Origin of the sequence: Desulfopila sp. IMCC35008, from assembly GCF_010646885.2 — a bacterium.
Classification (GTDB): domain Bacteria; phylum Desulfobacterota; class Desulfobulbia; order Desulfobulbales; family Desulfocapsaceae; genus Desulfopila.
The window spans coordinates 1762501-1993186 of sequence record NZ_CP050700.1 but is presented as its reverse complement, the minus strand read 5'-3'; the positions used below and the strand labels follow the sequence as shown (position 1 = coordinate 1993186).

General features: G+C 43.9%; 209 protein-coding genes, 7 tRNA genes, 1 rRNA gene, 5 pseudogenes and 1 riboswitch (2 of these 223 running past the window's edge). Of the genes and pseudogenes, 135 read left to right on the top strand and 87 right to left on the bottom strand.

Translation table 11 applies throughout. From position 1 onward, the window contains the following. From GA520_RS08845 to GA520_RS08750, 20 genes are all read right to left on the bottom strand, one after another. Positions 1-245 carry the 5' end (the start) of an FkbM family methyltransferase gene (locus tag GA520_RS08845; RefSeq protein ID WP_163339198.1) on the bottom strand. 547 nt of this gene lie to the left of the window's left edge, so only the first 245 of its 792 coding nucleotides appear in the window; its start codon is at positions 243-245; its stop codon lies beyond the left edge, outside the window. Between the two features lie 272 nt (positions 246-517). Then, a complete protein-coding gene (locus GA520_RS08840) occupies positions 518-1507 on the bottom strand; it encodes a hypothetical protein (RefSeq protein WP_163339199.1) in 990 nt (329 codons plus the stop codon). 61 nt (positions 1508-1568) lie between these two features. Next, complete coding sequence (gene pseI / locus GA520_RS08835; protein WP_163339200.1) at positions 1569-2624, bottom strand: pseudaminic acid synthase; 1056 nt, start codon at positions 2622-2624, stop codon at positions 1569-1571. Continuing rightward, on the bottom strand, positions 2617-4146 hold the full coding sequence (gene pseG, locus GA520_RS08830; RefSeq protein ID WP_163339201.1) for a UDP-2,4-diacetamido-2,4,6-trideoxy-beta-L-altropyranose hydrolase: 1530 nt from the start codon (positions 4144-4146) through the stop codon (positions 2617-2619). Before pseG ends, pseI begins: the two co-directional genes overlap by 8 nt. Beyond that, positions 4143-4829: a pseudaminic acid cytidylyltransferase gene (pseF, locus tag GA520_RS08825; RefSeq protein WP_163339202.1), complete on the bottom strand. Its 687-nt coding sequence runs from the start codon at positions 4827-4829 to the stop codon at positions 4143-4145. Before pseF ends, pseG begins: the two co-directional genes overlap by 4 nt. Continuing rightward, entirely contained in the window at positions 4826-5986 is a 1161-nt protein-coding gene (pseC, locus tag GA520_RS08820; RefSeq protein WP_163339203.1) for a UDP-4-amino-4,6-dideoxy-N-acetyl-beta-L-altrosamine transaminase, read from the bottom strand. Before pseC ends, pseF begins: the two co-directional genes overlap by 4 nt. Before the next feature lie 60 nt (positions 5987-6046). After that, positions 6047-7072, bottom strand: coding sequence for a UDP-N-acetylglucosamine 4,6-dehydratase (inverting) (gene pseB, locus GA520_RS08815; RefSeq protein WP_163339204.1), 1026 nt, complete (start codon positions 7070-7072; stop codon positions 6047-6049). Positions 7073-7089: 17 nt separating this feature from the next. Beyond that, on the bottom strand, positions 7090-8373 hold the full coding sequence (locus GA520_RS08810; protein ID WP_163339205.1) for an ABC transporter ATP-binding protein: 1284 nt from the start codon (positions 8371-8373) through the stop codon (positions 7090-7092). Between the two features lie 71 nt (positions 8374-8444). Beyond that, the gene (locus GA520_RS08805; RefSeq protein WP_163339206.1) at positions 8445-9311 is read right to left on the bottom strand and encodes an ABC transporter permease; all 867 of its coding nucleotides are present in this window, start codon (positions 9309-9311) and stop codon (positions 8445-8447) included. Between the two features lies 1 nt (position 9312). Continuing rightward, positions 9313-9825: a GbsR/MarR family transcriptional regulator gene (locus GA520_RS08800; RefSeq protein ID WP_163339207.1), complete on the bottom strand. Its 513-nt coding sequence runs from the start codon at positions 9823-9825 to the stop codon at positions 9313-9315. Positions 9826-9938: 113 nt separating this feature from the next. Continuing rightward, positions 9939-11459 (bottom strand): glycosyltransferase family 39 protein, encoded by a 1521-nt coding sequence (locus GA520_RS08795; protein ID WP_163339208.1) that lies wholly within the window; start codon positions 11457-11459, stop codon positions 9939-9941. A 488-nt stretch (positions 11460-11947) separates the two neighbouring features. Continuing rightward, positions 11948-12904, bottom strand: a complete 957-nt coding sequence (locus GA520_RS08790) for a GDP-mannose 4,6-dehydratase (RefSeq protein WP_163339209.1) — start codon at positions 12902-12904, stop codon at positions 11948-11950. Positions 12905-12931: 27 nt separating this feature from the next. Further along, positions 12932-14077 (bottom strand): glycosyltransferase family 1 protein, encoded by a 1146-nt coding sequence (locus GA520_RS08785; RefSeq protein ID WP_163339210.1) that lies wholly within the window; start codon positions 14075-14077, stop codon positions 12932-12934. Continuing rightward, entirely contained in the window at positions 14074-14874 is an 801-nt protein-coding gene (locus GA520_RS08780) for a glycosyltransferase family 2 protein (RefSeq protein WP_163339211.1), read from the bottom strand. Before GA520_RS08780 ends, GA520_RS08785 begins: the two co-directional genes overlap by 4 nt. A gap of 2 nt (positions 14875-14876) precedes the next feature. Next, complete coding sequence (locus GA520_RS08775) at positions 14877-16742, bottom strand: hypothetical protein (protein WP_163339212.1); 1866 nt, start codon at positions 16740-16742, stop codon at positions 14877-14879. Between the two features lie 542 nt (positions 16743-17284). After that, entirely contained in the window at positions 17285-18301 is a 1017-nt protein-coding gene (gene galE, locus GA520_RS08770; protein ID WP_163339213.1) for a UDP-glucose 4-epimerase GalE, read from the bottom strand. A 31-nt stretch (positions 18302-18332) separates the two neighbouring features. Beyond that, on the bottom strand, positions 18333-20444 hold the full coding sequence (locus tag GA520_RS08765) for an HAD-IA family hydrolase (protein WP_163339214.1): 2112 nt from the start codon (positions 20442-20444) through the stop codon (positions 18333-18335). A gap of 51 nt (positions 20445-20495) precedes the next feature. After that, complete coding sequence (locus GA520_RS08760; RefSeq protein WP_163339215.1) at positions 20496-21800, bottom strand: ABC transporter ATP-binding protein; 1305 nt, start codon at positions 21798-21800, stop codon at positions 20496-20498. A gap of 11 nt (positions 21801-21811) precedes the next feature. Continuing rightward, positions 21812-22564 (bottom strand): ABC transporter permease, encoded by a 753-nt coding sequence (locus GA520_RS08755; protein WP_240910203.1) that lies wholly within the window; start codon positions 22562-22564, stop codon positions 21812-21814. 161 nt (positions 22565-22725) lie between these two features. Then, a complete protein-coding gene (locus GA520_RS08750) occupies positions 22726-23670 on the bottom strand; it encodes a UDP-glucuronic acid decarboxylase family protein (protein WP_304511312.1) in 945 nt (314 codons plus the stop codon). Positions 23671-23843: 173 nt separating this feature from the next. Here GA520_RS08750 and GA520_RS08745 point away from each other — a divergent pair, with 173 nt between their 5' ends. From GA520_RS08745 to GA520_RS08735, 3 genes are all read left to right on the top strand, one after another. After that, complete coding sequence (locus GA520_RS08745; protein ID WP_163339217.1) at positions 23844-24764, top strand: lysophospholipid acyltransferase family protein; 921 nt, start codon at positions 23844-23846, stop codon at positions 24762-24764. A 184-nt stretch (positions 24765-24948) separates the two neighbouring features. Next, a complete protein-coding gene (gene msbA / locus GA520_RS08740; protein WP_163339218.1) occupies positions 24949-26676 on the top strand; it encodes a lipid A export permease/ATP-binding protein MsbA in 1728 nt (575 codons plus the stop codon). An 18-nt stretch (positions 26677-26694) separates the two neighbouring features. Then, on the top strand, positions 26695-27909 hold the full coding sequence (locus tag GA520_RS08735; protein WP_163339219.1) for an O-antigen ligase: 1215 nt from the start codon (positions 26695-26697) through the stop codon (positions 27907-27909). A gap of 88 nt (positions 27910-27997) precedes the next feature. On the opposite strand, the gene GA520_RS08730 is transcribed toward GA520_RS08735, so the two are convergent. The 6 genes from GA520_RS08730 to hisI all read right to left on the bottom strand — a co-directional run bounded on the left by GA520_RS08730 (position 27998) and on the right by hisI (position 34554). Continuing rightward, positions 27998-28993: a glycosyltransferase gene (locus GA520_RS08730; RefSeq protein WP_163339220.1), complete on the bottom strand. Its 996-nt coding sequence runs from the start codon at positions 28991-28993 to the stop codon at positions 27998-28000. 12 nt (positions 28994-29005) lie between these two features. Then, on the bottom strand, positions 29006-30802 hold the full coding sequence (locus GA520_RS08725) for a PAS domain-containing sensor histidine kinase (RefSeq protein WP_163339221.1): 1797 nt from the start codon (positions 30800-30802) through the stop codon (positions 29006-29008). Beyond that, positions 30783-32498 (bottom strand): hypothetical protein, encoded by a 1716-nt coding sequence (locus GA520_RS08720; RefSeq protein ID WP_163339222.1) that lies wholly within the window; start codon positions 32496-32498, stop codon positions 30783-30785. The genes GA520_RS08725 and GA520_RS08720 overlap by 20 nt, the downstream gene beginning before the upstream one ends. A 41-nt stretch (positions 32499-32539) precedes the next feature. After that, positions 32540-33124 (bottom strand): ribosome biogenesis GTP-binding protein YihA/YsxC, encoded by a 585-nt coding sequence (gene yihA / locus GA520_RS08715; protein WP_163339223.1) that lies wholly within the window; start codon positions 33122-33124, stop codon positions 32540-32542. A gap of 133 nt (positions 33125-33257) precedes the next feature. Then, positions 33258-34130, bottom strand: coding sequence for an ATP phosphoribosyltransferase (hisG, locus tag GA520_RS08710; protein WP_163339224.1), 873 nt, complete (start codon positions 34128-34130; stop codon positions 33258-33260). Positions 34131-34176: 46 nt separating this feature from the next. After that, positions 34177-34554, bottom strand: a complete 378-nt coding sequence (hisI, locus tag GA520_RS08705) for a phosphoribosyl-AMP cyclohydrolase (protein ID WP_163339382.1) — start codon at positions 34552-34554, stop codon at positions 34177-34179. A gap of 298 nt (positions 34555-34852) precedes the next feature. Between hisI and GA520_RS08700 the strand changes: the two genes are divergently transcribed. The 6 genes from GA520_RS08700 (at position 34853) to GA520_RS08675 (ending at position 41499) form a co-directional block, all read left to right on the top strand. Beyond that, positions 34853-35302 carry a peptidylprolyl isomerase gene (locus GA520_RS08700; RefSeq protein WP_163339225.1) on the top strand — a complete coding sequence of 150 codons (450 nt, stop codon included), beginning with the start codon at positions 34853-34855 and terminating at the stop codon, positions 35300-35302. A 191-nt stretch (positions 35303-35493) separates the two neighbouring features. After that, a complete protein-coding gene (locus tag GA520_RS08695) occupies positions 35494-38424 on the top strand; it encodes a chemotaxis protein CheW (protein ID WP_163339226.1) in 2931 nt (976 codons plus the stop codon). Between the two features lie 32 nt (positions 38425-38456). Then, positions 38457-38915: a chemotaxis protein CheW gene (locus GA520_RS08690; protein ID WP_163339227.1), complete on the top strand. Its 459-nt coding sequence runs from the start codon at positions 38457-38459 to the stop codon at positions 38913-38915. Between the two features lie 8 nt (positions 38916-38923). Further along, the gene (locus GA520_RS08685) at positions 38924-40039 is read left to right on the top strand and encodes a chemotaxis response regulator protein-glutamate methylesterase (RefSeq protein ID WP_163339228.1); all 1116 of its coding nucleotides are present in this window, start codon (positions 38924-38926) and stop codon (positions 40037-40039) included. A 38-nt stretch (positions 40040-40077) separates the two neighbouring features. Continuing rightward, a complete protein-coding gene (locus tag GA520_RS08680) occupies positions 40078-40914 on the top strand; it encodes a protein-glutamate O-methyltransferase CheR (protein ID WP_163339229.1) in 837 nt (278 codons plus the stop codon). A gap of 15 nt (positions 40915-40929) precedes the next feature. Further along, entirely contained in the window at positions 40930-41499 is a 570-nt protein-coding gene (locus GA520_RS08675) for a response regulator (RefSeq protein ID WP_163339230.1), read from the top strand. A 73-nt stretch (positions 41500-41572) separates the two neighbouring features. On the opposite strand, the gene GA520_RS08670 is transcribed toward GA520_RS08675, so the two are convergent. Both GA520_RS08670 and GA520_RS08665 read right to left on the bottom strand, forming a co-directional pair. Beyond that, positions 41573-42727 carry a pentapeptide repeat-containing protein gene (locus GA520_RS08670; protein ID WP_163339231.1) on the bottom strand — a complete coding sequence of 385 codons (1155 nt, stop codon included), beginning with the start codon at positions 42725-42727 and terminating at the stop codon, positions 41573-41575. 106 nt (positions 42728-42833) lie between these two features. Next, on the bottom strand, positions 42834-43199 hold the full coding sequence (locus GA520_RS08665; RefSeq protein ID WP_163339232.1) for a thermonuclease family protein: 366 nt from the start codon (positions 43197-43199) through the stop codon (positions 42834-42836). Positions 43200-43590: 391 nt separating this feature from the next. On the opposite strand from GA520_RS08665, the gene GA520_RS08660 reads away from it, so the two are divergent. Beyond that, positions 43591-44076, top strand: a complete 486-nt coding sequence (locus GA520_RS08660; RefSeq protein WP_163339233.1) for a cyclic nucleotide-binding domain-containing protein — start codon at positions 43591-43593, stop codon at positions 44074-44076. A gap of 145 nt (positions 44077-44221) precedes the next feature. Further along, complete coding sequence (locus tag GA520_RS08655) at positions 44222-45697, top strand: sigma-54-dependent Fis family transcriptional regulator (RefSeq protein ID WP_163339234.1); 1476 nt, start codon at positions 44222-44224, stop codon at positions 45695-45697. 16 nt (positions 45698-45713) lie between these two features. On the opposite strand, the gene GA520_RS08650 is transcribed toward GA520_RS08655, so the two are convergent. The 3 genes from GA520_RS08650 to GA520_RS08640 all read right to left on the bottom strand — a co-directional run bounded on the left by GA520_RS08650 (position 45714) and on the right by GA520_RS08640 (position 49381). Next, positions 45714-48275 carry a hypothetical protein gene (locus GA520_RS08650; protein ID WP_163339235.1) on the bottom strand — a complete coding sequence of 854 codons (2562 nt, stop codon included), beginning with the start codon at positions 48273-48275 and terminating at the stop codon, positions 45714-45716. Positions 48276-48524: 249 nt separating this feature from the next. Next, on the bottom strand, positions 48525-48980 hold the full coding sequence (locus tag GA520_RS08645) for a chemotaxis protein CheX (protein WP_163339236.1): 456 nt from the start codon (positions 48978-48980) through the stop codon (positions 48525-48527). Positions 48981-49009: 29 nt separating this feature from the next. Continuing rightward, positions 49010-49381 (bottom strand): response regulator, encoded by a 372-nt coding sequence (locus tag GA520_RS08640; RefSeq protein WP_163339237.1) that lies wholly within the window; start codon positions 49379-49381, stop codon positions 49010-49012. Positions 49382-49735: 354 nt separating this feature from the next. Here GA520_RS08640 and GA520_RS08635 point away from each other — a divergent pair, with 354 nt between their 5' ends. The 43 genes and pseudogenes from GA520_RS08635 to GA520_RS08425 form a co-directional block, all read left to right on the top strand. Further along, positions 49736-52165, top strand: a complete 2430-nt coding sequence (locus tag GA520_RS08635; protein ID WP_163339238.1) for a lipopolysaccharide assembly protein LapB — start codon at positions 49736-49738, stop codon at positions 52163-52165. A 58-nt stretch (positions 52166-52223) separates the two neighbouring features. Continuing rightward, positions 52224-52640, top strand: a complete 417-nt coding sequence (gene flgB / locus GA520_RS08630) for a flagellar basal body rod protein FlgB (protein WP_163339239.1) — start codon at positions 52224-52226, stop codon at positions 52638-52640. 23 nt (positions 52641-52663) lie between these two features. Next, on the top strand, positions 52664-53095 hold the full coding sequence (flgC, locus tag GA520_RS08625) for a flagellar basal body rod protein FlgC (protein ID WP_163339240.1): 432 nt from the start codon (positions 52664-52666) through the stop codon (positions 53093-53095). A 6-nt stretch (positions 53096-53101) separates the two neighbouring features. Further along, positions 53102-53401 carry a flagellar hook-basal body complex protein FliE gene (gene fliE, locus GA520_RS08620; RefSeq protein ID WP_163339241.1) on the top strand — a complete coding sequence of 100 codons (300 nt, stop codon included), beginning with the start codon at positions 53102-53104 and terminating at the stop codon, positions 53399-53401. A 56-nt stretch (positions 53402-53457) separates the two neighbouring features. Next, entirely contained in the window at positions 53458-55086 is a 1629-nt protein-coding gene (fliF, locus tag GA520_RS08615; protein WP_163339242.1) for a flagellar basal-body MS-ring/collar protein FliF, read from the top strand. A 3-nt stretch (positions 55087-55089) separates the two neighbouring features. Continuing rightward, positions 55090-56094, top strand: a complete 1005-nt coding sequence (fliG, locus tag GA520_RS08610; protein WP_163339243.1) for a flagellar motor switch protein FliG — start codon at positions 55090-55092, stop codon at positions 56092-56094. Next, positions 56081-56857: a FliH/SctL family protein gene (locus GA520_RS08605; RefSeq protein ID WP_163339244.1), complete on the top strand. Its 777-nt coding sequence runs from the start codon at positions 56081-56083 to the stop codon at positions 56855-56857. Before fliG ends, GA520_RS08605 begins: the two co-directional genes overlap by 14 nt. A 5-nt stretch (positions 56858-56862) precedes the next feature. Next, positions 56863-58227: a FliI/YscN family ATPase gene (locus tag GA520_RS08600; protein ID WP_163339383.1), complete on the top strand. Its 1365-nt coding sequence runs from the start codon at positions 56863-56865 to the stop codon at positions 58225-58227. 41 nt (positions 58228-58268) lie between these two features. Then, positions 58269-58712, top strand: coding sequence for a flagellar export protein FliJ (fliJ, locus tag GA520_RS08595; RefSeq protein WP_163339245.1), 444 nt, complete (start codon positions 58269-58271; stop codon positions 58710-58712). A gap of 9 nt (positions 58713-58721) precedes the next feature. Next, complete coding sequence (locus GA520_RS08590) at positions 58722-59255, top strand: hypothetical protein (RefSeq protein WP_163339246.1); 534 nt, start codon at positions 58722-58724, stop codon at positions 59253-59255. Between the two features lie 5 nt (positions 59256-59260). Next, positions 59261-60766, top strand: coding sequence for a flagellar hook-length control protein FliK (locus GA520_RS08585; protein WP_163339247.1), 1506 nt, complete (start codon positions 59261-59263; stop codon positions 60764-60766). Positions 60767-60774: 8 nt separating this feature from the next. Further along, positions 60775-61596: a flagellar hook assembly protein FlgD gene (locus tag GA520_RS08580; RefSeq protein WP_163339248.1), complete on the top strand. Its 822-nt coding sequence runs from the start codon at positions 60775-60777 to the stop codon at positions 61594-61596. 80 nt (positions 61597-61676) lie between these two features. Beyond that, positions 61677-62972 carry a flagellar hook protein FlgE gene (locus GA520_RS08575; RefSeq protein ID WP_163339249.1) on the top strand — a complete coding sequence of 432 codons (1296 nt, stop codon included), beginning with the start codon at positions 61677-61679 and terminating at the stop codon, positions 62970-62972. Between the two features lie 299 nt (positions 62973-63271). After that, positions 63272-64039 carry a motility protein A gene (locus GA520_RS08570; protein ID WP_163339250.1) on the top strand — a complete coding sequence of 256 codons (768 nt, stop codon included), beginning with the start codon at positions 63272-63274 and terminating at the stop codon, positions 64037-64039. Between the two features lie 15 nt (positions 64040-64054). Next, complete coding sequence (locus tag GA520_RS08565; protein WP_163339251.1) at positions 64055-64840, top strand: flagellar motor protein MotB; 786 nt, start codon at positions 64055-64057, stop codon at positions 64838-64840. 39 nt (positions 64841-64879) lie between these two features. Beyond that, positions 64880-65380, top strand: a complete 501-nt coding sequence (fliL, locus tag GA520_RS08560; RefSeq protein WP_163339252.1) for a flagellar basal body-associated protein FliL — start codon at positions 64880-64882, stop codon at positions 65378-65380. 11 nt (positions 65381-65391) lie between these two features. Next, positions 65392-66378, top strand: a complete 987-nt coding sequence (locus GA520_RS08555; RefSeq protein WP_163339253.1) for a flagellar motor switch protein FliM — start codon at positions 65392-65394, stop codon at positions 66376-66378. A gap of 9 nt (positions 66379-66387) precedes the next feature. Continuing rightward, the gene (gene fliN, locus GA520_RS08550) at positions 66388-66783 is read left to right on the top strand and encodes a flagellar motor switch protein FliN (RefSeq protein ID WP_163339254.1); all 396 of its coding nucleotides are present in this window, start codon (positions 66388-66390) and stop codon (positions 66781-66783) included. 7 nt (positions 66784-66790) lie between these two features. Continuing rightward, entirely contained in the window at positions 66791-67201 is a 411-nt protein-coding gene (locus tag GA520_RS08545; protein ID WP_163339255.1) for a flagellar biosynthetic protein FliO, read from the top strand. Then, positions 67198-67974 carry a flagellar type III secretion system pore protein FliP gene (fliP, locus tag GA520_RS08540; RefSeq protein WP_163339256.1) on the top strand — a complete coding sequence of 259 codons (777 nt, stop codon included), beginning with the start codon at positions 67198-67200 and terminating at the stop codon, positions 67972-67974. The genes GA520_RS08545 and fliP overlap by 4 nt, the downstream gene beginning before the upstream one ends. 16 nt (positions 67975-67990) lie before the next feature. Next, a complete protein-coding gene (fliQ, locus tag GA520_RS08535) occupies positions 67991-68254 on the top strand; it encodes a flagellar biosynthesis protein FliQ (protein ID WP_163339257.1) in 264 nt (87 codons plus the stop codon). A gap of 7 nt (positions 68255-68261) precedes the next feature. Continuing rightward, a complete protein-coding gene (fliR, locus tag GA520_RS08530; protein ID WP_163339258.1) occupies positions 68262-69044 on the top strand; it encodes a flagellar biosynthetic protein FliR in 783 nt (260 codons plus the stop codon). Positions 69045-69139: 95 nt separating this feature from the next. Continuing rightward, positions 69140-70210, top strand: a complete 1071-nt coding sequence (gene flhB, locus GA520_RS08525) for a flagellar biosynthesis protein FlhB (RefSeq protein ID WP_163339259.1) — start codon at positions 69140-69142, stop codon at positions 70208-70210. Beyond that, a complete protein-coding gene (gene flhA / locus GA520_RS08520) occupies positions 70210-72309 on the top strand; it encodes a flagellar biosynthesis protein FlhA (RefSeq protein WP_163339260.1) in 2100 nt (699 codons plus the stop codon). The genes flhB and flhA overlap by 1 nt, the downstream gene beginning before the upstream one ends. A 19-nt stretch (positions 72310-72328) precedes the next feature. Then, on the top strand, positions 72329-73729 hold the full coding sequence (locus GA520_RS08515; protein ID WP_304511310.1) for a hypothetical protein: 1401 nt from the start codon (positions 72329-72331) through the stop codon (positions 73727-73729). Continuing rightward, positions 73722-74624, top strand: a complete 903-nt coding sequence (locus GA520_RS08510; protein ID WP_163339262.1) for a MinD/ParA family protein — start codon at positions 73722-73724, stop codon at positions 74622-74624. Before GA520_RS08515 ends, GA520_RS08510 begins: the two co-directional genes overlap by 8 nt. Positions 74625-74632: 8 nt before the next feature. Then, positions 74633-75361, top strand: a complete 729-nt coding sequence (locus GA520_RS08505; protein WP_163339263.1) for a FliA/WhiG family RNA polymerase sigma factor — start codon at positions 74633-74635, stop codon at positions 75359-75361. Positions 75362-75407: 46 nt separating this feature from the next. After that, a complete protein-coding gene (locus tag GA520_RS08500; RefSeq protein ID WP_163339264.1) occupies positions 75408-75869 on the top strand; it encodes a hypothetical protein in 462 nt (153 codons plus the stop codon). 205 nt (positions 75870-76074) lie between these two features. Further along, positions 76075-76824, top strand: coding sequence for a flagellar basal-body rod protein FlgF (gene flgF / locus GA520_RS08495; RefSeq protein WP_163339265.1), 750 nt, complete (start codon positions 76075-76077; stop codon positions 76822-76824). 246 nt (positions 76825-77070) lie between these two features. Next, positions 77071-77862: a flagellar basal-body rod protein FlgG gene (gene flgG, locus GA520_RS08490; RefSeq protein ID WP_163339266.1), complete on the top strand. Its 792-nt coding sequence runs from the start codon at positions 77071-77073 to the stop codon at positions 77860-77862. Positions 77863-77874: 12 nt separating this feature from the next. Then, positions 77875-78822 carry a flagellar basal body P-ring formation chaperone FlgA gene (gene flgA, locus GA520_RS08485; protein ID WP_163339267.1) on the top strand — a complete coding sequence of 316 codons (948 nt, stop codon included), beginning with the start codon at positions 77875-77877 and terminating at the stop codon, positions 78820-78822. A 1-nt stretch (position 78823) separates the two neighbouring features. Further along, entirely contained in the window at positions 78824-79519 is a 696-nt protein-coding gene (locus GA520_RS08480; RefSeq protein ID WP_163339268.1) for a flagellar basal body L-ring protein FlgH, read from the top strand. Positions 79520-79570: 51 nt separating this feature from the next. Beyond that, positions 79571-80692, top strand: coding sequence for a flagellar basal body P-ring protein FlgI (locus GA520_RS08475; protein ID WP_370362792.1), 1122 nt, complete (start codon positions 79571-79573; stop codon positions 80690-80692). A gap of 10 nt (positions 80693-80702) precedes the next feature. Then, a complete protein-coding gene (locus tag GA520_RS08470; RefSeq protein WP_163339270.1) occupies positions 80703-81035 on the top strand; it encodes a rod-binding protein in 333 nt (110 codons plus the stop codon). A 228-nt stretch (positions 81036-81263) separates the two neighbouring features. Next, positions 81264-81842: a hypothetical protein gene (locus tag GA520_RS08465; protein WP_163339271.1), complete on the top strand. Its 579-nt coding sequence runs from the start codon at positions 81264-81266 to the stop codon at positions 81840-81842. 14 nt (positions 81843-81856) lie between these two features. After that, on the top strand, positions 81857-82144 hold the full coding sequence (gene flgM, locus GA520_RS08460; protein ID WP_163339272.1) for a flagellar biosynthesis anti-sigma factor FlgM: 288 nt from the start codon (positions 81857-81859) through the stop codon (positions 82142-82144). Positions 82145-82150: 6 nt separating this feature from the next. Continuing rightward, a complete protein-coding gene (locus tag GA520_RS08455; protein ID WP_163339273.1) occupies positions 82151-82504 on the top strand; it encodes a flagellar protein FlgN in 354 nt (117 codons plus the stop codon). Between the two features lie 4 nt (positions 82505-82508). Next, positions 82509-83924 (top strand): flagellar hook-associated protein FlgK, encoded by a 1416-nt coding sequence (gene flgK, locus GA520_RS08450; protein ID WP_163339274.1) that lies wholly within the window; start codon positions 82509-82511, stop codon positions 83922-83924. A gap of 14 nt (positions 83925-83938) precedes the next feature. Next, entirely contained in the window at positions 83939-84961 is a 1023-nt protein-coding gene (gene flgL, locus GA520_RS08445; protein WP_163339275.1) for a flagellar hook-associated protein FlgL, read from the top strand. A gap of 132 nt (positions 84962-85093) precedes the next feature. After that, positions 85094-85336, top strand: coding sequence for a carbon storage regulator CsrA (gene csrA, locus GA520_RS08440; RefSeq protein ID WP_163339276.1), 243 nt, complete (start codon positions 85094-85096; stop codon positions 85334-85336). Then, complete coding sequence (locus GA520_RS08435) at positions 85333-85776, top strand: flagellar assembly protein FliW (protein ID WP_163339277.1); 444 nt, start codon at positions 85333-85335, stop codon at positions 85774-85776. Before csrA ends, GA520_RS08435 begins: the two co-directional genes overlap by 4 nt. A gap of 226 nt (positions 85777-86002) precedes the next feature. After that, positions 86003-86872, top strand: a pseudogene (locus tag GA520_RS08430) (flagellin); the annotation flags it as partial. Positions 86873-87289: 417 nt separating this feature from the next. Continuing rightward, positions 87290-87523 (top strand): annotated as a pseudogene (locus tag GA520_RS08425) (flagellin); the annotation flags it as partial. A gap of 34 nt (positions 87524-87557) precedes the next feature. On the opposite strand, the gene GA520_RS08420 reads toward GA520_RS08425, so the two are convergent. Next, entirely contained in the window at positions 87558-90896 is a 3339-nt protein-coding gene (locus GA520_RS08420; RefSeq protein ID WP_163339279.1) for an FkbM family methyltransferase, read from the bottom strand. 357 nt (positions 90897-91253) lie between these two features. Here GA520_RS08420 and GA520_RS08415 point away from each other — a divergent pair. From GA520_RS08415 to GA520_RS08280, 28 genes and pseudogenes are all read left to right on the top strand, one after another. Next, a pseudogene (locus tag GA520_RS08415) lies at positions 91254-92156 on the top strand (flagellin); the annotation flags it as partial. A gap of 390 nt (positions 92157-92546) precedes the next feature. Further along, positions 92547-92783, top strand: a pseudogene (locus GA520_RS08410) (flagellin); the annotation flags it as partial. Between the two features lie 81 nt (positions 92784-92864). Beyond that, positions 92865-93221, top strand: a complete 357-nt coding sequence (locus GA520_RS08405) for a flagellar protein FlaG (RefSeq protein WP_163339281.1) — start codon at positions 92865-92867, stop codon at positions 93219-93221. A 39-nt stretch (positions 93222-93260) separates the two neighbouring features. After that, entirely contained in the window at positions 93261-94628 is a 1368-nt protein-coding gene (gene fliD, locus GA520_RS08400) for a flagellar filament capping protein FliD (RefSeq protein WP_163339282.1), read from the top strand. After that, positions 94625-95050 carry a flagellar export chaperone FliS gene (gene fliS, locus GA520_RS08395; RefSeq protein ID WP_163339283.1) on the top strand — a complete coding sequence of 142 codons (426 nt, stop codon included), beginning with the start codon at positions 94625-94627 and terminating at the stop codon, positions 95048-95050. Before fliD ends, fliS begins: the two co-directional genes overlap by 4 nt. A gap of 6 nt (positions 95051-95056) precedes the next feature. Further along, the gene (locus GA520_RS08390) at positions 95057-95476 is read left to right on the top strand and encodes a hypothetical protein (protein ID WP_163339284.1); all 420 of its coding nucleotides are present in this window, start codon (positions 95057-95059) and stop codon (positions 95474-95476) included. Positions 95477-96378: 902 nt separating this feature from the next. Next, on the top strand, positions 96379-97155 hold the full coding sequence (rfbF, locus tag GA520_RS08385; RefSeq protein ID WP_163339285.1) for a glucose-1-phosphate cytidylyltransferase: 777 nt from the start codon (positions 96379-96381) through the stop codon (positions 97153-97155). After that, on the top strand, positions 97149-98225 hold the full coding sequence (gene rfbG / locus GA520_RS08380) for a CDP-glucose 4,6-dehydratase (RefSeq protein ID WP_163339384.1): 1077 nt from the start codon (positions 97149-97151) through the stop codon (positions 98223-98225). The genes rfbF and rfbG overlap by 7 nt, the downstream gene beginning before the upstream one ends. Next, entirely contained in the window at positions 98213-98767 is a 555-nt protein-coding gene (locus GA520_RS08375; protein WP_163339286.1) for a dTDP-4-dehydrorhamnose 3,5-epimerase family protein, read from the top strand. The genes rfbG and GA520_RS08375 overlap by 13 nt, the downstream gene beginning before the upstream one ends. 19 nt (positions 98768-98786) lie before the next feature. Further along, positions 98787-100130, top strand: a complete 1344-nt coding sequence (rfbH, locus tag GA520_RS08370) for a lipopolysaccharide biosynthesis protein RfbH (RefSeq protein ID WP_163339287.1) — start codon at positions 98787-98789, stop codon at positions 100128-100130. A gap of 140 nt (positions 100131-100270) precedes the next feature. Then, a complete protein-coding gene (locus GA520_RS08365) occupies positions 100271-101122 on the top strand; it encodes an NAD(P)-dependent oxidoreductase (protein ID WP_163339288.1) in 852 nt (283 codons plus the stop codon). Further along, complete coding sequence (locus GA520_RS08360; protein WP_163339289.1) at positions 101115-102428, top strand: glycosyltransferase family 4 protein; 1314 nt, start codon at positions 101115-101117, stop codon at positions 102426-102428. Before GA520_RS08365 ends, GA520_RS08360 begins: the two co-directional genes overlap by 8 nt. A gap of 16 nt (positions 102429-102444) precedes the next feature. Beyond that, positions 102445-103473 (top strand): radical SAM/SPASM domain-containing protein, encoded by a 1029-nt coding sequence (locus tag GA520_RS08355; protein ID WP_163339290.1) that lies wholly within the window; start codon positions 102445-102447, stop codon positions 103471-103473. 3 nt (positions 103474-103476) lie between these two features. After that, on the top strand, positions 103477-104481 hold the full coding sequence (locus tag GA520_RS08350; protein ID WP_163339291.1) for a radical SAM/SPASM domain-containing protein: 1005 nt from the start codon (positions 103477-103479) through the stop codon (positions 104479-104481). Next, complete coding sequence (locus tag GA520_RS08345) at positions 104478-105491, top strand: radical SAM/SPASM domain-containing protein (protein WP_163339292.1); 1014 nt, start codon at positions 104478-104480, stop codon at positions 105489-105491. The genes GA520_RS08350 and GA520_RS08345 overlap by 4 nt, the downstream gene beginning before the upstream one ends. Before the next feature lie 12 nt (positions 105492-105503). Beyond that, positions 105504-106931, top strand: coding sequence for a radical SAM protein (locus GA520_RS08340; protein ID WP_163339293.1), 1428 nt, complete (start codon positions 105504-105506; stop codon positions 106929-106931). A gap of 2 nt (positions 106932-106933) precedes the next feature. Next, positions 106934-108460 carry a glycosyltransferase family 2 protein gene (locus GA520_RS08335; protein ID WP_163339294.1) on the top strand — a complete coding sequence of 509 codons (1527 nt, stop codon included), beginning with the start codon at positions 106934-106936 and terminating at the stop codon, positions 108458-108460. Between the two features lie 271 nt (positions 108461-108731). After that, a complete protein-coding gene (locus GA520_RS08330; protein ID WP_163339295.1) occupies positions 108732-109853 on the top strand; it encodes a polysaccharide pyruvyl transferase family protein in 1122 nt (373 codons plus the stop codon). 8 nt (positions 109854-109861) lie between these two features. After that, entirely contained in the window at positions 109862-110968 is a 1107-nt protein-coding gene (locus GA520_RS08325; RefSeq protein ID WP_163339296.1) for a polysaccharide pyruvyl transferase family protein, read from the top strand. Between the two features lie 47 nt (positions 110969-111015). Next, positions 111016-112254: a glycosyltransferase 61 family protein gene (locus tag GA520_RS08320; RefSeq protein WP_163339297.1), complete on the top strand. Its 1239-nt coding sequence runs from the start codon at positions 111016-111018 to the stop codon at positions 112252-112254. 988 nt (positions 112255-113242) lie between these two features. Continuing rightward, positions 113243-114370, top strand: a complete 1128-nt coding sequence (locus GA520_RS08315; protein ID WP_163339298.1) for an FkbM family methyltransferase — start codon at positions 113243-113245, stop codon at positions 114368-114370. 319 nt (positions 114371-114689) lie between these two features. Next, positions 114690-117806: a glycosyltransferase gene (locus GA520_RS08310; protein ID WP_163339299.1), complete on the top strand. Its 3117-nt coding sequence runs from the start codon at positions 114690-114692 to the stop codon at positions 117804-117806. 400 nt (positions 117807-118206) lie between these two features. Beyond that, positions 118207-118905: a PilZ domain-containing protein gene (locus GA520_RS08305; RefSeq protein ID WP_163339300.1), complete on the top strand. Its 699-nt coding sequence runs from the start codon at positions 118207-118209 to the stop codon at positions 118903-118905. A 24-nt stretch (positions 118906-118929) separates the two neighbouring features. Further along, on the top strand, positions 118930-119607 hold the full coding sequence (locus GA520_RS08300; RefSeq protein WP_163339301.1) for a PilZ domain-containing protein: 678 nt from the start codon (positions 118930-118932) through the stop codon (positions 119605-119607). Positions 119608-119730: 123 nt separating this feature from the next. Continuing rightward, a complete protein-coding gene (locus tag GA520_RS08295) occupies positions 119731-121206 on the top strand; it encodes a hypothetical protein (protein WP_163339302.1) in 1476 nt (491 codons plus the stop codon). Positions 121207-121211: 5 nt separating this feature from the next. Continuing rightward, positions 121212-121520 carry an EscU/YscU/HrcU family type III secretion system export apparatus switch protein gene (locus GA520_RS08290; RefSeq protein ID WP_163339303.1) on the top strand — a complete coding sequence of 103 codons (309 nt, stop codon included), beginning with the start codon at positions 121212-121214 and terminating at the stop codon, positions 121518-121520. After that, entirely contained in the window at positions 121517-122017 is a 501-nt protein-coding gene (locus tag GA520_RS08285) for a hypothetical protein (protein ID WP_163339304.1), read from the top strand. The genes GA520_RS08290 and GA520_RS08285 overlap by 4 nt, the downstream gene beginning before the upstream one ends. Before the next feature lie 220 nt (positions 122018-122237). Beyond that, complete coding sequence (locus GA520_RS08280) at positions 122238-122705, top strand: hypothetical protein (RefSeq protein WP_163339305.1); 468 nt, start codon at positions 122238-122240, stop codon at positions 122703-122705. A gap of 118 nt (positions 122706-122823) precedes the next feature. Here GA520_RS08280 and GA520_RS08275 read toward each other — a convergent pair. The 11 genes from GA520_RS08275 to GA520_RS08225 all read right to left on the bottom strand — a co-directional run bounded on the left by GA520_RS08275 (position 122824) and on the right by GA520_RS08225 (position 132840). Further along, positions 122824-122900 (bottom strand) — tRNA-Asp (locus tag GA520_RS08275). Positions 122901-122923: 23 nt separating this feature from the next. Continuing rightward, positions 122924-122999: transfer RNA gene (locus GA520_RS08270), tRNA-Val, on the bottom strand. A gap of 179 nt (positions 123000-123178) precedes the next feature. Next, a tRNA-Asp gene (locus GA520_RS08265) sits at positions 123179-123255 on the bottom strand. Between the two features lie 23 nt (positions 123256-123278). After that, positions 123279-123354: transfer RNA gene (locus tag GA520_RS08260), tRNA-Val, on the bottom strand. A 59-nt stretch (positions 123355-123413) separates the two neighbouring features. Continuing rightward, positions 123414-125786, bottom strand: a complete 2373-nt coding sequence (gene lon / locus GA520_RS08255; RefSeq protein ID WP_163339385.1) for an endopeptidase La — start codon at positions 125784-125786, stop codon at positions 123414-123416. A gap of 70 nt (positions 125787-125856) precedes the next feature. Next, the gene (gene clpX, locus GA520_RS08250) at positions 125857-127125 is read right to left on the bottom strand and encodes an ATP-dependent Clp protease ATP-binding subunit ClpX (protein WP_163339306.1); all 1269 of its coding nucleotides are present in this window, start codon (positions 127123-127125) and stop codon (positions 125857-125859) included. A 2-nt stretch (positions 127126-127127) separates the two neighbouring features. Next, positions 127128-127730, bottom strand: coding sequence for an ATP-dependent Clp endopeptidase proteolytic subunit ClpP (gene clpP / locus GA520_RS08245; RefSeq protein WP_163339307.1), 603 nt, complete (start codon positions 127728-127730; stop codon positions 127128-127130). Positions 127731-127883: 153 nt separating this feature from the next. Beyond that, a complete protein-coding gene (gene tig / locus GA520_RS08240) occupies positions 127884-129224 on the bottom strand; it encodes a trigger factor (RefSeq protein WP_163339308.1) in 1341 nt (446 codons plus the stop codon). Positions 129225-129477: 253 nt separating this feature from the next. Beyond that, positions 129478-129657, bottom strand: a complete 180-nt coding sequence (locus GA520_RS08235) for a hypothetical protein (protein WP_163339309.1) — start codon at positions 129655-129657, stop codon at positions 129478-129480. Between the two features lie 116 nt (positions 129658-129773). After that, positions 129774-130931: an ABC transporter substrate-binding protein gene (locus GA520_RS08230; protein ID WP_163339310.1), complete on the bottom strand. Its 1158-nt coding sequence runs from the start codon at positions 130929-130931 to the stop codon at positions 129774-129776. Positions 130932-130947: 16 nt separating this feature from the next. Continuing rightward, positions 130948-132840, bottom strand: a complete 1893-nt coding sequence (locus GA520_RS08225) for a TIGR00341 family protein (protein ID WP_163339311.1) — start codon at positions 132838-132840, stop codon at positions 130948-130950. Between the two features lie 284 nt (positions 132841-133124). Between GA520_RS08225 and GA520_RS08220 the strand changes: the two genes are divergently transcribed. Further along, complete coding sequence (locus GA520_RS08220; RefSeq protein WP_163339312.1) at positions 133125-133802, top strand: potassium channel family protein; 678 nt, start codon at positions 133125-133127, stop codon at positions 133800-133802. Between the two features lie 79 nt (positions 133803-133881). Here GA520_RS08220 and GA520_RS08215 read toward each other — a convergent pair whose 3' ends face one another. Then, complete coding sequence (locus GA520_RS08215; RefSeq protein ID WP_163339313.1) at positions 133882-134550, bottom strand: hypothetical protein; 669 nt, start codon at positions 134548-134550, stop codon at positions 133882-133884. Between the two features lie 397 nt (positions 134551-134947). Between GA520_RS08215 and GA520_RS08210 the strand changes: the two genes are divergently transcribed. Further along, positions 134948-136195, top strand: coding sequence for a hypothetical protein (locus tag GA520_RS08210; protein WP_163339314.1), 1248 nt, complete (start codon positions 134948-134950; stop codon positions 136193-136195). Positions 136196-136298: 103 nt separating this feature from the next. On the opposite strand, the gene GA520_RS08205 is transcribed toward GA520_RS08210, so the two are convergent. Together GA520_RS08205 and GA520_RS08200 are read right to left on the bottom strand one after the other, a co-directional pair. After that, positions 136299-137069, bottom strand: coding sequence for an alpha/beta fold hydrolase (locus tag GA520_RS08205; RefSeq protein WP_163339315.1), 771 nt, complete (start codon positions 137067-137069; stop codon positions 136299-136301). Between the two features lie 642 nt (positions 137070-137711). Beyond that, positions 137712-137796 (bottom strand) — tRNA-Leu (locus tag GA520_RS08200). 400 nt (positions 137797-138196) lie between these two features. Here GA520_RS08200 and GA520_RS08195 point away from each other — a divergent pair. The 10 genes from GA520_RS08195 to GA520_RS08150 all read left to right on the top strand — a co-directional run bounded on the left by GA520_RS08195 (position 138197) and on the right by GA520_RS08150 (position 145374). Further along, positions 138197-138634: a hypothetical protein gene (locus GA520_RS08195; RefSeq protein WP_163339316.1), complete on the top strand. Its 438-nt coding sequence runs from the start codon at positions 138197-138199 to the stop codon at positions 138632-138634. Positions 138635-138670: 36 nt separating this feature from the next. Next, positions 138671-139063: a thioredoxin domain-containing protein gene (locus GA520_RS08190; RefSeq protein WP_163339317.1), complete on the top strand. Its 393-nt coding sequence runs from the start codon at positions 138671-138673 to the stop codon at positions 139061-139063. After that, positions 139063-140031: a PhoH family protein gene (locus tag GA520_RS08185; protein ID WP_163339318.1), complete on the top strand. Its 969-nt coding sequence runs from the start codon at positions 139063-139065 to the stop codon at positions 140029-140031. The genes GA520_RS08190 and GA520_RS08185 overlap by 1 nt, the downstream gene beginning before the upstream one ends. 59 nt (positions 140032-140090) lie before the next feature. Then, positions 140091-141290 carry a pyridoxine 5'-phosphate synthase gene (locus GA520_RS08180; RefSeq protein WP_163339319.1) on the top strand — a complete coding sequence of 400 codons (1200 nt, stop codon included), beginning with the start codon at positions 140091-140093 and terminating at the stop codon, positions 141288-141290. 167 nt (positions 141291-141457) lie between these two features. Further along, positions 141458-142789: a DUF945 family protein gene (locus tag GA520_RS08175; protein WP_163339320.1), complete on the top strand. Its 1332-nt coding sequence runs from the start codon at positions 141458-141460 to the stop codon at positions 142787-142789. Positions 142790-142888: 99 nt separating this feature from the next. Further along, positions 142889-142976 (top strand) — tRNA-Leu (locus GA520_RS08170). Between the two features lie 112 nt (positions 142977-143088). Then, the gene (locus GA520_RS08165; protein ID WP_163339321.1) at positions 143089-143352 is read left to right on the top strand and encodes a hypothetical protein; all 264 of its coding nucleotides are present in this window, start codon (positions 143089-143091) and stop codon (positions 143350-143352) included. Beyond that, entirely contained in the window at positions 143352-143981 is a 630-nt protein-coding gene (locus GA520_RS08160; protein WP_163339322.1) for a class II aldolase/adducin family protein, read from the top strand. The genes GA520_RS08165 and GA520_RS08160 overlap by 1 nt, the downstream gene beginning before the upstream one ends. A 457-nt stretch (positions 143982-144438) precedes the next feature. Next, on the top strand, positions 144439-144627 hold the full coding sequence (locus tag GA520_RS08155) for a hypothetical protein (RefSeq protein WP_163339323.1): 189 nt from the start codon (positions 144439-144441) through the stop codon (positions 144625-144627). 243 nt (positions 144628-144870) lie between these two features. After that, on the top strand, positions 144871-145374 hold the full coding sequence (locus GA520_RS08150) for an alpha/beta family hydrolase (protein ID WP_163339324.1): 504 nt from the start codon (positions 144871-144873) through the stop codon (positions 145372-145374). 12 nt (positions 145375-145386) lie between these two features. Here GA520_RS08150 and GA520_RS08145 read toward each other — a convergent pair whose 3' ends face one another. Further along, a complete protein-coding gene (locus GA520_RS08145; RefSeq protein WP_163339325.1) occupies positions 145387-146496 on the bottom strand; it encodes a CNNM domain-containing protein in 1110 nt (369 codons plus the stop codon). 157 nt (positions 146497-146653) lie between these two features. Between GA520_RS08145 and GA520_RS08140 the strand changes: the two genes are divergently transcribed. After that, a complete protein-coding gene (locus GA520_RS08140; RefSeq protein ID WP_163339326.1) occupies positions 146654-147847 on the top strand; it encodes a transporter substrate-binding domain-containing protein in 1194 nt (397 codons plus the stop codon). Here the strand turns inward: GA520_RS08140 and GA520_RS08135 are convergent. The 6 genes from GA520_RS08135 to GA520_RS08110 all read right to left on the bottom strand — a co-directional run bounded on the left by GA520_RS08135 (position 147824) and on the right by GA520_RS08110 (position 152633). After that, complete coding sequence (locus GA520_RS08135) at positions 147824-148306, bottom strand: GNAT family N-acetyltransferase (protein ID WP_163339327.1); 483 nt, start codon at positions 148304-148306, stop codon at positions 147824-147826. The genes GA520_RS08140 and GA520_RS08135 overlap by 24 nt on opposite strands. Beyond that, a complete protein-coding gene (locus GA520_RS08130; RefSeq protein WP_163339328.1) occupies positions 148303-148509 on the bottom strand; it encodes a hypothetical protein in 207 nt (68 codons plus the stop codon). The genes GA520_RS08135 and GA520_RS08130 overlap by 4 nt, the downstream gene beginning before the upstream one ends. Positions 148510-148968: 459 nt before the next feature. Beyond that, positions 148969-150657 (bottom strand): SpoIIE family protein phosphatase, encoded by a 1689-nt coding sequence (locus GA520_RS08125; RefSeq protein ID WP_163339329.1) that lies wholly within the window; start codon positions 150655-150657, stop codon positions 148969-148971. A 30-nt stretch (positions 150658-150687) separates the two neighbouring features. Further along, the gene (locus GA520_RS08120; protein WP_163339330.1) at positions 150688-151581 is read right to left on the bottom strand and encodes an HAD family hydrolase; all 894 of its coding nucleotides are present in this window, start codon (positions 151579-151581) and stop codon (positions 150688-150690) included. 304 nt (positions 151582-151885) lie between these two features. Further along, complete coding sequence (locus tag GA520_RS08115) at positions 151886-152242, bottom strand: n-acetylglutamate synthase (protein ID WP_163339331.1); 357 nt, start codon at positions 152240-152242, stop codon at positions 151886-151888. A 7-nt stretch (positions 152243-152249) separates the two neighbouring features. Further along, positions 152250-152633, bottom strand: coding sequence for a hypothetical protein (locus GA520_RS08110; RefSeq protein WP_163339332.1), 384 nt, complete (start codon positions 152631-152633; stop codon positions 152250-152252). A gap of 582 nt (positions 152634-153215) precedes the next feature. Between GA520_RS08110 and GA520_RS08105 the strand changes: the two genes are divergently transcribed. The 5 genes from GA520_RS08105 (at position 153216) to GA520_RS08085 (ending at position 157097) form a co-directional block, all read left to right on the top strand. Beyond that, complete coding sequence (locus GA520_RS08105; protein WP_163339333.1) at positions 153216-154193, top strand: DUF2157 domain-containing protein; 978 nt, start codon at positions 153216-153218, stop codon at positions 154191-154193. Next, positions 154190-155260, top strand: coding sequence for a DUF4401 domain-containing protein (locus GA520_RS08100; protein ID WP_163339334.1), 1071 nt, complete (start codon positions 154190-154192; stop codon positions 155258-155260). Before GA520_RS08105 ends, GA520_RS08100 begins: the two co-directional genes overlap by 4 nt. Next, a complete protein-coding gene (locus tag GA520_RS08095; RefSeq protein ID WP_205749330.1) occupies positions 155253-155780 on the top strand; it encodes a GDYXXLXY domain-containing protein in 528 nt (175 codons plus the stop codon). Before GA520_RS08100 ends, GA520_RS08095 begins: the two co-directional genes overlap by 8 nt. Before the next feature lie 152 nt (positions 155781-155932). Beyond that, positions 155933-156520, top strand: coding sequence for a WG repeat-containing protein (locus tag GA520_RS08090; RefSeq protein ID WP_163339335.1), 588 nt, complete (start codon positions 155933-155935; stop codon positions 156518-156520). A gap of 34 nt (positions 156521-156554) precedes the next feature. Further along, entirely contained in the window at positions 156555-157097 is a 543-nt protein-coding gene (locus GA520_RS08085) for a hypothetical protein (RefSeq protein ID WP_163339336.1), read from the top strand. 57 nt (positions 157098-157154) lie between these two features. On the opposite strand, the gene GA520_RS08080 is transcribed toward GA520_RS08085, so the two are convergent. Next, positions 157155-157805 carry a hypothetical protein gene (locus GA520_RS08080; RefSeq protein ID WP_163339337.1) on the bottom strand — a complete coding sequence of 217 codons (651 nt, stop codon included), beginning with the start codon at positions 157803-157805 and terminating at the stop codon, positions 157155-157157. Positions 157806-158162: 357 nt separating this feature from the next. Continuing rightward, positions 158163-158238 (bottom strand) — tRNA-Thr (locus GA520_RS08075). Positions 158239-158369: 131 nt separating this feature from the next. Here GA520_RS08075 and GA520_RS08070 point away from each other — a divergent pair. Next, positions 158370-159845, top strand: a complete 1476-nt coding sequence (locus GA520_RS08070; protein ID WP_163339338.1) for a hypothetical protein — start codon at positions 158370-158372, stop codon at positions 159843-159845. A gap of 48 nt (positions 159846-159893) precedes the next feature. Next, positions 159894-160661: a septal ring lytic transglycosylase RlpA family protein gene (locus tag GA520_RS08065; protein WP_163339339.1), complete on the top strand. Its 768-nt coding sequence runs from the start codon at positions 159894-159896 to the stop codon at positions 160659-160661. On the opposite strand, the gene GA520_RS08060 is transcribed toward GA520_RS08065, so the two are convergent. The 6 genes from GA520_RS08060 to rpsT form a co-directional block, all read right to left on the bottom strand. Beyond that, a complete protein-coding gene (locus tag GA520_RS08060; protein WP_163339340.1) occupies positions 160620-161306 on the bottom strand; it encodes a phosphoribosylanthranilate isomerase in 687 nt (228 codons plus the stop codon). The genes GA520_RS08065 and GA520_RS08060 overlap by 42 nt on opposite strands. A gap of 36 nt (positions 161307-161342) precedes the next feature. Then, positions 161343-162116: an indole-3-glycerol phosphate synthase TrpC gene (gene trpC / locus GA520_RS08055; RefSeq protein WP_163339341.1), complete on the bottom strand. Its 774-nt coding sequence runs from the start codon at positions 162114-162116 to the stop codon at positions 161343-161345. A gap of 29 nt (positions 162117-162145) precedes the next feature. Then, positions 162146-163180, bottom strand: coding sequence for an anthranilate phosphoribosyltransferase (gene trpD / locus GA520_RS08050; protein ID WP_163339342.1), 1035 nt, complete (start codon positions 163178-163180; stop codon positions 162146-162148). Between the two features lie 68 nt (positions 163181-163248). Next, complete coding sequence (locus GA520_RS08045) at positions 163249-163851, bottom strand: aminodeoxychorismate/anthranilate synthase component II (protein WP_163339343.1); 603 nt, start codon at positions 163849-163851, stop codon at positions 163249-163251. A 1-nt stretch (position 163852) separates the two neighbouring features. Further along, entirely contained in the window at positions 163853-165358 is a 1506-nt protein-coding gene (trpE, locus tag GA520_RS08040) for an anthranilate synthase component I (RefSeq protein ID WP_163339344.1), read from the bottom strand. 186 nt (positions 165359-165544) lie between these two features. After that, entirely contained in the window at positions 165545-165817 is a 273-nt protein-coding gene (gene rpsT / locus GA520_RS08035) for a 30S ribosomal protein S20 (RefSeq protein ID WP_163339345.1), read from the bottom strand. A gap of 565 nt (positions 165818-166382) precedes the next feature. Here rpsT and GA520_RS08030 point away from each other — a divergent pair. Beyond that, positions 166383-167483, top strand: a complete 1101-nt coding sequence (locus tag GA520_RS08030; protein ID WP_163339346.1) for a cyclic nucleotide-binding domain-containing protein — start codon at positions 166383-166385, stop codon at positions 167481-167483. Positions 167484-167485: 2 nt separating this feature from the next. Here the strand turns inward: GA520_RS08030 and GA520_RS08025 are convergent, their stop codons facing one another. The 5 genes and pseudogenes from GA520_RS08025 to GA520_RS08005 form a co-directional block, all read right to left on the bottom strand. After that, positions 167486-169693, bottom strand: a complete 2208-nt coding sequence (locus GA520_RS08025; RefSeq protein ID WP_163339347.1) for a peptidase U32 family protein — start codon at positions 169691-169693, stop codon at positions 167486-167488. Positions 169694-169699: 6 nt separating this feature from the next. Beyond that, positions 169700-170233 (bottom strand): bifunctional pyr operon transcriptional regulator/uracil phosphoribosyltransferase PyrR, encoded by a 534-nt coding sequence (pyrR, locus tag GA520_RS08020; RefSeq protein WP_163339348.1) that lies wholly within the window; start codon positions 170231-170233, stop codon positions 169700-169702. A 2-nt stretch (positions 170234-170235) separates the two neighbouring features. After that, on the bottom strand, positions 170236-170817 hold the full coding sequence (locus GA520_RS08015; RefSeq protein WP_163339349.1) for a phosphoribosylglycinamide formyltransferase: 582 nt from the start codon (positions 170815-170817) through the stop codon (positions 170236-170238). 46 nt (positions 170818-170863) lie between these two features. Continuing rightward, positions 170864-171439 (bottom strand): annotated as a pseudogene (locus GA520_RS08010) (IMP cyclohydrolase); the annotation flags it as partial. A gap of 12 nt (positions 171440-171451) precedes the next feature. Then, positions 171452-171847 carry an RNA-binding S4 domain-containing protein gene (locus GA520_RS08005; RefSeq protein WP_163339351.1) on the bottom strand — a complete coding sequence of 132 codons (396 nt, stop codon included), beginning with the start codon at positions 171845-171847 and terminating at the stop codon, positions 171452-171454. A gap of 267 nt (positions 171848-172114) precedes the next feature. On the opposite strand from GA520_RS08005, the gene folE2 reads away from it, so the two are divergent. Further along, positions 172115-172852: a GTP cyclohydrolase FolE2 gene (folE2, locus tag GA520_RS08000; protein ID WP_163339352.1), complete on the top strand. Its 738-nt coding sequence runs from the start codon at positions 172115-172117 to the stop codon at positions 172850-172852. Between the two features lie 105 nt (positions 172853-172957). On the opposite strand, the gene creD is transcribed toward folE2, so the two are convergent. Next, on the bottom strand, positions 172958-174307 hold the full coding sequence (gene creD / locus GA520_RS07995; protein WP_163339353.1) for a cell envelope integrity protein CreD: 1350 nt from the start codon (positions 174305-174307) through the stop codon (positions 172958-172960). Positions 174308-174576: 269 nt separating this feature from the next. Between creD and GA520_RS07990 the strand changes: the two genes are divergently transcribed. Beyond that, the gene (locus GA520_RS07990) at positions 174577-175272 is read left to right on the top strand and encodes a response regulator transcription factor (protein WP_163339354.1); all 696 of its coding nucleotides are present in this window, start codon (positions 174577-174579) and stop codon (positions 175270-175272) included. Further along, entirely contained in the window at positions 175269-176876 is a 1608-nt protein-coding gene (locus GA520_RS07985) for a sensor histidine kinase KdpD (protein WP_163339355.1), read from the top strand. The genes GA520_RS07990 and GA520_RS07985 overlap by 4 nt, the downstream gene beginning before the upstream one ends. A gap of 46 nt (positions 176877-176922) precedes the next feature. Here the strand turns inward: GA520_RS07985 and GA520_RS07980 are convergent, their stop codons facing one another. From GA520_RS07980 to GA520_RS07970, 3 genes are all read right to left on the bottom strand, one after another. Beyond that, the gene (locus GA520_RS07980; protein ID WP_163339356.1) at positions 176923-177345 is read right to left on the bottom strand and encodes a PilZ domain-containing protein; all 423 of its coding nucleotides are present in this window, start codon (positions 177343-177345) and stop codon (positions 176923-176925) included. Positions 177346-177552: 207 nt separating this feature from the next. Next, positions 177553-177753 (bottom strand): DUF2905 domain-containing protein, encoded by a 201-nt coding sequence (locus GA520_RS07975; RefSeq protein WP_163339357.1) that lies wholly within the window; start codon positions 177751-177753, stop codon positions 177553-177555. A gap of 15 nt (positions 177754-177768) precedes the next feature. Continuing rightward, positions 177769-177984 (bottom strand): hypothetical protein, encoded by a 216-nt coding sequence (locus GA520_RS07970; protein WP_163339358.1) that lies wholly within the window; start codon positions 177982-177984, stop codon positions 177769-177771. A 133-nt stretch (positions 177985-178117) separates the two neighbouring features. Here GA520_RS07970 and GA520_RS07965 point away from each other — a divergent pair, with 133 nt between their 5' ends. After that, on the top strand, positions 178118-178792 hold the full coding sequence (locus GA520_RS07965; RefSeq protein ID WP_163339359.1) for an SIMPL domain-containing protein: 675 nt from the start codon (positions 178118-178120) through the stop codon (positions 178790-178792). An 8-nt stretch (positions 178793-178800) separates the two neighbouring features. Here the strand turns inward: GA520_RS07965 and GA520_RS07960 are convergent, their stop codons facing one another. Both GA520_RS07960 and GA520_RS07955 read right to left on the bottom strand, forming a co-directional pair. Beyond that, positions 178801-179751, bottom strand: a complete 951-nt coding sequence (locus GA520_RS07960; protein ID WP_163339360.1) for a D-2-hydroxyacid dehydrogenase — start codon at positions 179749-179751, stop codon at positions 178801-178803. 5 nt (positions 179752-179756) lie between these two features. Then, positions 179757-180179, bottom strand: coding sequence for a gamma-glutamylcyclotransferase family protein (locus tag GA520_RS07955; protein ID WP_163339361.1), 423 nt, complete (start codon positions 180177-180179; stop codon positions 179757-179759). Positions 180180-180329: 150 nt separating this feature from the next. On the opposite strand from GA520_RS07955, the gene GA520_RS07950 reads away from it, so the two are divergent. Then, a complete protein-coding gene (locus GA520_RS07950; RefSeq protein ID WP_163339362.1) occupies positions 180330-180872 on the top strand; it encodes a C40 family peptidase in 543 nt (180 codons plus the stop codon). Positions 180873-181025: 153 nt separating this feature from the next. Here the strand turns inward: GA520_RS07950 and yjgA are convergent, their stop codons facing one another. Further along, positions 181026-181574, bottom strand: a complete 549-nt coding sequence (gene yjgA / locus GA520_RS07945) for a ribosome biogenesis factor YjgA (protein ID WP_163339363.1) — start codon at positions 181572-181574, stop codon at positions 181026-181028. A gap of 39 nt (positions 181575-181613) precedes the next feature. After that, positions 181614-183239, bottom strand: a complete 1626-nt coding sequence (gpmI, locus tag GA520_RS07940; RefSeq protein ID WP_163339364.1) for a 2,3-bisphosphoglycerate-independent phosphoglycerate mutase — start codon at positions 183237-183239, stop codon at positions 181614-181616. Between the two features lie 399 nt (positions 183240-183638). On the opposite strand from gpmI, the gene GA520_RS07935 reads away from it, so the two are divergent. From GA520_RS07935 to GA520_RS07900, 8 genes are all read left to right on the top strand, one after another. Further along, positions 183639-184232: a hypothetical protein gene (locus GA520_RS07935; RefSeq protein ID WP_163339365.1), complete on the top strand. Its 594-nt coding sequence runs from the start codon at positions 183639-183641 to the stop codon at positions 184230-184232. Position 184233: 1 nt separating this feature from the next. After that, complete coding sequence (gene glp, locus GA520_RS07930) at positions 184234-185505, top strand: gephyrin-like molybdotransferase Glp (protein WP_163339366.1); 1272 nt, start codon at positions 184234-184236, stop codon at positions 185503-185505. Then, on the top strand, positions 185502-187427 hold the full coding sequence (locus GA520_RS07925) for a molybdopterin biosynthesis protein (protein ID WP_163339367.1): 1926 nt from the start codon (positions 185502-185504) through the stop codon (positions 187425-187427). Before glp ends, GA520_RS07925 begins: the two co-directional genes overlap by 4 nt. A 74-nt stretch (positions 187428-187501) precedes the next feature. Further along, on the top strand, positions 187502-189229 hold the full coding sequence (locus tag GA520_RS07920; RefSeq protein ID WP_163339368.1) for an aldehyde ferredoxin oxidoreductase family protein: 1728 nt from the start codon (positions 187502-187504) through the stop codon (positions 189227-189229). Further along, positions 189229-189453 carry a MoaD/ThiS family protein gene (locus tag GA520_RS07915; protein WP_163339369.1) on the top strand — a complete coding sequence of 75 codons (225 nt, stop codon included), beginning with the start codon at positions 189229-189231 and terminating at the stop codon, positions 189451-189453. Before GA520_RS07920 ends, GA520_RS07915 begins: the two co-directional genes overlap by 1 nt. A gap of 239 nt (positions 189454-189692) precedes the next feature. Then, complete coding sequence (locus GA520_RS07910) at positions 189693-190856, top strand: diguanylate cyclase (protein ID WP_163339370.1); 1164 nt, start codon at positions 189693-189695, stop codon at positions 190854-190856. 133 nt (positions 190857-190989) lie between these two features. After that, positions 190990-191262 carry an acylphosphatase gene (locus GA520_RS07905; protein WP_205749331.1) on the top strand — a complete coding sequence of 91 codons (273 nt, stop codon included), beginning with the start codon at positions 190990-190992 and terminating at the stop codon, positions 191260-191262. Positions 191263-191384: 122 nt separating this feature from the next. Next, on the top strand, positions 191385-192992 hold the full coding sequence (locus GA520_RS07900; protein WP_163339372.1) for an ABC transporter ATP-binding protein: 1608 nt from the start codon (positions 191385-191387) through the stop codon (positions 192990-192992). A 129-nt stretch (positions 192993-193121) separates the two neighbouring features. On the opposite strand, the gene thiC is transcribed toward GA520_RS07900, so the two are convergent. Further along, positions 193122-194456 (bottom strand): phosphomethylpyrimidine synthase ThiC, encoded by a 1335-nt coding sequence (gene thiC / locus GA520_RS07895; protein ID WP_163339387.1) that lies wholly within the window; start codon positions 194454-194456, stop codon positions 193122-193124. Positions 194457-194554: 98 nt separating this feature from the next. Then, positions 194555-194779: riboswitch (cobalamin riboswitch) on the bottom strand. A gap of 139 nt (positions 194780-194918) precedes the next feature. Between thiC and uvrC the strand changes: the two genes are divergently transcribed. Beyond that, entirely contained in the window at positions 194919-196721 is a 1803-nt protein-coding gene (gene uvrC, locus GA520_RS07890; RefSeq protein ID WP_163339373.1) for an excinuclease ABC subunit UvrC, read from the top strand. Positions 196722-196810: 89 nt separating this feature from the next. On the opposite strand, the gene GA520_RS07885 is transcribed toward uvrC, so the two are convergent. Then, the gene (locus tag GA520_RS07885) at positions 196811-197416 is read right to left on the bottom strand and encodes a hypothetical protein (protein ID WP_163339374.1); all 606 of its coding nucleotides are present in this window, start codon (positions 197414-197416) and stop codon (positions 196811-196813) included. A 282-nt stretch (positions 197417-197698) separates the two neighbouring features. Next, positions 197699-198439: a 16S rRNA (uracil(1498)-N(3))-methyltransferase gene (locus GA520_RS07880; RefSeq protein ID WP_163339375.1), complete on the bottom strand. Its 741-nt coding sequence runs from the start codon at positions 198437-198439 to the stop codon at positions 197699-197701. 178 nt (positions 198440-198617) lie between these two features. Between GA520_RS07880 and GA520_RS07875 the strand changes: the two genes are divergently transcribed. The 3 genes from GA520_RS07875 to GA520_RS07865 all read left to right on the top strand — a co-directional run bounded on the left by GA520_RS07875 (position 198618) and on the right by GA520_RS07865 (position 202609). Continuing rightward, positions 198618-199892: a 3-deoxy-D-manno-octulosonic acid transferase gene (locus tag GA520_RS07875; RefSeq protein WP_163339376.1), complete on the top strand. Its 1275-nt coding sequence runs from the start codon at positions 198618-198620 to the stop codon at positions 199890-199892. Further along, positions 199889-200698 (top strand): ComEC/Rec2 family competence protein, encoded by an 810-nt coding sequence (locus GA520_RS07870; RefSeq protein ID WP_163339377.1) that lies wholly within the window; start codon positions 199889-199891, stop codon positions 200696-200698. Before GA520_RS07875 ends, GA520_RS07870 begins: the two co-directional genes overlap by 4 nt. A gap of 66 nt (positions 200699-200764) precedes the next feature. Next, positions 200765-202609 (top strand): recombinase family protein, encoded by a 1845-nt coding sequence (locus GA520_RS07865; RefSeq protein ID WP_163339378.1) that lies wholly within the window; start codon positions 200765-200767, stop codon positions 202607-202609. Positions 202610-202722: 113 nt separating this feature from the next. Here the strand turns inward: GA520_RS07865 and GA520_RS07860 are convergent, their stop codons facing one another. Then, on the bottom strand, positions 202723-203334 hold the full coding sequence (locus tag GA520_RS07860; RefSeq protein WP_163339379.1) for a hypothetical protein: 612 nt from the start codon (positions 203332-203334) through the stop codon (positions 202723-202725). 132 nt (positions 203335-203466) lie between these two features. Here GA520_RS07860 and GA520_RS07855 point away from each other — a divergent pair, with 132 nt between their 5' ends. Then, complete coding sequence (locus tag GA520_RS07855; RefSeq protein ID WP_163339380.1) at positions 203467-203919, top strand: hypothetical protein; 453 nt, start codon at positions 203467-203469, stop codon at positions 203917-203919. 45 nt (positions 203920-203964) lie between these two features. Here GA520_RS07855 and istB read toward each other — a convergent pair whose 3' ends face one another. The 4 genes from istB to GA520_RS07835 are packed head-to-tail and all read right to left on the bottom strand — an operon-like array spanning position 203965 to position 207034. After that, positions 203965-204711 (bottom strand): IS21-like element helper ATPase IstB, encoded by a 747-nt coding sequence (istB, locus tag GA520_RS07850; protein ID WP_163341158.1) that lies wholly within the window; start codon positions 204709-204711, stop codon positions 203965-203967. Further along, positions 204704-206167 (bottom strand): IS21 family transposase, encoded by a 1464-nt coding sequence (istA, locus tag GA520_RS07845; RefSeq protein WP_163341155.1) that lies wholly within the window; start codon positions 206165-206167, stop codon positions 204704-204706. The genes istB and istA overlap by 8 nt, the downstream gene beginning before the upstream one ends. Continuing rightward, a complete protein-coding gene (locus tag GA520_RS07840; protein WP_163341153.1) occupies positions 206164-206550 on the bottom strand; it encodes a hypothetical protein in 387 nt (128 codons plus the stop codon). The genes istA and GA520_RS07840 overlap by 4 nt, the downstream gene beginning before the upstream one ends. After that, positions 206462-207034 (bottom strand): hypothetical protein, encoded by a 573-nt coding sequence (locus tag GA520_RS07835; RefSeq protein WP_205749431.1) that lies wholly within the window; start codon positions 207032-207034, stop codon positions 206462-206464. Before GA520_RS07835 ends, GA520_RS07840 begins: the two co-directional genes overlap by 89 nt. Before the next feature lie 308 nt (positions 207035-207342). On the opposite strand from GA520_RS07835, the gene GA520_RS07830 reads away from it, so the two are divergent. From GA520_RS07830 to GA520_RS07815, 4 genes are all read left to right on the top strand, one after another. After that, the gene (locus GA520_RS07830; RefSeq protein WP_163340942.1) at positions 207343-207765 is read left to right on the top strand and encodes a hypothetical protein; all 423 of its coding nucleotides are present in this window, start codon (positions 207343-207345) and stop codon (positions 207763-207765) included. Between the two features lie 128 nt (positions 207766-207893). After that, the gene (locus tag GA520_RS07825) at positions 207894-208550 is read left to right on the top strand and encodes an AAA family ATPase (RefSeq protein WP_163340940.1); all 657 of its coding nucleotides are present in this window, start codon (positions 207894-207896) and stop codon (positions 208548-208550) included. Between the two features lie 471 nt (positions 208551-209021). Then, the gene (locus GA520_RS07820) at positions 209022-210890 is read left to right on the top strand and encodes a GIY-YIG nuclease family protein (RefSeq protein WP_163340938.1); all 1869 of its coding nucleotides are present in this window, start codon (positions 209022-209024) and stop codon (positions 210888-210890) included. Positions 210891-211277: 387 nt separating this feature from the next. Next, a complete protein-coding gene (locus GA520_RS07815; RefSeq protein WP_163340937.1) occupies positions 211278-211955 on the top strand; it encodes a toxin-antitoxin system YwqK family antitoxin in 678 nt (225 codons plus the stop codon). A gap of 10 nt (positions 211956-211965) precedes the next feature. Here the strand turns inward: GA520_RS07815 and GA520_RS07810 are convergent, their stop codons facing one another. Continuing rightward, positions 211966-212175, bottom strand: a complete 210-nt coding sequence (locus GA520_RS07810) for a hypothetical protein (RefSeq protein WP_163340935.1) — start codon at positions 212173-212175, stop codon at positions 211966-211968. Positions 212176-212817: 642 nt separating this feature from the next. Between GA520_RS07810 and GA520_RS07805 the strand changes: the two genes are divergently transcribed. From GA520_RS07805 to GA520_RS07765, 9 genes are all read left to right on the top strand, one after another. Beyond that, entirely contained in the window at positions 212818-213951 is a 1134-nt protein-coding gene (locus GA520_RS07805) for a hypothetical protein (RefSeq protein WP_163340933.1), read from the top strand. A gap of 237 nt (positions 213952-214188) precedes the next feature. Then, a complete protein-coding gene (locus GA520_RS07800; RefSeq protein WP_163340932.1) occupies positions 214189-214746 on the top strand; it encodes a recombinase family protein in 558 nt (185 codons plus the stop codon). Positions 214747-214917: 171 nt separating this feature from the next. Continuing rightward, positions 214918-216279, top strand: a complete 1362-nt coding sequence (locus GA520_RS07795) for a HEPN domain-containing protein (RefSeq protein ID WP_163340931.1) — start codon at positions 214918-214920, stop codon at positions 216277-216279. A gap of 207 nt (positions 216280-216486) precedes the next feature. Then, positions 216487-216723, top strand: a complete 237-nt coding sequence (locus tag GA520_RS07790) for a ribbon-helix-helix protein, CopG family (RefSeq protein WP_163340929.1) — start codon at positions 216487-216489, stop codon at positions 216721-216723. A 97-nt stretch (positions 216724-216820) separates the two neighbouring features. Further along, positions 216821-220087, top strand: a complete 3267-nt coding sequence (locus GA520_RS07785) for a hypothetical protein (protein WP_163340928.1) — start codon at positions 216821-216823, stop codon at positions 220085-220087. Positions 220088-220465: 378 nt separating this feature from the next. Next, positions 220466-221059, top strand: coding sequence for a hypothetical protein (locus tag GA520_RS07780; protein WP_163340926.1), 594 nt, complete (start codon positions 220466-220468; stop codon positions 221057-221059). Between the two features lie 123 nt (positions 221060-221182). Continuing rightward, on the top strand, positions 221183-221785 hold the full coding sequence (locus tag GA520_RS07775; RefSeq protein WP_163340924.1) for a hypothetical protein: 603 nt from the start codon (positions 221183-221185) through the stop codon (positions 221783-221785). Further along, entirely contained in the window at positions 221785-222069 is a 285-nt protein-coding gene (locus GA520_RS07770; protein ID WP_163340922.1) for a hypothetical protein, read from the top strand. The genes GA520_RS07775 and GA520_RS07770 overlap by 1 nt, the downstream gene beginning before the upstream one ends. A gap of 261 nt (positions 222070-222330) precedes the next feature. Further along, complete coding sequence (locus tag GA520_RS07765; RefSeq protein WP_163340921.1) at positions 222331-224052, top strand: DNA internalization-related competence protein ComEC/Rec2; 1722 nt, start codon at positions 222331-222333, stop codon at positions 224050-224052. 12 nt (positions 224053-224064) lie between these two features. On the opposite strand, the gene GA520_RS07760 is transcribed toward GA520_RS07765, so the two are convergent. From GA520_RS07760 to selA, 4 genes are all read right to left on the bottom strand, one after another. Further along, a complete protein-coding gene (locus tag GA520_RS07760; RefSeq protein ID WP_163340919.1) occupies positions 224065-225147 on the bottom strand; it encodes a type IV pilus twitching motility protein PilT in 1083 nt (360 codons plus the stop codon). Positions 225148-225239: 92 nt separating this feature from the next. Then, positions 225240-225923, bottom strand: a complete 684-nt coding sequence (locus GA520_RS07755; RefSeq protein ID WP_163340918.1) for a TIGR00730 family Rossman fold protein — start codon at positions 225921-225923, stop codon at positions 225240-225242. 32 nt (positions 225924-225955) lie between these two features. Continuing rightward, positions 225956-228112: a lipopolysaccharide assembly protein LapB gene (locus tag GA520_RS07750; RefSeq protein ID WP_163340916.1), complete on the bottom strand. Its 2157-nt coding sequence runs from the start codon at positions 228110-228112 to the stop codon at positions 225956-225958. An 18-nt stretch (positions 228113-228130) separates the two neighbouring features. Next, a complete protein-coding gene (gene selA, locus GA520_RS07745; RefSeq protein WP_163340914.1) occupies positions 228131-229528 on the bottom strand; it encodes an L-seryl-tRNA(Sec) selenium transferase in 1398 nt (465 codons plus the stop codon). Between the two features lie 611 nt (positions 229529-230139). Between selA and GA520_RS07740 the strand changes: the two genes are divergently transcribed. After that, positions 230140-230686 (top strand): 16S ribosomal RNA (locus tag GA520_RS07740); it runs 1000 nt beyond the window's last position.

Sequence of the window (230686 nt, the reverse complement as noted above, 5' to 3'; positions counted from 1 at the left end):
CCAATATTTGCGCCACAATCTACAATAACTGGACGACTAGATTCTGACATGAATTGGTATACACCCTTATTAAGTATACCATCAATATCTCCCAACAATGTACAAGAATCATTAGATTTAATAACAACTCCGTACAGTTTAGTCTCTACAGGAGTGTATCTCGGCATAGATTTAAGCTTTCGCCACTCTTTGAAAGATAATGCCTTTTCAGTATTTTTCAAAAGTGAGAAGTATTTTCTAAACATATTTAAAACCATATATTATTGTACTTATTGTTTAATATAAAAATCATTAAGGTTATGAAATGCTTTAGGTTCAGTGTTGACAAAAATTATGTTTACTCACATACATCTCTACCCTTTCCGAAACAATATCCGCCAATGATTAGCACTACAAACATCTACATAGTTAACTATCTAGTTTTAATACAATGTTCTGCACAGCTTGATGTATTCCACTTTTTTAATCAAAATCATATTACCTCAGACTAAAAAAACACTGCCCATATTAGGACATTTTATTCAATATGTACAATCACATTCACAAAGCTTTTTCTCATATTAAAACGAATCTTTCTCCAATATCTTTCCAAGACAGAAGAGTATAAAATCAGGGCCATTTTGATACGACTAACACCATAATCAAGACCTAATTTATCTCTACAAAGCTCTATCTTATCTTTAGATAATTCTAATACATCTTTATTAAACATATCACTATACTTATCATGTTCTGTCAATTCTAAAACACCCTTCTTTATCTGCATGTCATTATGATTTATCAATCGAGGACGCTCTCCAATAATAAAAAATGGAATACCCATTTCAATACTATAATAAGTATATGTACCTATTTGATTAGATGCACTATATTTGAACATCTTCAACAAGCTGTATAATCTTTCAACAAAAATAGGATCATAAGGACTCCCTGCTGTGTACACTGGAATTTTATTATCTAAGTATATTTTATAATCTCCATTTACAATATCATGGTAATGGAGACACACACAAACTGGTTGATGTGAATCAGGCAACTCATTTAAGTCATCAATAAATTTTGAAACATTAGAAACATTGCTAATATTAGGTGTAGTATGAGCTGGAAAAACCAGTGTTCCTGAACTATCAGCATCCTGCTGTATTTTCATTTTTCTCCGATAAAAAACAAAGGGAGAAAATAAGGTGTAGCATCTCTTACCTGTATTTTTTCTATAGTATTTGGTGTTATCATTATCGTAACAAAACATGCAGAAAGCATCATTATTTCTTTCATGCTCAGGTATGCCATTATCTTTGTAATCAAAAGTAACACCATGATTTGAATATACATAAAGTGGAAGAAACTGTGGATAGAATCCATAATCTCTAATCAATCGGCCTATAGAATATACTTCTGATACCCAATACTTATAGCATTTCTCATTATTTTTTGTAGCATTTTCATTACATAACAATAGTAATTCATCTTCCGAATAACCTTTATAATCAAATGTATCCATTTTCATAAGGTATGGCCATGATGATAATTTTTTACAAATAAAATTGATTTATATCAATCTACAAAGTCTACAAAATTAGATCCCAAGATAGAGGAGTTCCAATGCTAACATTTTTAGTTACTTTCCTTCCTATAACAATATCATGGAATTTGGGAGCCAATCCATACCCCGGCCTAATAGCTCTAACATTTTCAGAGGTTAATACCTCACCAACCTTCATATCCTTCGTAACATAGAGGGAGCGTCTAAAATTAAGAGACTTCTTTTCTCTACTTGTTGGTCCATACATTACACTTCCCAGAGATTCCCAAGCCCTCGCTGTTTCCTCAACGAGATTTTGCATCTCAGCCGGTTCTAACGAAAAAGCACTGTCAACACCTCCGGCACTCCTGTCTACTGTAAAGTGCTTTTCAATCACGGTGGCTCCCAACGCAACACTTGCGACAGCAACACCCAAGCCCCGCGTATGATCAGACAACCCTACCTCACAATCAAAAAGCTTCTTCATGTGAGGAATGGTCGAGATATTCGTATCAGCTGGAGAAGCAGGATATGTACTTGTGCATTTTAGTAAAACCAGCTCTTTAGCACCAGCACTTCGAGCAGTGCTGACAGCTTCGTCCAATTCAGCAACAGATGCCATTCCCGTAGAAATAATCAGTGGTTTACCTGTTTGTGCGACACGCTTGATGAGGGGTATGTCAATATTTTCAAAAGAAGCAATTTTATAGCAGGGAGTATCTAGCTCCTCAAGAAAATCGACCGATGATTCATCAAAAGGTGTACTGAATGGAATCATGCCTAATTCTCTGGATTTATCAAAGATCGCCTTATGCCATTCCCATGGCGTATGCGCCTCCTGATATAAATCATACAAGGATCTGCCATCCCAGAGGCTTTCACCATCCCTTATCACAAACCCTTCACCCTTCACATCAAGGGTCATGGTATCAGGTGTATACGTTTGAATTTTTAAAGCATGAGCACCTGCTTTTGCAGCGGCTTCCACAATCTCGAGAGCGCGTTCCAAAGACTGGTTATGATTACCAGACATTTCAGCAATAATAAAAGGAGGTTCTTCTATACCAACAGCCCTGTCAGCAATCTGTATACTTTCACTCATCTGAGTTAACTCTCTTCCTGTAGCTTGTTTGATCAATGCAATACCCTGCATTTGCAAACAGCCTATGTGATGATACATTGTTTTCAAGCACGCAGGCCATAAGGACGGAAATGTCAGGGCGATTCGTAATTAACCAATTCTCAGCAGCCATCAAAAGTCCATGTCCCAGACCGCTGTCACTGATTGGAGTACGATATATTGATACTTCGCCCGATGTATCATATATATCAAAACGCACTACGCCCACAGGGATATCACCAAGAAAACCAAGCAGCAATAATCGTTTCTGTGATTCTAAAACCTTTGCAAACCACTCTTTATGAGCTTCAAACGATAGCGCTTCTGTTTCCCGTGATACGGAACGAACATCTGGATGGTTCCGCCACTCATATATTTTCTCTAAATCGCTGGAGTCAGCCTCCCTGATTTTTATCGACTGTCCATTGAGAAAACTCGTCACCCTCTGACAGCCCTTACCGTCGACCAGCATCATCCCAGTATGTGAGATATGCTCTCGCAGGTGCTCGTTTTGGAACAGAGATCTCAAGTGACATTTCATTGCTTCGGTATAATCATCATAGCCCGAGATCAGATAAACCAGCCCAGCTGCTGCAGCATCTCCGACCTGTTGATTCTGATTTTCAGCGGTACTCACCACCATTGTTGGCAACCCAAGACAGCATCGTTCCATAGTCACTGTACCTCCGGCACCGATTGATAGATCAGCTGAAGCCATCAATTTCTCAATTTCATCTGTTTGAATATGACATGTAAAACCATATTCCTCGCAGACTCGATAAATATCCTTCTTGAAAGGATGTTGCCGACCAATGACGACATCAACATCTACGCCCTTGACATCAAGTGACAACAATGCGTTGATTGCTAAAGTTGTATAATTGTGGAAATCCACACCACCAAAAAACAATAAGAGCCTTTTTACCTGACCAGATCTGACTTCAGTCGTTTTCCTCATTGCAAGAAAAGACTTGCGAAGTAACGCAAAACGAGGCCCCAACAGCTTAGTACAGCAAGATGGCACCAAATCTCGATATCGCTGTTCCATATCCTGATAATAGTTCTGGTCCAGCAATATATCGCAATCATGGGTGCGGTTGGCAAGATCATCAATAACCATAATCCGGTCAACCATAGGCCGCACTGCTGATTCCCATCGATTATCAAGAGCGTAATGATCGACTATCAAGGTTTCAAATTTGTTTTGAGAAAGAAACCTCATTGTCGCCTTAGCGTCAACAACCTGATCAACTCCAAGCCAATCACAATAATAAGAAGACTCTTGGAAGCTTTCCTCTTTGCTGCCACCATCAAGTTTGGAAAAATGATATCCCCTGGTCGTTATCTCCGCCTGAAAGTGTTTAGGCATGTGGCGGCAGATAAAAGTAATATCATTGTAGTAAGCATTCAGGCTGTCTGCCAATGTCAGACATCGCATGAAATGCCCGGTGCCTATAACCTCTGAAGCATCAACACGAATAGCAATTTGACGACTATTCTTCATTTGTGAGTGATTACCTGATAGAGTTTTTCAGCGCGATTCCAATCCGCTTCTTCGTCGATATCAATGACTCTCCATTGAGGTATTTCATAACCGATCCCTTCACTGTGAATACAATCATTATGTAGCCATGCCTCACAGTTTCCCCAGTAAAATTGTCCAGTATCGTGGAAAAGGACTTCTAAATCCTGAGTCCGGGTTTGCACATACTCCTTAAAAAACGGTTCAACTTTTCCATCAACCGTTAACCTCAGCGATCGCTGGACTGCTGATGGAAACCGTGTTACAGGAAAACAGAATTTGCCATCTCTTTTTACCAAAAGATCGAACGCACCTTTCAAATCCTCTTTTCGGATAAAAGGAGTACAGGGGTAGATGCAGCAGACATACTTTATTTTCCAACCAAGGTCGCAACACATTTGAATCCCATGCTCAACAACTTTGACTGTCGTAGTGTGATCATCTGCTAACTGTTCCGGTCTAAAAAATGGCACTTCTGCCCCGCAGTCTTGTGCTATCTCAGCTATCTCATGGTCTTCGGTAGACACCACGACATGTTCAAAAAGGCCTGATTCCCTGGCGCAGTCAATAGCGTAGGAAATCATTGGCTTGCCGTAAAAGGATCGTATGTTTTTTCGAGGAATCCTTTTACTGCCACCTCGTGCAGGGATTATTGCGATATTCAATAGCCCACGGCCTCTTTTAGAGCTTTTACAACAGTGTCCTGCTGATCTTCAGTCATCGTGGAAAAAACAGGCAAACTGATGGCCTCTGAATAATATTTTTCAGCTTCGGGATAATCACCTTGGGCGAAGCCCATCTGTTGATAAAATGGTTGGGTGTGTATTGGTATATAGTGAAGGTTAACACCTACTCCAGCTTCCCTTAATTTATCAAAAACCTGTCTATGAGTCTTTTGAATCCTATCTAACTCCAAACGGATAACATAAAGATGATAACTTGAATATGTATCAGGATGTTGCCAGGGGGTTACAACTGGCAAATCTGCAAGAAGGGAATTATACCTACCAACAATAGCATGCCTTTTTTTAATAAAATTGGTCAGCCTATCGAGTTGGCTAATCCCCAACGCCGCCTGCAGGTCTGTCATTCTGTAATTAAAACCGAGGTCTAGTTGCTGATAATACCAACTACCGTCAGTTACGTGAGTCATCAAGTCTGTGTCGCGAGTAATCCCATGACTACGCAGCAATGCCATTTTTTGTGCCAGATCGGCGGATTGGGTCAGCGCAATCCCTCCTTCAGCGGTTGTGATAATTTTGACTGGATGAAAACTAAATACTGTAATATCGCTATAACTACAGTTACCAATAAACTCATCACAGTATTTTGCACCTACAGCGTGTGAAGCATCCTCTATCAACTTAAAACCGTAGCGACCGGCTAAGGTATGCAACGCCTTCATATCACATGCCTGACCACATAAATGAACGGCTACAACAATTTTTGGCATCCGCCCTTCTTTTGCGGCAAGTAGTAGCTTATTCTCTAATTTTCTAGGGCATAAATTATATGTAATGGGATCAATATCTACGAAATCAACCTTTGCACCACAATATAGACCACAATTTGCAGAGGCAACAAAAGAAACAGGGGTCGTCCAAAGCCAGTCCCCCTTACCAAGCCCTAGAGCAAGACAAGCCAAATGTAAAGCTGACGTAGCGCTATTGACAGCAACACCATGTTTGGCGCCGACATATCTTTCCATCTTTTTCTCAAATGTCGGAACCATAGGCCCCTGAGTTAGATAGTCAGACTGTAAGACACGTACCACCGCATCAATGTCTTCCTGGCATATATCTTGACGTCCATATGGTATCATAGATCTGCATTCCCTATATTCAATTGCATGACCTGAAGCCGTCCAATAGAATTGTTTCCCTTACTTTTGGTCTTCCTGTGTTATATGCTCTGAAATAAGTTCGGAAAGTTGCTTGACCGTCAAAAAATCACTGTTCGTTCCACTATTATATACAAAACCCGGTTGTACAGGAGTTCCCTCACATTCTTCACAGTATGTTTCAACAGAATACTGACCGGCTGATGGCAAGATAGCGAAATAACAACCTAAGTCGACAGTATTAAAGCTATCACTGGCCGTTATCATTTCTTCATGAATCTTCTCACCTGGCCTGATACCTACAATTGGTGTATCGCAATTTGGACATATGGCTGAAGCGACATCTGTAATTCTGTAACTTGGAATCTTAGGGACAAAAATCTCCCCCCCTTTGGTATTTTCCAGAGCCCAGAGGACCATATCAACACCATCTTGCAAGCTAATATTGAACCTCGTCATCTCAGGATCGGTAATCGGCAGGGAGCCTGTATTCTTTTTATCTAAGAAAAAAGGGATAACTGACCCCCGGCTTCCCATGACATTCCCATAACGAACCACACTGAACCGCATGTCCCGTTGCCCTTTAATATTATTGGCAGCAGTAAAAAGCTTATCAGAACAAAGCTTTGTTGCTCCATAGAGATTGATAGGAGCAGCAGCTTTATCTGTCGATAAAGCAACAATCCGACGAACTTGTGAGTCAAGGCTTGCCTCAATTACATTCTGCGCCCCCAAGATGTTCGTCTTTATTGCTTCAAATGGATTGTATTCAGCTGCAGGGACCTGTTTAAGGGCAGCGGCATGAATGACGGTATCAATATCCTCCATCGCTCGACGCAATCGATCAAGATCACGTACATCACCGATAAAATATCTAAGGTTCCGATATTTCGTTTCAGGAAATTCCTGCGCCATTTCGAATTGTTTCAGTTCGTCTCGACTGAATACGACTAAGCGCTTAATATCCGGATATCGTTCCAGCAATGTTCTCACGAACGCCTTGCCGAAAGAACCGGTACCTCCGGTTATAAGAATTTTGCTACCTTTTATTGAGTATGAATGTGTCATATCGATGTGATTAATTTTTATTTTGATATGGATGCCGTAGTCCAGTTAAGTCCTGTCGAAAAATAACCTTTTCTATTGTTTCCACGGCTTGAGGTGTTATCGTACAAAGTAAATTGCCCAACAACTCCAGGTGAGTCCACGTTAAATCCAGAGAAGCTGTTGATACTTGTGAAATTCAGATAGACCTGATATCTGCCAGGACTTAATGATCTAGCTGGTACTCTAATAATTAAACGAGCCTCTCCAGGAGTAAGATTGTCAAGAACATTTGGCTGGCTATCGAAACTATCACTTTCCAACACCAGGGTGCCATCCATTGTGGAGATCGTTGCATAACCATAAAGCCCTGGAACGGTCTCCCTTACTATATAACTGCACTCAACATTGAAATCCTGATCACAATCTACTGCAGTAATTGTTTCACCGATATCATCTACTAACCGGACCTCTGTGAGTTGAAAGGCCTTTGCATCATCAGCGTCGAAAACTTTTACTGCACCCTCAATGGTTTGAATCTCAGTTTTTGTATATTCCTCAACAACAGATATGGTCTCTCCCTCAGTTTCAATTTCACCGTTATTGATCAAAATAGCTCGTGAACATAGATTCTTAACAGCTGCAAGGTTATGACTGACGAACAATACGGTTCGCCCTTCTTTGCTCACTTCACTCATTTTGCCAAGACATTTTTTCTGAAACTCTGCGTCACCCACTGCCAGCACTTCATCAATAATCAGAATTTCTGGTTCGAGATGTGCTGCAACTGCAAAGGCCAATCGTACATACATTCCTGAAGAATATCGCTTTACTGGTGTGTCAATAAAATCCTCAATACCTGAAAAGGATACGATTTCATCAAGTTTTGCACGTATTTCATACCTTGACATCCCAAGGATCGCACCATTGAGAAATATATTCTCTCGTCCTGTCAGCTCAGGATGAAATCCGGTTCCTACCTCCAGGAGACTGGCAATCCTGCCTTTTACTTTGATATCACCACGTGTGGGTGCGGTAACTCTCGATAAAACCTTCAGCAAAGTTGACTTTCCCGCGCCATTTTTGCCAATTATTCCTACGATATCTCCTTGCGATACCTTAAGATTAATTCCCCTGAGAGCCCAGAATCGATCTCCTTCTATCTGCTTGTCTTGTCCAGGAGTTCTCTGCTCAATTTTGGCATTCGGATCTTCTTTCTTGCGTACCTTTGCCCACCACGATTGCAGATCATGCGTGAGAGTTCCATGTCCAATAACCCCCAGTCGGTATTCTTTCCAGAGGTTCTCAATTTGAATTACAGTCATTCGATTTCTCTCAGCACCAAAGTGCTGACGTCAATTGGAATAATATTTATTTTCTAGTGCCGTCTTATTGTCTAGACAGTGTCCATAAATGTTTTTTCGATTCGGCTGAACAGAAGTACGCCCATTACTAACAAAAGCAAGGTTACAGTCCAACTGATGGCAATATGAAGCGGCTGAATAGAACTCACACCAAAAAATGCCATTCTGAAACTTTCAACTATCGCAACCATGGGGTTCAATACATAGTAGGGAAGTAACCACTCAGGTATTTCACTCAAAGGATAAACTATGGGTGTTCCATACATCCATAACTGAGTCAGGAATACCATTGCAAATTTCAGATCCTTGTATTTTGTCGTAAGAGAAGAAAGGAGGATACCCAATCCAAAGCTTAAAATAGCCATCTGTAACAAAAGAATTGGCAATGACAAGATACCGTAGGTTGGCACCACAGGTACGCCCTTCAACATAAAATAGAAATAGAAGGCAAGAAACAGCATCAACTGTATGAAAAATTGTAGAAAGTTAACAACCACAGTTGCCAATGGTACTGTCAGCCTCGGGAAGTAGACCTTCCCAAATATTGCGGCATTTGTATTAAATGTTCCAGCAGTTGTATTCAGTGTCGTTGAAAAGTAACCCCAAACGACGTTACCAGCCATATAGAATAGAAATGGTGGAAGGCTATCTGTAGAAATTTTCGCTACTCTGCCAAAAATAATTGTGAAAACAATTGTGGTAAACAGTGGCTGTATAATATACCACAGTGGCCCCAATATCGTTTGTTTGTAGAGTGTCACGAAATCCCGCTTTACAAACAGACCCACAAGGTCACGGTACCGCCATAGTTCATTCAGGTTAATATCAAACCAACCTGATTTCGGTTTTATTAGCAGATCCCATTCTTGAGATTCAGCAGTGTGTCTTTTCTGATTCATTTTAGTTTTTTATACTTGTCAATAATCTGACTAGTGGATTGCCCAAAATCACTTCGAGTCCTTTCTGCAACTTTCTTGCTCTTTGAATTCTATTCTTCAAAAACTCCAACTCTTTTGAAGAGGTAGATTCATTAGGAATCTCGCTTACTAGACTCAAACTGCCTTCCAACTCATCCCCAAACACCTGAACTTTTTGCCTCACCTGAGAAAGCACTCCCTGCTGAAGTGCACTTGCGATATTATCAGCACTTTTGTAATAATTGCGTTTGTCTCCGACTTTCCAGACTTTCTTGGCCAATCCGAATTTTTCGAGTTGCCGAACTGCTATACTGACAGAAGCCTTGCTCAAGCCAAGTTCCTGGCCAATAGTGTCCAGTGATGATTCCTCTTCGCAAAGATAGAGAAACACAAGCACTTGTCCAACAATGCGGCCTGTGCCAAAATCCTGAGAGACCCTTCCTCCGGTTTCGATGAGTCGGGCTCTTGCTTCCTGAATTTTTTTGCTCTCACTCATAATTCTCATCTTTTACAATTTTCTAAAAGTTACTAAGAATGAGAACATTTTTCAATGCAAATAACTGCATCAGCAATAATATTTTGAACGTATATATGTGTATCATACGTTTGCTATTTCAGACCAATGCCAGTCAATTCAAAAATCATCAACTCCTGATTTTCAAATACATTTGAAAATCTATGATCAGACTTGATATCGTTTACGAATCGAGAAGGATAAACCCCTAGATTGGTAATTTTTTCATCTACCACAGCTATGAGGTGTTTTTTCACCACAACCGTACTGATGTCATATTTATTCAGTAAGTTAATTCTGGCAGTATTATCAGCACGCCAAAAATCTCTTAGCCTATAACCCAGGTACCATTCATGCTGGGCGGGGAAAAAACGATAATTTCCTTCTGGATACATGAAGATATGTCCTGAGGGGGGGTGCTTTTCTAGAAACGCTATGCCTTCTTTCATTCCCGATGTTAAGGCGCGTAGCTTATACGCTTTTTGTAAGACATATCCACCTTGCAAGCATGCAAGAACAGCTAGACCAGAAATGAAAATTTTGGTTTTGGGCAAGCGAACGGCCTTTTCCAGTAGCGGTAAAATCAGAAACGGTACCCCTGGCAGGAAAAACCGAGCATCTGGAGCTGTCCTGATATACCAGGCTGCCATTATGGTATATGTCCCACCTACCAGGTAGAGCCAAAAAGAAGACTTTTTATAATAGTTACTTTGCAGCCCTATAAAGCTGATAAGTTTACTGAGAACTCCGGCTGCAACAGTAATCCACAAAACTAATCCACCATAAACCAGATAGTTAATTTTAATGCGTAAGTCACCTGGGTGATTCGCAATGATCGGTGGTTTACTCTCCTTGATCTGCGTCTTCTGTTGCGGCCTTGCAGAGAGATCTGTATTTACTTCGCTGATTCCACTTTTCTTACTTACCACAGGGGCCTTTGACTCAAAGAATTCCTTTGTCTTTTTGATAACTCTCTCAAGTTGATACTGAGGATAGAAAACTGATTCGCCATAAGTAACAATAGCCCTGCCTATCTTCCAGGTCACACCAAGTACTATGAAGAGGGCACATATTGTTACGGCAATTGATCTCACCCTGCCTCTCTCTTTTAACTGCCAGAAGAAAAGGAGCAAGAAAAATGGTGGATAGAAGAGTGCTGCCGTTACTTTGAAGCCTATCGCCAGTGATAGAAACAATGATGCCCAAAACCACCTACCTTTGCGCAACAGATAAAAGGCCGTAAGAATCTGCGCCGTCATTGGGACATCCTGATAAAACGTGACGGAAAAGATCAGTGTCAGGGGCAATGAGGCCAGCACTAAGACATAGGCAAGGGCAGAGCGGCTCTCAACCCCATATCTATCTCTTGCCAGCAAATATGCTACTGTCAGAAATTGGACAAGGAAAAACGTTTGATATAACTGTATCGCAACAAATGATCCGCCAGTCAGGTAGAAAATCACTGCACCTATATAGTGCCAGAGGAAGGAGTGTGGATACCGTCGGACCTCTACTTCACCCGTTGCAATGGGGATTTCGGCAAAAAAGTTTGGCTTGCTCAGATCTTCGGCTTGTTTGACAAGCATATAGTAGTGCGTTACCTCATCGCCTATCATGACCTGGGGTGTTGCCAAACCTGTTATAAACACACCCATTACGCATATAAATATTACGAGTGGCGCGCCTATCGTTGTTCCTCTTACAGATCGACCGTACGTTTCATCTGTAAAGATGGAGCTTTTATGCGTCTTACCGGTCGAATCTTGCCGTGACCGCCTCACCAACCACCGTAAAAATATGCTTCCCCCTATTGCACCAATAGAGGGAAGCAATAGCCAGTAGGCCGTCGCTTCTCGTATATCAAAAATTGTGGTTACACATTCAATGCTGGTCTTATTAAAAGTCAGGATCAACCCGCAACAGAAAAAGATAAACAACTCACGAAGCTGTCCTCTTTTATCCCAAAATGCACCTACGGCCAGCACACATAGGAGAATACCGGATAACGAAATAAGAACTCCGGACAATCCTCCAATCCACTGTTCTATAAATGATAAAAGATTCTGCATAGTTTCAACTATGTTTCTGTAAAGATATGGAATTACTATTTCGTGGTTTGTTCAGAATCAATCATCATTTTCACGACATCCTGAAGAGTAAACTGGGCTTTCCATTCCAAAACCATACCAGCTTTGGCTGGATTTCCTGAACCTTCCAATATATCTGAAGGCCGAAGGAGCGACGAATCAACCTGAACATGATCATGCCAATCCAGATTAAGAGACGAAAATGCTAATGCTATAAACTCTTCAAGTTTACTTGTGGTGCCGGTAGCGACAACAAAATCGTCTGGTTGCTCCTGCTGTAGCATCTTCCACATTGCTTCGACATATTCAGGTGCCCACCCCCAGTCCCTGGCTATGCCGATATTACCCAAGTGTAATGTCTCACCACTCCCAGCGGCAATTCGGCAGGCAGTTGAAATGATTTTCCTGGTTACAAAACGTTCAGGACGTAAAGGCGACTCGTGATTGAAAAGAATACCTGTACAGGCGAATAAGCCATACGCTTCACGATAGTTGGCAACTATCCAATGAGCTGATGCCTTGGCCACCGCATATGGACTTTGAGGGTGGAATGGAGTTGACTCATCAGCAGGTATGCCATGGGTATCACCGAAAACTTCACTTGAGCCAGCATTGTACAACTTAATATTTCTTTTGGTAAATCGAATTGCCTCAAGAAGGTTTAACACTCCGATACTTATACTTTCAAGGGTCTCCACAGGTTGTTCAAACGATAGCCCAACGGAACTTTGACCGGCAAGGTTATAGATTTCATCCGGTTCGACCTGCTGAATCACCTGAAGTACTGAGCGGAAATCATTTATGGCCAACGACACCTTCTTTACCCGGTCATGGATTCCGAGATATTTAAGATTTGCAAATGAAGACATTTGTGCATCCCGGGATGCTCCGTACACTTCATACCCCTTGGCAAGTAATAACTCGGCAAGATATGCTCCGTCCTGGCCTGATACGCCACACACCAATGCTTTCATTTTGTACCGTCCTTACTATTAAACATGTTACTTACCGAGATGTTGAGAAAATGCATCGAACATATCATGAGCCGACCTTTGCCAGGTGAAGGTTTCAGCCCACCTTTTGGCATTTTCAATCATTTCAGTTTTTTCCTGGTACGAGTAATTCTTGAATTTGAGAATCTGTTTCGCTATATCATCTGCAGATATACCATCAACAAGCAGGCCATTCCCCCCTGCAACTTCTTTAAGGGACGCCTCCCTGGTGGTGATTACAGGAGTTCCAGCCATCATTGCCTCTATAACAGGTAAACCGAAACCTTCGTACGCCGACGGCAACACAAATATATCTGCAGCCTGATAAAGGATTTGCAAATCCTTATAGGGCAGACCATCCTGGAACCTGATAAGGCGGTCACTGTCTGCCAACTTCTGGGCAGATTTCAGGACCAACTCCTCACCACGACGAGCCCGGCCGACCACAACAAGGTTATGGGGAATTGCATCCATAACACGTTGGAATGCCTCGATCAGGACATGAACCTTTTTATGCGGGTATGTATGTGCGACACAAAGAATAAACGGTTGTGAATCTGGCAGGAGTTTTTTGAGAGTCTGTTCCTTTTCGTTTTCCTGATAGTGTTCTCCAAAGGTTTTATCAACACCAAGCAGTACTGTGTGAACTTTACCAGGGTCGGCAAAACCGTAATTGATAATTTCCTGTCGTGAAAACTCGGAAATAGCCAGCACAATATCGCATCGTCTGCAGGCACCGCGAACCAAAAAATCCAGTGTGGCTCGTTCAAGCCAAGTCATATCCTCGGGATATGACTTGTATTGCAAATCACACACAGTCACGGCTTGAGGAGAAAAAGCAAAGAAAGGTGCTGTATACCCTGGTGACCATAATAAATCGAGGTTATATTTCCGGGCAACGAAAGGCAGCTTGATTTGTTCTAGAATGATTCTTGTCGGCCTATTGGCTGCATTGAAATTGAGGCAATGAAAGTCAACGTTTTCATACCCCGAACATAACGATTGCAGCAATTCATCATTCTCATTATTCGTAAAGAATATGAATTCCACATCGGGATACGCTTTTAAAGACGCAAGAAGCGTTTCACGTAAATATGTCTCGGTTCCACCAACATCGCCGGGAACCATGAAGAGTGTATTAACCCCCAGCCTCACTTCGCCACCTTTCGATTGCGCATCACCCGCATTCCATTATACGCACCAACAATACCCCAGCGGACAAAAGCGTGTATTAATGTCTGTGGCGAAAATTTTCCAGCATCAGCTGCAGCCGCATCGAACTCTTCCTTAAACTGTATGCCAAAATTCTGCCCACTGATCGACTGCTCGTGCCACCTGAATGCTGAAATCGGATGATCCAGGATAGAGACCCCGGCCCCTTGCCTCCAGAGCCTTAGGATAAACTCATAATCCCAGGCAGCAACCATATCGGTTCGCAATGGGCCAGCCTGTAAGAGGGCCTTTCGTGAAAAGAACATGGCTGGTTGGGAGATATAGTTGATACACTGATAGGTAAATCTTGAATTGAGTGGGAAAAAGAACTCCTTGAAACGGGTTATCCCATCTCGAATCTCACTCCCTTTTTCATCAATTATTGGACATTTCCCAAATGCAAAGGCAACAGAAGAATCGGCATGAAATATTTCCTTAACCCTATTGAGTGCTTTGGGATAATACACATCATCTGCGTTCAACCAGGCTACGATATCCCCTGTTGCGGTCTGCAAACCTTTGTTGATTGCATCCGCAGGTCCGTTATCGCGTTCAACAATAAGCTGGTCAATACCGCTACCGTATTTATCCAGGATGGAGTGTGAACGATCATTGCTCTCGCCGTCAACAACAATATACTCCAGGTCTATACCATGTTCACGCTGTTGAAGAACACTGACAATGGTTTCCTCAAGAAACATTTCACCATTATAATTGGGCGTAATGATACTAAATCGCATAACTATAAAGCCCCATTCGTTTTCATCCTGACACGATCCGTAATCATAAGGGGAACAAGAAAATTGAGCCCCATAAATGCGAAATAATAGTACCGCCAGTTCAATATTCCAAGAAATACCAGGGCTGCGACCTGGCTCAGTAAAATGAAACTAAATACCGCCGACATAGGAAGCCACCTGATCAGGAAAGGGACAATAATGAGCAGGTACAGCATGTATACAGGGTTCCATGAGAAATAAACAAAGGGAGTTGTATAACTGATTTTATATATTTTTACAGCCAGATTGGCTATTTTTTTCTGGATACCTTCTTTTTTCAGGGATATGTACGGGTAGACATCGTTCCATTTCACCCTTTTCAGAAAACTATTGTTGTACCTCCACCAAAAACAGTTATGCAGATGGTCCCACTGCATATCGTCTTGGTTCACGTCAAAGACCCCCATGTATTGGTCAAACTTTTCCCCCACAAATTCGGGTGAAATGTCATCAAAAGCACTCGTAACATACCTGGAAACCTGCATACCAACAAAAGAAGCGGATGATGACAGCTTGGGCGCCATAGCCACTGAAATACCGAGAAGAACCAGTACAGGAATTATCAACAATACATATTTCCATCGTATATGCACCATTCCGAGCCCAATCATCAGGGCAGGTATAACCAGAAAGTACACAGCCCCGTTATATCTCATTCCGGCAATCAGAATAAGAAGGATTATGACCAGCTGCCAGTCTTTCCGCTGGATCTGCCTGTTCTCATGACGTTTACCAAAATACATTCGCGCCATATGAAACGCTAACAGTACAACAGCAAATGCAAACGGCACATCTTTCCATAACACCGCATTATATGTTCCTACTGGTACTGATAATACAGTCAGTAAGAAAAAAACTATCACCAGTGGCTTTGATAAGCCCCAACGGTACATAGAAAAATAAATAGATGAGATAAGTACACTACAGGAGATATTCTGAAACAACGGGACTATCGCCATATTGTTCCAGAACATACTAAGATACATGTAGAAGATCACATTAAGAGGCGGATGATCGCCAAGATACATACCTGGTATCTGAGCGGCCCGCCAGATCTTCAGGGAATCGGTCGAGGCAATTCCAGGCCAGAAGGCAATGTGCCAGAAACCGAATACGATGAACCCGGTTATACACATACCCCAGAACAGCCACCGGCTTTCTCTGGTTAAAACTGATCGAGCAGTATCATAATTGCGAACAAAGCCGGAAATATAATGAATGGCAAATACAGTGAGGCTCGCAAACAGAAATTGCCAAAACAAGCGATGCGGATGAAACAGACGCTGCCGCTTTTTATCCATCTCACTCAGTTGATATACGAGACCGATATCTGCTGATATTGGATCATCAAATGAAAGAACCGAATCAAACTCATTTATAATGTCAAATGAGCTGACAGAAAAACCGGCCGGAACCTGTACCAATATATTTTCAATACGGTATCGCGGGAGGTCCAACTTGATGGTATACGTTCCGTCCTCGGTGATATACCATTTATCCAACACCTTTCTGTTTTCTTGCGACCACTGATTGATGTCGTTTGATGTATAGAGGTAGACATCCTCGATATCGCCACAAATATCGACCGTAGAATCACCCGCAAAATTGTACGTGAAAAAGTCGAATTGAAGATGATGCTTCGGGGTGACCAGGAAAGATGCGGAACTGTTTTCTACTTGGAGATGTAGTATATTGTCCTTAAATTGTGCACCTTTGGACAATCGGCCATTACCATGAAGGACATCACGACCATCAGCTGCAAGACCGCTTAATATGACTTGGGATTTACTTGAGCCCATAGGACCGCGGCCGCTTTTCGTTAGCGTCACCTTACACTCCTCCCCCTGTAAAACGGGAGCTGGCTGTAGGTTGTAGCGCTTCATTTCATAGCCATTCAGGTCACTGCCCGAATCCCATCTGACAGTTATCCTGCCTGCCTCTTTTCCTGTCACATTCCCTGAAATAACAAGATGTGACGCAGGATACCAGGGTGTTGTAAAATAAAACCAACCCAAGAGGGCGAAAATCGGCAATATATATAAAAGGAAATATCGGTGTCTGAATAACGAATTCACTATATCATGTTCTTTTATGATGCCTGTTTCTTATTAAGAGTGATTCATCTGAACATCCTAATTTCAAATATGAATATCTTTCTCCCGTCAACATTTTGCCACAATCCCATACCAAATATTGTCAACAGCAGTAGAACGAAATTCCCAATTTAAAGCTACTGGGGGGGGGAATAGTATTTACCCCTTTTTACCCGTGCAAAGAACGGAAAACTGGAGGAATAGCATATTTAAATTGTTACCATCCTAAAACTGCCCTTTGGCAAAATAGTTAGTTTTCGGATGGAAACTAAATAACATCAGCAATACCCGTTAGGATTTGCTTTCTGCCAGCGCCAGGTATCTCTACACATGTCTTCAATACTTCTCTCGGCTTGCCAAGACAATTCCATTTTTGCTTTTTCAGGATTACCGTAACATTCAGCGGCGTCTCCAGATCGACGTCCGGAGATTATATGTGGCACTTTTTCTCCTGTCACTTTTTCAAAAGCAGCAATCACCTCAAGCACACTATATCCCTGCCCGGTCCCAAGGTTATATGCTACTACTCCAGGATTCTCTTCTAGTTTCTCCAACGCTTTCACATGCCCGACAGCAAGGTCGACAACATGAATATAATCTCTGACACAGGAGCCATCTGCAGTCGAATAATCTCCTCCAAACACTGTCAATTGCTTGAGTTTTCCAATCGCCACCTGCGAAATGTATGGTAAAAGATTATTGGGAATCCCCAAAGGATCCTCACCAATTTGACCGCTCTCGTGGGCACCAATTGGGTTGAAATATCGTAGCAAACCGATATTCCATCTATTATCAGCTTGATATATATCATTGAGCACCTGTTCAACCATCACCTTCGAGCGCCCATATGGGTTGGTCCCGGATAATGGTAAATCCTCATGAACGGGAACCACATCCGGATTTCCATATACTGTGCATGATGAACTGAATATGATATTCCGCACACCATTCGCGTCCATTACTTCACAAAGATTCAGCGTACTCTGAACATTATTCTGATAATACCAGAGTGGTCTCTGGACAGATTCTCCAACGGCTTTAAATCCGGCGAAATGAATAACTGCATCAATTTTTTTTGACTGTGATTGTAAAACGTTATTGAGCGCATCTCTGTCAAGCAGGTCTACTTTATAAAAAGATAGCTTTTTGCCAGTTATCTGCTGAACCCGTCTTAGAGACTCTTCACTTGAATTCGAGAGATTATCCACAACAGTAATATTGTGGTTCTGTTTGAGTAATTCCAGGCAGGTGTGGCTTCCTATATATCCAGCACCTCCTGTAACCAGTAAATTCATTCAAATATTCCTTTGAAAATGAAACAAAGCGTTAGTTAAAAACTCCAAACTCTCTAAAAAACCTTTTCCTGCCATCAATTTTCTGCCAGAACCCGACACCAAAACGTCTCAATACGACAGGGGGCCATATACCGGATTCAAGGATAGGTGGATCAAGAATTATGTTTTTCAGATTTATTATTCGTTGGAGCAATGTGAAATTATGTGTTGTTTTGAAATCAGTGAACCCAAATACTCCAAAATTTTCCAAATGGTACAGCTCTTCAAAAAACTCTATCTCTTGAGATGTTGGAAGATATACCATTCTGGCATGGTGTTTAGCAAACCACCTTGCATTCGGGGTGAGACCTCCTGTTCTCAAATAATGTTCGGTCAAATTTAAGAAAATCTCGAAAAGGGCATCCTGAAGAGGTTTAATCTTCGTGACGTATAACGTTCTCTCCTCAGGATGATCACTCACCACAACCTGGATTTCATCCCCATCTATTTTCCGATAATCAATTATTTGTGAAGATTGACCCAGTTTACTCGTATCGTTTGCTAAACACAGATAACGCTCGGCACTTCCATGTGATGCCCCCAGGGCCATCTCATAGAGTGATCGGTTATTGTTATACACATTGAAATGATCAGTCAGGGAATTGTTGTTATCAAATAATAACCCCTGTTTCCTGTTTGTTGCAGACGTCTCGGTGGCATTATATGATCCTAAAAAGTAGCCGTTAACAGCAACTTTCCCCTCAAATATATGATAAATATTATCCTGAATGGAGCCTTTCCAGCCAACATCAACAAGAGAAAGCCCCTTCTCCTCAAAAGGGATAGTAAATGACTGCAGGTATGACTTAAAGTTCTCACGTTGTCCAACGCGATATCTCTCGTATGTGATGATAAACTTTTCATTTTCAATCAGTCGTTGAAAATTGGGATGGGCAGCAAGATTATTTATCCTGGTTTCACAATCACATTCCAGAGATTTTACGATTACTGAGACATCATCTTCGATGAAATTAAGGGATTGCAGAAATTCTCTTATCGAGAGGTCGCGATAGTGATCAAGCAGACGGCTGAAATCTTCTTCTTCCAACGCTCGAAGTGAGGCTATGAAAGTGGCTTTTCTCGATGCAATCAGGTAATGGGAACGAATAATCTTTTGCCCAAAAAGACAATCCTGGTATGAATCAAACTGCTTTTTTAAGAACTCACCCTCTTTTGAGAGAAAAAACACATCCTCAATTTGATTTTTTTGTAACGATTCAAACAAGCGATGGCAGAATAACCAGAGACTTATTCCCAACTCTTTGAAAGGAACTGAAGGGGTTGGCAACGATTTGTACCACTTTTCAAAATAGCTCCCTTCAATATTCTCTCTTTCTTTTTTGTGCTCTTCATACTTTTTTTGCTGGGCTGGTCTCTCAACTTTCAATGCAGCACAACCACTCTTTTTTGCCATATTGATATCGGCATGGGGATTATCTCCGATCATCAAAACTTCCTGGGGAAAGCGATTATGCCTGGCACAAATATCTCCAAAGATTGAACCACTTCCCTTACTTTTCCCGGCATCGGCAGAAACATGTATTTCCTTGAAATAAGGGGTTAGTCCCTGGTGGTTTACCATTTGAGAAAAATGAGAAGCTGGAAGATAAAAATCAGATACAAGCAGAACTTCCAATCCTCTTTGCTGTAAACCCTCTAGGACATCAACCATCACCGGACAAACACGTTGAACCCTTTTTTCAACCGCCAATTCAATATTGAGCAGTAGAGCGACAAACCGCTCTTCATTGATTTGATTTTGTAGCTTCGGATATACAGCGGTTAAGGACTCATAGAGGTTAAGAGCCAGCGAATCAAGTCGGAAATCAAGCTCTCCAGTGACTTCTGCGTTGGCCGTCGTCATCGCTAATTCCAAATCCTGCCGAATATGGTAAATCTCTTTTCCAGGCAGAGGAAGTTCCAGTGCTTTACTGAGCATGGAACAGGCTATCGTCTTGGTATGCTCCGGATAGACGGTCCTCGTAATCAACGTGTCGAAATAGTCAAAACATATGAGCAGATTCCCGCCGATGGATTTGTCCAACCCGACAATAAAGTCTACAAGCTGCGTGGGTTTGTCTTTTCCTACTGTCCAAATATCCATAATGGAACTGCCTCACAGGTGCAGCGACCGTCCTTCGGCAAGAAGCTCAACTCAAGAGATTTTATTGATTGTCAAAGAATCGAGAGGGTTATTGAAAATGCCGTGTATGTAAGCACCAGGTGTTAATGCGGTAAACGAATAGATGTTATGAGCCCAACACTGTATGACGTGGTCGAAGGGATGTTCCCCCTCACCTATCCCAAGGGTCAGGGTATATTCCTGGGAGACTACCTCCGGCCACTCGAAATCAAACTTTACAATAGAAAAGCCTTCAGGCAATTGAGGTGGGGTGTCGACTGAGGCTACACTGTTCTCACCAAAAACAGCAACTCCAACGCGATCTTTTACCGTATACCCAAAAATGACCTGTCCAATCTCTCGAACACCATATACCAGCATTCTTATGGTTACTTTCTCACCACGTTCTACTGTTTTAAACAGTTGACCGTCTTTTGTGATGGAGACATTGTAAATGGAAACGGCGCCACCCCCGCCACGAGCTGAGTCTTCAACAGGTAACCAACTCGAAAAATCCGGTTCTATGGCCAGCAGTTTCTCCTTAAATCCAGCAGGAAGAACCACGCAAGATCCGGCCTTCTGCTCCTCCCTGTCAAAAAGTTCATTGTGAACAAGACGGGTATATAAAGCTATTCCTTCGTCTGTTGGTCCATCAAAGAGTTTTTTTCCTCCTTCCATTACTATTACACGATCACATAGACTGGATACTGCCTGCATATCATGAGAAACAAGGACGATGGTTTTTTCAGCCATCATCTTCTTCATGTATTCCATACATTTTTGCTGAAAGAAGATATCACCTACAGCGAGCGCCTCATCAACAATGAGAATATCCGGTTCAACACTGATTGCGGTAGCAAATGCCAGCCGAACAAACATCCCACTGGAATAGGTTTTAACAGGCTGGTCGATAAACTCACCGATGTCTGCAAATTCAACGATTGAAGAAAATTTTGCGTCGGTTTCCTCTCGGGACATCCCCATTATAGACGTTGAAAGATAGATATTTTCGCGACCATTAAAATCAGGATTGAAACCAGCACCCAATTCGAGTAGTGCAGAAATTCGACCACCTACCGTCACACTTCCTTCTGTAGGTTGCAAAATTCCACAGATGACCTGAAGCATCGTTGACTTCCCGCTACCATTCCGTCCTATCAGACCGACAGTTTCTCCTCTGTTAACAGCCAGATCAACATCTGTCAGCGCATAAAAAGGAGTATGATATTGTTTACCGAAGGGAAACAGCGTCTCGAAGACACGGTGTATATTTCTTCGATACAGGCAGAACTTTTTAGTTACAGCCTGCAAAGATATAGCAGAGTTTGAAATATCCATAATAGAGGAAGTTACAACACATCAACAAACTGGGGTTTCAGCCTGCGAAACACCCAACCGCCGGTCAGAAGCATTAACACTGAAAACGTCCAGAAGTATATGGTATACATCCCATGGTGCCAGAATGGGATAAAATTGATAAAAGAATCCCGGTAGCCCTGAACAATATAGAATGCAGGATTCAGTTTGAGCCAGAATTGTATGGTCTCGGACATCATATTAATATCCCAGAATATCGGTGTTACCCAAAAACCAACCTGGATTATAACCGGTACAAGCTGCCCTACATCCCTAGCATATACATTTATTGAAGAAATCAGCCAACCGACGCCACTTGCCAAAACAACAAGGCAAACAAGGTAGTATAGAGCCTGCAGGTAATAGAGACTAAACTCCATGCCGTTACAGAGAATCAACACAATGAGTAGAAGAACAAATGCCCCGTGAGCAACCATATTAGATAGTATTTTTACGGCCACGAGAATCTGGGATGGGAATACCGTCTTTTTTATTATATGCCCATACTGAATAATAACAGTGGAACAAGCAGTAACTATATTAGAAAAAACAAACCACGGGGCCATGCCAGCTGTCAGCCATACGACGAATGGTACATCATTCAGTGGTTTCGCTTTAAAGCCGACACTGAAGACAAACCAGAACACCAGAATCATGACCGCCGGCTGGATAAACGTCCAGATAAAGCCGAGAAATGATCCGACATACATTGATGAGACCTCGCGCCAGGCGAGGGATCTCAACATATGATTATATTTTATAAGGTCACCCGCAAGACGGGCTAGTCCGGCACCTACCATCTATTTAAATCCGTTATGTATCATTCCTTTTTGTGGCCCTTAGGAGCACATGCTAATCCGGGGGTCAGACTTAAGTCTGACCCCAACCAACCGTGAGTAACCTTCGTCTAAATGAGTCCGGCGAAGTAGTCAACTGTTGGCTTTAGTCCTTCTTCCAGTTTGATGGAGGGCTGCCACCCAAGCTTCTCCTTAGCCAGTGAAATATCTGGTCTGCGTTGCTTTGGGTCATCCGATGGAAGCTCTTTAAAAGCAATTTTTGACTTAGATCCGGTAAAGTCGATCACCTTTTCGGCCAGCTCTAAAATCGTAAACTCTCCAGGATTACCAAGATTGACTGGGCCGGTAAAGTCATCTGCAGAATTCATCAAACGGATAAATCCTTCAATGAGGTCATCTACATAGCAGAACGATCTGGTCTGGCTGCCATCACCATATACAGTGATATCTTTACCCTGAAGTGCCTGGACGATGAAGTTTGATACAACTCGTCCGTCATTCGGGTGCATGTTAGGGCCGTAGGTGTTGAATATTCTGGCTATCTTTATTTTTAGGTTATGTTGGCGATGGTAGTCGAAAAAGAGTGTCTCTGCGCATCGTTTTCCTTCGTCATAACATGATCGTCGGCCAATAGGATTGACATGTCCCCAATAATCCTCAGTCTGTGGGTGAATTTCGGGATCTCCATACACTTCACTCGTGGAGGCCTGGAATATTTTTGCTCCTACTCTTTTAGCGAGACCAAGCATATTAATGGCACCGTGAACAGACGTCTTTGTGGTCTGCACAGGATCATGTTGATAATGTATAGGTGAAGCAGGACACGCTAAATTATAAATTTCATCAACTTCCAGATACAACGGAAACGTCACATCATGACGGATACATTCAAAATAAGGGTTATCCAGCAAGGGTAGAATGTTCTGTTTCGTACCTGTAAAGAAGTTATCGATACATAAGACCTCACAGTCTTCTTTGAGCAGCCGGGCACAAAGGTGAGAACCGACAAAACCACTCCCACCGGTTACCGCTACACGTTTCTTATCACTTTTCACAATTCACCTATAAATAGAAAGCACAGGTTATAATTCCTGTGCTATTGAAATATCTAAATTATACTTTCTTGTTGCCCATATCTGAGGCAGGGGTATATTCACAGGTTTTATAATATTTGCAACATACATTTTCAACCTGTGAATGTTTTACTCACATTGTCAAACAGATATCCATGAAACATAAGCTGGAATACATCGCACTTCGCACAATTATTTTCTTTATCAACCTGCTTCCTGTCCCGGTAATTCTATGGTTTTCTGGGATGTTGGGGCGGTTGGCATGGGTCATTTTCCCATATCGTCTTGACGTAGCCTATGAGAACTTATCCAACGTTTTTCCCGAAATGGGGAAAGACAAAATATTCCCCTTGCTGAAAAAAACATACTGTCAATTTGCCAAAACATTCGGGCTCATCTTCATCCTGCACAGAAAAGCACTTATCAAACTGGTCGAAGATGCGCAGATCTCTGGCTTGGATAAAATACAACAGGAACTGGAAAAAGGCAAAGGGGTGATCCTCACCACCTATCATGGCTGCTGGTTCGAGGCGTATTTCGCCTGGTTCAACCTCAACGGACTTCCCACCTCACTCATATACCAGAAACAGGCCAACAAGTTATCAGATGATTATTTTGTAGGTCAGCGAGGGCGATACGGGTCAAGTCTTGAGCATATTCACAGTCAGTCGAAAATGGCTGCGTATCAAGAAGCACTCGAGCGCAATCGCCTCCTTATCATCAGTCTGGACCAGAATTATACCGACAACGGCACGCCGATCCAGTTCTTCAACAAAGAATTGTCATGTGCCAAGGGAACGGCCCTTCTCCATCTTCGAACAGGCGCACCGGTTATGACGAGCGTATACTATATGAAGGACAATAAGTTACATATAGATTTTGATACTGTTGATCTCCCAGAATATACCGAAATCAACGATGATAACATTGCCGACATCAGTCAGCGCGCCATCATCTGGTATGAACCCTGGATCCGCAAGTATCCGGAACAATGGTTCAGCCTCTTTCACCGCCTCTGGAAGAAAAAGGGGTACACGCAGATAAAGCGTAATCTTGGTGATATCTTTTTGTCCTGAAGGGTACCGTCAAGAATGGCCTTTAGTAATACCTGCGGGTAGTGTAAAACTACTCGCCAAGAAGAGCAGGAGGGGTCCGCAGCAGGTGGGGTCAGGCTTAAGCCTGACCCCGGATTTGCAAAGCCTGCCCTCGTGTTGTCGCCCCTATTTACATATAACCACGGAACAGTCACACCTTCACATAATGCCAAACAAAGAAATACTACGACGACTCTACGAGATCATCAAACCATATCGCCCACTTCTCGGGATAGCGATGGTCTGCATGATATTGCATTCTGCTTTCACCACCGCCCAGGCCTGGATATTAAAACCGGTCATCGACGACATGTTCATTGAAAAAGATATGAATATGCTGAAATTGCTCCCATTTGCAATTTTCTTCATCTTCCTGATGATATCCATGTTTAATTATTGCTACACGTTTCTTCTTGAAAAAATCGGGCAATCAATCATCCAGAATTTACGTGTTCGCTTATTTGAACACATCCACAAGCAGCCACTTTCATTTTTTCATGAGCATTCAACCGGGACATTGATTTCTCGCGTGATCTCTGACGTAACGCTCATGCAGATTTCAGTCTCAAATGCGCTGGTTAATATTACCAAGGATTTCTTCCTCGTTCTCTTCCTGCTCATTTTTGTGTTTTACCAAAACTGGGAGTTGGCACTCATAACGTTTATCCTCCTGCCGACCGCTGCCCTGCCGATCGTCAAGTTCAGCAAACTTTTCAGACAGTTCAGCACACGCACCCAGGAAGAAACGGCCAAAGTCAGTGACAGGCTTTATGAAACGATCACCGGCAATCGTATTGTAAAAGCTTTTTCCAAGGAAAAATATGAGGTTGACCGTTTTCAAGATCAGGTAAACGCTCTCTTTGCCATTGTTCTCAAAGATGCAAAATACCGTTCAATGCAACACCCTCTGATGCACACTATTGGCGGTGTTGCCTTTTCAGTTATCGTCTGGGTTGGTGGAAAAGAGGTCATTTATGATGGTGCCTCACCAGGTACATTTTTTGCCTTCCTTGTTGCCCTTATTGCTGCTTACGAACCTGTTAAGAACCTGAGCCGGATCAACCCCCTCATTCAGCAGGGTATGGCTGCAGCGACCCGTATCTTTTCCATACTCGATATAGAGCCCGAAATCAGGGATAAAGATGGTGCTGTCCCCCTGCAACCTTTCACAACCCGGATTGATTTCAAAAATGTCAACTTCAGCTATGACAAGGACACACAGGTCTTATCCGATGTCAACCTTTCAGTCCCATCCGGGCAAGCACTTGCAATCGTCGGTCACAGCGGCGGCGGCAAAACCACAATCACCAACCTGATTCCACGTTTTCTCGATATTAAGAAGGGTTCTATCACCATAGATGGCACCGACATTCGCGATGTTACCCTCTCTTCCCTGCGAAGCCAGATCGCCATGGTCACCCAGCAAACCATCCTTTTTAATGACACCGTTCAAAACAACATTGCCTACGGTGACCTCAACGCCTCTATTGAAGAGATAAGAAAGGCTGCCAAAGCGGCCTACGCCCTCGATTTTATAGATAACCTGCCTAACGGTTTCGACACAATCATTGGCGAAGGCGGTGCACGGCTCTCGGGTGGTGAGCGTCAACGTGTCTCTATCGCCCGTGCTATCCTGAAAAATGCACCGATCCTGATCCTGGACGAGGCGACCTCTGCACTTGATACCGAATCTGAACGGGAAGTCCAAAAGGCTCTCGAAAACCTGATGAAAAACAAGACAACCTTTGTTATCGCCCACAGACTCTCTACCATCAAGAATTGCGATCGGATCATCGTAATCAAAGAAGGCAAAATAGTTGAGCAAGGCACTCATGATGAACTGCTCAGTCTCAATGGTGAATACGAGGTCCTTTACAATATGCAGTACAAATAAATTGCATCAACTACTGAAATGACTGCACAACACTCTTACCGCGACGTTACTATCTCTGCAGGTGTCTATTGCATTATCGCCACCTGCTTCTTTATCCCCCTGTCGACTTCCCTGCTTGGGATAGGTTCGGTCCTTGCCCTTCTCTTCTGGTTTCTTTCAGGAAAATTCCTGCAACTGCCCAACCTCATGCGGGAAAATGCGGTCATACTTTATTCCACCACTCTTTTCATTCTTTTTACAATCGGTCTCGGATACACAGTAGTACCGCTCGATGAAGGTATTCGTATACTTGCCAAGTACAGGGAGCTGATTTTCATCCCCATGGTTTTCATGCTGCTTGCCAACCATGGAAAAGGTCGCAGATTGGCAGAGAACTCCTTTGTGGCTGGCTGCATCATTCTGATGCTGATATCGTACGGGATATATTTTTCCATCCTTCCCGAGTTTAAATACGGAAACTCCATCATCCACCATATATCCCATAGTTTTTTCATGGCATTGCTTGGCTTCTGGGCGCTACAAAGGAGCATGGATGCAGGTCGGTATCGATATCTCTGGGCCATGCTTTTTGTGGCAACACTCATCAACTTGATCTTTATAAATCATGGCCGTGCCGGCATGGTGCTGGTCGTCCTGCTTTCCCTTTTAACAATCATTCAGCGCTGTACCCCAAAGGTGATTCTGATCGGTTTTCTCCTGTTGGCCGGATTAATCACCGGCATCTTTTATACTTCAGAAAACGTGCAGACCCGTGCAATAGACGCATATGATGAGATCACCCACTACCATCCCGGGAGATCCAGAACATCCCTTGGAATGCGATTCGACTGGTGGACCAATAGCATCGACCTTATTAAACAGGCGCCCATCACCGGCCACGGAACAGGCTCCTATGAAACTGTACAAAAAGAGATAAAAAAGAAACGAACCAAGAGTACGGACAACCCTCACAACGAGTATCTTTTTATCGGCGTGCAGGTTGGCCTCATGGGACTTTTCACGTTCCTGGCCCTGCTTGGCTGGCAATTTGCCCTTAGTTTTAAACTTCCCCACCGTGAAAGACACCTGGTTCAAGGTGTGGTTATTGCGATGGCGGCGGGTTGTATTGCTAATTCGTTTTTGTTTGATTCACAACAGGGACATTTCTACGCTTTTCTTTCCTCGGTTTTATTGGCTTCAGGATGGGAATTAGATTCTCAGGGTCAGGCTGGGGTTGAGAGGGGCCAGGCTTAAGCCTGACCCCATGGTGCTAATTTGTCGACAAACCACGAGGTCCGGGGTCAGGCTTAAGCCTGACCCCACTTGACGGCAAACTATCCTGCTAAGCAGAAAGGATGTCTTTGTAGTATCTCTCATACTCTGCCACGACCGCATCAAAAGAAAACGTTGCTTTCCTTTCCTCCCTGATTGCCTCAAACACCTTTCTTGCATCTTCATACCCCGATTGAATCCGGGAAATATCAGCTGCCATCGTCTCACATGAGGTCTGTAGTTCTTGAGGGAGTAACTCGGGAACATCACCCACCCTTGTAGCAAGAACCAAAGGCGCGTAAAAAAATGATTCCAACAGCACCTTGGGGCATCCTTCCCTGTGTGATGACAGAATCACCACGTCGGAATTATGCATCAGTTGCGGAATGTCTTTCCTAAAGCCCGGCAGGAGCACTTTTCCTTTCAAACCTAATTCATCTATCAATTTCCTTAAGGAATCCTCCTCCGGCCCCTCCCCCACAATCTGTAACAAAAACGGGAAATCAAGCTGGGCAACCTGCCGAATAAGGATGTCAAACCCTTTAATTTTATCAAGACGGCCAACGGCCAGCATGCTGAAAGTATCACTTTTTTGCGGTTCCCCTGTTTCTTCTGCCTGCACTCCGTTGAAAATAACCTTTACTGTACCGTGACCCGTTGACTCAACAGACCTGCACCCTTTATGGGAAACCGCACTCACCCACTTCAAACGATTAAATATTCGGCCTTTTCGGTCATTATGTTTGGTACCGAGATGTGGAATGCCTAAAAATCGATTAACACGGTGAACAAGCATGGATCCCTTCGCAGCATGAGAATGAATAATATCGGGTTGTTCACGCTTGATGACCTTGTACAGTTCAAAATGAAGTAAGGGATTATTCGAGGTAGGGTTTGACTGTAACTCAACAATTGTAACACGGGGTGAAAACATGCTTCTGTAGCGGCAATTTCGAACCACAAGCGCCGTTACATCATGACGCTCCGCCAGACCATTGGATAGTTCCAGAAATACTTTTTCCGCACCTCCAAACCCTGCCGAGGCCATAAACTGAATAATTTTCATATTGTAAAAACTTTACGCCGGGCTATAGCCGGGCAAACGTACGGTCACTGTTGCACCACACCCAGGCTTGCTCTCCATAGACACAGAACCTCCATGCTCCTCAATAATTTTTGAAGAAATAGCAAGCCCCAGACCAGTCCCATCGTTTTTGGTAGTGAAATACGGATCGAAAACCCTTGTCAGGTTTTCTTCATCTATTCCTGTACCATTATCTTCAATTTTGCAGACCACGTCAGAACCATCCCGACCCACGTTAACACATATTTGCCCCTCGGCAGAGACAGCCTGCAAACTGTTCAACAGGATATTCAAAAATACCTGCTTTAATTTATCCGCATCCGCAAAAACCACATCCTCGGCTTCGGCAGATAGAATTTCCAGACCGACGCCCTGCTGATCTGCATCCAGTCGGACCAATTCAACAGTCTCAGCTACGATGGCAGAAAGACGCACTTTCTGTTGTTCCAGCGATTCGGGCCGTGCGTAAGCGAGCAGTTCACCGATGGACCGGTTCAACCGCTCTGTTTCCTGAACCAGGACATCTGCACCTTTTCGCCCTTCATCATCACCGGTGAGCCGTCCTTTCAGGACAACTGCCAGACCCTTGATCGAACTCAACGGATTTCGCAATTCGTGGGCGACGCCTGCCGCCATCTTACCAAGTGCTGCGAGTCTTTCGCTCCTCCTTAGTTGCGTTTCGAGTCCCCTTATTTCACTTACATCCTGAAGGAGCAGCAACTCTCCAACCGGCCCTTCCTCCCTGCCGGCCACATCCAGCAGCGTCAGCAACAATGTCTGTTTTTTCTTGTCGCCAATATTGATTGTTTTTTCAAATGTTTCTACGTCTCCACCAGACCTTGTACGGCCAAACAAGGAGCCGATTCCTTCCGGCAACGAATCGGCAGGCTGTTTTAACAGGAGCGATGATGGGTCGACATTTAGAATCACGCCCCCTGCTTCATTCATCATCTTGATATCCCCGTTGGCATCGGTTGCGATCAAACCAACAGGTAATGTCTCAATCAACAAATCATTAAATTCCCGCATCTGCTGCAAGCTGCTCTGGGAACCTCTCAACCCCTGTAAAGTCAACAGCGACAACCAGCCACCGACTCCAACCAGAAGCAACACCACAGAGAGTATGGCAATTTGTACGACCTGGCGTTGAACAGCTTTATCATATTTCTCCAAATCAAGTTCAACAACTAATGAGAACTGCTTACCACGCCACCGATCTAGTTCTTCCTGCAGTTTGTTCTCATCGATACGGTCCCTGAACTGGGAGTTCCCCATTCCCCTGCCACGCATACCATGGTGAATATTATTTCTGAAAGGGCGTGGCTCATACGTCATAGACACCTGATAACCGACTCTCTCACCATTACTGTCGTAGTACATGCGGGCATGGGGTTTCCCCGGTTGGCCAGCCTGGATAAATGAAAGATAATCAGCCCCTATCTTTTCACCCAAATTTCGGGAACCGCCTGCTGCCCGCACGACACCTTGACCATCAATCAACTCGATAAAATGAACATCCTCGTCTTCCAGTGCCTGGCTGATAACATCCTGGATATGTTCAGCAAAACGGTACTGCCTGGCATCGATACCCATCATATAACCACGAAACGACACCTTCATGCCAGAATCGATGAATCGTAGGACCGATTCGCCTTTCTGCAGCAACGCCGCTTCCATCAATCGTTTTTCACGATTGTAGTTGTTGATGGCAAACGACCCGATAATAACGGCCAGGAGCGTACAAGCCGCGGCCAGTATCCAGGGACTGACATTAACCAGATGTTTTCTCATCAGTCCCTTCGTCGCTGTAGTTTAAGATTTTCTCAAGGATAACTTTGGTTATCAGATAGGTGGGTACAATCCCCTCTTCCCCCATGGGACCGGAGGCAAGGGTCTGGCCGCTATGAAGAGGGTTATCTGAAGCATAGTATGCATACCTGGTTTTAAGATCGGCAGTGATATGCCCCTGGATGATGGCGGCATTTATAGCTCTCTGGTAATGGCCACCCTCCATCTCCAAACCTATCGCCTTCCAGCTGGAGGTATGAAACTTTTCCAGAACATCTCGATTTTGTAACGAAGTACCGAGCACTGTCACCATCGGCCCGCTGTAAACTGCCAGATCCGTATCAAAATCGTCCACCTCAAGATCATTGTTGACGATATAATTATGTGGTGTCCCTTCCATCACATGGGCTGTTGCCAGCATAATATCACCCATCTTACCGGGAAGTATGCCCGCTTTACCCATAATCGATATAGATTTGATATCCAGTTGAATTAGCCTCTCCGGCAGATGGCAAGGGCAGAGCAACTCGTCCATTACTTCAAAAGCCTGGGTACCAAAAGCATAGTCAATTACCAGCAGTACCGGCTGCTGTTCCTTGAGTAAATGGGTGTTTACCCGCACACCAGGATGTACCGTTCCGTTATCAATCTTTTCTGTGTCAATAATATGGGCATCTATACTACACCCACTGATATCCTTGAAATATGCTACCCCGTATTCTCCGGCATAATCCAGAATGCCGTTCCCTCTGTCACGGATCAAACGGACCATCTCATAAAAATCATGTGGCACGTCAACTTTTGACTTTTGCAGGGCGCCAGCACCATATAAGGTATTCATAACAGAATGCATATTGGCGCTGATTACATGTATGGGTCGTTTGTCCAGCCCCAACTCTACAATCCTTTCCTTGAGACTGCGTGCCCACACCGTGGCATAGGTGTGTTGCCCGATAAGTTCCCGTAGTGATGGAGTGAAGTAGATTGTTAATTCTTCCTTCCCGCTCTCCAGCTCTTCAATTACCCTTTTTCCGAGATTATAGACAATTTCAAATAATCCAGAGTTTGCCGCTTCTGTCACATGGCTTCTCTGGAGATACTCATAGGTTTCCTTGGTCTCCCGATACGTCCTGCCGAGTATGATGGAAAGATTCCATAATGCCTGGTCCAACTCCCCGCCGACAAGACTGACATCCGAGAGGACAATACGCTCTAACTCTTTGTATTCCGGTGTTGTTCGAACGCCCTTGGTGCAAATCTGGTTATGAACTTTAAAGGCCTCCTGGTTGAGAAACGTAATGTGAGTGAGAATGTCATATATTTCACTCAGCCCCCTGGTGATAACAAAACACATTTCCTGATCAGAAACAGCATAGGAAACACGCCTCCTTTTCAGTGGTACAATCTCCTCAAACGAAGTTCCGTGAAAATCCTCCTGGGCTGTAAGGATAAGCCTACGACATTTTTCTATGCCTCGCGGCATCCGGTCTATCACATATTCCAAGCCCTTAAGTTCCACAATACGTGGATCAGCCATTGAACCGTATATTTCCGGACTGAGGTTTTTTAAGGCCTCACTCAGGTTCTCGCCCGCGGTGCCGGATGGCTTATACATCCCCTGAAGGATGAGGGCATCGGCAATGGTCTTGAAGGTGCGGATGGCAACCCTGGATTTCTGGGATTTTGACAGCTCCTGCATGATGACTCCGAATATGAATTGTTCTTTCAGGAAGGAGATTTCTATCCCTCTATAAATCTGTCCAGTGCTTGCACCAATTCATCTCTTCCAAGCCCACTTTTAGCAGAAAAGAGGATACGTTGCTCTTTTGAAATAGTATGACCTGCATCAAGAAGTCTCGCGTTCTTTGCCCTCTCATTTCCAGAGAGCTTATCTACCTTGGTATAGACAGGCAGATATGGAATTCCCTGTTGTCTGAGCCAGGTGAGAAGCTGCGTGTCCTGGTTTTTCGGTCCATGACGAATATCGAGGATAACAACAACACATTTTAAAGTGGTCCTGTTTTCAAGATATGCAGTAATCAGCCCTTGCCATGAATCCTGCATACCTTTTGACACTTTAGCAAAACCATAACCGGGCAAATCAACCAAATGGACCTTGTCATCAACGAGGAAGTAATTCAGTCCCTGGGTCTTACCCGGCCTGCCGCTCACCTTCACCATTCCCTTTCTACCTATAAGCTTGTTCATCAGGCTTGATTTCCCGACATTGGAGCGCCCGGCGAAGGCAATCTCCGGAAGATCCTCATCAGGAAGCTGCTTGAGGCTGTGGACACTGAGTAGAAATTTTACGTCATGAAATTGCATGATTGTTACCGAAGGTTAAGATGATTTTTTCTTTAAGTATTGCAAAACGATAAATGGCCTGTCAAGCATTGCTTGGCAGGCCATTGAGAAAGTTTATGAGGACCGTGATCTCTGGTAAACAAGATCAATCCGATCAGATAACCTTATTAAGCGGATATTCAATGATCCCTTCAGCGCCCTTCTTGGTCAGGCTGGGAATAAGGTCCCGCACAATATCCTCGGAGACAACCGTCTCAACAGAAAACCACTTGGTGTTGTAAAGATTGGCCACTGTCGGTGCATTGAGACTTGGCAGAAGACCCACAATAGCCTCAAGTTTCTCTTCGGCAACGTTCATCTTCAAACCGACGATACGGTCGGCTTTCAGAGCCCCCTGCAGCAGCATAAAAATATTTTCAATTTTCTCACGCTTCCACGGATCATCCCAGGCTTCCTTATTAGCGATGAACTGGGTATTGGACTGCATCAATTCATGGATGATTCGCAGACCGTGGGCACGGATGGTAGACTCAGTCTCAGTTACCTCGACGACGGCATCGGCCAGACCAGCAACAACTTTAGCCTCTGTGGCTCCCCAGCTGAATTCAATATCCACATTGATTTTTCGTTCTTCGAAAAATTTCCTCGTAACATTGACCAGCTCGGTCGCAACTTTCTTGCCTTCAAGATCCTCAAGCGTCTTAATCTCTGAATTTCCGGCAACAGCGATAACCCAGCGGGTGGGTTTACGGCTCACCTTAGAATAAACGAGATCTCCGACCAGTACGGCTTCGGACTCGTTTTCCATAGTCCAGTCTTTCCCTGTGATACCCGCATCGAGCATTCCGCTCTCGACGTAACGGGACATCTCCTGGGGACGACAGATGGAGCAGTCGACTTCAGAATCATCTATCTCAGGGAAATAATTTCTTGCAGCCGGTTTAATTGCCCAGCCAGCTTTTTCAAAGAGTTCTATGGTTGCTTTTTCGAGACTGCCTTTCGGCAACCCAAGTTTCAATTGTGACATTGTACGACTCCTCCAACAGAGCTTCTATTCAGGTTCCCGATGGGAACTAATTTTTTCCGTAAACTTTCTCAGGGTCAAAGATCTTTTTACCCTCAACAACAAGTTCATCTCCTACCAGGCGCCTGTAAAAACAAGTTCTGTGACCTGTATGACATGCAGCGTCACCAATCTGCTCAACTTTGAAAACTACTGTGTCCGCATCGCAGTCCACCAGGATGTCATGAATCATCTGCACATGCCCCGACGATTCACCTTTCAACCACAGACTCTGCCGGGAGCGACTCCAATAATGCGCCTTACCTGTCTCCACAGTTTTCTGCCATGACAGTTCATTAATGTATGCAAGCATCAAAACATCACCGGTCTTATAGTCCTGCACAATAGCAGGCAATAATCCATCGGCTGATTTTGCAAAATTCAACATCATACTTCCCCAGGAATATAAATAATAAATTGAAGTGCCTTTCTAACCGGCTGTTTGAAGGACCGGATTTCCCGAACCTGATCCGGAACACAATAAGCAGGAATAATAAGTGACTTTAAAGAAACCTCGGACATTACGAAGGGATTTCTTTTTTGTCAAGAAAACATGCGATATTTTCTTCTCACCTCTTAATTTTATTGCTTACTTGTTTCCTGTACGAGTAGTATTTATAGTTTGCCAAATTTTATAAACGATACGTTTAATAATATACAACACCTCGATTCAGGAGCATTCTGTCATGAAAAAAGTAGAAATTAACGATTCGGTAACACTCACTTTTGTCGGCACACTTGATGACGGCCAGGAATTCATGGTGAGAGACGCTTCAAACCCTCTTACCATAAAAATCGGGGAACATGACCTTCCCCCAACAATTGAGAACGGCATTGTAGGACTTGGTATTGGGGATAAGAGAAAGCTCACCGTTAGCCACGAAGAAGGATACGGCCCGCGCCAAAAATCCCTTTTACAAACTATCACCAATAAAGAAATCATTGAGCGCATCAAACCAAAACCGGGAATGATCGTCTATCTCAACACCGAGCGGGAAGGACAGGAAGTCAAAGTCCCAGCCACGGTTATAGAAATAAACGATGAGGGCGTGCTGATCGATTACAATCATCCTCTTGCAGGCCATAACCTTACTTACGAAATCACCGTCACCGATATTGTTAAAGGTACGAACTGATTCCTTTCCCTTTGTGCCCTCTTTTCCTTGGGGGCACATCTTTTCAAAAATACCTCAGTATTTCTTACTGTTACCTGCTACCAACTTCAGAGTAGCTCCATTTATGAAAATATTTCCTATACATTGTTGTTCAGCCATGTATTACCTGTTATAAGTCCACCGAAAATATTACCGCTTGTAGGGAGTTTTCTATGCAATTTGAAGATGATGAAATATTACAAGGATTTATAGAGGAATCACTGGAACACTTGGCAGATATCGAAAACGATCTGCTCTCCATCGAGGAGGCTGGCGCCAACATTGATGAGAATCTTGTCAATAAAGTCTTCCGGGCAGCCCACTCCATTAAGGGTGGTGCTGGTTTCATGGGTCTCACAGCAATCCAGGAATTATCGCATGCTGCAGAGAATGTTCTCGGCATGATTCGCAGTAAAAAACTTATCCCCAACCCTGAAATTGTCAATGTTCTGCTCCTGGCAGCCGACCAGCTTCAGTCAATGATTGAGGATGTACAAAACAGCAACGATTTCGACATCACCCAGCACGTCGATCCCCTGAATGCTATTGCAGATGGCACCTTTGGAGGAAGCGGAGTCCCACAACCTGCCAAAGAAACTGTCCCAGTTGAAGAGCCCGCCACAGAACCAGAACCTGTTGCTGAACCTGAGACTACTGAAGAGAAAGTCCCACTTCATGAAGAGCAGCAGGAACAAGTAGAACCCGAAGCCATCGATGAAAGTGAGATTCACCATGAAGAAGAATTCGAAAATGGTGACGAAGCAGACGCGGACCACCTCGAAGTTGAAATGGCCATTCCAGATCCTCCTGATCCTGTAACACAATCTACAACGACAGCACAAAGTACCGATGCCAAAAAGCCTCCGGTTAAAGGCGAAACATCGATCAGGGTCAACGTCAGCCTACTCGACTCATTGATGACACTTGCAGGAGAGTTGGTACTCAGCCGAAACCAGCTGTTACAGACGATCGGCAGTGATGATTTCAAGAATGCTGAGACAGTTGGACAGCGCATCGACCTGATCACCTCCGAGCTGCAGGAAGCAATCATGCTTACCAGGATGCAGCCAATCGGCAATGTATTTAACAAATTCCCGCGTGTTGTCCGGGATCTCTCCAAACAGCTCAATAAAAAAATTGACCTGACGATTGTCGGAAAGGATGTAGAACTCGACAAGACCATTATAGAGTCTATCAACGATCCCCTGACCCATCTTGTCCGGAACTCCATTGATCACGGCATCGAAATGCCGGCTGACAGGAAAAAACAGGGCAAATCTGAAAGCGGTATCGTTCTCTTAAAAGCCTACCACGAAGCAGGTCAGGTCGTTATTGAGATCAGCGATGACGGTAAAGGAATAGATGGTGATGCATTAGCTGACAGCGCTGTTAACAAAGGCTTGCTTACAGCTGAACAAGCCATGGCCATGTCCGAAAAGGAGAAAGTAAATCTTATTTTCCTGCCCGGATTCTCCATGGCCAAGCAGGTTACGGATGTATCGGGACGTGGCGTTGGCATGGATGTGGTCAAAACCAATCTGGATCAACTAGGCGGCCATGTTGATATTATTTCGGATGTTGGGCAGGGAACTACCATTTCCATCAAGCTTCCGCTCACTCTTGCCATTATCCCTTGCCAGATAATTATGACAGGCGGCGAACGATACGCAATTCCACAGGTAAACCTTGAAGAATTGCTGCGAATCCCGGCCAGCCAGGTGAAAGAACGTGTTGAGCGTGTTGGCGATGCAGAAGTGGTGCGTTTACGCGGTAATCTCCTGCCACTTATCAGGCTTTCTGATGTTATCGGTCTTGAAAGGACTTACTGGAATGAAAAGGAACAGTGTTTTAAGGAAGATCGCAGAGAGCAGCTGAGTGACCGAAGGGGCAAGGAATCCCCTATGTTTGAATCGGGCAGCAATAACACTACCAATGCTCCGCTCAACAAGGAATTACACAATCGTTCCGTTCTGGACAGACGATACGCTGCATCCAGTGCACTTAATATCGTTGTTGTCTCTACCGGATCGATGAAATATGGCCTGGTCGTTGACAGGTTGCTCGATTCAGAAGAAATTGTCATTAAACCTCTCGGCAGACATCTCCAACAGTGCAAAGGGTATGCTGGTGCAACAATTATGGGTGATGGGCGTATCGCCTTGATCCTTGATGTTGCCAATCTGGCGCGCATGGCCAACCTCACGTCACTCGACGGAACTGACAGAGCAGCAGAGCTATCTATTTCTGCAGAAGATGCAATTATGGCTAAACGCGATAAGCAGGCTCTGCTTATCTTCAGAAGCAGTGAAGAGGAACAGTTTGCCGTTCCACTCAATCAGGTCGAGCGAATTGAAAAGATCAAAATCGAAGATATTGAGGAACTCGGCGGCAAACGTGTCATGCAGTATCGTGGCGGCAGCCTGTCACTCATCAGGGTTGATGATGTGGCTATGGTCCAGCCAATTGCTGACCAGGACAACTTACTCGTCATCGTTTTCACCGTTGCCAACAGGAATGTCGGTCTGCTCGCCATTGGCCCGATCGACGCTATCGAGACCTCTGTAGAAATTGACGATGTAACCCTCAAACAGACCGGCATCATGGGCTCGGCCATTATCGATACGCATACTACAATGCTGGTTTCTATTTTCGAATTGGTCCAGACTCTGTTTCCGGAATGGATCGAGGAAATGGATTCTTTCGATGTTGATGAAGTTGGTGCTGAAAACGTCCCAACGATCCTGCTCGCTGAAGATTCAAACTTTTTCCGCAACCAGGTGAGAGGCTACCTGGTCGAAGCAGGATATGAAGTGCTTGAAGGCGAAGACGGACAGATCGCTTTTGAGGTGCTGGAAAATAATATAGACTCAATTTCCATGGTTATCACCGATATCGAGATGCCCAATATGGATGGTTTTGAACTGACCGAGAAGATCAAGGGTGACCCACGATTTACGGGCCTGCCGGTTATTGCACTCACCACCCTTGCTGGTGAAGAGGACGTGGCCCGCGGGAAGGCCGTCGGAGTCGACGAGTACCATATCAAGCTCGATAAAGAGCGGTTGATGGCCTGCGTCCACTCTTACATGAAGAAAATGTTCTAAAACTCATCCTAAATTTCACTATATGAGCGATCATGAGTAATCAAGCACAACAGACAGGCGGTAAGAAAATTGTTGAACTGGCCACCTTTTACGTAGGAGAAGCCCTCTGCGGGATGGATATCCTCAAGGTTCAGGAGATCAACAAACTGATGCAGATGACCAAGGTTCCCCAGGCACCGGATTATGTACTCGGCATCCTGAACCTGCGTGGACAAATCGTCACCATCATTGATCTCGGTAAAAAAGTAGGCCTCGGAGAAACAGATACCGATGCTGATCCAAGAAACATCATCGTCAACTCACCCGGAGGCTATGTCGGACTGCTGGTAAAGAAAATTGGTGATGTGGTCCCGGCTGATATGGAAAAACTTGAGGCAGCCCCCGCCAACATGAGTGGGATTCAGGGTGATTTTTTTACCGGTGTTTATAAAACAGATGCCAAACTGATCGGTATCCTCGATGTCGATAAAGTACTCAGTATTGAAGATTAACATAAATAATGCACGTCAAAAAAAAATTAAGGGTACTGGTCGTTGACGATACGATCGTCTACAGAAAGGCCGTATCCGACATTATTGAAGAAATACCGGGAGTAGAACTCGCAGGTGTTGCCCATAATGGCAAGATAGCACTTGCGAAGATAAAAACACTCAAGCCTGACCTGCTCACACTCGATATCGAGATGCCGGTCATGAATGGCCTCGAGGTACTCGCCGAATTAAAAAAGAGTCATCCCGAGGTTGGGGCAATCATGCTCTCCACACTGACGGCAGAAGGTGGTGAGGCGACCTTACAGGCGCTTGAACTAGGGGCTTTTGATTTCATTCTAAAACCCCAGGCATCAGCAAACCTGGCGGCAGGAAAAAAAGAGATCAGGGCGCTACTCCAGCCAATACTGGAAGCATTTTCCAGATCAAAATCAACAAGAGGACTGTTACCAAGCCGGACAACTACAACCCCAGCAAGACCAGCGCTAAAAAAAATGGGGCGTGCAGGAAGAATCCAGGCACAACCTGTCACTCCCGGCGTCAAGCATCGAAAGTCCGAAATCGTCACTATAGGTATATCCACCGGTGGTCCGAACGCTCTCAACCAGATGCTGCCGAAATTACCAGGCAATATTAACGTACCGGTGCTCATCGTCCAGCATATGCCGCCTGTGTTCACCAAATCGCTTGCGGCAAGCCTTGATAAAAAATGTGCTCTAACGGTAAAGGAGGCGGTCGACAAGGAGCCAATCAAACCCAATACTGTGTATATCGCGCCCGGCGGAAAACAGATGAAACTCGTTGCAGCCGCTGACGGAAAGGAGCGATTGATCAAAATCACCAACGATCCACCGGAAAATTCGTGTAAACCGGCCGTAGATTATCTTTTCCGCTCAATCGGTGATTACTATGTGGGAAGGACCACGGCGGTAATTATGACCGGCATGGGTTCGGATGGCACCCTGGGACTCCAAGTACTTAAACAAAAAGGGGCCTTTGTCATAGCCCAGGATGAGGCCAGTTGTGTCGTCTACGGAATGCCCAAAGCACCTGCTGAACTTGGCTATGCAGACGTTGTAGTTCCCTTGAACCGCATCGCCGACGAAATAGTTAAAACATTGAAATAGCGACATAACGTCGGCCGAACGTATAATTTGAGAAACGCATGATTAAGATTTCGCCAACAGAACTCAAAACAATATCCCAGTACATCCACGATATCTCAGGGATATTTCTGGACCAGTCCAAATCCTATCTGCTTGAAACCAGATTAAGTTCGGTGGCTGAAACAAATGGTTGTAAAACATATCATGAACTTCATCAAAAAGCCAAAAGGGAACCAAGCAAGAAAATTGAACGTGCCATCGTTGACGCAATTTCAACCAATGAAACTCTTTTTTTCCGTGACACAGGGCCTTTTGAATTACTTAAGCACAAGATTCTTCCTGAAGTTATCGACGCCCGTACACCTTCAGCGCCCACTCTCAAAACACAAGTACGTATCTGGAGTGCCGCCTCATCCACCGGCCAGGAGCTTTACTCCATCGCTATCATCATCAAGGAATTATTAGGCGACCTCTCAAAATATAACGTATCACTTTTGGGCACAGACATTTCAGACACCGCAATAGCACAGGCAAGCTACGGTAAATACAATAAATTTGAGATAGAAAGAGGCCTGGACAGGCCAACACTGCAGAAATATTTCAAGCTGCTTGGTGACTCCTGGAAAATCAATGACGAAATAAGGGCAATGGTTAACTTCAGGAAGTTGAACCTGATGCAACCATTCACTTCCCTGGGAAAGTTTGACATCATTTTTTGCAGAAATGTGGCCATATATTTTACCATGCAGGACAGAAAAAAATTGTTCAATAAAATCGCAGACAGTCTTACAGACGACGGCTTTCTCGTTATCGGATCAACAGAATCCCTTACCGGTGTTTGCCCAAGGTTCGTTCCGAAACGACATCTTCGATCTATCTTCTACCAGAAAAAGTGATCATGGAGGATTGTCATGAAAAATCTATCCATTCTTGTTGTTGATGACGATCCGGTTATCCGGCGGCTTCTCGAAGAACGACTGAAAAATGCCGAATACCGGGTCATGGTTGCTGAAGACGGTTACCAGGCAGAAGCTTTCCTCAAGCAGGAACATTTCGATGTTGTCCTTACTGACCTCGTTATGCCTGGTGATATCGGAGGCATTGAGGTATTGGAGATCACCAAGGAAATCCAACCGGATACAGAGGTGGTATTGATCACCGCCCATTCCTCCGTGGATACAGCTGTTGCCGCCATGAAAAAAGGGGCTGCTGATTACCTCGAAAAACCGATCAATTTTGATGAACTCCTGTTGAGGATGGAAAAGATCACTAACCTCAAAAATATCCTTCGTAATGCCCAGGACCTTGGACAGGCGATGACTGTTACCGAAACGGAAGCCGCGTCGACTATCCAGGACCTTGAGATGCGCGTAACAAAGATCCAGGCCGTTCTCGATCAGGTAGAGACCATACTGCAAAACGATTATGATTCTGAAGACGTCAGAATTCAAAAAGCACTGGGAACCCTCGCTGAACAATAAAAATTTATTGAACAAAAAAAGGGGCGTTGGATTATATCATCCAACGCCCCTTTTTCTGTTATCGTTCATTCTTCTATTGTAACGCCGGCTCCAATAATACAGATTCTTTATTAAGGCCAACAACTCCGTATAACTGGGTATCCTCAAAGACAGTACCTTCAAGATCAGCTCCAGTCAGATCGGCTCCTGACAAATCCGCCTTATAGAGGTCTACACCATTCAGATTAGCATCCTGCAGATTTGCATGAAGTAGCGAAGCTCCTTTCAGGTTAGCTTTTCTCAGATTTGCACCCGAGAGATTACAGTTATTAAGGTTTGCCCCTTCAAGATCAGCTCCTTTGAGGTTTTCGCCAGAAAAATCAAGCCCTGAAAGATCACACCCATAACATTTTTTTTCGTCCAGAAACATTTCCATGGCAACGGCTTTAGTATCAGTTAACTCTACAACAGTATCCCGTACGTCATCAATTTGTTGCTCTACTTCTTTGGCAACTTCAACAGCTTCTATCTTTGCTACCTCGACCTGCTCTACACTTTCTTCATCCATTTTTTCAACAGGCGCAGGTGCCATTGTCGGTTCATCCTCAACAACAGGAATCATGGGTTCCTGTTGTACTGTCTGGACTGGTTCCTCAACAATCGGTTCTTCTACGATTTCAATACTCTCTTCAACAACAGGCACCTGTTGTTCGGCAACCTTTGGCTCTTCTCTCACTTCCTGTTCTTCAACCACTTCTTCCACAACAGGTTCAACTGTTTCTTGCTCTGTCACTGCAGCATGGTCACTCTCTTCGACTACTGCAATTTCCTCTTGCTTTTCTGTTTCAGCTGACACTTTCTGTATAAATGCGTCATCGAACAGTGCACCGATAAGATAAGCTCCTGATAGCGATGCTCCCTCCAGGTTGGCCCCGGTAAAGTCAGTTCCAGCAAGATCGGCGCCTCCAAAACCTACATTTACCAGAGTGGCGTTCCGGAAATTAACATTGGATAAATTTGCCAGATAACACTTGGCACCTGTAAGATCAGCACCCTCCAGATCGGCCCCCGAAAGGTCATACCTGTTAAGGTTTACCCCCTTAAGATCACAAGCCTGACAGCTGTTTGTCTCAATCAACCTGTCAAGATTTTGTTCAACATTAGCACCATCCTGTGCCATAACTGTGGAGCAAGCTAAAACCAATGCCCCGGCAACAACTGCAGATTTGCAAAGTAAAGCTATTCTCATATTTCCTCACCCCGGATCAATTTATCAAAAGTATGGTTTATTATTATTTATGAATCACAAACCTACAATATGTTTATGAAGAGTGTCAACTGAACATGTCGACCTCTCACTTCTTCTCTTTCCTCCACTCCCAGGGAGGTATTGGGTCCCTGCTATGCCATAAGCCTGTTCCGGACTCGCGTGCTCTCTTCTCAAGTGATGTCCATTTTCTACAAATAGCTGCCCGACAATATCTTTTGTAGACCCAGGCGGCACCATCTTCAACCAACCTCTGATTAATATTCACGTTGCCGTAGGTCGCAAGACCAATAAATCGATCATATCGGTCCTGGTACTTCACCTGTACTTTAATTGTTTTCCCCTCAAGATAATGGCGGCTGATAGCCCTGGCCTCGGAAGCAAACGGTTGGGTGTACTCAGGGCAGTCTATCCCCCATAAGCGAACCTCGTAAGATACCTTTTTTGTTTTCAAAATAAAAGAATCACCATCTATCACTCTGGTTACTTTTCCGCTTAGCAAGGTCTCAGCAGATAATGGACTCACCATTATCAGAAACAGGAGTGTACCAAGGAACCAACCCTGGGAAACCCCTTTCCCACATACGTATAGATATTGCATTGAAAGTAATTACATTTTTAATGGTTGATGAAAATTTGACACTAAACAGACATGTTCGCACCAAGTGATGCAATAATTATCGAGATGACAGGTAATTCCTTCTTGGTAATTCCCTCTACAATATGATATTGTTGCAATAGTCAGAGTGTCAAAATTCAGACATACAGGAATCACTTCACAACCTGGCTTCCCTGGCATACTTCACCTACGACGCAACATACTATTATTATATATATAAATCGACATGAGCCAACATAAACTAACCCAGACTGAAGAAGAAACTCGTAACTTCCTGGTCGGTCTACCAATATTCGATTCCATGAACTCGGACGAATTATCAATACTTGCACAACACATGAGTTATGTTCAACTTCAGCGAGGCGAACACCTTTTCATAGAAGGTGATAAAGGTGATTTTATGGGTTTTGTCGTCCAGGGATTGCTTGAAATTGTTAAACGAAACGATAGCGGTGAAAATATAGTTATTGCCCGCCTCACAAAAGGTAATTCAATTGGTGAAATGGCACTTATCGACAAATCACCTCGTTCTGCTACCGTCGTGGCCAAGCAACCGACAATCATGGTTACCCTTACGGATAAAGGTTTTGATCTTTTGACGGAGAAATCCCCTCAATTAGGAGTAAAAGTTATTCAGAAAGTAGCTCGTCTGCTCAGTCTTTATATGAGAAGAACATCGAGCAGACTGGCAGACCTTATGCAAAATTCCTGACCGATGGTGTCCTGTTGAATCGCCACCATCATTAACTAATTCCCATCCGAAAAAGGATATTGCTCAGGTCTCGATATCGACCGCAACAATTGGTCTCAGGAAGGAATCGAACCAGCAGTAATTGCATGCAATAACGGTAATATTTATGCCTTTCACATTCACCATACTCGTCGCTGCACAAGATTCACCGGACAGCAGAACCCTGGTCACTCACATCGAATCCGAATTCAAGACAGCTGTACATCGTGCCGCCTCAGCATCGGAATTAACCAAGTTTGTTAAAAATGGCTGTCCGGACATAATAGTAATGGATACCGATGCTGCTCGTGCAGGATTTGATCTGGCACTTGCTAAATCATTGCGCAAAAGTTTACCTGAAACGGTCATTCTCCCGCTCATTCCTACAAAACGACGAGAACTCCTTGGCAAACTGCTTCAATTAGACATCAGATATTTCCTGCATACTCCCATCGAGCCCGCAGAAACGACCATCACCCTGAACCATGCTGTAGAGCACCTGGCTACAAGAAAGAAAAGTCTGCAACACCCCATAAATCGAAAACAAGGTTCCTTCCATGGTATGATCGGCAACAGTGCGCCCATGAAAAAGTTATTCGATTTCATCTGCAGGGTAGCTGAGGACGATGAATCCACTGTTCTCATCCATGGGGAGTCAGGCACAGGTAAGGAGATGGTTGCAAAAGCAATTCATTTACAGAGCAACCGAAATAAGAAGAACTTTGTACCGGTTAACTGTGCAGCCATCCCTGATGACCTGCTGGAAAGCGAATTGTTCGGGTATTCCAAGGGGGCATTCACCGGTGCTACTGCCAATAAAATCGGTAGAATTCAGTACGCAGACGGTGGCACCCTTTTCCTCGATGAGATTGGAGACATGAAACCAGCCTTGCAGGCCAAATTACTCCGCGTTCTCCAGGAAAAAGAATTCGAGCCAGTAGGAGCATTAAAAGCGACACCGGTTGACACTCGTATCCTCGCTGCAACCCATCGAGATCTTGAACAGCTGGTGAGTGAAGGACAGTTCCGGGAAGACCTTTACTATCGATTAAGCGTAATACCGCTCTCCATTCCACCTCTCAAGCAAAGGAGTGACGATATTCCCTTACTGGTTGAAACCTTTATCCACAACTATACGGTAAAGAGAAACCGGGCCCCGTATACCTTCTCCCCTGCCGCAATGGCTGCACTCCTCCATTACGAGTGGCGCGGAAATGTGCGCGAGCTTGAAAACCTTATTCAACACATGTCGATACTTTACAGTGGAGGAAATGTTGAGTTTGATGATCTGCCTGAAAAATTTCTTGCTCTTCGGGATCATATTGAAACTGTGATCAACAGCCCTGTTGATAAGGCTCAAGACAAGATTGAAGACAACCAGGAACGACCGCTTGTTGATCACAATGCAACTATTGACTGGAGTAACGGCGAGATTGATTTCAAGGAACTGATCAACAGCTTTGAAACTGAACTCATCCTCCAGGCTATGCGGAAATCAGAAGGAAATAAAAAGGAGGCAGCGCGCCTGCTCGGGCTCAAGCGTACAACTCTATTGGAAAAAATCAAGAAAAAGGAATTAAACGAAACCTGGATCGAGCGGTAGTTACTGGTAATTACTATTACGCTGCCATTTTGGTCAGGTTATTGGTAATATTCTCATCCACATCCTCAGCTGTTGCCGGTGTGAGCAGGATGTCACTCACCCCATATTTAACGGCTTTTATCACCTTGCTACGTGTCCAACCGGGGCCTGCTGCAACAATTGGCAGGTTCGATGACGCGCGAACATTGATGGCGATACCAAAGGCCTGCTCATTTACTTCCCGCATCACCAGATAGACAATTTTCAACTCGCCGGTCAAGGCACTGCGGATATCATCGTTATATCCTATCCGGCGAACCCTGAATCCCTTGGTCCCGGCACCTGCTGCAAGCTGGGAAGCTTCTGAATCAGCATCACTGATAATTAGGACATCTGCAGGTTCATAGGATATCGGAGCCGCTGCAGGTGCAGCAGGGGGTGCAACTCCACCAGCTGTGCTTGCTGCAGCCTGGCCGGATACCGGTTCCTGAGGGGCAGTAGTTTCTGTGGCACCACCAGCATCCGCCGATTCTTTCTTCCGAATAGCGGCAGCCTGAGCTTCGGCCAATTCTTCCTCCCGGCCCAACATCTCAAGTTTAAGCAACTCGGCCGGAAAGAGCATGTGAACCTTGCCTTTCTTCTCACCGCCGATGGTCAACGACATACCGCTCATATAATACGGTTGATCCGGGATAGGCTCTTCCGATTCAGGATCAACCTTCATTGGGACAACCAGGGCCAGATCCGTTTTTATAAATCGTAGCGATTGAACATACTGCTCTTCGAACACCGCGGTATAAACACCGGAAATGATATTGGCTATCTCGCCATAGGCATCCCCGACATCATCGTTAAACTCCTCTTCGGCAACAGTGTTCTCAAGCTCTGCCGATGGCAGCATAATCAGCACACCACCGGTATGGATCGCATCCTTGAGGCTGACAAACAGATAACTCTTCCCCTCAACATCGCCAACTACATCCATATTGGCAAGTACCTGCTTGCCACTCAACTCATCGAAGAAAAAGTCTTCTTTTGAAACCGGCCTGTTATCCAGGTCGTCCAATTGGATCTCCGCACCAAGTAGTTCCCCGACCTCTGCCTGAGTGCGGCTACGACACTCCTCCAGAATTCTATCAACGCGCTTTTTTTGTTTATCAAGATCAAAATCGGGATCAATCGCTAAAGTCGACTCATCCTGTTCGTCTTCAGTGCCTGCAGTTTCCGATACCGGTTCCTGTTGAGGCGCCTCCCCACGTGCAGGGACACTTGCAGCTGCTTTTTGAAGTTCGGGCTGTGCGGGATGCTCCTCTTCAAGCTCCAGATGGAGAACATAATCTGGAAATAACAGCCGGAGTTTGCCAAGTTCCTTGCCATCGGCTGTGGCAGCCAGACTCATCATGAAATATTGCTGATTCGGTATAGGCTCATCCGAATCAGTATCGACCTTCATAGGCACAACCTGAGCAATGTCCGTCTTTATAAACCGTATCTGTTCCGGATACTGCTCTTCAAAAACCAATGAAATTGCGCCGGTAATTATATTGGCTATCTCACCATAGGCGTCAGTTATATCTTCAGTAAAATCCTCGGCGCTGCAGGTATTATCAAGTTCAGCAGGTGGCAGCATGATAAGTGTACCACCGAGATGAATTGCACCCTTCAGGCCAAAATAGAGGTAGGAATTTCCTGGATTATCACCGGTGACATCCAGATGAGCCATCACCTGCTTACCGTCCACCTCTTCAAAGAAAAAATCCTCCTTGGAGATATAGGTTGTCTCAAACTCCTCAAAAGAGACCTGTGCTCCCAATAATGCTGAGACTTCTTCCGTCAGTCGATCACCACACTCAGCAAGGATTTTCTGCACACGTTTCAGGTGTTTCGCTTTGTCGATTGGCTTCTTTTGCTCTGCTACAGGCTCGTCTGGCGTCTCCTGCTCATCACTTTCTGCCTCAGGCTGAACTTCCGCTGTTTCAGCCTGAACCGGTGCCTCCTCTTGCGTTTCTGGTTGAGCCTCTACATGTTCAACAAGGCCGAAAGCTACAGCTGGCATCAGCATATACATGGGGCCAAGGTCCACCTTACCCAGCGTCAATGTACACCCTACGCTGTAATACGGCTGGTCCGGTATTGGTTCGTCACTGTCTGGTTCTATATTGATCGGTTGCAGGATTTCCAATTCCTTTCTGATAAACCGGAATTTTTTCGGATACATCTCCTCAAACACCTTGGTGTAAGAGCCTGCAATTATATTTGCTATCTCTCCGTACGAATCATCGAGTTCCTCAGAATATTCTTCTCGTCCCACAACTTCGTCAAGTTCGGCAGGTGGCAGCATAATAAGTGTGCCACCCAAACGTATCGCTCCCTTGAGTCCGAGTATGAGGCCACCTACCCCCTCAATATCTCCAGAGTAATCGACATGCGCAAAAACCTGTTTCCCCTTCAGGTTGTCAAATATTTCTTCTTTAGTTTGAACAACAGAGTCAATCGGAGTAACGGTCAACTCGACACCGAGCAGTGCCCCAATCTCTTCCTGGACTCGTTCGGTTGATTCAGAAAGAACTTTATCGATTCGTTTTTTGGTAGCGTCCATGCATAAATCCGATTGGCGTTATTGGCACCAGGAAATCCCGTTCACTGGCGATATGAAAGTTGATATTACAAACTACAGAATTGGAATTACATTGAAATTCCTCTTCATATATCGGCTGTCAGGGTACAAATGTTTACCCCATCCTATACAAAATATATAACACCCTAATGGCTGGTAGCAATGAAAAATGGCAGGACCCACATAGCTGGGTCCTGCCATTATTGTAACAGTTGTTCTCGCGTGCTTTTTTTACTGTTCCAATTGCAGCTCTATACTAAAGTCTCCAGCATCACAGCTCAGGTGTATCCTTTCCTTATCTGCGTTTCGACTGGACTGAAACTCATACTCCTTTCCAGAAATTGTTGTTGGCAATGAAAGGTCTATATCACGACCATTCTCCGATAGAATAGTCTTCAGATTACCACCAAGCATGTTGGCGAGTTCACCTACCGCGTCTTCCACATCCTCATTTACTTCATCGACATCCATTCCCAAAAAACTACTGGTTATGCCCATCGCGACCTTGATCGGCAGATGGATGGCAAGAACCCCTTTATGGGTTCCGGCAAGGCCGATAACGCCTGAAATTGAATCAACTAACGACATTGAACCGGAAACTTCCTTGTCGGAGACAGCCACCTCCATCATAATCATGGTGCTGAAAATTTCCTGTGCAGACTCAATTATCCGGTTTCTAATCTCCATAAGCGATGCCTCTGGATTAATAATAGTGGTTAAAGAAGAGGCCCAAGAACCTCGTTCACCTTATCCGGTGTGAAAGGTTTCTTAATTGCCCCGACCGCCCCAAGGGATTTCGCTTCACCGATAATATCCTCACCGGTTTCAGTGGAAATCATCAGGACAGGGATATCTTTTATGTTGTCACGTCCAGATTTTTCACGCAGGAAGGAGATACCATCCATATTGGGCATATTGATATCACTCAGAACAATATCCACCTGCTCTTTTTCCAGGACCTCCAGTGCCTCCAGCCCGTCACTTGCTTCAAAGATATTATCAAAGTCAATACCCGCCTGTCGTAGTGAACGGCCTATGATTTTCCTCATTGTTGATGAGTCATCAACGAGCAGTACGTTTTTACCCATTCTCTTCTCCTGTTAACTAATATCGCGCCGACTCACACTATGTAAAAAACGGCGAATAAGATTCTTTTAGCAACCATCCATAGGATGGAAACCCATGCATAGGAAATAATAGCAATAACTTCATCAAAAAATCAAACATCTTCATAAAATAGTTCATACTCTAATAAAATAAAGGTTCTTTTCCTGCTCACTAAGTCCTGAATACTATTTATTTGCGTCAGTAATTTGACGTTCCTCTCAGATGCCTGCTTTTCGAGTGTCTTCAACACTCCTGCACTTTCACCTCGTACAAGCAAACAGGCACAGATGGAATACAACTTGCATGAGATTTATATAATTAAAACGGTGAAACGAATGAAGAGACTTTTCTATATATTTTTTTGCATTTTCCTGTTCCAGACAGCTAATGCCATTGGTGCGACAAAACTGCTGCGCATGAACAAGCTGGACAGCAACGATCTCACCCAGATTTTTTTTACCTGTGACACATTGCCGGAATATCATCACCAGGTCTTTGGCAAACGAATAAATCTCTTTTTTTCAAATACCACCATCGACAATGCTTTCAGTCTCCTTGAAGGGGGAGATACCATCGTAAAAAACCTTATCGATACACGTGACAACACGACGATACTCTCATTTTTCCTGAGATATCCACCACAGAAGGTTGACATTTCGACAACCGGAGAAGATAAACTGGTACTGGAAATTCTTGCAGGCAACGAATACAGCAGGGTTTACAGGGATTTTACTCAAAAATTCGGTGGACTTTCTGTCGTTCAGGATGACAGGATGGACTATACAAATCCGCTGGCCTCCTCACCCTACATCCACGACTGGTCATCTTTCTTCAGTCGTTACCTGGCTCCTGTCGATATCCCTGTTCCTGTAACCTATACCCTCCCTGAATTTCCGATATATGCAAGTTTCCCTTCAAATGACACAGAAAAACATCTTTTCTCTACTTTTCCTGCTGAGATTATTGAAGCAGGCCGTAGTGAAATGTGGGATGAAGTTCTATCCAGCACCCTTATTGCCATAGGATCGGAGTTCAATCAGGATAAGAAAAAGATATTAGCTTTCACCTATGGAGAATCACTTCTGCGTAAAGGCGACTGGAAGAGTGCTTATAAGCAATTCTACCTTTTGGCAGATAACTATCCGGCAGAACTCATCGGGTTCTGGGCCAAATATCTTCTTCTCTACATTACCGCAGTCTACGACGACCCATTTCTTGCGGCATATGAAGCGGATGAATTTGCCAAACGTGTACCCGCTGTTAGCAACCTTTCCGCATACCTTCACCTCCTCCGCATTGAAACTGCCCTGGCAACAAAAGAAATGGAGAAAATGCTGCAGTTACTCGAAAGTCCGTATGTGGCAATTCCCGATAAAATTTTTGACACCGTTGAGTTACGAAGGGCCGATCAGTTATGGGCCTCTGCGAAGCGAGTTCCGGCATATGCTGCATATAAATCAACCGACAACCTGCTCCTGGAAAAACATTCATACTCTTTGAACGGATACTGCGACTCTTTATTCCGCTTCAAAAATTTTGCTGGTGCGGCAGAATGCTACCAGCAACTCAATATCCTGGTTGAGGAAAAAAACACCCGCGCACTTGTTGCCTATATGGGCGCACTCTCAAAACTCCAGACAGCAGACAAGGACAAAAACCTGACAGAACTTTTTATTGAAATTGAAGACACCTATCCTGGCACGGAAGGAGCATATCGTGCAGCACTCAAGAAGAATGACCACAGATATCTTTTGGATCCTAAATGGCTCAGCCAGGGAATAAAATATTATCATGCACTTGGTGAAAACTCGAGTTGGAAAGATGTAAATGAAGAGGCCTTTCTTAAAGAGGCGATAAGTTATCATTTATTGAATGAAACAGAAAACGCCATCCCCATCCTGATGAAACTCATCAGGGACTTTCGAACAGGAAAGCTTAAAACCCACTCCGAGGCCCTCCTGATCACCCTGCTCCCAGGTGAGATAAGACGCTTGATTGAAGAAAAACAATACTTAAAGGCGCTGGCGCTGGCCAAACAAAACAAATATTATTTTGAAAGAAACTGGATCAAGACAGATCTATTTCCTGAGCTTGCTGATGCATATTTACAAGCAAACCTCAACAAGGAGGCTGAAAAATCATACCTATATCTCTATGATATTTCGCCTAAAAATAAAAAAGAAGACTATTTTCTCCCTCTTATTCGTTCTATATTCGACCAGGGTAAATATTACATGGTCGATGATTACGCCACACAGTACGACTACCTCTATCCAGAAGGGAAATACAAGGCAGATATTCTCGACCTCCGCCTTCAGGCGCTCATCCTTCTCGATAAATACGATAAGGCCATGGCATTACTTCCCGACCCTCTCCCTGAAGATGTGAAAACAAGGCAGTTTGCAGCATCTGTCTATTTCTACAACAACGAATTTGAGAAATCACGGGACATCCTTTCGGCCATTGATCACAGACAGCTCAGTACAGATGATATATTTATACTCGCCGAATCGTTTTTAAGGACGGAGGATTACCCAGGTGCCACCCCTCTTTTTGAAGAGCTCATAGAAAAGGATTACCGGCCAGAACAATGCATGTACCGCCTTGCAGAAATAGCCAATAAAAATGGTGATCGTGAAAAGAGCCTAAAATATTATGAAAAAATAGTCGAAAAAGGAAATGACTCTCTCTGGACAAAATACGCTGAAAGAGAGCTACGGTTTATCCGGCTCTCTGAATCAATACAGAAAGGATTGGATGGGTAATCTTAAGTTCACCTGAACCATCCGAACCATAAACCATACTCAACCACAGAGAAATACGATGAAAATAAGCCAACCGTTTGACGCCAACGTTCAGCTTCTATCAAAGGTTTTAGATCTTCGTTCACGAAATCAGCAAGTCATTGCCTCAAATATCGCCAATGCTGAGACACCCGGTTATTCACCTGCGAAGTTCACCTTTGACGATGAGTTGAAAATGGCCGTTGGCAATAAAGGCGAACTCCCCTTATCACAATCTCATCATGCTCATATCCCTATCGGCCCCACCGACATCAGCGCAATCTCCGGCACCATAACCATAACAGAAGACCAGACCGGGATCGGCGACGAAAATGGGGTCAAGGTCGACGATGAGATGTTGGCTCTTTCGGAAAATCAGATACTTTATGAAGCAGCGGCACAGTTATTGAAGAAGAAATTAAGTATGATCAGCTATGTTGTTTCCGGCGGTCAGTAATGTTCCATTATTAAGGAGTGACCATGGATCTTTTTACCACTTTCAAAATTAGCGGTTCGGCCTTAAAGGCAAATCGCGTGCGGCTTAATACAATAAGCTCAAACCTGGCCAATGTTGAAACAACATCCACCCCTGAAGGCGGACCGTATAAGAAGAAATCGGTCTATTTCGAGACTCAACCGATTACCTTTAAGGAACACCTCGACAATAAACTGAACAATTCAATCCAGGGCGTTAAGGTTACCAAAATAGTAGAAGATCAGGAACCACCACAGAAAGTATATAACCCGGATCATCCTGATGCGGATGATGACGGATATGTGGCAATGCCAAACGTCAATGTCCTTAAAGAGATGGTGGATATGATGAATACAACCCGGGCCTACCAGGCAAATGCTACAACCATCAAGGCCGCCAAAAGGATGGCCATGAAGGCCCTCGAAATCGGGAGGTAATGAACAATGAGTACAATTTTTTCCGTAAACCAGACCACTCCCCTGCCCCTTCGCCAACCTGACACCAGCCCAGTGTCACAAGCGAAATCCAGCTTTGGGGAAATGCTGACAGATACCATTACCCAGGTGAACCAGTCACAGATGGATGGGGAAAAAGGCATTGAAAAATTACAGACCGGTGAGGCTAAAAATCTGCATGAGGTAATGCTAGCTGTTGAACAGGCGGATATTTCACTGCGCATGCTCGTTCAAATGAGAAATAAGGCTCAGCAGGCCTACGAAGAAATTATGCGGATGCAGATTTAGCCATGGTAGTCATTTTTTTGACTTCATGATCATTGGTGCAAACATAAGGTAGACTCATGGAAGCAGAACAACAAGCTACTGCAGAGAACGGCACAGTCGAGCCCGAACCGATCGAGCGCAAGAATCTCATCCAGATTCTTCGTGAATGGCCCCTTTCCAGGAAGCTGGCTGCGGGTGGTGTAATCCTTATCTCTATCGTCCTCTTTGCTGTTCTTATCATTCAGTCCCGGGTTGCCGACCATCAACTACTCTATGCCAACCTTACCGAGACAGATGCCGCATCCGTCGTCACCTGGTTAAAAGGTCAGCGTGTTCCCTATACCCTGAAAAACGGAGGCAGGAACATCTGGATTCCCGCAGACAGAATCTATGAAACCCGACTTGATCTGGCCTCAAACGGTTTGCCAAGTGGCGGGGGTGTGGGTTATGAGGTATTTGACAACCAAAGTTTCGCCCTCACAGACTACGTCCAGAAAGTTAATTATACCCGCGCTCTGCAGGGAGAGTTGGCTCGTACTATTTCTTCCCTTGCCCCCGTTGAAACTACTCGGGTTCACCTGGCACTTCCGGAAAAGAGGCTCTTCAAAAACCAGCAAAAAAAGGCCACGGCTTCAGTCATCGTTACGCTGGGTAAAGGCCGGAAGCTTGACGGCTCCCAGGTGAAAGGTATCATTCATCTCGTGGCCGGTTCCGTAACGGGCCTTGAACCCGGTGATGTGAAAGTTATCGATTCAAATGGCCTGGTTTTGGAAACCGATGAGCCTTCTGACCTGGATAAGATGCTGTCTGTTGACATGTTGGCCTTCCAGCGGGAAGTTGAAAACAGGCTTGAGATGAGAGCCCAGGCACTCCTTGATAAGACCATGGGCAAGGATATGGCGATGGTTCGCGTTACCGCCACCCTTGACTTTGCCAAGGTTGAGAAAACTGAAGAGCTGTTCGATGCTGAAGAACCGGTCATTCGAAGTGAGCAGATCAATACCGAAACCAGTAGCGGCCAGTCCACCGGTGGTATCCCCGGAGTGCAATCTAACTTACAGGGAAACGCTGCTGGTGCAAGCAACACAGGCCAGGGAAGTTCACGCAATTCACGGACGACAAATTATGAAATCAGTAAAACAATTAATAAAATAGTGAATCCGGTCGGCACCATCACTAAACTCTCAGTGTCCGTACTTGTATCCGACAAAACAACTAAAGATGAAACCAGCGGTGAACTACAGGTTGTTCCGCGTAATGATGAGGAACTGGACTCGCTGAAAGAGATGGTATCCGCAGCCCTTGGTTTGTCACCACGACGTGGAGATCAGATAAATATCGTGTCCATGCCATTTATCGATCCTCCGCCAGCGGAAATTGATAAAGCAGCCATCACCGCCGAGGCTGTTTATCAGTATATTCCGCTAGTTAAAATAGCCCTAGTACCTCTTGGTGCATTCCTCATCTACTTCCTCCTTATTCGACCAATCATTAAAACAATGAGGGGCGATTTGAAAGAACACTATAAAACTGTCGAGGAAATGGAAAGAGAACGACTAGCTGCCTCTCAACCTGAACCAGAGGTGAAAAGTAGAGATATTCGAAACCTATCGCCTGATGAACAAATGGCAACTCTTCGCAAAAACGTTGTCAACTCACCAACCCAGACGGCATTTATTATTAAAAACTGGATAAACGAAGGTTAACAGATGGTAGCTTCCACCCTCAGCGGACTCAACAAGGCAGCTGTATTACTGATATGCCTTGGCGAACGAGCCAGCGCAAAGATTTTTGAGGAATTGTCTGATAGCGAAATTCGCTTGGTGACCAAACAGATGTCGAATATCGAACATGTACCAATGGATCTCCGAAAGGAGGTCGTTGAAAGTTATCTTGAGTCTGAAGAACAGTTTGCCGGACTATTTGTAAAAGGCAGTGAATTTGCCCAGAAGGCGATCTCAAATATTTCAGGCAAAGATCGTGTAGAAATCCTGCTGGACCAGTTCCTGTCAGGCATCGAGACAAAATCGCTTGAAACAATCGGCAGTATGCCTGCAACCATGGTTGCCGGCCTGCTGGAAAAGGAGCATCCCCAAACCATTGCCCTGGTACTTTCCACCCAACTCAATGAACATGGCGCTCTTATTCTCGCCGCGCTGCCTGAAAAAACCCGCTCTGATGTTATTTACCGCATCGCAACCATCGAAAAGGTATCTCCAGAAGTCATCAGCAGGATCGATGACGCACTTCACCGGGAAATAGGTCTGGTAGCAGGTAAGGAACAGCGTAAAGTCGGTGGTGTGGATAAAGTGGTTGATCTCCTCGACAATATGCATGGCAGCATGGGGTCGGACATTCTTGAGGATGTTGAAGAAACCGATCCGGAAATGGCTGAAGAAATCAGAAAACGCATGTTCACATTTGAGGATCTTGCCGAACTCGATAACCGCTCACTCCAGATGGTTCTCCGAGAAGTAAATAACGACTCCCTCACCTTAGCGCTCAAGACAGCCTCAGACGAGCTGCGTCAGAAAATATTTGGTAACATCTCTCAGCGTGCAGCCGATATGATTAAAGACGATCTGGATGCAATGGGTCCTGTACGACTGTCTGAAGTAGAACTGACCCAGCAATCAATTGTCAAAATAGCCATGAAACTTGAAGAGGAAGGCAAACTGGTTCTCGGTACCGGAGGCGGCGATGAGTTTGTCTAGGTTCTACAAGTCCTTACCAACCTTTGAACCTGGAGGAATAGTCCGGGACAAGGTTGATGACGATCAACTCTTTCAGCGTACTGCTCATCGCCCCAAACCTCCTGCTCCTGTAAAAGAAGACAAGGAACATCGACAACAGCTTCCCTCAGAACCTGAGCCGGAATCACGGGAGACGGTTCTTGAGGAATTTAAACAAGAGGTCGAACAAGCGCCAGCGCCCCCCACTCCGGAACCAGCGGTCCCGCAAGGAATACCGGAAGAGGAAGTACAGAGACTTGTCGCAGAGGCAAGGGAACAGGGACTGGCTGAGGGTCTGGAAAAAGCTGAGAATGATTTTGGTTCCGCATCGTCAGCCATGCTGCTGATCTGTAATCAGCTTGACGAACTCCGGGAATTGATACTCAAAAACAGTGTGGGAGAAATCCGGGAACTGGTCCTGGCAATTTCCGAAAAAATTATTCGCCACTCCGTTTCGGAACAGCGTGAGACAATTTTCCGTACAATTGATGAAGCCATATCACGTTCGGTCAAGTCTGACGATTTTCTTATCTTTGTCAACCCTGCCGACTATGACACAATTATAGAGAAAACAGAAGATCTGAGGACCGGGCTGAGCGGCATGAGCAACCTCACCGTGAAAGCGGACCCATCTGTGGATGAAGGCGGCTGTCGGATTGAGTCTGATAAATGCACTGTAGATGCAACAATTGTGAGTCAACTGGAACTGATCCGTGAAGCCCTTACAGAAGAACTGGAACCGTGACTGTTATGACCCGCGCTGCAAAACGTATAGCTGAGCTCAACACTATAAAGGTGTGGGGAAAGGTGACCCGAATCGTCGGTCTGGTTGTTGAAGGCTACTGTCCGCATGCCGCAATAGGTGCCCTTTGTGAAATTCTGCCCCGAAATGGCGGTGCAACGATATATGCTGAAATTGTCGGCTTCAAGGATCATCAGGCCCTGCTCATGCCGCTCGGTGACATCAGGGGGCTGGGACCGGGCAGCCGAATTCGTATCATTCGACAAAGTGCTACCATAAAAGTTGGCGACAACCTCCTCGGCCGCATCATCGATGGAATGGAACAGCCTCATGATGGTCTTCCCGCACCTATCCTTACCCAGGAAAAAGCCCTTTACGGATCGCCTCCTGGACCGATGGAGCGACAGAATATCTCCGAAGTTCTCGATGTTGGGGTACGGTCCATAAACGGTATGACAACCTGCGGTATGGGTCAGCGGCTTGGCATCATGGCAGGTTCCGGTGTCGGTAAAAGTGTCTTGCTCGGCATGATGTCCAAATACGCCAAGGCAGATGTAAATGTTATCGCCCTCATCGGGGAACGTGGCAGGGAGGTACGTGAGTTTATTGAGAGGGATCTCGGTCAGGAAGGACTGGCCAGGTCCGTTCTTGTGGTCGTAACCTCCGATCAATCTCCTTTACTGCGTATGCGTGGCGCTTTCGTGGCAACGACCATAGCCGAATATTTCTGCCAACAGGGTAAAAACGTCCTGTTAATGATGGATTCCGTTACCCGCTTTGCTATGGCAATGCGAGAGATTGGTCTCGCCATCGGAGAACCACCAACAACCAAGGGATACACCCCTTCGGTGTTTGCCACCCTGCCCCGCCTGCTGGAACGTGCAGGAAGGTTTCGAAACCAGGGTTCCATAACTGGTATTTACACCGTCTTGGTTGATGGAGACGATATGACCGAACCCGTAGCAGACTCCGTTCGTTCTATTCTTGATGGTCACATCGTACTGTCACGTTCCATAGCAGCACGAAACCACTTCCCCGCCATTGATATCCTTAACTCTGCAAGCCGTGTTATGCGGGAAATAATCTCGCCGAGGCATCTGGAGTTGTCAGGAAAAGCACGCAATGTTCTGGCGACCTATGCCGATGCCGAGGATTTGATAAATATTGGTGCCTATGCAAAAGGATCAAATCCCAAGATCGACTATGCCATTTCAAAGATTGATGCAATAAACGAATTCCTGCAACAGAGATTCGATGAAACAACACCTTTCAAGGATTCCCTGGAACAGCTGGGCTCGATCCTCAGTGAACGAAAAGACGAAAGACGACCGCAACAAAACAGGAGAAAAGGCGATCATTCCTCTGAGGAATAGATCCGTGGTATCACAAGGCATGAAAACATAGTGACAATATTTTGACAGCAACAAAACCATTTACACTCGACACGGTTCTTCACTATCGGGAACGTCTCGAGACTCTCGCCCAGGAGGCGCTCTCTGTTGCCCGCCGGGCAGAAGACAAGGTCAAAGAGGAACTCAAAAAAAAACACCAGGCCTATGGTTTTCTCGCTAGCCACATCACCACGATACAGGAACAGGGTGTTGCCATCAATGAACTGATCAGCCAGGAAGAACACCTTGCATTTATCAAAAATGAAATCAGTGAGCTTGAGCAGGTCCTTGCCGAGAAAAAGAAACAGGTCCAAAAAAGTCACACCCTGCTCGTTGAAAAAAGTAAACAGCGACAGGTCATGGAAAAGTTAAAAGAACGTCAAAATGTTGCCTGGAAACAACACCTCGACAAAAAAGAAGCGGCCATGCTTGATGAGATGGCCATTGTTTTCCACGATAGAAAATAATCCGATATTATGAAATCCATTCAACACCTGAGCCACTATACCCTCCCTGTTATTATCTTTGTGATGTTCAGCCTGAACAGTACAAATAGTATTGCCCAGGATTCAGTCGGACAAAATTTTTCTACTGTCGAGGAACGGCGCCTGTTCCAGCAAATTGAAGACGAGCGAATAAAACTGCGCGAAGGCACAAAAGAATTAGAACTGAAGAAAAAGGAGCTAAAGAGTCTCGAAGAGACCGTCGATAAGAAACTTGCAACGCTTGATGAGAAACTCACAGAGTTAAGCAGGGTCCAGAAAAAGCTTGAAGAACTGCTTCAATTGAAATCAGCAGAAGAAGAGCAGAAGACCAAGAATCTGGCCAAAATTTACGAAAAGATGACCCCCCAACGTGCAGCGTTAGCACTTACAGGACTTGAATCACAGTTGGCAGCAGATCTTCTTGCAGCCATGAAAGCAAAATCAGCTGCAAAAATACTGGATCAGATAACCAGACTGAAAGCAACAGAACTAAGTACACAGTTTTCTAAAATTCAGATTGAGTGACACAAATGGCAAATATCGCTCCCATAATAGCACCCACCCAGGCTCCAGCAACCCCATCAACCTCCCCGTCACCAGCCAATGGAAGCGACTCATCATTTGAATCCATCCTTAACAAAACCACAGCGGCACAACAGCAAAACGATCCAGCGACAAAAAATCCGACGAACAATCAGCCGGAAAGAGATCCTCAGGATGCTCCAGGTACCCAGGAAACAGATCCTGTTGCACCAACCACAGCAGCAAATCCAGACACTCCAGCCACACAACCAGACACTCCAGCTACACAAAACACCACAACCCGATTTGCAGATCTCCAGAAGGCCATTGAACAACAAGCCTTTACCAAGATAGTCCTGAGCGGAACCGCAGGCATTGAAAAGCAGGGTGAGCAGGTAGCAATTCCGGCCACCCTTCTTCAGCAATCAACATTGCCGACCGGCACAAACAGTGGTCAATCCCTGCTTACTGCAGAGCTGGAACAGCTTATCACTTTAAATGAAAAAGGTGTGATCACTATTACCCGTCAGGATGGCAGCCAGGTATCAATGGCTGATCTACAAAACCTGAAAGGCTCGCTGGCTGATGTAGAAAACCTACCGTCAAAAGCAGGTACAGATGCAAATGCCATGCTTAATAACAAGGAAGTAGCCGCCCCTCTTCGCCAAACAAGTATCGAACAACAGGCCAATGTGGTCAGACTTGTTGAAGATCCAATCATAAAAGGCGGTCTTGCCAAGGTCGTAGTGGTAGAAGATGAGGTTGCGACTGTTGCCCGCAACAATGATAATCAAACCACACATCTCCGACAGGACTCAAAAGGGCAATACCTCGAAGCCAGGATAGGTGCCAACTCGCAAGCCAACTCAGGTTCCGCCAACAACTCCAGCCAACAGGGGACCCAACAGGATTTAAGTGGTAACAGTCTCACTCAAGGTGCTCCTCAAGCTTCCCAGATTACTGCAGCCACTGAAACAACCCAGTCCTATTCCCAGGTGAGTCAGGGCGTACTTGACACGCCGGTGGCAAAGGCGACTGCGGGAACCCACCCGGTTTCGCCGTTCCCAGGTTCAGCAGTGAGTGATGACGCTATCGTCCAACAGGTTGCCAACAGGTTCAATCTGCAGGTCCGAAACCAGGAAACCCAGATAAACATCAGGCTGCAACCGGCTGAACTGGGTGAACTGAAAATCGACCTGACATATCGTGAAGGTGCAATCCGGGCCAATGTTTTTGCCCAGAGCCAGCACGTTCAGGAGATTCTGGAAAAAAATATGCCTAAGCTGAGGGAAATTCTCCAGGGACAGGGTATCCAGATAGAAGATATCCAGGTATCTGCAAAATCTGACATAGCAGGCGATTTTGATCTGCTGCAGGATCAATCTGGTAAACGAAATTCATTTGAGAAGTCACACCACAACAGTAGATTTGACACAGAGACTTTTATTGATGTCCTTGAGTCTGCAAGCGTTCAGGGACAGGAAGATCAATCCGGAGTAAACGTAACCGTTTAGGGGACACGATGAGCGCATACATCGACGGCATAAGCCAGGCAGCAACAGCCCAGGCATCTGGCACATCGGCCGAAAATAATACAAATGACATAATGGGTAAACAGGATTTTCTTTCCCTGCTTGTTGCCCAACTGCAAAATCAGGATCCACTCAATCCGGACGACCCAACGGAATTTACCGCGCAACTCGCGCAGTTCAGTTCCCTTGAACAGTTGTTTAACCTGAACGAAAGCATGGACAACCTGGTTCAGTCCAACGCCAACTCAGATAGACTGTCTACCCTGAACACTATTGGCAAGGAAGTTGTTTATGAAGGATCTTCTTTTAAGTACAACGGTGAACCTGTAAGTCTTGGCTACAAGCTTGATGGCGAGGCAACACAGGTCAAGTTATCCCTTCAGCATAATGGTGTCACTGTCGCCACCCTGGATGGCAGCGAGCTTGGCGAAGGCCTTCATTATCTTGAATGGGACGGTAAAACCGCAAAAGGTCAGGATGCACCGATTGGGGATTACAAAATCGTCGTCAATGCAAAGGCCACCGAGGGTGAAAGTGTCGGCGCAACCTCTCTGGTTCGTGCCGAAGTTACGGGTGTTGATCTGGGCGGCGAATACGGCGGTACACTTATTACAAATTTCGGAGAAGTAGCCTTCAACAACATACTGGGTGTTTACGATCCGGAATCAAAAAATTCTCAAAATGATGCAAATGACAACGAAGATGTTAATGATGAGCCGGAAACATCCGATATAATAAGTGACGCAACTGAAAACATAGTAGATGAAACCACAGAAAATGTCTCAGCAGAAGTTACAGAATCAATTAGCTAATTACCATCCTCAAGATACAGACATATAAGATCACAAAACTGATCTGTATAACCAGGAACGAAAGATAAAGGAGTAAAAAAATGGGTATTTCAAGTGCACTGTACAGCGGAGTAAGCGGCATCAGCACAAATTCACAGGCACTCACCGTTATCGGTAATAACCTTGCCAATACCAACACCCTGGGTTTTAAGGGAGCAAGGACTGTATTTTCAGATCTTCTTTCATCTACTATCAACGGATCAGGTGGTAAGTCACAGGTTGGTCGCGGTGTCGGTGTCTCAAAGGTCGATAATCTATTCACTCAAGGTACTTTTGAGTCAACAGAATCCCCTCTTGATGTAGCTATTGAGGGGCCTGGTTTCTTCCTGTTGAGTGAACCTGGAGATGACTCAGTCTATTACTCCAAAGGCGGCGCCTTCAGATTTGACGAAAACGGTTACCTCATGAACCCTGAAGGGTACAGGGTGCAGGGCAAATTGTATGATGAGAACGGAGTGCTTGAGCCTGGGGATCCAACGGACATTATGGTGAGCAGCAGGGGCCTTATTGGTGGTAATGCAACCACCGAGGCGACTCTCACCACCAACCTTGATTCAACAGAACCCATAATGCCAATCGCGGGTTTTGTCTTCGATGACCCAACAACCTACAACTATTCATCGTCTACCCAGGTTTTTGATTCACTTGGTAATGAGCACCTGATTACAAGTTATTTCAATAAAATTGCTAATAATGAGTGGAGGTGGAGCTATAGCTATACCGATGATACAGGTGCCGTAACAACAGGACTTGGCGCTATACTGGGAGATGGCGGCCCCGGTTTGACCTTCAACACCGATGGCATCATGGTTGACCCTGATGGCGCCACGCCTGATGTCATTGAACCGACGACCGGCACAATCCCTGGTATAGACTGGCTTAACGGAAGCGAACCGGGACAAGCAATAACAATCACCTTTGACACAACCCAGTTCAACTCTGAATCCGCTGTTATCTCCCAGGAACAGAACGGGTACGGTGCCGGAGAAATGACAGGTGTGAATATTGATGACGAAGGTACGGTTATCGCCTCTTTTTCCAACGGTGAGCAAATAAAGGTAGCCCATCTGGTTCTCAGCACTTTTACAAACCCCCGCGGTCTTGAAAGTATTGGTAAAAACCTTTACAAAGAGACGGATAACTCAGGTGGACCGCGAACCGGTCTGCCCGGTGTTGAACTCGGAAAGATATTTACCAACTCATTAGAGCAATCCAATGTTGACATGGGAGCTGAATTTGTCCGGATGATTACGGTCCAGAGAGGATTCCAGGCCAACTCCAAGATTATTACGACAGTCGATGAACTCCTCGGTGATCTCATCAACCTGAAACGATAGGTTTCGGTTCACCATGAAGCTGTCAATATAACGTCACACGATCTCCTAAACCGGCAGGAAATGGGTATCATTTATCTGCCGGTTCATTATTCCCTCCTCCCAACGCCCTCCAGTCCTATAGAATTCAAGTATTATTTTCCCTGGAATGTTTTTTGCAAACTTGAGTTTTCAAAAACAAAGGTCTATGATGGAGTGTAAAAAGTATCAGGCTGAAAGTATTTAATTATATGGCCGTCTGATGTTTTTTCCGTTTACGATTTTTCCATCGTCTATTTTGTATTTGCTGGGGGTATTTTCTTTTGGATCTTTCAACAATTTTAGGTATTGGCGCCGCCTTCGGACTTATGCTGATGGCCATCCTGCAGGGCGGCCCCTTAAGTCTTTTTATAAACGTCCCATCAATAATGATTGTTTTTGGCGGAACCGCCGGTAATGCACTCGTCCATTATCCCTTTGGGGATATTTTCGATGCTATTAATGTCGCCAAGAAGGCATTCCTCCATAAGGAAAAACCGATCAATGATATGATCATTCTTCTTATGGACTTCGCCAACAAGGCCCGCAAAGAAGGGATCCTCGCCTTACAGGGGGCAATGGAAGAAGTTGAGGATGAGTTCCTGATAAAGGCCATGCAGATGGCGGTCGACGGCCAGGAACCGGCAACACTGAAAAAAATGCTGACCACCGAAATTGAATATGTCCAGCAACGCCATGACAAAGGTGCCGAGATATTCACCTCCATTGCCGCTTACGCTCCTGCAATGGGTATGGTAGGAACCCTGATTGGTCTGGTGCAGATGTTGCAGACAATGGACGACCCCTCGTCAATCGGTCCCGCCATGGCAGTTGCCCTGCTCACAACTTTTTATGGTGCAGTCATTGCCAACGTTGTATGTAACCCAATGGCCGGAAAATTGAAAAATCGTTCTAAATCTGAGGTGCTCATGAAAACCCTCATTATAGAGGGCATGCAATCTATCCTATCGGGTGAAAACCCACGAATCATGGAGCAGAAACTGCATGCGTTCATTGCGCCAAAACTAAGGGAATCAACCTTTAACAGGTAACCTGAAGAACCGGTTATGGCAGAAGAAGAAACTCTACAGGAAGAAGAATCACAAAAAGCAGAACAAAAATGCCCTGTTGGTGCGCCGTTATGGATGGTGACCTATTCAGATCTTGTTACCCTTCTGCTGACCTTTTTCGTTCTTCTGATATCAATGGCCAATATGGACCCTGTGAAGTTTAATGCGGCCACCCAGTCCATGCGGGAAGCGTTTGGCATGCACAAACAACAGGCCCAGATAGATTTTTCATTACCTGTTATTCCATCCCCCCCTAAAACAAAGTTCATGCCGATCAACCCGGAACAGACGAGTAGGGTTTACAACAAAGTAAAAGCCCAGATCGAGTCACTCAAAATGGGACAAGATGTTGAAGCCATAAAAAAAGACAGCGACACGCTCATTTTACGGGTACAGGATCCGATTATGTTTGAGCCGGGTGAAGCAAAACTGCACCCGAAATCATATCCAACTCTTCGGAAAATTGCCGATATCGTCCGACCGATCCCTACGGATATCCGTATTGAAGGTAATACCGACGATATCCTTTACGGTACCGACCCTCTTGGAAACTGGAATCTTTCTACCGAGAGGTCCATAGCCGTTTTAAGATTCTTCAAACAGGGTAACCTCCTGCCGATGGAGAGGCTTTCAGCAGTAGGTTACGGCAGCGATAATCCGCTGGTCCCCAACACCAGTGATGAAAACCGGGCAAAAAACAGAAGGGTGGATTTTATCTTGCGCCTCAAAAACCCAAACCAGGAAAATAACGCAAATAGCGCCCAAGGGTCTATCCCTCTTTAAACCAACACCCGAATATGACTCACTTCAGGAAGAGATACCATGGCTGAAAAAAAAGATGCCGCAAAAGCAGAACCGGAAAGCAAAAAGAAGCTCTTTATAATTATTGGGACTGCAGTGCTCGTACTCATCCTAGGTGCCGCACTTGCCTGGTTTTTCTTGCTGAGGACCACTGACAAACAAAACAATACGGACCCGGGTGAAGACGTACCTATCCCTAAGGTTTCTGATGAAACATCCATTGGACCGATGGTCGACATTAAGGAATTCATTGTCAATATCATCAGCGAAGACGAACGTCATTATGTAAAGGCTGCTTTGACAGTGGAACTTTCAAGCGAGGCAGTAAAGGAAGAATTCAACATGCGTTTACCGCAGGCGCGAGATGCCATTCTTTTACTTGTTGGTAATAAAACATATGAGGAATTACAAGACCTCCAGGGTAAGAAACAACTCAAGGCAGAGTTGATGCATAAATTGAATGCCATTCTTAAGTCGGGGAAGGTAAAAGCAATCTATTTTACCGACTTTGTGGTTCAGTAAGGACATCATTAGTGGAACCGATACTTAACAAACAGGAAATCGCCGAGCTGCTCCAAGCTATTCGCAGCGGCCAGATCCCTCTGGACACGCCTGAAGGCAGAAGGCAGGAGAGGCTCCAAAATGCCAAGGAAGTTGATCTCTTCAATCTGGAGCGCAAGCAGTCTGAAGAAAGCCGGTTCCCGAATTTTGACCTGATCCTCGATAATTTCTGCATGAATTATACAATTGCTCTGACCAATGAGCTGCAACGTAATTTTTCAATTACCCGAAATACCATTGAGGCTTTTGAATTTCAGAAATTTGTGGCTGATATTGGTGATCCCGGTGCCATCGGGATTCTAAATATGCCACCGTTGAAGCAGGGGATACTCTTTATAACCGATCTGCCCTTCTCCTTTGCAATGATCGAGATCATGCTTGGAGCATCCCCGGACATCGACGCAAAACCTCCTGAGAGACGACTCACGACCTTAGAACTCACCATGATCCGGCCATTAATGGAGCTCTCATGTGCCTGCTTTGACAAGACGTTCAAACCACTTCTTGACATTGAGACTCACCTTCATAAGATCGACAACAGTCCACGACTCGTCTCTGTTACCGAACCGGATTCCGAGGTTCTCACCAGCAAACTCACAGTGCAACTGAAAGAAGGAACCGGTGAGATTACCTTGGCCTTTCCGGTAGCTACCCTTTCGCCGATAAGGGAAAAATTACACAGCCTGCTCAACATGGATGAAATGACCAAGGGAAGCTGGCGTACCATTTTGCAGAAATCCATCCAGAATATGGAGATGCACCTCACTGCCCAGTCGGGGACCCTGGATCTTACGATAGGCCAGATCGCCAATCTCAGAAAAGGAGATATCCTGCCTCTGGATTATGACCCCAATGGGCCACTGAAGGTGCTTGTCGGGGATCAACTAAAGTATTTTGCCAAACCTGGAACTCACCGGGGAAAGAAGGCTATCAGCATAACGAGTGTTTACGATAATTGAGGAAGTTTTATGGAATATGAAAACGGGACCAACCCGAACGCCCGCCCCGACCCCGAGGAATTAAAAGAACTTCTGGAAGAAGATGTGCCGTCAGCACCACCGGGAAGTGAAATGACCACTCCTGAAAATCCCTCCGATGGCTCATCCAGGGGTATCGATTTTATTTACGATGTCCCTTTGCAGATTTCCGTCGAAATCGGTAGATCGACAATACTGTTAAAGGATCTACTGCGAATGGGTGAAGGATATGTCATTGAACTTGATAAACTTGCGGGCGAGCCACTAGATCTGTATGTCAATTCCCGCCTCATTGCCCGTGGGGAGGCCGTCATGGTTGGAGACAAGTTCGGTATACGGCTTACAGATGTTGTTTCCACGCCAGACAGGGTGAAAAACCTAGGATAGCAACCGGATGAAATCCTCCCGCCTTACAACATATATATTTATTACTGTACTGTGCCTCACAGTTACCAGTTCTTTGGGCGCAGAAGGTGGGGCTACGGGCAGTGAAGCCGTTGATGAATTAGCACCTTACTTTCGCATGTTGTGGGGATTATGCATTGTCCTGGGAGTCATGCTGGTCTTATACGGATTATTCAAGAAACGCTTCAATATTTTGGCGGGTCGGTCAGGTGATATTATCCGGATCAAAGAGATTAAACCGGTCATGCCCAAAAAATCACTCTGCCTGGTGGAGGTCCGAGGAAAGGAATACCTGCTTGGCATCGGCAATGAATCGATAACCCTGCTTGCCAATATTGACGATCCGAAAAAAGGCTCTTTCCAGGACGTTCTTGAGCAATCCGAAAGTTACATACCATGAACGCCCCAACTCCCATACGACATCTCCAGGTCGCACCCTTTCTCTTTTTTCTTGGATGCTCTATTTTCCTTATCCCGGATAACGTTTTTGCTGTTGGTCTGCCAACAATAACCTTTGGTGTTGAAGACGCGGAATCCCCTCAACAGGTTTCCACAGCCCTGCAGGTACTCTTTGTTCTCACCATTCTCTCAGTAACTCCTGCCATCGTCCTGATGACCACCTGTTTTACCAGGATTGTAATTGTGCTTGGTTTCCTGCGGCAGGCAATGGGCACCCAGAACATGCCGCCTACCCAAATTATTCTTGGCCTTTCGCTGTTTCTATCTTTTTTTATAATGTCTCCCACACTTAACAGGATGAATGAAACAGCTTTTCAACCTTATATAAACGAGGAGATTAATCAGGCAGAGGCCTTTGAAAGGGCGATCATCCCCATGCGTGAATTCATGTTTAGCCAGGTGAATGAAGAATCGCTGGCGTTGCTTGCAGACCTTACCCTGGACAGTGAGCCATACGATCAGGAAGACATACCCACCATGACGCTCATACCTGCCTTTATGCTCTCGGAATTGAAACGTGCGTTCCAGATGGGTTTCATGATCTACATCCCCTTTCTGGTAATAGACATGATTGTTGCATCCATCCTCATGTCTATGGGTATGATGATGCTGCCGCCTGTCATCATTTCCATGCCATTTAAGCTCTTGTTATTTGTGTTGGTGGACGGCTGGAACCTTATTGTAAGCTCATTGGTTAGGAGCTTTGGTCTATAACCCAAAGAGGCTTGTCATGACTCCGGATATGGCTATTAACGTCTGCAGAAAAGCAATTCAGACCCTACTCATGATAGCAGGTCCAATGCTGCTTGTCGGAATGGCTATCGGTTTGATCGTTTCAACCTTCCAGGCAGCAACGCAGATCAACGAACAGACCCTCACCTTTATCCCTAAAATTGTTGCTGTTTTTCTCACGCTTCTTTTTTTCGGCCCTTGGTTCATTCGTATTATTTCCGCCTTCACCATCGGAATATTCGAGACATTAGCGACCCTCTAAGGCTATTGTGGATATTCAACTTATCCCGATCGAACAGTTTCAGTCCTTTCTTGTCATCCTTGCCAGGGTAGCAGGTTTTATTGGTGCCATACCCGTTTTTTCTTCCTCCTCCGCTCCGATACGCATTCGGGTTGGTCTTGTGTTTATGACAGCTATGGTGCTGTTCCCCGTCATGTCCCTGGACGTTCCTGCTATTAGTTTTTCTCCCGCACCATTCATTCTCTTTCTTATTAATGAAATATTGCTCGGTACACTTATCGGGCTCTGTGCACGACTCATTTTTACAGCAGTTGAGTATGGTGCAACAGTCATCGGATTTCAAATGGGCTTTGCAGCAGCCAATGTTTTCGACCCAAGCAACGAACGGCAGATTGCCCTGCTGTCACAGTTTCAGAATGTTTTTGCTATTTTCATTTTTCTGGCCATAGATGGTCACCACATGTTTTTCCGCTTGGCTGTGAAATCTTACGAGCTGCTGCCACCCGGCAAATTAAACCTCTCCGGTGAAGCTGTCCCATATCTCATGGACCTTACTGCCAGGATGTTTTCACTCGGTGTTCAATTCAGCGCACCTGTTCTGGTGGTTCTCCTCCTTTCCGGCCTCATTCTTGGTGTTCTCTCCAGGGTTTTCCCGCAACTTAATGTTTTTATGCTCTCCATTCCCATAAACATGGGCACGGCCTTTATAGTCATTGCTTTGACTATGGATTTCGCCTCGGCTATATTGAGACGGGAATTTGACGCACTCCTTGATACTTTGATAAATATGCTTGCCTATCTCAACATTTAGCTCACGTAGGCATAGCTGTTTTTGGATTAATTCTTGCAGGGATTTAGCGCAATACGAGAATCAACCCACCCACAAAATCTCATTAATGACCACGTATGGCTGAAGAATCCCCCACAGGTGGAGAACGCACTGAAGCACCATCCGCGAAACGACGGGATGATTTTAGAAAGAAAGGCCAGGTCGCCCAATCAAAAGAGGTGCAAACTGCAGCCATATTCACTATTGGCCTTTTATTCTGGATATTTTACATGCCGGTATTCTGGCGTGGCCTCACCAATCTCCTGAAATCATTCTTTCAGAGAATTAATGAATTTGAGGCCAACTCCGCAGCTGTAATAACCTTGGCCTGGTTTATCGTTCAAAATGCTTTCCTGCTCCTTGCTCCTCTTTTTCTCACCGTCCTTATAGTTGGCTTCTTTTCGACATTTTTTCAGGTAGGCTGGAATTTCACCACCCAACCGATTGTTCCTGATATTAAGAAATTCGACCCTATAAAGGGTATGGGACGACTTTTTTCTACCCGTTCACTTGTTGAACTCATTAAATCAATAGCCAAGGTTGCCCTTATCGCCTGGATCGCCTATTCGACCCTCATCGGGAAATTTGACGAAGCACTTATCCTCGTTGACACCTCGGTTGGTGCAGCTGTTACTTTTCTTGGAAAAACAGCGGCTCTCATCATGGCGAAGATCTGTGCCATAATGATCTTTCTCGCTTTTATCGATTTTCTTTATGTTCGATGGGAGATGGAAGAAAAAATGAAAATGACCAAACAGGAGGTCAAAGAAGAACATAAAGAGATGGAGGGTGATCCACACGTCAAGGCACAGATTCGTTCTATCCAGCAAGAAATGGCGCGTAAACGCATGATGGCAGAAGTCCCTGAGGCTGATGTTGTGGTCACCAACCCGACACATATTTCAGTCGCCCTCAAATATTCTTCTGATGAGATGGACGCGCCCATGGTGGTCGCTAAAGGTTCTGACCTGGTAGCACTCAGAATACGTGAAATAGCCAGGGAAAATGACGTTCCAATTGTCGAAAACCCGCCTGTGGCGCGATTATTGCATGAAATTGACATGGGAACGTCTATTCCCGATGAATTATTCAGGGCTGTTGCCGAAATATTGGCACACGTATACTCTCTTAAAGGAAGCAGGCAGTAATGGAAATAGCTCGACCACAGGATCTTTTTAACAGGCAACGGATACAGGAACTCTTGGCTCGCAGTGATGTTATTGCATCTTTCGGACTGGTGTCGATCCTGATGATCATGATCATCCCCCTGCCCTCGCTTGTGCTTGATATGTTTCTGGCAACCAATATCACACTCGCACTGCTGATCCTCATTATCAGCCTCTACACGGTGAAAGCTGTAGAGTTTTCCATATTCCCCGCCGTTCTTCTTACCACAACCCTCTTCCGACTCTCGCTCAACGTTGCTTCAACAAGGCTCATTCTGCTGCACGGAGACGAAGGACCACAGGCTGCCGGTTCTGTTATCCAGTCTTTCGGGCAATTTGTTGTAGGTGGGAACTACGTGGTCGGTATCGTTGTTTTCGCTATCCTGGTGTTAATCAATTTCATGGTCATCACCAAAGGTGCCGGTCGTGTTGCAGAAGTTGCTGCCCGCTTCACCCTGGACGCCATGCCCGGTAAGCAGATGGCTATCGATGCAGACCTCAACGCCGGGCTAATCGACGAACAGGAAGCACGCCGCAGACGTGAAGAGATATCATCCGAGGCTGCCTTTCACGGCGCCATGGACGGTGCATCCAAATTCGTCAAGGGAGATGCTATTGCCGGCATCATCATCACCCTGATCAATATAGGTGCCGGATTTATTATTGGTGTTCTGCAAAAAGGGATGCCTATGGCGGAAGCTGCAGCCAACTATACAATCCTCACCGTTGGAGACGGCCTTGTTGGCCAGATACCTGCGCTTATTATCTCTACTGCTGCCGGTCTGCTGGTAACACGCTCAACCGGCGACAAGGATTTCGGTAGTGACATAAAGGCACAATTCTCAAAGAATTCTGTCGCCATGTGGGTAGTTTCCTCCATCCTTCTCATGTTTGCCTTTATTCCGGGAATGCCTTTTTTCCCTTTCCTGCTGCTTGCGGTCTCACTTGGCCTTCTGGCCTTTATGCTTGATAAAAGAGACCGTAAAGCCGCGGCAGAAGTTGAGGAGGAAATCATACCTGAGGAGCCACTTACCAGGGAAGAAAATTATGAGGAGATGCTGCATGTGGACATGCTGCAACTTGAGGTCGGTTATGGCCTTATCCCCTTTGTTGATTCAGCACAGGATGGAGAGTTACTTAACCGCATCCAGTCTATTCGTAAGCAGTTTGCCCTCAACAACGGCTTTATCGTCCCCCCGGTCCACATCAAGGATAACCTGCAGTTAACACCCAACCAGTACACTTTCGCCTTAAAAGGCGTCATCATCGCCATAGCTGAAATGCTTCCTGGCCATTATATGGCCATGGATCCGGGTATGGTAACCGAAACCATTCAGGGCGTTGCCACGACAGAACCCGCCTTTGGGCTGCCTGCCATCTGGATTACAGAAGACAAAAAGGACAGGGCACAGCTGGCCGGTTACACAGTTGTCGATTGCACCACGGTTATGGCCACCCATATCAGCGAATTAATTAAACAGCATGCCCATGAACTCATTGGTCGACAGGAGGTTCAGGGTCTGCTCGACAATCTCGGGAGCCAATATCCGAAACTGGTTGAGGAGCTGGTGCCCACCGTACTTTCACTTGGCACCATCATGCGGGTTCTTCACAACCTGCTGAAAGAAGGTATCTCGATAAGGGACCTTCGTACCATCCTTGAAACCATGGCTGACTGGGCGCCCCTTACACAGGACACAGACATTCTGACAGAATATGTTCGGCACGCGCTGGCCCGGTCCATATCCTCGCAACTGGCAATCGATGACACCATACCAATTATCACCCTGTCCAAGGAAGCTGAAGATGCTGTTCAAAACAGCGTCAAACATCGCGACACCGGCAGTTACCTGGCGATAGATCCATCAATCGCCCAGCAGATCCTCGATTCCATCGGCCAGGCCATACCTCTCTTTGAGGGTGGGACCCGACCGGCCATCCTGGTAGCCCCCCAGATCCGACCACATGTACGCAGTTTGACCGAAAGATATTATCCTGCACTTACTGTGCTTTCCCATAACGAGATAACCCCGAACCTCAAGGTTCGCTCACTCGGAACGGTAACGATCGATGCAAGTTAGAGTATTTGAAGCAGATGACATGACTTCAGGCTTACGGCTGGTTCGAAAAGAATTGGGACCTGATGCACTTATTCTCTCTACCAAGACTGTCAAGAACGGTAAGCTCGGCCTTCTCGGCAAAGCAACCATCGAAATTACCGCCGCGATTGATCGTTCCTGGCCTGACGAAAACAACTTAATAGAGAAGCTTGAGTCGGTATCACCCAAAAAACATAAAAGAATTAATCATACTGTAGACGATACAATCGACTTACAATATCAGGACAAACCTTCTAACAATGATCAATCAGCCAGGAAGGAGATCCGACCAATGCCCACTCCTCCAACTGCTCAGGATACCAATAAAGAAGATGTGCTTCGTTCAGAAGTTGATGAGTTGAAACAACTTGTCCATCAGCTAGCCGGACACATCGCAGAACCTCAAGGTAAACAAGCACCGCAAAAACCTGAAGAGACACAACTGCAAACATCCTCACCGACCAAGCCAGATCAACCTGAACCCAAACCTCCAGAAACCGGGACAAAACCATTATCGACTGCTGAACCACGTGTTCATAATAGCCCTGCTAAAACGACGACCACAAGCGAGGCATTACGACAAAAGCTCGGTGTGGTCAACTCAACTAGAGAACCGATTCTCCATATCCTCCATCAATTCGGGATTGAAGGCGAGCCAGCTGTTGTTATAGCTGATTATGCAAAAGAGAATATGAGCAGCCAGGACCTTAAAAAACCAGACCAGATACGACGATTTCTAGCCCTATCCATTGAGGGATTGATAGATGTTGTACCTCCGGATTTTGAGAACTCAGATGGCCAGAAGAGAATAGCGCTCATCGGACCCACAGGTGTCGGTAAAACAACAACCCTTGCAAAACTTGCGGCCCTTTACCTGGCTAATCACTCCAGCTCTATTGCCCTCATTACCATTGACACCTACCGAATCGCCGCAGTTGAACAGCTGAAGGTGTACGGTGAAATAATGCGATTACCTGTGGACGTCGTGATATCGCCAGAACAACTCGAAAAGGCATTACATAGACACAGAGACAAAGAATTGATCCTCATTGATACAGCCGGAAGGAGCCCGAAAGACAATTTCAGCATCAAAGAGCTCTCTCTCTTTTTACATCCCGAACTCAACATTGAAAAACACCTGGTACTCTCAGCCGGGACCCGTGAAAGTGAACTCCTCGACACTATCGATAGATTTGACAGGATCGGGATCGACAAAACAATATTCACCAAGGTGGATGAATGTTCACAAAACGGGATCATCCTGAACGTCCAGACCAGAAACAAGGCTCCGCTCTCCTATATCACCAACGGACAACGTGTTCCTGAAGACCTGCTGCAAATAAACAATAAGTCTGTTGCCGAATTAATCATGACCAGCGACGAAGGTACCTCCAATGAATAACTCACACCGTCCTGAATCAGATCAGGCTAAAACCCTTCGAAACCTGAATAACAGCCACCAGCCAACAACAATTCCCGACTATCAGGATCGGATTACCTGTGTTTATTCTGTTACCAGCGGCAAAGGCGGGGTAGGAAAAACAGCCGTAACTGCCAACCTTGCATACTCACTCGCCAATCTTGGCAAACGGGTACTTATTCTTGATGCCGATCTAGGGCTTGCCAACATCGATGTGGTCTTTGGCCTTACACCAAATTACAATCTCAATCATTTTTTTTCGGGAGAACAGCAACTCGATGATATACTGGTTGAAGGACCGTTAGGAATAAAGATCCTGCCAGCCGGATCAGGCGTTCAAAATTTCATTCGTCTGGACGGACACCAGAAGATGCGGTTACTCGATGCCTTAGGTGCCATGCACGATACTTTTGATTACGTATTGATAGACACCGAGGCTGGAATATCTGAAAATGTGACCTATTTTAATACAGCTGCCCAGGAAATCCTGGTTGTAACAACACCCGAACCAACGGCCATAACCGATGCCTATGCACTTATGAAACTCTTGTCGACAACCTATCATGAAAAGCATTTCAACCTGGTCGTCAACCAGATTGAGACAGAAGATGACGCACTTGATGTATATAAAAAACTTACTATGGTTGCTAACAGATATCTCGACATCTCCATCGATTTTTTTGGATCGATCCCCCGCGATCGACAGATGATTGACGCTATCCGGAAGCAAAGGGTTATCACAGAATTTCTGCCAAACTCGAAGATCAGCTCATCCTTTGGCAGGCTCGCCAACAGGATCTGCCTGGAACCGGTACACAGTCCTCCCAAGGGAAACCTGCAATTCTTTTGGAACAGGCTACTTAATCTCGGCGGTTAAGATAAAATATGCTGTATAAACAACCTCCATACGGTGATGACATATCACAACTGATCCGTGACAATCTCCATCTCGTCGATATCCTTGTCGGGCGCATGGTGACCCAGGTTCCCTCTTTCATGAATCGTGATGACATGAAAAGCGCTGGAATGCTGGGGCTTCTGGATGCAGCAAACAAGTTTGATCCTTCAAAAAACATCCTGTTCAAAACTTTTGCCGAACATCGTATTCGTGGCGCTATCCTTGATGAGATGCGAAAGCTCGACTGGTTTTCCCGCTCCCTGCGCGACAAACAAAACCGAATTGGCCGAACCATCTCTTCCCTTGAAAACAAGCTTGGACGTGATCCGGAAGAACATGAAATCGCCGCAGCCATGGAACTTACGATTGACCAATACCACTCACTACTTGGCGAAGTGAGCCACCTTGGTTGTGTGAGTTTAAACGAGACGCTCGACCATTCTGATGGAGGTCGATCGTTTCTGGATTCACTCACAGAAAACGATAAATCCCGCCTTCCGGGTTTCCGGCTTGAAGCCGCCGAATTAACGAAGGTTCTGGCACGGATATTGGAAGAATTATCAGAGAAAGAACGCCTGGTCGTGTCCCTTTATTACTACGAGGAGCTCACGCAGAAAGAAATCGCCGATATTCTAGCGGTCTCTGAAGGACGAATCTCCCAGCTACACAGTCAGGCACTGATAAAATTAAAGACCAAGGTCCAGAACCGATTGTGACACCTCAAGGGTTCTGCCGACGCCGTGGTCGAAGAAGGAGCCCCGTATGCCAGCCAGGAATTTCATAACCGGACAAGCGAACCTATCTCTCTTTCTTTCACCAGAATTTTACAAACCCACACTTACTATCCTGGCTCTTATCCTGGTACTGTGTCTCATTTTCCTATTCAGACGTAAAAACAATAGATTGTCAGCAAAACTGCTTTCGACGGAAACAAACCTGCTCAATACGCAACAGGAGCTTTTGGAATTACGTCAAAAGCTCGATTCAACTCTCGAATTTCAAAAAAGCCTGCACGAGGCAGAAATTACCACACGATTACAACAACCGCGTCTTGAGGTGCAACACGCAAACTCATCGGTTAAGGCTCCCGAAAGGTACCACTATATAAAATCACTATCAGAAAAAGGAATGGGGGCTGAAGAGATTGCTAATATTCTCTCTATCTCAGCCCACGAAGCGAGTCAGCTTGTCACTCTTTCACGACTCGTCGCCTCACCGTCATAATATTGACAAAGAGATTAAAAACGAACTGAAACAGCTTAAGAAAAACATACTTTCGGCCGATCTATAATAGACCAAATGATTCGTTACAGTAGGCCGCTTACCAGATGATTGGGACAAATAGCTGCTGACAGGTTGGATATGGCAATTCACCTGCTACTTTTCGCTCTATTGCAAATTCTGGTTTTTTCAAGGGAGTAAACACTAAATGGTATCCGGAAAATACAGTGCACTTGCCGGGGCAATTTCACGGGAACAGTCAATTAACAATATCGCCGCAAACCTTGCCAATGTTAATACAACAGGCTACAAACGATCTCTGGTCAGCTTTGAATCACTCCTGAATGGTGAAAGGCAAACCAAGGAAGCAAGCGGGATCAACTACAGCCGTGTACGCCAGAATTACACAGACTTTAGTGAGGGAGCCCTGCGCCCCACCGAAAACCCGTACGATATGGCTATTCAGGGCGAAGGTTTTTTCAAGGTACAGGGACCTGAAGGCCCGCTGTATACCCGGCGTGGAGATTTTCTTGTCGACCAGGAAGGCAACCTTCGGACCACTGATGGATTACCTGTCCTTGATGATGGCAATGGAGAAATCACCATCCCGAATACAGACATCGGAGAGGTCGCTGTCTCTGACGAAGGTGGCATCTATATACTGACTCCTGACGGCAACAGGGCCGAGGTCGCCCAACTGGCCGTTGTGGGTGTCAACGATACGTCACAATTAAAACGACGGCAGGATACTACCTTTGAACTACTACCTGGCGGTGAAGAAACTGAAGTAGAAAATTATAGTATCGTCCAGGGTAGTTTGGAGGTCTCCAACGTCAACATGACTGATGAAATGGCTAAAATGATAAACAGCTACCGAACATTTGAAACATATCACAAGGTGCTCAAAAGCTATTCAACCTTGGGAGAAGAACAAAACGATTTAGGAACCATCAGCTAGAATTTATTTCCATTACTACGGAATTCGGCACCTTCTCCTGAACTGATCTCCTCTACAACAGGGAGGATGATACGCAGCTTCAGGAGGTAAAAGGAACATTTAAAACGAGACAATTTTTCATTACTCGAGGCGCATTATGAAATTGAGACCGCAGGCCTATATGAATACGCTGAGGATTTCGTTTCATAATGCAACAAAGAATAAAGGAAAAAGATCCGTTTCCCAGCCATCAAGGAAAACTAAAAAATGATTAGATCACTCTGGACCGGCACTACCGGCATGCATGGGCAACAGTTGAATATCGATGTTATCGCCAACAACCTCGCCAACGTGTCTACCACCGGATTCAAAAAATCGAAAACCGATTTCCAGGATCTCTTGTACCAAACCATGAAGGTACCCGGAGCTCAGACCTCTGCCGACACCGAATCTCCAACCGGTATCCAGATTGGTTTGGGTGTAAAACCAGCAGCCGTCTCAAAGGTTTTCACCCAGGGTGATCTCATTTTGACCGAAAACGTGCTTGATGTCGCCATTGAAGGCGAGGGGTTTCTGCAAATTGAAACACCCAACGGCAACACTACCTATACCCGTTCCGGCGCTCTGAAACGTGACGGCGACGGCAGAATAACAAATTCTGACGGGTATCCGCTTATCCCGGAAATCACGATCCCCGACGGTTCCAGGGAAGATACACTGACCATCAGTGAAACAGGTATTGTCAGTGTTGTTATCGGAGACGATGAAGCGGCAACGGAACTCGGCAATATAGAGCTGGCCATTTTCACCAATAATGCAGGTCTCAAAGCGATAGGCAAAAACCTTTTCCAGGAAACAGAATCATCTGGTGTTGCTGCTACCGGCAACCCTGGTGACGATGGATACGGTCAACTTCTGCAGACCTATCTTGAAGGTTCCAATGTCAACATTGTCGAGGAACTCGCGAATATGATCACCACGCAGAGGGCATACGAGATCAACTCAAAGACTATACAGACATCGGATGAAATGATGCAAACGACCAACCAACTCATTTAAGCATTGATTGATATGATACGTCACCTCTTCCTCATACTGGTGTTTTTTGCACTCACCCAGTCTGCGCATGCATTGATCGTCGAATTTAAACCATCGGCCGAAGTGCGTGACGTATCAGTTACTTTAGGCGATATAGTTGACTTCGACTCTGAGAACGACCTGTCACGGGCACTGGCCAGTCAAATTGTAGGTCAATCTCCCCCACCGGGGGAATCGACGTCTATTTCCTCCAGAAATGTTATCCAGGCACTTGTTCCTGAACTTGCACCGGGAACTGACATCGTATGGGAAGGTTCTGCCACTGTTAACGTCACCCGTTCAAGTATCAGGATCACACCGAGCAAAATTAGTCAAATTATTGACGACTATTTACGTGAGAACAGCCATAAACTCCCGGATGCTGAAATTCGTTTTATTGCCAAATCCCTGCCGTTGCCATTTCTGTTGCCCAAAGGTGAACTCAGCTGGGAAATTTTCCCTTCGGACCCGAATATTGTCGGTTCAAAACGTTTTTCTCTGATATTCAGGGTAGACGGCAGGGTCAGGAAAAACATGTCGGTTCGCGGCGAACTCGAAATGCTTGCCTCTGTTGCGATTACAACATCTCCGTTAAAAAAAGGAACTGTACTTTCTACAGCAAACCTGACGATGGCCACCCAAGATATCAGTTCAATGAAATCGCCATGTTTTGATATTTCTCAGGTTCAGGGGAAAATAATTAACAGGTCCATAAAAAGTGGTAAACCTCTTTCTCTTAGCAATGTGGTTTTCCCTCCCATGATATTGAAAGGACAATTGGTACGAATGGTGGTTAATCATAACAGTATGCACCTGACCGCAACCGGAATCGCCCGAAGTAATGGGAAGCTTGATGACACAATCCGCGTCCAGAATGTTAATTCCAAGAAAACCGTTTACTGCCGTGTCGCTGCACCTGGCCTGGTGGAGGTAACTCTCTGATATGAAGTATACTAAATATTTTTTAATAGTTTTTCTGTCTTCGATGCTACTGACATCATGTTCCTACAAGGAACCGCAGATCGTAGAAATACCGGAACCGCTTGAGGATGATGTAACACTACTGGAAAGTGAACGGAGCCCCGGTTCTTTATGGAGTAATGAAAACACCTCGATTTTTGCCGATCACAAGGCGAAAACCGTCGGCGATATCGTGACTGTTATCATCTCTGAAGAGTCAAGTGCATCGAAAAACGCCTCAACTTCGACTGACCGCACGACGTCCATGAGTGCATCCATCCCAAACCTGTTCGGACTTGAAAACTCAAAATGGCTTGCTGATGACACTAACATTGACCTCGAGAACCTGGTGTCGGCTGATTTTGATAATAGCTTCGACGGGGAAGGGGCGACCGCACGGAGCGGTACCTTCACCGCATCCCTTGCCACCCAGGTGATAGAAAGATACGGCAACGGCAACCTGAAGATACGTGGCGGCAAGGAAGTCATGGTCAACAATGAGGTTCAGATTATCTACCTTACGGGCATAGTTCGACCAACCGACATTACGGCCGCCAATACAATACCTTCAACAAAGGTACTCAACGCGCGTATTAGCTACACGGGCCAGGGAGCTATTGCGGACAAACAGAAACCTGGCTGGCTCATGCGCACACTTGATGGAGTATGGCCGTTCTGATATCGGATACCATTTATTATGAGATACACAAAAGATAATACTCTGCCACAAATCACAAGACCCTGGATTTTGTTTCTTGTCATACTGGGTTTTATGTTCTTTTGCTTCACTACCGCCCATGCAGCCAGGATCAAGGATATTGCCTCCCTGCAGGGGGTAAGGAATAACCAATTGATTGGTTATGGCCTTGTCACCGGCCTGAACGGCACCGGTGATGACATGAAAAAATCGAGATTTACCCTGCAGGGCGTCTATAATATGATGGTCCGCAATGGTATTACGGTAAACCCCGACGATATAGAGGACATAAAGGTGAAAAATGTGGCAGCAGTTATGGTTATTAGTCAATTGCCGCCATTTGCCAAACCGGGTTCCACTATTGATGTTCAGGTTTCATCTCTTGGGGACGCCAAAAGCCTTGCCGGAGGCACCTTGCTCATGACTCCCTTACATGGCGCAGACAACAATGTCTACGCGGTAGCCCAGGGCCCACTCACCATTGGAGCATTCTCATTTGGCGGCAAGGCAGCCAGAGCCCAGAAGAACCATCCTACGGCAGGGAATATTTCCGGTGGGGCGATTGTTGAAAACAGCGTGCCCTTCGAACTCGGCGAGAACGGCACACTGCTCTATCAGCTCAACAATGCCGATTTTACCACCGCTACCAATATGGCCGATAAAATTAACAGCCGTTTCGGTGTGATGACAGCACAGCCCATGGATTCAGGGTCCGTGCAAGTCAATATCCCGTCACAGATGCAGAACTCTCTTGTAGAGTTTATTTCGGCAATCGAATCTCTCGACGTCAAAGCCGACTCCACCGCCAGGGTGGTCGTGAACGAACGCACAGGAACTATCGTTATGGGAAAAGACGTCAAACTTTCCACCGTTGCCGTCTCACATGGCAATCTCAGCCTGGTAATAAAGGAGGATTCGGATGTGTACCAACCAAACCCTCTTGCAGAAGGCGATACGGTAATTACACCGAACACCAATATCACGGTTGCTGAAGATGATGGACAGTTAGTGGTTCTCGATGTGCAGGAAAGTGTGACCATAGGTGAAATTGCTTCAGCACTGAACGCTATCGGCGCTACCCCTCGTGACCTGATAGCTATTTTTCAGGCCATAAAGGCAGCAGGTTCGATGCATGGCGAACTAATTATCCTTTAAAGGACAAATTATGAACAATACAATAGATCCCAGAACTGTCCTCAGCCATTCCCTGGGCAATGCCAATAACCCCAGCCAGAAAAAAACCAAGGATCTTGAATCGCTGCGTGAGTCAAGCCGCCAGTTTGAAACTATTTTTGTGATGGAAATGTACAAGGCGATGCGAAAAGCCGTCCCGGAAGGCGGGCTTTTTGAAAAAAGTGTCGCTACCGATACGTTTCAGGAAATGTTTGATATGGAGATTGCCAAACAGACCGCAGCCGGCCCAGGAATGGGTATTGGTGAAGCCATGTACCGACAGATGGCAACACATATCGAGGCAAAAAAACACACTGGCGAATAATAAGACCCGGCAGTTGGGGTCAGGCTTAAGCCTGACCCCGGTCCCTTCCCCTCATCCCCTCTTCCCCTCTTCCCCCCCCCCTAACATCCGCATTAATCCGTAATTTTTTTCTAAAGATCGCTTTACATCCTTCCGATAAGATAATCAACTGGAGACACATTCCGTCTTAACCGGTTGTGCAGGATGCACGATGCAAGGACGCATACAGGCAGCCATGGAGGCAAAGCGATGATACATAATACGACTATCCAGAACGGAGTAAGCCCCCAAGCTTACAGGACAAACCAGGGACCGGAACTTCTCGGTTCACGTCAACGGGGACTGAAAGCCAGCTCTGAGAGTACAAGCTTATCAACAGATAAGGTTACCCTCTCTTACAAGTTGGAGTCTGTGGAACTTTATGACAGCTCCATGACCTTGCAGCCTGGCCAGCAGGACGGATATGACCTGCTGAGAGGTCTTGTTCTCAATATATTTGAGCAACAAGGCATGGATTTCACCATCCCGACGGGGAGCGGTGAAGTAAGTCTGGAAGAGCTCAGCCAGGAAGAAGCAACTGAACTGGTAAGCGACGATGGTTATTTTGGTATTGAACAAACCTCTGATCGTATTGTAGATTTCGCTGTAGGCGTTGCCGGTGGAGATCCAACCAGGATCGAAGCAATTAAGGCGGGGGTAGAACAGGGATTTAACGAAGCACTTGAAGCATTTGGTGGTTGGCTTCCGGATATTTCCTATGACACCTACGATGCAGTAATCGACAAACTTGATGCCTGGGTCGGCGAATCCGAGCCAATTGCATCATAAAAACAGGTGAAATCATGAGCGTAGAATTTTTCGGAGTCGGGGGACCCAACCAGATAGGCAGTCTCAAAAAGACGCAGAAGCCGTCATCCGACCAGAAAACAGAAACAAGCAAGGCTGATAAAGTGGAGTTTTCTTCTGTATTGCAAGACGTGCATAAAGCAAACGCCGCAAAACAGAGCAGCGACTCTGATCGGGCAGAGCGTGTGGAACAGATTCGGGCACAAATTGCCGATGGTTCCTACAAGCCTGACCTGGAAAAAGTTGCATCCTCACTGATGCAGTTCCTGCTTGAAGGGAAGTAAGAAATCATGAATGCCAGAACAACACGTGAGAAAATGATCCGCTTACGCGATGTGATTATCAAAGAGCGGAATTGCGCCAAAAAACTCGACATGGAAGGTCTTGAGGCCGCAATGCACGAAAAAGAACAACTCATCAAGATGCTGGCACATGTTAAGAGAATCGACGAGGCTGATAAACCTATCGCTGCCGAGATCCGACATGAGAACCGCCGTAATGCGTATCTCTTTAAGTCGACGCTTGGCTGGATACGACACACCATGGAGTTTTTCGGCAAACGTACGGTAACCTCTACCTATTCATCCGCAGGTGGTGAAATTGCTTCCCAGGTAAACGGCAGGCTGCTCTCAGGAAAGGTGTAGTATTATGGCCGGTCTATTCAGCGCGCTCAACGCAGCACGTACCTCCCTGGAGGTAAACCAGAAATCCCTCGAGATCGTTGGTAATAATATTTCCAACGTCAACACCGAAGGGTACTCCAGGCAACGATCAGAACTCTCCCCCTACCCCTCCATGAACTTTGGCGATTTCTTTATTGGCCAGGGGGTAAAAGTTACTAACGTAAAACGCGATCACGACGTCTTTATCCAGAACCAACTGGTCGATAAATCATCCGACTTCGGTTTTGAGGATGCACAGACACGCCCACTCTCAGAGCTCGAAAGAATATTCGCCATTACCGAAGAAAACATCGCCACAGATGTCGATCGTTTTTTCGACTCAGTACAGGAACTCTCAGCCAGCCCGAGTGATCTGGTTCTCCGCGACCAGGTAATCCAGCGCGGTGCACTTCTCTCAACAAATTTCAATAACACCATCAACGACCTTGATACGGTTACTGACAATATAAACGACACCCTTATCTCCAAGATTGAAGACATAAACTCCAAAATCACGGAAATAGCAGACCTCAACGACCGCATTCACCTGATAGAAATTTCCGGCCAGGATGCCAACACAGCAAGAGACCGCCGCGAGCTTCTGGCGAAAGAACTTGCCGTCACCGTTGGAGCTCAAACTTACTACGATAGCAATAACGGCATGATGACAGTCCAGCTTCCTGCTGGTTTACCCCTGGTTCAGGGGAATTCGGCAATGAGCCTGGAAGCCGTCACCACCGGAGCTCAGCTTGAAATCCAACTTCATGCAGGTGGAGTAACCCGCACCCTGAATGAACGCAATATTGGTGGTGAATTCAAGGGCCTTACCAATCTTCGTGACACCTTTATCCCAGCCTTAAAAGAGGATTTGGATAAACTCTCATATGAGATAACAACCCGTTTTAATACCCAGCATGCTGCCGGCGCCGGGCTTGACGGAGTTGGCGGTAGAAACTTCTTTAATGATCCTCCGAATATGGTACCCGTACCGCCAGCAAATGCCTGGGATGATGCAGCACGGACCATGTCCGTTGCAATTACCCTCTCAGAACAGATTGCTGCAGCTGAGGACCCGTACGTCGGACCTGGTGATAACCGTAATGCATTGCTGTTGTCCAATCTTGACGAACAACCGTTTATGAATGGTGTTGACACATTCAACTCTTTTTACGGAAAGCTCACCGCCCGTGTTGGTCTTGCAACAAGCCAGAACGAATTATCCAGGCAAGGCGCGGAAGATGCAGTTGTGCAACTTGAAAATATGCGCGACAGTCTGGCAGGTGTTTCCCTTGAAGAGGAAATGATCGATCTGATAACCTATCAACGCGGTTTTGAATCCTCTGCCAAATTCTTGTCTACCGTTGATGAAATGATGAACTCCTTGTTATCGATTAAACGATAAAAGAGGTATGGCCCATGAAAGTAACTGAAAATTCAACATACCGCCTGATGCAGACAAATCTCGACCGCATCACCAACAGATTGCAGGATCTTCGATATCAGGGTGCTACCGGCTTAAAACTTAATAAGTCTTCTGATGACCCTTCAGCCATCCGTCCGGTTCTGACTACCCGAACCCAACTCAGTAAAAATGAGCGCTACCTTGAAACCATGGGAGTCAGCCTTGACAAGATGCAAGCGACAGATTCTCATATGGCAAGTGTTGAGAGCTTGCTCGAACGAGCCAAGGAAATAGCTATCAACGCGGTAAACGGTGCCTTAAGTGATGCTGATATGGATACGCTGGCGGATGAACTTGCGGAAATCCAGGATGAGATGCTCGATTCAGCTAATGCGGTAATTGATGGCAAATATATATTCGCCGGGTACAGCGAAACCACAAAACCGTTTGAACTTAATCCATCTTACGACCCGACCCTGTATGACGAGACAAATTCAACAACCTGGCCATATCTCTACCATGGCGATGCCAATCCGACCGAACTTGAAATAACTCCGGGCGAACAATTACAAGTCAACTTAACTGGAAACGAGTTTTTTCTAGGCGTCTCCAACCAATATTGGAATGACGCCACAACAGCGGCCGGAGGTCCTGCCCCCGCAGGCACTCCTCCCGAACCTGGTGCTGTTGATCTCTTCTCCGTTTTACAGCGCACTGAAGAAGCAATCCGGGCTGGAAATATTGACGACCCTCTGCTTGCAGGTGGAGGCATCCAGGACAATATAGAAAAGCTCGAAATGGCTGCCGACCAGGAACGCCGACTTCGGAGCAGAATGGGTGTTCGCGCAGAACGTGTTGATTCCGCAATCAAACATCAGGAAGAGGTAAACGTAGATCTCCAGGAGATCCTCTCTCGCTACCAGGATGCTGACGTCATTGAGACCTTCAACGAGATCATCAAACAGGAAACAGCCTTCCAGGCCGCCTTAAGCATCACCTCCAAGGTCAAGGACATATCTATACTCAAGTATTTTTAGTGAGTTGACGTAACAGTTTGACACTACCCGAAATATTCAATACTATACTTTGAGTCTCGTACTCAATTGAAGTCTCGCAAGAATTGGCGGAACCTGCGTTAATAATCTGCCATATCCGGAATGGAGTTCTTTATGCTGGTTCTAACCAGAAAGGCCGGTGAAGGTATCATTATCGGCGACGATGTAACTATAAAAGTTATCGAATTGAAGGGCGGAGCGATTCGAATAGGCATTGATGCGCCACGGAGTAAAAAAATATACCGCCAGGAAGTTTATGATAAAATCAGTTTAGAAAACCGTGAAGCAGCACAATGGGATCTAACTGATCTTGATAAACTAAGTGAGAACCTTGTCGATACGAAGCGTGAAAAATGAGAAAACTACTTACACGATTTGGTGAAATTGAATACGATCCCGAAAGTTGCCTCAATTTCCCGGCAGGCATGATTGGCTTCCCCACCCTCCACAACTTTGTGGTAATGCCTAATCAAAAAGATGGGCCTCTTTTCTGGATTCAGAGTGTCGACGAACCGGAATTTGCTTTTGTGCTGACTGACCCGACCAATTTTTTCCTCGACTACCAGGTGCTACCCGACGAATCTGAACGGAATTACCTGAATATTGAAGAAAATGATGAATGTTATGTCCTTACTATCGTCACGGTTCCTCCGGACCAGAAGATAACCATAAACCTTGCGGCACCGATCCTCTTTGCCCCCAAGACGAATCGGGCAATTCAGGTTATCCTGGAAGACGGCAAATACCAGACAAAGACCCCGCTTCCTGAAGTAAAAAAAGAGCAACCTGCTGAATAATTTCAACAAGCCGATCGAATTACCGATCGGCTTATCTTTTTGTAATTCCATTTTATTCCCACCAAAAACCGCTTCTCTACCCTTTTTATTCATTATCATCATTTTTCCCTAAACTTTCTCCTCCATACAGCCGAAAAGTGACTTAACTGCGAGGAACATTAGAGACACTACGTTTGTGAATTGATTGCAATTTGACGCCGATTTTTTTTATCAAGGAGGAACCTTAATGGCACTTACAATCAACACAAACATCCCTTCACTGAACGCCCAAAGGAATTTAGGTAAATCACAGGGTGCTTTAGCCAAATCAATGCAACGCCTCTCTTCAGGCTTGCGAATTAACTCCGCCAAAGACGACGCCGCCGGTCTGGCGATTTCTGATCGTATGACCAGCCAGATCCGAGGCTTGAATCAAGCCGTACGTAATGCAAACGACGGCATTTCTCTTGCCCAGACCGCTGAAGGTGCCATGCAGGAAGCAACCAATATCCTACAGAGGGTTCGTGAGCTAGCCGTTCAGTCGGCTAATGATACCAACTCACTTTTCGATAGGGTTTCCCTGCAAAAAGAGGTTTCTCAGTTACAGCAAGAGCTTAATAGAATTGCCTCATCCACTGAATTTAACAATAAAAAGCTTTTGGATGGCACGTTTACATCATCTGTTTTTCAGGTTGGCGCTAACAAGGGACAAACCATAGCAGTTTCCATGGGCGCCACATGGGCGTATGAGATGGGTGACCAACAAATCCCCTCAAACCCACAATCCAGTCAAGTTGCAGCAACAGGCACCGCCAAGACCGCAGACACCTTGACTACAATTGTCGTAAGTGGCAACCAGACCTCAGAAGCACTAGCACTGTCAGGGACAGAATCAGCCAAGGAATTTGCGCAACTCGTTAATGAGAAGAGTGAAGACACAGGAGTAGATGCTGAAGCCGTCACCAACATGCTGATGACTAATATGAGTACCGCTGGAGCAGTCACATTTAATCTTGTTGGCTCAAATAATGGCACGGGCGAAGAAATATCCATAGGTGCCACCATAAACGATCCCGACAATCTCTCCCCAATCGTTTCTGCAATTAATGACAATTCGGCTGCAACTGGCATCACCGCGCGGTTAGATAACGAAGGGAATATTATGGCCACCAGTTCCCAGGGTGATGATATTGTCATAACGAACTTCACCTATAACGACAACAACGGAACACCCGTAAATTCAACGACATTCACAACATTGGATGCAAACGAAGAGGTGCCCCCACCGCCCGGTGGCACTGGGACAGCAATTGCTGGAGATGGTACAGAACAAGTAATCGTTGAAGGTATCGTAACCTTTCATTCCAACAAGTCATATACCGTTGAGGCAGCCGCGGGAACAGCTGGTACAAGTCAGTGGTTGACGACTGCGTTCAACGCTTCGGCACAGGAAACCGTTGCTGACATCGATATATCAACACAACTTGGAGCTGGCAACGCCCTGAAGGTCGTTGATAGCGCTATTGCTTTCATCGACGGTCAAAGAGCAAATCTCGGTGCTGTTATGAACAGATTCGAGTCTACTATCGCCAACCTGAATAATGTCTCCGAAAATGTTTCTGCAGCACGATCCCGGATTCTTGATGCTGACATAGCCCAGGAAACTTCGGCAATGACCAAACAAAACATTCTGCAGCAGGCAGGTGTCTCAATTCTGGCTCAGGCAAACCAGACACCACAGCTTGCCCTCCAGTTGCTTCAGGGTTAAAGCCTATAACTTTATAATGAGCCACTAACAATTGTTAGTGGCTCATTTTCTTCCACCATTCCGGATTCAGATTATCGTCGTTTAGCTGCTCCAATACCTCACTTGGTTCTGGTCGATCAAGCTTTCCTGTTTTTATAAGCAGCAACTGCCTCCGTCGCTCCATTTCCGTACTCTGGAAGCCCAGGTTGGCCAACATTTCCAGAAGGGGCAATGCAGACCCCGCCTCATCCATATACAAAGAGAAATACTCCAGTTCCACCTTTGCTTCCAGAATAGAAGACAGGCACCATTCCCCGATGCCAGAACCCGGTGCTATTGAATCATACCTTTTTGTTGCTGCAAGATGCGGCTCATCCAGTTGGAGTTGATCTGTTGAGTTTTCAAACAGATTAAGCAAGACATCGATAATCCCAACAGCATATTTCCTGTTTCCTGTATCCTGCGCCATTCGAACAAGCGATAAAAGTCGAGCCAGGGTTGGGTGCATTTCGCAGATTTCTCCCAGATCTGAAAATGCTTTGAACAGCAGACCAACTCGTTCTTCTGTAGCTAGGCCCGTATCTTGGGATTTGATGTACCAATTCAAAACCTCTATATAGTCTAAATGACCTGCACTGCTTGTATGATTATGCTCCCAAATTGACTGCAAGTCTGAATAGAAAATCTTTTCCTGCCAGAATTTGTGGTATTGTTCTTCATCCCTCTCAACATCGGCCACCACTTGAATGGACCTGCAAAGCAAACCTTCCTGCACAAGGGCCAAGGCCCTGTCCTCTTTACAGGCAAACACATTCAGAAGATAACTGTCAGGAGTGTTCTGCTTTTCAAATGGGGCGAGAACGTTAAGCCCGGGAATAAGATAATAACTCTTATATCCAGACATCTCTAGCTGATCACACAATTGATAATTGAATCCACCCTCACCTGCAAGATCATACAATATAAGAGGCGACTGTTCCTTTAAAACCGTCTGGGCCCCTTCAAGAATATTCAGCTCCTTTCCGGCAGCATCAATTCTCAGAAAATCTAAATCATGGTTGAAACCATATCTAATAACAGTCTCATCGAGCGTCAGGAGCCTCACATACTCTGCAACGACACTGTCATCCTGCTCGAAATCCACCGATACGTTATCTGGAAACTTTATTACCGGCAACATCTCGCCACCTTTCTCAGCAGCCAAACCTCCTTCAATTACTTTTATATTGGCAAGACCATTATCGTGAATACTTAATCTTAAATAAGAACAAAAATCTGACGATGGTTCAAATGCAAGGCAACTCCCGGACTCGCCAACAATTTTAGCTATATTCAAGAGGTAAAACCCAAAATTTGCTCCAACATCGATCGCTTTCATGCCAGGTTTGAGAAATGTACTGAGAAAATCCAACTCCTGCTCAAACCACCTCTCCTGCTCACGCAGGACAAAGGTGTGAAACACTTCAAGTGAGTCAGGCAGATGATACGCAAAGCCGTCATGCGCCTGGACAACTGCCGTACCTAAGGTACCAGCATTGTCACACCATGTATTCCACATCTCCCGAAATGCATTTTCGAGTTTTCTGGTAAACCCCTTATGATCCATTAATACGGAGTTTTGCAGTCTGCTTCTGAGAGACTTTTTAAGTTCAAATAACTTTTGCTTATCACTTGCCAAGTAGCGCACCTTCTCAAGGTACTCTTCTTCAGAATAGGCAATACACTCATTGAGTCCAAGGTTGGATAGGATCGATAAACCAACCCTTGCAGAATGACGATCCCCAACGAGTGTCACCACCGGGCATCCCATGTAAAGTGCTTCAAAGGTCGTTGTTGTACCATTATACGGGTACGGGTCGAGGGCTATATCAATTTTATTATAAAGATCCAAGTGACCATCAACCAGAGGGAGAAATCCCATGAGAGTAAGTTGGTTTTCGCCTACACCTTGGGCATAAAACTGCTTCTTGACATAGGAAGTGGTATCATTATCCGCAAAAGGGCTTGATTTGAGAAGAAGTGAAGAGTTCTCTATCGTAGTGAGCAGTTTCGACCATAATGCAATAGTCTTATTGCTAATTTTTGCTGAACTGTTAAATGAACCAAGGCATATTCCATTCCGTTCGTGCATCATTCCCATTTTAACAGAAGGGGCATCATTCGGGGCAGACCAGCTGAGAAAACATTTTTCCAACCTGTAAAGGTGTTCTGTGTGCAGATGTTCAGTCTCTCCGACCGGATCGGCCAGTTCATCTGTCAAACGATAATCAATGGTTTTAAGTCCTGTCGTATCTGGATAGCCCAAATAGGTAACCTGTATCGGGGCCGGTTTTTGAGCAAGAATTTCAATTCTTGTACCACTGGTATGTCCAGATAATTCAACAAGGATATCGATTCTATCTTTTCGAATGACATCTGCTGCCATCTTATCAGTAAGAGCATGAATAGTTCTCCAGCCGACAGGAACCTTTGCCTGAAACTTCTCAGTAAATGAGTCAACACCCGGATAGTTGTAGTAAACAAACATTTCGAATTCACTCGAATGATTCATAAATATTGGCAACATAAAAAAACCAACGGAGTGAACGCGCAAATCGCTAGAGAGATAACCTATCCGAAGTCTTCTTTTTTTGATTGGTAAATTCTGAAACGTCTTAAAGAAGTCACATGATCGAGTACATACATCCGCCCATCTCAAATGCTCCTGAAATATATAGTCCCTCTGCACGCTGTCATCATAATGAAGGCCAAAGAGATAGTTGCTGAAAATCCCCCGGATATTTTCATCCAGGGTAAATGCCCTTCTATAATTTTCATAACTTTCCCCATGACGACAGGACTGATAATAAATAAGTGCAAGGTTGTTGTAGGCAGGCGGATTGACAGGCTCAATAGCCAGTGATTTCTTTAAATGTTCTTCTGCCTTGCCAAATAGTCCTTTGGCTACATACACGCGAGATAAATCAACATGAACGTATGCATCCTCTTTGATTTTTAAAAGCTTGAAAAATGTCTTTTCTGCATCATCCAGCCTATAAAGGTCATAATATAAAGTACCGAGTTGTGCCAGTGCACCTTGATGTTGCCCGTTCAGTTGAACAGCCTTAAGAAGGCTCTCGATTGCCGCCAGGATATTGCCCATCTCTTTATAACAGAGTGCAACATTAAGGTGGGCGTTTGCATTCTCCGGTAACAACTCTGTTACTTTTTTATTATAGACAAGACCCATCTCGGGGTCATTTTTTTTTATATAAATCCTGCCAAGCAGCGAGTTAAACTCGACATCATCCGGGTATTTTTTAAGTAATTTTAGAATTTCTGATTCCGCCTTCCCGAGTTTGTTTTGCTGGAAAAGCTTGTTAATCCTTTTGCGAACCTTTTTTATATCCTTCATATCTTTCTCAGAAAAAATGAGGGGAAGAACTCGATACTCCTTCCCAGCAGAACCAGAAAACATCCAGAAATACCAACAAAGCCCTACTCTATTAGTTCTTCACTCCATTTAGGATAAATCTATTAAAATATTTGATATATGATTTCAACATCTTACGGAACACAACATTGTGTTATTTATTATTTTTCACTTTTCCCCTAAACAAATATATGCTCCCTACCGATAAGATTATCAAAGGATAAATGCACTAAATAGCATAACAGTGCAAAGACTAATATCAGCAAGGAGGTGGCGACGGCAAGCGAAACAAGTAGGTTAGTTATACAAAGTACGATTTAAAGTAGCAAAAGGGCAAGGATGCCCGCAACGTTAAACCCAAATAAATATTCATGGAGGAATATCATGGGCCTTAGTATTAATACAAATGTAATGTCTCTCAATGCTCAGCGTAACCTTGGTAAATCGCAGAGCGCCCTTAGCAAATCAATGACTCGTCTTTCTTCTGGTCTTCGGATCAATTCAGCGAAAGACGATGCAGCCGGACTGTCTATTTCTGATCGTATGACCTCGCAGATCCGCGGTCTGAACCAGGCAGTTCGTAACGCCAATGATGGTATTTCACTTGCACAGACTGCTGAAGGTGCAATGCAGGAAAGCACTAACATCCTGCAGCGTATGCGTGAATTGTCCGTACAGTCCGCAAACGATTCTAACACTTCTGCAGATCGCGCATCTCTCCAAAAAGAAGTTTCACAACTTCAACGTGAGTTGAACCGGATTTCTGAAACTTCTCAGTTTAATAATCAAAACTTGCTGGATGGTTCTTTCACCTCATCTGTTTTTCAAGTCGGAGCTAATAAAGGACAGACGATCGCGGTATCTGTAGGTAATACTCGATCGACTGAAATTGGTAACTATCAAGTTAACGCTGAAGTTAATGCAGCTCAGGTTGGTGCGACGGCAACGAGTGCTGTTGGCGCTGGTTCACTTACAATTGCAGGCAACCAAACTACTGCATCTGTAACTATTGAAGCAGGTGCTTCAGCCGCAGACATTGCAGCCGCTGTAAACACCAAAAGTGATGAAACCGCCGTTACTGCAGAGGCCGTTACCTACGCCAAACTTGATGGTTTTACTGGTGCAGGAGCGGTTTCCTTTACATTAAAAGGTTCAAATGATGAAGCTGTTACCGTAGCCACCGTACTTGATGAAAAGGATGAACTTTCCTCACTTGTTGCTGCAATTAATGATAATGCAGGTGAAACAGGTATTACAGCAAGACTTGATAATGAAGGTTCAATAATCATGAAAAGCAGTACCGGAGATGACATCGTTATCGATAGTTACTCTGGTTCTGATGCTAAACTACAAACTCTTAGCGCTGACGGTTTAGATAAGTATCAGGATGGCACAACGGCCGTTCCAGCCGCAGCTGATTTAACGTCAACCAACAAGAACGCCATTGTAACGGGCCAAGTCACTTTCCACTCAAACAGTTCTTATACTGTGGAACAGAGTGTTGCTGGCGTAAACGTGCTTGCTGATACCACAAATAAAGAAGCATCTGAACTTGAAGATGTCGGTAGCATAGATATCGGCACACAAGTTGGTGCAGGTAACGCTCTTAAGGTAATCGATGGCGCTATTGCCTATCTCGACTCACAGCGTGCCGACCTTGGTGCGGTCATGAATCGTTTTGAGTCTACTATCGCTAACCTGAGCAATATCTCTGAAAACATAAGTGCTGCCCGATCCCGTATCCTCGATGCGGATATCGCCCAGGAAACTTCTGCAATGACCAAGCAGAACATCCTGCAGCAGGCTGGTGTATCTATCCTCGCCCAGGCAAACCAGGCTCCTCAGCTTGCTTTGTCACTGCTTGGATAATATACTTCAAGTATCCTTTAATCCCGGAGGCACAGTTTTGGCCTCCGGGCCTTTCATTATGCTGTTACACGGAGGTAGCACATGAATGTTGAAGCGTTAATGCCAACCACCGGGCCGTCTACTCAGCGAAGTACGGTTGTAGCTGAGAAGGTTGACAAGGCCCGTAACGTAAAAGAATCCGCCCCTGAAAATCTGGGTTCAGCGAGTGAAGCAGGGAAAGAAATACAGCCTGAAGAGCTTCTTAAGCAGATCAAGTCAATTACCGAAGATGGTTTATATTCTGTACAATTTGAAAATAACGACGAGAATAAAACAATTGTAAAGGTTATCGACAGAGAAACGAACGAAGTTATTCGGCAGATCCCACCGGAAGAACTTCTTGAACTGACAAAACACCTGAATGAATTACAGGGTAACATCGTCGACACTGTCGGTTAGACTTCTTTCTACTGACACACTAGCGAATAGAGGTTTGTTATGAGTATTAGTTTTGGCGGTCTCGCCTCAGGAATGGATACCAACTCGATTATCGAACAGCTCATGAATATCGAACGAGCACCGGTAGTCAGTATGGAAACCGATAAAACCTGGCTCAACAATAAGCTTACTGCATATAAGGAATTCGACAACCGCCTGAAATCCTTTCTCAGTAGTGTAGACTCATTGGTCGAACGCGATCAATATAGCCAGACAACACTCACACAGAGCTCTGATGAGTTTTTTTCTGCATCAGCATCAGAAGGTGCCCTGCCCAATACCAATTACAGGGTTGAAGTTGTAGGTTTGGCCCAGCGTGAAAAAAGTTATACAGACGGATTTACCTCAAAAACGGATCAAACTTTCGGTACAGGTGACCTTACTGTAACAGTGAATGGCGTTAATCATGTCGTAAAAATTGATGACACTAACAATTCCCTCGAAGGAATCATGAATGCCATTAATGATGCTGAGATATATGTGAACACAACGATCATCAATGATGGTACCGACACGAACCCCTTCAGATTGACAATTACCGGCAACGATGTCGGAAGTAGTATTGAAATCGATGATTCTGCACTTATAGGGGGGGACGGGCTGGGAATTATTTATGAGTCTCAACCTGCTCAGCAGGCTCATGTTCGTGTTGATGGCATTGACATTTACAGCCAGACAAACGAAATCAAAGATATTATTCCAGGGGTAACCCTCGACCTGCTCAAAGCCCAGGAAGGCGAAATCAACACCATAAAAATTGGTGAAGATAACAGTGCTATTCAAACAAATGTTAATGCTTTTGTTACAAGCTATAATGAGGTTATTTCATTTGTATCTGGACAATCGACTTTAGGGGACACAGCGGCAGGCGTTCTCGGCGGCGATTCAGGCCTCAGTGCGATAAAACGTCACTTGCAGGATATGCTCACTTCCTTCGTCGACACAGATGGAACGTATACCTCTCTCTCTCAGCTTGGTCTTGAAACTCAAAAAGATGGACAATTATCACTGAATAGCTCTGACTTAAGCAAAGCAATCAAAAACGACGAAGAAAGTGTTATCAACCTATTAGCCGGCAAAGTTGGTGAGGAAGAAAATGGGATAGCCTCACGGTTTAAAGAGTATCTTACAGACCTGACGAGCTCTGCAGACGGTTTACTTGCTGGAAGGACTAAAAGCATAAACGATAATATAGCCAGAATCGATGCCAATATTGAAAAGACCGAGGCCCGTCTGCAGAAGCGTGAAGCAACCCTGAAGTCTCAATTCAACGCTATGGAACAACTCGTTTCCACCATGAATTCGACATCAAGTTTTCTATCCACCCAATTGTCTTCTCTTGAATCTTTATGGAACTATAACAAATGAACGGATACGTAAACCAATACCAACAAAACCAGATAATGACCGCTTCCCAGGAGCAGATTCTGGTGATGCTGTATGATGGAGCCATCCGATTTGCCAGTCAATCCATTGAAGCAATAGAGAAAAATGATATGGCTACAAAGGGTAAATATATAGGCAAGGCGATGGCAATTATATCTGAATTTGCGAACTCTCTCGATCACGAAGTCGGGGGTGAAATCGCCGCCGACCTCGACGCCATGTATGGCTACATTTTACGTGAACTCTCCAATGCAAATGTCGAGAACAAAAAGAGTCGTATCGAGGGTGTCATTGCACTCCTTAAAGATCTCAGGCAAACCTGGATTGAGGCAATTGAAATCAACAATTCGGAAAAAGCGAATGGACAGGAAACTGTTCCACATGTTGCAAATTCAACTATCTGATTAGTCATGCAAGAAAGTAAAGTACTTCTGGAAAAATCGGTCAGAGCCTATCAAAATATGCTTGAACATGTACAGAACTTCAAAGAATCTGTAGAAAAAATAGCGCTTTCTACAGAAGAGTATGAAAGATACAATAAAAAATTAATCGAACTGCAGAATCAAGCTGAAGAAATCGATAAAGAGTTTAAAGCTCACTTTCAGAACAAGACTGACACACTGATTGCCGACACCCATCTCTTACAGAAAAAAATGGAGATGATGCAGGAGATTTTAGAAATCAACAACTATCTGCTTCCCAGGCTGGCATCACTTATTGACATTACCAAAGAGGAGATGGTCAGCCTGAAAAAGAGTGTTACTCAGATTGGTGGTTATCATTCGGGAACTAAACCTCAGAGTGGGAGGGTAATAAGGAATAAAGGATAAAAAAAGACAACTATTTTTCATTTTATCATTAAAGCATAGAAATAAGTACCTATATACTAAACTTTACGACCAATAAAGATAATAAAATCTCAATAAATTTGACTCAGTTCATATTATTTCCATTTCTATATCCCCTATTCAAGCCTGCAAATAGTTATAATGGTATCACTAAGTATATTTTTCTCCATCAAGAGATGTTTTAGTTCGTTATCGTGAACCTCGAAACCTGTACACTTTAATACATCATCCTCTAAAATTAATCCTGCTCTACTCATTACTTTAAGAATAGTATAAGGACAACCATTCCCATTTTAATGGAACAATTTAAAACCATGGTGATGCCTCTACCAATTTAAAACCAAGCTATGCGTTAGGTTTTCATTAAAAATCTTTTTATCACATGTTGAACAAGGGGAACTCATCCAACTTGATGAAAAATGTTAAAATAAACTGTAATTTCAGTAAACAAAGCGCACCTCAGCGGTTCGCCTTTCTTGATGCTTTTCAGGAAAGTCTCTGATCTTTGATCCCCCCTCCTCTCTAGCTTATGCGCTAGATGAGGTGAATCATCCAGTTTGTGTCCATCCTAAAACCCTCGATTTCAGAGAGGCTCGGCGCAAATAGTTCCACCTTTACGTTAATAACACGGTGGACATTTTGAGCACTTACTACGTGAAGGAGATCACGGATTTTCAATGCTTTGGCAAGTAAAGTTTGAATCTAAATGCCCGCCGGATTAATAAATAGAGAAACCCCTTGTCGAGACCGATCTTTCAGGTGAAGCTGAAAAAGTCTGTTTCACTGAAATTTCGACACAACTATCCATATGCCACTTGTTTAAGTCGTACTAATAGGTAAAATAGGTGTGTTAATTAACTAAATCACAAACTGACGGAGCTGCCATGAAGGTTGTTATTCTTGCTGGAGGTTATGGTACTAGACTTAGCGAGGAAACTGGTGTTATCCCAAAACCAATGGTGGAAATAGGTGGCAAACCGATTCTTTGGCATATTATGAAAATATATTCATTTTATGGCTATAACGAATTTGTGGTTTTAACTGGTTATAAGTCACATGTAATTAAAGATTATTTTGTGAACTACTATAATAGATATTCTGATATTACCGTTGACATGACGAACAATACTGTCTCTTTGCATAAGACTCACACGGAACCATGGAGGGTTACAATGCTTTATACAGGGCAGGATACCATGACTGGAGGCAGGCTGAAAAAAGCGCAACGCCATTTAGAAGATGAACCGTTTTTTCTAACTTATGGTGATGGTGTAGCCGATGTTAACATATCGGCTCTTGTAGATTTTCATAACAAATCTTCTGCAATAGCCACTTTAACCTCAGTGCAGCCTGTAGGTCGTTTTGGAGTTTTAGATATATCAAAGGATAATAAAGTTAAAAGTTTTGTCGAAAAGCCTGCAGAGGGTGGTACTTGGGTAAATGGCGGTTTTTTTGTTCTAGAGCCAGAGGTTTTTAATTATATAGGGGATCATGATGAAACCGTAAGTTTTGAGGAAGAACCTCTTACTCAATTGGCATCTTCTGGTAATTTGAATGCTTATAAACATGAAGGATTCTGGAAGCCAATGGATAATTTGAGGGATAAGAATGAGCTGACTAAGATGTGGGTTAACGGAGTAGCACCTTGGAAGATATGGTAAGCTCTATGTTTTCTAACACCTACAAGGGGAAAAGAATATTAATTACTGGAGATACCGGTTTTAAAGGGAGCTGGTTGGTCTTTTGGTTACAAAGGTTAGGTGCAGAGGTTTTTGGGCTTTCCCTTAAGCCTCCGTCAACCTTGTACCATTCTAACTTGCTTGATCTGGATTACCCAAAATATACCTGTAACCTTAGTGATATTCATGAAACATGTAGAGTGGTAAAGAAAGTAAAACCTGATACAATATTTCATTTAGCTGCTCAATCACTTGTTCGAAAATCCTACCAAAACCCATATGAAACATTTCAAACAAATATCATGGGTACAGCATCTTTGCTGGAGGCTGTGAGAGAATGTGATTCTGTAAAAACAATTATTGTTGCAACAAGTGACAAGTGCTACCACAATACGGAAACAGGTGAGCCATTTAAGGAAGATGATCCTCTTGGTGGCCACGATCCATACAGCGCATCTAAGGGGGCAGTAGAGATTGTTGCCCAAAGCTATCGATCATCATTCCTAAATAACCAAGGTGTGCTTCTTTCTACTGTGCGTGCAGGAAATGTAATTGGTGGTGGTGATTGGGGAGCAGATAGGCTTCTTCCAGACCTTATGAAATCAGCATCACAAAGTAAAACCTTGGTTATTCGTTCACCCAACGCAGTTCGACCCTGGCAACATGTCCTTGAACCGCTATCGGGGTATCTTCTAGTTGGAGAGAGGCTATATTTAGGTGATGAAACATCGGCAACTGCCTGGAATTTTGGCCCAACTGAAGAAGGACATTTTACTGTTGAAGAATTAATAGCCACTGCTCATGATTGTTGGCAAAAAGTTAAGTACTCTACTGAAAAAAACACGTATCACGAAGCCACCCTTCTCAAACTCTCATGCAAAAAGGCAGAAGATTATTTGCAGTGGCAACCAATATGGGAAGGCACAGAGGCTATTGTAAAAAGTGTCGAGTGGTATCGTTCATACTATGAAAAAAATGAAATCCTCACAGAATATCATTTTGATGAATTTGTGCAGTCAGCAAAAGAAAATGGTGCAGTATGGGTAAATTAACAATAACGACTTCTCACCTAAATGGAGCTGCAATTATTAATGCTAGTCCAAACGAAGACGAACGAGGGTCATTTAACCGCTGTTTCTGTTACAATGAGCTTTCTGAACTTATGGGGGAGCAGCAAATTGTTGCAGTGAATCACTCTCGAAGCGACGAGATCGGCACTATCCGTGGAATTCACTATCAACGTCCTCCTTTTGCCGAAATAAAGATGGTTCGCTGTCTCAAAGGAAAGGTGTTTGATGTGATGGTTGACCTTCGGAGTGAATCAGAAACATTTCTGCAATGGCACAGTGAAATTCTTTCCTCTAAAAATCACAAAATGATGTTCATTCCTGAAAGTTTTGGACACGGATTCCAAGTGTTAGAGCCTAAAAGTGAACTCCTGTATCTTCATACCGCACCGTTTAAAGTGGAGGCTGAAGGTGGAGTTCTCTATAACGATCCTGCGATAGGCATCAAGTGGCCACTTGCGGTGACTGAAATCTCTGTACGTGATCTTTTACACAATCCTATATCTATTGATCGTTTTACACTTTAGCTTATAGCTGAGTTTATTCATGAACAGTGTTGAAAAATTAAAACAGGAAATTCTCGAAAAAACTGCTCTTTATTTTGAAATGGTTCATAAAGAAAAAATGAACGAACCGTTTGTTGCAGGAGAGAGCAGAGTAAACTATGCAGGGCGTTTTTTTGATGAGCAAGAGATGGTCAATCTTGTGGACAGTTCACTTGACTTCTGGCTAACTCACGGCAAGTATTCCTGTGAATTCGAGAAGAAATTGGCTGAGTTTTTAGAGGTGAGTTGGGCACTCCTGGTAAATAGTGGGTCATCAGCCAATCTACTTGCATTTATGGCTCTTACTTCACCTCTTTTAGAAGACCGACAAGTTAATCGTGGAGATGAGGTTATTACTGTTGCAGCAGCATTTCCAACAACTGTGGCACCCATTGTTCAATATGGAGCTGTACCTGTTTTTGTAGATATAGAATCTAGAACCTGTAATGTTAATATAGAGCTTCTTGAAAATGCTATCTCTACAAAAACAAAAGCGATTGTGTTGGCTCATTCGTTGGGAAATCCTTTTGATGTAGTAGAAGTAAAAGCATTTTGTGAAAAGTACAAACTTTGGCTTATCGAAGATAACTGCGATGCTCTCGGTTCACTAGTGAACGGACAACTTACAGGAACATTTGGTGACATAGGAACTAGCAGCTTTTACCCCCCTCATCACCTGACAATGGGTGAGGGTGGGGCAGTTTATACGTCGAACCCTCTTTTAAAGAAGATTATGCTTAGTTTACGTGATTGGGGACGTGACTGTTCTTGCCCCAGTGGAACTGATAACAAATGTGGTAAACGCTTTTCTAAGAAATTCGGAAAACTTCCTCTTGGGTACGATCATAAATACGTTTATAGCCATTTTGGGTATAATTTAAAAGCAACAGATATGCAGGCTGCAATAGGTGTGGCACAGCTTGAGAAAGTCGAGCAATTTTCAAAGGCTAGGCGTAAAAACTTTGAGATAATTAAAAACTTGCTCAAACCTTATCAAACTCATTTGCTTCTTCCGGATAATTGTGAAACAGTAGAACCAAGTTGGTTCGGATTCTTAATACAGGTAAAAGAGACCGCACCTTTCTCTCGAAATCAAATCACCCAATTTCTGGAAAAGAATTCCATTCAAACTAGAAATCTTTTTAGCGGAAACATTTTACACCATCCTGCTTTTGAAACCCTTACTGAAAATGTTGACTATCGTATTGCCAGTGAGCTCACCGAAACAGACAAAGTTATGAACAACGGTTTTTGGATTGGCGTATATCCAGGAATGACCGATGCTAAACTGAGATATATGGTGAACATGATTGTTCAGTTTATTAGTACATATCAAATTAAATGAGAATACCGTTCTAAATAATTATATTTAACACAAATGTCATTATCGTTTCGATTTTTTGTTTTGTAAACCGAGGTGGGATTAAAAAGAGATACTCTTAAAGGAAAGAGGATCATTGAGAGAAAATTGAACAAGAGAATACAATGAAAGTGTTAGTAACAGGTGCGACAGGTTTTATTGGTTCAAAAGTTGTCGATGAACTATTACAACGCAGGATTGATGTTGTTACCTCTTCACGAAGTGATTATATTGAAAAATCGATCTCTTGGTTTGGCAAAACAATTCATATTTTTCATGATATTCATGACAAAAAGACAGAAAATCTCTTTGAAAAATTTTTGCAGCCAGACTGTATAATTCATTTGGCTTGGAGTGATCTGAATAATTATTTTGCAGACTCTCACCTTTCAACTCAACTTCCAATTCATAAAGAATTTCTTTTAAATTTAGTTAAAAATGGTGCATCTCAAATTGTGGGTGCTGGAACCTGTTTCGAGTATGGGCTTGCAGAAGGAAAACTTAGTGAAGAAACTAGAACTTCACCAGTTACACCTTACGGCGAGTCGAAAGTGAAATTACACCATTATTTAAAAGGACTTACAAGGGAGTTCAACCTCACCTATCAATGGCTTAGATATTTTTATATGTATGGTGAAGGACAAAACACTGCGTCGCTTATTCCTCTTTTAGAAATAGCCATTAAACGAGGGATGAAAACATTTGATATGTCTGGTGGAAAACAGGAACGTGACTTCCTTCCTGTCGAAAAAATCGCGCATTACACCGTTGGTGTGTCTCTTCAAAAAATAGTTACTGGTGCGATAAATATTTGTTCAGGAAAACCAATTTCAGTCAGCAAGTTTGTGGAAAATTATTTGAAAAAGGTTGGTTCAAATATTGAACTTAACTTAGGGTGTTACTCTTACCCAGATTATGAACCAATGTCATTTTGGGGAGATAGTCAAAAACTACAAAGAGCTATTGGGAATGGCTAATATTCTACATATAACCCCTCATTTTGGTGGTGGAGTAGGAACTGTACTGCGAGCACTAATTGATGGAATCGCAAAAAACAGTGATCATAAGCAGGAAGTTGTCTCTTTCGAATATCTTAACGAAAAAACAATGAGGTGGGTTGAGTTAAATAGCATTGCTGCTTATTCAGACGTCTTATCAGATAGCGAGTGGCTGCAGAAAAGAGTTTGCAATGCCGATATTGTCCATATTCATTTCTGGAACCATCCAGCCTTATATTATTTCATTTACACCATTTCTGGACAATCTGCTCGAATAGTGATGTGGTCACATGTTAATGGGCACTTTGCTCCCTATCTTTTTAATGATGCAGTAATTGATTTTCCAGAAATATATGTCGTTTCAACCAAGTACAGTCTGTCGCAAAAAAAATTATGCTGTAGGAGTAACAAATGGAAATCTAAACATCTTCGTACAGTTCATTCTACTGCTGGGTTAAATGGATTCGATAAGATTGAACCAATGGAGCATCGCGGAATTAACGTTGGATATATTGGAACTGTAGATTATGTCAAAATGCATCGAGACTTTATCAATATCTTTTCAGAAGTTCAAAATCAAGAAGCCAATTTTATAGTTTGTGGGGGTAACAGTCACGAAGATGTTCATCGTGAAGCAGAGCAAATTGGTATTGCAGATAGATTTGACTTTCTTGGCCAGGTTGAAGATGTCAAAAGTATTCTTACAAAAATCGACATTTTTGCTTATCCGCTTAACAGAGAGAACTACGGTACAGGAGAACAGGTTCTAATTGAAGCCATGAGTGCGGGAATACCACAAGTTGTGTTTGCTGATGGGCCAGAAGAGATAGTGGTAGAAGATGGAGTGACAGGGTTTGTATGTAATAATAATTTGGAGTTTTCAAAAGCAATAGATCATCTTTGTAATGATGAAAAATTACGAAAAATAATGGGACGCAACTCTAAGCAAAGGGCAAAAAAATATTTTAATTTTGATAAATCACTTAAGAAGTGGCTTTCCATTTACGATGAATTATATTTAAGAGATAAGAATGTTTCTCATTTTGAAGTTGTTCAAAGTGGAGACATTGCAGTTGATCTATTCTTATTGTCACTTGGAGAGTGTAAGGCACAAGGCATATTTGAAGAGATTTTTCAGTATTATCCTAATGATATTCCAGTCTCTCTCCTGAAGCAAGCAAAAGAGTTGCCTTCAATATTTAAAAGTGAAACTCGTGGAAGTGCCAAACATTACAACTCATTTTTTAAAAGTGAGAGACTTTTTACTTTATCAAATCAGATATGACTCAGGAGAGAATATTATGGCGGAAGTAAAACCAAATGTTGATACAAATAGAAAACGTCTTGCCGACATAATCCCTATAGAAGCCCCATTCACTGTTTATATAGAGCAAACAAGATTTTGTAATATTAAATGCTTTTACTGTATTCACTCTACTCGAGATGATGAAAGTGGTGCATTTAAAAAACTAGGATATCCTCTTAAACATATGGAATTTGCAGACTTCCTAAAGGTAATTAATGATCTTGCTGAATTCCCCAAAGGGAGCATAAAAAGAATAGTTTTTTCTGGATTAGGAGAACCACTCACTAACCCAATGCTACCTGAGTTTGTAAAAATGGCTGTCGAAAAAGAAATAGCTGGAAGAGTTGAAATCATCACTAATGGCTTACTTCTCAGCAATACTACTGTTGATAAACTTTTAGATGCAAATATCACGAATATTAATGTATCAATCCAGGGAATATCTGCACAACAATATAGAAATGTTTGTGGAAAAGATGTTGATTTCGATAAGTTTATCAAAAATTTAGAGTATCTACAAATGAAGAAGAAAAACACCCAAGTCTATATCAAAGCAATTGATGCAGCATTTGAAACTCAAGAAGAGGAGGATATGTTTTATAAATTATTTAGTCCCCTTGCAGATAGGATCTATGTTGAGCATCTTGTTCAAATGCAGCAGCATCATGACAAAATCAAAGGTACTGTAGATGCCTCCAAAGATTTTTTTGGAAAAGAGTGCGACCCGAATAGGAAAGTATGTGGTCAATCTTTCTATTTTCTACAAGTTGGTTGCGATTTAGATACATTTCCTTGTCCGGTACCTGGTCTCCCTAAAACTCTATCAATGGGTAACATAAAATATAATACGATATTAGATATTTGGAATGGAAGGAAAAGAAAAGAGCATCTAAAGACAATGCTTAGGTTAGAAAAGGATACAATACCAGAGTGTACTGGATGCACTTGTTTTAATGCCATAAATGATGAATCCGAATATTTAGACAAGGATGCCTCACGGTTGTTAACCCTTTTTGAAGATTGATCTATGAATTCTGAAATTAAACCAAGTTATTCTGATAAAAGGCATAAATTGTCAGAGGTTGTTCCTTTGAGTACACCTTTTAGTGTGTATGTTTATCCAACAAATTGTTGTAACTTTCGTTGTTCATATTGTGCTCATTCTATGAGCGATACGGAACTAAAAAAACGGTATGATTTTAAGAAAGGCACGATGAGCATGGAAACATATTCGAAAGTCGTTAATCAACTTGGTCAATTTTCAGAAAAAATAAAGTTACTCTCTTTAACTGGCGTAGGAGAGCCCCTGTTAAATAAAAACCTTCCTGATATGGTTAAGATTGCTAAGGACTCTAACTGCTTTGAAAAGATTGAGTTTATTTCGAATGGATCCTTATTAACGCCTGAAATATCAGATCAATTAATTGAAAATGGTTTAGACACACTAAGAGTATCTATACAAGGGATTACATCAAAAAAATATAAGAAAGTTTGTGGGGTCAAAATAGATTTTGATACTTTTATGGACAATCTTCGCTACTTTCATGAAAATTCTGGTTCTTCAAGTCTGTTTGTGAAAATTTTGGATATTGGCCTTGATAAAGGAGAGAAGGAAGATTTCTATAATCTTTTCGCCGACTGTTCTGACAGGATGTTCATTGAAAAGGTTCAGCCAACTTACGACGGGGTCGAAATGACATCTGAGTTGATTTCAAATTATGATCGCTATGGAAGAAAAATTGATAAAAGACTAGTATGCCCTCTCCCATTCTATATGCTTGGAGTTTTTCCAGATGGCGATGTGCAGCCTTGTGACAACCTTTATCGTCCTGTTATTTTGGGCAATGTTCATAAAATAACAATCAAAGAAATGTGGTTTTCTGAAAAATTGCAAAACTTTTGGAAAATGCAGCTCAGAAAAGAAAGGTTGAAAGATCCAAAATGTTCTCTTTGCTGTGCCCCTAATGACGTAGCTCACCCCAAGGATATTCTTGACAATGAATGCAGTGTTCTATTGGAGAAATTGAAATGATTGCCTCTAAAATGGAAGGGCAAACCACCGGAGGAAAACGCACTATACTTGCAAATGTTATTCCTCTTAATACACCATATCTCGTCCAAATATTTCCTGTATACGCTTGTAACTTCAAATGTAAGTACTGTATTCATTCCGTCCCTTACAAAAAACGAAGTTTTATTTCGAATCAACAAATTTTGGATTACGATTTATATAAAAAATGCATTGATGACTTAACATACTTTCCAAAAAAAATAAAAATGCTTCGCTTTGCAGCAACTGGTGAACCTCTTCTACACCCTCAATTACCAGAAATGATAGATTATGCAAAAAGACGATCCATTGCTAATTCTATTGACATTGTCACAAATGGTTCGCTCCTAACTCCGATATTGAGTGAATCTCTAATTGACGCGGGATTAGATTGGCTGCGTATATCAATACAAGGTGTTTCTGAAAAAAGATATTATGAAGTATCAGGTGTAAATATAAATATGGATGATCTTGTAGATAGAATCACTTATTTTTTTGAAAATAAAGGTAAAACAAAAGTTTATATAAAAACTATTAATATTGACATGGATAAAGAGGATAAAAAGCTATTTTATAAAACTTTCGAATCAATTTGTGATAAAATTTCGATTGAAAATCTCGCCCCAGCAACATCTCATATCAACTATTACGAAATATCCCATCAAACCCTAAATAAATCTCAGAATGGCAACCCCTTAACTACCGCTGAAGTTTGTCCACAACCGTTTTATATGATTCAGATAAATCCTGACGGAAATGCTGTTCCATGTTGTGCCATGGAAACAGCAACTGTTATAGGTAATATTAGGAATGAATCAGTTGTGAAAATCTGGAGAGGAGAACCTCTTCGTGAGTTCAGGAAAATGATGTTGGAAAAAAAAAGAGAGAATAATGTAATCTGTACGACTTGTGTTAACTTTCGCTATGGCATGTTTAAGGAGGACTTGCTTGATGAGAAGGCTGACCTTTTACTGCAGAAAATTTATAAATAAATTGGAATTGATATGAAGTCTCCTAAAGATATGTGGGCAATACAGATTGAAGTTACTAATGCGTGTCTTTTCTCTTGTTCGAATTGTACAAGATTTTGCGGGCATCATAAAAAACCATTTTTTATGGATTGGGAGACCTTTGTGAGAGCGGTAGACTCTCTAGAGGGGTTTGATCAAATTGTTGGAATTATCGGTGGTGAACCGACCCTCCATCCACAATTTGAGCGATTCATTGATCACCTATCTGAAAAATATGGACCAAGACTCAAGCCGAATGTTCTCAAAATGCCTATGAAACCATCAGAGTTTGCAGAAAATGTGCGTGTTAATCAGCACGACCATTATGATCGTATCACTGCAGATGGCAATACAAAGCGAGCTGGCCTTTGGTCCACAATGCCAAATCAGTATTACAAATCTTATGAAAAAATTCACGAAATATTTGGTCAACAGGTACTGAATGACCATAGGAATAATAGTATACACCAACCCATACTTGTAAGTAGGAAAGATTTGGGTATAACGGATGAGGAGTGGATTCCAATTCGAGATAAGTGTTGGATCCAAAACCAGTGGAGTTCTTCAATAACCCCAAAAGGAGCTTTTTTTTGTGAAGTAGCAGCTGCACTTGATACACTTTTTGATGGTCCAGGAGGGTGGCGTATAGAAAAAGGTTGGTGGAAACGTGAACCAGAAGATTTCCGAGATCAAATTCACTGGTGTGAAATTTGTGGCGGTGCGCTACTTGACAAAGGTCGCCTCGCTAGTGATGGAATAGATGATGTTTCTGAGACTTTGATGAAAAAAATTGAGAGAGTTGAAAGCCCCAAATTTCTGAAAGATCACGTAAGGTTAATTAAAGGGAAAGATGACAATACAGACAATGAGAAGATGAACTCTGGTATCTATCTAAAAAATGAAAATGATCGTCTATCTAATGATAACCATGTTCTGTGTCCAAGATCTATTTCTGCGATTATTCCGAATCTTCCAGATAAACCTCAGATAATGAATTCCTCCTTTGTTACAACATTCAAGAATGTTGTAACAGCTGAGAGAATTACCTATACAAATGATGATGTTTCTCTTTTTGTTGTAGAGCAATACAATTCAGAATTCCAGTTTGGTTTATTTTATAATAAGCTAATCTCTGAATCAGGAGCTGATGATTGGCTCTATTTTACATATTCATCTGAAAACACACAAACTGAAAAGGTTGTGACGCTCAAAGGTATGATTCTTAATCCAGGGTGCGTTTACTGGTGGAATGAACCGAATGAGTCTAAACACTACCTATTTTCAGCGTTTGCGCAGGCATTAAAAAAGAGTGGATTTGATGGAATTGCACAATGTCAAACTTTTGATGATTTTATTAATCTCTGGGAAATGGACAAGGTTATAGAACTAAATGATTTTTTTATTACATTTATAGAGGATTAAGGGTGCAGGAAGATATCAAGTTCAGCGTAGTGATTCCTCATTACAACTCTAATTTTCTTATCGAAAGGGCGTTGAAATCAATTCCTGTTAACAAAGATATTCAAATAATAGTAATCGATGACTTCAGTACGGAGCATTCGATTCGAAAAATCGCGAGAAAGGATGAGTATTCTCACGTTGAATTTGTATTCCCTGATAAAAAAGTAACCTCAGGTGGAGCAAGAAATATTGGGATAGATAAGGCTCAGGGTGAATACGTTTTCTTTGTTGATAGTGATGATTATCTTGCCGAAAACGCGATAAATATTTTCAATGAAATTTCTGAATCTAAAAAAGATTTATACCAGTTCCGAGCTGAATCATTTTTAGAAGAGACTGGTGAAATTGGTTCTGGGACGAGGTTAAAACATTTCCTCAAATACTACGAAATGGAGAATCGTGAAGGCCTTTTATGCATTTTAACTCCTTGGGGCAAACTCATCCGTAGAGGGTTTCTTGAGGAAAACGACATACGCTTTAGCGAAGTACCTCCAAATCACGGTGATGACATGTTTTTCAGTACTCAGGTAGCCGTGCATTGTAAAACCTTCGAATTCTCTAAAGAGATCGTTTATTTTGTGAGTCAAGGGCCAAATAACAGCACAAGTTCACATAATGCTGACTGTTATGTCGGGCTGCTTAAGCAAACAATACTTTGCAACCAGCTAATAAAAAAGTGTCGACCCATAAATACATTCAACTTTTTCAAAGATATCCGGAACAGAAGATGGATTGATATTGCCCTCCAAGTCAACGATCAGCGATATTCATTGCTTCATCACACCTATCTCAAATCACTCCCTATTTCAGTTGTGTTATACTGGAAATACTTGAGCTATTTCGGTAAACTTCAATCACCTCAATTTCACTTTTCCTCTTCACGTAATATTGATATATGCTATGTTCTTCGTCAAGGAACAAGAAAAAAGCTGATAGTTAACTTTAATGATTTTGGTTCTTTTCATAAAGAAGCATCGGAAAAAGATAGATACCCATATTTTTTTGTAAATAGTTATCGCAAAACTAAGCAATCTGTTTTGGATTTGCGAGATTTTTGGGGAGAGTATGGTGTCTACTACCTTCAACACAATGGTGATAAAATTGATACAGATATTAATGAGTGTATAATTCAGGCGATTAGAGTTCTTGGAATAAATAAAAACGATGTTTTACTTTTTGGAATAGGGAAAGGAGGCAGAGCAGCAATCCACTATTCATTAAAATATAACTATGCAAACTGTATTGTTATCGACCCACATTCCTGTGATATTTTTAACCAATTGATATCTGAAGAAATATGTGAACAGGTATTAATTGACATGAAAATTGACAAGAAGTACTTCTTGTGTGACAATGATGTCAAATCTTTTGTTGGGAATGGTAATCGTAAAATTTTTACAAGCCAAAAAAAGTTTAAAGATAAATACGTAAAATCTATTTGGTATGATTCTCTAACCAAAACAATAGATTTGAGCGTTTTAACGTTTTGATTTCAAATCCTAGTTAAAATAGAGAGCAACATAAATTGATCTAAAAAATCTTATATCTATTGCGCAATAAAACAATACGATTTTCATAAAAAATATGATTATGATTCATCTACACCTCTATTTGATTTAGATATATAACTTTTGTAAAATATCTTTAATGATAGAAAGATTTTATGTCGATACATAAATAATTCAACACAAAAATACTATTAAGTAAAAAATGAATTTACTTGGCAGCTCCTTCGTAAACAAATAACCAAAGGAATGCTTTATGAAAAAGGTAGGTATTCTAAATTTTCATTTTTCTCGTTGGAATTATGGCGCAATCCTTCAGGCTTCTGCGCTAGATTATGCAATAAATCGAGAAGGGTACCAAGCAGAACATATCGATCTTGTTCCTAAAAGAACCAAACCAGTTTCAAGTTATTCTTCTACAATTCCAGATCGTAACAGATTTGCAGATAATCCTGAAGTATTTGATGATTTTCGAAATCAATGGATGCACAAATCGCAAAAACGTTATGAAACGATTGAGGAGTTGGAAAACGCATCGTTTTCATATGATGGGATTGTTGTTGGAAGTGATGGTGTATGGTCTTATAATTGTACTGGTGATTTTTGGTCAGCATATTTTATTCAGTTTGCAGATGATACTATCCAAAAAATTAGTTATGCACCAAGTTTTGGTATGCCAGTTTATGATGCAGCTGATAACATTGAACTTGTCGAAGATGTAAAAAGGGAACTTGCTCGTTTCAACAGTATTTCAGTTCGCGAAATTTCGGGAATTGATGTATTGAAGAAGACCTTTAAAATAGATACATCGAATGTAGTTCACGTTCTTGACCCAACTCTTTTGGTAGGTGAATCATATTTCCAAAAGATTTTAGATGTTGAGAAACCTGATGTTTCCCACATCTCAAAAATCGTATATCACAAAGCAACCCATGACCCTGATCTTGGAGATACTCTCAGACATATTGAAAAAGAGTACGATGTCAAGCCTGAAAATATTCTTTCGCAAAAGTATAATACAGAGAATGATGAACCAAGGTATAAGTTTAGCACGGTTCCTGAGTGGATCTTGAAAATTAAAAATAGCCAAGTAGTTATCACAGACTCTTATCATTGTGTTTGCCTAGCGATTCTTTTTAGGAAAAAACTGATCCATCTTCCTTCGCCTACATCTCCAAATCCTTATAAAGACTGTCGGTTGATCAGCCTCTTTGGACTTTTAAAACAGAATTTTGATCAGATTTCGGTTAATCATGATTCAATTAGAAATTGCGATCTTTTCGAAGATTTTCTACATTATCCAACTATTGAAAATGAGTTAGCGGTGCAGAGAAAGTTATCTCTAGTTTTCCTTAAAACTGCTCTTAGAAAGCTGTAGGTTGTTATATGAATAAAGTTGGGATTCTTAGTATTCATTACGGTACTTGGATGCCTGGCCCTTCACTCCAGGCTGCATCATTAAGTTATGCAATACGTCAATTAGGTTATGAAGTTGAACACATTGATTTCATACCAAAACGAAATAAACCGGTTTCTAAATCGGTGTTAAAGGTACAGTTTCGTAATCGTTTTGCCAAAAATCCAGAGGTGTTTGAAGATTTCCGTAAAGAATGGGTTCCTAGATCATCTCATGTATACCGTACCCTTGAAGATTTAGAGCAGGGTGAATTTAACTATGATATTGTTATCGTAGGTAGTGATTCAGTGTGGGCACCGTCTGCGACAGGGGAGTTCCTGCCAGCATATTTCTTACATTTTCTAAATGACAAGAAAGTTAGAAAAATTGCATATTCTGCTAGTTTTGGCCAAACTGATTGGGATGTGTTGTATCCCAGTCCAGAGTTAGAAAAGATGTTGAAAAAATATTTGAAAAACTTTTCTGCTATTGGTCTCCGCGAATCTTACGGAGTTCTACCACTTCGAAACATTGTTAATGTTGCAGTTGAAAATGTTCTAGAACCGACTTTGCTGTTAGATAAACAATATTTTCAACAAATGCTTCCTGTAAATCCAATATCGGCTGCTCCGGAAATTGCATATCACAAAATTCTTAAAGATGATACTTTTAGAGAAAAATTAAACATAATTGAAAAGTCATATTTAATGTCTTCTGAAAATATTTACAACTACGAAAGGTTGAATAGTGATAATGAAAAACAATACTTCTATAACACAATGGATGAATGGTTATTTAAGATAGCTAACTGTAAACTGGTTCTTACTGATTCGTTTCATTGCTTGTGCATGGCTATTCATTTTGAGAAAGAATTTTACTTTTTGCCTGCCGAAGAAGAAATAAAACTTCTTAATCGACCATCTAGAGATATTCTTTCAAAATTAAATTTAATGAATCGAGTTTGCTTTGACACTAAAGATGTTCAAATGAAAATCAGAAACAATTCAAAAATTGTATATGAAATAGTAAATTCACGATTGGCAAAAGAAAAGTTATTTTCTCATAATTTTCTTAAAATGATATTAAAAGATGAATGATATTGTATTAATTCGATACAATTACGTCATAGGTGGCACTCGGAATCATGACTAATAAAATAAACTTAATGGAGTACTTTGCCGTAACTAGCATCAACTCACCCAAATCTTTAGTTTCAATACGAGATATTATAAATGATACAAAACGTGATTTTGATATCTGTATTCATGATTATTCACCAGATTGGTACATGGGAGCTTCAGTAGAAACCTGCGATGAAAGACTTGTCGCTACTGAAGATGATCACGCATTTTTTAAAAATTGCCCAATAATTCATATGCCTCCTTTCTATATACTAACAATTGAACACTTAAGAGTTTATGGACACACTGGGATTTACGTAACCGGAAATAATGAACTAATATATGAATCTGCGTTAAAATTTGGAGTAGACTGGAATCCTAACAGATTAGATCAGTTCGCTCTTTTTAAAGAAGGACAGATAACTCCGAATATACTTCTATCTGATAACGATAGAGTTCCTGCTCCTCAATTTATTAATGCGATTGTAACGATATTACCTAACTTGTATGATGCATATGGACATCAACTTGTAGAAATATTTTCGAATTTTTTAATCATGAAAGATTTGGAAACGCAATATTTGTACTGTAAATATTCTGAGTACCCTTTTGTTCAAGAAGCTTTTGACTTTTTAGGAATACCAAAGGATCGTATTATACCAGCAACTGTAAATCAACAATTAATATTTAGACAATCAAATATTATCTTACCTAAGCATCATAGTATTAAAGCTTCTCAAGTAAATAAAGATCTAATGAAGGAACTCGGATTTACTAGGTTGGACCAAACTGAAAAGATTTTCATATTGCGTAGATCAAAAAATGAATCATATATTAATTTACGTTATATTATAAATAGAGAAGAATTAAGACACTATTTAGTTCAAAAAGGATTTAGAGAAGTTCATTGGGAAGAACTAAGAATAACAGAAAAAATTGAAACTATATCTAAAGCGTGTTTCATAGTAGAGGATTTTTCTTCTGGGAATTTAAATACCGCTATGTGGGCAAGAAATAATACAAAGATTTTAAGAATATACTCACCTGCTATTAAGGATACTATTCCTCGTGTTGATGAAAGACTTTTGATCGAAAATGTCTATGGAGTTATTATTGGCGACAATTTACAGCCACCTGAGTTTTTAAATGAGGCCTGGCGTCAGCACTTTGAGGTTGATCAAAATTTTCGCCGTAACAATGCCTGTTTCACTGTTGATATCGAAAAACTAGATTATGTAATTACTGAAATGGACAAAAGGTGATTCTATAACTACGAGAAAAATTATAATTGTTTAATTAATAACTATAGTAATACATTATATATAATACACTTGTTGACATCTAGGAAAAAACCATACCACATTATTTGAGTTTACACTGCTGATCACGATAGATGTCTTCTTGATGTTCGTATGGCTAACTTAGTATATGAATTCTAGTTGGAAGACATTTCGTACGTTATTAACCCGAATAAAATAAATGCTTTTTACGCTACTCATATATTCGCGATGGAAAGAGTAATTCATTTTCAACGATTGCATTTTAATTAGGACTCGCCTCCAATTGGCTGTAAAAAATCTGTTCTAAATTTTTTGACTAACATATTTATATGAACGAAATCCTTTTGGTTAATAATTTTTGTTGCGAATTGATAATAAGAATAATATTATTACCATTTTGAATACTGTAAACAAATGATAAACGGGTAGTTAATTGAAACCTCTCCAATTCAAATCACATATATCGGATATAAACCAACTTAGTGATTCATTATTAACCCACAATATTAGGTACTTCAGGTTTTACTCCTGTGGATAGAAATACTGTTGATAATAGTCAGTAGCGTTTCGGATAGAGGACTCCATTTTTTCACCAAATATTTTACTAAAGCATTAGATACCATTGTTAATAGTTAACAGCCCTAGCTTAAATTTAAGTTATTTTTGAAATTACAATACTATTGTTAGGTGTTAATATTCGCATCAATATATTTAACTGAAAAATATAGCTTCTTGATGGACTGTAGTACTAGAATATAGTGATTTTTTTTAAAACAAGTCTAAGGAATATAGAAAATTTATATTTACCGATACGACAGGATGTAATGTTTCCAATAATTTGTTCTATGCACCTTTGTTTAACTGTAATATAGCAGATCTTGACCTATTTTTAGATTATAGGTATTGTATTAAAGAAAGTGCTTTCGATAGAAAAGCATAAGAAATATTCTATTTTATCAAGGATAAAATAATGTGTTCAACCAATGGACTTACATTAGAAATGTTTACAGATTGGAATATAGAAACGTTTGAAGAAGAATTTTGTGAAATTTTCCAGAATGTAACAAAACTTAAAACAGATAAAGAGCTTAGTATTGCAATAATGCCTGCAGGAAACGCCGGCATTGACACCCTAAATCAAAATTGTTTAAGCGATAATATACAGGTTAAATGTTTTATTGACAATAATTGCAGCAAACAACACACTATGTTACAAGGTATCCCTGTATTATCTCTCAAGGAAGCACTGGTTAGATTCCCAAATTTATATGTAATAGTTGCCACATTATCTGCTGAGGTTAAAAAGAAAATAATTTCACAACTAAACCAAGAAAACACTCAACACATAACCTCTGATACATTTATTTATTCAAATATCAAGAAATACAAAAATGTTTTTAATATTCTATCAGACAATATTTCACGGAGGGTTCTAATAAACATCCTCAACTATAGGATAAGTAATGAAATCGAACATCTAATCGAAGTAGCAAGACCCGCTAAGTATATGTATTTTGAACCTGATATATATGCAGTTAATTCCAATGATACTTTTGTTGATTGTGGCGCATATAATGGAGATACTTTAATAGAGCTTATGAAAGTAACTGGTAATGAAATACAAGGATATTATGGATTTGAACCAAGTTCAGAGAATTTTAACAAACTTAAAATCATTGCTGGAAACAAGAAAAACTTTAACCTTTTCAAGAAAGGCCTCTACAAAAATGAGTCCTTATTAAAATTTGACACTGATAGGTCTACAGCATCATGTACACTTTCTGATTATGGAAACACAGAAGTACAAACCATCACTCTAGATTCAATATTGAGGAATGCTCACGTAAGTATGATCAAAATGGATATTGAAGGTGCAGAAATGGATGCCTTGATGGGATCTAAGGATACTATAAAAAGGACACGACCAGTTCTCGCAATTTCTACATATCATAAACCAAGTGATATAATCAATATACCAATTTTTATAAGTAGTATTGTACTTAATTATAATTATTATCTTAGGCATTATTATTTATATTTTGATAAAGACACAGTTTCCCATTGTGAGACAGTATTGTATGCAACCCCTCAAAGATAATGCAAATAAAATAGGACATAAATCAGTCTCTATGATCTCGTCTAAAGACTATACAGAAAGATGAGCTCCGGAAGATCATTTTACTATTTATCAGATTATTTAGGGCAGATTTTCACAAGTTAATTTTAAGAACACATGAACCACTATCTTATATTGCACTAAACAGCCTAAACTTTGTTAGGACATAATGTTGAGCATTTATTATTGCAACTAATTTTAATTTAAAAAATCGTAAAAAATATATATTTTTTTTTGAATAGTACAATGTTACTCAGAACCTATAATCGTTAACACTGAATGTAAAAGTGGAGTTTACATCATGTCTTTAAGTTGTTATTATAGAAAGATAGAAAACGTTTTACCATTCATACATGGGAAATTGTTAGAGGTTAGTAACGGACCTTTGAGATATACCGAATTAGATTCCAAATCAACTACTTTCGTAAGTGAGTATTATGGTGTTTCTTTAGGTGATTTATCAGAGTCAAATACTAATCATGAAGGTTGGGGTAAACAGTTTTTTCATTTCCCAAGTAATTCTATTGATTGTGCTTTATTGATTGATCTTCTATCACTACCATACTTCAGTTACGAAATTGTAAATGATGTTTTACGTATAATTAAGCCGGGTGGGTTCCTATACATATCAGAAAAGTTGGTCAATGCAAAAAAAGGAGAAATTGGGTCTGCAATACAATTTCATAAAAACACTTTGACAGAGGTACTGGAAAAAATTGGCTTTGTTGGAGTTGATATAAATGAACAGGTTTCGAGTAATTCTGATAAAGAACCAGATCGTTTTCAATGTTTTGCCTACAAGAAGCCAGCTACAACAATTTTTGATGATGCAAAAGATCATGAAATAGAACCAATATCACAAAACGGTAAATTGTGCATTATCCGAGCCAATGAGGGTGTTTATTCAGAAACATTCATTGACGACCATATTAAATATATCTCCAACAACACAGTTGTTGTCTGTGGTTTTCCTTTACCATTAAAAATATTAGGAAGTGAGTTTATCGCTGAAAGAGATAAAATTGATAAATTAGAAAATTGTACAGACCTTGAAAGGAATGCGGTTTATGCTGACTTATTAAGTCAATTTTTCAAAAGTAATAATGTTACTTCTGTTTTAGCTGAAAGCACTATCCTTGGATGTGCTGTTTTCAGGGCATGTTTGAAAGCTGAAGTTCCACTCATTATTCACGGTCTTGGCTTAGATGTTTACGCCCACTCTATAGTTAATAATTATAGAGAATGTTTTGAGGAAATGTTCCCTTTAGTCCATAGAGTAGTGGCAATGTCATCACATATGAAAAAGGCCATGATGGATATGGGGGCTCCGGAGGAAAAAATAGTATTAAATGCGTTAGGGGCAGATACACATCAAGTTAAGGCATCTCCGATTAGTAGTAAGAAAATATTTGTTGGAATTGGAAGGTTTGTTGAAAAAAAGTGTCCACAAGCAACGATCCAAGCATTTTCTATGCTTTTAAGTATTGAGCCAGATAGTCACCTTATTTTTGCTGGAGATGGTCCTTTATTAGGTGCATGTAAAGAGCTTTCTGTCACCCTGGGAATACAGCAATCGGTTACCTTCTGCGGAGTATGTACCCGTGAACAAACTAAAGTACTATTGAGAAATGCGAGGGCGTTTGTTCAGCACAGTGTAATTGCTAAGAATGGCGACCAAGAAGGGGTGCCTGTCGCAATTATAGAAGCTGGGGCAATGGCTGTTCCTGTAATTTCCACCTATCATAGTGGCATTCCTGATGTTGTTGAAAACGGTATTAATGGATTCTTGGTAAACGAATTTGATGTTGAGGGGATGTTTTTGGCAATGCGAAAACTTGCAGAAAATCCTGAATTAGCACAAAAGATGGGGGAACGTTTAAATGAAAAAATTCAAACAGGTTTTTCTCGTAAAATAACCATAGGAAGAATACAAAATATTATTCGTGAAATTGATAAACAGGCAAAAATACCATCATTTCATGATGAAATAAATGTACCTCCGTTACCCTATGATAGAAGCGATATAAACTTTTGTGTGCAGTTGGCAAATAATTATATAAATCAGGGAGATCTAACGAAAGCCATTATACTATTACTTGAAGGTTCTAGGTATGGTGATTTGCCAGAGGCCATTGAATCATTAATATCAACCTTGCTGCAGCATGAAGATATTGATAAGGAAGCTTTATCATCCTATTTTGAAAAAATTGGACAAAACCCTACACCTATTGCTCAGAATAGACTCAAAATCTTAGTGATTACAAACTTATTGCCACCTCAGGAAATGGGTGGATTTGGTCGAACAGTATGGGAGTTTATTGAATGTCTATTAAAAAAAGGGCATGAGATCTTAGCTTTAACTTCAAATATGCCTCAACACCAAAAATTCGACTTTGTTAACTATCAAGAAGTTGAGAGACATGTAGAAAGAGATTTGAAGCTTCTTGGTGACTGGGTTGATGGTAAGGTTGTATTTGAAGAAGATCAAAAAGAAATCAACCAGATAATTTCGGGAAATCATGAGAAAATAATGGAAGCAGTGAAGAAGTTTTCACCAGATACTTGTATGTTAGGAAACCTTGATCTTCTTGGGTATAATTATATTGCAGATATCGCTGATAGAAAAATACCGATGTTACATCGATTAGGTAATAGTACCCCAAGTTACCCTTCTTCATTTAAATTTGATCAAAATTATTATATCCTTGCTGGGTGTAGTAGTTGGTTAAATGATCATATTAAGAAATCGGGGTACGATATTTCTAACTATACAGTTCTCTATCCTGGTTCCCCCATCGAGTACTATTATAAATACTCGGATCCTCCGTTTGATATTTTACGAATTTGTTTTGCAAGTTTAGTTATGCCATATAAAGGTGCACAAACTTTGGTTGAAGCTCTTGGGTTACTTAAATTTAACTCTATTCCTTTTACGTGTGAAATTGCTGGAGATACAACCAACCCAGAGTTTGTATCTTCTTTAAATGATTATGCACAACAGCATGGTTTTGGTGACCAGATAGAATTTAAAGGTTTTTTGAGTAAAGAAGAAATGTCACAGATGTTTGGACGTTGTAATACACTAGTATTCCCTAGTGTATTTGATGAACCTTTTGGTAAAACTCAAATTGAGGCAATGGCAGCCGGTATTTGTGTTGTATCAAGTGGCACAGGAGGTTCAAGGGAAATTGTTAAAGATGGTGAAAATGGACTGGTATTTGAGAAAGAAAACGCCATCGATCTAGCTAACAAACTATCAACTTTACATAATAATAGAGGGTATTGGGTTTCTTTAGCAGCACAAGGAAAAGAAGATGCTTTTAATTTTACCACTTTAAAATCAGTAGAAAAAATAGAAAGAGAGTTTGATAAAATATTGAATTGTAATGCTTCTGTTGGAATTGGAGAATTCCCATAGTCGAGTTAATGGGTTATTTCACTTCTTACAACAATCTGCGTCTATTCTCTACCGCGCTGTTAGCCCCGTCAATGCCTAATTTAGTGAATAGGCCTCAACTAAATGCTCGTCGGAGAATCTTAGGGCTTGGCGGGATGGATTATTTCCCAGTTCCTGCCCTGATCTTTTTCCTTTTCTGGTCTGCCGAGCTGTAAGTATCCTGATTGCTGAAATTAAGATAACATTGATCCAAAAGTTGTTTTACCTCTTACCAACTGTCTAAGAATTATAACAAATCGCATTTCTACTCAAATCTTGCTTCTCCCTACTTTTGATGATACTATACGATCACTTTAGCTTAGTGAGCAGTATTACAGTTATAATTCTGGAGTCGGTCCTTACTATTTAACCCCACAATCACATGACAGAAGATCACGGCAACTTACAAGCAATACCCGATCAGAAACCGGTACGGATATTCTTACCCATCATTGACACTGTAGAGCGTTATCGTGCAAGTTGTGTACTAGAAAAGACCGCATCTCCTGCATTTAAACTGTTATTTAAGCCGGGAGCACTTCCTGTTGATTCTATTGACAGAGCTGAGGCTTGCTATATCACTGTTGATGTAGGAGGAGTTACGACTTCCATTGAAGCCATGATCGATGATATTCCTAATGATCAGACACTCAATATGGTTGTTGAAAAATCTTTCAGCCATGATCAGTTACGGGAATTTTTCAGGGTAGATGCCCAGACAAGTGTGATAAGCAGTTCCTTTTTGCCTGAGTTCTATAATGAAAAAGGCGAACCGTGGAGTCTGCAAGGTAAAACCATAGACATCTCCGGCAGTGGGTTATTGGCAAGTTTCAATGCCAAGCCCCCTGTTGATAAACAGGTGAAGCTACAATTGACCCTGCCCACGCCTGAGCAGGAAACAGTTACCCTCCTAGCTCATCCAGTTCGAGCCCACCAGATTAGTGATGACAATTACGAGGTTGCATATCATTTTGATGATATCTCTACCGAAGACCGGGATAAGATTATCGGTTGGTGCCTGATTATTCAAAGACGACTGCTTCGTTTAAAAGTACAGGTCAAAGAACCTGTTTCAAAATAGATTATATTATTTTATCAGTTACATATGACAGATTCATCGCTTGAAAGTTTAGTCAAATCCATGCAGGACGGCCAGGAAGGTATCGTTACGCTTCAAAACAAAGCTGGCGATAAGCTCAATTTTGACTGTGTATATAAAGAGTCGATTGCTCCCAATTTCTTTATAAAGATTGCTTCTGGTGCCTTTCCTACAGATATTGATGAGAGCGCTCCCTTTACTTTCTCTGTGATAGGTACAACATCTTCTATCATAAACGCCAAATGCGCAGAGGTTCTCAACAAAAAAACGATAGAACTGACTGCCTCAAAATCGATTGACCCAGCAAGTTTAAGAGAATATTTCCGGGTGGATATACGCACCCAGATTATTCTTAGCTACACATCGCCAACAAACCCTTCTTCTGCAAGCAACTGGGTGATAAAAGGTACCACACTCGACCTCTCTGCGACCGGCGTTCTCGCATTATTTCCGAGCGAATGCCCGAACGTTAGTAATATTAAAATCGAGCTTGCCCTCAGTAATCCCAGCAAAAGGGTTCACTGCTTTGGCCATTTGGTGCGGACCAAACACAACAGGAGTGGCAGGTGGCATGCTGCACTGCACTTTGACCAGATAGACAACAATGTCCGTGATGATATTATTACCAATTGTCTTTGGGAACAAAGACGGCAGTTGAGGGAGAATATCCAGACTTCGAAGTAGCTGGCGTTGCTTAGTTGGGAGTTGCCTAGTTGGGGTCAGGCTTAAGCCTGACCCCGGAGAGCCCGCCCCCGTCCCCTTCGATTGTGTTATTAACTCCTTTCCCGTATCTGCCGATACAGTATAATGAGCACAATCAATCCGCTGCAATCAATACGCTTTATAAACGCCATAGGCTCCCAATCCAAGGGACAGCCCCAGAGCTCTATTGAACCACAGGCCGGGCAACTGCTGAAAGCCCTGGTGGTCGAAGTGCAGGCAGACAATAGAGCACTTCTGCAGATAGGGGAAAACAGGATTTCTGCACGGACAGAGGTGCCTCTGAAAGTCGGTCAACCACTGCAACTGCAAGTAGCATCCACATCCCCTGAGGTCCAGCTCAAGATAATAGGAGAAACACTCAATCATTTTTGGGGGAAGTCGATTACCCTAATCGGCAAACCGATAGATATCACCACGCTGTTTCGCTCTCTACAACAACCTCAGCAACCTCAGCAACCGCAGCAGTTACAGCAACCTGTTACGTCACAGTCGACAACAACCTCTACACCAGCAGCTCAAGGCCAGGCTGCAACTGTCAGCATATCTGCGTCTACCCAAGCTGTTGTTACCCAAGCTGCTCAAAATCTCACTACTGTCAGTCTAGCACAATTTACCAACCATCAAATCCAGGCTACAGTAGTCCAATCGCCAAGCTCTAATCAGTTCACACTTCAGGCCGGAGAACAACGATTCACAGTTTCTTCTCCACGCCCCCTTCAACAGGGAGCAAATCTTCAATTACGACTCACAGAATCAACACCGCCGCAATTACAGATTATCAGCGATAACCAACCTGCTCTCGCCGGTACTCTTCTCACTGTATCGAATACACCTGCCAACACGGGCATACTGAGCGGCATCTTTCAACAAACCGGCTCTATTTTTGAGATTCTCTCCCCGTTATCCAGAAATACGCTTGAGACCTATTTTTCCCACCAGCAGCAACCTGCACAAGGTGGCCAGGCTGGTGCCGCACTCAAGCAACTTGTCGACCGTCTTGGTTTATCTTTTGAAAAACTACTCTCTCAAGGGAAAAACCAGAAAGCAGCAGCCACGCTAAAAGCAGCACTTCTTGAAATAATAAATACCCTGAAAGGGGCTGACCAGGTATCAAAATCAACCAGCCAACTCTTAACCACCCTCGAGTTATTTCAGCTTGCTCAACTGCAGTCTGAGACAGGTCACCAATTCATCTTCCCCCTCCCCCTGCCATTCATCGAGCAAGGATATATGCTGGTTGACCAGAATGCAGGAGATAAAGAGAATGGAGAAACCTCCGGAGAACAGGAGACACGTTTTTCCCTCCACCTCAAGCTCTCTGATATTGGTAATATTAGGGTCGACATGTTCCAGACGGATGAAGGCCTTTATATCAGGTTTCACACAGACTCAAACGAAAAGGCTGAGTTTGTAAAAGAGTATAGTGATGAACTCAGGGAGTCCATCACAGAAACAGCCCTGCTTGGACTTTCATTCGGTACTGAGGCCGAAGACCCAGCAAACGCCCTCCTTCGCCATGTGCTGCCTGAAGGTGGTGGTGTACTCGATACTAAGGTATAAAAGATATGGCTGACGAAAAAAAACACACCCAGAAAGCAGTCGCTATTGTTTACGACAATAAAAATACAGGTGCACCGAAGGTTCTCGCAAGCGGTAAAGGCTTAATCGCAGACAAGATAATTGAAACCGCACGTGAAGCCGGGGTACATGTCCACGAAGACGAAAACCTGGTGGAACTGCTGGCAAAAGTACCCATTGGCGATGAAATTCCCGTTGAACTCTATCAAACCGTGGCCGAAGTCCTCTCTTTTGTTTATAGAGTCAACGAGAGATATAAAGACAAACTGCAGTCAGCATCAGCCGGGGGACAATGATACACTATCGTTATATTTTACCAACACTCTCCACATGTCTTCTCATCTTAATGGCAACCTGCGGAGTAATATACCTATCCGGATGCTCTAGTGATAGCCCCGAAGATCAGGTTCGCTCATTTATCAAAACTGCAGAAGATGCTGTTGAAAAAAATGAAATTGGTGATGTTAAAGCGATGATATCGGAAAACTACAGCGATAATGACGGCATGACCAAAAAGGACATTATAGCCTACCTCTCATACCAGCTTCTCAGGAAACGCTCCATTCATCTTTTCACCTCTATCGATCAGGTTAAATTTCCTGCAGAAGACCAGGCAGAGGTAGTTCTTTTTGTTGCCATGACAGGTCAACCTGTTGAAAGTGCCTCGATCCTACCCAAACTCCAGGCTGACATATACCGATTCGATTTAATCCTCCAAAACATAGATGGTAACTGGCTGCTTGCCACCTCTACATGGCAACCAGCCCTGATTGAGGATATATTTACAGAGTAGCCATAATCAGGCTCTACCTTCAACCAAGCTATTTGCCTCAACTATTACTTCCGTAATACAGTATTCGTGCTCATTACTATTTAAGTCCCTTTACAAGGGATAGTTTTTTCCCACAATTGTAGCTCACATTTCACTATGAAGATGTGATATAATAATCTAACAAGTTCCATCAATACACACTTAAAACCGTTCGAGTATTCCAACCCTAAAGGTCCTTGTTATGGAAAATATACCCGGCTTTATTGCAATACTTTGGTTCGCCCCTCTCATTCTCTTTATCATTTTGCCCCTTGCCACTCTGGCAATCTGGCTTGGTGTAGAAAGCATTCTCAAAGTGACCAGAGCCCTTTCACCAGCAAAGATAGCCGGCCCGCAGGTCTCGGAAAAGCGTAAAACAAGCAGAATTAATGTGAAAAACCTGAGAGTGGATATATCAGACGGTCTTGGCACCTGCAGTGGGTTGGTTGAAAATGTATCAAGAATGGGCCTTTGTATCAAAAACGTACCCGATTCACTTTCTATATCAAACGCACTGCTTTCAATCGTGGTACGGGATCAGGAAACGAGCTACAGGGTTGTCGCCAGACCTCGCTGGGAGAAATGGCATCCGAGTGGTGTTAAAACGATTGGTGCAGAATTGGCCAGTTATCCAAAGAACTGGAATGCATTTGTGATGGCCGTAACATAACCGACAATCACATCTCCTCAATACTTCTGTAGGGGGGGGAGACCAAGGTCTGCACCTCCAGCAAGCGTAGCCAACAAAAAAAGGGATTCAGCATTTCTGCTGAATCCCTTGAATTTTCTGGCGGGGCCGACGAGACTCGAACTCGCGACCTCCGGCGTGACAGGCCGGCATTCTAACCAACTGAACTACGACCCCGCATGGTCGTACACTTGATTTACTGGTGGGCGGAACAGGGCTTGAACCTGTGACCCTCGGCTTGTAAGGCCGATGCTCTCCCAACTGAGCTACCCGCCCCCTCAATCAAGCGTGAGAGATTATTTACCAAGTTCCCCTTCACCCGTCAAGCAAAACCGCCATCAATTATGATGGAAATATTTAGAAATCGATCGTGATGAGGATAGAACCAAATGGATACCTCCACAACCTTAACAAAAAAAGGGTTTCAGCATCTTCGCTGAAACCCTTGAATTTTCTGGCGGGGCCGACGAGACTCGAACTCGCGACCTCCGGCGTGACAGGCCGGCATTCTAACCAACTGAACTACGACCCCGCATGGTCGTACACTTAATTTACTGGTGGGCGGAACAGGGCTTGAACCTGTGACCCTCGGCTTGTAAGGCCGATGCTCTCCCAACTGAGCTACCCGCCCCCTCACTCAAGCGTGGAGGAGTATTTACCAAGTTCCCCCATACGCGTCAAGCAAAAAAATCAATGTGCTGAATTAAGTTTTGAAACGGCGCCATCAGTTGCCAGAGCACCATTCTCAACACCCTTGAAAACAGTTTTTCCCTCTTCCGTAACAATCGCTAAATCAAGCACATCGTCAACATGATCCACAAGAGTGATGGATAAGGATTTTCTGATCTTCACTGGAACGTCTTTTAAGTTACGCTCGTTTTCCTTTGGAATAATAACCGAAGTAATATTTCCCCGCTTTGCTGCAAGCAGTTTTTCCGTCAGTCCACCAATGGGCAAAACACGGCCCCTGAGGGTTATCTCACCGGTCATGGCCAGCTCGTGTCGTACAGGTGCCTTTATAAGGGCAGAAACGAGTGTTGTGGCAATTGTGATACCCGCAGACGGACCATCCTTTGGAATAGCTCCTTCCGGTACGTGGATATGAATATCAAGCTTCTGATAAAAATCAGTCTCAAGCCCGAGCATATCACCCCGCGAACGAACATAGCTGAGCGCTGCCTGGGCAGACTCCTGCATTACATCACCAAGCTTACCGGTAATGATAAGCTTCCCGGAACCTGGCATTAATGTTGCCTCGATCTGCAATAACTCGCCACCGACCTCTGTCCAGGCGAGACCGGTAGTAAGACCTATCTCATCCTGCTCCTCGGCCAGGCCGTAACGGAACTTAGGGGTTCCCAGATATTTTAAGATCGATTGGGCACTCACCCTGTATTTCTTATCCTTGAGATTCTTTTTCAAACGGTCACGTGCAATTTTCCTGGCCAGCGAGGCAATAGATCTCTCTAAATTCCTCACCCCGGCTTCACGCGTATACCTTCTGATAATCTCGAGGATCGCACCATCGGTCAACTGGATATCTCCCTCCTTGAAGCCGTTTGCTTCAATTTGTTTAGGAACCAGGTAACCTTCTGCAATTTTTAGCTTTTCTTCTTCAGTATAGCCGCTGATCGTGATGATTTCCATCCTGTCCTGAAGCGGCCCGGGAATACCATGAAGACTATTTGCAGTGGTAATAAAAAAGATATCTGACAGATCATAATCCATATCAAGATAATGATCATTAAAAGCTGAATTCTGCTCAGGATCCAGAACCTCAAGCAACGCAGATGAAGGATCACCACGGAAATCCATGGACATCTTGTCCACCTCATCCAGGCAGAAAACAGGATTGGCCACATTCACCTTCTGCATCGACTGGATGATCTTACCCGGCATGGCACCGATATACGTCCGCCTATGTCCGCGAATCTCAGCCTCGTCACGCACGCCACCCAAAGAAAGCCGGGCAAATTTACGATTCATGGCACGGGCAATAGACTGGCAGATTGAGGTCTTACCTACACCAGGAGGACCCACAAGGCATAGAATAGGTCCCTTGATTTTCTTGACCTGGGCCTGCACCGCGAGATATTCGAGGATACGTTCCTTGGTCTTGGTCAGACCGTAATGGTCTTCGTCCAGGATCGTCTCTGCTTTATTAATATCGAGCTGCGATTTGGATTTCTTCCCCCAGGGAAGGCTGACAATACAATCTATATAGTTGCGAACAACCGTCGTCTCTGCCGACATCGGTGGCATATTCTTGAGCTTTTTGAGCTCTTTCATTGCCTTCTCGCGAGCCGACTTTGGCATCTTCTTGGACGTTATCTGCTCTTCGAGCTCGCCCATCTCATCAACGCCGTCTTCATTCTGGTCCATCTCACTCTGGATCTCACGGACCTTCTCACTCAGGTAATAGTTGCGCTGGGTTTTGCCCATCCGCATCTTCACCTTTGCATTGATACTTTTTTCCAGCTCTGCAAGCTCAATTTCACGATGGATAATCTCAAGGACTTTTTCTATTCGCGTGGTAATCGGGTCGCTTTGAAGAATTTCCTGTTTTTCCTGGGCTTTCACCGGCAGGTGGGAGCAAATGATATCAACCAGCTTGATCGGGTCCTCGATATTCTTGACCGACTTCACCACTTCCTTGGCAATCTTCTTTTCGCCGTTGGCAAACTCTTCGAAGAATTTTCGCAACTCCCGCTCATAGGCCAGCAATTCACCTGTTTGCTCGACTATTTCAGGAAGCTCTTCGACCTCGGCCTGCATAAAATTGTCATGAGGCACATGTGAGAGTACCCGCGCCCGGCACTTGCCTTCAACCAGCGCTTTGATGGTCCCGTCCGGCAGACGAAGAAGCTGCATAACAGATGCCAGCGTCCCGTAGGTGTAAATATCCTCCTCGGTCGGTTCATCCACCCCGGCATCCTTTTGGGTAACCAGCAGAATCTCGGTTCGCTTTTCCATGGCGTCTTCAAGAGCCTGGATCGATTTCTTCCGGCCCACCACCAGTGGTGCGACCATGTGTGGGAAAATGACAATATCCCTCAATGGCATCAGCGGATAAAGTTTAGTCACGAATTCTCCTTGTATTAAAACAAGGCGCACGTTATGCCGCGCACCCGGCTTAGGCCGTTTTCAGTGAATCCTCAGGGGTGTTCTGGTACAACACAACCGGATATTCACCATTATTAATTACTTGCTCGCTGATAACGCACTCCTGCACATTTTCCTTGGATGGAAGATCGTACATCACCTCAAGCATCGCCTGCTCCATCACAGAACGCAGACCACGGGCACCGGATTTTCTCACCAGTGCTTTTTTAGCAATAGCCAGCAGGGCGCCTTCGGTAAAACGAAGCTGGATATTCTCAAAATCAAACAACTTCTGGTACTGTTTGGTAAGAGCGTTTTTCGGCTCTTTAAGGATGCGTACAAGATCTTCCTCGAGAAGCTCCTTCATGGTAGCAATAACCGGCAATCGTCCAACTAACTCCGGTATCAAACCAAATTTCAGCAAATCTTCCGGCTGGACAGCTTCGAGCAGTTCTCCAAGCTTTTTCTTGGATTCGCCCATGACCTCAGCACCAAAACCGATGGATTTCTTGCCTTCCCTGCGCTTCACAACCGAATCAAGACCGACAAAGGCACCACCGCAGATAAAAAGGATGTTGGTGGTATCCAACTTGACCAATTCCTGCTGTGGATGTTTCCTGCCACCTTTGGGCGGGATGGAAGCAACTGTTCCCTCAATGATTTTGAGCAAGGCCTGCTGCACACCTTCGCCCGACACATCCCTGGTCAGGGACGGGCTGTCTGACTTACGGGCAATCTTATCTATTTCGTCAATATATATGATACCCCGTTCTGCCTTCTCAATATCATAATCGGCAGCCTGTAGTAAATTCACCAGGATGTTCTCGACATCGTCACCGACATACCCGGCTTCTGTCAGGGTTGTGGCATCAGCCATGCAAAAAGGAACATTCAGGATGCGAGCGAGGGTCTGGGCAACCAGTGTCTTACCGGATCCGGTCGGTCCTATCAGGATAATGTTCGACTTCTGAAGCTCTACGTCGTCTTCATGAACCGGCGCATCAATCCTCTTATAATGATTGTGAACAGCGACGGAGAGCACCTTCTTGGCATATTCCTGACCGATTACATAATCATTGAGGTACTGGTGGATCTCTTTGGGTTTGAGGGAGGCCTGTAAGTCATCCTCTTCCCCCTCTCCTTCACCGCTTCCTTCTTCATTGACGATCTCATTACAGAGTTCAATGCACTCATCGCAGATGTAAACATCCGGTCCTGCTATAAGTTTTTCAACTTCTTCCTGGTTTTTACCGCAAAACGAACAATGACATTCAGGTTCGTTTGTGTCAATGTCACTCATTTTTATTTGTCCTCTGCTAACTCTTCACGGTTGACGAGTACTTTGTCTATTATACCATATTCAACCGCCTCTTCTGCACTCATGAAATTATCACGTTCTGTATCCACACCGATTTTTTCAACAGGGTGGCCGGTGTGACGAGAGAGGATTTTATTTAAGTCCTCACGCATCCGGAGAATTTCCCTGGCATGAATATCAATATCGGTGGCCTGGCCCTGAAAACCACCCATGGGCTGATGGATCATGATGCGTGAATTGGGCAGTGCATACCTCTTCTTATCACAGCCGGCAGCAAGCAGTAGCGCTCCCATTGAGGCCGCCTGCCCCATGCAGAGAGTGGCGATATCACACTTCACATATTGCATGGTATCATAAATTGCCATACCAGCGGTAACAGAACCTCCGGGAGAGTTGATATAAAATGTAATATCCTTTTCCGGATCTTCTGCCTCAAGGAATAACAGCTGGGCAATAATAACATTGGCGACGTCGTCGTTTACACCTGAACCAAGAAAAACAATCCGCTCTTTCAACAGGCGGGAGTAAATATCATAAGCACGTTCGCCTCTCGGGCTCTGCTCCACCACCATTGGCACTAGATTCATACCTATCTCCTGAAATGGGACGACTGCAACAGGATGCGTTTCACCTGTGCAGTCGTCGATATTTGGTTTACTTTCTGCGACGAAGCAACTGCAGCGTCATGCAGACGAAAACATATATACGATCCCGCAAAATGCCAGACGGGAACCTTAAATTTATTCGCTATCTTCTGTTTTTTCTTCCGGCTCAGCATCTGCCACAGGAGCCTCAGGCGCATCTACCATCACTGCATTTTCTTTCAGGAAGGCAAGGATTTTTTCGTTGAGCAGTTCATTCATGAACGGGAGCAAGTCATCACGGCTCTGGAAATATTCCTTCACCTGGGATACCGGCATATTATATTGGTCGCCGATCCGCTTGAAACCGCGTTCAAGGTCCTCGTCTTCAACCTTTATCTCTTCAGTCTCACCAATCTTCTTTAAGATAAAGTCACCTCGAACACGCTTGGTAGCCACCTCTGAGTTCTGCTCTGCCAGGGTCTCGCGGGAGAGTCCTGCCGCTTCGAGGGTCATGCCGCCCTGCTTGAGCTGGTCTTCTGTCTGCTTGATCATCTGCTCAATCTCAAAGGCAACCAGTCGGTTGGGTACTTCAAAATCATGCTGCGCAAGCAATTTCTGCATGATAGAATCAGCGATAGTTCCTTCCGCCCCCTCTTCACGCTCCTTGGTTCGACGCTCACGGATTGATGCCTTGAGTTCTTCCAGGGTCTTGAAATTCTCACTTACCTCAGCTGCAAACTCATCGTTCAATTCAGCGAGTACTCGCTCTTTTACATCTTTTACCTTCACCTTGAACTCGACGGTCTTACCCTGAAGGATCGGATTCGGGTGAGCCTCAGGAAAGTCAACCTCATGGCTCGCCTCCTCACCATTTTTCATGCCGATCAGTTTTTCCTCAAACTCTTTGCCCATTCGGCCGGAACCAACATCGACAGAGTAGTCTTCGTTGCGAACCTGCTTCATTGCATGGCCTTTATGGAAACCCTGGAAGTCAACGATAACCACGTCACCTTCTGCAACCGGACGATCATCTTCAACGGACTTCAATACCGCCATTTCTTTTTGCAGGGACAACAGCTCAAGCTCGATCTCTTCGTCAGTTACCAGAGTATCCGGCTTCGGAATTTCCAGGCCTTTATACTCAGCAAGTTCGAAAACCGGTCGAACATCAACATTGGCAATATAGGTAAAAGAGCCATCATCGTTGTATGTAACACTTTGGATCTCAGGATGGGTTACAGGATCGATATCTTCTTTCTCAATAACATCAAAATAGGTTTCCTGAACAAGTTTCTCTCCGACCTCACCTTCCACCTGGGGCTTATAGTTTTTAACTATAATGGAGCGCGGTACTTTGCCTCTCCTGAACCCTTTCATTTTCGCATCCTTTTTCAGCTTGTCATATGCTTCATTCAGCTTCGGCTGCACTTCGCCTTCCGGCAGGGTGATGGTAACTTTTTTTGTTAGTTCACTGACACCTTCGATCGTAACTTCCATCTGTTTTTTCCTTTTTTAAATATTTCCCTGTCAACTATCTCTCTCCCGCCGAACTTATATAAACTAACCTTACAGTTAATTTATTCTCGACCATGCGGGAGATATTTCCTGGATTTCTAATATAGTAATGGTCCGAATTTCAGCTCAATATGTCGTGATGTACAACACCATCGGACCGGGGACGCACCTCCCCCATAATAAAAAAATACGGGCAAATCATAATCTGGAATCCCCCGGTGTCAACTTTTAAATGCTATTTACAGACTTTAACGTCATAATTTCGGGATGAATGGTCTCTGACAAGAAGATCGAGGTCGTAGATATATTCACGGTTTTCCGGATCATCTTGATGAAGCGAATGAAGAATGGTGAGAGCTTCATCAAACTTGCCTGCACGTGCCAACTTCACACCACTTTGATGAGCATTCGACATCGCTGTCTGCCCAAACACGATATTTACTGAGAAAACATAAATGAACGCCAGTGCAGAAAGCGACCCAATCCTGCAAATTCGAAACAATATATTTTGGATTATCTCATGTGGTATTATCAGTAGATTTTCACGATATTCTTAAGTTTGCCATCATCTATCAAATTGATAAAAACAGGTCTTTCTATCTTGCCGTTCGTTTTTATACGAAATGCTCCGGAGAACCCCATAAAAGTCTCATGGGAACGGATTTTGTTTTTGATACATTCCCGATCTGTCGAATCACCGCACTTCTGCATGGCCATCAATAGATAAGACATCCCTTCACAGCCCAAAGCCGCCAACGTTGTCCCCGGTTCCTGAAAATTCTCATTAAAACTTTTCTCCATCAAACGACCATATTCTGTCTTCTTCGCGTTGTTTGAAAAAACATCCACTGCCATCATACCATTGAGCAATGTAACATCATCTTCAAACTGCAGCAGGATATTGCCTGCTACTCCATCGCTCACCATTACCTGAGGTTGCATCCCCAGTTCCCGGGTAGCCTTTTCAATTTGCAACACCTGCGACGCATCAATAGGCATATAAAAGAAATTCTGCTCCTGGGGAGAAAGGCCCTCCAATAGCTCTTTATAACCAATATTTTGATCACCGATACCAACTACCCTGACCCTCCCACCCGACTCCTTGAACTTCATCACAAACTGGTCGGCCAGAAAAACGGAATGAAGGTCATCGATCTGCTTGAAAACAGTAACACTGTCCATAAGCAGTTCGTCTCTGACATACAATGCAGAGATAATCCCCTGACTCTCATCATCGAATATGAGCTGGGCAGCCCATTTAGTATTTGTTACTAATGGATGTGAGGATATCAGCGCAAGAAATGGAGTCTCAAGCGTATCAGCCAACTCTGAAAGAGCCAGTACCGATGAACTCCTGGACAGTACCAATATTGCTGCCACCTTCTCCTGGTGTACCAGTTTTTTGGCAGCAGCCACGGTTAAATTTGCGTCTGATCCATCATCTTCCAGCACAATGTCAATCTTATCACCGTTCAGTAGGTACGGTTGAACCTGTAAGGCTGCCTTGATTCCTGCCAGGCCGTTTTTACCGATTGACTCATCAACCCCGCTTATAGGGGCAATAACACCTATCCTGACTGTTTTCCCACTGGGAAGGATCTCCGGCAAACTCTCGTTCTCACAACCAGCCAGCAGGCCGATAATAACAAGTAAAATCAGTATTATACTATTGCCACAATACCTGTTCATGTATAGTACCCGCTACTTATGGTATATAAATAATTCTAGCTCTGATCTGCAAGTCCTCAGCAAAATTCTGCTGGATTTTCTGCTTAAACACGGTCAGGTCATATCTATTCAGCGGCTCCCTGGCGTGGATATCGACGATTAGAAGGTTTTTATCCCGGAACTCATGCAGTTTAGCCGTATTCACAATAAGATATTTTTCATTGACAAGGAACCTCTCCTTTTTCCAGCTTTTTTCAAATCTCGCTTTTGTTACTATGGATTGAAACCCCATAAACAAAGGGACAGAAATTGCGATCAAAAACGTCAGTACAACCAGCATACCGCGCTTATCACGTACCACCGGGGAAAAACCTAACACTCTGAAAGACAGGGTTGCCGCGAGGATAATTCCTATCAGGTTTGTCGAAAATAAAAGAAACGCCTGCTGAAAAAACAAGAACTCCATTCGCCCAAGGCCTATACCAGCCACAGCCAAAGGTGGGACCAGGGCGACTGCGATTGCAACTCCGGCAAGGCTCTGCAGGATTTCTTTGTATGACTTGGTATAGGCACCTGCTATGCCTGCTGCAATAGCCACAAACAAGTCAAGCATTGTCGGGTTGAGTCGTGCCTGCATCTCAGCGGTAAAAGGATGATAGTGCAGGACCATGGTGAACAGGGCAGAGATGAACAGCGCAATAAATACCCCCAGGGAGATCTTATAAAAAGACTGCTTGAATAGTTTCCTGTCAAAACGCAGGATACTCATAGCCATGGAAATTATCGGTGCCATCAGAGGGGCCAGCAACATGGCACCAATAACTACAGAACCGCTGTCAAGATACAGACCTATTGTAGCAAGTACCGTACTAAGTGCCATGAGAACAACATATTTGGAGTCGATCCGCCCGTCTTCACGCAACGAAATGAAAAGATCCTTAAATCTTTCTTCAGAAGCATAGGTGAAAAACGGCACCCGTTTCACCCCTACTTTCAACAACTCCTTACCGGTAGGCAGGGTATGGGTGATCGATTTTTCCTTACCGGCAGAACCTGCAGTTACTGTTTTATCCCGACCATGATTTACCCTGACAGCATCCGATACGACCTTACACTCAAGGGGGGTCGAAGTCTCGACTGTGCCATCAAGTTTGACATTGAGTTCCAGGTTCGACTCGATAAGCAAGTGAGGACTCTTGATATACCCAATGGAATCCGGGATTTTTCCTGATCCGTAACCAGAGAAAAGACGTAGAATCATAAGTTGCAGATAGGCCACCACCGAGAGTGGTGCAACCACAAGCATCGACAGCGTCCTATCCGTCAAGGAAAGATCATCCGAGACGAGCTTGGTGGCAAAACTTTTCTTAGGATTCTCAAAGAGCAGGATGCCACTGGCTGCGGTTGTCACCTTTGCCTTATTGGTCCCGAATGTTGTAAAGGTAAAAGGAAAGAGGTGAAGCGACAGAAGCCGGCGAAAACCATTCACCAATATCTTATATTTACTATCTTTTTCAGGATTATCAATCAACGGAACCTGGCCGACGCTCCCTTTGAACATTAATATTTTATCGTTACAAAAGACGATATCAACCGGCGATGGATTATTACGAAGTGCCAACTCAAGCGCATCTGAAAGACCACCTGGTAAGCCGTAACTCTTCTTTAACTGGAGTTGATGGGGTAATGGTATTATACCAATGCTAAAGCCAAACTCATGACTGTAATGCAGTACCGCTTTTATATCCTGCAGAGCTCCACAAACAACTACATGCCGAAGTTCGCTGAACAGCTGTTCCTTATTCCTGATAAGTTCAGATATCGAAACCGATTTGATATTGATTCCGAAGGAATTCTGTTCAACCAGTTCCCGGTGTTGCTCACCGCCCGGCCCATACACAAATAATGCAGCAGAAACATATATTGTCAAAACAGTACCCTACTCCTATTACACCTTATGGAATACCGACGTACAAACGGACCGGCATAAAAATCTCAACTATCCATTTCCAGGTATATGACACTTTATTGCCCCCTGTTGGAAGGCACTCCAACAAGACAGATACCTTCTACGTGAAGTGGGCATCTATTTGGTAATATATAAAAAAATAGTTCTGACTCACATTGCAATTTTTACCAATAATAGTGCATACTGACTACGTTGCATATTCGGGTATTGAAATATTGAAAAGTCAAAGATCAATGGAAGAAAAAATGGGCCAGCAGATAAAACGTGACATACCAGTCAATCAAGGCTTCAAGACATTACTGTTTTTTCTTCTCATATACATATTCGGCAGCCCTTTCCTCTCCCCTTATCCCTCACTTGCCATCGTCGCCCATGCGACACTATCCATCACACTTTTTTTTAGCGTCTATGCTGTTCGTAAGGAAAAAAGACAAAGGACTTTTGCCATGACCCTACTCCTTCCCGTACTTTCACTATACTGGATCGGGATCTACAATATTATCCCTTTCAGCAGGACCGGTTCATACCTCCTGCTCTCTATTTACCTGGGCCTGCTGGTTTATTTTTTTATCACCGAACTCAAACAAGCAACCAGGGTGACGTTGCGACTTCTTGTCGCCACTCTCTGTCTTTACCTCATTATCGGGCTTTTCTGGGGAGCCCTCTATGCCCTTTTGTACGAGATAAATCCTGCAGCATATGGAGGGGTTTTACTCGATAACATGCAGGGCAATAAATACACCGTTTTTGTCTATTTCAGTATGGTTACACTTACGACGCTCGGATATGGGGATATCACCCCTCAGACACATGGGGCAACGTCCCTGTGTCAGATGGAGGCGATAATCGGTCAGTTCTTTACAGCAGTCCTTGTCGCCTGGCTGGTGGGAAACTATATCTCCGACAAACATAGCAAAGAGTAGAAAGCCTGTTTGCATCCCATCAGGAAAAATGACAGACCTGAGACCTCCCCCCCAGGTCAGGAGTAGCCATTATTATACATTAAACTTCCACCAGTTCTTTCTGCAGCTTGCCTCGCTTCTCCTGTTTATATTTATCGAGCTTTTCAAGCTGGCTGCTATCGAGAATAGTCTTTAATTTTTCCTTTAGTTCCTCACTCAATTCGTCATACTTTGAGGCAACTTCCGCCCAGCTCTTTGCCCCCTCTTTTGCAAATGTGTCAAGCATCTCTGCCATTTTGTTCAAGTTCTCTTCAAGAACTGGTTTTAGTTCGTTAAGCTGCTCTTCACTCAGGCCCAGGAGCTCGTTTAAGTCTTCAGAAATTTGATTTTTTGCTTCCTGAAGAGCCTCTTTATCAATTTGGGTCAAATACCCCTTGAATTTCTCGTATTCCTCACTGGTAAGGAATTCCTTTACTTTTACCTCTGTTTCTTTTGAGATCTCATCAAAGCGCTTGCTGAATTCCTCCATACGTACAAAACCTTTATCCACCGACTCATGGACCATTGTTTTGAGTTTTTCGCTCGTAGCATCAATCTCCGGTTTTAACTTTGCCATCTTTTCACTATTAAGTTTCACAGTTTCTTCCAGCTCTTTCATAAGCTCTTCACTGTTGAGCGTTTCATCCCCGGTGGCAAAAGATGTGTATGCCGGTGTAATGAGGGTCATCATTATACCGAACGTCAAAATCGAATTAATGATTCGTTTCATAGGAAGCTCCTTTTTCAGTATGCATTATGGATATCTTGTTATGAATCGTTTAACCTCTTTTCCCGACAGGAAAAATCTTATCCCCCAAAAGCAATCAACCGCATCAGGTGACGATCCTGTATTGAAAGCACAGCAGAGAGAAAACCAGACTCATTCAAGTAAATTGTATACGTAACCAGCCACGTATAGCAACACTCTCCTAACATTTTTATTGACCTATGCTCATTCCTCATGCATCATCTTACAATCATCAGCTGATCTTTTAGTTTTAAGACAAAATGCAATGGGGAGTGAGTGAGTCGAGATTGCGCCATACAGCGATTTACCAGCGGGATATCTTCAGGAACGTTGCTTCTTATAAACACGAATACTCAGCATAACTGTAGGGGCCGCAACCATGAACAGTTCAGGAAGTACTAGTATTGTACGGTCTTTCATAATCATTTTCCTTGCTCCACTGCTGCTTAGTTGTCAGGTATTTGCAAGATTCGAGGAACCTTCTACTCTTACCGCCTCGAACATCTTAAAGAAGGAACTACTCTCCAGCGAGTATCACACAGTAGAAGAGGTCGTAAAAAACGACGGTTTTGTTAATCACTACAGCGTACGCACCAGCCATCAAACGTTTAATGTCATTACGACCTCTTCTCTTGCAATCCTGGTTCTTGAGCTCAAGGCAATTGCAACTATGCAAAAGATTAAAACTGATGACACCGCCTATGAGTCACTCAAGCAATCAGGTAAAAATACTGTGGAGGGAGTCAAAAACCTCTTTCAGGATCCGGAAAAAACTTTCACCAATGCAGCAACAGGGATACAGGGACTTTTTAATCGCGCCAAAGGAACTGTCGGCAAACGAAAGATAACCGGGGCAGAAGACAGCCGGGTGGAACAGCTTATTGGCCTTACAAAATCAAAAGGTGAGATTGCAACACAATTTGGGGTCAACATGTACTCCCGTAATCCTATTCTGCAGCAGGAGTTGGATAGACTTGCACGAGCCGATTACCTGGGTGGTCTCGGTGTGGGCGTCGCTTCCAGTTTTGTAGGCGGTGTGGGTGGCATCGTCCTCACCACCTCCGGTACTGCCCGACTGCTTAACGAGGCTATCAATACGACCCCAGCCTCTGAACTCTGGCTACAAAATAAAAAAATCCTCCTGGCTATTACGAGTGATGAGGACACCGTTGAACTTTTTTTAAACAACCCGGTATTCTCTCCAGCACTGCAAACCCTACTTGCTAATGCCTTAAAAACGATGGAGGGTGTCGAAAACAGAGAACTTTTCATCAAAGTTGCACTACAGGCCAGCACTGAGGAGATGGCCAAAATAATTACCGAAATAGCTATAATGACAGCAGGTTATCACCAAAGAATCATGCCTCTTGCAGAGCTATCCCCTCTTGCCCGTTTAACCCTGGCCCGGAAAAAAGACGGCTCGGTTATTGTCTTGCTCCCATCCGACCACATTATCTGGAGTGAAAAAGTTGCAGATGCCATCGACGACATAAAAAACAACAACGTATCAACAACCTGCGAGCTCTGGACCTTTGGAGATTTCAGTTTACAAGCAACAGAAATGCTGAAGGAAAGAGGTTGGAAGCTGTACCCGAAGGCGACGACTAAGCTCCTCAAAAATGAATAGCTCCCATCATAAAACTCAGCATTCCTCGTGAACATTGAGATTGGGCAGAAGAATAATTTCGGGCCGACGATTGAGCATAAAGCTCTAAAAAATTTAAACATTTCTATTTCTTATGGTTAAACAATCCATTTCTCAGGAAATGGATTGTCTGTTGTATCACCTCTTCCTCCTCCATTATATAAGGGTGAGTGTAGGGCAGAACGATAAAATCCGCCATCCCTTCTACTTTGGCACGTTCAACGGACACTTTGCCGTCATCCTCACCAGGGATGATCGTACTGAAATAGCGATCGAAAAAAACAGATTTATTACCCGTTATGACACCCAAAGGGAAAGAGACAGGCCCAAGACTGTTCACGAAACTGTCTTCTGAACTCCTGAGTTGAGTAAAAACTGGCCCCATAACAATATTAAACAGCCAGGTGTCACTAAACGTCTCGGGAATTTCACTTCCGCTATTAGGCGGGCTTAACATCACCACCCTGCCGAGTTCAGCCAGCTCCCGGTTCTTGAGATAATATCTGGTTAAAACACCACCCAACGAGTGGGTGACTATATGAATGGTTGTCGCCCCTTGCGCCCGGCACTCCGCAACCCCTTGGGGTATTGCCGTATCTGCCAGCTCCTCTGCCACGAAATCGGTTGAAGGATAATCCACGTTAGCAACTGTAAAACCTTCACGTTCCAGGGCACGAGCCATATCTTCCATAGCTCGATAAGTCCGCCCCAATCCATGAAGAAGTATAACACACTCCTTAACGTTCGAGAGCTCAACAACATTCTTCTTCCCATCGGCTCTCACCAAATCCGGTGTAGTAAGAAGAAGACAACTACAGGCTGCGACCAGCACAAGGACATATAACGAACGTGTCATGTTTTCCCTCAATTTAGAAACGTTACAGACCAATATAATAGGAAATAAATATACATATTTTATCTTAACCCAAATTTCTCATGAAAATCATATTGATTTGTTTTCTAACCAGTTTCCATCCTAAAACCAGGTGATTCGAAGTCTACGCTTATCTGGTCCAGATCGAGGCATGTGAAAAATTTTACCCCAGGTATATAATTGATATCTCGGAATCTCGTTCCTTACTTACCGGAGGATAAATATTTTAAGCATAACGAAGATATCGACCCAAGGGGCAGTTGTAGGATGGGAACTAACCAGGTATTGCCCGGCACTTAGCACTGCGTATTTCATCAGCAAATCATGTACAATATTCACCAAAAGGTATGCTTAAAGAGATAAGTGAAGACTTCGAACACTCTTTGGGTGGACAGCCCATGCAGTAACATCTTCGGTAATATTGTAGCAGTAGATATTGCCAGCTATGGTCTACTTGCACAAACAGAGGAGGCTGTCCGAGAATCCGGCGCCGCCTGAACTGATGAAATGTTCGGACTAATACAAGATATATCTTGTACAAATTCCATATAGTGTCAAGACTGATGCCTTTATAAAAGAAAAAAGCCTCAAACCCTTACAACCGGGTTAGAGGCTTTTTTTATGTGGTGCGAAGGGAGAGATTCGAACTCTCACACCCAAAGGCGCCAGATCCTAAGTCTGGTGCGTCTACCAATTCCGCCACCCTCGCAATGTGTATGTCAAACAGCCAGTTCTTTCCTTTTCGTATGACATACCCGAGTCACCAATTGGACTATATCACTCGCAATCCTGTCTAGTATAGCGTATTCTGACAGGTTCAAACAAGATACAAAACCAGAAAACGCACTATACCCCAAAAAGGATGCTATAAATACCATCCTCGACAGACACTTTCCACATTTTTTTGACCTATAGTGATTATTCAGGTCGAAAAGGTCCACAAGCTGACGGAAAAGTATTGCTTTCCTGGTAAAAAGAATAACATTAGCTACTGCTTTGCCAAACTGCCATATTTGATTGTCTCACCTACATCGAATCAAGCCGTTACACCCGGTAAAGACAGCAAAATGGGAAATTCACTCCCGTCAATGAATACAAACGAGGTATCTATGGGTTATTTACAAACTCTTGCCGCCTGCACAGCCCTGCTCGCTTTTACAGCGACTGCACAGGCAACGGCCATCACGACGAGTGGCAAGACAGACAGAGTAGAATGGAAGGTGCAGTCAAGCTGGAAAGTAGAAGGACAGCCACTCGATATCGTCCATTCACTGGATCACAAGTTGGTCTTTATCCTGAGTGCAGATAAAAATGTACTGATATATGATAATATGGGAAAACTCCAGGGGAAGATTCCTGTCGGTGAAAATGTCTCTGCAATTGACATCGCCCCACAAGGAGAATCACTTTATCTTATTGACAACGCAGCTAACAGCTTTACCTCTGTTGCCCTGAGTTATGTGGTAGATATTGATATCACTGGCTCGCCATATAAGGGAAAAGTTGACGCACCTGTTGTTATCGCACTCTTTACTGATTTTGAATGACCGTATTGTGGCAAAATTGAGCCACTACTCAAGCAGGTGCTTGAGAATAACGCTGACAACGTAAAGATTGTATTTAAGAACATGCCGTTACAGTTCCACAAAATGGCAGACCCTGCCCATCGCGCAGCATTGGCTGCAGGAGAGCAGGGAAAATTCTGGGAGTTTCATGACAAACTGTTTGCAGCCAAGAAACTGTCCAATGAGCTGATCGATGCCACCGCCGCAGAGCTTGCACTCGATATCACCAAATTCAAGGCGGATATGGACTCACCCAAAATCCGCATGATGATCAACAAAGATCTCTCAGATGCCAAGAAAGCTGGTGTTACCGGAACACCGACCGTCTTCATTAACGGCAGAAAGCTCCAGCAGCGATCCTTACAGGGATTCCAAAAACTTATAGACGAAGAACTCACCAAAAAGAAATAATGACACGAACCAACGGGGAAGTAAGTAAAGAGCTTCTCTTTGATGACAACCAAATATCCTCAGCCCTGTACGGTGACCTGAACCGAAACCTGCAGATAATAGAGAATAGTTCAGGGGTGAAAATCAGCGCCAGGGGTACAAGTCTTTGTATAAAAGGCATCAACCACGACGTAGATATCGCCGCCAACCTTCTCTCCCAGCTTTATGAGTTGATCGGCAAGGGATACCCTGTATATAGTTCAGATTTTGCTTTCGGCATGCGCATCCTGGAATCGACTCCGGGTGCGCGGCTCGATAAAATTTTTCTGGATAAGGTGTACGTCACCACTCAAAACCGGGTGATCTCACCCAAAACCCGTAACCAGAAGATCTACATTGACGCTATCCGTAATCACGACATTGTCTTTGGCATAGGCCCGGCAGGGACGGGCAAAACCTATCTCGCCGTGGCCATGGCAGTTTCTGCTCTTGCCATGGGTCAGGTGAAATCGATCATCCTCACACGACCCGCAGTTGAGGCTGGTGAAAAACTCGGGTTTCTACCCGGCGACCTTGCCCAGAAAGTGAATCCCTATCTTCGTCCACTCCATGATGCCTTAAATGACATGGTTGGTTCAGAGAGGTGTGAAGACTATATCGAACAGGGAATAATTGAAATTGCCCCCCTGGCCTTTATGCGTGGACGAACATTGTCAAACGCCTTTATAATTCTGGATGAGGCACAAAACACCACCAGGGAACAGATGAAAATGTTCCTGACCCGGATAGGTTTTGATTCGCGGGCCGTCGTTACCGGCGACTCTACCCAGGTTGATCTTCCGAATAAGAACCAGTCTGGCCTGCTGGAAGCCAGGAATAGACTCAAATCGATCGATGGAATCAGCTTCTGTAGCTTCTCCAAAGCCGATGTGGTACGACATCCACTCGTACAAAAAATCATCCAGGCCTACGAAACGAAGGCGAGCTGAGAAACCAGCTTCAGAACACCAATTGAAAGTACAATCCATCACTCATCAGGGGCCCACTCATGCCTGTTGATATCAATGTCCATTACTACCCTTCCCACTGCCCTATAAATCTCTCAACCATCAGCAAGCGTACTCAGTGGCTGATGGCACAGATGGGGAAACAGGACTATTCCGTCTCGCTCTTGCTGGTAGATGATGAGGAGATCAGCTGGCTTAATTCCCAATACAGGAATAAACAGGGTCCCACGAATGTTCTCTCCTTCCCCATGGCAGAAGGCGCAGACATTTCATTTCATAACTTGCCGGTCAGGGAACTCGGCGACATCATAATCTCCCTCGACAGTGCCATACGGGAAGCGACAGAGTTAAACCAGACATTTCTTTACCGGTTTACCTGGCTGATCACCCATGGCCTCTTACACCTGCTCGGATATGACCATGAACAATCCGAAAAGGAAGCAGAAATAATGTTTGCCAAAGAGCAGGATCTGCTCGAAAGAATTGAATACCTCAGGAGAAGACCAATGACCCAACTCGCTATCAACGTCGACCATGTCTCAACCGTTCGCCAGGCGCGCGGAACAACCGAACCGGACCCGGTCACTGCTGCCGCCATGTGTGAACTTGCAGGAGCTTCAGGAATTGTTGTCCACCTGCGAGAAGACCGCCGGCACATCCAGGACCGGGATGTTCGCATCCTGCGGGAAACTGTTCAGACCAAATTGAACCTGGAAATGGGTGCAGCAAAAGAAATCATCAACATTGCTCTCGATACCAGGCCCGATATGGTCACCCTGGTACCTGAAAAAAGAGAGGAACTCACCACAGAAGGTGGACTTGACGTTGCAGGACAGAAGAAAAAACTCGCCAAGACCATCGCCAAAATGAACGCCAAGGATATCCCTGTTTCCCTCTTTATCGATCCAGACCCTAAACAGATTAAGGCAAGCCTTGACGTAGGTGCGACCTTTGTTGAAATCCATACCGGTCGTTACAGCGATGCTGAATCAGAAACAGAAAGGGATCTCGAACTCCAACTCATTGAGTCTGCAGCTCTCGAAGCCTTCCAGATTGGACTGCGGGTGAACGCAGGTCATGGTCTCGACTACACCAATACCGCTCGAGTTGCGGCACTTGATACGGTTGAGGAACTCTCAATCGGCCATGCCGTGATTGCCAGGGCTGTATTTGTGGGCATCGACCAGGCAGTACGCGAAATGCTTGCCATCATACAACAGGCCAAGTTGTCTTTTTCATAGTCAAGCAACGTAGTCATTTCATATAGTTGTTGCATGGGACGCCATTCCCTGATACGGTTGCTCAGCATTGTATCACGACCCACATAAAACACGTTATGCATATGAATATACGTCCTTACTCAACCAGCAAGACTACTGAAAATGACAAACAATAAAAAGGAACAAAAATGAAAAAGATTCTTATCGGTGTGGGTACGCTCATCATTCTCGCTGTTGCATGCCTGCCATTTATTAACGGCATGGTGATGGAAAAGGCATTTCAACACGTTATAGATCAGGCAAACGAGATATATGTGGATACAGAAATGGGGATGAACCTCGAAGTTATCCGCTATGACCGTGGTTTCAGTTCTTCCGAGATTGAGTACAAGTTAAATCTGGGTAAACTGAAAGACATGCTGAAAGTCGACTCGGTTGTGGTTATTGACCGTGCCAAGCATGGTCTCACTTCAGTTACCTCCACCAGCAGCCTGGAAAAAAACCCCTGGTACACACAGGCAATCGAGAATTATGTGGAAGGCTCTGACCCACTGACCATGGAGACCGAATATAAACTGCTGGGCGACATCATCTCAACCATTACGATCGATGCCTTCACTCTCAAGGCTGAAGGAGAGACTGTCGATATCAAACCCGGAACAATAACTGCTCAAACCAATCGTGAATTCAAGAAGTTTGTTTCAGAAGGGAGTTGGAAAGGTCTTTCAGTCGGTGAGCTTATAACATTCTCCGCCATGTCTTTTGAGTCTGATATTGAGCTGATCAGCACCTTTATTTACCGTGGCAGCTCTTTAGTTACCATGGAAGGGGCCAGCGTTGAAGAAGAAGGAAAACGCGTAGAGATGAAAGGACTTAAAGTAAGCTCTGCTGTACAGTACGACGACAAAGCTGACCGCTTGATTATCGACGCCAATTATGCTCTCGACCTGATGAAGACGCCCGAAGGGGATATGGAAAACCTCGACCTGGCCCTCCACATTGCAGGAGTTGACGGTACCGCCTATGAAGAAGCTGCAGAAATTTATATGGATATGATGGGCTCGTTTTTTGAGATTCTTGCCCAGCACCAGGATGACCCTGAGATGATGGAAGAAGCCATGCAGGCACAGATGATGGGACTCGGCATGCAAATGGTCGGTGTTTACGAGAAATTTCTTAAGCAGGGCCTGGAACTCTCTATAAAGAAATTAAAGGCCACCCTGCCAATGGGTAATGTTGAGGGTGCTTTCTCATTGATCCTGAACAAGGATGTTACCATGGCCCAAATGCTGCCAATGGCAACCCAGCCAAACCTGGTCTTCGAGTATCTTTCACTCAACTCAGATGTATCCCTCCCAAAGGCCCTGACCGGTGACAACCCGATGCTTACGGCACCCCTCCTCCCAGGAATGGAAACGGGATTTTTTGTTGAAGACGGAGACTATCTCAAACATAAAGGCATAACAAAAGACAATAAATTTTTCCTGAATGGTGCTGTGGTAGATTTCAACGCACAATAACGATTCACAACCGAATCACGGTCAGAGGCACCAAGCCGTAACAGAAGTATACTTTGTCAATTGACAACGTTTAGCCGGTTATGGTAAATAAGACCTCGCGCCTGGGTGGTGGAACTGGTAGACACCCGAGACTTAAAATCTCGTGGGCCTTGCGCCCGTGCGAGTTCGATTCTCGCCCTAGGCACCAATGCCAAGAATACCCTGTAACTTTTACTAGTTACGGGGTATTTTCATTTATTTCTTGTTGAAACGTCGATGTATGCTTGTCTTAAGCCGTCAAAAGAACAAGAGAACCGAACATGATACTGCCAGTTAATAAAAGGACAGGAAAAGTTGACTTATCAGAATTATGCCTCACAACTCCTGCAACAATTGCTGAAAATGAATTCCATGACTTCATAGCTGAATTCAACAAGGCTGGCGAGAGATTGACCCCACACTCCCTCCATTGTGGTTCCAAATCCTTTAAAGAGTATATCCAGTCACTCGATGATGTTTACAGTAAAGAGCCTGTAAGCATTGAACTGCCTGGCAAAACATATTTTGAGCAAGGAAACAGCTAATGGAAACATACCAAGGCGTAAAATTTGCGTATCGCCAGGTTAGCCAATCATGTCCGGATCATCCTTTTCTGAATCGACTTAACTACTGGGTCTTTCTCTTCTCGCAACTGGGTCTTGCCCCCGTACATTCAACAGGGGCCTACGGTAACCAGTCATTCAGGACTGTAAACGATAGCTTTATCATTACCAAAAGCTCAATGGTCCCGGAAAAGGAACTCAACAGGGAGAATTATACCCTCGTTGAAGGCTATACACCGGACACGGGAATATTTCTAACCAAGGGGGCATCCCCCCCATCTTCAGAGTGTTTTCTTCACCATTATATCTACCAGGAGGATACCAGTATACAGGCAATATTCCACGGACACTGCGACCTGCTCAGCCAGCATGCCCAAGAACTTGGAATAGCAGTAACCGATAAATTCTATGACTATGGGACGAAGGAACTCGCAGAATCGGCACGTCTTACCATGAGTGAAGGCAATAAGTTTTTCATCCTGAAAGATCATGGATTCGTTGCTCTTGGCCCAAACCTTGATGATGCGGGCAAACTGACCCTGACTCACTACATGAAGCTCATTTCAACCCTGTCTCAAACACTCCCGCCTGAACAGTCTGAAAGTGAATAATTTGTCAGGAATCAGCTGGCTCTACTTCCACATTTGCTGCCCCCAAACAGGGGCTTGTTTTTTGTCAAATTATCGACATAATTTCGACAAAGATGCTACAAATACTCGCCAAATAAAAAATAGAAATATTTATTACGCAATACCAGACAGATAACATTCAGTCGATACCAACTCACCCATGATGTTAGTTTTGGTCATTTTCACTCCTTTGTTAGACGAACTCACTCCATCTGATTGATAATTCAATTTTTTTTCATTTTTTTCAAGTCTTTTACAAAAAAACAACACCCTGTTTTCACGATAAAAACGATAAAGAAGTGCTATAAACACCATCAAATATCCGTATATATACCCATTTACTTCTTGCTCACCAACAGATATAACCCATTCATACTGAGTAGCATTACTGTAGAAATTATTAATGCAAAGTATGCTTTGCAGCGTGTGGAGAAATTGTATGAACAGCAGAACGAAAAGTAAAAAATCAAAAACCACTCCGTCGATTGACGCTGCCCAAATGACTAAACAGATGGATGATGCAAAAGGTAACTTTCGAGTCATCGTCACCCGGAACACCAGGAATGCCTGGATTGATGATATGTACCAATCTACTTCGGGACATGCTGATTTTCCCACATTCCACTAATACACCCAAGGCTTCACTAGCAACTTCTGTTGCACTCTCATAACACTCTCAGCAGCACCCTTAAAACCCCCGGTCTCTCACCCGGGGGTTTTGCATTTTACACCTTTTGCATACCTCTGGATGCCACACGAAATTATTTGATTTCGTAGTATATTCCGGTACACTGTTTTAAAGTTTGGGTTCTAGTATTCTGCTTCTTTCAAGCAACCACCCCACTGCCTCAATCCATATTTGGTGAGACGTATGAAAACATTGCTACTCCCAGGAATCAATCCAGAGACTATAGAGTGGATTTCTGAACTGGCCGAAAAACTCGAACTGGATAAAAGTAAAAACCATATACACCGATACACATTCTGGTCCAACAACACCATTGATCCGGACCTGAGCAATGAGGCATCCTACCTACCCAGGGAGAAGTACGACCTGGTCATTGGTAAATCGTTTGGTAGCCTGGTCGCCATGCAGGCACATCTGGAAAAACGTATCCACTGCGACCGTGCAATCCTGCTTGGAATACCGATAAAATCATTCAAGAAAAGAAGCATAGCCCAAGATGCCCTTTCCCTCCTTCAGAATGACAAGACATTCGTCATTCAACAAAACAATGACAAATTCGGTACTGTTGACGAGTTTGGTGAGAACAAGCCTGTTAACCTACTGACCATTGAAGGTGAAGATCATCTCTATATCGATTACGAGTTATATATCGATCAGGTAGGACGCTGGTTACATAGAGTTAGCTGAACTCGGATCCACCTATTCACTGTCATCCCGGTTTGCGGAATCATTTTCCCCTTCAGGCGCTTCAGGCTGAGGAGTGACAGCATCGATTATCAGGCCGGAACGCTGGGCTCTTTTCTGCCACTGCTTACGAGCGATCTCCTGCATATCTTCGGCAGTATCTATCTCGTCGACAATCTCAAGCCCAAGGAGAGTCTCGATGAAGTCCTCCATGGTTACCACACCTTCTGTTCCCCCAAAGTTGTCGACAACCAGGGCAATATGATTTGATTCGCTCATCATCTTCTCAAACATCGCATGAAGAGTAAGATCCCCTGGGAATACAATAATCGGGCGGCACAACTCCTTTAACGTGCACTCAGGATGTTCGTGACCAGCACGAAAAATGTCTGATTTCAGGACAAACCCTTTTATGTCATCTAAATTCTCACCGTAAACAGGAATTCTCGAGAAATAGAATCTCTCATTTTCCCCCAGGCACTCTACAACAGTCTTGGTTTCGGGCAATGCAAAAACAACCGTTCGCGGTGTCATGATATCTCGGGTCCTGATATCGCGTAAAAAAAACAGATTTTGCAACACCCTTGATTCATAACGATGGAAAATCCCTTCCTTATTACCTAGTTCGGCCAGGGCAATAAATTCGTCCCGATGAACCTGCTTATCCTGCTTGTTCTTGGTCATCAACCGGGTAAGGGTTTCGGCCATCTTTACCAGTGGCCACATTGAAATAATAGTGAACCTGAGTAACCGAATGACCAGCGGATTAAGTTCGCGCCAATATGCTGCGCCAAGAGTCTTGGGAATAATCTCAGAGAAAACCAGAATCAAGAAAGTGAGTACTGCAGAAATTACGCCGATATAGGCATCACCAAAGACATAGGCCGCCTGAGCCCCGGCCCCTGCAGCACCGACAGTGTGGGCGATGGTATTCAAGCTCAGAATTGCGGCAAGCGGCTTATCAATGTCGCTTTTATACCCCTTGAGCCTTTTCCCAAGACGGGGTCTATCCTGTTCCAGCCGTACAGCATAGGATGCTGATGTACTGAGTAAAACCGCTTCCATTATGGAACAAAGAAAGGAAACGCCAAGAGCCAGGCAAACGTAAAATATAAGAAGGGCCATAGAATGCTGTAGTTTATATTATTTTAGATTATCGAATTACTGCAAAATTATACTAGCTGTTCTCACCATTTCGTCAAGACAAGTTAATTGTGTTTTGACTATTACTACAGTATCATAGTCCAATGACTCACTCTAAAAAGACATAATTATCTTGCCTATGCGTTTATTTGGATTCCTCATATTTCTTTTCCTTCATGTCACTATCCTCAAGGGTATAATCCATGCCGAGTCTATCCTGCTTACCCAGGCAGAACAGGAATGGATACTAAATCATAAAACGATACGAATTAGCGGTCCTCAAGCCTTTCCCCCATTCCAGTATGTGAATGACAACAACGAATTTGTGGGGATGGCCAGCGATTATATAAACTATATCGCGGATCAGGTCGGGCTTGAAATTGTTGTGGTAAAAAATCTCGCCTGGAGCGACGTTCTCAAAAAGGTCCAATCTAAAGAAATCGACCTCCTTAGTTGCACCACACCTTCACCTGAACGGACCTCATATCTGAACTTTTCTACCCCTCACCTTTCCTTTCCCCTCGTTATTATTACCAGAAAAGATGCTCCCTTCATTAACGACATTTACAGCTTACAAAATAAGACTGTTACAACCATCAAAAACAACATTACCGAAACATGGTTAAAAAGAGAAAATATCGATTTCACACCACTTTTCGTACAGACACCACTTAAAGCGCTTGAAGCTGTTGCACTCGGCAAGGCAGATGCTCATATAGAGAATCTGGCAGCTGCGTCATACCTGATTGAAAAAGAGGGCTGGGCAAATCTGAAAATTGCTTCCCCTACAAGTTTTGAAAATTATGCTCTCTCTATTGGTGTTCGCAAGGACTGGCCGGAGCTCATTTCCATCATCAATAAAGGGTTAGCAGCCATTCCCCAGGAAAAACACAACGAAATTCGTCAGAAATGGATCTATGTTCGCTACGAACACGGGATTCAACTCATGGATTTCGCCAAGTGGCTACTGGTCGTAGCAGCACTCGCTTCTATTGTATTCTCCGCATTTTTCATCTGGAACAGAAGACTTGCAGTGGAGATTCTGGAGAGAAAAAATGCTGAGAAAGAGAAGGAGAAACTTATCAGCGAACTCCAGACCGCATTAGACGAAATAAGGATTCTACGCGGTATATTGCCGATTTGTAGTGAGTGTAAAAATATCCGGGACGACAAGGGCTACTGGACTCGTATAGAAACGTATATAGGCCAGCACTCGGAAGTCGACTTCAGCCACAGCATCTGCCCTGAATGTATTGATAAACTTTACGGCAAAGAAGACTGGTTCGACAAGAAATGCTCGCATAATCAGCTACCCAAAAGCAAGTTCCAATAGAGGTGTTGTCCTTCCCACTATCGTCGACGGACACTCCCTGATATAGCCAAATCCGTTTTTCTCGTAAAAACCTCTCGCATTGGGATCGGCCAATACCCTTATGGTTCTTACTCCCCGTTGCTGCCATATTGTTTTGAGATGACCGACCATCGCGGTACCGACCTTTTGCCCGATGTATTCAGGATCGACAAACATGTGCTCCAGCCAGATGCCTTTCTCAATCCGAACAGCGGCCATTTCAAAATCTTCTTTCACTTCCACCACCGAGTAGTAGCCGACAAGGACATCATTCTTTGTTGCGACAAACACATAATTATCCAATATATACTGCTCCGTTACAGTCAATTCGTCTGCCCAGATCGCCAAATATTCGTCCGGATATTGCCAGTATTTTTTTGACCTAAATGAGATGGCTGTCAGAATGTGAGCGTCATTGGCAACTGCAGGGATAATTTTCATTGTTCCATATCCTGGCCTGAACGGATGCCGATCTCATCAAATGCTATCAGCACAAAACCATCCATGGCAAAAGCAGGGGGTTCTGGTCTCAGGTTCAAACCGCCAGCCGCTTCATCCATAAAGAGCGGATCAACATTATGAAAGTTTGGGCTGATTGAGGAATAATGATCCATCGCACCAGCGCCTCCCCATGTGAAATTCATGAGAAGCTGACCGGCCTGCCGGCTAATAATGTTTGAAAAAATGAACCGCTGGCTTACAGGTTCTGTCCCAACGGGCATAATCGTATATAACAGTATCGGTTATCGGTAATCAGGTTATTGGCAGCTGTCAGAGTTGTACGAGAGCCTCCGTCGAGATACACACCTCTCCCCGGCTCCATATATTTCGTATTGATCAATTACATTCTCATTCCCGCTGATTCGAACCGCTTTACCACCTGTATTTCTAAGCACCATCTCTTGCAGTTTAAGGTGATCACTGTCTGGGATCCTCACCAGGAACGAAAAGCGTCATCAGCAAGTATTCCGGGTGTCCGGACAAACCCGTGCTCTTTAAAATCTTCCGGACGATCTGTGACAAGTGCCTCAACGGACGACAGGTTGAAGGATGCGAGCGGTGAGGACAGGCACTCTGGATAATCAATATTCGAGGGGCAATATCTACTCGACACCTTCCCCGACTTTAATAACCACCAGGGTTACATCATCCTCTGGCCGCTTCCCCAGGGTAAAGAGGTTTAATTCGTCATAGACGGCATTAAGGATCTGTTCTGCGCTCTTCCCGGCGTTTTTCCTGATAACATCTTTATAACGCTGCCTGCCGAACATCTCTCCATCGTTATTAGAGGCCTCCCATAAGCCATCAGTGCCGATGGCTATGATCTGCCCCTCATGAATATCTTTTTTCCGATACTCGCCATAACTGATATCAATCTCCACCCCCAGGGCAATACCGGCACCTTTGAGTTCCTCAAATTCACCGGAATCACTATCGAAAAGTAAAGCCGGGTCATGTCCGGCACGCACCCAGCCCAACTCTCGTGCTACAGGATCAATCGAGAGGTAAAACAGGGTCATAAATCGTCCGGAATCAGAGACATCGCGAACAAGATGGCTATTCATAGCACTGATTATGTCGGAAATCGATCCCGGCTGTGAGGCGCGCATTCTCAGGAAAGCTCGGGCAGTTGTCATAAGCAGTGCTGAGTCGACACCATGACCGGAGATATCCCCCACCGCCACATTCAACGGCTCTGTTCCTGCCTGCCTGCGAAAAATAAAATCGAAATAATCACCGCCGACCTCGTCACAGGAAACGTTTCTCCCTGCAATATCAAAACCATGTAGTCGGATACTTTCCCGAGGCAGCAGGCTTTTCTGGACCTCACTGGCCAGCATAAGTGCCTGTTTGTGAACCGTCATGTCCGTTACAAATGCCATATGACCAATAATTGTACCAGCATCATCCCTCAGGGTACTTCCATGAATAATAAGCGGGATGGTTTTCCCACTCTTTGTGAGAGCTGAAGCTTCGAAAACTCTGTACTCCTGAGCAAGTACTTCATCACGATTTTGGATAAAATAGGCCTTAAACTCTTCGGTCGCTATATCCATGGTTGTCTTGCCGATCAGCTCATCCCTGGTATAACCAAGCATCCTGCAGTATGCTTTGTTTACGTCAGTAATTTTGAGATTCACATCCATCAGTACAAAACCTTCTGCCGCAGTCTCCACTATCCGGCGATACTTCTGTTCACTCTTTTTCAGGGCGTCCTGTGCCAGTTTCCGTTCAGTAATATCAAAGAGCACACCCTGATTATGTGTTTTATTTCCATCCTCATCACGAACGACACTTGTCTTGTCCATCACCCAACGAACATCCCCGTCGCGGGTAACACATCGGTAATACATTGTGTATTCCTCAACGTCCTCCTCAGCGTATCTGCTGATCTCTTTACTGACCCTTTCACGGTCTTCGTGGTAAACGATATCCCTGAACTGGATGGACCCATCTAAAAATTCGTCAGGTGAATATCCGAACTGGCTCAGATTCTCAGAAACATATTCAAGTTTGGCTCGCTCTCCTGCTCTTCTACGAAACAGGATGACAGGGCTCTTCTCAACTATCAGTCGAGACATCTTAAGAGCCTTAAGGGTTTGCATTCGCTCCTGGCAGTTTTCGCTCCAAATATTGCCGGATGCCTGCCTCTCACATAACTGAAGATCGGCGACCTTCTTTTCCGTTTTCAAAAGCTTCGCCTTCAACTCATCGATTTCTGCAGTTTTACACCTCAAGTGCTCGATCTCGACCTCGAGTTCCCTAATTCTCTTCTCTGCCGGTTTTTCCATAATTACCAGTTGGTATTGACTCGCTTTAACTTATTCAGAACACAAGAACGTTCCATCCTCAAGCCACCTTGAAATGGCCTCAGAAACACCGCCATCGTTGTTAGAAGAAACAGTAACATAATCATCTTTCATAGAGGAGGGACCGTTTTCAACGATAAAACTGTGAGCGCTCCATTGCAGCATATCCTGATCGTTATAATCGTTACCGACCCCGCATACATATTCCTGGGTAAGCCCTAAAGAGCTGGCCAGCCATTCCACAGAAGCTGATTTTGAAACAAGAGAATGGAAAATCTCGATCCAGACAGATTGCTTATCCAGTGGCGACGTTGCCATAATCACACTGAATTCTTCGAGTTCCGCTGCAATTTTCTGTGCGAGTTCGTGGCCACGCTCACGGCTTGCAATGCAGAGCACCTCGGTCGCTCCGCCAAAACCTTTTACCCGTGAGCGACGTACCTTATCTACAGATTCCCCAAATTCAGAGTAGAGTTCAATACGCCTGCTAAAATCGGGATTATTCTTCCCCTGGGACCTGTAGACAAATTTTCTGGTTTCCGGGATGGGTGCATGAACCATATAGTCAACACCCAGTCCCTCAAGATACTCCGAAATATTCAGGACATCATCTACGCTGAGAGAATGGGATTGCAGGATCTCATCTGTACCCAGATCCAGGAGTCCCGCCCCGGTTGAGAAAATCACATAATCAACCCCGCGCAAAACTCCAGCTTTAAGGGAGTCATCCCCCTCCAGTAATCGATTAAATGAGAAAAGCGAACGCCCGGTGGCAATAGCCACACCTATATTCAGCTGACGGAGCCGCTCAAGATTATCCATTTCTTGTTTCAGGATGTCACGCTTGTCTGTCAGGAGCGTTCCATCCAGGTCAGTCACGAAAAGACCGGTAATTGTTCTATTCATAATTTCAAGTTATCCTTGGTAAACACAATTCAGATCACGTTTAATCCAAAATCAACCAGCCGACCGTTCTACCGGATCACCTTATGTTACCAGGATACTATAACAACGACTCTACTATAAATATGTTCCGGTTCCATTTACCATGATGAAAAGCCTCAAACTGAACCTTTTCGAGAGGAACAGGTAACAAAAGCGAATTGAGTGCGGTAAGCAGAAAACTTCGAGGCTGCAGGAAAATCTCTGTTATTTGATACTGGTTATTGAAATTCCACATAGCCCCCTCCCTGTTTACGATTGTAACTCATTAATAATCCTTTGAGTTAATCTCTACTATCTGGGAGGTTCCTTGTGACCTATCGCCCGTCAGCCATTGCCATTGTTCAATATATTTCAACCTCCCATCAGGCAACACCTCAAGGCTCGAAGTGCATTTACCAAACATAAGTTCCCCATCTGTGTTGAGGTGATGGTAGCTGAATGTCAAATCTCCATTATCCAACATTTTACCTAGTAAATGGCCTTGAACAATTTTCCCACCAGAATAGTCAGCCGTAATGAGCTCTCCAGACTGGTGATAATGGAAAAACGTATCCGAACTCACTTCCCCATTCACCATGTTTTCAATAGATTGAAATGTCTTACCTTCTAATTTATATTTCATGACTTTTTTATCTGAATAATTCTTCAGCCTTTTTCACATCAGAAACTCCAAAAATGAAACGATTATTCTCAGCAGGGTAACCGAAATTCACTTGAACCCCATTATCAGCTAATGTTTTGCAGATCTCTCCGAATGATCCCGACTTACCCGTAATGCCCACTTGATCTTTGTCTAAAACAAAAACATCAGTAATTTCCTTGACCTTGAAGCCTCTTCTTTCAAGGACTTTTTTTGCTTTTGCAGCGTCTTCTACTACGAAATGTATGACACTTTGCTCCTTAAAAGAGCTCATGGAAAGACCCTCAATATTTACTCCAGCCAATCCTAAAACCTCACCAATCTTGGCCAATAGGTCCAACTCGACCAGTTGCTCCAGACATAAATCTTGCATAGCTGACACCAATCTTTTAGTACAACATCTTTAAGTGAATATTGTTAGTTTCCATCCTGAAGCTCAGCATTCTGTTCAATATCGAGGCGTGACTTCATTATTTACCGCACGTATATGTACGATATTCGCAGAATAAATAACTTAGCCGGAACGCTGAGATTGGGCAGAAGGGTAACATGTAATTGTATATGCTTTTACAAGTACAAACGTTTTTCTCATTTCTCCAGTGTATAAGAAAGAGCGAGATGAGCTTCTGTAAGATGTGAAATTTACTTATCCGGGACTTTACTAAATGTACCGGGTTCACCCCACTCTGGATCGGAAAAACGATGGGACACAGTACTGCAAAATGGTCATTGAAGTATATGGTAAATGCATCCAAGATACCAATTGTGGCAAAATACTGGAGAGAAACAGTTTTTTCCCTGAAAAAATTGATATTCTCGTGGAATATTTAATATTGGTTGAAATGGAGGCTGGAAAAAAAACAGGTTTGTAAGAATTGATGGCTGTTTGGATGAACATTGCAGAAACATAAAGGCTGGTTTACAAAGTAACTTCTTATCACCTACCTGAGGAATTATGAATACAGCTCGTAACCTGATCATTGAACTTATTAAAAATAATACGATCCATGAAGAGCAGATACCCGAGGCCCTGATTGTTTTACATGTCATCCCTAATGGCAGTGCCTGGCGGAAATTCATAGACCACTTCCTGTTGTGGTTGGGAGGCCTGGCTCTTGCCTTTGCGGTGTTGTTTTTCATAGCGTACAACTGGACTGAACTTGGACGTTTTGCCAAGTTTGGCATGGTAGAAGCGGCCCTTGTTCTGGCCATTGTGACATACTGCTATTTTGATAAAGATAAGGTGATAGCCAAAGTAGCTCTTCTCATGGCAGCCATTTTTCTCGGAGTATTACTGGCGCTTTTTGGCCAGACCTACCAGACAGGAGCAGACCCATGGCAGCTTTTTTGCAACTGGGCAATATTAATGCTGCCCTGGGCGGTTATTGGCCGTTTTGCTGCAATCTGGATTGTCTGGCTGTCGCTGGTGAATGTGTCCCTTATCCTCTTCTACCAGACATTTGGCGGGGTATTTGGAATACTGTTCAGTTCCGAAAGTGAGTTGATTTGGATTGTAGGTATTCTTAACACTTTCGTCTTGGTTGTATGGGAAACTCTGACAAGGATGCAACAGTGGTCAGCTGAGCGCTGGGCACTCCGTCTTGTAGCTATTGGAGGTGTCTTCCCCATTACCTGGCTTGTCCTGATTGCAATTAATAATTACAGCGCTGATGGTGTCATCTCCTGGCTGATATGGATAGTTTGGCTTGCGGGGGGGTATGTGATTTACCGGAAGAAAATTGCCGATCTTTTTATGTTGGCTATTGGTTGCTTGTCAGTGATGGTGGTGATTGTGACCTTTCTCTCCAAACATTTGCTTGAAGTTGATGCTTTTGATGGATTCGGCGCCCTGTTACTTACGGTGGTTATCATTGGTTTGGGGACAGGGGCTGCTGTGTGGTTGAAAAATGTGCACAGGGAGATGGTGTCATGAGTAAGCAACGAGACGGGATGTGGGCGACCTTGTTACAGGCAGGATTAGTCAAAGGAGAGTTGCCCGATGCAAACAATCTTGATTCCCCCTGGTATGCCAAACTACTGCTGGCATTTTCCGGCTGGCTGGCTGCTCTCTTTCTCCTCTGTTTTATAGGTGCGGTGCTTTTTTTTATGGTGGAAAACGCTGTGGCCTCAATTATTTCAGCTGGAATGATGATTGGAGGCGCCTATGCTCTTTTGAGAATTTCTAAGAATGAATTTTTTGAGCATCTTGCCCTTGCTTTGAGCCTGGCAGGGCAGGCTTTGCTGGTTTGGGGCATCTTTAAGATAACAAATGAGTTCGATGAAAAATTCTGGCTGCCTGTTGCATGTGTCCAACTATTTCTGGCCGCCTTTATTCCCAGCTTTACCCACCGGGTTTTTTCCTCCTGGCTGGCATGTATTGCTTTTTCCATTACATTGGCTTTCTTCGGAATACCCTATATTATGGGTAGCATTGTCATGTTCCTGGCTGCCTGGTGCTGGTTCAATGAGTTGAAATATCCATCGTATATTTCAGAATTACAGGCTATTGGTTATGGGCTGGTGTTGGCCCAGATCCAGCAAAAAGGAGCCCTGGTGTATGATCGGATGGCTATGGACTGGTTGAATGAAAATGGTTCAGCCGAGATATGGACACAACCCTGGATGGGAGAAATTCTATCGGTAGTCGTTCTGGTGTATGTGGTTTTGCGTTTATTGCAACATGGCGGTCAAGCTCTAACAAGCTCTTTTTCGATCACGGCTTTGCTAGGTACATTTCTTCTTGGTTTTGTTTCAATTGAAGCACAGGGGATAACTTCCGGAATGGTGATAATACTGCTCGGCTTTAGCCGCAGTAATCGAGTACTTCTCGGCCTGGGGATTGCGTCCCTGCTTTTCAACATTTCAGCCTACTACTATCTGCTTGAAAGAAGCCTGTTGGTAAAGGCCCTGACACTACTCATTATTGGCCTGGTACTTTTAGCCATTCGTTTTTTTGTGTTACGCATGATGCCTGTGGAAAAGGAGGTTTATCGTGTTTAACAAGGTCGCTCTCATTACCATGGTAATAGTTCTGGCATTAATGAACTGGTCTATCTATAAAAAAGAAGTCCAATTGGCAAGTGGTACAATTGTTTATCTTGACCTTGCTCCAGTGGATCCTAGATCCTTGATGCAGGGTGACTATATGGCCCTGCGCTTTAGTGTGGCGAATGAAGTATATAACGCCTTGCCTAAAATGGGCGAAAAGCGCTGGCGTCATGATGTCAAGGCCACTGATGGGTATGTGGTAGTTGAACTGGATGAGAGAAACATCGGATCTTTTAAATATATTTACAACGATCAGCCGCTAGCTGAAAATGAAATTCTTATACAATACCGGGTGCGCCAAGGCGCAGTGAAATTTGCAACCAACGCTTTTTTCTTCCAGGAAGGGCATAGTGATTATTATGAACCGGCGAGATATGGTCAGTTTCGAGTAGACGCAAAAGGGGAGGTATTGCTGGTGGCTATGTTTGATAAGGATTTAAAGCAAGTTGGGCCGACAAAATATAATAAATAACTGCTTGGAATTTGAAAATACAGCAGCGGATGATTCCAGGGAAGCTGGAGCAGGTTTCCTTTATGCTGGTTATAACCATTTTTCACACTCTTCAAAACCGATTATTCATACATGTCACCTGAAACAGTGTTAAAATCAAAAAGGGTCAGAGCATGAAGCATTTAGTTTTTGCATCACTGTTTTTTTTACTTTCCACCAACACTGTATTTGCCTATGAATGCTTTTATGCTGCCAGACTAACTGCCCAAAATACCCAGAGTGAAGTCATATCGCAGGGTGACTGTGTGGATAGTTTCGAAGATGGAATCCTGGTATTAAAAGAAAATCATTTTGATAATTTTGATTTTTCATCAGGACAACCCAGCTATTTATTTCTCGTTGAGGACACAGTAGTAAGGGTATTCTTTGTCTCCAAGCAAAGGGTACTTGTGGAGACTCTTTCCTCTGACAACGGCCCTGATGAATTTGTTGAAGGTCTGGCGAGAGTAAAAAACCATGGCAAATATGGGTTTGTAAACACTACCTTAGATGTTGTAATAATGCCGAAATATGATTTTGCCTATCCTTTTGAAAACGGCCATTCCATTGTGTGCAACGGATGCGAAGAAAAACCTGACGGAGAGCATCGAATACTGTCAGGGGGACGGTGGGGGCTCATTAACAGAGAGGGTGAAGTTATAATACCCATGACTCTCAGCAGATCTGAGCTTCAAAAAATAATAGAAGAAAACATTAGATAATCTTCGCACCACCTCATTTTTCAGCTGGAAAAAAATGAAGCGCATTGTCCTCTATCTGCCAATACTATTTGTGGGGTGTTGTCTTGGTTACTTTTTCCATGTTGAGGCAGCTTCTTCCGAATTCGCAGGTTTTGTCTTTAAAAACGGGGCCAGTGAAACAGAGCACCGAATAGTAAATATTGCTTCTCAAAATTTCCCCCAGGTGTCATGGCAGAGTGAATTGATTGTGTTAGCAGATATTAATTGCGACAGCATCGAGGATGCCGCCATTATTGGGATTGAAAAAGATGACGTTCTGTTATTCTTATGGGTAGGACCACAGCAAAACTCTTCAAGTACAGAAACCTTAAGATTTGGTTTAGGTGATCCAACGTCACAGGTCGCTTTGTGCAGTAATACTCCACGACTCATGATGGAGGATCAAAAATATGATCTTTTTGAAGAGCTCGGTGAAAACCCTGTGGGATATAAGACATCTGAAAGATGTAAGGGATTGAAACTCTACGATGATTTATGCGATTCCTTTCATATATATTGGAATCATAAAACAAACAGTCTTAGCTTTTTCAGGTTATGATTTTATCTGGCAACACCAATACCAGCCACCAGCCTCCCACCAGTTTGTCCCAGAAAATTACTTTTTTAAAAAAAATGATCTAAGTGATGCTGCAGCAAGTTCTGGATCGGAGAAATCCGCAACAACTCTGTTGAATTCTTCCTGTTGACGTCTCCAGATGAGGCCTTCACTAATAGTTGAGATGTAGACAACATTATCATTCTCGGGCATGTCGGTCTTCTTGACGAAGCATGAGATCATGAGCAAGATATCATTCATCTTATCACCGTTATAATCATCAAAAAACACACCTTGGGGCCAGCAGGACTCGAGCGACTCCGTCTTTGTGCCTACAGGAGTTGTGATTTCCTCCAATACCATACCTTCCAACTCGGTTATGACAAAGGCCAGACTGTCGACCCAGACACCACCGGGTTCCTGCAGAGTGGTCAAACACAGGGCTGTATTATCAGCAATGCCACCAAAAAATGCCAAGGACAGTTTGTTGACGACCTTAAATCCCGGCAGAACTCTTTCCATTGTGCCGTTCAGATGAGCGCATTTTTTATCATAATGTTCCATATGCCCATCTCCACCTGTCATTATGTCATAGGCCTGGGCATTTGCATGATAAAGGACGGCAACAAGCAGACATCCAAGAAAAATAATGAAACGAGAGTGGATCGGTAACGGAAAACTGTTGTTGTGGGGATATGAAAAGAGTGACACTGCAAAACTCCTTTTTTCGATCTGAAATAAAAACAAAGTTCTTCATTTTAAGTGTTCTTTTACCACACTCTTGGCTTTTACTGAATGTAATCATTCCGCTGATTCCAACCAGGGAGTAATACCTTTTTGGGCATGCCTGAGTAAGCCGCTCTATATTTGAGGAGAGTTATCCCCTTTTATTTCTATATACGGTTCATTATAATGGCGGAATATTAGTAATAACAAAACAATATGAAGAGTTTTAATATAAGGATGAAAGAAAGTAACGGTTACGTAAATGATATCTCAAATGGGTAACTACGGACACCTAAACGACAAAAGGGTTACAGACATGATCTGTAACCCTTTGAAATAACTTGGAGCCAGCAACCAGGATCGAACTGGTGACCTACGCTTTACGAGAGCGTCGCTCTACCAACTGAGCTATGCTGGCTTTAGCTCTGCCTATATAGCAGGTAATTATTGAAAATTCAACTATAATGAAATATAAAAGGCAGATCAGAGAGTCCCGAGAAAAGATGATTTTTTAGGTCATAATTCAAACATGTTACAGCCCTCCCTATTATGCCATCCAGGATAAAGAGATCAGGATATACGTTCCTGCCTTACTGCTTACTCACTGTTTCCATTCTACTTTTATTGGGAGGGTGCACAAGCGAAAAGGAACGGACTTTCGGTTCATGTGTTACATGCCACGAACAGGATCATACCGGAAGTAGTCATGAATTTGAATGCACCTCCTGTCATGGAGGTGATAGTACCCAGGACAGGCTTGAACTCGCCCACATACAACTTATTCCCTATCCCGCCCATCCTGATCATATGGAAAGCAGTTGTGGCCAATGTCATGATAAAGAGTATCGAGGAGTGGCACAGAGCCCGCACCTTACCTTGAAAAACAAGGTGAACCTGATTCGTAAAACCTATGGGGCAACCGAAGACCTTCCCTCTTTAACAGATGTCCCGGTACATGAAGATCCGGCAAACAGCCTGGAGCTGATAGATGACATGCTGCGCAGACGCTGCCTGAGCTGTCATCTCTATTATCCTGGAGAATCCTACCCTGCCACAATTCATGGTACAGGATGTGCCGCCTGCCATCTGGGATACAAGGACAAGGAACTTGCAGACCACAAATTTCTTGATCAACCAACTGATGAACAATGCTTGTCATGTCATTATGGCAACTATGTCGGAGCCGATTATTACGGTCGTTATGAACACGACCTTAATATTGAATACAGGACTCCTTATTATACCAACCGTAACTCACGCCCTTACGGTGTGGAGTACCACCAACTGGTACCGGATATTCATCACCAAAGAGGAATGGAATGCATTGATTGCCATTCAGGTGTTGAACTGATGAAGAGCGGGAGCAATCAACCTGTAACGTGTGAGTCCTGTCATGACGGGAAAAAACTTGAACTACATTTGCCGCAAGGTGTATCTGGGGAAAATGGTACTTTCACTTACACATCAAGACGTTCAGGGAATCTTCATCCGCTGCCCCTCATGAGCCACCCGGCGCATAAATTCAACAACCGTGTACAGTGCCAGGTTTGTCACGCCCAGTGGGCGTTTAACGACTCTACGACCCACCTCCTGCGCTCAGATCTCGATGATTATGAGAATTGGGACAGGTTAACCGTTCAAGGAAGTGCTGAACTCGAACAACTACTCGAACACAATCTTGACTATGCCAATGAGGAGCTCCCGCCCACAATGGCCGACAAAATTACCGGCGATATATTGCCGGGAATATGGTATAAAGGTTATTCTACAAGAAGATGGGAAGAGGTTTTGACCGGGATTGATGAGAGCAACAGGCTGGTCGTCATGCGTCCCATACTCAATTATTCTCTTTCCTGGATAGATGAAGACGAAACGATCAGGTATGACTCACTTACGACACCGGCACCCGATGGCGGAATGCGCCCCTACACCCCGCATACGACAGGCCCTGCCGGTCTTTTTTACGAGCAAAGGATCCGCAATTTTCTCGGCCGGGGTATATCGAATACATCTCAGGAGCAATAAAACCTCTGAGAGTTACCCGATACACTCTTCTGTTTGAGAACATTTATAATGACAGGCTTTTTTTCCTTCTTCTATCCGGCTGGACGGCCATCGGTAAAAACATTTTTTGCCCTGACTTCCTCACTGCTCTTTCTCCTCAATTCTGTTCTAGCCACAGAATCTTTCTGCCGCATCCATCCGACTCAAAAACCGTATGTTATCGAACGGGTAACCTATTTTCCCATACCGACATCGAAAGGGTATGTTGAAGAGGGTATTGCCTCCTGGTATGGACCGGATTTTCATGGTCGTCCCACATCGAACGGGGAACGGTATGATATGTTCCATATGACCGCCGCCCACAAAACCCTGCCCATGAACACCGTGTTGCTGGTGCAGAACATTGACAATAAACGTGAAGTGGTGGTACGGATAAATGACCGAGGACCATTTGTACGTGGACGGGTAATTGACCTTAGTTACAAAGCGGCCAAACAACTCGATATGGTGGGTAAAGGAACGGCTAGGGTACGTATTGTTGCGATGGCCAGGGAAACAGCCTTAGCCCAAAATGGTAAAGGCCCCGGCTTGCCTGATCTTCGACACGGGGAGTTTTACATCCAGATCGGTTCGTTCTCCCGCCGCCAAAACGCTATTAACTTGCAAAAACGATTCACAAACGCTGGACATACCACCATCATTCAGAAATATTTTGGTCCGGGAAAGACCTTTTACCGAGTACAGCTCTATGCGGGAAAAGAGTTGGATAAGGCTCGCAGGGCAGAAAAAGCCCTTTTACGCCATGGTTACACCGGAGCCTTCGTTGTTGCCAGATAATCGGTCGAACTCGAGAACCCTCTGAATGAGGCTGAAAAGCTTTTCATGGTCTTTTACTCCAGGTTCTTTTTCGACTCCTGAATTTATATCAATCCCATAAGGTCTTACAGAGGACACGGCAGCTTCAACATTCTCGGGGGTTAGACCTCCGGCCAACATAAAGGGAAGATCGAGTTTGAGTGACTCGATCACAGACCAGTCGAAAACCTCTCCGGTACCTCCCTCCTGTCCTTTCACATAGGTATCCAGAAGGTAGCCATCTACGAAATCACTATATTTTTTGAAATCACCAGCTGAAGAATCGGCCCCAACCCGAAAGGCCTTAATGACGGTACACGGAGAGGCCGTCTTACGGAGTACCTGGCAATAGTCCGGTGTTTCCTTGCCATGCAGTTGAATGGTTGAGAGATTGCAGTATCGTGATATCTCTTTTATTTCCACCGGGTCCTGATCCACAAACACGCCGACAAAATGAACAAATGGTGGTAGTCTCATCGTGATTTCACGTGCTTTCTCCGGCGAGATATACCGGGGACTCGAATCGACAAAGATGAAGCCCAACGCATCCACTCCGCAATCGATTGCAGCTGTTGCATCATGAAGAGTTGTTGTACCGCACACCTTGATCCGTGTTCTTCTCTGCATTAATCTATCCTTAATTAGTTCACGCCCGAAGACTCGTTATGAACGTAATTCGCTTAACAGTGTGCCGGAACTACCCGCTCTCATCAACGACTCACCGATCAGAGCTGCGGCAATGCCCTCGTCGGCAAGACGATCTATATCTTCTTTTGACTTGAGACCGGACTCGCTGACCACCGGAGTTCCCTCCGGAATTAACTTTTTGAGACGAAAGGTGGTGTTCAGGTCCATCGTGAAATCTTTCAGGTTCCTGTTGTTGATACCGACAAGAGCTGCCCCGCTTTCAAGTGTCACCTCAAGCTCCTGTTCATTATGAACCTCTACTAACACATCCATGTCATATTGTTCAGCCTGCTGACGGAGATCCCGGAGTTGGTATAGATCGAGTATGGCGGCTATGAGCAGGATAGCATCAGCACCGTGGGCCTGGGCCTCGCGAACCTGTAAGCTGTCGATAATAAAATCCTTTCGAATTACCGGCAATTTCACGGCCTCCCGAACCTGCATAAGATACAAAAGCTGCCCCTGAAAGAAATCCACATCTGTAAGCACCGATAGAGCCTGCGCACCGCATTTCTCGTAGTTTACGGCAATGGCAACCGGATCAAAATCCGGGCTGATAACCCCTTTTGAAGGGGATGCCTTTTTAGCTTCCGCAATAATGGAGACGCCAACATATTCTGTCAATGCTCTTATAAAACCACGGGGTGCCGCAATCTCTTTCTCACGAAACTGTTCTGGCAGGAGAATGCCGGATTTATGTAATTGGGCTACTTCTTCCTTTTTCTTCTCAACAATTGTATCAAGAATCATACTTTCTTTTGCACCTTGTTACGGCAGGATCAATTATTTGCTGAAAACGTAATCAGCTGCTGCAGTTTGTCCAGCGCTTTTCCTGAGGAAACGAGCTGCCGGGCCATCTCGACGCCTTCTGTGAGGGTACCGACTTTATCTGCAGCCAGAAGTGCTCCTGCACTATTAAGAAGCACCATGTCCAGCTTAGGCCCCTCCTCTCCCCTCAGCACTGCACGAACCTGATCGGCTGACTCTTCCGGAGTTGCACCACCTTTTATCTGTTCCATCGTGGCTCGCTGAAGGCCGCAATCCTCAGGGGTTATAACATACTCAGAGACCTTCCCGTCTTTGCCTTCTGCAACATACGTCTCACCGGTAATGGTCATCTCATCAAGATTACCCTCACCCCAGACTACCAGGGTTCGCTTCATGCCCAGACGAACCAGAACCTCTGCCAGTATTGATGTCAGCTCCTTGGCAAAAACACCAGTCAGCTGAACATTTGCCCCGGCCGGGTTGGTCATTGGCCCCAACACATTAAAGACTGTACGGATACCTATTTCACGTCGTGGTCCGATGGCGTGTTTCATGGCACCATGAAGCATCGGGGCAAACAGGAAACCGATACCCACTGTTTTGACACACTCGGCGACCTTTTCAGCTGGCATACTGAGGTTAACGCCGAGCGCCTCCAGCACATCAGCACTTCCGCATTTTGAGGAAACCGCCCGGTTACCATGTTTCGCGACAGGAATCCCGGCTGCGGCAACGATAAATGAGGTTGTGGTTGAAACATTAAAGGTACCCGCACCGTCACCACCGGTCCCGACGATATCCATCAGGGTTTCCCCGCCTGCGGTATCGACACCCGTATCGACAAAGGTCGCTTTTTGGCGCATTACTTTTACAGCACCTACAATCTCATCAATGGATTCACCTTTCATACGAAGTGCAGTAATAAACGATCCGATCTGAGCGGAAGTGGCCTCCCCGCCCATAACCTGGTTCATCACCTCCTGCATCTCAGCTTCTGTTAAACTACCCTTTTCGACTACCCTCCGTATACCTTCGCGAATATCCATCCTAAACCTCTGTGTGCCTTCTCTTTATAGACTCGATATATAATAGCCACCTATCTTGGCGAACGACTTTACCTCAACATTTCCGGATAATCTTCATCCATGAAATTCTTTAACAATCTGATGCCTGCCGGGGTCATTATTGACTCCGGATGAAACTGAACCCCCTCAATGGGCAGTTCCTTATGACGAAGTCCCATAAGTTCACCTTCATCTGTCCGGCAGGTTATTTCCAGACAACCCGGTAACGTCTCTTCATCTACAATGAGTGAATGATAACGCATACCGTCAAAAGGATCGGGCAGATCCGTGAAAACACCCTTACCGTCGTGGTGCATGGGACTCGTTTTTCCATGCATGATACGTGAAGCACGGATTGTCTTTCCGCCAAACGCCTCACCCATAGACTGGTGACCCAAACAAACACCGAGTATAGGCAGGCGTCCACTGAAGTACGTGATAGCCTCTATTGAGATACCTGCTTCCTGCGGTGTACATGGCCCGGGGGAAATAAGTAGTCGACGGGGATTGAGTTGTTCAATTTCCTTAACGGTGATCTTGTCGTTACGGAATACCTTGATTTCCTCATCCACCCCTTCATCACGAAAATTACCCATGATGGTCTGTACAATATTATAAGTGAATGAATCGTAATTATCTATTAATACAAGCATCTTAAAAACCCTTTTCAGCCAGTTCCAGTGCCCTACGCAGCCCCATGGACTTATTTATGGTTTCCTCATACTCTTTCTCAGGATCGGAATCGGCCACAATACCGGCTCCCGCCTGGACATACAGGTTCTTGCCTTTCTTAATGAACGTACGGATGGTGATGCAGAAATCCATATTGCCTGAAAAGCCGAAATATCCTACAGAACCGGCGTATGGACCACGCCTTTCAGGTTCCAGCTCATCAATTATCTCCATAGCCCTGATTTTTGGTGCGCCACTGACTGTCCCTGCCGGAAAGCAGGCAGCCATCAGATCGAACTGATCCTTGTCTTCGGCAATAACTCCATGCACACCAGAAACAATATGCATCACATGGCTATAACGTTCAATGACCAGCAGGTCGCGCACTTCAACTTCTCCACCCCTTGCTACACGTCCAACGTCATTTCTGCCCAGATCAACCAACATGAGATGTTCTGCGCATTCTTTTGGGTCGGCCAACAGCTCTTTTTCGAGTGCGAGGTCTTCTTCTTCTGTGACCCCTCTTTTCCTGGTGCCGGCAATTGGTCTCAGCTCAATGGTATCTCCCTCCTTGCGAACCAGAATCTCCGGCGAAGATCCTATCTGCACGATCCCACCTAACTTGAGGTAAAACAGATAAGGACTTGGGTTAATATGTCGAAGAGCCCGATACAGAAGGGTAGAAGAAAGTTCTGTCTGGGTATGGAACCGCTGGGAAAGAACTACCTGGATGATATCACCTGCCCTGATATACTCTTTGGCCCGCTTTACCATATCATGGAATTTTTCCTTATCCATGTTGGAGGTAAAGTTATGGTGATCTTTACTTTTGCCGTTCCCTTCCTGAAGAAATGAATGAGGTACAGGCCCCTGAAGTCTGGCGACCACCTCATCGATTTCTTTTTGTGCCTCACCGTAGAGGTGTTTTTCGTTCCCCTCATCGCCAACCCTGATCCAGCAGACCACGGTCACCTTTTGTTTCAGGCTGTCGTAAGCAACAACTATCCGGGGAATCATAAAAGAGGAATCAGGAAATTCCAACTCTGCATGGGAGTCGGGCAGATCCTCCATGAAACGAACCATATCGTATCCGAGATAACCGACAGCACCACCACAAAAACGCGGCAACCCCTCCAACTCTGCTGCCTTAAAGTCGGAGAGCAGGTTTCTCAGGCAAACCAGCGGATCTGTCTTCAGACTTTTCTCCCTGATACCGGTGCGACCAGTTTCAGTAATGGTAACCTGATCACCTTTCGATACAAACGTGAGCAGTGGGTCAAACCCAATAAATGAGTATCGGCCCCACTTCTCACCACCTTCCATACTTTCAAACAGGAAGGTGTGGTTATGGTCTTCAGCTACTTTGGCAAAGAGCGTAAGCGGCGTATCGAGGTCGGCAATGATTTCTGTAAATACCGGTACCAGGCGCGATTCTTCCAGCATGCTGGAAAATCCGGCAAGGTCGGGGTAATAATTTCTCTCAGACATGGGGATTACGAAAGGGTTGAAGCTTATGGATAACAACTTGTTACTCAAGTTGGCAACATACCAATAACATAATAAAAATGTCCAGCATCTTGAGGCAGAAAACAAAAAAAGCCGTGGAATCAATGATTCCACGGCTTTTCAATTCAGCTGCCTACTCCCGGTTTATACCGGTCGGCATGGTCGCAATCAGACAAGAGGCTGCATCTTGTTTACACGCTTCGTGAGTCGTGAAATACTACGTGATGCTGTTTTCTTGTGAATGGTGCCCTTTGACGCTGTTTTGGCAACAACAGAGATGGCCTGTTGCAATGCCGCTTTCGCTTCTTCCTCGGAACCTGCAGCGATGAGTTCATTCACCTTTCGCAGTTCTGTCTTCATACGGGTTTTGTTCATACGGTTACGAAGACGACGAGCCTGGGATTGACGATTTCTTTTCTCTGCGGATTTATGATTAGCCACGAATGAATTCCTCCTGTTTATCACTCTCGTATATTTAGACCGGGTTTACCGGTTACATATTACTTATGCGGACCTGACATAATATTACCGTCCCATCCTGCACGTATTTTTATCGGAAAAGAAGAGATTTATAATATACTATTCCCTGCAAGTCAACACATATCGCAACGATTTCGTGCGGTCCTGTTTCAATTTATCGTTTGTCAGATACTTTAAGAAATCAAACATTTTTTCAGACTTACATCATAAACAGGGCTATTAAATATAGCATGTTGTTGTTTTTTTATAGATTTTAACACAACAGCTAAGATAGAGTGCGACAAAATAACACTTTCCCAAGGTCTTCTGGTAATTGACACAGAGGATATAGTTGTTGTAACATTTTACCAAACCGTGACAAATGGGACAAGATCCGCGATGGTAGTTCCAACCCGTTAATTTAATATTATTTTCCTTCTAATTTTTTTTTGACAGCTTTTAGGGAGTAAGGTACTAAAGTCATCAGGATGTCACAAAGATAAACGTTGCTGCACTCGCGACGAAAGACACTTTTTCAGGATAAACAATGGGATTCCCTAAGGTAGTATTCAGGATAGTCGAGAATCGTAGCTGTCCTCTGTATCTGTATGGCGATTCGTTCAACTTGACGGGTATTGCCATCCCCATATCCAGTAACAAGGAAAATACCTTTATCACCACTGCCATTGTCAATTACCCCGATGACAAAAAGGTGTGTAAAATCCTCAATGGAGATCTCGCTAAAATCATCATTCAGTATGAGAGAGGCGACCAGATCCCCGTTTGCATGATCAGCTGTAGCGGTTGTACAGGATCAATCAAGTTGGAGCATTCACGCGACGACAGGCTTCAGTTTACAGGCTCGGACCAACAGTTATCAAACGAAATCGGTTCGATGGTACACATGCTGAGCGACTTTGCCTTTTTCAAGTATATTGACGAAAAAAACTTCGATACGGTTATCAGCTTCTTCCAACTGGTAAAGTACCAAAAAGGCGATATTGTTATTCGCAAGGGAGACCCCGGCGGTCATTTTTACATTGTTGTCTCAGGCATGGTCAATGTCCTCAATGATGCAGGACTTATCATATCCAGCCTGGGAAAAGGCGATGTCTTCGGAGAGATGAGCCTTATCTGCAACGACTCCGTTAATGCGACGATCCAGGTTGTTGAACCGACTTCCATACTTTTCATCGACCAGAGAAATTTCAAGAAAATCCTCGACCGTTTTCCGGCCATCCAGCTCTTTTTCTCAAGGCTTATGGCCGAACGACTAAAAATTTCCAACCAGATCAGGGCCGAGGATCTCTCATCCGGAATGATAGGAAATCTTGCGGAAATACCTCCGGAGGCACTGTTCCAGACACTGAACGCCAATACCAAGACCGGCATCCTGACCATCACCGAGCTCTCGAAAGGAACAGCCCGATTCTCGTTCAGGCAGGGGTCCCTGATAAAAGCCAAGTACAACGATTATGTAGGCGACTCCGCATTTTATCAGGTATTAAAGGAGAGTACCGGCCGGTTTCGGTTCACCCCTGGCATTCCACCGGAAGATTTCGAAATTCCGGAAATCGGCTTTTTTATGAAACTGCTGATGGAAGGTATGCGACAGGTGGACGAAGGTCGAGGTAAGAAAACAAATTAACCCTATTCCAGTTTTCCAAGGTAGTTAAAGGTCGGCAGTTTAGGGAGTCGGGCAACTCCTGAAAGCCGGTCGCTTATTTCCTGGAAATCTTTTTTGGTGCTCCTGCCACCGGTGGTATCAATGATCACATAATCAAGCCCCAGCCGTTTTAGTTCGTCCAGATACGGCAACAATGAAAACGGCCGAAGCGGACGGGTCAGGGTAACACCATCTCCCTTGCTGATTACGAAATTCTCCTGCTTCGGGCTCACAATTGGTTTTTCATGCTGGAAGAAAGAAGCATCGATTCTTGATGTGAAGAGTGGTGGTGCACCATACACGGTCAATCCCAACCGCATGTTCCGTTTTCCACCACCCCTTGAAGCAGCTGGTACATGAAGCTGCTTGTAACCGAGCAATGCTTGTCGAAGGCTTTCCTTATCCGCCTCAATTGACAATTGCGCGTTTTCCAGACCAGCTTCGGCAACCGTTAACAAAGCCTGATTATTTATGAGGTTCAGGCTATAATCACCACTAAGAAACACCCGTTCACCGCCAAAAAAGAAAACCTGACTCAAGTGCCCTATCTGAAATGAACGAAAACCAGCCCTCAGTAAGGTCCGGATCTGTTTTTGATACTTGGCGATTCCCCGATCACTGATAACAGTCGGCAAGGCCCAGATGACAGAACGCATCCTTTTACCCAGCATTTTCTTTAACTGACCGGCCTGCTGAACATTATAGCGATCCATCTCAATAAGGAATCGGTCAGGAGTCAGCTCCATTTTGGTCTGCAGGGTTCGCACCGAGTCGACCCGGAGCCACCACTCCAGTGGAAGTTTAGATCCTCTGCTCCTTTTCGTACCCGGTCTCTGCTTTCCCTGTTTCGTGCCTTTCAGGATAGTGCTGCCTTGTAACTCCTCAGCATGAGCAGTTTCCCATACTCTTCTCCTGATATCAACCTGGTCCCGCTGGAGCTGTTTCCGAAGAGTAATAATCTCAGCTTTAAAAGGCGCTGTTGGCAAGCCCTTCGTGCCACCATCTCTATGAGCCGTATCAACCTTGTAAATATCTACATGCTCGAACGAATCGGTCAATTTTTCAGGGATCGGCAGGGTTACCGTTTCATCATTCTTTGCATTATTTTGTTCATCTCCCCTGACACGCATTTCCTTTAAGGTCACAGCGACACGTTCACCCGAGGGCTCTGGATGAAATCGAAGACGATCACCCACCACAAGAGGTTCTTTCAACTTCAGTTTCAGAAAATTCCCAGCACGTTTTGCCCTCCCCAGATGCAGCCCCATATTGCCGGAATGATAGGGACTGATGGCATGCTCCGGTTGCGGTGACAGAAAATACCCGGAAGAAGCCTTCCTCGCCATCGCCGCCGCAAGATGTACTTTGGCCTCCTCAATTGCCGTATCAAACTCATCGTCTCCGGCATCAATAACCAGGCGATAGGCGCGCACCACGTTCTCAACATAGTTGGCTGAGCGCAACCTACCTTCAATTTTAAGCGAAGAAATGCCTATATCCCGCAGGTCCCTGACGACCTCAAGCCCCTCCAGATCGCTCATGGAAAACAGGTAATGTCCTTTTTTCTGAGGACTTGCCTGCTTCCCTTGCTTTTTCTGGGAATAGGATCGTCTGCATGGCTGGACGCAACGTCCGCGCATACTGCTCTTACCACCAAGGTATGATGAAAACAAACAGAGACCCGAATAGGAAAAGCACATGGCACCATGAACGAAAACCTCAAGTTCGACATCGATTTTGGAGCCAATGTGGTGAATTTCCTCCAAGGTTAACTCCCTGGCAAGAACAATCCTCTCACAGCCCAATCCCGCATAATAATCCACAGCCATGAGGTTATGCGCGCCCATCAGGGTCGAGGCATGATATTTTAGTTGTGGGAAATAGTTGCGAAGCAGGTTTATGATGCCCAGGTCCTGGACGATCAGCGCATCAGGTTGCAGCTGCTCCAGAACACCAAGTGTCTCCAGCACATTGGGTAGATCATGTTCGAGCAGAAGACTGTTGGCGGCAATATAGATCTTCTTATTGACAGATCTGCAATAACGTATCATTGCCGCTATCTCATCAAGCCGTATATCTTTCGCCAGGTTCCGGGCATTAAAACCAGGCGCACCGACATAAACGGCGTCAGCACCGGCTTCTAGTGCGGTAAAAAAATTTTCGGCATTGCCTGCCGGGGCCAGTAACTCCATGAAAAACTATGCGCTCTCTATAATGACTTCATTCCTGTCGCTGTTCTCTTCAAGCAACACCTGGATTCGTTCGTTGGGGAGGATTGTGGTTTGCATCCCGGAATAATCTGCTTGAATGGGCAGCTCCCTGCCACCCCGGTCAACCAGTACTGCCAATTGTATGGAGGTTGGGCGGCCATAATCCATGATGGCATCCATGGCCGCTCTGATCGTCCGACCGGTGAACAACACATCATCCACCAGCACCAAACGACAGTTATCGACGTCAAACGGGATATCCGTTGTCCTGACCACCGGGTTTACAGATGTAAGAGACCAATCGTCGCGGTACAGGTTGATATCAAGGCTGCCATAATTGATGCCGACTTTACCCCGTTTTTCGAGCAGCCTGCACAACCGTTCAGCCAGATAGACACCGCAGGTGTGGATGCCAACAATGGCAATCTCATCACAATTGTGGTTTTTCTCAAGAATCTGCAGTGCCATACGCTGCAGTCCAAGATCGATATCCTCACTGCTCATGATAGTGCGTTGTTTCATACTCACGACGCCACCCGTTCCCAAAAAAATTCTATCCCCTTCTCATTCACCAGGTTAATCGCCTCAGGAAAAGCCTCACACTCAATATCAAACACTTTGGAGGCGACAGAATCGACATCTTCATCGTAACCGAGTGCTACGCATTTCTGCAGAATGATCGGCCCGTCATCATACTGTTCATTTGCAAAATGGACAGTACAACCACTGACCGTACAGCCCTTAGCCAGTACCGCCTCGTGTACATGGTGGCCATAAAATCCTTCCCCGCAGAAGGAGGGAATCAGCGCGGGATGGATGTTTATGACCCCTTTTCGTAAGTTTGGCGGTGGTTCGTATAACTTCAGGTAACCGGCCAGGCAAACAATATCGACTGAATAATCAGCTATGATCTTGTTTATTGCCTCATTATCGGAGCCATGAAAGGCGGGGTACCCGTATTTTTCTGCTTTGGTAAGGCCAAGGGCATTGCCCACATTGGAGATCACAACCTGGATTTCAGCCTGAAGTGTACCGGCCTGAATCCTCTCGTGAAAATTATCGAGGGTTCTGCCACTGCCTGAAAGCAGGACCGCCATTTTCAGCATTTTACTCTCCCTTGAAATAGTCGTTTGAGTCCACATCGACCCCTGCCAGCCATTTAGCGATAGCAGTATCATAGGCGGAGGTGAGTTCAAATACCTTCCGGGCCAGGATAAAACGGGTTTTCAGCGTTGTATTACCACTCTCTTTAATTTCTTTTAATACCTGAGGATAATCGGCAGGATCAACAATGACAGTCACATCATTAAAATTCTTGGCAGAGGCTCGCAACAAGGTCGGACCGCCGATATCTATGTTTTCTATAGCATCGCCCAGGGTGCAATCGGGATTGGCAACGGTTTTTTCAAAGGCATACAGGTTGACCGCCACCAGGTCAATATTTAAAAGACCATGCTCTGCACACTGTTTCTGATGTGTATCATTGGCACGCTGATTGAGGATGCCTCCGTGAACCTTAGGATGAAGGGTTTTGACACGACCGTCCAGCATCTCCGGAAATCCGGTGAATTCTGAGACATCCTTAACCGCAACCCCTGCCTCACGGATTTTTTTGGCCGTTCCACCTGTTGAAAGTATCTCAATACCCAGTTTTGCCAGTTCTGCAGCAAAGCCTTCGATCCCCGATTTATCTGTCAGACTTATCAGTGCTCTCTCTATTTTTGCCATTGTACTTCCCTCTTATTGGTTTTTACGTATAAATTCCTTGATTTTACGTCTGTCCCTCTTACCAGGCTTGGCTGTCGGCGGGGTATGCCCGGCGTTTGTCATGCGTCGCAAATCACGTTGATTCGCCCTTTGAAGAATACTCTCTTCCGACTCCACGTACAACTCCTGTGCTTCGGATGCTGGACGCCGGTACTTCGAGACCCCAAGAATGGTAATACGAAATTCGTATATTCCTTTCTGTATAGTAAGCTTATCACCGACTGTTACGCAATGGGCAGCCTTTATACGGGCATCGTTGAGATGCACCTTGCCGCCATTTACCGCTTTTGCAGCAATGGAGCGTGTTTTAAAAAACCGAGCGGCCCACAACCATTTGTCTATACGTAACTTTTCCTGTTGTTCCTGCACGGGCTTCCCCCCGAGTTGCCACCAGGACCTGATCCTGAATAGGTAAAAAAAGTAAAAGATAAAGATTACACCGGATTCGAGCAAAGCGCTTGGAAATTTAACCGATTACCAGAATGTCCTACAAAATTGACACATGATCAGAACTCCTGTTACCATCAGGGCCATACAGCATATGAATAATCTTGTGGACACCTTTCAAAAAGGGTATGTAGGAGTGGTTTACTGGAACCACCAGGCTGTTTCAACAACCTCTGAGACGATTACGATATGCATATTCAAGTTGTCGGTATTAAAAATATACAGACCCCCGTCAAGGTACTACAAAAGAAAGGTGGTACTCAGGACACCATAGCCACCATATCCATGCAGGCAAGTTTGCCCAGATCATCACGTGGTAGCTGCGTGGAAACATTTACCAGCGTACTGAACAGTTCTCTGGGGGAGCTGAGCATTCCCAGTTTTGGCAAAATACTCGAAGATGTACAGGAGTCGCTGCATTCCCAAAGTGCCCGGCTGGAAATGAGCTTCCCTTATTTCCTGGAAAAACAGGCTCCCGTAACCGGCACCCGCTCTCTGATGGAATATGGTTGCACATTCTCCGGAGGCATAGGTGAAGACCAGGATTTCATCTTAAGTGTTACGGTTCCGGTAACGACTCTTTGTCCATGCTCAAAAGAGATAAGCAAGGACGGCGCTCATAACCAGCGGGCAGAGGTTCGGCTGAATGTTACAATGGAGAAGTTTGTCTGGATCGAAGACCTGATATCCCTTATCGAGCAATCTGCCTCCTGTGAAGTGTATGCGCTATTGAAACGACCTGATGAGAAATATGTGACCGAGCGGGCCTTTAATAATCCGATGTTTGTAGAAGACGTGGTCCGCAAGGTTGCCCAGGCAGCCATGGCCCACCCGGATATCGGCTGGTTTTCAGCCGGGGTCGAGAGTTTTGAGTCGATTCATAAACACAGCGCCTACGCTTATGTAGACAGCAATGAAATTGACTGAGAAAATGCCCTTTCCAGATCACACACCACACACACTCCACTTATAAGCTTTGAAGGAGCGGCTGTGAAACATTCATAGCCGCTCTTTTAGCTTCCATTACTATTCTTATTCTGTCCTCCCCTGCAGCGCATACCAATCCACCTTTCTTGTTACATACATAACCAACCCGAGCAAGAAGAACAAACCTGTTGCTCCCATCAACAAGGCATAGTCCTCCAGTTGCAAGGTTACAAACAGGTAGGTATAGAGAGCAATAAGCAGTAAAGATGTCACCAATGACATGCGAACCCCGAGGATGCTCTTGGTATAGGCCCCTACCATTGAAATAACCGCAGCAGATGCGGCAAGAAATGCAGTGTTGAAACCAACATGTTCACTCAAGGCCAGGAGAAGAACGTAAAAACATATAATACCAAAACCAATCAGCAGGTACTGAACCGGATGTACCCTGCTTCCGGTCAGGATCTCGGCCACAAAAAACGCCGTGAAACTAAAGACAATAAACATAAGGCTGTATTTCGACGTACGCGTTGTCTTCTGGTAAATATCCGTTCCCTTGAAAATTTTTACACCAAGGCTTGATTCATCAAGATCCTTTTTAGCTCCTTTCCAGCTCTGAGGGTAATTGCGGTTAAAGTGTGATACCTGCCAGGTTGCCTTAAATCCCGACTCCTTCACCTCGTACTCAGTTGGCAGAAATTTCCCTGTAAAGCTCGGGCTGTTCCAGGTCGACTGCAGATCCACTTTTGTTGACTTACCAAGAGGCAGAAAACGAAGCTCGTCACTACCGTTAAGGTTTATTTGGAAATGAAAATCCAGACTTTCATCACGGCTATATGCATAGGGAATAGAGACGCCTGAACTGAAGACATCATCGGTTTCCACACCTGGGGTGACCAAAACCTCCTCGTCATTGATGTACCCTTTGATGTACTGGCGAATCCCTGCCATATCGCTCATTCCCATCGACAGAAACGCCCTGTCCCAATGGATGTCTTCATGGTTCAAATCATAACTAGCCTCGATATCGACCGGGTCAAACCTTCCCCTGATATCCAGTTCAGCCTGGTATAAAGAGGCCTCGAAAATGCCACGGTGGCGAATGCGGGGCTTTAACTCTCCCGATATTTCAAGATTCTTCGGCAAAAAATGCAGATATTCTGTTTTGATAGAGGGTTTATCATTAATATAATAATGCTTTACATCGACAGGAATAGTCAATATTGGACCGCTGAGGACCTGTGACCGACCCCACTTTTCACTTATTTCCTCGATAACGATATTCCTCCTCCCCTCCCTCTCCTGGATAAGCGACGAAACCATCCCTCCCGGTATGAGAAGGATAAGTATAATGAAGCAGATAACCGCGATCTTAATACTTGCCGAATTCCTGATTCTGGTTGCAACTTTATTAACAATCCCCTGTTCCTCATTCACATTTTTCATTTCTTGCATGCATCTCCCTCTTTCAGGTTATCCTGAATTCCGTCCAGCACTGAAGAGACCTCCAGCAGCAATAACTTAGTTTGGGCATGGATTCAGTTTTAGTATTACTCGCCTACTCAACAATCAATAATGATTCTGAGTGTTTTTCTACTTGCCATAGCAGGTGTTACCTGTTGTTTGGCAGATGAAAGTAGATTAAAGTAATGTTGTGCAGTGGAAATGAATGGTCGAAGGATTTTTGGTGAACCTCATGTGCAAATTCAGTGCAGGAAAAAAAGATGCCAGGCAAAACCATACTTGTTGCAGATGATGATGCCCATATACGGGATGTGGTTTGTTTTGCCCTGAAAAAAGCCGGCTACGAGACAGTAGAAGCGAAAAACGGCAGGCAGGCACTGGACCTTGTGGAAAGCTTAACCCCGGATTTGCTCATCCTTGACATCCTTATGCCGGAACTCGATGGAACCGAAGTCTGTCGGCAATTACAGATCAGGTCAGTGGTACCGGTAATCTTTTTATCATCCCTGGATGATGAAATCGAGAAGATCGTTGGCCTTGAAATTGGTGCCGACGACTATATCGCTAAACCCTTCAGTCCTCGCGAACTCGTTGCCCGGGTCAAAGCCGTACTGAGAAGACTTGACCGAAAAAACATTCCCCGGGAAGTACATCCTGACCTGCAATGGAACGGGCTCCGGCTCAACCGTGAACGGTTCGAAGTTACTTTTGACAACAGGCTGGTGGCGTTAACTGTTACCGAATTTGACCTGTTGGAGATATTAATGAGCGCACCGGTACGAGTATTCAACCGGGATCAATTAATGAATATGGGATACCGGGATGGTACTGTTGTCACTGACCGGACCATCGACAGCCACATACGTAAGATCAGACAGAAATTCCGGGCGGCGGGATGCGACCCGATTGAGACTGTCCGAGGTATCGGATACCGAATGGCAGACCGGACCATATGAAGTTGGCTCGCCACCCACAGCTGCGCACCATCTTCCTCTTCACCAACGTCCTCGTTCTCTTACTCCCCATCGGCGGGATAGGCCTGCTAAGGATGTACGAAAGCGAACTGATCCGTCAGACGGAAGCGGCGCTTATTGGCCAGGCTGCGCTTCTCTCTTCCATCTATGCAAACGAACTGGCTTGGCAGGCCAAACATCAACAAACTAATATTGATTACGTGCGGACGCTGCCTGCAGATTCCCCTTTTCACAGTTCTTCCGGCTTTACCCCTGTTAATCCAAGACTGGATATAGCAATTGCAGAAATCCTGCCGTCAGGACCGCCTGCCCAGCAGGTTTCAACCTCACCCAATACAATCAATATGGCTGCCGGCGCCAAACTGCAACCGCTTCTGAAAGATTCCCAGAAGATAACCCTTTGCGGGATCAGACTATTCGACAGCAAAGGAGTGGTTGTGGCAAGCAGCGGCAGTGAAACAGGTCTATCACTGACAAATCGTGAAGAGGTACGCCGTTCCTTGCAGGGTTACTACTCCAGCGTTTTGCGTAAACGCGTATCCGACGAACCGGCACCCTCATTTTCCTCGCTGAGCAGAAAAGGATGGGTTCGAGTACTGGTAGCAATGCCAGTCCTGCACGATCAGAAAATCGTTGGCGGTGTGCTCCTCTCCCGAAGCCCTCTCGGGGTAAGCAAGGGCCTCTATTTTATCCGCAAACATCTGTTATTGGCAGGATTTGCGATCCTGGCCCTGGTTATCTTCATAACCTGGTTGACCAACGCTCTTATCGGCCGACCTCTGAAAAAACTGGTTGTCGAAACCAAAAAGGTGGAGCAACATGGTGGAGTCATGCACCCCCTTGATCATCCCGGTTCACGTGAGGTTGCAGATTTGTCACAATCCATATCCGAGATGGCCAATGGTCTCCAGACCAGAGCCGACTATATCAAGAGTTTTGCCAACCATGTCTCCCATGAGTTCAAAACACCGCTCACCTCCCTCAAGGGGGCTATTGAACTTTTGCAGGACATGGGTCAGGAAATGTCCACGGAGGAGCGCTTACAATTCCTCGAAAACATGGATGGAGATGTTCGTCATCTTGATCGTCTCACTCGAGGATTACTTGAACTTGCAAGAGCTGATATGGCCATCCGTGGAGATACCTCTTGCGAACCCCAAACCGCCTTACTTGAAATCGAAAGGGAATATAACACTTCCAAAAAAACAGTTACCATTAATATTAAACGGCAAGGCGGACTCATAATGATGGATGGGGCCACACTCAAAGACATCCTGACAAATCTTATCACCAACAGTTTCCGACACGGACAGGCACAACAGGTTTCGTTGGTTCTCGACAGGATTACTCACGACGAACGGACCTGGATGTTACTATCCGTCGTTGATGATGGCACCGGGATAGTCCAGGCAAACAGAGATAAAATATTCACCCCGTTTTTCACAACAGCCCGTAACCAGGGAGGCACCGGCCTCGGACTTGCCATCGGCAAAGCGTTACTTGCAGCTCATGGGGGAAGGCTGGTACTTGCAGACAACAAAGAAGGGCAGTGTGTATTCGAAATCACACTGCCCTTCCAACAATAATATTGAGACACTATATTGCACTCAATAGTAAATTATCCAACCGGCATTACTGACAATTCTCCCGAACGTCTGGAAGTTCGGCACATGCCAGAATAAATTTCTCAATATCCTCTTCATGTACATCCTGCAGATCAACAAACTCAAAATAACAATCACGGGTGTGGTAATGATGCAGATGCACGGGAATCTGCTTTGGACTATGGCGACGAATACGACGACAGCTGAGTCCCTGAACAAACATACCACCGTTACAATCAAGCAGGTCAATATTGGTAAGAACAGGACTGAAAATCTCCGACTCTACCATACACCTGCAGGCAATGCCGCTACGACTTATATTTATAATTTCCGCAAAATGCTCCTGATTATAAAACAAAGCATCCTGCTGAACATTATAGCGGATATGTCTCCGGCGTTCGGGTTGTGCCTGCACTTTGGACACAACAGAATCTTTTAATTTGCCAGACATACTGCCACCTCCCCAAGGTGTTGATAGCCGTCATGGCGCTCTTGATTTTGATATATTCGCCAACCTCGATCCCCACAATAGAGGCCAACTACCTGACAATAAATTGCATTATAACACAACCAGGAACACCGTTCAAGAAAACCAATGAAAGATTATAGATGATTAATATCTTTAGAGACTTATAAGGAAGTACTATCTGTTTGGAAATTATTTTCTGAACAACCAAAACAAAAAGGAGAGAATGCCGCTGACAAGCAGGCATGAGGTAATGGGGAAAAACAATCTGAACCCGTCACGCTTTATAATGATATCACCGGGCAAGCGACCCAGGGGGAGCTTTGAGATCCATGGCCAGAGCAGGCCGACACCGACCAGCACCAACCCGATGATGATAAGGTTTCGAGACACCTTCCATACTCCTTGTCAGGTGCCAAAACCTGAAAACTTTTTTCTGAACTGTACGTTTTCCTTCTCACCACTCATCATCTTCTTTAACATAGTCAACTCAGCCCTGGCCTGTCGCAATTCAACTTTGAGTGCTTCTGCTTCGGTATATGCAGCCTTTTCCAGTGCTTTTTCCAGCTGATCGACATTTTGCTGTGCCCGATATTGATCCCGGGCTAGTGCTCTTATAGACATAGTGTTATTCCAGATGTATTATCGTATAGTAAATTTACAGACAACATTTTTTCAATAACTGACAGTATACCTGAGCAAGGTGTAGTTACCAGAGATAAATTCCAATGAACCGGGACCTGAACGGAGAGCCATAGTGAGAACATTCTTTCTTCTTTGCATTATACTACTAAATGTATCGGCCGTATTTGCGGAACCTGTTCGGACAATCACTGTCTACAATGATGCCGTTGCCATTCTCCCGGCCGACTATTCACGAATCCATGCACAACTGAAGGTTGTTGCGGACTCCATGGAGAAAAGTCGTTCATCAGTACAAAGTGACATGATAAAACTGGCACAGAAAATGGCAGCCTTAGGTATAGAGCCTGCTGATATCACCGTCTCTACCATCACTCAGGGCATAGAGTATGGGTGGGAGAGCAATAGTCGGGTGGTGAATGGGTATTTTAGTGCCGGCACACTACAGATAAAAGTCAATGTCCTGGAACATATTCATGAGGTGTATAAGGAACTCTCCCGCTACCCGTCACTCTCAATAAATTATACCGAATACGACAGAAATGATAAAAAACAGCAGGAAACACGTCTTTTACAGCAAGCCCTGCTTTCTGCCCGTGAAAAAGCAGCCATCATGGCTGCAGCCCTGGATGCAAAACTCGGCGCGGTACATTCCATTCAGGAAACATCCCTCCCTGCCTCCGGACCACAACCTTTCCGGGCAGCCAAGGCCATGAGTGAAGTTCCTGCAGTGACCATGGGCTCGGTGACAGTCCGGGCGGAAGTTACTGTTGTTTTCGAGCTAGAGTAAGCGCCTTTTCAGGAAGCCTCGACGACACGAAGCTGTTCACCGCCGAGAAATGCCGCGATGTTTTCCGCCGTCTGATCTAGTATTCGCTGCCTTGCCTCTACAGAAGCCCAGGCAATATGCGGCGTAACGAGAAGGTTCGGAAGCTCCTCATCAAGTAAGGGGTTGCCGTCAACAGGAGGCTCCTTTGTGAGAACATCCACCGCAGCGCCGCCGATTTCACCATTTTTCAAGGCTTCCGCAAGTGCGGCCTCATCAACGATTCCGCCTCTGGCACCATTAACAAGAATGGCCGTCGATTTCATCATCGACAGTTCTTTTTTCCCTATGAGGTGCGTTGTTTCAGAAGTCAAAGGGCAATGTAGGGTGAGGACATCAATTTGCGGGAGTATTTCAGCCAGAGAGGGCCGTGTATCGTCCCGCAAACCGGGACGCGCTGCCACCAATATCTCCATTCCGAAGGCTTCGGCCAGTTTTGCCACACCTTTTCCCAGTGTGCCAAACCCGACTATACCGAGTTTTTTCCCGCACAACTCCGTAATCGGATACTCAAGAAAACAAAATTGATCCGACTGCTGCCATCGACCTGATCGTACGGCCTCATGATACTGAATCAAGCTGGTGGACAGGGCAAGTATGGAAGTGAAAATATGTTGCGCTACAGAGGCAGTACCATATGCACGGCAATTTACCACCGTTATGCCTCCATCCCGACAGGCCGCCAGATCAACACAATCAGTACCCGTCGCCACGACCGCTATCAACCTGAGATTTTTTGCGTTGTCAAGCAGCTCACGAGTCATCTTCACTTTATTGAGAATCACAATTTCTGCAGTCTCAATTCGTGACGCCACCTCTACAGGCTGACTTTTTTGATATATCTTCATGGGCCCACACACTTTGTGCAAACCGCTTAGATTAAGTTCATCCAGTCCCTTGGCATCGAGAAATACTGTTTTCATGTCCTTTATTCTCCCTGATTCCTGGTTGAATTCAACCTTGTTTCCAGATCGTCAAAACCATGATACCCCGCGGTGAAAAGACTTTTGCCCTTTTCAATAAACTCTTCAAAATTCCACTGCAGAGAAGAGAGCATGTGTGCATACTCACCTTTTACAACATAGGTCATAGCCTTACGCACCTCGTTTGCCCCTTGCAACTGTACCTCGACTTCCATTCGGCTGTACATATCCCCTTCAAAAATATCGAGTCGATGAACAGCCTCATGTTCCACATTGAGGTAGAGCAACCCATCCACCCGACCACCCTGTTCTTGCCGTATTCCTGGATATTGAGCATTTTTAATACGGTAACGGCTAAAACCAGATAAGACAGCCTTTTCACCAACAGGCTGAGAACCGGACGCATCATTCATTATCTCCCTGTCCATGAGGGATCCATACACAAATATATTCATTTTCCCGCGTTAAAGCCCAACCGTCGCACCCTACGGTTGCTTCTCCATTATTTTTTGTAGTATATTTTTTGTACTTAACGATTTACATTTATTTCATCACACGTATCAACTAACCTGGCGGTCATGTACACACCCACTAATATTTCGCGTACCGTTCCAAGCTTGCTGGTTTCCCTATGCCTTGCTTTTAGCCTTCTGGCCTGCACCAAGAAAAAGGTCTACTACCACCCAAAAAGCTCGACAACTGCAATCCACGCAACGCCCTACAAGGTTCGTCACCACACCACAGTTGACAAATCCCAGGTCAGGGAAACCCTCCATGACTTTTATACCGACTGGCAGGGAGCCCCCTATAAGAACGGCGGCATGTCTCAAAGCGGTATCGATTGTTCGGCCTTTACCTACCTCGCATACCGAAATCTATTTACCATCGATTTACCCCGAACAGTCTCTGAACAGGCGCGCCAAGGTAAGAAAATCCCTCGCAATGCGCTCAAACCTGGAGATCTGGTTTTTTTCAAAACCGGTCTTTTCCAAAAACATGTGGGGATATACATGGAAGACCTCTCTTTCATACATGTCTCCACCATCAAAGGTGTTATGATTTCACGACTTGACGATGATTACTGGAGAAACAAGTACTGGAAATCGAAAAGATTACTCTAGGAGGCTGTCCGACAATGCCCTTTCTCCCCGGATTTCCGCTGTTTCATGAAAATAATGCTTGCAACATCAAACATATGGCTGTGAAAAATTTTCTCCATTTGCCTCGATCTTAGCCAAAATGACAATTCTCCGACACGCTCTTAGACGTAGTGTTTACAACACCCGCTTACGTGCCTCCGCCTGCTCAATTGCCCCTTTCACCATCCGGAACAATTCCCGGTAATGGACCCGGTTCCTGCTTTTTACATAATTATAAATCGTCTTCCTTATCTCACTTTCCTTTAAGTCCACATACCGATCCAACAGCGGGGGGATCTCACTGCTCTGCCAGTTAATGTCCCATTCGACCTGATTTCGCTGGCAATCCTGATGTGACTCAACCGCCTCGTTGATAAGGGTATCGCGCACCCTTTCGGCTTCATGAAACTGCTGTTTCGTTTTCAGGTCCGAACCTTTGCGCTGGGCCAGAAATTCATAGATGCCATCAAGTGATTCCTGCCGCATGACCTTGGCGACATACTTCACCTGTCTGTTTCTTGAGCCACCTTTAAGCCCTCTTGCTGCGATTATTTCACCCTTCAATTCTTCGCTGCAAACAAGACTTTTGAGTTCATTGTTGGACAGTTCCACAAGTTCGGCAGCCACCATTTCGGTCTGCTTAAACTGCCTTTTTTTTTCGGATTTACTAATATATTCAGTCATAGACCTTCAGCCGTTGATAAGAAAGAGAATTAAGGGTAGTTATGCCTGGAACGTGATAAGGGACGGCATATATTCTTTTGGCGCCTCATAGCCGAGTAGATTGCACACCGTCGCCGCTACATTGGCCAGTCCCGCCTCGGCCACACCGGAAAAAGCTATTGAATTAGCGCCACTAAAGTCTTTGATAATAAACGGGACCGGGTTCAGGGTGTGGGCAACCATCGGAGCACGTTTCCCCTTTTTCTCCGTCCACATGCAGTCGGCATTACCATGATCTGCAGTTATAACAGCGATCCCGCCTGCCTTTTCAATTACCGGCAACAATCGCCCCAGGCACATATCAACAGTCTCCACAGCTATCCTGACTGACTCAACAACCCCGGTATGGCCGACCATATCACAGTTGGCATAATTGAGTCGGATAAATTTTTTATCCGCCTTTTTTATCTCTGCGATTACCCTATCTGTGATATCCGCAGCCTTCATCCAGGGACGCTGATCAAACGGCACAGTCTCCGACAAAACCTCTTCATACCTCTCAAGTTTTTCATCAATATAGCCAGACTTGTTGCCGTTCCAGAAATAAGTAACATGGCCAAACTTCTGGGTCTCGGAAATTGCGTACGAGCTTACACCTGCCGCACAAAGATATTCACCCAGGGTATTATTAATGGCCGGGGGCTCTACCAGGTAGTTCTCAGGAATATTGGCGTCACCGTCATACTGCATGATGCCTGCATAGTAAACATCGGGATGGCGAACCCGGTCAAATTTTGTAAACTCCTCTTCCTCAAAGGCCCGTGATATTTCAATGGCCCGGTCTCCTCTGAAATTAAAAAGGACCACTCCATCACCATCGTTTATGGTACCGACGGGATTCCCCCCTTCAGTGACGACAAAACTATCCATATACTGATCTGTCATATCCGGATCTTCACTATAGTAGGTCTCGACAGCGTCAGAAGCCTTGGCAAAAGACCTGCCTTCACCAAGGACATGTGCTTTCCAGCCCTTTTCCACAATTGACCAGTCAGCATTATAACGATCCATGGTTGTTACCATGCGCCCCCCGCCGGAGGCGATGCGGTAGTCAAGTCCCCGTGCTGAAAGTTCCTCCAGCTTTTCCTCAAGCGGTATAATATAATCCAGGGCACTCTTAGCTCCAACATCGCGACCGTCCAGAAGAGCATGAACGCGAACATGTTGAAGCCCCTGTTCGGCGCAACCGTCTAATAGCTGATAGAGGTGGTCGATATGACTATGTACATTACCATCTGAAACAAGGCCGATAAAGTGGAGCACACCACTCTCGGCCCTCCCCTTTAACTCAGCCCAGCTTTTACCCAGAAAGACATCTTTACTCTCCAGTGCTTCGCCGACAAGCTTTGCCCCTTGAGAGAACACCCTGCCGGCACCGAGGGCGTTATGGCCGACCTCGGAGTTGCCCATATCGTCGTCTGATGGCAACCCCACTGCTGTTCCATGAGCATTGAGTGTGGTTACCAGATTCTCCTCAAGGAGTTGGTCGAGTACAGGTGTGTGAGCCATGAAAACACCATCCCGTTCATCACGGCTGCCGATACCCACACCATCCAGCACAAAAAAAACCACCGGGCCCTGAAACGAACGATATCCGGAGAGAGAATTCAAACACAAAGAAGACATATTATTCACCTTCTGGAAAAGATATTTAACAATGAAATGAGCAAGGAATCTTATAACCCTTTTTAGGCTACCTGCTATTTATGACAATTTTTAAGACGTAAGGCACTAAAAAATAATCATCAAATCAATATTTACTCCCTTCTCCCTGAGAAATAACAAACCTGATTATAAGTGGACAATATTTCGATTTATCATAAAACATCTTTTGAGATTCAAAGTGTTAGTATAGGTCACTTAAGGGTATTTATCTCCTGACACCACCTCTTTTTTCGTTTATCTCCACGCCTAATTCTGCTATTGTTTTCCTAAATACAATTCATTGAAACTTCACCTTCAAGCCGACAATGAGTAGATTATCTTTCTGTTGACAATTCAATACATTACAGACATCAGCCGTTTATGAAATCCCTGTCTTCACCCAACAACCTGGTTCTCAAAGTAGACCAGGGTAGCCCCGGACTTTTCAGCACATTGCTCCAGTCAGGGCTTCAAATAGCAATAGAACCCGGCACCACGATCGATGCCCTTCTCATGAAGCTTCCTGGCTTCACCAGCGAATACATAGCTGAGAGGGTGCAAACCATTTTTCTTGATGGGACGGCAACCGACGATCTGTACACCCCTATTTCAGGTATTAAGTGCGTGCTCGCCATCACCACCGCAATGCCCGGTCTCGCCGGTGCCATTTTCAGAAAAGACAGTCATCATGCCGCTCTCAGAACAACAACTGTAAACACAACTATTGACACCTCCATAAAAGAAACGATAGTTACCCTGAAGCTCTTCAGTGCCCTGGCTAAAGAAAGAGGTCCCGGACTGCTCAATGACGGTGTAACGGTAGGCTCTTCAAATTTGGTTTCTTTTTTGAATTACCGGCCCAGTCTCCTTGGCCGCATCAAACGGTGTACCTTTAACGACAGGCAACTGGCACCCGAAGAGCTTTGCGAAAAAATTAAACCATTTGAAACTATCCATCTCAGAGTCCACACGTAACATGCCTACTACCCCACCAACCAAAGATATGCTTGGGCGAACAGGCCTGATGACTGTAGAAGAGGCGCAGACTCTTTTACTCAACCGGCTTTCAGAAACTCGCTGCCCAATTGAAAAAATCCCCCTTGAACAGGCTCTTGATCGCATTCTGGCAGAATCAATCCACTCCCCTGAGAACCTGCCCCCGCAGGCCCGTTCGGTCATGGACGGTTTTGCCGTCAAGGCAGCGGACACTTTTGGCGCCTCAGAGTCCATGCCTTGCTACCTCGACATCACCGGTCAGGTAGATATGGGGGCCCTTCCCGAGGGAACTGTTGAAAAAGGGAAGTGCTACCGCATTGCCACCGGCGGATTTCTCCCCCAAGGTGCAGATTCGGTGGTCATGTTTGAACATACGATCCCCGTTGACGATTCCATAATTGAAATCGTAAAGAGTGTCGGCGAAGGTACGAATATTATCAACACCGGCGAGGATATCTGTGAAGGCCAACAGGCCCTGGAGAAGGGAAAGCTACTCCGGCCTCAGGATCTTGGCCTGCTTGCGGCATTGGGGCTTGCCGAAATACCGGTATTCAAAAAGGTCCGCGTTGGAATCGTCTCCACCGGAGACGAGATTATTGAGCACCACAAACCGCTTACGCCCGGTAAGATTCGCGATATAAATTCGATGACCCTGGCTGGCATGGTACAGAGAAACGGTGGAATCCCAACCAACTATGGAATCGTTTCCGACACCAGGGATATCTTTTTCCCGGCCCTTACAAAAGCGGTTCACGAAAATGATATCGTCCTCTTTTCCGGTGGCAGCTCTGTAGGGGTTCGCGACCTTGGTGAACAGGCTGTTGAGACCCTGGGACCCCCTGGAATTCTTGTTCACGGAGTTGCCTTAAAACCCGGCAAACCCGTGCTTATTGGTCTCAGCGACACCACACCACTCTTCGGACTACCGGGTCATCCGGTTTCTGCCCTGGTCTGCTTCGATCTGTTTGTGGCACCTGCGATACAAGCAATCTCAGGACGCTGTTTAGAAAACAATCAGCTTCGTCCGGCCGTTACAGCCCGACTATCTAGAAACCTGAATTCGGCTGCCGGAAGGCTCGATATCGTCAGGGTCCGTTTACAACCGGACACAGGGCTCCCGATTGCAGACCCTGTCATGGGAAAATCTGGAGCGATATCTACACTCTCCGGTTCCGACGGTTTTTTTATTATTGATGAAGACAGCCAGGGAGTCGCCCAGGATTCTGTCGTTACCATATACCGCTATCAATGAGTAAACATAATATATACGTCAAGAACACCCCGCTGCCTGAAGCAAAGTCGGCATGGCTCAAAGCACTTGAGGATTGTGGTTTTTTCTCAGGTAAACTCACCGAAACCATTCCTGTCGATGAATCCTTAGGCAGGGTTACCGCAGAACCTGTCTTTGCCATTCGCTCTTCTCCCGCCCATAATGCAGCAGCCATGGACGGTATCGCCGTACATTTCAGCTCTCTTGCCTCTGCAAGCGAGGCGTCGCCGGTTATTTTACCTGCGGGTGCATTCCAACAGGTAAACACCGGTAATTCCATTCCGGAAGGAATGAATGCGGTGGTCATGATCGAAGATGTTCACTTCTTAGACAAAGGTTCTGTGCAACTCCACATGCCGGCAACACCATGGCAGCATGTACGTACCATCGGCGAGGATATCGTCGCCACCGAACTCATACTACCAGAGGGGCATCAGGTTCGGCCTATTGACCAGGGTGCTATGCTGGCAACAGGTGTTACCGAAATTACCGTTCAGCGAAGCCCGAAAGGTGTGGTTATACCTACGGGCAGTGAACTTATCCAACCTGATGCCTCACCAAAACCCGGTGACATCATCGAATTTAATTCACGTATCCTGTCCGGTTATTTGCGTGAATGGGGGGCCGATGCAGAACGCGCCCAACCGGTCCCAGACGACCCGGAACTGCTTGAGACCCGCCTGCGTCAGGCTGCTGCCGAAAACGACTTTGTGGTTTTGAACGCCGGGGCATCCGCAGGTACTCGAGACTTCAGTTCCTCCGTTCTGGGCAAGGTTGGCAAGGTCATCGTTCACGGTGTAGCGATCAAGCCCGGCAAACCTGTTATCCTGGCTCTCATAGACAACACTCCGGTGATTGGGTTACCAGGCTATCCGGTCTCCGCTGTCCTGACGATGAGACTGTTTATCAGGGAAATGCTGGGACGCCTCCTGGGGAGGGATCTGGCCGATTATGGGTCCACTGAAGCGATCATGTCACGCCCGATTCACTCTGCAATGGGTGTGGACGAATTTGTCCGCATCACACTGGGAAAGGTCGGGGACTCACTTATGGCTACCCCTGCCGGCAAGGGTGCAGGAGCCGTGATGTCCCTGGTGCGCGCCGACGGTCTCTTGACCATCCAGGCTGGCAGTGAAGGTGTAGGTGCAGGTGAAAAGGTTTCGATCGAACTTGTCCGCCCCCGATCTGAAGTTGAGGCGACCCTTGTATTCATTGGCAGCCACGACAACATCCTCGACCTTCTCGCCAACCAGCTTTATCAACAACGACCCCTGACCCGTGTCTCCTCGGCACATGTCGGCTCTATGGGCGGCATCATGGCTATCCGCAGGGAAGAGGCGCATATGGCCGGTTGTCACCTGCTCGACGAGTCGACCGGTGAATACAATGTCTCTTTTATCAAGCGGTTGCTGCCCCATACCGAACTTCAGCTCGTGAACCTCTGTTACCGCGAACAAGGTCTCATTGTATCTAAAGGCAACCCGAAGAACATAGGTGGCTTTGAGGATATGGTCGAAAGAGACCTGACATTCATCAACCGACAGCGAGGAGCAGGAACTCGGTTGCTTACAGATAAAATTCTTGCAGACAACGGTATTGATCCTAAAACCCTGGCTGGTTACGAGCATGAAGAATACACCCATATGTCAATTGCAGCAGCTGTGCTGAGCGACAATGTGGACGCAGGAATGGGCATACGGGCTGCTGCCGTTGCCCTGGGGCTTGATTTTGTACCGGTAGCCGAAGAACGTTACGATCTGATAATCCCCAAAAAGTTCCTGGATGATCCAAAAGTTGTAAAAGTCATGGACCTTATCAATAGCAGCAAAGAGTTCCATGAGAAGATAGTGGCCCTCGGAGGATACAACCTGAGGGACACCGGAAAAGTCATGTATGAGCAGTAAACATAAATAATGCAAAGAACCTGCGCATGTCTTTTTCACATTTATTGAATTAACCCACAAAGGAGGAAGTATCTATGGCTGATAAAATTTTTCGTGTCAACATGACGGATCTCACCACGAGTGTCGAGGACGTTCCCGAAGCATGGGCAGGACATGGCGGACGAGGACTCACCTCAACAATTGTCGCGGCTGAAGTTGAACCAACCTGTCATCCACTTGGACCAAACAATAAACTCGTTTTCGCCCCCGGACTCTTAAGCGGAACAGTTGCCGCGAACTCCGGTCGTTTATCAATGGGTAGTAAGAGCCCGCTGACCGGCACCATAAAGGAAGCCAATGCAGGCGGCACCAGTGCCCAGTTTTTTGCCCGACTAGGCTGCAAGGCCCTCATCATTGAAGGCCAGCCCAAAGAAGACAAGTGGTACAGCCTTGCTGTAGATAAAGATGGTGTCACTATAAGCGAAGAGACTGAACTTATCGGCAAAGGGAACTTCACTGTTATTGAAACCCTGGCTGGCAGGGTTGACTCCAAACTCGGCCTTATCACCATTGGCCAGGCAGGTGAGATGAAATTGTCTGCTGCCAATATCTCCGTCAAGGATCCGGACAGCAACATCCGTTCAGGCGGCCGCGGTGGCCTTGGTGCGGTTATGGGCTCCAAGAAAGTCAAGTTCATCACTGTTGATCCGGGTGACGGTAAGGTTGAAATCGCCGACCCCGATAAATTCAAGGAAGCTAACAGGACCTTTGCCAAGTCTCTCGTCGACCACCCTGTAACCCAGAGTCTAGCCCAGTACGGAACCAATGTTCTGGTAAATGTAATTAACGAATCAGGCGGGCTGCCCACAAGAAACTTCACCCTGGGGCAGTTCGAAGGCCATGACAAGATTTCCGGCGAAACAATGTTCGACCTTATCGAAGAGCGTGGCGGTAAGCCGAAACACAACTGCCATGCTGGTTGTGTCATCCAATGCTCCCAGATTTACAACAACCTGAAGGGCGAAAAAGTTACTGCCGGTTTCGAGTATGAGTCCATCTGGGCCATGGGTGCAGACTGCTGTGTCGAAAACCTTGATCATATCGCTGAAGCTGATCAGATCATGGATGACATCGGCATCGATACCATTGAGACTTCTGTTGCCATGGGTGTCGCCATGGAAGCAGGCGTACTGCCATTTGGCGACGGTGAGGGTGTCTGCCGTATCCTGCGTGATGAAATCGGCAAAGGTACAGGGCTCGGCCGCATCATAGGCAACGGTGCCGGATCTGTCGGTAAGGCATACGGTGTCACCCGCGTACCAGTCGTTAAAAACCAGGCCATTCCAGCTTATGACCCTCGTGCTATTAAGGGAATCGGCATCACCTATGCCACCTCCACCCAGGGTGCTGACCATACCATGGGCTATACCATTGCCACCAACATCCTCGGTGTCGGCGGCTCCGTTGATCCGCTCAGCAAGGAAGGTCAGGTCGAGCTTTCCAGAAACCTGCAGATAGCCACAGCTGCAATCGACTCTACCGGCATGTGCCTGTTTATTGCCTTTGCTGCACTCGATAACGAAGAGTGTCTACCGGCGGTCATCGATATGCTGAATGCCCGATTTGGAATAGCACTGACCGCAGATGACGTAACGAACCTGGGTAAACACATCCTGAAGACAGAGCATGAGTTCAACCTCAAAGCTGGTTTCACTAATCTCGATGACAGGTTGCCTGAATTTTTCTATACAGAAGCAGTTCCACCGCATAATGTAGTCTTTGACTTTACCGGCGAGGAAATTGACACCTACTGGGATTTCTAATGATTGTAACTGTTAAACTTTTTGCATATTTCCGGGACAACCGCTTCGCAGTGGAAGAGCGTGAACTCCCGGACAATACCAAGGTTGGCGATGTTATCGACAGCCTTGGTATCGACAGGGAAGAGACAGGTGTCCTCATGCTTAACTCACGGCACTGTTTTGCTGATACAGAGCTCAGTGAAGGTGATATTCTAGCCATCTTCCCCGTGATTGGTGGCGGCTGATTATTTCCGCGTACCGGTTGTCAATTCAAAGCCGCTTGATCGGATTTTCTTATTCGATAAAGCGGCTTTTCTATTTTATTGGTATTCCATAATGATTTAACGATTTTTCAAGAAGACAAGGAATAATTCCCAGTTATCTCATTGAGGTTGCGCAATAATTTAGTTGCAAAAACACCACATAACTGTTAGATGAATCTCTCAACAAGTATCCACCTTATCTTTGTTGGAGTTATTGTTTTATGGAATCAATCCGCGCACGAATACAGCATTACAGATCCAGCCTTACAGATGACGAGACGTTCATTGCGCGCTTAAACGATCTAATAAAAGAACATGGAGATCATGTCTGTCCAATAATTTTCAACACCCTTACATCCATGGATCTTGCTGTCGGGGATGCTGTTAACAGGTGGGACCGGGTTCTGGAACACCGGGAAGAACTCATTCGTAAACTCGACAGGAACGTCAGCCTTATAACAGCAATCAGCGATTACCTCGATTGTTCCGACCAGACTTCATTTCAGCACCAACTCATAGAGTCCCAAACTCTGGAGAGGGCTATCCAGGGCACCACCCGTGACTACCTGACCGGACTCTACAACAGAACCTATTTCGACGAGACATACCGGCAGCAGACATCGTTTGCCAAACGATACAACAGCAACTTGTCCATTCTCTTTCTCGATATAGACGACTTTAAGGATATCAACGATAACCACGGCCATATCGCTGGTGACCAGGCCTTGCGCTCGGTAGCAACAATAATTAATCAGGCTAAACGGAACAGTGATATCAGTGCTCGTTTTGGTGGGGAGGAATTCGTCCTGCTGATGCCCCATACAGAATCTGACAATGCGTACATACTTGCCGAAAGGCTACGGTTCGAAATCGAGCAAACACCGTTTACCTATCAGGGTAAAGATTTTCACCTGACGATAAGTGGTGGCCTGGCTTCTTTCCCACAACACTCCACCGACCCTGAAGACCTGCTGGTGATGGCGGACAGCGCACTCTATCTTGCGAAGGGAGCCGGTAAAAACAACATAATGCAGTTCAGGAAGGAGAATCGACGTTATCTCCGGATGAAGCTGTGCCAGCCCATTTTGGCGAAGGAGCTAGGTTTCAGGAACAATCATGTCTATCCGGGCATTAGCAAGGATATCGGTATGGGTGGAATAATGTTTCAGTGTGGCAGTCATATTCCGGTTGGAACGATGCTTAAACTCAACGTACCAGTACACGGCAGCACCCCCATCCTCCTTCTCGGCCGGGTGGTTCGGGTCGAACAAATCGATACCAGAACCTATGATATCGGTATGCGTATCTCATTTAAGGAAATGGCCAAACAGGCAAACAACGAGATTTCAAGTTTTCTCAAAGGAAACCTTATGGTTGAAGGGTAACGTATTTGTTTTTCTTACCTATCCGCAAAATCGTACATTCTGCCTTTCCTGATGTATTTCCTCTATTAACATGCTACAATATCAGTAAGAATCAACTCATCTTTGTTTTACCGGCTTCATGCAGGAGCAGGATATGAAAACAGTTCACATTATTGTCTCAGGAAAAGTGCAGGGAGTGTTCTTTCGCGATTATGCCTGTCGCCAGGCCCAACACCTTGGTGTGTCAGGTTGGGTAAAAAATCTGCCGAACGGTTCGGTAGAAGCCATGATCAAAGGACGAAAAAGTGATGTCAATAGGATGATAGAGTGGTTTCATATCGGTTCCCCCCTTTCCAGGGTAACTGAAGTCAGAGTTGACGAAGTTCTGCCTATCGAGAAGTTAAGCAACTTCGAAATACGATATTAATGATTTGTGCTGTCCAGCCAATGTTTTCAACAAAAAAAATTAACTGAAGGTCAAGTGATTTGAGAACTCGCAACCAACACCATGGCACAGGTTGTGGACACTTGGCTTAACCCGCTTTCTTCATGCTATTAACTATTTCTGATCTCAATCTCTGGTTTGGAGACGACTCCACTTCGGATACCTTTACCTTTAAACAGATCCTCCACAATATCTCACTTTCAGCAGAAGCAGGAAAAACCACGGCCATTGTAGGCGAATCCGGTTCTGGCAAATCAGTTACCGCACTCTCTATACTTCGACTGCTGGAAGAAAACAGCACGCTCAAAATGGATGGTTCCATCCGTTTTGAAGATCAGGAACTCCTTACGCTTACTCTCCCAGCAATCAGGAAAATTCGTGGCAACAGGATATCCATGATTTTCCAGGAACCGATGACCTCACTCAACCCGGTCTATAGTGTCGGTAACCAACTCGTTGAGCCCCTTATGGTCCATAGATCGATGGATCGCCACGAAGCGGAACAAGAGGCGATACGGTTACTTGGGAAAACACACATTGATAATCCGGAAGAGCGAATCAAAGCCTACCCCCACCAGCTTTCCGGAGGGCAGCGGCAGCGGGTCATGATCGCCATGGCGCTCGCCTGTAATCCCCGACTCCTTATCGCCGACGAACCGACTACGGCCCTTGATGTAACTGTTCAATCACAGATACTTGGGTTAATCGCTGACCTACAGCATGAGCTTGATATGGCAGTCCTGCTTATTACCCATGACCTGACAGTCGTCAAAAAGGTCGCTGATACCATCTTTATCATGAAGGATGGACGAGTGGTGGAATCGGGGCCCTCAGAACGTATCTTTAGCTCGCCACAGGAATTATACACCCAGCACCTGCTGGATGCCGTACCAAGTGGCTCACCTCCTCCTAAAGAGGATACTCAGATACTGTTGCAAACAAAGAACCTGAATTGCAGTTTCACCATTGGTGGTGGCTGGCTGCCCACCTTTAGAAAAGAGAAGAAGACTTTTACGGCAGTATCAGAAGTCAACCTGGACCTCTACAGTGGCACAACCTGCGGTATAATTGGTGAATCCGGCTCCGGTAAAACCACCCTGGCCATGGCCGTCCTGAAACTCGTCCGCAGCAAGGGGTCCATCATTTTCGAAAAGACAGATCTGCAGAAGCTATCTGAGAAACAGGTACGCCCCTTACGAAATCAGATGCAGGTGGTCTTTCAGGATCCGTACTCATCACTCTCTCCTCGCTTGACTGTTTTCCGGATTGTTGAAGAAGGATTACTGGTTCACAAAAAAGAGTGCTCGCGTTTGCAGAGAGAAGATATGGTATTCAAGGCTCTGGAAGATGTCGGGTTGGAACCGGAAACAGCAGCTCGCTTCCCTCATGAGTTCTCAGGTGGGCAGCGGCAGAGGATCGCCATAGCGCGGGCCATCGTTCTTAAACCCAAACTCCTTATTCTCGATGAGCCGACATCCGCCCTCGACGTAACCATACAGGGCCAAATCATCTCACTGCTGCAGCAGCTCCAGGCCCGTTATAACATGACCTACCTGTTTATCTCTCATGATCTTCGTGTAGTTCGTGCTATTGCAGACTACATAGGCGTCATGCAGCATGGACGCATTGTTGAGGCGGGAGTTGCCCGGGAGATCTTTGAATCCCCCGGGCAGGAATACACAAAACGATTATTTGCCGCCGCCCTCTCGTAACCCGGATTTCTCATAACCAGTGTGCATGTTTTGTGACAGTTACAAATATCCAGAAATTCATGCAATCTCTGAAACATAACCAAATCAACTCACTGTTCACGAGAAGTTACAGGCTGAAAAAGGAGCTACTCAGTTTTTATCAGCCACAGCCGGTTTCCTGCACTTATCACCTTTAATATCATCCTTGAACAGGCTATACCCACGCTCCATAGCACAAAAATCCCCACACATGGTACATGTCTTTTCATTTTCCGGGGTCCTGCTTTTACGGATGGCTTTCGCCTGCTCAGGAAACATGAGGTAGGAGAAATGCTCTTCCCAGGCACTGTCCCTGCGTGCCATAGCCACCTGTTTCTCCTGCTCACGCCTTTCCGGGTATTTAGCGATATCTCCAATTCTCGCTGCCAGGCGTGTTGCCCGAACTCCTTCCCGGACATCATCTTCACCCGGCAGGGCAAGATGCTCTGCCGGTGTAATGTAACAGATCAGGTCTGCACCGTATCGTGCTGAATTGGCGGCACCGATGGCCGCAGTTATATGATCGTAACCTGCTCCTGAATCCGCTGGCAACGGTCCAAGTACATAATAGGGCGCACCCCCGCTCATCTGCTTTTCAAGCATGATATTACCCTCAATCTCATCAAGTGGCACATGCCCCGGCCCCTCTACCATCATCTGGCATCCCATGTCTCTGCCCAACTCAGCCAGTTCACAATTGATTATCATCTCAGCCATTTGGGCACGATCATGACTGTCATGGATGGCCCCGGCCCGAATGCCATTACCAAGCGAGAGCACAGAATCATATTTTTTCATCAACTCGCACACCCTGTCAAATTGCTCATAGAGCGGGTTTTCCTTATTATGGTACTCCATCCACGAAACCATAAAGGTACCACCCTTGGAGACCAGGCCACCGTATCGGAATCCCTGTTTGCGCAACCGTTCAATGGAGAATCTATTGATACCGCAGTGAATGGCCATAAACGAGATGCCATCGGCAAGTTGTTTCTCAATAAGGTCGAACAGGAACTCACTTTCCAGGAGGTTTGGGTTTTTATATTTTCGTGCCGCCTCGGAAAACGCCTGGTAAAGAGGAACATTGCCCACTGGCAGGTTACATTCTGCCAATACCGCACGGCGGATACGATCGAGATCCCCTCCAGTGGAAAGCTCCATCAGGGTATCAGCCCCCTCCTCTTCCGCAGCCTTTGCCTTGGCAATCTCCATTTCGATAGAGTTTATATCCGAAGAAGTGCCAATGGAAGCGTTGACCTTCGTCCGCAGTCCCTTGCCAATACCGACACTATGCTGCTGTGTTCTCTTGGGATTACAGGGGATCACAATATGGCCATTTGCCACCCCCTGCATAATGGTTGCTGCATCAACATTCTCGTCAACAGCTATCTTGGTCATCTGTGGAGTTACAATTCCTTCGCGCGCCAATTCAATTTGTGTTTTCATCATTCTTCCTGATTAAAAATAGGGTGCCAACTATCCTTTGGGCATAAAAAAAGTCCGTACCGCGGTATTTCCACGATACGGACTTTTTTCGGACGAGTAAGTCGTTATCTCTTCCAGGCAGGTCTTCTGACTTACGGATCATTCTCCAACTGCGCCTTCCCGTTCCACTCTCTATGCAAAATTGCATAAAAGATAGAAACAGTGGCATCTGCAGTTTTTGTCCCCGCTTACAGCGCCGGCCCAACGTTACGGATTTTCACCGTATTCCCTTTTCAAACGATCATGAATCACCATGATCATCCACCTGGTAGAGGTTCAAAACTGAATTTTTAAATAATGTACAGAATTGGGGTAAACATGTAAAGAAGTTCTGTTAACTCCAATTACCTGCTCGTCTTTTCCTTCACCTCCCCTTATAGTAATGAGCCAGTCGATAATAATTTTTCTACCAACAGGGCCCCGATGTTTCCGGAAGACTATTTAGCTACCGTTCCCCACTCACCAGGCGTTTACCTTATGCTCGACGCCAAATCCACTGTTCTTTATGTCGGGAAGGCTAAAGACCTGTTTAAACGACTTTCCTCATATGCACGCTCTCAAACTGCGGAATATAACAAAACCAGGATATTGCTTTCGCATGTGCAGAAAGTCGATACAATCATCACCCATACCGAAAAAGAGGCGCTTATACTTGAAGCGTCGCTGATCAAGAAACACAAACCCAGGTATAACATCATCCTTCGTGATGACAAAAATTATCCCCATATCAAGGTTACCGTCCAGGAGGAGTGGCCAAGAGTCTTTATGACACGACGGCGCAAAAAAGACGGTGCAAAATACTTCGGCCCATACTCTTCTTCATCCGCCATGTGGGCATCCCTGAAACTTATTGCTCATCTCTTCCCACTTCGTAAATGTAAAGGCAATACCCTCAAGCCGAGGAAGAGGCCCTGCCTGAACCACCAGATGGGAAAATGTCTTGCCCCCTGTACCGGAAATGCTGATCCTGAAATTTACAAGCAGCACGTTGACAACGTCCTCCTCATTCTCCAGGGACGTAACAAGGATTTGATTAAAAGATTAAATAAGAAGATGCAAAAAGCCTCAGAAACATTGGAGTTTGAACAGGCTGCACGGTTCCGTGACCAGATTTCCGCCCTGGAACGCACCCTCGAAAAACAGATTGTTGCCTCACACAGTTCAGGCGATCAGGATGTTTTTGGTTTTTCTCGCCAGGGTGCTTCCGTGGCCATCTCCCTGCTCTTTATACGTGATGGGCTGATAAGCGGTTCCAGGTCCTTCTTTCTCGATGATCCATATGGTGAAGACAAAATCATCCTCAGCCAGGTCCTGAATCAGTTTTATGACCACGATTTGTATATCCCACGAGAAATTCTCACGCCCTTTCTGCCGGAGGATCATGACCTGACAACCGAACGACTTATTGATCTTCGCCAGGGCGCAGTAACGCTTGTCGCTCCGCAGAGGGGGGATAAACGTAAATTGGTAGAAATGGCCACAGCTAATTCAAATCAGGTCTTTGCTGATCGGGAGAAAAAGGAACAGTCCTGGCAAAACCTGGCCAACTCACTGCAAAAGAAGTTGCGCCTGAATAGAATACCAGAGACGATAGAGTGTCTCGATATTTCTAACACCAGTGGCAAATTATCAGTCGGCTCACTCGTCTGTTTTGAAAAAGGGGAACCTAACAAGTCAAGATTCAGGCACTACCGAATCAGGACTATCGATACTCCCGATGACTATGCGATGATGCGGGAGGTGTTGACACGACGTCTCACACGAGGCATTGAGGAGGACAATCTGCCGGACATGTTTGTCGTGGACGGCGGCAAGGGGCAACTCGGTATGGCCCTTAGTGTTGCCGAGGAACTTGGCATAGTTGATCAACTCGACTGGATCGGCATAGCAAAAGAGCGGGATGAAGAAGGGGAGAAACTCTATAAACCATTCCGCAAGAATCCTATACTGCTCCCTCATCACAACCCGGTACTCCTTTACCTGATGCGCATCCGTGATGAGTCTCACCGGTATGGGGTTACCTTTCACAGAAAATTACGAAACAAGACCAGCTTCCTGTCCGACCTGGACAAGATCGAAGGTGTCGGAAACTCCCGTAAAAAGTTGTTACTTAAAGAATTCGGTAGTCTAAAAAGAATTCGTTCTGCAACCCTGGAAGAGTTACAATCGGTGAAAGGTATCGGCAACGAACTGGCTTCTACCATATACAATCATTTGAAAAAGTAAGGCTGGTCACTCCTGCAAATGCACAGGAGTAACCAGCCTATCTGTAAGGAACCGGAAATTCTCTGATTCTGTCAATTTTTCAATATGGATTACGGAGCCAAAGTCCTGTATAGCTCCAGCTCATCCAAATTGTGAAAGTTATTGACGAGATCATATATTCTAATGCTCGTGCTTGTCGCAGGGCCTCTGGTGGTAGTCCAGTCCTGAAGAGTAGCCTGGTCATGAACGATCATGTGCCCCGAGGACTTGATGGTCCCCTCAAAGGCCTGGCCATACTCAAGGGTCGAAGTTGTCTGGATCAACACCCGATTGCCACAATGGGTTACAATAGCTGTCACCGCCTGAGTTGCTCGATTATACAGGTCAAGTTTTCCAGCCCAGTCACTACCGGACAAGTCAGGGCCTACAATTGGCTCTTCACATGCAGGTGTGGAACTCCCACCTCCACCGCCACCGGCAACAGCCGCTGCGACACCAACACCAAGTGCTATACCGCCACCGTATATCAACCATTTTTTACTATCGCTATCAGACGTCGTCTCTTGTGCAGACTCGGCTTTGAATCTTTTTTCCTGCTCTGCAGTTACAGTAGTATTGTCAACCGCCTTCTTTTTATTATCACTTAATACCTGCTGTGCCATTACAGGCTGCATGCATACTGTTAACAAAAAGAAAACGACCAGGACAACACTCATAGCTGCTCCCCTTGATCTTTTCAATCCTCCCACTTCTTCCTCTCCTTCATTTGGTAAAAAATAATAAGATAATGAAACTCTAACAAAACTAATAAACCAACCTGTCTCCCTCCTAAGATGATACTCAGGACGCTAAAGCCCTGTAGTTTCGAGTTTGCATTGTTATACATCAAATCTCAAAAACCACATCAAAAAAAAACTCGTTCTCTGCTCTCTTGTCAAGAATTAATCTCAACAACATATTGTTCGAATTTTCACCAAGACTAATAGTTAAAACCTGAACTATTCCCCACAAATCTGTGATATACGGGCATGTAAGGCAACCACTGCCGTATCTACCTTCAGGATACGGCTACCTATTGTAAATGGCATAAAACGAGCATCCCTGAATTTTTCTACTTCATAATCTACCCAGCCGCCTTCAGGCCCTACTGCTAACAGAATGCGTTCCGCCTGCCCCTCAATACTTTCGGCAAGACTGTATTCACCACCGGGATGTCCCAGCAACATATGGCTGTACTGATCTGCAATTGTCGGAATGACATCCTCCACAAAAGGCTTGAATCGACGGTGAAAAATGACCTCTGGCATGCGGGTATCTACCGATTGTTCCAGTCCCTGGATGAGGTAGTCGTAAAAGCTCTCCTGTTCCAGCATGGATGCCTCCCAAAAGCTTTTCTCAACCCGGTTTGCATGAATAATATGAAAAGTACCGACCCCCAGCGCAGTTGCCTGGCTGAGGATTCTGCGTATCATAATCGGACGGGCCATGGCAACAACAAGATCGATTCTGGGCAGTGGCCCTAATGGTTCAGTCAACTCAACTTTCAGCTCGACCATTCGCGGATGTTTATTTTTAATCGAAACTATCGTCCCACGTCCCTTTTCTCCATCAAGCACACCAAATCGTACCGTATCGTTTTCCTTAGCCCGCAGGACCTTCACGATATGATCCGCCCGTTCTCCCTCTAAAACCACACGACCATTTTCAATCTCGTCCTGATCGGCAAGGATGATATTCATTATAGTAATACTCCCTGAGCTGCATGTAGCGACAAGCAATGTTGAAAACGATTCATGCTTTTCATTTTAAAATCCTGTATAGTATCTGGTGGTTACAACTTCCCGTAAGATGTGTCGTTCATCTTTCGGGTGGCAAAAGAAAAAAACTGGACGGCACTAGTTCACCTGGAGGTACTTTTTGCTGATACTTCTCTATAACATCCTGCAGTCACTTGCAATTATAATTTTATGGCCACTCCTGCTGGTGGTGATTTTCAGAAAAAAAAAGTACGGCTCTCGTATGCTGTCACGATTCGGCCTGGGACTCCCCTCGCTTGCACCGGTAAACAAGGCAAAGGTTAAAACATACTGGCTGCATGCTCTCTCCGTTGGTGAAATAACCTCGGCAGCCCCTCTCCTGGCCGCTCTCCGCCAACATTGGCCTGAGTGCAGAATAGTTGTTACTGTAACAACAACTTCAGGTGAAAAACTGGCCCGTACACTACTGGTACATTCAGTGGATCACATCCTACCCGCCCCCCTGGATTTCAGGCCGACAGTGTATCACTATATGAAAATAATCCAGCCGGATATGTATATCCACGTCGAGACTGATTTTTGGCCAAACCTGCTGACCATGATGCGGGCAAAATCGATCCCGACCATCCTGGTCAATGGCCGAATATCCAGCCAGTCTCTCAAATCGTATAACAAATATCGTTTTTTCTTCTCCCCAATTTTCAACAGTTTTGACCACTTATGCATGCAGACAGAACAGGATAGAACGAATATGCTTGCATTCGGTATAGCAAGAACGAAAATCCTAACACTCGGAAACCTTAAATTCGACACGCCTGCCGTCAAAAACCAGGGGAACAGTGAAATACAATCACTCCTGCCAAAAGAAAAGAAAATTCTCACAGCCGGATCAACGCACCCAGGTGAGGAAAAACTTATTATTACCGTTTATTCAAGATTAAAACACAGCCATAACGATCTATTTCTGGTAATTGTGCCGCGAAATCCTGACAGGGCAGCGGAAATTGCCACCCTAGCCTCAGATGCCGGTATAAAAGCACGATTCAGATCGGAAAATACACAAGATTCAATTTCAGATCTTTTGATAGTCGATACTATTGGTGAACTGATCGATGTTTACCGTGCAAGCTGGGCCGCATTCGTAGGTGGCAGCCTGGTTCCCACCGGAGGTCACAATCCCATAGAACCTGCCCTGTTCGGTATTCCCGTTTTATTTGGTCCGCATATGGAAGATTTTTCCGAAATTGCCTCAGCCCTCATCAAGAGTGGTGGCGGAACCTCAGTACATGATATCGAAAGCCTGCAATCCTGTATTCAGAAATTCCTGGATGAAGAACCCGTTCGGCTACAGCAAGGCAAATCTGCCCGTGAATACGTAGAAAAGCAGCAAGGTGTCATAGACAAACACCTTAACCTTATCCGTTCTCTTTTGTGAAACGGCTCTCGCTTACAGCAACCCCATACCTGTTTACCTATTTTTCCATAGCGTATATTAGCGGAATTGCATTTTCAGCATGGCAGCCACTCCATAATTCATTTGTTGTTATTGCTTTATCAACTCTTCTGTTTGCGGCGTTTACGATCCGCCGGATAAACAGTGTTCTATTCCCTTACAGCATACTGTTTATCCTTCTCGTCCTGGGAAATTACCATGGCTCACTTTCAACCAGACTTCCTCAATCCGCAACAGATATCTACAATAGAATTGAATTGCCTGCCGATATTGTTCTCGTCGGTTATCTGCGGGCTATGCCGTCAACGGGTCCCGACAGTACCACTATAATAATAACAAGCCGTTATTTACAGCAGCAACACCACAAACATCTTATACCCTGCAATGGTCAGGTGCAGTTGCGAATGCGTTTTCCCTGGCCGGTAGAATACCAACCGGGGACACTTCTTGCAATCCGAGCTAAAGTAAAGAAACCCGACATGTTCAGAAACAACGGGAGCTTCAACTATCCAGCCTACCTGGCACGAAAAGATATCCGAATCACAGGATATGTGCGCTCACCGGCACAGATATCAGCCGTGACACAGGCCACCTCAATCCTGCATAAAATCCGCTATCTGCCTGAGCGAATCCGGATGCAAACAGGGTATTTTCTCGACCAGAATCTCTCCAACCCAAACCACAAGGCCCTCTATCGCGCCCTTCTCCTGGGGGATAGATCCCAAATTCCCGAGCCGTTATATGAACAGTATAAGGCGAGTGGAGTAGCCCATATCCTGGCAATATAATGTGTATTTGACACACAAGTGTGATATGATGTGATTCAAGATTCATATCATTCACAGGTAAATTCAATGAAATGTTACAGTTACATAAGGTTCAGTTCTAAAGAACAAAGGTTAGGAGGATCAAGAGAAAGACAGCATGATAAAGCGAAGAAGTTTGCTGATAAAATGAACTGGGATATGGATGAGTCTCTTTGTATGTACGATGAAGGATTGTCTGCATTTCATGCAGTTCATAGATCAAGAGGTGAACTTGGTGTCTTCTTGAAATTAGTTGAAGCAGGTAAGATTGAAACACCTTCAGCTTTGCTTGTTGAGAATCTTGATCGTCTATCAAGGGAACAAGTCACAAGTCAGCTAACACTTTTCTTAGGAATAATTGAAGCGGGCATAACAATTGTTACGCTCATGGATGAACGAATTTATGACAAGAAAAGTCTAGGAGAAGATACAAGTCAATTGTTCATATCAATCAGCATAATGGCTCGTGCTCATGAGGAATCAAAGTCAAAACAAGATAGGCGAGGTTATGCTTGGGAAAAAGCAAGGAAGAATGCGAGGAAGGGTAAAAAGATCAAGGCAAGATGTGCTGGTTGGCTCAAACTAAATAAGAAAACAGGTGAGTTTGAGTATATTGAAAAGCATGTTGAGTCAGTCAGAAGAATATATGAATTGTATCTTGATGGACATGGTGTTCATACAATCTGTAAGATTCTAAACAAAGAAAAACGAACAACATTTCATAAATCAACAAAAGGTTGGGGGCATACTCAAGTAAAGAGATTATTAGAGACGAGAGCTGTCATTGGTGAAATTCAGTTTATGAAAACAGCTTCAACAGAAAGCGGTAAAAAGACATACATTGAAGATGGAGATGCTGTAAAAGATTACTACCCTGCTATCATTGATGAAGACACATTTTATCAGGCACAACAGCTTCAAAAGATAAAAAAAGGTTCATTTGGCAAAGTAGGAAAAATGAACAATTTGTTCTCTGGCATTGTAAGGTGTGGGTATTGTGGTGCTACTAAACAATTCGGAGTAAGAGGAAGAAATAAAATAAAGTATCTGATGTGCAGGAATGCGAAAACAGGTCTTTGTAGCGCTGGAATGATTTTCTCGTTCAAGTATAAGGACCTTGAAGATGCATTTCTTAGCTACTGTAGCAGGTTGAAAGTAAATGATATCATTTCTGACGAAATGTCAGATAACAAAAAACAGATAGAGAACTTACGTAAACAGGTAGTCACTCTTACAAGTAAAATTGAAGAGTCAAAAATAAAGGTGGACAATTTCTCAGAGGCTATTGGTTCTGGCTCAATAGATTTTATTGCTCTTTTCAGGGATAAAATAGAGGTAGAGCTTGCGTTTCAAAAAGATTCTAAAGATCATTTACAGGAATTGTCTGCTGAGATAGTAGAGCTTGAAAGTGTAGAAAAGAAATCTTCTGAATCTTTGAAATCTTTACAAACGTTGATTGAACAATTGAAATCAGAAGATGACACGGTCAGATTAAGCGTACGGAGAAAGCTTCAAAAGAACATCAAAGAACTAGTAACAGAAATAAAGTTATATCAAGCTGGGAAATATTATGTAGAAATGTTTATCGAGGACGACAGTTTCAAGCATCTAGTTCATGAGAACAAGGCAATACACAGTAGAAGAATGGCTCAATACAGAGAAGCTGAGATTCATTTCAGGGCAGGTGGTGTGATGGTTCTTGCTCATGATTATGAAAAAGAAGGTTTGCGATTAGCTTGGGAAACAGAAGAAGACAACAGAATTACTAAAAAGACGTTGGATGGTTTAGCTAAGAACGATAACATTTCGGCAGAAATTTTAGAAGAAATCGCTACGCAGGAAATTCTTTTCAAGAAGAATGTCGAAGGAATCAAATTCAAGGACGAAGAATAATAATTCTATGTCTTTACATGGATAATTTATGGTGGGAATGTTTTGAAAAGTATTTTAGGCATTTTTTCTCCAGATATTGTCATGTAATTGTTTTTATATAAATAAAATTCAAACTATGGAAACGTCCCTCGTTCAATATTTATGAATATCTCGTTTACCCTCTGACAAGCACGGCTAATATTTCGTAGAGCATCTTCGTCTCCTTCTTTGCAGATACGATTGTAATATTTCTCGTATGCCTCTTTACGAGAATAGTCTGACTGTCTTAACTTCCAAATTTCAAGATAGCTACGCAATGCATCAATCTTAAACGCTTTGGGTCTAACTGAAGGCTTGAAGCGAGCGTTACTCTTCTTCTCAACTCTCTTGTTACTTTGTTGTTTCTTCAGTATTGCAGCGAATTGGAATTTCAATTTCTGAGGCTCTTCATTTAAGTTCACTTTTAAATAGATGTGACCAGGATCATTGTCTTCTATTGAGTTGACAATTTGAACTGACGGTTCCTCTACTGGCTCGCAAAAAAGCTCAAATCCGTACTCTGGATGCCTCCACCACTCTTCAAATGATTTAAAAGTAGACAGATCGCCAAACTCCTCTGGAACTGATCTCGTTGATTGTCTCGCATACTCAAACCAAAGCTCGTAGACTCTCTTTCTCCAGAACAGTCCTCGTCTAGCACGTCCTTTAAATCTATATGTAAATATTGATCTTCTTATCCAGACCATAGAATTCTCCATTTATCCCTGACAGTAGTAAAGCTGTCATTATACAGGCAAGGTATGTCATGTCAATACAGGTTATAATGTTCTTATAAATGAGGTTAACGATAACTCAAAAAACAAACAAGGAGATGAAGCATGAAAATTAAGGAAATCAAAAAAAACGGAGAGGAAAAAATGGAAAAGGTAACTGCGGATGTATGTGTAAGAGTAGGAAAGTATTTTAATGATGTGGAGTGTGGCAAGGGAGCAATTGATTTTAAATTTGCATCAAGAGAAGAAATGATAGAAAGGTTAGACGAAAGTGATTGGGAGGTGCATGAAACAAAAAAATTAAAAGTAAAATGTGAGGAGATAGAATTGGAGGTTGGAACGGTAGATGTTGTTTATAGTGATTATGCAAGAATATCTTTATACTTGATTAACGAAGAGGCAGCGAATGTTATAGAAGGTGCTATGGGTTATAAAAATGAATCTATAATATTCACAGTGGAACATGAAAATTCCTTAACAATTTTTCCTTCTGTTAGCGGCGGCGTCGAAGTACCAAGAAACGGCGGTTTGAAAGTGCAGCCGTTAAACACGACTTAACCGCCGCCGTAAGTCGACCACCGGCGACGGTTGGTTCTTTCCTTTTTACATTTCTACCTGCGCCTTCATTCTGTAACTTTTCCCCTCAATAACAACCGTATCCGCATGATGCAGGAGTCTGTCCAGCATTGCCGATGTCAGTGTCGCATCATCATTGAAGATAGCCGGCCAGTCCTTGTAAGCCCGATTTGATGTAATGAGTATCGCTCCATTCTCATACCGTTTACTGATCACCTGGAAGAGCAGATCGGCTCCTCGTTTATCTATTGGCAGGTACCCAAGTTCGTCGAGTATCAGCAAGGAAGGTTTGAGATATTTTTTTAGACATGTTTTCAGTTGTCCGCCTGTTTGAGCAGCGGACAAAGTGTTGATCACATCAACCGCCGTAGTAAACAGTACGGAGTAACCACGCAGGCAAGCTTCATAGCCGATAGCGGTTGCAAGATGGGTTTTACCCAGGCCGACGCCGCCAAGGAGGATGGCATTGGCTTTATCGGCAATAAAGTTGTGCCGGAAGAGGTGCTTCACTTGCATTTCGTTGATTTGCTCCGGCCAGTTCCACTCGAACTGATCGAGGGTTTTAATGACGGGGAAGCGAGCCATTCTGATCCGGCGCTGAATGGCATTGTCCCAGCGCAGATCTGTCTCCCCGCGGATAAGTTGCTCAAAGTATTCCTGGTGGCTCCAACCGTTTCCGGCCGCCGTCGCTGCAAGTTCTTCGTGATTGTTTTCCATAAATCTCAGCTTGAGATAGTCGAGTTGCTCTGTGAGGTGTTGCGGTTTGCTATTCATCCTTTTTCCCCTTTGCGTACACGTCCATATTTGGCTCTTTGAGTTCAAGATCCAGGAGGTCGGAAGATCTGGTCAGGTGCAGGGCACCCTGTGGTTCTGTGAAGTATTTTCTCTGCTCAAGGAGATTGGCGATATAGTCACAGGAGAAAGCCCGGAACTCCAAGGCATCCGCCATGGCTCGTGCCACCCGCTCTTTCGAGTAGATTTCCGATAACCCGACGATTTTCCTGATATGATGCATTGTGTTGAGGTTTTTCTCGACAAGCCCCTGGTGGTACTGTTCCGAGAGTGAAGACAGGGCCAGAAAGCGCATAAGGACCTTCTGATCCTTAGCCTTACGGCGCTGTTGCAGCAGTGCTTTCGGGTGATCAGGATCCTCTATGTCCTGATGCCTGTCGTAACTTCTGGTGTGCCTGGCGATAAGTTTGTTGTCATGATAGATGCAGAGTCGGTCCGGGTAGGTCTTCATCGTCAGCCGGATTCCGGCATATTCCGCCGGGACGGAATAACGGTTGGTGTCGAGGGTTATGCGGAACTGGCTGGTTGCTCGTATCTGGGAGACCGTACCGATATCGTAGGGTTCGGACGGCAACCCGGACAGCTGCTCCTCTGCGAACATATCCTTCGGTCTTTTCCGTGTTTCCCCATGGTTTCTGACGTTGGCAATGTTGGCGAGCCAGTGGGCAGCGGCCGGATTTACGGTCTTGAAGTCACCGGGATCGAGTCCCGCCAGGAAGTTCTTCTTGATGTAACCGACAGCATTCTCTACGATGCCTTTCTCGTTACCTTTACCGACACCACAGGGAACAATGGTGAAGCCGTAGTAGTTTGCAAAATCCAGATACTTTGGGTTGAATACCGGGGCTTGTCCGGTGACCCTTCTCAGCACCGCCGACTTGAGGTTATCGACCATGATTTTGTCGGGTACGCCGCCGAAGTACTGCAGGGCACGCTGATGGCAACCGAGAAAGTGCTCCATGGTCTGGGAGACGGTAAACTCCGCATACATCATGCGGCTGTGACAGAGCACCATGACAAAAAAGCTTAACCGCCTCCGGGTGCTTCCAACGCGAATGGAGCCATAAGAGCCCCAGTCCACCTGTGCACACTCACCTGGGCCAAAGCTCAGCTTCAGATAAGGCTTATGCCGTTTCGGCCGGACTTTCCGGACATACTCTTTGACGATGGTATAGCCTCCGTCAAAACCTTGATCCTTGATCTTTTGGAAAACCTGGGCGGCGGTAAAAGGGTGTCGCTCCAGCATGGACAGGATGTCGCATTTATAGGGGTCGAGTTTACTTGTCCGATGGCCCGGTAACCTTGGCTGGTAGCCATTTCGTTCCATCCACTTGGAGACGGTACGGGGGTTAAGCGCAAGCTTTTCTGCGATCTGACCCGCTTTCAACCCTTCTTCCCTGTAGGATTTTATCCGGCAGTACTGCTCGTACGTTATCATCGTACCCCTCCCGCCAGTTGCTGCAGGATCTGTCCGAGTGAAGTTGCCTCGGAATCCGTCTGCGCCAGTTCTCTGGGCTGTTCCAGGGCCAGCACTTGGTATAACGGCTTCCGGTACGCGACCAGGCGGTGCTGCACCAGAATACTCCTGGCTTCCGCCAGGCTGAGAGTGTCCATGTTGAGCCGCTTGCTCAGGGTTTTCTCACTGTAATAACTCAGTCCCTGATTGTCTGAGACCGTAACCAGGAACAAGTACAGCGCCGATGCCTGGTGGCTGAGCTGATCGATGTACTTCTCACGGACCAGGCGGTGATCCAGCCAGCTGAACTGTTCCGGCACCCTGCGGATCATGTGCGGAAGTATGGGTTGTTTTTCTACTGTCATGACGACCTCCTTTATCTATTGATGGTTCGGTAAGAATATCCCGCCCCAATTGTTGCAGACGAAGGCCGGTATGGACAATGTCATCTTGTAACAGTGAACCGCTAAAATGTGCCAATAGGCCCACAAGTACGATGGGATAGCTCGTCAAGAGATCTTGTAACGGCTCTTTCGTTAACTTTGGCTTATCCTCTTGTTTTCTTTTGTTATTTCCAGACGAGTGATCTTGTAACGCATTTCGTCTTAATCGCTGCTTTTGCCGGTACCCTGGATTGTGCTCTCTCCATGCCTGTACACGACGGACATTATCCGGTCCCCGAAAGTAGTTTTTGTTTTCCTCTTTTTGCAGCCACTTCTCCTGGGCGGCAGCTTTGCTTGCCACCCTGCATTCCGGTTTGGAGCAGTAGCGCTGCTTATTTCTGTTACGATGATCCGGGATGAATAACTCCCGGCAATGCTTACATTTCCGTCGTCGTGACCGTGCCATATCCCTGTGTCCTCCTGAGGGATATGTTTACTGATTTTGAACTGTAACAGGTAAGAAAAAAGGAAGAAAAAGAAGCAGGAAGAAGAGAGTGTTACACACTTGGTGAGAAGTAAAACGAAGAAGACGGATTACGTATTTTCAAGCCGCCCGGTTAGGGGTAGTTCCAGAACGCCGCTGACACCTTCCGTTGAGCCAAAAATAGTATACTCAAACTTATTTAATTATTTGGCAAGTAATTAACAATTATTAGAGTGTTGGGTGTTGTCGTGTAAATAACAATATAAATGTCAAGTTAGGTGGAGATGAACATGGATAAAGAAAGTGCAAAAATTTGGAGCAGTATCAATTTTTATTATAATCCGTTTCAAAATCTTTATGAAATATGCTCAAGTATTGATAATGTTGAAGTCGTTCAAAGGGATTTTTATTATGATATGATTAAGATATCTTGCGAAGATATAAGAAATGGGAAAAATTATGAATTTAGTTTTTGCCTTATCGAGATAGAAAGTCGATTGATAGAAGTGAGTCGTTATGAACTGCAATATCAACATGGAGCCGAAGATAATATTAATATGTGTTTTTTTGTAAATAAAAATGGTGAGGAAGTTCTTTATGATATGATTACCATTGTTGGTATGGATATTATAGAGTTTGTGGAGAGTCATTATGATTACTTATATAAGATTAATAAAAATAGTGTGAGGAGCATATTGAAAACAATACAGTAGTGAACTAATTTAGCGATTTATCAATCAAAAGGTAAATCGCTAATATATCTGTGAGCTTCACAATTGTTGTTAATGGAAATTAGAATTGAATAATTAAACACATAAAAAGAAAAGGAACGAGCAAGGAAATGACAAGGAACGTAAATTTATCGCAATGGACAGAGAAGTATAGAGCAAAGACACTTGATGAGCTAGTTGTAAGCTCAAGAATCAAGGAGATCGGTTACAAGATTATTGAATCAGGTCAGCTTCAAAATCTTTTACTGGTTGGTGGGCATGGTGTTGGTAAGACTTCATTCGCTGAAATCTTGATAGACAGTTTAGATGTTCATGCTTTGACAGCTAAGACAAGAGGAATGGACGATATAAGATCATTGTATGAAATCAATTCTATTACAAGCGTATTAGGCTCTAAATACATTGCTTTCATAGACGAGGCTGATATGTTGCTCGCTGCTGTTCAAAAAGAAATGCTCAAATCTCTTGAAGGTTACAAGACAGGTATTCAAGCAAGCATCTTGATAGCAAATGATGTGAGTCGTATTCATGAAGGGATACGGAGTAGGACAATAGAAATTGATTTTGAGATACGTGACTATGAGAAAATAGAAGTTGGTAAGTTAATGCTGGAGCGTGTTCTATTCATACTTGACAGCCAAGATGTGTCATATTCTGAGAAATGGGTTGTAAATATGGTTAAGGGCTTTTATGAATCAAAAGGCTATGACATAAGAAATTTCATCAATGAATTACAGAGCAAGGTGAACAGACACAACGTGCTTTAATGTGAGTGGAAGCGTACGGGTGATACATCGTAGTAATATTAAATTATAAAGTTATTGTAAGGTCTTGACATAACATATTATAAGTGTAGGTTGAGAGGTGCTTTATCTTTAATAATTGTAGTTTTATCAATATAGGTCTGATTTAATGTTGTATTATAAGCTGTCTGCATTTTGGAGAAGATAATAAATGCTAAAAGAGTGTTGATTCTTCTGTTAGCAATCATCATCTATGCTAGTGCTTTAAAAAAAGATACTTAGGTGAGTAAGGAATATGATGATTCATGTGTCCTACAGATTTGATTCACTTGTGCAAATGATTGTAACCCTATAAATAGTTTTTTTACAATTCATGCTAATCTATCGTTTTTCTATATATCTTCGATGAAAAGTATAAGCAAAGTAAAACAAGAAAGGATTAGATATGCATACAGACGTATAAATGAATAAAAAGAATATAGAAAGGAATTGTATATGTGGAATTTGAGAAACATTTTCACTAAACTGCTTTTAGCGAAGCAACACGGTGATAAGGATATTCATGAATCAAAAGGAAAATATAATCGCAATGAAGAGGAGGTGCTCAACTCTAAGGTAGAAGATATAAAATATGAGAATAGTATAGATGGAAAATACAATAAGGATCCAGAATCAATTGAACTGAACTACACTATAGACATTAAAAAGAAGATTCATTCTAGGTATTTATTAGTCGAAGATAAATTATCTGTTTTATATCAGGAAGTAAATAATAAAGTAGAAAGTGACATTAGCGAAGAGTTATCTGATAAATCGTTTGAAAGGGCATTCTGTCATATTGATAAATTTCTTGAGGAAATATACACTTCATCCGTAAGTATATTTATAGGATCTTTAAATTTTGTTATAAAAGATAATAGTTTTTTTAAAACCAACTTATGTCCTCTTGAGGAAATTTTAAATAGATATAAATCTGACAATGACAATTGTAAACATGTTGATTCAACTAAGTATGAAGAATTTGTTAAGAAAATAGAGAGTATAGATGCCAACAGGTTAATGATTGATGGTAAAGATGTTAAAAGTTTTTATCAGGACGCAGTTTTCGATAAATATTTCACGTGGTATTACAACACCAGCATAGAACTCCGAAAAAAAGTAGAGAAAGAATCTCTGTTATACATAGAATCAATAGAGTCACCTAAAGTTGGTATTAAACTGCAAAATTCAGATTACACCGCTAATGATACATCATTAAGAGGTGACCCTTTAGACGAAATCAGTGAAAATTTAACGATTGTGCAGGAGAAAGTAGGTGATATCTTATCAAAAGATCATGTTGGCAAAAATGAGTATGAAAGTATTATTAAACTATTAAGTGAAGGTTCTGATTTTATCTATAGTGCCTGTATTGGGACATTCGTTCAGTCATTTATAGCATCTTCGGAAAACGGTGCAATCTCTACTGAACAATATAAAAATATTGAATGGATAATTGTCAAATGGAAAAAATATGTAGTTGATGAGTTTGAACATGTAACATTAGATCAGTATAAGGATTTTATAGCTAACTTGAAAACAATAGATAGATGCGATTTTGAGTTCGCAGATAAAAATATATTTGAATTTTATGAAAGCGAGATATACGGACAATTCTTTAAAGACATTCATGACGCATATACAGAATTGGAAACAACTGTAAATGATCATTTTCAAAGCAATTATGTGGTCAGTCATTCTGAAAATGCTTCGACTGAGTATGTATACATTTTGAGCAATGAGTCTATGCCTGACATAGTTAAAGTAGGAAAGACAAATGATATCAAAAGAAGATTAAAAGAGTTGCAAAGTACTGGTGTTCCGACTCCTTTTAAAATAGAAAAGCTTTGGAGATGTAAAACTAGTCTGAACTATGAAAAATATTTACATGATAAATTAAATAATTATAGGATATCAAATAGCAGAGAATTTTTTCATTCAAAAATTTTGGATGAACTTGATGAAGAGCCTGATTCTTTAGAAATAGATTGGATAGAAATTGAAAAGAACAGGTTGGTTGAAAAATATTTAGAAGGTTACCCACTATACTGCATTAAATATAGTGACAAAAGTTTTGATTGCTTAGGAGATTACAATATTCAATTTTTCAAAAATCATATCACTAAAAAAGTCAGACATCTTGCCTCTCAATGTGATCAAATTAGAGATAGAATAAATACTAACCCTTCATCAAAAAACAACCTGGCACTTGAAGAAAAAATTAAACATTTATACTCAATAGGTGAAATGTATATGAATACATATAAAGAAGATACGCTTAAACAAATGGCAAAAGAAAAATATGGGTCAAACACTTGGTTCTAATATTACGATTACTATAAAGACAAAGTATAGCATTTATCTCTTGACACGAAACATCTATAAGTTTTTTTTATGCTCGTTGTGGTTCATCGCTTAATAGCTAAGAAGTGATTCGTAAAGGCGACGATCTTGTTAATCAGGTAAGCAATTTTACTGATTCTTCAGGATACGATATAATAAGATTCATAAACGAAAAGCTGTGAAAAATAAACTGATACAATGGCTTTGATGTCTGTGAGTAATGTGTTGGTTTTAAATCGTGGTAATGCTTAAATGGAACGTGATTGTAAGGTGTTGATATAACAATTCGTAAGTGTATTTTATGTTATATGTTCGCTTTATAGGTGAATTTATTTAGATTCTTTAAATTTTTTTGAAAAGGAAATTACTATGAAAGCTTTACAGGCTAGTATTCTAATCATATCTATATTCTTTTGTTTTAGTGCATTCGCTACTATTTTAGAAGTAAAAAAAGAGTTTTATGATTCTGGCGAGTTGAAAACTGAAACTCAATACATTGATGGCATAAAAAATGGTTTAGAAAGAAATTATAATAAAGATGGGTCCTTACAAAGAGAAACAACATTCATTGATGGGGAGAAGAGTGGCATAGATAAACTTTATAACGAAAATGGTTCGTTACTGAGTGTAACAAATTATAAAGATAATAAAAAAGATGGTTTGGAAAGAGATTATTATATAGGCGAAAACAAGATTATGGCAGAAACAACATACGTTGATGGCAAGAAAAATGGTACAAAAGTACTATATGATCTTGATGGAACGGTAATGATTGAAGAGAAATTCAAAAATGATGTACGAGATGGTATAACATTGACTTATTGGGGCGGTGGAGAGCTTGGTTCTGAATCGCTTTTCAAAGAAGGCAATCTTCTTTGGATAAATGAATACTACAGATCAGGGTTTCTAGAACGAGTAATTACATTTGAAAACAATAAGGCTGTTTCTGGTTATCTTTACACTGAAGATGGTAAAAAGAGAGAAATGACTAATGCGCATCTTCATAATACTAATAAGGAAATAGAACAATTTTTCAAAAATGAGTAGAAACATCGTCTTAGAGTCCAGTCATAGTATTCATTATTGGTAAGGCTTTATCTGAATCAAACGGGGAGACACTATTTGCAGTTGTTTGACTGGCGTTGTTGTTCACATCATGAGTGCTCGTTGGTGCATTAACTACAGAAGTGTTCGTCAAGTTAGATTTCTTCTCTTTAATGATGGCTTCTTGGTTCAAAAACTCTGTCTGCCTGTTCTTCTCTTTCATTCTATCCTAGTTTGTTGTAAACGGTCATGTTTGCACGGATTCTCATTTCATATCAAGTAGTTTCTGTTGCACGTCCACTGCAAAAATATACGTGTTATAAATCTCTAATATCTGGCTTGGTTGAAGCTCAGCGATTTTTTAGAAATCTTGATTTGATCATTCTTGAATATGTTGAAGTGTCTTTAAGGATACAGAACAGGTATTCAGGCAAGTATCTTAATAGCTAATGATGTGAGTCGTATTCATCTAGGGGCACGGAGTAGGACTATTGAAATTTATTTTGAGATACGCGAAGACGAGAGAGAAGAGGTCAATGAACAGATTTTTATCGAATTCTGTTCATTTTGAATGCTGAAAATGTCAGTTACAATCAGGTAGAAATTGAATCTCAAGTCTATGGAGTTACTCAGTCAAGAAATTATGAAATTAGAAGATTTATCTATATATTTCAGGCGATGGTTGATGTGAATAATTCACTTTATTGTATAGGAGCATATCTCACGACATATTAATTACTACAACGTGGTATTAAATGTTTGGTAAATTATTTTTGAAAATTAAAGATATTATCTTCTTTAGTGGTAGAGTCTTATTATTGAAATCTTAGATGCAGTTTAATAATCATTACTATGTGGGATAGATATGAAAAAATTATTTAGTGTTTGTGTGTTATCAAGCCTAGTTGCCATATCCACACAGGCTCAAGCTTTAAATCTGAATGATTTAAGCAATTTAGCAAGTAAAACAGTTGAAACTGTTAGTGGTTCTGTTCAATCTGCTGGGAATAATCTTAGTTGTGATGATGAAAAGAAAACGATTGAATCGCTTACTATGGAAAGAGATCAATACAAGAAAACATATGAAAGGTATGTCAAGAACACACAGAAAGAAATTGCTGAGAAAGATAAAGAGATAAATTCTTTAAAAATAAATCTAAGCAAAATGAATAAATATAAAAGTTCTGCATCGTCAAAAGATAACGAAATATCACAAAAGAATAAGGAGATTTCTGAATTAAAAGATAAACTATCGAAGATGATGGCAGTCAATAACTCGCAAATTAAAAGTGTTAAACAATCTCAGACAAAGCAAAATGAGAAAAATGATCAAAATATTGACACCGCTGTAAATCATGTTGAATCTGAAACAATCAAAACAAAAGAAGCTAAAGGAAACCAACAAACAGGACTAGATGAATACAGAGCAAAAAAGGCAGAATATAGAGCTAAAAAGCAGAAGGAAAGTGAAGATAAGGCGAGGGCAGCGAGAGAAAAGCTAGATGCTGAATTCAAGAGTACTCAAGAAAAAAATTCCTCATATGCTAAGTATGAAAAACTTTTAGTTAAAGGTTATAAGAATATAAAATTTGGAATGGGAGTTAAAGAGTTAAGAGAAGTGTGCTCAGATTCCTATTATAATCATGGGGTCTCAAATTTGCATAAATGTTTTGAAGAGCCAAAAAGTGTTTCTGTAAAAATTAGTGATGATGATGAAGTTATAAAGATTAGCAAATTTATTGGTTCCTATACACAAGTAGAATTCAAAAAAGTACATAATGCACTATCTAAAAAGTATAATTTGTTTAGTCAAATATCTGATATTGAACGGCAAGACTTTAACGCAAATAGAACCAGTGAGGTTGCTAACCTTTATGCAAAAGGTCAGGTGAAGCTCTCTATTACACGATTTTCTGGTTCGTCAGGAATGGTAATGGGAATTGACTATTATGCTGTACCAAAAAAGAAAGACGAAAGCATTAGTTTAGATGAGATTTAGATGGTTTAGAATATAATATGATATCGATTTGACAGTAATGAGATGATGGGTAATCGAGGTGTAACATGTCTTTTGATATCGTCAAAGTAAAACAAGGTACACATTGATTGACATCTGCATGACGTAAGTTATTGAATGTAAAACAATTGTCGTTCGTTATTGTTTGACAGTAGTGTAAGTTTCTTCTATAACATTGTTATACAGGCTTTCTAAAAAAAAGTCTTAAGAGGAAACATCATGTCAAAGCAAAACGGTAAGCAGATCGGTTACATCAGAGTATCTTCAATCACTCAGAACACAGAACGTCAGTTGGCAGATGTCAGGCTTGACAAAGTATTTGAAGACAAGGTTTCAGCGAAAGACACAAAGAGGGATGGTCTTCAATCTTGTCTTGAGTACTTGAGAGAGGATGATGTTCTTCATGTTCATTCTATAGATCGGTTGGCAAGGAATCTTGCTGATCTTCAAAAGCTGGTAGGCGATCTGATCGATCAAAGAATCACTGTTCATTTTCATAAAGAGAATCTGATCTTCAACGGCTCGGATGATGCTTTCGCTAAATTGATGTTACAAATGCTTGGTGCTTTCTCTGAATTTGAAAGAAATCTTATTAGAGAGCGACAGCGAGAAGGAATAGCAATGGCAAAGAAAGCTGGAAAGCAGCTTGGTCGGAGAGCGTCATTGAACAAAGAACAGATCAATGAAGTAAAGCACATGATCAAGGCAGGGTTCAGCAAAAGCAAGATCGCAGAAAGGTTCGGTGTCAGTCGGCAGACAATCTACAATGTAATGTAATATTTGATTCGTTAAGGGCAGTATTAAGAGCTGTTTCTCATTTTTGAGATTCAGCTTTTTTTTGGCTACAAAGTCAGATAACGTTAGTAGTTCGGGGTCATAAGGATTGCTGAAGCATGCTAGGTTTAGTCGATAGTTATTATCAACATTTTTAATATGATGGAGACTGAAATGACATATAAATTGGTGAAAAGCTATAGCTTTGAAGGTAGTTGGTCTTTCAGTACAAATGATGATAATTGGTTTTCAGGTGTGCTTCTGTATGATATTGATAAAAGAATTATTAAATTAAGAATGTGGGGTAATGGAGATTACAAAAAACAAATTAATTTTTATAACGATTCAGTTGTTGGTTATACTACAAATGGCAGGAAAGTAACTCTTTTAAATTGCATTGTCAAAAGTACAAAACGGATAGGGAATAAAGCTGAAAAATACAATGTTTCTAATGTGATAACAGTAACGGCTAACACGATACTTATAGGTGGTCACTATTATAATCGCAGTCGTATTGGATTCAGTAAAATCAGTCTACAATATAACGAATTACACGATTTCGTCAAAAAAACTGGTATAGATGGAGATTATGATTCCGAATCTGGTCGTTACACATTATGGCATGATAAAATAAATGACATTGTTTTATTAGATAGCGAATCCTTAACTATCGCTATTAAAACCAGAGCAAATGTTCAAGGTTCATTAGTTTTAGCTTCTTCCATGTCATTAGAGCAGATACAAGAGGTTTATTTCGAGTTTGGCGTTGAAAACGATATGGATAAATTGCGTAATGAAATTAATTCGTTAACATACTTTCTCAGCTTTTCGTTAAACAACTTCGTACATCTGGAACAGATTATCTTTAATCATGAAGAGCTACATGATGAACGTCGTGATGATATATATCAGTTAAATCTGGATAATGTTAAGAAATATGGGAAAAAGTATCCACACAATAAACATCTTATCGGAATTGATGATATTGAACGAAATAGTACGCTGTATCATTTGTGGAGGGAGAATTATTTTTCCAAAGAAGATGCATTTCATAGATTTTTCAAAACTGTCTACAATGATAGAGATTTTTTGGATGAAAAATTCATTAAACTGATGAGAGCTTTCGAGGATTATCATCGATTGACTGTTCATTTTGATCAGAAAAAGATAATTGCTGATGGGAAGAAAAAAGGACAGTTAAGAGATATTTTTTTGAGAGAAAGAATTGAGGATGTATGTTTCGAATTTTCTGATATCGTTAGGCGTATTTTTGATTTTAATGATGATGAACAAAATAGAATTATTAAACTGATTGTTGGTACGAGGAACAAAGATATTCATGGCGGGAATTCTGATGAGTACAATTGTATTAAAGATTCTCAAAGCTATTTCCCTGTTAATGATCTTGTTATCTCTCTATTGTCATTAATGATATTGAAAGATATCGGTTTCGAAAAGGAGAGTGTAATTGAAATGGCTTGGGACATAAATAGTTATTATGAGTTAATAGGTTATGATTGGAAGAATGTAAAATAGGCTTCATTAAAGACAATCTTAGAGTCGACTCTTATTTTCTTGAGGGTCGGTTTTTTTTTGCTTTTTCACAGGACAACAGAACTAACAACGGGTGACGCAGGATAGAAAAATCTCAAAGGGTCACCACAGGCATACTTTTTTCTGAATGTATAAATAGATATACAAAAGATATACGAATATCAAAATATACAGTCAGGGAGTTAAAAAATGTCAAAGAAACTTGGTCGTAAGCGGTTGAATTATCACAAATACATCTTGAGAGCTGATCAAAATCAAATTTCGGCTCTTGATGAATTGGCTAATCTACGAGATACAACAAGGGCGCAGCTTCTCAGGGACGCTATTAGCAAATATCTACGAACAGAATACAGAAAAGAGATTCAGGAGAAAGAAGAATACAAGAAGACAATGGAAAATTTAAAAATGTCTTTAATAGGATGGTGATTTTGATTTGCAGGAACTTGAACAAATTTGAAGAGACACACGAAAACACTGTGTCTCTTCTTTCAAAGCAATATAGAAGTTACTCAGGATAGGGAAAATGGAAAAATTGAACAGCTCTGAGAATGCTGTTTGTAATGATATTTATACAACTTTTACGCACTACATTGATCGTGAAAATGCTCAAAAAAAATCAGTATGGCTAGATGAAAATGGGAAACTAGCTAGCAGTAATGTCTATCATGAAAATCCTACTTATGAAGGATTCGCTCATAAGACAAGAATCTCATTTGACGAATTTTCTTCATTCCTCAAATCTGAGGTGACAGAGAATTCGTTCATCATGCCGACAGTCTTTGATGGAAAGGCAAACTCTATCAAGGCAATGACAAATTCTGGATTTGAAGCTGATGGGTTTGATGTCATCTCACGGGAACAGAATCATTTTCATTTTGGTGATTCAGAAATTTTAGCAGTTTTCGATGTCGATTTTCCTGCGAAGGATGCTCTTGGCTATTGTGAGAATGAAAATTTGATTGCTGATACATGTAAAGGTGTAGCAGATCAGCTTAGAAGAGCTGTTAAGGAACTTTCACATGTAAGAATGGTAGTAAAGCAAAGTTCTAATGGATTTTTGTATAACGGTGATAAAGAGGTAAGCGGTGCAAGATATCATGTGTTTGTTCCAGTCAGGTCAAAGAAGGATTTGCTCTACTTCTCTGATGAACTGTTTAAGAAGTTGATTCTTGCAGGTCTTGGTTGGGTGAAAATTATTCGCTCTGGAGATCCTGTTATCGAGACATTCATTGATAAAAACATGTTCAAGGATGCTCAAGCTCTGTTTGTCAACTTGGCATCGATCAAAGATGAACGAATCACACAGGTTGATAAAGGGATCTACGACACTCTTGATGGTGGGTATTTTGTTGCAGGAGATGAGTTTACGGATTCTGAAAAGGCAAAGTACGAAGAGATTATTGTTCACTACAAGGCACAGTGTTCTGAAAAATGTGAAAAGAAGAGAAAGGAATGGTTGAAACGTCGATTGGAGTCAAAAGGGATAAAAGCAACTGCGTCAGCACTGGAAAAGGAAGAAAAAAAGTGTAAACGGCTAATCGACAATCAGGAAGCTCATGGTGATCAGATAGTTAAGTTTCATAACGGGGACATTCTTACTGTTCAGGAATTGTTGAAACAGCAGGAGAAATATCACAAAAAGTATTGTTGGGACTTGATCGACCAGGACGATACTCAGAAGGCAATGTTCTTTAAGGAGACAAGAGACTGTGCTGCAAACATCTTCTCTCATGCACACGGAGGAAAGCAATACACATTCAGTCACTACTTCGCTCGTCACAACAAAAAATTGACTGATGAATCTGCAAGTATCTCTGCTGATGAGTATGCTAACTTATTCAGGTATTGCACAAAGGAGGATGGGCGGAACAAAATACTTAAATCGTTGATAGCAGTTTTTAGTAACAAAAGCGATGGCGTTCGAAAATACATCACTGCATCGGCAGGATTTGGAAAGACTCAAATCTGTTTAGACATCATTGCAGGACTCTTCATTGATCAGTTTAAAGGCGTTGAGCAAGCGCTGAAGTTCAAGGATGTTCGAATTGACTACTTTGTTGGCAATCATGATCTCGCTGATGAGATGGTTAAAAGATGGAACGAGATTGTTGAGAAGAGAATCAGCAAAGAGGATGACAGCATAAAGGGTGAGTTGAGGAAACGGCTGACTGCAAAACATATTCGAGGAAGAGAACATCTATGTCAGCACTCAGTTGTTAAAAATCTTAAAGACAAAAGCATAGTTGATAAAAATTTCTGTAAAGGTTTTGGGTTCAATGCGGTTGGCAATGCAGATAAATTTCGAATCGGTAAGGCGTGTGATCATCTTGAAAATTGTGAGTACTTGCAACAGAGAAATGAGGCAAGTTGTGATGATGTGATACATTTCATGGTGCACGATTATTTGTTCACAGAAGTCTACATGGACAAGCGTGATGCTAATGTTTTGATCGTGGATGAGGATATAATCAACAGTAAAATTCTCGATGACAGTAACAGTATGGTCATTCAAAAAGGCAATTATAGCTTTTCTGATAAGATCATCGAGCAATGCGAAAATGGAATTTCTGTTTATGAAGCTGTTCAGTTAAATCGGGAGGAGCTTCAGAGAAAGATCGCTGAGAAACTAGGAGAATTGGAGGGCATTAAAAGAGGAAATAGCAGTTTAGAAGAAATCACTAAGATGATTAGTGATCGAAATGAGCTAAGGCAATTCATAAGTGCTCTCAAAACACTCTCTGAGATTACGAAAGAACAACGTAATATATGGTATTTGGAATCAGAAAAGTGCTTAAAAATCAGTAAAATGGCATCGTTTCGAGCAGAAATTCGAAACAAGGCAATGCTGTTTCTGGATGGTACTGGTTCTGAAGCTGTTATTAAGAAATCTTTGGGTTGTGATACTGAAGTAGTCGACATCAAAGTGAAGACTGCTGATTCTTTAAAAGTGGTGCAAAACGTTTCACAGAATTTTGCAAAGAGCAATTTCGACTATAACTGGAACAAGTACGATGTCGTGAATCAGAATGTTGATGAAGTCGTAAAACGCATCGGAAATTTTTGTACTGAGCAGGACGGGATAATCACTTACGCGATTCTTGAAGGAAAGTTAGAGAAAAAGGTCGACAACAAAATTCTGCACTTCGGAAAGCTGAGAGGGACAGATGTTTTTGAAGATCGTTCTAAGATTTTGATAATTGGTAGATACAAGCTGAGTGATGAAGCGATCGAAAGCATGTCTCGAATGCTTTTCTGGGATGAGTCTGATTTGAGTTTTGAAAAGCAGTATGAGAAAACGTATTACTATATGAAGGATGGACAGCATAAAGGCTGTTGGGCGAGGGGCTACAAAGATTCTCGTGTTAGAGAGTTGCAGTATCATATTGAAGAAGCTGAGATGTTACAGGCAATTGGTCGTATTCGCGGAATTCACTCTAAAATGAGTAAGACTGTTGAAATATGGACAAAGGAGGCATTTCGAATTGAGCTTGATGAGATTGTGGAAGCTGGTGAAGAGAATGTGCTTGAGTCAGTTGTTCAGGAGTATGGCATTTTGAAGTACAAAGACAATGCGGAGATTGAAAGGTTGTCGGGCTTGAAGGTTAATCAATTCAGAAATGTCAAAGACAAAGAGTCAGATGCATTTAAGGTGCTTCTACTGAAAGTGAAAAACATTTCTAGAGGGCGTAATCAGGACGTTGCTTTTTTTATCGCTAACTCAATTGAAGAACAGGACTACGACTTGTATCTTCGGAAAATCGGATATGAATACAGAGGGATGGTTAGCTAGGTTTTGGAACGGCTTGCGTACGGAAACTAGACAAGGTGGTGTGGTGTCACATAATGCATTTACTATATAATATTATATTATATAGAGAATGCAAAACGAGACAGTAAGGTTGAATTCAATAGAGCGAACGCAGTTCGCGATATTCTGGTCGAACGAAGTGAGGACAGTATGTTTTAAGTCGTATTGATTTGTAATTTCTTTTCTGCATGTATGTCTGTGGAAAACGTGAAGCGAGTATCGGACTTTCTGTCTGCTACTCGCTTTTTTGTTTTGGAGAATCAAGGGTTCACAGATCACTTATCTACAAAGAACATAAATATATGTAACAGATAGATATTACAACGAAACACATAGCATCAAAAAACGGAAGACAAGGAAATGGAAAACAAAGACATCGTAATAGAAATGGATGATGTGATCTCAAGAAGGCAAAGCAAGGTCAAGTTTCGCAAGGAAGAACGATTGGCATTACACAACAGGTTGGAAAGATATTCTGATGACGAGAATAAGAGAGTTCTCGAAGAATCATCTACAGACTGTGGCGTTTCTATGGCTGGGGCTATTCTTCTAATGAAAAAACGACAACGGATTTCAGATTCAGTAGATGAGGTCGATCTGTTCAGTGAGCTAATCGAGGTATCATTGATTGCAAGGACACTGCAGAAGGAAGACGCTCAAATCTATCTTCAGGATGTTATCAGTGAATACACGAAGAGTGAAAACGGTAAGAAGTTTAGTGATGTTGTACTTGAGCTTGATGTAGCATCTGAAAAACGTATCTGGGAAGGCAAAGTAGGAAAGGCTGTAATTTCAGGTCTGTTCATGAAAATGCGCTCAAAGCTGAAATCAGCGAAGAAAGATGAAGACAAGTTCAAGGCTCTGGCTGACATGATCGCTCTTTCTGCAATGTTCAATTACGACACTGTTCAGGATGTCTTCAAGAAGATCAGAAAAGAAGAACGCAATTCATAGTTCATCTTGGCACAAAAAAAGCAGATCGGACAATCAGTCTTTTCTGCTTTTGATGTAATAAATTAATTTTCAAGATACATACTTATTTATGCATCTTTTAAAAGCAATAAAGGAAGCTAATCAATGGATAACAAAACGAATTTCATAGAAACAGGACGGTTTACTCTATCAAAAGAAGAGTTTATGGCATTGACAGAAAAAGAAAGAATCGAGTTCTACTTAGCTGCTACACAAATTCTTCAATGTATGGAGATGGTTGAAGAGATTACAGCATGGAAGAGGAATAACATAACAGACAAACAAAGTGAATCGCTTGCTTCGGCGGCTTTGACAATAGCTGAAGCTCTAAATTCTGGTGAAAAGGCTGATATTCGCAATCTTAGTGAATCTGAAATCATAGAAGGGAAAGAGCTTGTGAATGAGGTTCTTGATAGTGAACATTACTCTGAGTTCAAGAGATGGAGGACAATCGGAATTGATAAAGGCTATCTCTCTGAAACTTACGAGAAATCGCTTGAGGTCAATTCATACAATGAACGGGGCATCGTTTACGATCAGCTAATGGAGATTTACAAAGACATCTCTTCAGGAAATGGCCTTAACTCACAAGATCATCAAGACATTAGACGTAGAAAAGCTGAATTTGCTGATCACAACAACGCTCAAATGGCTGCGTATGTTGAGTATATGAGAAGTTCTAAGCATACGATGTCAGGAGTTGAGTAATGAAAGACAGAACAACATCACAGATGATCGGGCAACAAATAGACTTGAGCTTGATCAAGGACATCAACGATTCTGACTTGTGGGCGCTGGTATATTCTTACTTCTTCAAAATCATGGCTCTTCGTGTTGAAGACAGAGGAGAAAAAATAAATTCTGGGTACGTTGAACAGCAATGGGAATTCTTCAAAGAAACAGGAGTAATTTCTTTTAGAAAATCAGATGAACAGAAGGTTAAGGATCTGGTTACTGAATTGAAGACAGAAATAAGATTGAATTTCTCATAAGACATCAGGAATTCATTGAAGGAATCATGCTCAGTGCTCGTTTTTGAGCACTGAAATTATTCTGAATGTATTGATATACAAATTGCGAATGTTCAACAGAGAAGCACTCAGAGCATTTCTAAGTATTTCAAACACTTCAGGGCGAGTTCGCTCTCTCACATATATTGGCACGTTTGTTGTTTCGATCTGCATTCGTGCTTTTTTGTGGCTTATCAGGATGTTAAGTGTGTGTCAAAATAACATTACATAGCTATATCCGGAATGCACCTTACACTCATAGGACTCTTTCTCTACCTCTTTCTCTATTGGTTACTCAGACGATCAGAATATCTAATTCTGATATTTCCCGTCAGGAAACTAGCTATACTGCTCAGCCTGCCTCCGCTACTATGTTACAGTTTTCTCGCCGGACTGGGCAGTCCGGCTGTCAGGGCCTGCATAATGGCCCTCGTTGTAGGATTTGCCTTTTGTACCGACAGGGTTAAATCCACACCAAATCTGCTCTCCCTGGCTGCCGTCACTCTCTTGGTCGTTTCACCACAAAAGCTATTCACCGCCTCCTTCCAGCTTTCCTTCACAGCGGTTGCTTCAATTGCTATCTTCGCTCCGCTTATCAGAGACATACACAACTCTTCCAATCCAAAAGAAGGGAGTCTTTTTCAAATAACATATCGTGGCATAGTTGCGTGGATTATAACCGGAATTCTCGTTTCATCAGCTGCAGTGGCTGGGACAGCTCCATTAATTTTATACCATTTCAACAGGTTTCCCATTGCAGGCCCCATAACCAACCTGCTTGTTGAACCACTCATTTGTTTTTTTGCACTCCCCCTCGGCTTCCTCTCCCTGATTTTTATGGAGATGTTACCACAACTAAGCGTATTTCTACTTCAAATCGGGGGCTCATTCATTACTATCGCGAATAGCATTACAGCATGGATAAGCGCACTCCCGTATACTGAAGTGTGGTTGCCACAACCTTCCTGCCTCAATATTCTCTGTTATTACACCCTGCTCCTTTTTACACCCATACTCATACTTTTAGGGTGTGCTGGCAGGGCAGCAGCTCTCCTTCTGTTTACAATCTCACTGGCCGTGCTGCTTGTCCCCGATTTACTTCGCCTAACAAGGGTACAACCACTGCCTACAATAACTTTTCTTGATGTTGGCCAGGGCAGTGCTACTATAATCAGAACACGGGACGGAAAAGCACTCCTGATTGACGGAGGAGGCTCATCCTCTCTCTCACCATCGGTTGGCGAGAGGATAATAGCACCTTACTTATGGAAGATGGGAGTTACAAAACTACATGGCATTATTATCACTCACCCCGACGCTGATCATTACAACGGTCTGCCTTTTCTTATCTGTCACTTTTCACCAGAATTTGTCTGGACGAGCACTCTCTCTGAAACAGAACCGGGCTATCGCCAATTATTAAAGCTTTGCAGCAAGCGTAAAATTCCCGTACACCTGGTACAGCAAGGCGAACAAATCGAGTACGGAGACACAACTGTAACATGCCTTGTGAACAGCCGTCGCCCACCATACAACTGTGAAAACAGTAACAGTGGCCTGGTCCTGCAGGTGCAATTAAATGCCCTTACCATTCTTTTTCCTGGCGACATTGAAAAGGAGGTGGAACAACAGATTGTGGAGCACGACACACCGTTACAAAGCGATATTATCCTTGCTCCCCATCACGGTTCTGCCACCTCAAGCAGCAGGAAATTCATAAACACAGTGAATCCATCAACTATTATAGTATCCGCAGGTAAATCGAGAAAAAACATCTATCCTTCAGAGAAACTGCTTAGCTACTGTCAACAAAACGATGTTGCTCTCTATGCAACCCATACAGACGGCGCCATATGGGTCGAGGTGGATAATAAAAAGAAAAAATTATACAGGTTTGGGGATATGCAGGCAAACCCTCTGCTCCGTCCTCCTCAGGACAGGATAGCGGAGCAGGAGTTCGATTGATAAAGGCAGGGATTATACCTCTGTGAAATCTGAAGGCGGCTTTCGCAGGTATTTGGCAAATTTGGCCTTCTCTACACAGTTCGAGTAAGCATCATCCGGACTGATCATCTTCTTGTCGAGATATTCAAGAATCGCATCGTCCAGGGTCTGCATACCAAATTTTTTACCCGTCTGCATCGTTGACAACAGCTGGTAGGTCTTGGCATCACGAATAAGGTTTCGAACAGCTGGGGTGGCAATCAGGATTTCAAGGGCCGCAACCCTGCCCTTAATATCAACACGCTTAAACAGAGTCTGTGAAACGACCGCACGTAAGGCATCCGCCAAGGTCGAGCGTACCTGACCCTGCTGATTGGCCGGAAATATTTCAATTATACGATCAACTGTTTTCATGGCGTTGATGGTATGCAGGGTACCGAATACGAGGTGACCGGTCATGGCCGCCTCCATGGCAAGAGAGATGGTTTCAAGATCACGCATCTCACCAACCATGATAATGTCCGGATCCTCACGCAGCGCCCCTCTCAACGCAGCCGAAAAGCTCTTGGTATGGGTATGAACCTCGCGATGATTAACGATCGATTTTTGGCTGCGGTGAACGAATTCGATAGGATCTTCTACAGTAAGAATATGATCCTTTCTGGTTTTATTAGCTTCGTCTACTACGGCTGCCAAAGTTGTGGACTTACCGGACCCCGTCGGGCCGGTGACCAGCACCAAGCCTTTAGGAAGCTGAGCCAACCTGGGAACAACCTTGGGCAAACCCAACTGTTCACAGGTCATGATCTCACTTGGGATCTCACGAAAAACTGCGCCGACTCCATATTTCTGCTGAAAGTAATTGCAACGATAACGGGCAAGACCTGGAATTTCATAACCAAAATCGATATCGCCCGTTTCCTCGAAGTCCTTGATCTTTTCTTCAGGACAGATTTCATATAACATTGAGCGTAACTCGTCGTTTTCCATCTCCTTGAATTTGACACGCTCCATGTCGCCGCGTATGCGCAGGAGGGGCTGCTGGCCTGCCACCATATGAAGATCGGAAGCACCTTCATCATTCATCAACTTAAAAAACGCATCAATCTGAGCCATAACCCTCCCTCATTTATTACACGAACTGCCCTGTTTCCGGCTCTCAAAACCAGACTCTCCAGGAACTGTTGACACCGCACTTCTGCATAAATTTACACTATAACAGCTTTCCTAATATAATTCACCACTTCGCTGCTATCGTCAAGTATTTGAAACAGTGACGTATCTTCACTACTTATGTTACCATACCCGAGAAGTTTATCTTCAATCCAATCGACAAGTCCAGACCAAAATTCACTCCCTACAAGGACAATGGGAAAAGGCTTTATCCTCTGTGTCTGAATCAGGGTAAGACTTTCAAACAACTCATCCAGCGAACCGAACCCTCCCGGCATACAAATAAATCCCATGGAATACTTCATAAACATGACCTTGCGCACAAAGAAATATTTGAAATCTAAAGGGAAATTCGTATATGGATTGGGTTTTTGCTCGTGGGGCAGACTGATATTAAGACCGATGGAAACTCCACCTGCCTCCATGGCGCCTTTATTAGCAGCCTCCATAATGCCGGGCCCACCGCCGGTAATCACCCCGTATCCTGATTCAGCAAGTTCCCGAGCTATAGACACTGTCAGTTTGTAATATTTATCATCTTCCGGGGTGCGGGCTGAGCCATAGATGGTAACAGCAGGGACATCAACCGCAGACATGGCGTCAAAACCATCGACAAACTCCGACATGATTCTAAACATTCGCCAGCTATCACCGACTACAGTATTATCAAGGACATATTTAGGCTCCCTTCTGATCCGTCGCCTCTCGGTAAATGTCATTTCTCACCAACTGTTAAAGATTGCATGATCCCTTACTGCAGGGTTCTGTAAAGCTCTTCAGCTTCTTTATAATAACTGCTGGATAGCGGATATTTAAACAGAACCTCCTGGGCCCATTTTTTAGCTTTTACTGTTTGCCCAAGCCCGATATACGTCTGAACCTTAAGCAGGTGCACACTTCCTTTCTCAATCATTTTTCCATTACAGTGATTCAACGTACGCAAGACCTCACGGTACATCCCACTTTTCAGCTGTACCTCTGCCAGCCTGAACCTGAGCACAGGATTATCGGGAGAGAGTTCTACACTCTTTTTCGCCAGGGAAAGCGCAATGTCATCACCCTCGCCCTGATCACTGATTGCGGTACCGAGTAATCCCATAGCCTCTGCATCAAACTCATTATGCTGCAACGCCCGCTGCAGCCAGACCATCGCTTCCTTCCCTTCTCCAGTGCCGAGATAGGCTTCACCGAGATACCTGAACACTTTGCTGTGCTGGACAACAGGAACCTGCTGCTGCCATTGCCTGAGGGCGATAAGAGAGTCCTGATACCTGCCGACACTGCAATACAGTAGTCCCAGTTGAAGAGTGAGATCCTTTTGCACGTGGAGGCTTTCTTCACTCTCATCGCAGTATTGCCCGGCAGACTCAAAATAGCGAATTGCCTCTTCGCTGTTGCCATGCTGCTGGGCACCAAGACCAAGATTGTAAAGAGCCATATAATCCCTCTCGTCAATCTCCAGTACACGTTCAAATGTCTGCCTGGCAAGTACATTTCTGTTAAGTAACGCATATGCTACACCAAGACTGTTCAGCAGATTGATATCATTACAATCGCACACCAGCCCTCTTTTATACTCAGCAACGGCTTTGGGAAGATCACCATCACTAAAATAGACGTCCCCACTTACATTCAGGCTCAAGGCCTCAAACAGGACCATATGCCCGGGACCAAAAAATGCGGCATGCAGAAGTGCTTTCTGAACATTTCTTAGCGTTTCAGACCTGTTAAAATCACTGTACGGATAGGATGTTATTCCACCATATACCCCCTCAACTCCTTCCACTACCCGAATACGGTTGAGTAGCTCCTCGGCATAATCCATCGCCTCATCAGGCCCATAACCGGAAAGATAGAGAAATACCGACGTATCATCATCGATAATACAATACACACCATCTCCACCGACCATGGTGAGCACATCCGTCACATCTATATCGCGTGGAAGCGGGCTCAACTTTATAAGGCAAAAACGTCTATCCCTCTTACTGATCCGCTGCAGCTTCCGTAAGACCGTATTTGACGCAGGCCGTAGAGGATGAATATCACTAAACATCAACCTGGTATAGTCACAAAAACTAAACGGCCCCCTGCGCGCCGCCGCCTTGAGTGCAGTCCAGGCATTATCCAGCATGCTGCCACAGCTGGCAGTATCGTCACCCAGGTCGGGTAACATCTCCTGACTCCGAATAGTTCCGATGTGGACCTTAGAAAATCCCTCTTTTTTCAGGTGTTGCACTAAACCTGAGCTCAAATGTTCAAAAACAAAGCCAGCATTTCCCTTAACCAACATTGCAAACACTGACTGACCGAGATGATGCAGTAAAATTCGACTGTCGGAATAGACGGACAAGGCTGCAGCGGCCTGCTGTACATTGCGAAAAGCATCCCCTTTCATCCGCCTGGGCAAGACGAGTTCTACCAGCAGCAGGCCGATATCAGCATCCCCACCATCTTCCAATGCTCTAAATAGATGGAGACTGTTCAGCAATCCTGTTTCAGGATCCTGAAACTGTTTCTTGACCTCAAGAAACTCAAGTTCAATAGACTCACGTACATCGAAAAGCCAATCGTCGGCAACCCTCTCTAGCAATACGGAATCCACCTTTGGAATAACCGCAGCGATAAATGCATTGTGCCCAAGTTGAAACCCCAGCAGAATCGTATCACCGACAACAGTTGCCAGTTTCCCCCCGTTTTTCATATTGTCGAAAACACCAGTCACCTTTTTAATAAAGTTGGCATTTTTAAATATTTTTGTAAACGGTGTGCTATCTTCAACAAAAACAACTGAGGCGACAGCGGGAATGGCATCAGAAACAATGTGAGAATACGATCCGCTAAATCTCAGAAAATCCTTCTTCTCAAGTTTTTCAATGTGTGTCTTAAACGGGAAAATTTCACTCATAAATCGACTCAATAATGCTTACGAAAAAAAGGAGATAATAGCAGCACTCAAACCGACGACCTCCTCATCCTGAATTGTTCGGACATCAAGTACATATCGCTCATTCTCAACCCTGCCAATAATAGGTATCTCAAGGTGTCGAAACGAATCTTCAAGACTATGGAGAGAATATTCATGCGGCTTGAGGATAACACCATAGCTGGGTAAATTACAGTCAGGCATCGCTCCGCCTCCAACTTTCGAGTCGACCGGCAACACCTGGACATCACACATACCATTGAGATGTTGTTTAATTCTCCTCGATATTCTTTGCGCTCTTTTTTTGAGTTCACTGATATCAACAGTCAACATTTTCAAGGTAGGAATCTGCTGTAACGCCTTGGGAATGTCATAGTATATACGCAGTACTGCCTCAAGAGAGGCAAGGGTAAACTTATCGATCCGCAGGGCCCTGTTCAAGGGGTTCTTCTTAATTTGACTTATAATATCCTTCGCGCCAACTATGATACCTGCCTGTGGGCCACCCAGTAGCTTATCCCCGCTAAAAGTAACCACGTCAATTCCTGCCTTGACCACCTCCTGAACTGTGGGTTCCTTGACTAGGCCAAACCTGGAAAGATCAAGAAGAGAGCCACTACCGAGATCCTCCATGGTAATAAGACTATCTTCCCTTGCCAGTTGAACCATTTCTTCCGGAGAGACATCGGATGTAAAACCTAAAATTTTGAAATTTGAGGTGTGAACCCTCAACAACATGGCCGTCTCATCAGTAATGGCAGCTTTATAATCTTTTACGTGAGTCCTGTTTGTTGCACCTACTTCAACAAGGTGTGCACCGCTCTTGGCCATAACATCGGGGATACGAAATGAGCCACCAATCTCAACGAGCTGCCCTCTTGAAACAATAACTTCTTTACCCTTGGCAAAGGTATCAAGGACGAGCATAACTGCTGCTGCATTGTTATTAACAACCAAGGCAGCTTCGGCACCTGTAAGGTCGCAGATTATTTCTTCAACCAGACTGTACCGTGTACCTCTTTTTCCCGTTCGGAGGTCAAATTCCAGGTTAGAATAGGAGCTTCCAGCACGACTCAATTGATGAACAGCATCTGAAGGCAGCAAGGACCTGCCAAGATTTGTATGAATAACGACTCCGGTGCAGTTATAGACACACTTCAGGTTGTAGTCGTACTTTTCATTTATTGTATCGATGAACAACTCATCCCATTCGTCATTGCTCAGGGATATACGGCTTTCCGGATTTTCAAGTATGGCAAGTCTCTCCTGATCTATGCATTTTTGGATACATTTTTTCACCACAAATTGTGGAACGGTCCCGCTGAGTTGGGCGAGAATACGATTGAGGCACTCGTCTACTTTAGGGAGTGAACGTAAAAGTGTTTTCTTTTTTTCCATGAAATAAACTATAATAAAAGAATAGATAAGTGAGAGATTAGTTCCCTCGTGGTTTGGCATTCCATTCGCTGGCTGGTCATTTATATTCCAGGCACAAGGCTTTGACTGTTAATATCACGCGATAATAATACTTTTCATCTCACCGCGATAGTTTTTTTGATCTCGGCGTATAATTCTATTGACAGGTCCCCAACGATCCTGTAATTTGCCGCGGTCTTTTCGACGTGACCAAGTGTTGAATAACCATGAGTTACTCACCCGGTCACTTAAAAGACAACAATAAAGAAAACGATTGACAATGTTCAATCGATACTTTATGTTGCACGGCCCGCTGGGCAGCGTCAAAAACGCACGGCGGACAAAATAAGCTGTTGACACAATCCTGGCGATTGATTAGAATAAACAGCTCGTCGCGGACATTACGCCGCGCCGCAGTTCTTCGTGAGCTGCAGGTAAACGATCCTTGAAAACTGAATAACAACCAAATAAGCAAACGGGCCCAACGTGAATTTTAATTCACATTGAGCAAGTTTTCGTAATTCAAGTAAACGAGCTCATATATATTTAAGCACTATATATGTAACCTGTTCATTGAACAGGTCTAGGATATCAAACTGGAGAGTTTGATCCTGGCTCAGAACGAACGCTGGCGGCGTGCTTAACACATGCAAGTCGAACGCGAAAGTTTTCTTCGGAAAGCGAGTAGAGTGGCGCACGGGTGAGTAACGCGTAAGTAATCTACCCTGGCATCCGGGATAACCCACCGAAAGGTGTGCTAATACCGGATACGTTGATTTATCAAGAAAGGTGGCCTCTTCATGAAAGCTACTGTGCCGGGAGGAGCTTGCGTACCATTAGCTAGTTGGTGGGGTAATGGCCTACCAAGGCAACGATGGTTAGCGGGTCTGAGAGGATGATCCGCCACACTGGAACTGAAACACGGACCAGACTCCTACGGGAGGCAGCAGTGAGGAATATTGCGCAATGGGGGAAACCCTGACGCAGCGACGCCGCGTGGATGATGAAGGCCTTCGGGTCGTAAAATCCTGTCAGATGGGAAGAAATGCTATATGTCTAATATATGTATAGTTTGACGGTACCATCAAAGGAAGCACCGGCTAACTCCGTGCCAGCAGCCGCGGTAATACGGAGGGTGCA

Bases quoted from the DNA above. Each gene is read 5' to 3' on its own strand.
- GA520_RS08185 (WP_163339318.1), top strand. From the start codon at position 139,063: ATGACACGAACCAACGGGGAAGTAAGTAAAGAGCTTCTCTTTGATGAC.
- GA520_RS08500 (WP_163339264.1), top strand. From the start codon at position 75,408: ATGCCAGCCAGGAATTTCATAACCGGACAAGCGAACCTATCTCTCTTT.
- GA520_RS08330 (WP_163339295.1), top strand. From the start codon at position 108,732: ATGAAAAAGGTAGGTATTCTAAATTTTCATTTTTCTCGTTGGAATTAT.
- GA520_RS08290 (WP_163339303.1), top strand. From the start codon at position 121,212: ATGGCTGACGAAAAAAAACACACCCAGAAAGCAGTCGCTATTGTTTAC.
- rfbG (WP_163339384.1), top strand. From the start codon at position 97,149: ATGGTAAGCTCTATGTTTTCTAACACCTACAAGGGGAAAAGAATATTA.
- fliE (WP_163339241.1), top strand. From the start codon at position 53,102: ATGAGTACAATTTTTTCCGTAAACCAGACCACTCCCCTGCCCCTTCGC.
- GA520_RS07785 (WP_163340928.1), top strand. From the start codon at position 216,821: ATGGAAAAATTGAACAGCTCTGAGAATGCTGTTTGTAATGATATTTAT.
- GA520_RS08435 (WP_163339277.1), top strand. From the start codon at position 85,333: ATGAGAAAACTACTTACACGATTTGGTGAAATTGAATACGATCCCGAA.
- GA520_RS08350 (WP_163339291.1), top strand. From the start codon at position 103,477: ATGAATTCTGAAATTAAACCAAGTTATTCTGATAAAAGGCATAAATTG.
- GA520_RS07805 (WP_163340933.1), top strand. From the start codon at position 212,818: ATGAAAAAATTATTTAGTGTTTGTGTGTTATCAAGCCTAGTTGCCATA.
- GA520_RS07825 (WP_163340940.1), top strand. From the start codon at position 207,894: ATGACAAGGAACGTAAATTTATCGCAATGGACAGAGAAGTATAGAGCA.
- GA520_RS08575 (WP_163339249.1), top strand. From the start codon at position 61,677: ATGGGTATTTCAAGTGCACTGTACAGCGGAGTAAGCGGCATCAGCACA.
- GA520_RS08280 (WP_163339305.1), top strand. From the start codon at position 122,238: ATGGAAAATATACCCGGCTTTATTGCAATACTTTGGTTCGCCCCTCTC.
- GA520_RS08790 (WP_163339209.1), bottom strand. From the start codon at position 12,904: ATGAAAGCATTGGTGTGTGGCGTATCAGGCCAGGACGGAGCATATCTT.
- GA520_RS08585 (WP_163339247.1), top strand. From the start codon at position 59,261: ATGGCAAATATCGCTCCCATAATAGCACCCACCCAGGCTCCAGCAACC.
- GA520_RS08375 (WP_163339286.1), top strand. From the start codon at position 98,213: ATGGGTAAATTAACAATAACGACTTCTCACCTAAATGGAGCTGCAATT.
- GA520_RS07810 (WP_163340935.1), bottom strand. From the start codon at position 212,175: ATGAAAGAGAAGAACAGGCAGACAGAGTTTTTGAACCAAGAAGCCATC.
- GA520_RS08215 (WP_163339313.1), bottom strand. From the start codon at position 134,550: ATGAAACGAATCATTAATTCGATTTTGACGTTCGGTATAATGATGACC.
- GA520_RS08345 (WP_163339292.1), top strand. From the start codon at position 104,478: ATGATTGCCTCTAAAATGGAAGGGCAAACCACCGGAGGAAAACGCACT.
- GA520_RS07880 (WP_163339375.1), bottom strand. From the start codon at position 198,439: ATGAATATCATCCTTGCCGATCAGGACGAGATTGAAAATGGTCGTGTG.
- GA520_RS08655 (WP_163339234.1), top strand. From the start codon at position 44,222: ATGCCTTTCACATTCACCATACTCGTCGCTGCACAAGATTCACCGGAC.
- uvrC (WP_163339373.1), top strand. From the start codon at position 194,919: ATGTTTCCGGAAGACTATTTAGCTACCGTTCCCCACTCACCAGGCGTT.
- GA520_RS07770 (WP_163340922.1), top strand. From the start codon at position 221,785: ATGAAAGACAGAACAACATCACAGATGATCGGGCAACAAATAGACTTG.
- GA520_RS08365 (WP_163339288.1), top strand. From the start codon at position 100,271: ATGAAAGTGTTAGTAACAGGTGCGACAGGTTTTATTGGTTCAAAAGTT.
- GA520_RS08760 (WP_163339215.1), bottom strand. From the start codon at position 21,800: ATGGATATTTCAAACTCTGCTATATCTTTGCAGGCTGTAACTAAAAAG.
- GA520_RS08420 (WP_163339279.1), bottom strand. From the start codon at position 90,896: ATGAAGGATATAAAAAAGGTTCGCAAAAGGATTAACAAGCTTTTCCAG.
- GA520_RS07970 (WP_163339358.1), bottom strand. From the start codon at position 177,984: ATGTCTATAAGAGCACTAGCCCGGGATCAATATCGGGCACAGCAAAAT.
- GA520_RS08690 (WP_163339227.1), top strand. From the start codon at position 38,457: ATGAGTAATCAAGCACAACAGACAGGCGGTAAGAAAATTGTTGAACTG.
- creD (WP_163339353.1), bottom strand. From the start codon at position 174,307: ATGCAAGAAATGAAAAATGTGAATGAGGAACAGGGGATTGTTAATAAA.
- GA520_RS07990 (WP_163339354.1), top strand. From the start codon at position 174,577: ATGCCAGGCAAAACCATACTTGTTGCAGATGATGATGCCCATATACGG.
- GA520_RS08130 (WP_163339328.1), bottom strand. From the start codon at position 148,509: ATGAATTTCACATGGGGAGGCGCTGGTGCGATGGATCATTATTCCTCA.
- GA520_RS08390 (WP_163339284.1), top strand. From the start codon at position 95,057: ATGCAAGAAAGTAAAGTACTTCTGGAAAAATCGGTCAGAGCCTATCAA.
- thiC (WP_163339387.1), bottom strand. From the start codon at position 194,456: ATGAAAACACAAATTGAATTGGCGCGCGAAGGAATTGTAACTCCACAG.
- fliQ (WP_163339257.1), top strand. From the start codon at position 67,991: ATGACTCCGGATATGGCTATTAACGTCTGCAGAAAAGCAATTCAGACC.
- GA520_RS08145 (WP_163339325.1), bottom strand. From the start codon at position 146,496: ATGGCCCTTCTTATATTTTACGTTTGCCTGGCTCTTGGCGTTTCCTTT.
- GA520_RS07800 (WP_163340932.1), top strand. From the start codon at position 214,189: ATGTCAAAGCAAAACGGTAAGCAGATCGGTTACATCAGAGTATCTTCA.
- fliG (WP_163339243.1), top strand. From the start codon at position 55,090: ATGGTAGCTTCCACCCTCAGCGGACTCAACAAGGCAGCTGTATTACTG.
- pyrR (WP_163339348.1), bottom strand. From the start codon at position 170,233: ATGAAACAACGCACTATCATGAGCAGTGAGGATATCGATCTTGGACTG.
- GA520_RS07830 (WP_163340942.1), top strand. From the start codon at position 207,343: ATGGATAAAGAAAGTGCAAAAATTTGGAGCAGTATCAATTTTTATTAT.
- clpX (WP_163339306.1), bottom strand. From the start codon at position 127,125: ATGAGTGACATTGACACAAACGAACCTGAATGTCATTGTTCGTTTTGC.
- GA520_RS08805 (WP_163339206.1), bottom strand. From the start codon at position 9,311: ATGAATCAGAAAAGACACACTGCTGAATCTCAAGAATGGGATCTGCTA.
- rfbH (WP_163339287.1), top strand. From the start codon at position 98,787: ATGAACAGTGTTGAAAAATTAAAACAGGAAATTCTCGAAAAAACTGCT.
- rfbF (WP_163339285.1), top strand. From the start codon at position 96,379: ATGAAGGTTGTTATTCTTGCTGGAGGTTATGGTACTAGACTTAGCGAG.
- GA520_RS08070 (WP_163339338.1), top strand. From the start codon at position 158,370: ATGCCATCCAGGATAAAGAGATCAGGATATACGTTCCTGCCTTACTGC.
- GA520_RS08650 (WP_163339235.1), bottom strand. From the start codon at position 48,275: ATGGACGCTACCAAAAAACGAATCGATAAAGTTCTTTCTGAATCAACC.
- GA520_RS08045 (WP_163339343.1), bottom strand. From the start codon at position 163,851: ATGCTTGTATTAATAGATAATTACGATTCATTCACTTATAATATTGTA.
- flgG (WP_163339266.1), top strand. From the start codon at position 77,071: ATGATTAGATCACTCTGGACCGGCACTACCGGCATGCATGGGCAACAG.
- GA520_RS07910 (WP_163339370.1), top strand. From the start codon at position 189,693: ATGGAATCAATCCGCGCACGAATACAGCATTACAGATCCAGCCTTACA.
- GA520_RS08295 (WP_163339302.1), top strand. From the start codon at position 119,731: ATGAGCACAATCAATCCGCTGCAATCAATACGCTTTATAAACGCCATA.
- GA520_RS08285 (WP_163339304.1), top strand. From the start codon at position 121,517: ATGATACACTATCGTTATATTTTACCAACACTCTCCACATGTCTTCTC.
- istA (WP_163341155.1), bottom strand. From the start codon at position 206,167: ATGATAACGTACGAGCAGTACTGCCGGATAAAATCCTACAGGGAAGAA.
- GA520_RS08795 (WP_163339208.1), bottom strand. From the start codon at position 11,459: ATGATAGGCGATGAGGTAACGCACTACTATATGCTTGTCAAACAAGCC.
- GA520_RS08780 (WP_163339211.1), bottom strand. From the start codon at position 14,874: ATGCGATTTAGTATCATTACGCCCAATTATAATGGTGAAATGTTTCTT.
- flgL (WP_163339275.1), top strand. From the start codon at position 83,939: ATGAAAGTAACTGAAAATTCAACATACCGCCTGATGCAGACAAATCTC.
- GA520_RS07765 (WP_163340921.1), top strand. From the start codon at position 222,331: ATGCACCTTACACTCATAGGACTCTTTCTCTACCTCTTTCTCTATTGG.
- GA520_RS08765 (WP_163339214.1), bottom strand. From the start codon at position 20,444: ATGGATATTTGGACAGTAGGAAAAGACAAACCCACGCAGCTTGTAGAC.
- GA520_RS07775 (WP_163340924.1), top strand. From the start codon at position 221,183: ATGGATAACAAAACGAATTTCATAGAAACAGGACGGTTTACTCTATCA.
- GA520_RS08455 (WP_163339273.1), top strand. From the start codon at position 82,151: ATGAATGCCAGAACAACACGTGAGAAAATGATCCGCTTACGCGATGTG.
- GA520_RS07985 (WP_163339355.1), top strand. From the start codon at position 175,269: ATGAAGTTGGCTCGCCACCCACAGCTGCGCACCATCTTCCTCTTCACC.
- GA520_RS08160 (WP_163339322.1), top strand. From the start codon at position 143,352: ATGGAAACATACCAAGGCGTAAAATTTGCGTATCGCCAGGTTAGCCAA.
- GA520_RS07925 (WP_163339367.1), top strand. From the start codon at position 185,502: ATGAGTAAACATAATATATACGTCAAGAACACCCCGCTGCCTGAAGCA.
- trpC (WP_163339341.1), bottom strand. From the start codon at position 162,116: ATGATTCTTGATACAATTGTTGAGAAGAAAAAGGAAGAAGTAGCCCAA.
- GA520_RS07855 (WP_163339380.1), top strand. From the start codon at position 203,467: ATGAAAATTAAGGAAATCAAAAAAAACGGAGAGGAAAAAATGGAAAAG.
- GA520_RS07980 (WP_163339356.1), bottom strand. From the start codon at position 177,345: ATGTCTGGCAAATTAAAAGATTCTGTTGTGTCCAAAGTGCAGGCACAA.
- GA520_RS07900 (WP_163339372.1), top strand. From the start codon at position 191,385: ATGCTATTAACTATTTCTGATCTCAATCTCTGGTTTGGAGACGACTCC.
- flgF (WP_163339265.1), top strand. From the start codon at position 76,075: ATGGTATCCGGAAAATACAGTGCACTTGCCGGGGCAATTTCACGGGAA.
- GA520_RS08065 (WP_163339339.1), top strand. From the start codon at position 159,894: ATGACAGGCTTTTTTTCCTTCTTCTATCCGGCTGGACGGCCATCGGTA.
- GA520_RS08730 (WP_163339220.1), bottom strand. From the start codon at position 28,993: ATGAAAATTATTCAGTTTATGGCCTCGGCAGGGTTTGGAGGTGCGGAA.
- trpD (WP_163339342.1), bottom strand. From the start codon at position 163,180: ATGGATATTCGCGAAGGTATACGGAGGGTAGTCGAAAAGGGTAGTTTA.
- GA520_RS07750 (WP_163340916.1), bottom strand. From the start codon at position 228,112: ATGAGTGAAATTTTCCCGTTTAAGACACACATTGAAAAACTTGAGAAG.
- GA520_RS08015 (WP_163339349.1), bottom strand. From the start codon at position 170,817: ATGCTGAAAATGGCGGTCCTGCTTTCAGGCAGTGGCAGAACCCTCGAT.
- GA520_RS08470 (WP_163339270.1), top strand. From the start codon at position 80,703: ATGAACAATACAATAGATCCCAGAACTGTCCTCAGCCATTCCCTGGGC.
- GA520_RS08510 (WP_163339262.1), top strand. From the start codon at position 73,722: ATGAATAACTCACACCGTCCTGAATCAGATCAGGCTAAAACCCTTCGA.
- GA520_RS08725 (WP_163339221.1), bottom strand. From the start codon at position 30,802: ATGAGAAAACATCTGGTTAATGTCAGTCCCTGGATACTGGCCGCGGCT.
- GA520_RS08840 (WP_163339199.1), bottom strand. From the start codon at position 1,507: ATGAAAATGGATACATTTGATTATAAAGGTTATTCGGAAGATGAATTA.
- flhB (WP_163339259.1), top strand. From the start codon at position 69,140: ATGGCTGAAGAATCCCCCACAGGTGGAGAACGCACTGAAGCACCATCC.
- msbA (WP_163339218.1), top strand. From the start codon at position 24,949: ATGCCAAACAAAGAAATACTACGACGACTCTACGAGATCATCAAACCA.
- pseG (WP_163339201.1), bottom strand. From the start codon at position 4,146: ATGAAGAATAGTCGTCAAATTGCTATTCGTGTTGATGCTTCAGAGGTT.
- GA520_RS08675 (WP_163339230.1), top strand. From the start codon at position 40,930: ATGAAAAATCTATCCATTCTTGTTGTTGATGACGATCCGGTTATCCGG.
- GA520_RS08600 (WP_163339383.1), top strand. From the start codon at position 56,863: ATGACCCGCGCTGCAAAACGTATAGCTGAGCTCAACACTATAAAGGTG.
- GA520_RS07755 (WP_163340918.1), bottom strand. From the start codon at position 225,923: ATGACATTTACCGAGAGGCGACGGATCAGAAGGGAGCCTAAATATGTC.
- GA520_RS07955 (WP_163339361.1), bottom strand. From the start codon at position 180,179: ATGGACAGGGAGATAATGAATGATGCGTCCGGTTCTCAGCCTGTTGGT.
- GA520_RS08180 (WP_163339319.1), top strand. From the start codon at position 140,091: ATGCCTGTTGATATCAATGTCCATTACTACCCTTCCCACTGCCCTATA.
- GA520_RS07950 (WP_163339362.1), top strand. From the start codon at position 180,330: ATGTACACACCCACTAATATTTCGCGTACCGTTCCAAGCTTGCTGGTT.
- GA520_RS08105 (WP_163339333.1), top strand. From the start codon at position 153,216: ATGAATACAGCTCGTAACCTGATCATTGAACTTATTAAAAATAATACG.
- GA520_RS08800 (WP_163339207.1), bottom strand. From the start codon at position 9,825: ATGAGTGAGAGCAAAAAAATTCAGGAAGCAAGAGCCCGACTCATCGAA.
- GA520_RS08320 (WP_163339297.1), top strand. From the start codon at position 111,016: ATGACTAATAAAATAAACTTAATGGAGTACTTTGCCGTAACTAGCATC.
- GA520_RS08605 (WP_163339244.1), top strand. From the start codon at position 56,081: ATGAGTTTGTCTAGGTTCTACAAGTCCTTACCAACCTTTGAACCTGGA.
- GA520_RS08235 (WP_163339309.1), bottom strand. From the start codon at position 129,657: ATGTCGAATGCTCATCAAAGTGGTGTGAAGTTGGCACGTGCAGGCAAG.
- GA520_RS07915 (WP_163339369.1), top strand. From the start codon at position 189,229: ATGATTGTAACTGTTAAACTTTTTGCATATTTCCGGGACAACCGCTTC.
- GA520_RS08165 (WP_163339321.1), top strand. From the start codon at position 143,089: ATGATACTGCCAGTTAATAAAAGGACAGGAAAAGTTGACTTATCAGAA.
- GA520_RS08150 (WP_163339324.1), top strand. From the start codon at position 144,871: ATGAAAACATTGCTACTCCCAGGAATCAATCCAGAGACTATAGAGTGG.
- GA520_RS08060 (WP_163339340.1), bottom strand. From the start codon at position 161,306: ATGCAGAGAAGAACACGGATCAAGGTGTGCGGTACAACAACTCTTCAT.
- folE2 (WP_163339352.1), top strand. From the start codon at position 172,115: ATGCATATTCAAGTTGTCGGTATTAAAAATATACAGACCCCCGTCAAG.
- galE (WP_163339213.1), bottom strand. From the start codon at position 18,301: ATGAATTTACTGGTTACAGGAGGTGCTGGATATATAGGAAGCCACACC.
- pseB (WP_163339204.1), bottom strand. From the start codon at position 7,072: ATGACACATTCATACTCAATAAAAGGTAGCAAAATTCTTATAACCGGA.
- GA520_RS08635 (WP_163339238.1), top strand. From the start codon at position 49,736: ATGAAGAGACTTTTCTATATATTTTTTTGCATTTTCCTGTTCCAGACA.
- GA520_RS08340 (WP_163339293.1), top strand. From the start codon at position 105,504: ATGAAGTCTCCTAAAGATATGTGGGCAATACAGATTGAAGTTACTAAT.
- lon (WP_163339385.1), bottom strand. From the start codon at position 125,786: ATGCCATTGAGGGATATTGTCATTTTCCCACACATGGTCGCACCACTG.
- GA520_RS08175 (WP_163339320.1), top strand. From the start codon at position 141,458: ATGAAAAAGATTCTTATCGGTGTGGGTACGCTCATCATTCTCGCTGTT.
- GA520_RS08480 (WP_163339268.1), top strand. From the start codon at position 78,824: ATGAAGTATACTAAATATTTTTTAATAGTTTTTCTGTCTTCGATGCTA.
- GA520_RS08660 (WP_163339233.1), top strand. From the start codon at position 43,591: ATGAGCCAACATAAACTAACCCAGACTGAAGAAGAAACTCGTAACTTC.
- GA520_RS08645 (WP_163339236.1), bottom strand. From the start codon at position 48,980: ATGGAGATTAGAAACCGGATAATTGAGTCTGCACAGGAAATTTTCAGC.
- yjgA (WP_163339363.1), bottom strand. From the start codon at position 181,574: ATGACTGAATATATTAGTAAATCCGAAAAAAAAAGGCAGTTTAAGCAG.
- flgK (WP_163339274.1), top strand. From the start codon at position 82,509: ATGGCCGGTCTATTCAGCGCGCTCAACGCAGCACGTACCTCCCTGGAG.
- selA (WP_163340914.1), bottom strand. From the start codon at position 229,528: ATGGAAAAAAAGAAAACACTTTTACGTTCACTCCCTAAAGTAGACGAG.
- GA520_RS08210 (WP_163339314.1), top strand. From the start codon at position 134,948: ATGAACAGTTCAGGAAGTACTAGTATTGTACGGTCTTTCATAATCATT.
- GA520_RS08315 (WP_163339298.1), top strand. From the start codon at position 113,243: ATGTGTTCAACCAATGGACTTACATTAGAAATGTTTACAGATTGGAAT.
- GA520_RS08120 (WP_163339330.1), bottom strand. From the start codon at position 151,581: ATGAATAGAACAATTACCGGTCTTTTCGTGACTGACCTGGATGGAACG.
- GA520_RS07795 (WP_163340931.1), top strand. From the start codon at position 214,918: ATGACATATAAATTGGTGAAAAGCTATAGCTTTGAAGGTAGTTGGTCT.
- GA520_RS08195 (WP_163339316.1), top strand. From the start codon at position 138,197: ATGGGTTATTTACAAACTCTTGCCGCCTGCACAGCCCTGCTCGCTTTT.
- fliF (WP_163339242.1), top strand. From the start codon at position 53,458: ATGGAAGCAGAACAACAAGCTACTGCAGAGAACGGCACAGTCGAGCCC.
- fliD (WP_163339282.1), top strand. From the start codon at position 93,261: ATGAGTATTAGTTTTGGCGGTCTCGCCTCAGGAATGGATACCAACTCG.
- GA520_RS08735 (WP_163339219.1), top strand. From the start codon at position 26,695: ATGACTGCACAACACTCTTACCGCGACGTTACTATCTCTGCAGGTGTC.
- csrA (WP_163339276.1), top strand. From the start codon at position 85,094: ATGCTGGTTCTAACCAGAAAGGCCGGTGAAGGTATCATTATCGGCGAC.
- trpE (WP_163339344.1), bottom strand. From the start codon at position 165,358: ATGTCTGAGAGAAATTATTACCCCGACCTTGCCGGATTTTCCAGCATG.
- GA520_RS08030 (WP_163339346.1), top strand. From the start codon at position 166,383: ATGGGATTCCCTAAGGTAGTATTCAGGATAGTCGAGAATCGTAGCTGT.
- GA520_RS07790 (WP_163340929.1), top strand. From the start codon at position 216,487: ATGTCAAAGAAACTTGGTCGTAAGCGGTTGAATTATCACAAATACATC.
- GA520_RS08310 (WP_163339299.1), top strand. From the start codon at position 114,690: ATGTCTTTAAGTTGTTATTATAGAAAGATAGAAAACGTTTTACCATTC.
- GA520_RS08325 (WP_163339296.1), top strand. From the start codon at position 109,862: ATGAATAAAGTTGGGATTCTTAGTATTCATTACGGTACTTGGATGCCT.
- GA520_RS07820 (WP_163340938.1), top strand. From the start codon at position 209,022: ATGTGGAATTTGAGAAACATTTTCACTAAACTGCTTTTAGCGAAGCAA.
- GA520_RS08685 (WP_163339228.1), top strand. From the start codon at position 38,924: ATGCACGTCAAAAAAAAATTAAGGGTACTGGTCGTTGACGATACGATC.
- GA520_RS08360 (WP_163339289.1), top strand. From the start codon at position 101,115: ATGGCTAATATTCTACATATAACCCCTCATTTTGGTGGTGGAGTAGGA.
- hisI (WP_163339382.1), bottom strand. From the start codon at position 34,554: ATGTTGAATTTTGCAAAATCAGCCGATGGATTATTGCCTGCTATTGTG.
- GA520_RS08545 (WP_163339255.1), top strand. From the start codon at position 66,791: ATGAAATCCTCCCGCCTTACAACATATATATTTATTACTGTACTGTGC.
- GA520_RS07760 (WP_163340919.1), bottom strand. From the start codon at position 225,147: ATGGCTCAGATTGATGCGTTTTTTAAGTTGATGAATGATGAAGGTGCT.
- GA520_RS08305 (WP_163339300.1), top strand. From the start codon at position 118,207: ATGACAGAAGATCACGGCAACTTACAAGCAATACCCGATCAGAAACCG.
- GA520_RS07860 (WP_163339379.1), bottom strand. From the start codon at position 203,334: ATGGTCTGGATAAGAAGATCAATATTTACATATAGATTTAAAGGACGT.
- GA520_RS07960 (WP_163339360.1), bottom strand. From the start codon at position 179,751: ATGAAAACAGTATTTCTCGATGCCAAGGGACTGGATGAACTTAATCTA.
- fliL (WP_163339252.1), top strand. From the start codon at position 64,880: ATGGCTGAAAAAAAAGATGCCGCAAAAGCAGAACCGGAAAGCAAAAAG.
- GA520_RS08565 (WP_163339251.1), top strand. From the start codon at position 64,055: ATGGCAGAAGAAGAAACTCTACAGGAAGAAGAATCACAAAAAGCAGAA.
- flgC (WP_163339240.1), top strand. From the start codon at position 52,664: ATGGATCTTTTTACCACTTTCAAAATTAGCGGTTCGGCCTTAAAGGCA.
- pseI (WP_163339200.1), bottom strand. From the start codon at position 2,624: ATGAGTGAAAGTATACAGATTGCTGACAGGGCTGTTGGTATAGAAGAA.
- GA520_RS08405 (WP_163339281.1), top strand. From the start codon at position 92,865: ATGAATGTTGAAGCGTTAATGCCAACCACCGGGCCGTCTACTCAGCGA.
- yihA (WP_163339223.1), bottom strand. From the start codon at position 33,124: ATGCAATTTCATGACGTAAAATTTCTACTCAGTGTCCACAGCCTCAAG.
- GA520_RS08700 (WP_163339225.1), top strand. From the start codon at position 34,853: ATGAAAAAAGTAGAAATTAACGATTCGGTAACACTCACTTTTGTCGGC.
- GA520_RS08230 (WP_163339310.1), bottom strand. From the start codon at position 130,931: ATGAACAGGTATTGTGGCAATAGTATAATACTGATTTTACTTGTTATT.
- GA520_RS08755 (WP_240910203.1), bottom strand. From the start codon at position 22,564: ATGTTGAGATCCCTCGCCTGGCGCGAGGTCTCATCAATGTATGTCGGA.
- GA520_RS08090 (WP_163339335.1), top strand. From the start codon at position 155,933: ATGAAGCATTTAGTTTTTGCATCACTGTTTTTTTTACTTTCCACCAAC.
- GA520_RS08515 (WP_304511310.1), top strand. From the start codon at position 72,329: ATGACTTCAGGCTTACGGCTGGTTCGAAAAGAATTGGGACCTGATGCA.
- GA520_RS08580 (WP_163339248.1), top strand. From the start codon at position 60,775: ATGAGCGCATACATCGACGGCATAAGCCAGGCAGCAACAGCCCAGGCA.
- hisG (WP_163339224.1), bottom strand. From the start codon at position 34,130: ATGTCACAATTGAAACTTGGGTTGCCGAAAGGCAGTCTCGAAAAAGCA.
- glp (WP_163339366.1), top strand. From the start codon at position 184,234: ATGCCTACTACCCCACCAACCAAAGATATGCTTGGGCGAACAGGCCTG.
- GA520_RS08300 (WP_163339301.1), top strand. From the start codon at position 118,930: ATGACAGATTCATCGCTTGAAAGTTTAGTCAAATCCATGCAGGACGGC.
- fliP (WP_163339256.1), top strand. From the start codon at position 67,198: ATGAACGCCCCAACTCCCATACGACATCTCCAGGTCGCACCCTTTCTC.
- clpP (WP_163339307.1), bottom strand. From the start codon at position 127,730: ATGAATCTAGTGCCAATGGTGGTGGAGCAGAGCCCGAGAGGCGAACGT.
- GA520_RS07935 (WP_163339365.1), top strand. From the start codon at position 183,639: ATGAAATCCCTGTCTTCACCCAACAACCTGGTTCTCAAAGTAGACCAG.
- GA520_RS08100 (WP_163339334.1), top strand. From the start codon at position 154,190: ATGAGTAAGCAACGAGACGGGATGTGGGCGACCTTGTTACAGGCAGGA.
- istB (WP_163341158.1), bottom strand. From the start codon at position 204,711: ATGAATAGCAAACCGCAACACCTCACAGAGCAACTCGACTATCTCAAG.
- GA520_RS07840 (WP_163341153.1), bottom strand. From the start codon at position 206,550: ATGACAGTAGAAAAACAACCCATACTTCCGCACATGATCCGCAGGGTG.
- GA520_RS07905 (WP_205749331.1), top strand. From the start codon at position 190,990: ATGAAAACAGTTCACATTATTGTCTCAGGAAAAGTGCAGGGAGTGTTC.
- flgA (WP_163339267.1), top strand. From the start codon at position 77,875: ATGATACGTCACCTCTTCCTCATACTGGTGTTTTTTGCACTCACCCAG.
- GA520_RS08465 (WP_163339271.1), top strand. From the start codon at position 81,264: ATGATACATAATACGACTATCCAGAACGGAGTAAGCCCCCAAGCTTAC.
- GA520_RS08745 (WP_163339217.1), top strand. From the start codon at position 23,844: ATGAAACATAAGCTGGAATACATCGCACTTCGCACAATTATTTTCTTT.
- GA520_RS08720 (WP_163339222.1), bottom strand. From the start codon at position 32,498: ATGCAGGAGCTGTCAAAATCCCAGAAATCCAGGGTTGCCATCCGCACC.
- GA520_RS08115 (WP_163339331.1), bottom strand. From the start codon at position 152,242: ATGAAATATAAATTAGAAGGTAAGACATTTCAATCTATTGAAAACATG.
- tig (WP_163339308.1), bottom strand. From the start codon at position 129,224: ATGGAAGTTACGATCGAAGGTGTCAGTGAACTAACAAAAAAAGTTACC.
- flhA (WP_163339260.1), top strand. From the start codon at position 70,210: ATGGAAATAGCTCGACCACAGGATCTTTTTAACAGGCAACGGATACAG.
- pseC (WP_163339203.1), bottom strand. From the start codon at position 5,986: ATGATACCATATGGACGTCAAGATATATGCCAGGAAGACATTGATGCG.
- GA520_RS08670 (WP_163339231.1), bottom strand. From the start codon at position 42,727: ATGAGAATAGCTTTACTTTGCAAATCTGCAGTTGTTGCCGGGGCATTG.
- GA520_RS08140 (WP_163339326.1), top strand. From the start codon at position 146,654: ATGCGTTTATTTGGATTCCTCATATTTCTTTTCCTTCATGTCACTATC.
- GA520_RS07780 (WP_163340926.1), top strand. From the start codon at position 220,466: ATGGAAAACAAAGACATCGTAATAGAAATGGATGATGTGATCTCAAGA.
- fliS (WP_163339283.1), top strand. From the start codon at position 94,625: ATGAACGGATACGTAAACCAATACCAACAAAACCAGATAATGACCGCT.
- GA520_RS07815 (WP_163340937.1), top strand. From the start codon at position 211,278: ATGAAAGCTTTACAGGCTAGTATTCTAATCATATCTATATTCTTTTGT.
- fliN (WP_163339254.1), top strand. From the start codon at position 66,388: ATGGAATATGAAAACGGGACCAACCCGAACGCCCGCCCCGACCCCGAG.
- gpmI (WP_163339364.1), bottom strand. From the start codon at position 183,239: ATGTCTTCTTTGTGTTTGAATTCTCTCTCCGGATATCGTTCGTTTCAG.
- GA520_RS08590 (WP_163339246.1), top strand. From the start codon at position 58,722: ATGAAATCCATTCAACACCTGAGCCACTATACCCTCCCTGTTATTATC.
- GA520_RS08680 (WP_163339229.1), top strand. From the start codon at position 40,078: ATGATTAAGATTTCGCCAACAGAACTCAAAACAATATCCCAGTACATC.
- GA520_RS07835 (WP_205749431.1), bottom strand. From the start codon at position 207,034: ATGGCACGGTCACGACGACGGAAATGTAAGCATTGCCGGGAGTTATTC.
- GA520_RS08205 (WP_163339315.1), bottom strand. From the start codon at position 137,069: ATGACACGTTCGTTATATGTCCTTGTGCTGGTCGCAGCCTGTAGTTGT.
- GA520_RS08025 (WP_163339347.1), bottom strand. From the start codon at position 169,693: ATGGAGTTACTGGCCCCGGCAGGCAATGCCGAAAATTTTTTTACCGCA.
- GA520_RS08810 (WP_163339205.1), bottom strand. From the start codon at position 8,373: ATGACTGTAATTCAAATTGAGAACCTCTGGAAAGAATACCGACTGGGG.
- GA520_RS08505 (WP_163339263.1), top strand. From the start codon at position 74,633: ATGCTGTATAAACAACCTCCATACGGTGATGACATATCACAACTGATC.
- GA520_RS08220 (WP_163339312.1), top strand. From the start codon at position 133,125: ATGGGCCAGCAGATAAAACGTGACATACCAGTCAATCAAGGCTTCAAG.
- GA520_RS07885 (WP_163339374.1), bottom strand. From the start codon at position 197,416: ATGAGTGTTGTCCTGGTCGTTTTCTTTTTGTTAACAGTATGCATGCAG.
- GA520_RS08640 (WP_163339237.1), bottom strand. From the start codon at position 49,381: ATGGGTAAAAACGTACTGCTCGTTGATGACTCATCAACAATGAGGAAA.
- GA520_RS08125 (WP_163339329.1), bottom strand. From the start codon at position 150,657: ATGGAAAAACCGGCAGAGAAGAGAATTAGGGAACTCGAGGTCGAGATC.
- GA520_RS08135 (WP_163339327.1), bottom strand. From the start codon at position 148,306: ATGAAAATTATCCCTGCAGTTGCCAATGACGCTCACATTCTGACAGCC.
- flgM (WP_163339272.1), top strand. From the start codon at position 81,857: ATGAGCGTAGAATTTTTCGGAGTCGGGGGACCCAACCAGATAGGCAGT.
- GA520_RS07865 (WP_163339378.1), top strand. From the start codon at position 200,765: ATGAAATGTTACAGTTACATAAGGTTCAGTTCTAAAGAACAAAGGTTA.
- GA520_RS08695 (WP_163339226.1), top strand. From the start codon at position 35,494: ATGCAATTTGAAGATGATGAAATATTACAAGGATTTATAGAGGAATCA.
- flgB (WP_163339239.1), top strand. From the start codon at position 52,224: ATGAAAATAAGCCAACCGTTTGACGCCAACGTTCAGCTTCTATCAAAG.
- GA520_RS07920 (WP_163339368.1), top strand. From the start codon at position 187,502: ATGGCTGATAAAATTTTTCGTGTCAACATGACGGATCTCACCACGAGT.
- GA520_RS08110 (WP_163339332.1), bottom strand. From the start codon at position 152,633: ATGCAAGATTTATGTCTGGAGCAACTGGTCGAGTTGGACCTATTGGCC.
- GA520_RS08155 (WP_163339323.1), top strand. From the start codon at position 144,439: ATGAACAGCAGAACGAAAAGTAAAAAATCAAAAACCACTCCGTCGATT.
- GA520_RS08085 (WP_163339336.1), top strand. From the start codon at position 156,555: ATGAAGCGCATTGTCCTCTATCTGCCAATACTATTTGTGGGGTGTTGT.
- GA520_RS08355 (WP_163339290.1), top strand. From the start codon at position 102,445: ATGGCGGAAGTAAAACCAAATGTTGATACAAATAGAAAACGTCTTGCC.